The sequence below is a fragment of the Streptomyces sp. NPDC014733 genome, from assembly GCF_043083385.1.
Lineage (GTDB): Bacteria > Actinomycetota > Actinomycetes > Streptomycetales > Streptomycetaceae > Streptomyces.
This window is the reverse complement of the sequence record NZ_JBIBYO010000007.1, coordinates 55,792-280,580: the sequence shown is the minus strand read 5'-3', so window position 1 is coordinate 280,580 and position 224,789 is coordinate 55,792. Positions and strand designations below refer to the sequence as shown.

The 224,789-nt window shown below is 72.2% G+C and carries 210 protein-coding genes and 4 tRNA genes (1 of these 214 running past the window's edge); 157 read left to right on the top strand and 57 right to left on the bottom strand.

All coding sequences use genetic code 11. From position 1 onward, the window contains the following. The 3 genes from mqnC to ACF1BH_RS18940 form a co-directional block, all read left to right on the top strand. Positions 1 to 102: the final stretch of a cyclic dehypoxanthinyl futalosine synthase gene (mqnC, locus tag ACF1BH_RS18950; protein ID WP_391643587.1), read on the top strand. It extends 1,146 nt beyond the left edge of the window; only the last 102 of its 1,248 coding nucleotides appear in the window; the start codon falls outside the window, past its left edge; its stop codon occupies positions 100 to 102. Positions 103 to 109: 7 nt separating this feature from the next. Beyond that, on the top strand, positions 110 to 709 hold the full coding sequence (locus ACF1BH_RS18945; protein WP_391643586.1) for a hypothetical protein: 600 nt from the start codon (positions 110 to 112) through the stop codon (positions 707 to 709). Positions 710 to 795: 86 nt separating this feature from the next. Then, on the top strand, positions 796 to 1,494 hold the full coding sequence (locus ACF1BH_RS18940; RefSeq protein WP_391643585.1) for a demethylmenaquinone methyltransferase: 699 nt from the start codon (positions 796 to 798) through the stop codon (positions 1,492 to 1,494). 53 nt (positions 1,495 to 1,547) lie between these two features. Here the strand turns inward: ACF1BH_RS18940 and ACF1BH_RS18935 are convergent, their stop codons facing one another. Further along, the gene (locus ACF1BH_RS18935) at positions 1,548 to 2,066 is read right to left on the bottom strand and encodes a GNAT family N-acetyltransferase (protein ID WP_391643584.1); all 519 of its coding nucleotides are present in this window, start codon (positions 2,064 to 2,066) and stop codon (positions 1,548 to 1,550) included. A gap of 121 nt (positions 2,067 to 2,187) precedes the next feature. Between ACF1BH_RS18935 and ACF1BH_RS18930 the strand changes: the two genes are divergently transcribed. Beyond that, positions 2,188 to 3,507 carry a geranylgeranyl reductase family protein gene (locus ACF1BH_RS18930; protein WP_391643583.1) on the top strand — a complete coding sequence of 440 codons (1,320 nt, stop codon included), beginning with the start codon at positions 2,188 to 2,190 and terminating at the stop codon, positions 3,505 to 3,507. A 110-nt stretch (positions 3,508 to 3,617) separates the two neighbouring features. On the opposite strand, the gene ACF1BH_RS18925 is transcribed toward ACF1BH_RS18930, so the two are convergent. Then, positions 3,618 to 3,905 (bottom strand): hypothetical protein, encoded by a 288-nt coding sequence (locus ACF1BH_RS18925; RefSeq protein ID WP_391643582.1) that lies wholly within the window; start codon positions 3,903 to 3,905, stop codon positions 3,618 to 3,620. A gap of 19 nt (positions 3,906 to 3,924) precedes the next feature. Beyond that, positions 3,925 to 4,224 (bottom strand): hypothetical protein, encoded by a 300-nt coding sequence (locus tag ACF1BH_RS18920; RefSeq protein WP_391643581.1) that lies wholly within the window; start codon positions 4,222 to 4,224, stop codon positions 3,925 to 3,927. 243 nt (positions 4,225 to 4,467) lie between these two features. On the opposite strand from ACF1BH_RS18920, the gene ACF1BH_RS18915 reads away from it, so the two are divergent. The 5 genes from ACF1BH_RS18915 (at position 4,468) to ACF1BH_RS18895 (ending at position 6,800) form a co-directional block, all read left to right on the top strand. Then, positions 4,468 to 4,686 (top strand): hypothetical protein, encoded by a 219-nt coding sequence (locus ACF1BH_RS18915; protein WP_391643580.1) that lies wholly within the window; start codon positions 4,468 to 4,470, stop codon positions 4,684 to 4,686. A 108-nt stretch (positions 4,687 to 4,794) separates the two neighbouring features. Then, positions 4,795 to 5,661: a DUF5753 domain-containing protein gene (locus tag ACF1BH_RS18910; RefSeq protein ID WP_391643579.1), complete on the top strand. Its 867-nt coding sequence runs from the start codon at positions 4,795 to 4,797 to the stop codon at positions 5,659 to 5,661. Then, positions 5,658 to 5,879, top strand: coding sequence for a DUF397 domain-containing protein (locus ACF1BH_RS18905; protein WP_391643578.1), 222 nt, complete (start codon positions 5,658 to 5,660; stop codon positions 5,877 to 5,879). The genes ACF1BH_RS18910 and ACF1BH_RS18905 overlap by 4 nt, the downstream gene beginning before the upstream one ends. Before the next feature lie 10 nt (positions 5,880 to 5,889). Then, positions 5,890 to 6,360: an NUDIX domain-containing protein gene (locus ACF1BH_RS18900; protein ID WP_391643664.1), complete on the top strand. Its 471-nt coding sequence runs from the start codon at positions 5,890 to 5,892 to the stop codon at positions 6,358 to 6,360. Between the two features lie 200 nt (positions 6,361 to 6,560). Then, positions 6,561 to 6,800, top strand: a complete 240-nt coding sequence (locus ACF1BH_RS18895) for a hypothetical protein (RefSeq protein ID WP_391643577.1) — start codon at positions 6,561 to 6,563, stop codon at positions 6,798 to 6,800. Positions 6,801 to 6,896: 96 nt separating this feature from the next. Here the strand turns inward: ACF1BH_RS18895 and ACF1BH_RS18890 are convergent, their stop codons facing one another. From ACF1BH_RS18890 to ACF1BH_RS18880, 3 genes are all read right to left on the bottom strand, one after another. Continuing rightward, the gene (locus tag ACF1BH_RS18890; protein WP_391643576.1) at positions 6,897 to 7,808 is read right to left on the bottom strand and encodes a hypothetical protein; all 912 of its coding nucleotides are present in this window, start codon (positions 7,806 to 7,808) and stop codon (positions 6,897 to 6,899) included. Between the two features lie 214 nt (positions 7,809 to 8,022). After that, on the bottom strand, positions 8,023 to 8,838 hold the full coding sequence (locus tag ACF1BH_RS18885) for an ATP nucleotide 3'-pyrophosphokinase (protein ID WP_391643575.1): 816 nt from the start codon (positions 8,836 to 8,838) through the stop codon (positions 8,023 to 8,025). Between the two features lie 326 nt (positions 8,839 to 9,164). Beyond that, the gene (locus ACF1BH_RS18880; protein ID WP_391643574.1) at positions 9,165 to 9,995 is read right to left on the bottom strand and encodes a C40 family peptidase; all 831 of its coding nucleotides are present in this window, start codon (positions 9,993 to 9,995) and stop codon (positions 9,165 to 9,167) included. A 717-nt stretch (positions 9,996 to 10,712) separates the two neighbouring features. On the opposite strand from ACF1BH_RS18880, the gene ACF1BH_RS18875 reads away from it, so the two are divergent. Genes ACF1BH_RS18875 through nuoN form a run of 14 tightly spaced genes read left to right on the top strand, consistent with a single transcriptional unit; the run spans position 10,713 to position 26,839 of the window. Beyond that, positions 10,713 to 11,072: an NADH-quinone oxidoreductase subunit A gene (locus tag ACF1BH_RS18875; protein WP_345088450.1), complete on the top strand. Its 360-nt coding sequence runs from the start codon at positions 10,713 to 10,715 to the stop codon at positions 11,070 to 11,072. Positions 11,073 to 11,081: 9 nt separating this feature from the next. Continuing rightward, on the top strand, positions 11,082 to 11,636 hold the full coding sequence (locus tag ACF1BH_RS18870) for an NADH-quinone oxidoreductase subunit B family protein (protein ID WP_030283565.1): 555 nt from the start codon (positions 11,082 to 11,084) through the stop codon (positions 11,634 to 11,636). Then, entirely contained in the window at positions 11,633 to 12,355 is a 723-nt protein-coding gene (locus ACF1BH_RS18865) for an NADH-quinone oxidoreductase subunit C (RefSeq protein ID WP_391643573.1), read from the top strand. The genes ACF1BH_RS18870 and ACF1BH_RS18865 overlap by 4 nt, the downstream gene beginning before the upstream one ends. Further along, positions 12,355 to 13,701 (top strand): NADH-quinone oxidoreductase subunit D, encoded by a 1,347-nt coding sequence (locus ACF1BH_RS18860; RefSeq protein ID WP_391643572.1) that lies wholly within the window; start codon positions 12,355 to 12,357, stop codon positions 13,699 to 13,701. The genes ACF1BH_RS18865 and ACF1BH_RS18860 overlap by 1 nt, the downstream gene beginning before the upstream one ends. Before the next feature lie 26 nt (positions 13,702 to 13,727). Beyond that, positions 13,728 to 14,600: an NADH-quinone oxidoreductase subunit NuoE gene (nuoE, locus tag ACF1BH_RS18855; RefSeq protein ID WP_391643663.1), complete on the top strand. Its 873-nt coding sequence runs from the start codon at positions 13,728 to 13,730 to the stop codon at positions 14,598 to 14,600. Continuing rightward, positions 14,600 to 15,955 carry an NADH-quinone oxidoreductase subunit NuoF gene (gene nuoF / locus ACF1BH_RS18850; protein WP_391643571.1) on the top strand — a complete coding sequence of 452 codons (1,356 nt, stop codon included), beginning with the start codon at positions 14,600 to 14,602 and terminating at the stop codon, positions 15,953 to 15,955. The genes nuoE and nuoF overlap by 1 nt, the downstream gene beginning before the upstream one ends. Next, positions 15,952 to 18,462: an NADH-quinone oxidoreductase subunit G gene (locus ACF1BH_RS18845; protein ID WP_391643570.1), complete on the top strand. Its 2,511-nt coding sequence runs from the start codon at positions 15,952 to 15,954 to the stop codon at positions 18,460 to 18,462. The genes nuoF and ACF1BH_RS18845 overlap by 4 nt, the downstream gene beginning before the upstream one ends. Beyond that, positions 18,459 to 19,853 (top strand): NADH-quinone oxidoreductase subunit NuoH, encoded by a 1,395-nt coding sequence (nuoH, locus tag ACF1BH_RS18840; RefSeq protein WP_391643569.1) that lies wholly within the window; start codon positions 18,459 to 18,461, stop codon positions 19,851 to 19,853. The genes ACF1BH_RS18845 and nuoH (ACF1BH_RS18840) overlap by 4 nt, the downstream gene beginning before the upstream one ends. Next, the gene (gene nuoI, locus ACF1BH_RS18835; RefSeq protein WP_391643568.1) at positions 19,813 to 20,463 is read left to right on the top strand and encodes an NADH-quinone oxidoreductase subunit NuoI; all 651 of its coding nucleotides are present in this window, start codon (positions 19,813 to 19,815) and stop codon (positions 20,461 to 20,463) included. The genes nuoH (ACF1BH_RS18840) and nuoI overlap by 41 nt, the downstream gene beginning before the upstream one ends. Beyond that, a complete protein-coding gene (locus tag ACF1BH_RS18830; RefSeq protein WP_391643567.1) occupies positions 20,460 to 21,314 on the top strand; it encodes an NADH-quinone oxidoreductase subunit J in 855 nt (284 codons plus the stop codon). The genes nuoI and ACF1BH_RS18830 overlap by 4 nt, the downstream gene beginning before the upstream one ends. Beyond that, a complete protein-coding gene (gene nuoK, locus ACF1BH_RS18825) occupies positions 21,311 to 21,610 on the top strand; it encodes an NADH-quinone oxidoreductase subunit NuoK (RefSeq protein ID WP_143940879.1) in 300 nt (99 codons plus the stop codon). The genes ACF1BH_RS18830 and nuoK (ACF1BH_RS18825) overlap by 4 nt, the downstream gene beginning before the upstream one ends. Positions 21,611 to 21,623: 13 nt before the next feature. Further along, entirely contained in the window at positions 21,624 to 23,516 is a 1,893-nt protein-coding gene (nuoL, locus tag ACF1BH_RS18820) for an NADH-quinone oxidoreductase subunit L (protein WP_391643566.1), read from the top strand. A gap of 3 nt (positions 23,517 to 23,519) precedes the next feature. After that, complete coding sequence (locus tag ACF1BH_RS18815) at positions 23,520 to 25,190, top strand: NADH-quinone oxidoreductase subunit M (protein ID WP_391643565.1); 1,671 nt, start codon at positions 23,520 to 23,522, stop codon at positions 25,188 to 25,190. A gap of 5 nt (positions 25,191 to 25,195) precedes the next feature. Next, a complete protein-coding gene (gene nuoN / locus ACF1BH_RS18810) occupies positions 25,196 to 26,839 on the top strand; it encodes an NADH-quinone oxidoreductase subunit NuoN (RefSeq protein WP_391643564.1) in 1,644 nt (547 codons plus the stop codon). A 77-nt stretch (positions 26,840 to 26,916) separates the two neighbouring features. Here the strand turns inward: nuoN and ACF1BH_RS18805 are convergent, their stop codons facing one another. Continuing rightward, the gene (locus ACF1BH_RS18805; protein ID WP_391643563.1) at positions 26,917 to 27,396 is read right to left on the bottom strand and encodes a hypothetical protein; all 480 of its coding nucleotides are present in this window, start codon (positions 27,394 to 27,396) and stop codon (positions 26,917 to 26,919) included. A 148-nt stretch (positions 27,397 to 27,544) separates the two neighbouring features. Continuing rightward, positions 27,545 to 28,747, bottom strand: coding sequence for a fumarylacetoacetase (gene fahA / locus ACF1BH_RS18800; RefSeq protein ID WP_391643562.1), 1,203 nt, complete (start codon positions 28,745 to 28,747; stop codon positions 27,545 to 27,547). Between the two features lie 498 nt (positions 28,748 to 29,245). On the opposite strand from fahA, the gene ACF1BH_RS18795 reads away from it, so the two are divergent. Together ACF1BH_RS18795 and ACF1BH_RS18790 are read left to right on the top strand one after the other, a co-directional pair. Then, on the top strand, positions 29,246 to 30,259 hold the full coding sequence (locus tag ACF1BH_RS18795) for a polyprenyl synthetase family protein (protein ID WP_391643561.1): 1,014 nt from the start codon (positions 29,246 to 29,248) through the stop codon (positions 30,257 to 30,259). Positions 30,260 to 30,536: 277 nt separating this feature from the next. Beyond that, positions 30,537 to 31,826 (top strand): outer membrane lipoprotein carrier protein LolA, encoded by a 1,290-nt coding sequence (locus ACF1BH_RS18790; RefSeq protein WP_391643560.1) that lies wholly within the window; start codon positions 30,537 to 30,539, stop codon positions 31,824 to 31,826. Positions 31,827 to 31,884: 58 nt separating this feature from the next. Here the strand turns inward: ACF1BH_RS18790 and rarD are convergent, their stop codons facing one another. From rarD to ACF1BH_RS18760, 6 genes are all read right to left on the bottom strand, one after another. After that, positions 31,885 to 32,847, bottom strand: a complete 963-nt coding sequence (gene rarD / locus ACF1BH_RS18785) for an EamA family transporter RarD (RefSeq protein WP_391643662.1) — start codon at positions 32,845 to 32,847, stop codon at positions 31,885 to 31,887. A gap of 288 nt (positions 32,848 to 33,135) precedes the next feature. Continuing rightward, positions 33,136 to 34,230: a 2-oxoacid:ferredoxin oxidoreductase subunit beta gene (locus ACF1BH_RS18780; RefSeq protein WP_391643559.1), complete on the bottom strand. Its 1,095-nt coding sequence runs from the start codon at positions 34,228 to 34,230 to the stop codon at positions 33,136 to 33,138. Then, positions 34,223 to 36,160, bottom strand: a complete 1,938-nt coding sequence (locus ACF1BH_RS18775) for a 2-oxoacid:acceptor oxidoreductase subunit alpha (protein ID WP_391643558.1) — start codon at positions 36,158 to 36,160, stop codon at positions 34,223 to 34,225. Before ACF1BH_RS18775 ends, ACF1BH_RS18780 begins: the two co-directional genes overlap by 8 nt. 307 nt (positions 36,161 to 36,467) lie before the next feature. Beyond that, the gene (locus ACF1BH_RS18770; RefSeq protein WP_391643661.1) at positions 36,468 to 37,127 is read right to left on the bottom strand and encodes a LuxR C-terminal-related transcriptional regulator; all 660 of its coding nucleotides are present in this window, start codon (positions 37,125 to 37,127) and stop codon (positions 36,468 to 36,470) included. 152 nt (positions 37,128 to 37,279) lie between these two features. Then, positions 37,280 to 38,119, bottom strand: coding sequence for a sensor domain-containing protein (locus tag ACF1BH_RS18765; protein WP_391643557.1), 840 nt, complete (start codon positions 38,117 to 38,119; stop codon positions 37,280 to 37,282). A 158-nt stretch (positions 38,120 to 38,277) separates the two neighbouring features. Further along, the gene (locus tag ACF1BH_RS18760; RefSeq protein WP_391643556.1) at positions 38,278 to 39,462 is read right to left on the bottom strand and encodes a sensor histidine kinase; all 1,185 of its coding nucleotides are present in this window, start codon (positions 39,460 to 39,462) and stop codon (positions 38,278 to 38,280) included. A gap of 440 nt (positions 39,463 to 39,902) precedes the next feature. Between ACF1BH_RS18760 and ACF1BH_RS18755 the strand changes: the two genes are divergently transcribed. The 14 genes from ACF1BH_RS18755 to ACF1BH_RS18690 all read left to right on the top strand — a co-directional run bounded on the left by ACF1BH_RS18755 (position 39,903) and on the right by ACF1BH_RS18690 (position 55,851). Continuing rightward, complete coding sequence (locus tag ACF1BH_RS18755) at positions 39,903 to 41,234, top strand: EsaB/YukD family protein (RefSeq protein ID WP_391643555.1); 1,332 nt, start codon at positions 39,903 to 39,905, stop codon at positions 41,232 to 41,234. Positions 41,235 to 41,989: 755 nt separating this feature from the next. Further along, positions 41,990 to 43,765, top strand: a complete 1,776-nt coding sequence (locus ACF1BH_RS18750; RefSeq protein WP_391643554.1) for a hypothetical protein — start codon at positions 41,990 to 41,992, stop codon at positions 43,763 to 43,765. 196 nt (positions 43,766 to 43,961) lie between these two features. Next, positions 43,962 to 44,369: an NADH-quinone oxidoreductase subunit A gene (locus tag ACF1BH_RS18745; RefSeq protein WP_345088401.1), complete on the top strand. Its 408-nt coding sequence runs from the start codon at positions 43,962 to 43,964 to the stop codon at positions 44,367 to 44,369. After that, positions 44,360 to 45,019: an NADH-quinone oxidoreductase subunit B gene (locus ACF1BH_RS18740; RefSeq protein ID WP_391643553.1), complete on the top strand. Its 660-nt coding sequence runs from the start codon at positions 44,360 to 44,362 to the stop codon at positions 45,017 to 45,019. Before ACF1BH_RS18745 ends, ACF1BH_RS18740 begins: the two co-directional genes overlap by 10 nt. After that, a complete protein-coding gene (locus ACF1BH_RS18735; protein WP_391643552.1) occupies positions 45,016 to 46,485 on the top strand; it encodes an NADH-quinone oxidoreductase subunit C in 1,470 nt (489 codons plus the stop codon). Before ACF1BH_RS18740 ends, ACF1BH_RS18735 begins: the two co-directional genes overlap by 4 nt. Continuing rightward, on the top strand, positions 46,482 to 47,447 hold the full coding sequence (gene nuoH / locus ACF1BH_RS18730) for an NADH-quinone oxidoreductase subunit NuoH (protein WP_391643551.1): 966 nt from the start codon (positions 46,482 to 46,484) through the stop codon (positions 47,445 to 47,447). Before ACF1BH_RS18735 ends, nuoH (ACF1BH_RS18730) begins: the two co-directional genes overlap by 4 nt. Position 47,448: 1 nt before the next feature. Further along, positions 47,449 to 48,036 carry a NuoI/complex I 23 kDa subunit family protein gene (locus tag ACF1BH_RS18725; protein WP_391643550.1) on the top strand — a complete coding sequence of 196 codons (588 nt, stop codon included), beginning with the start codon at positions 47,449 to 47,451 and terminating at the stop codon, positions 48,034 to 48,036. After that, positions 48,033 to 48,707: an NADH-quinone oxidoreductase subunit J gene (locus ACF1BH_RS18720; RefSeq protein ID WP_391643549.1), complete on the top strand. Its 675-nt coding sequence runs from the start codon at positions 48,033 to 48,035 to the stop codon at positions 48,705 to 48,707. Before ACF1BH_RS18725 ends, ACF1BH_RS18720 begins: the two co-directional genes overlap by 4 nt. Further along, complete coding sequence (nuoK, locus tag ACF1BH_RS18715) at positions 48,707 to 49,078, top strand: NADH-quinone oxidoreductase subunit NuoK (protein WP_391643548.1); 372 nt, start codon at positions 48,707 to 48,709, stop codon at positions 49,076 to 49,078. Before ACF1BH_RS18720 ends, nuoK (ACF1BH_RS18715) begins: the two co-directional genes overlap by 1 nt. Then, positions 49,075 to 50,979 carry an NADH-quinone oxidoreductase subunit L gene (locus ACF1BH_RS18710; RefSeq protein WP_391643547.1) on the top strand — a complete coding sequence of 635 codons (1,905 nt, stop codon included), beginning with the start codon at positions 49,075 to 49,077 and terminating at the stop codon, positions 50,977 to 50,979. Before nuoK (ACF1BH_RS18715) ends, ACF1BH_RS18710 begins: the two co-directional genes overlap by 4 nt. A 17-nt stretch (positions 50,980 to 50,996) precedes the next feature. Beyond that, positions 50,997 to 52,703 carry a NuoM family protein gene (locus ACF1BH_RS18705; protein WP_391643660.1) on the top strand — a complete coding sequence of 569 codons (1,707 nt, stop codon included), beginning with the start codon at positions 50,997 to 50,999 and terminating at the stop codon, positions 52,701 to 52,703. A gap of 8 nt (positions 52,704 to 52,711) precedes the next feature. Further along, the gene (locus ACF1BH_RS18700; protein WP_391643659.1) at positions 52,712 to 54,283 is read left to right on the top strand and encodes an NADH-quinone oxidoreductase subunit N; all 1,572 of its coding nucleotides are present in this window, start codon (positions 52,712 to 52,714) and stop codon (positions 54,281 to 54,283) included. Between the two features lie 205 nt (positions 54,284 to 54,488). Further along, positions 54,489 to 55,352 (top strand): zinc metalloprotease HtpX, encoded by an 864-nt coding sequence (htpX, locus tag ACF1BH_RS18695; protein ID WP_391643546.1) that lies wholly within the window; start codon positions 54,489 to 54,491, stop codon positions 55,350 to 55,352. Positions 55,353 to 55,458: 106 nt separating this feature from the next. Then, entirely contained in the window at positions 55,459 to 55,851 is a 393-nt protein-coding gene (locus ACF1BH_RS18690; RefSeq protein ID WP_391643545.1) for a YccF domain-containing protein, read from the top strand. 255 nt (positions 55,852 to 56,106) lie between these two features. Here the strand turns inward: ACF1BH_RS18690 and ACF1BH_RS18685 are convergent, their stop codons facing one another. Further along, positions 56,107 to 56,595, bottom strand: coding sequence for a YajQ family cyclic di-GMP-binding protein (locus ACF1BH_RS18685; protein ID WP_391643544.1), 489 nt, complete (start codon positions 56,593 to 56,595; stop codon positions 56,107 to 56,109). Between the two features lie 197 nt (positions 56,596 to 56,792). Here ACF1BH_RS18685 and ACF1BH_RS18680 point away from each other — a divergent pair. After that, positions 56,793 to 56,874, top strand: a tRNA-Tyr gene (locus ACF1BH_RS18680). A 118-nt stretch (positions 56,875 to 56,992) separates the two neighbouring features. On the opposite strand, the gene ACF1BH_RS18675 is transcribed toward ACF1BH_RS18680, so the two are convergent. From ACF1BH_RS18675 to ACF1BH_RS18665, 3 genes are all read right to left on the bottom strand, one after another. Next, entirely contained in the window at positions 56,993 to 57,331 is a 339-nt protein-coding gene (locus ACF1BH_RS18675) for a hypothetical protein (RefSeq protein ID WP_391643543.1), read from the bottom strand. 219 nt (positions 57,332 to 57,550) lie between these two features. Further along, a complete protein-coding gene (locus ACF1BH_RS18670) occupies positions 57,551 to 58,390 on the bottom strand; it encodes a maleylpyruvate isomerase family mycothiol-dependent enzyme (RefSeq protein WP_391643542.1) in 840 nt (279 codons plus the stop codon). Positions 58,391 to 58,563: 173 nt separating this feature from the next. Then, positions 58,564 to 59,016, bottom strand: a complete 453-nt coding sequence (locus ACF1BH_RS18665; protein ID WP_391643541.1) for a CBS domain-containing protein — start codon at positions 59,014 to 59,016, stop codon at positions 58,564 to 58,566. A gap of 301 nt (positions 59,017 to 59,317) precedes the next feature. On the opposite strand from ACF1BH_RS18665, the gene ACF1BH_RS18660 reads away from it, so the two are divergent. After that, the gene (locus ACF1BH_RS18660; protein WP_391643540.1) at positions 59,318 to 60,118 is read left to right on the top strand and encodes a DeoR/GlpR family DNA-binding transcription regulator; all 801 of its coding nucleotides are present in this window, start codon (positions 59,318 to 59,320) and stop codon (positions 60,116 to 60,118) included. A 142-nt stretch (positions 60,119 to 60,260) separates the two neighbouring features. Then, positions 60,261 to 61,271, top strand: a complete 1,011-nt coding sequence (locus ACF1BH_RS18655; protein WP_391643539.1) for a zinc-dependent alcohol dehydrogenase family protein — start codon at positions 60,261 to 60,263, stop codon at positions 61,269 to 61,271. A 186-nt stretch (positions 61,272 to 61,457) separates the two neighbouring features. On the opposite strand, the gene ACF1BH_RS18650 is transcribed toward ACF1BH_RS18655, so the two are convergent. Together ACF1BH_RS18650 and ACF1BH_RS18645 are read right to left on the bottom strand one after the other, a co-directional pair. After that, positions 61,458 to 62,120, bottom strand: a complete 663-nt coding sequence (locus ACF1BH_RS18650; protein WP_391643538.1) for an NAD(P)H-binding protein — start codon at positions 62,118 to 62,120, stop codon at positions 61,458 to 61,460. Positions 62,121 to 62,436: 316 nt separating this feature from the next. Further along, positions 62,437 to 63,690, bottom strand: a complete 1,254-nt coding sequence (locus tag ACF1BH_RS18645; protein ID WP_391643537.1) for an amidohydrolase family protein — start codon at positions 63,688 to 63,690, stop codon at positions 62,437 to 62,439. Between the two features lie 182 nt (positions 63,691 to 63,872). Between ACF1BH_RS18645 and ACF1BH_RS18640 the strand changes: the two genes are divergently transcribed. The 6 genes from ACF1BH_RS18640 (at position 63,873) to ACF1BH_RS18615 (ending at position 66,411) form a co-directional block, all read left to right on the top strand. Then, positions 63,873 to 63,945, top strand: a tRNA-Thr gene (locus ACF1BH_RS18640). Positions 63,946 to 63,992: 47 nt separating this feature from the next. Then, a tRNA-Met gene (locus ACF1BH_RS18635) sits at positions 63,993 to 64,065 on the top strand. Between the two features lie 88 nt (positions 64,066 to 64,153). Further along, entirely contained in the window at positions 64,154 to 64,318 is a 165-nt protein-coding gene (rpmG, locus tag ACF1BH_RS18630; protein WP_006604855.1) for a 50S ribosomal protein L33, read from the top strand. Between the two features lie 86 nt (positions 64,319 to 64,404). Then, complete coding sequence (locus tag ACF1BH_RS18625; RefSeq protein WP_391643536.1) at positions 64,405 to 64,857, top strand: MaoC family dehydratase N-terminal domain-containing protein; 453 nt, start codon at positions 64,405 to 64,407, stop codon at positions 64,855 to 64,857. Between the two features lies 1 nt (position 64,858). After that, the gene (locus tag ACF1BH_RS18620) at positions 64,859 to 65,293 is read left to right on the top strand and encodes a MaoC family dehydratase (RefSeq protein ID WP_391643535.1); all 435 of its coding nucleotides are present in this window, start codon (positions 64,859 to 64,861) and stop codon (positions 65,291 to 65,293) included. 53 nt (positions 65,294 to 65,346) lie between these two features. After that, positions 65,347 to 66,411, top strand: coding sequence for a UDP-N-acetylmuramate dehydrogenase (locus ACF1BH_RS18615; protein WP_391643534.1), 1,065 nt, complete (start codon positions 65,347 to 65,349; stop codon positions 66,409 to 66,411). A gap of 84 nt (positions 66,412 to 66,495) precedes the next feature. On the opposite strand, the gene ACF1BH_RS18610 is transcribed toward ACF1BH_RS18615, so the two are convergent. Beyond that, positions 66,496 to 67,521 carry an adenosine deaminase gene (locus tag ACF1BH_RS18610; protein ID WP_391643533.1) on the bottom strand — a complete coding sequence of 342 codons (1,026 nt, stop codon included), beginning with the start codon at positions 67,519 to 67,521 and terminating at the stop codon, positions 66,496 to 66,498. Positions 67,522 to 67,643: 122 nt separating this feature from the next. Next, positions 67,644 to 68,888 carry a pyridoxal phosphate-dependent aminotransferase gene (locus ACF1BH_RS18605; protein WP_391643532.1) on the bottom strand — a complete coding sequence of 415 codons (1,245 nt, stop codon included), beginning with the start codon at positions 68,886 to 68,888 and terminating at the stop codon, positions 67,644 to 67,646. 181 nt (positions 68,889 to 69,069) lie between these two features. Between ACF1BH_RS18605 and ACF1BH_RS18600 the strand changes: the two genes are divergently transcribed. From ACF1BH_RS18600 to truA, 47 genes are all read left to right on the top strand, one after another. Continuing rightward, a tRNA-Trp gene (locus ACF1BH_RS18600) sits at positions 69,070 to 69,142 on the top strand. A 109-nt stretch (positions 69,143 to 69,251) separates the two neighbouring features. After that, on the top strand, positions 69,252 to 69,548 hold the full coding sequence (secE, locus tag ACF1BH_RS18595; RefSeq protein WP_391643531.1) for a preprotein translocase subunit SecE: 297 nt from the start codon (positions 69,252 to 69,254) through the stop codon (positions 69,546 to 69,548). 72 nt (positions 69,549 to 69,620) lie between these two features. Next, a complete protein-coding gene (nusG, locus tag ACF1BH_RS18590; RefSeq protein ID WP_391643530.1) occupies positions 69,621 to 70,493 on the top strand; it encodes a transcription termination/antitermination protein NusG in 873 nt (290 codons plus the stop codon). A 166-nt stretch (positions 70,494 to 70,659) separates the two neighbouring features. Then, positions 70,660 to 71,094, top strand: coding sequence for a 50S ribosomal protein L11 (rplK, locus tag ACF1BH_RS18585; RefSeq protein ID WP_030283474.1), 435 nt, complete (start codon positions 70,660 to 70,662; stop codon positions 71,092 to 71,094). A 113-nt stretch (positions 71,095 to 71,207) separates the two neighbouring features. Beyond that, the gene (rplA, locus tag ACF1BH_RS18580) at positions 71,208 to 71,924 is read left to right on the top strand and encodes a 50S ribosomal protein L1 (protein WP_391643529.1); all 717 of its coding nucleotides are present in this window, start codon (positions 71,208 to 71,210) and stop codon (positions 71,922 to 71,924) included. A 148-nt stretch (positions 71,925 to 72,072) separates the two neighbouring features. Further along, entirely contained in the window at positions 72,073 to 72,924 is an 852-nt protein-coding gene (locus ACF1BH_RS18575) for a hypothetical protein (RefSeq protein WP_391643528.1), read from the top strand. A 306-nt stretch (positions 72,925 to 73,230) separates the two neighbouring features. Continuing rightward, positions 73,231 to 73,761: a 50S ribosomal protein L10 gene (rplJ, locus tag ACF1BH_RS18570; RefSeq protein WP_391643527.1), complete on the top strand. Its 531-nt coding sequence runs from the start codon at positions 73,231 to 73,233 to the stop codon at positions 73,759 to 73,761. 124 nt (positions 73,762 to 73,885) lie between these two features. Beyond that, the gene (rplL, locus tag ACF1BH_RS18565; RefSeq protein ID WP_391643526.1) at positions 73,886 to 74,275 is read left to right on the top strand and encodes a 50S ribosomal protein L7/L12; all 390 of its coding nucleotides are present in this window, start codon (positions 73,886 to 73,888) and stop codon (positions 74,273 to 74,275) included. Positions 74,276 to 74,901: 626 nt separating this feature from the next. After that, positions 74,902 to 78,384: a DNA-directed RNA polymerase subunit beta gene (rpoB, locus tag ACF1BH_RS18560; RefSeq protein ID WP_391643525.1), complete on the top strand. Its 3,483-nt coding sequence runs from the start codon at positions 74,902 to 74,904 to the stop codon at positions 78,382 to 78,384. Between the two features lie 123 nt (positions 78,385 to 78,507). Next, positions 78,508 to 82,407, top strand: coding sequence for a DNA-directed RNA polymerase subunit beta' (locus tag ACF1BH_RS18555; protein ID WP_391643658.1), 3,900 nt, complete (start codon positions 78,508 to 78,510; stop codon positions 82,405 to 82,407). 216 nt (positions 82,408 to 82,623) lie between these two features. After that, positions 82,624 to 83,103: a DUF1707 and DUF4190 domain-containing protein gene (locus ACF1BH_RS18550; protein WP_391643524.1), complete on the top strand. Its 480-nt coding sequence runs from the start codon at positions 82,624 to 82,626 to the stop codon at positions 83,101 to 83,103. A 354-nt stretch (positions 83,104 to 83,457) separates the two neighbouring features. Further along, positions 83,458 to 83,829 (top strand): 30S ribosomal protein S12, encoded by a 372-nt coding sequence (gene rpsL / locus ACF1BH_RS18545; RefSeq protein ID WP_003948652.1) that lies wholly within the window; start codon positions 83,458 to 83,460, stop codon positions 83,827 to 83,829. Positions 83,830 to 83,831: 2 nt separating this feature from the next. Continuing rightward, positions 83,832 to 84,302 carry a 30S ribosomal protein S7 gene (gene rpsG, locus ACF1BH_RS18540; protein WP_004571813.1) on the top strand — a complete coding sequence of 157 codons (471 nt, stop codon included), beginning with the start codon at positions 83,832 to 83,834 and terminating at the stop codon, positions 84,300 to 84,302. A gap of 39 nt (positions 84,303 to 84,341) precedes the next feature. Continuing rightward, entirely contained in the window at positions 84,342 to 86,462 is a 2,121-nt protein-coding gene (fusA, locus tag ACF1BH_RS18535) for an elongation factor G (RefSeq protein ID WP_391643523.1), read from the top strand. A 148-nt stretch (positions 86,463 to 86,610) separates the two neighbouring features. Next, the gene (gene tuf / locus ACF1BH_RS18530) at positions 86,611 to 87,804 is read left to right on the top strand and encodes an elongation factor Tu (RefSeq protein WP_391643522.1); all 1,194 of its coding nucleotides are present in this window, start codon (positions 86,611 to 86,613) and stop codon (positions 87,802 to 87,804) included. Between the two features lie 543 nt (positions 87,805 to 88,347). Continuing rightward, positions 88,348 to 88,656, top strand: a complete 309-nt coding sequence (gene rpsJ, locus ACF1BH_RS18525; protein ID WP_003948644.1) for a 30S ribosomal protein S10 — start codon at positions 88,348 to 88,350, stop codon at positions 88,654 to 88,656. Between the two features lie 14 nt (positions 88,657 to 88,670). Beyond that, positions 88,671 to 89,315, top strand: coding sequence for a 50S ribosomal protein L3 (rplC, locus tag ACF1BH_RS18520; RefSeq protein WP_391643521.1), 645 nt, complete (start codon positions 88,671 to 88,673; stop codon positions 89,313 to 89,315). 8 nt (positions 89,316 to 89,323) lie between these two features. Beyond that, positions 89,324 to 89,971 (top strand): 50S ribosomal protein L4, encoded by a 648-nt coding sequence (gene rplD, locus ACF1BH_RS18515; protein ID WP_391643520.1) that lies wholly within the window; start codon positions 89,324 to 89,326, stop codon positions 89,969 to 89,971. Continuing rightward, positions 89,971 to 90,294, top strand: coding sequence for a 50S ribosomal protein L23 (rplW, locus tag ACF1BH_RS18510; RefSeq protein ID WP_030283453.1), 324 nt, complete (start codon positions 89,971 to 89,973; stop codon positions 90,292 to 90,294). Before rplD ends, rplW begins: the two co-directional genes overlap by 1 nt. A 40-nt stretch (positions 90,295 to 90,334) precedes the next feature. Continuing rightward, positions 90,335 to 91,171 (top strand): 50S ribosomal protein L2, encoded by an 837-nt coding sequence (rplB, locus tag ACF1BH_RS18505; RefSeq protein ID WP_030283452.1) that lies wholly within the window; start codon positions 90,335 to 90,337, stop codon positions 91,169 to 91,171. Between the two features lie 12 nt (positions 91,172 to 91,183). Beyond that, complete coding sequence (gene rpsS, locus ACF1BH_RS18500) at positions 91,184 to 91,465, top strand: 30S ribosomal protein S19 (protein ID WP_004571826.1); 282 nt, start codon at positions 91,184 to 91,186, stop codon at positions 91,463 to 91,465. Positions 91,466 to 91,508: 43 nt separating this feature from the next. After that, the gene (rplV, locus tag ACF1BH_RS18495) at positions 91,509 to 91,856 is read left to right on the top strand and encodes a 50S ribosomal protein L22 (protein WP_003974262.1); all 348 of its coding nucleotides are present in this window, start codon (positions 91,509 to 91,511) and stop codon (positions 91,854 to 91,856) included. Further along, positions 91,856 to 92,677, top strand: a complete 822-nt coding sequence (rpsC, locus tag ACF1BH_RS18490) for a 30S ribosomal protein S3 (RefSeq protein ID WP_030283450.1) — start codon at positions 91,856 to 91,858, stop codon at positions 92,675 to 92,677. Before rplV ends, rpsC begins: the two co-directional genes overlap by 1 nt. A gap of 5 nt (positions 92,678 to 92,682) precedes the next feature. Continuing rightward, on the top strand, positions 92,683 to 93,102 hold the full coding sequence (gene rplP, locus ACF1BH_RS18485; protein ID WP_004571829.1) for a 50S ribosomal protein L16: 420 nt from the start codon (positions 92,683 to 92,685) through the stop codon (positions 93,100 to 93,102). Beyond that, entirely contained in the window at positions 93,102 to 93,326 is a 225-nt protein-coding gene (rpmC, locus tag ACF1BH_RS18480) for a 50S ribosomal protein L29 (RefSeq protein ID WP_030283449.1), read from the top strand. Before rplP ends, rpmC begins: the two co-directional genes overlap by 1 nt. Beyond that, entirely contained in the window at positions 93,326 to 93,607 is a 282-nt protein-coding gene (rpsQ, locus tag ACF1BH_RS18475; protein ID WP_030283447.1) for a 30S ribosomal protein S17, read from the top strand. Before rpmC ends, rpsQ begins: the two co-directional genes overlap by 1 nt. A 131-nt stretch (positions 93,608 to 93,738) precedes the next feature. After that, on the top strand, positions 93,739 to 94,107 hold the full coding sequence (gene rplN / locus ACF1BH_RS18470) for a 50S ribosomal protein L14 (RefSeq protein ID WP_003974257.1): 369 nt from the start codon (positions 93,739 to 93,741) through the stop codon (positions 94,105 to 94,107). Between the two features lie 3 nt (positions 94,108 to 94,110). Beyond that, a complete protein-coding gene (rplX, locus tag ACF1BH_RS18465; RefSeq protein WP_018847498.1) occupies positions 94,111 to 94,434 on the top strand; it encodes a 50S ribosomal protein L24 in 324 nt (107 codons plus the stop codon). Beyond that, positions 94,434 to 94,994: a 50S ribosomal protein L5 gene (gene rplE / locus ACF1BH_RS18460; protein WP_143940040.1), complete on the top strand. Its 561-nt coding sequence runs from the start codon at positions 94,434 to 94,436 to the stop codon at positions 94,992 to 94,994. The genes rplX and rplE overlap by 1 nt, the downstream gene beginning before the upstream one ends. Positions 94,995 to 94,999: 5 nt before the next feature. Further along, positions 95,000 to 95,185 carry a type Z 30S ribosomal protein S14 gene (locus tag ACF1BH_RS18455; protein ID WP_003956452.1) on the top strand — a complete coding sequence of 62 codons (186 nt, stop codon included), beginning with the start codon at positions 95,000 to 95,002 and terminating at the stop codon, positions 95,183 to 95,185. A gap of 240 nt (positions 95,186 to 95,425) precedes the next feature. Further along, complete coding sequence (gene rpsH, locus ACF1BH_RS18450) at positions 95,426 to 95,824, top strand: 30S ribosomal protein S8 (RefSeq protein WP_004571835.1); 399 nt, start codon at positions 95,426 to 95,428, stop codon at positions 95,822 to 95,824. 22 nt (positions 95,825 to 95,846) lie between these two features. Then, entirely contained in the window at positions 95,847 to 96,386 is a 540-nt protein-coding gene (gene rplF / locus ACF1BH_RS18445) for a 50S ribosomal protein L6 (protein ID WP_391643519.1), read from the top strand. A 3-nt stretch (positions 96,387 to 96,389) separates the two neighbouring features. After that, positions 96,390 to 96,773 (top strand): 50S ribosomal protein L18, encoded by a 384-nt coding sequence (gene rplR, locus ACF1BH_RS18440; protein ID WP_030283441.1) that lies wholly within the window; start codon positions 96,390 to 96,392, stop codon positions 96,771 to 96,773. 46 nt (positions 96,774 to 96,819) lie between these two features. After that, positions 96,820 to 97,422, top strand: a complete 603-nt coding sequence (gene rpsE / locus ACF1BH_RS18435; protein WP_006604888.1) for a 30S ribosomal protein S5 — start codon at positions 96,820 to 96,822, stop codon at positions 97,420 to 97,422. After that, complete coding sequence (gene rpmD / locus ACF1BH_RS18430) at positions 97,422 to 97,601, top strand: 50S ribosomal protein L30 (RefSeq protein ID WP_030283440.1); 180 nt, start codon at positions 97,422 to 97,424, stop codon at positions 97,599 to 97,601. Before rpsE ends, rpmD begins: the two co-directional genes overlap by 1 nt. 1 nt (position 97,602) lies before the next feature. Continuing rightward, positions 97,603 to 98,058 carry a 50S ribosomal protein L15 gene (gene rplO / locus ACF1BH_RS18425; protein ID WP_030283439.1) on the top strand — a complete coding sequence of 152 codons (456 nt, stop codon included), beginning with the start codon at positions 97,603 to 97,605 and terminating at the stop codon, positions 98,056 to 98,058. A gap of 229 nt (positions 98,059 to 98,287) precedes the next feature. Beyond that, positions 98,288 to 99,601: a preprotein translocase subunit SecY gene (gene secY / locus ACF1BH_RS18420; protein WP_391643518.1), complete on the top strand. Its 1,314-nt coding sequence runs from the start codon at positions 98,288 to 98,290 to the stop codon at positions 99,599 to 99,601. Continuing rightward, positions 99,601 to 100,254: an adenylate kinase gene (locus ACF1BH_RS18415; protein ID WP_391643517.1), complete on the top strand. Its 654-nt coding sequence runs from the start codon at positions 99,601 to 99,603 to the stop codon at positions 100,252 to 100,254. Before secY ends, ACF1BH_RS18415 begins: the two co-directional genes overlap by 1 nt. Positions 100,255 to 100,401: 147 nt before the next feature. Beyond that, positions 100,402 to 101,244: a type I methionyl aminopeptidase gene (gene map / locus ACF1BH_RS18410; RefSeq protein WP_391643516.1), complete on the top strand. Its 843-nt coding sequence runs from the start codon at positions 100,402 to 100,404 to the stop codon at positions 101,242 to 101,244. A gap of 237 nt (positions 101,245 to 101,481) precedes the next feature. Further along, the gene (infA, locus tag ACF1BH_RS18405; RefSeq protein WP_003956442.1) at positions 101,482 to 101,703 is read left to right on the top strand and encodes a translation initiation factor IF-1; all 222 of its coding nucleotides are present in this window, start codon (positions 101,482 to 101,484) and stop codon (positions 101,701 to 101,703) included. Between the two features lie 59 nt (positions 101,704 to 101,762). After that, complete coding sequence (rpmJ, locus tag ACF1BH_RS18400; RefSeq protein WP_003956441.1) at positions 101,763 to 101,876, top strand: 50S ribosomal protein L36; 114 nt, start codon at positions 101,763 to 101,765, stop codon at positions 101,874 to 101,876. A 193-nt stretch (positions 101,877 to 102,069) separates the two neighbouring features. Next, positions 102,070 to 102,450, top strand: a complete 381-nt coding sequence (gene rpsM, locus ACF1BH_RS18395; RefSeq protein WP_100604412.1) for a 30S ribosomal protein S13 — start codon at positions 102,070 to 102,072, stop codon at positions 102,448 to 102,450. Positions 102,451 to 102,543: 93 nt separating this feature from the next. Further along, entirely contained in the window at positions 102,544 to 102,948 is a 405-nt protein-coding gene (rpsK, locus tag ACF1BH_RS18390; protein ID WP_004571845.1) for a 30S ribosomal protein S11, read from the top strand. A gap of 27 nt (positions 102,949 to 102,975) precedes the next feature. Next, a complete protein-coding gene (gene rpsD, locus ACF1BH_RS18385; protein ID WP_136741304.1) occupies positions 102,976 to 103,602 on the top strand; it encodes a 30S ribosomal protein S4 in 627 nt (208 codons plus the stop codon). Positions 103,603 to 103,710: 108 nt separating this feature from the next. After that, entirely contained in the window at positions 103,711 to 104,733 is a 1,023-nt protein-coding gene (locus tag ACF1BH_RS18380; RefSeq protein WP_143940049.1) for a DNA-directed RNA polymerase subunit alpha, read from the top strand. Between the two features lie 128 nt (positions 104,734 to 104,861). Then, positions 104,862 to 105,344, top strand: a complete 483-nt coding sequence (rplQ, locus tag ACF1BH_RS18375) for a 50S ribosomal protein L17 (protein ID WP_391643515.1) — start codon at positions 104,862 to 104,864, stop codon at positions 105,342 to 105,344. An 81-nt stretch (positions 105,345 to 105,425) separates the two neighbouring features. Beyond that, the gene (gene truA, locus ACF1BH_RS18370; protein WP_391643514.1) at positions 105,426 to 106,277 is read left to right on the top strand and encodes a tRNA pseudouridine(38-40) synthase TruA; all 852 of its coding nucleotides are present in this window, start codon (positions 105,426 to 105,428) and stop codon (positions 106,275 to 106,277) included. A 54-nt stretch (positions 106,278 to 106,331) separates the two neighbouring features. Here the strand turns inward: truA and ACF1BH_RS18365 are convergent, their stop codons facing one another. Next, positions 106,332 to 107,168, bottom strand: coding sequence for a hypothetical protein (locus tag ACF1BH_RS18365; RefSeq protein ID WP_391643513.1), 837 nt, complete (start codon positions 107,166 to 107,168; stop codon positions 106,332 to 106,334). 95 nt (positions 107,169 to 107,263) lie between these two features. Here ACF1BH_RS18365 and ACF1BH_RS18360 point away from each other — a divergent pair, with 95 nt between their 5' ends. From ACF1BH_RS18360 to glmM, 4 genes are all read left to right on the top strand, one after another. Then, complete coding sequence (locus ACF1BH_RS18360; protein WP_391643512.1) at positions 107,264 to 108,892, top strand: ABC-F family ATP-binding cassette domain-containing protein; 1,629 nt, start codon at positions 107,264 to 107,266, stop codon at positions 108,890 to 108,892. Positions 108,893 to 109,264: 372 nt separating this feature from the next. After that, on the top strand, positions 109,265 to 109,708 hold the full coding sequence (gene rplM / locus ACF1BH_RS18355; RefSeq protein WP_391643511.1) for a 50S ribosomal protein L13: 444 nt from the start codon (positions 109,265 to 109,267) through the stop codon (positions 109,706 to 109,708). A gap of 41 nt (positions 109,709 to 109,749) precedes the next feature. Further along, the gene (gene rpsI / locus ACF1BH_RS18350; protein ID WP_030283420.1) at positions 109,750 to 110,262 is read left to right on the top strand and encodes a 30S ribosomal protein S9; all 513 of its coding nucleotides are present in this window, start codon (positions 109,750 to 109,752) and stop codon (positions 110,260 to 110,262) included. A gap of 161 nt (positions 110,263 to 110,423) precedes the next feature. Continuing rightward, entirely contained in the window at positions 110,424 to 111,797 is a 1,374-nt protein-coding gene (glmM, locus tag ACF1BH_RS18345) for a phosphoglucosamine mutase (protein ID WP_391643510.1), read from the top strand. A 70-nt stretch (positions 111,798 to 111,867) separates the two neighbouring features. Here glmM and ACF1BH_RS18340 read toward each other — a convergent pair whose 3' ends face one another. Both ACF1BH_RS18340 and coaA read right to left on the bottom strand, forming a co-directional pair. Then, entirely contained in the window at positions 111,868 to 112,869 is a 1,002-nt protein-coding gene (locus ACF1BH_RS18340) for an esterase/lipase family protein (RefSeq protein WP_391643509.1), read from the bottom strand. 326 nt (positions 112,870 to 113,195) lie between these two features. After that, complete coding sequence (gene coaA, locus ACF1BH_RS18335; RefSeq protein ID WP_391643508.1) at positions 113,196 to 114,185, bottom strand: type I pantothenate kinase; 990 nt, start codon at positions 114,183 to 114,185, stop codon at positions 113,196 to 113,198. A gap of 180 nt (positions 114,186 to 114,365) precedes the next feature. Here coaA and ACF1BH_RS18330 point away from each other — a divergent pair, with 180 nt between their 5' ends. The 8 genes from ACF1BH_RS18330 (at position 114,366) to ACF1BH_RS18295 (ending at position 122,106) form a co-directional block, all read left to right on the top strand. Further along, positions 114,366 to 114,629 carry a hypothetical protein gene (locus ACF1BH_RS18330; RefSeq protein WP_391643507.1) on the top strand — a complete coding sequence of 88 codons (264 nt, stop codon included), beginning with the start codon at positions 114,366 to 114,368 and terminating at the stop codon, positions 114,627 to 114,629. Between the two features lie 111 nt (positions 114,630 to 114,740). Continuing rightward, on the top strand, positions 114,741 to 116,588 hold the full coding sequence (gene glmS, locus ACF1BH_RS18325; RefSeq protein ID WP_391643506.1) for a glutamine--fructose-6-phosphate transaminase (isomerizing): 1,848 nt from the start codon (positions 114,741 to 114,743) through the stop codon (positions 116,586 to 116,588). Between the two features lie 49 nt (positions 116,589 to 116,637). Next, complete coding sequence (locus tag ACF1BH_RS18320; protein WP_391643505.1) at positions 116,638 to 117,006, top strand: holo-ACP synthase; 369 nt, start codon at positions 116,638 to 116,640, stop codon at positions 117,004 to 117,006. Positions 117,007 to 117,105: 99 nt separating this feature from the next. Then, positions 117,106 to 118,569, top strand: a complete 1,464-nt coding sequence (locus ACF1BH_RS18315; RefSeq protein WP_391643504.1) for an NAD(P)H-hydrate dehydratase — start codon at positions 117,106 to 117,108, stop codon at positions 118,567 to 118,569. Between the two features lie 140 nt (positions 118,570 to 118,709). After that, positions 118,710 to 119,906, top strand: a complete 1,197-nt coding sequence (alr, locus tag ACF1BH_RS18310; protein WP_391643503.1) for an alanine racemase — start codon at positions 118,710 to 118,712, stop codon at positions 119,904 to 119,906. Further along, positions 119,903 to 121,183: an alpha/beta fold hydrolase gene (locus tag ACF1BH_RS18305; protein ID WP_391643502.1), complete on the top strand. Its 1,281-nt coding sequence runs from the start codon at positions 119,903 to 119,905 to the stop codon at positions 121,181 to 121,183. Before alr ends, ACF1BH_RS18305 begins: the two co-directional genes overlap by 4 nt. A gap of 25 nt (positions 121,184 to 121,208) precedes the next feature. Next, on the top strand, positions 121,209 to 121,739 hold the full coding sequence (tsaE, locus tag ACF1BH_RS18300) for a tRNA (adenosine(37)-N6)-threonylcarbamoyltransferase complex ATPase subunit type 1 TsaE (RefSeq protein WP_391643501.1): 531 nt from the start codon (positions 121,209 to 121,211) through the stop codon (positions 121,737 to 121,739). A 178-nt stretch (positions 121,740 to 121,917) separates the two neighbouring features. Next, positions 121,918 to 122,106 carry a hypothetical protein gene (locus tag ACF1BH_RS18295; protein ID WP_391643500.1) on the top strand — a complete coding sequence of 63 codons (189 nt, stop codon included), beginning with the start codon at positions 121,918 to 121,920 and terminating at the stop codon, positions 122,104 to 122,106. 145 nt (positions 122,107 to 122,251) lie between these two features. On the opposite strand, the gene ACF1BH_RS18290 is transcribed toward ACF1BH_RS18295, so the two are convergent. Beyond that, positions 122,252 to 122,821: a hypothetical protein gene (locus tag ACF1BH_RS18290; RefSeq protein WP_391643499.1), complete on the bottom strand. Its 570-nt coding sequence runs from the start codon at positions 122,819 to 122,821 to the stop codon at positions 122,252 to 122,254. Between the two features lie 137 nt (positions 122,822 to 122,958). Here ACF1BH_RS18290 and tsaB point away from each other — a divergent pair, with 137 nt between their 5' ends. The 4 genes from tsaB (at position 122,959) to ACF1BH_RS18270 (ending at position 125,762) form a co-directional block, all read left to right on the top strand. Beyond that, positions 122,959 to 123,618: a tRNA (adenosine(37)-N6)-threonylcarbamoyltransferase complex dimerization subunit type 1 TsaB gene (gene tsaB, locus ACF1BH_RS18285; protein WP_391643498.1), complete on the top strand. Its 660-nt coding sequence runs from the start codon at positions 122,959 to 122,961 to the stop codon at positions 123,616 to 123,618. Then, positions 123,615 to 124,199: a ribosomal protein S18-alanine N-acetyltransferase gene (gene rimI, locus ACF1BH_RS18280; protein WP_391643497.1), complete on the top strand. Its 585-nt coding sequence runs from the start codon at positions 123,615 to 123,617 to the stop codon at positions 124,197 to 124,199. The genes tsaB and rimI overlap by 4 nt, the downstream gene beginning before the upstream one ends. Then, positions 124,192 to 125,328, top strand: a complete 1,137-nt coding sequence (gene tsaD / locus ACF1BH_RS18275; protein ID WP_391643496.1) for a tRNA (adenosine(37)-N6)-threonylcarbamoyltransferase complex transferase subunit TsaD — start codon at positions 124,192 to 124,194, stop codon at positions 125,326 to 125,328. The genes rimI and tsaD overlap by 8 nt, the downstream gene beginning before the upstream one ends. A 68-nt stretch (positions 125,329 to 125,396) precedes the next feature. After that, entirely contained in the window at positions 125,397 to 125,762 is a 366-nt protein-coding gene (locus tag ACF1BH_RS18270) for a hypothetical protein (RefSeq protein WP_391643495.1), read from the top strand. Here ACF1BH_RS18270 and ACF1BH_RS18265 read toward each other — a convergent pair. Then, entirely contained in the window at positions 125,746 to 126,951 is a 1,206-nt protein-coding gene (locus ACF1BH_RS18265; protein WP_391643494.1) for a methyltransferase domain-containing protein, read from the bottom strand. The two genes, ACF1BH_RS18270 and ACF1BH_RS18265, sit on opposite strands and share 17 nt — an antisense overlap. A 307-nt stretch (positions 126,952 to 127,258) precedes the next feature. Here ACF1BH_RS18265 and ACF1BH_RS18260 point away from each other — a divergent pair, with 307 nt between their 5' ends. Further along, on the top strand, positions 127,259 to 128,209 hold the full coding sequence (locus tag ACF1BH_RS18260) for a polysaccharide deacetylase family protein (RefSeq protein WP_391643493.1): 951 nt from the start codon (positions 127,259 to 127,261) through the stop codon (positions 128,207 to 128,209). Between the two features lie 71 nt (positions 128,210 to 128,280). On the opposite strand, the gene ACF1BH_RS18255 is transcribed toward ACF1BH_RS18260, so the two are convergent. Next, positions 128,281 to 129,717: an FtsW/RodA/SpoVE family cell cycle protein gene (locus ACF1BH_RS18255; RefSeq protein WP_391643657.1), complete on the bottom strand. Its 1,437-nt coding sequence runs from the start codon at positions 129,715 to 129,717 to the stop codon at positions 128,281 to 128,283. A 444-nt stretch (positions 129,718 to 130,161) separates the two neighbouring features. Between ACF1BH_RS18255 and groES the strand changes: the two genes are divergently transcribed. Beyond that, positions 130,162 to 130,470, top strand: a complete 309-nt coding sequence (gene groES / locus ACF1BH_RS18250; protein ID WP_030287454.1) for a co-chaperone GroES — start codon at positions 130,162 to 130,164, stop codon at positions 130,468 to 130,470. A 103-nt stretch (positions 130,471 to 130,573) separates the two neighbouring features. Next, the gene (gene groL / locus ACF1BH_RS18245; RefSeq protein ID WP_391643492.1) at positions 130,574 to 132,199 is read left to right on the top strand and encodes a chaperonin GroEL; all 1,626 of its coding nucleotides are present in this window, start codon (positions 130,574 to 130,576) and stop codon (positions 132,197 to 132,199) included. Between the two features lie 107 nt (positions 132,200 to 132,306). Here groL and ACF1BH_RS18240 read toward each other — a convergent pair whose 3' ends face one another. Then, positions 132,307 to 132,663, bottom strand: coding sequence for a hypothetical protein (locus ACF1BH_RS18240; RefSeq protein ID WP_391643491.1), 357 nt, complete (start codon positions 132,661 to 132,663; stop codon positions 132,307 to 132,309). Positions 132,664 to 133,213: 550 nt separating this feature from the next. Between ACF1BH_RS18240 and ACF1BH_RS18235 the strand changes: the two genes are divergently transcribed. Further along, positions 133,214 to 133,972: a GntR family transcriptional regulator gene (locus tag ACF1BH_RS18235; RefSeq protein ID WP_391643490.1), complete on the top strand. Its 759-nt coding sequence runs from the start codon at positions 133,214 to 133,216 to the stop codon at positions 133,970 to 133,972. 103 nt (positions 133,973 to 134,075) lie between these two features. Here the strand turns inward: ACF1BH_RS18235 and ACF1BH_RS18230 are convergent, their stop codons facing one another. Next, positions 134,076 to 134,849 (bottom strand): SDR family NAD(P)-dependent oxidoreductase, encoded by a 774-nt coding sequence (locus ACF1BH_RS18230; RefSeq protein ID WP_391643489.1) that lies wholly within the window; start codon positions 134,847 to 134,849, stop codon positions 134,076 to 134,078. A 194-nt stretch (positions 134,850 to 135,043) separates the two neighbouring features. Here ACF1BH_RS18230 and ACF1BH_RS18225 point away from each other — a divergent pair, with 194 nt between their 5' ends. Continuing rightward, on the top strand, positions 135,044 to 135,955 hold the full coding sequence (locus ACF1BH_RS18225) for a LysR family transcriptional regulator (protein ID WP_391643488.1): 912 nt from the start codon (positions 135,044 to 135,046) through the stop codon (positions 135,953 to 135,955). A gap of 126 nt (positions 135,956 to 136,081) precedes the next feature. Here ACF1BH_RS18225 and ACF1BH_RS18220 read toward each other — a convergent pair whose 3' ends face one another. Continuing rightward, positions 136,082 to 136,414: a WhiB family transcriptional regulator gene (locus ACF1BH_RS18220; RefSeq protein ID WP_391643487.1), complete on the bottom strand. Its 333-nt coding sequence runs from the start codon at positions 136,412 to 136,414 to the stop codon at positions 136,082 to 136,084. A 419-nt stretch (positions 136,415 to 136,833) separates the two neighbouring features. On the opposite strand from ACF1BH_RS18220, the gene ACF1BH_RS18215 reads away from it, so the two are divergent. From ACF1BH_RS18215 to ACF1BH_RS18200, 4 genes are all read left to right on the top strand, one after another. Then, positions 136,834 to 137,445 carry a response regulator transcription factor gene (locus tag ACF1BH_RS18215; RefSeq protein ID WP_003948568.1) on the top strand — a complete coding sequence of 204 codons (612 nt, stop codon included), beginning with the start codon at positions 136,834 to 136,836 and terminating at the stop codon, positions 137,443 to 137,445. A 491-nt stretch (positions 137,446 to 137,936) separates the two neighbouring features. After that, positions 137,937 to 138,512, top strand: a complete 576-nt coding sequence (locus ACF1BH_RS18210) for a sigma-70 family RNA polymerase sigma factor (RefSeq protein ID WP_391643486.1) — start codon at positions 137,937 to 137,939, stop codon at positions 138,510 to 138,512. 150 nt (positions 138,513 to 138,662) lie between these two features. Next, complete coding sequence (gene guaB / locus ACF1BH_RS18205; RefSeq protein WP_391643485.1) at positions 138,663 to 140,165, top strand: IMP dehydrogenase; 1,503 nt, start codon at positions 138,663 to 138,665, stop codon at positions 140,163 to 140,165. A 102-nt stretch (positions 140,166 to 140,267) separates the two neighbouring features. After that, positions 140,268 to 141,380, top strand: coding sequence for a GuaB3 family IMP dehydrogenase-related protein (locus ACF1BH_RS18200; RefSeq protein WP_391643484.1), 1,113 nt, complete (start codon positions 140,268 to 140,270; stop codon positions 141,378 to 141,380). Between the two features lie 76 nt (positions 141,381 to 141,456). Here ACF1BH_RS18200 and ACF1BH_RS18195 read toward each other — a convergent pair whose 3' ends face one another. Continuing rightward, positions 141,457 to 142,704: a nucleotide sugar dehydrogenase gene (locus ACF1BH_RS18195; protein WP_391643483.1), complete on the bottom strand. Its 1,248-nt coding sequence runs from the start codon at positions 142,702 to 142,704 to the stop codon at positions 141,457 to 141,459. A 191-nt stretch (positions 142,705 to 142,895) separates the two neighbouring features. On the opposite strand from ACF1BH_RS18195, the gene ACF1BH_RS18190 reads away from it, so the two are divergent. Beyond that, positions 142,896 to 144,602 carry a glycerol-3-phosphate dehydrogenase/oxidase gene (locus ACF1BH_RS18190; protein ID WP_391643482.1) on the top strand — a complete coding sequence of 569 codons (1,707 nt, stop codon included), beginning with the start codon at positions 142,896 to 142,898 and terminating at the stop codon, positions 144,600 to 144,602. 22 nt (positions 144,603 to 144,624) lie between these two features. Here ACF1BH_RS18190 and ACF1BH_RS18185 read toward each other — a convergent pair whose 3' ends face one another. Continuing rightward, complete coding sequence (locus tag ACF1BH_RS18185) at positions 144,625 to 145,995, bottom strand: serine hydrolase domain-containing protein (RefSeq protein WP_391643481.1); 1,371 nt, start codon at positions 145,993 to 145,995, stop codon at positions 144,625 to 144,627. 188 nt (positions 145,996 to 146,183) lie between these two features. On the opposite strand from ACF1BH_RS18185, the gene ACF1BH_RS18180 reads away from it, so the two are divergent. The 6 genes from ACF1BH_RS18180 to ACF1BH_RS18155 all read left to right on the top strand — a co-directional run bounded on the left by ACF1BH_RS18180 (position 146,184) and on the right by ACF1BH_RS18155 (position 154,977). Then, on the top strand, positions 146,184 to 148,226 hold the full coding sequence (locus ACF1BH_RS18180; RefSeq protein ID WP_391643480.1) for a protein kinase: 2,043 nt from the start codon (positions 146,184 to 146,186) through the stop codon (positions 148,224 to 148,226). A gap of 202 nt (positions 148,227 to 148,428) precedes the next feature. Further along, positions 148,429 to 150,543 (top strand): hypothetical protein, encoded by a 2,115-nt coding sequence (locus ACF1BH_RS18175; RefSeq protein WP_391643479.1) that lies wholly within the window; start codon positions 148,429 to 148,431, stop codon positions 150,541 to 150,543. Positions 150,544 to 150,717: 174 nt separating this feature from the next. After that, complete coding sequence (locus tag ACF1BH_RS18170; RefSeq protein ID WP_391643656.1) at positions 150,718 to 151,914, top strand: amidohydrolase family protein; 1,197 nt, start codon at positions 150,718 to 150,720, stop codon at positions 151,912 to 151,914. A gap of 8 nt (positions 151,915 to 151,922) precedes the next feature. Beyond that, positions 151,923 to 153,077: an acyl-CoA dehydrogenase family protein gene (locus ACF1BH_RS18165; protein ID WP_391643478.1), complete on the top strand. Its 1,155-nt coding sequence runs from the start codon at positions 151,923 to 151,925 to the stop codon at positions 153,075 to 153,077. Between the two features lie 8 nt (positions 153,078 to 153,085). Next, on the top strand, positions 153,086 to 154,045 hold the full coding sequence (locus ACF1BH_RS18160; protein WP_391643477.1) for an acyl-CoA dehydrogenase family protein: 960 nt from the start codon (positions 153,086 to 153,088) through the stop codon (positions 154,043 to 154,045). A gap of 449 nt (positions 154,046 to 154,494) precedes the next feature. Further along, positions 154,495 to 154,977, top strand: a complete 483-nt coding sequence (locus tag ACF1BH_RS18155) for an ATP-binding protein (protein ID WP_391643476.1) — start codon at positions 154,495 to 154,497, stop codon at positions 154,975 to 154,977. Positions 154,978 to 155,045: 68 nt separating this feature from the next. On the opposite strand, the gene ACF1BH_RS18150 is transcribed toward ACF1BH_RS18155, so the two are convergent. Next, positions 155,046 to 155,972, bottom strand: a complete 927-nt coding sequence (locus ACF1BH_RS18150) for a cyclase family protein (protein WP_391643475.1) — start codon at positions 155,970 to 155,972, stop codon at positions 155,046 to 155,048. Positions 155,973 to 156,068: 96 nt separating this feature from the next. Between ACF1BH_RS18150 and ACF1BH_RS18145 the strand changes: the two genes are divergently transcribed. After that, positions 156,069 to 156,980, top strand: coding sequence for an SDR family oxidoreductase (locus tag ACF1BH_RS18145; protein WP_391643474.1), 912 nt, complete (start codon positions 156,069 to 156,071; stop codon positions 156,978 to 156,980). A gap of 142 nt (positions 156,981 to 157,122) precedes the next feature. Then, entirely contained in the window at positions 157,123 to 158,196 is a 1,074-nt protein-coding gene (locus ACF1BH_RS18140; RefSeq protein WP_391643473.1) for a Zn-dependent alcohol dehydrogenase, read from the top strand. 45 nt (positions 158,197 to 158,241) lie between these two features. Here ACF1BH_RS18140 and ACF1BH_RS18135 read toward each other — a convergent pair whose 3' ends face one another. Continuing rightward, entirely contained in the window at positions 158,242 to 158,874 is a 633-nt protein-coding gene (locus ACF1BH_RS18135) for a flavin reductase family protein (RefSeq protein ID WP_391643472.1), read from the bottom strand. 225 nt (positions 158,875 to 159,099) lie between these two features. On the opposite strand from ACF1BH_RS18135, the gene ACF1BH_RS18130 reads away from it, so the two are divergent. From ACF1BH_RS18130 to ACF1BH_RS18120, 3 genes are all read left to right on the top strand, one after another. Continuing rightward, positions 159,100 to 159,660, top strand: coding sequence for an RNA polymerase sigma factor (locus ACF1BH_RS18130; protein ID WP_391643471.1), 561 nt, complete (start codon positions 159,100 to 159,102; stop codon positions 159,658 to 159,660). Positions 159,661 to 159,668: 8 nt separating this feature from the next. Further along, positions 159,669 to 160,337 carry a hypothetical protein gene (locus tag ACF1BH_RS18125; protein WP_391643470.1) on the top strand — a complete coding sequence of 223 codons (669 nt, stop codon included), beginning with the start codon at positions 159,669 to 159,671 and terminating at the stop codon, positions 160,335 to 160,337. A 101-nt stretch (positions 160,338 to 160,438) separates the two neighbouring features. Beyond that, positions 160,439 to 160,636 (top strand): hypothetical protein, encoded by a 198-nt coding sequence (locus ACF1BH_RS18120; RefSeq protein ID WP_391643469.1) that lies wholly within the window; start codon positions 160,439 to 160,441, stop codon positions 160,634 to 160,636. 72 nt (positions 160,637 to 160,708) lie between these two features. On the opposite strand, the gene ACF1BH_RS18115 is transcribed toward ACF1BH_RS18120, so the two are convergent. Both ACF1BH_RS18115 and ACF1BH_RS18110 read right to left on the bottom strand, forming a co-directional pair. Continuing rightward, a complete protein-coding gene (locus tag ACF1BH_RS18115) occupies positions 160,709 to 161,590 on the bottom strand; it encodes an enoyl-CoA hydratase/isomerase family protein (RefSeq protein ID WP_391643468.1) in 882 nt (293 codons plus the stop codon). A 157-nt stretch (positions 161,591 to 161,747) separates the two neighbouring features. Continuing rightward, positions 161,748 to 163,997 carry an acetate--CoA ligase family protein gene (locus tag ACF1BH_RS18110; RefSeq protein WP_391643467.1) on the bottom strand — a complete coding sequence of 750 codons (2,250 nt, stop codon included), beginning with the start codon at positions 163,995 to 163,997 and terminating at the stop codon, positions 161,748 to 161,750. Positions 163,998 to 164,250: 253 nt separating this feature from the next. Between ACF1BH_RS18110 and ACF1BH_RS18105 the strand changes: the two genes are divergently transcribed. The 4 genes from ACF1BH_RS18105 (at position 164,251) to ACF1BH_RS18090 (ending at position 166,859) form a co-directional block, all read left to right on the top strand. Next, positions 164,251 to 164,703: a DoxX family protein gene (locus ACF1BH_RS18105; RefSeq protein ID WP_391643466.1), complete on the top strand. Its 453-nt coding sequence runs from the start codon at positions 164,251 to 164,253 to the stop codon at positions 164,701 to 164,703. Then, the gene (locus ACF1BH_RS18100) at positions 164,700 to 165,185 is read left to right on the top strand and encodes a Zn-ribbon domain-containing OB-fold protein (RefSeq protein ID WP_391643465.1); all 486 of its coding nucleotides are present in this window, start codon (positions 164,700 to 164,702) and stop codon (positions 165,183 to 165,185) included. The genes ACF1BH_RS18105 and ACF1BH_RS18100 overlap by 4 nt, the downstream gene beginning before the upstream one ends. Before the next feature lie 146 nt (positions 165,186 to 165,331). Next, entirely contained in the window at positions 165,332 to 165,826 is a 495-nt protein-coding gene (locus ACF1BH_RS18095) for a GNAT family N-acetyltransferase (RefSeq protein ID WP_391643464.1), read from the top strand. A gap of 151 nt (positions 165,827 to 165,977) precedes the next feature. Then, complete coding sequence (locus tag ACF1BH_RS18090; protein WP_391643463.1) at positions 165,978 to 166,859, top strand: alpha/beta fold hydrolase; 882 nt, start codon at positions 165,978 to 165,980, stop codon at positions 166,857 to 166,859. A gap of 27 nt (positions 166,860 to 166,886) precedes the next feature. On the opposite strand, the gene ACF1BH_RS18085 is transcribed toward ACF1BH_RS18090, so the two are convergent. Further along, positions 166,887 to 167,618, bottom strand: coding sequence for a pyridoxal 5'-phosphate synthase (locus tag ACF1BH_RS18085; protein ID WP_391643462.1), 732 nt, complete (start codon positions 167,616 to 167,618; stop codon positions 166,887 to 166,889). A 539-nt stretch (positions 167,619 to 168,157) separates the two neighbouring features. Between ACF1BH_RS18085 and ACF1BH_RS18080 the strand changes: the two genes are divergently transcribed. Beyond that, positions 168,158 to 169,327 (top strand): macrolide family glycosyltransferase, encoded by a 1,170-nt coding sequence (locus tag ACF1BH_RS18080; protein ID WP_391643655.1) that lies wholly within the window; start codon positions 168,158 to 168,160, stop codon positions 169,325 to 169,327. A gap of 39 nt (positions 169,328 to 169,366) precedes the next feature. Here the strand turns inward: ACF1BH_RS18080 and ACF1BH_RS18075 are convergent, their stop codons facing one another. Then, positions 169,367 to 170,566: an acetyl-CoA acetyltransferase gene (locus ACF1BH_RS18075; RefSeq protein WP_391643461.1), complete on the bottom strand. Its 1,200-nt coding sequence runs from the start codon at positions 170,564 to 170,566 to the stop codon at positions 169,367 to 169,369. Positions 170,567 to 170,847: 281 nt separating this feature from the next. On the opposite strand from ACF1BH_RS18075, the gene ACF1BH_RS18070 reads away from it, so the two are divergent. Next, on the top strand, positions 170,848 to 172,080 hold the full coding sequence (locus ACF1BH_RS18070; RefSeq protein ID WP_391643460.1) for an acyl-CoA dehydrogenase family protein: 1,233 nt from the start codon (positions 170,848 to 170,850) through the stop codon (positions 172,078 to 172,080). A 389-nt stretch (positions 172,081 to 172,469) separates the two neighbouring features. On the opposite strand, the gene ACF1BH_RS18065 is transcribed toward ACF1BH_RS18070, so the two are convergent. Further along, positions 172,470 to 173,117, bottom strand: a complete 648-nt coding sequence (locus ACF1BH_RS18065) for a TetR family transcriptional regulator (RefSeq protein WP_030287522.1) — start codon at positions 173,115 to 173,117, stop codon at positions 172,470 to 172,472. A gap of 366 nt (positions 173,118 to 173,483) precedes the next feature. On the opposite strand from ACF1BH_RS18065, the gene ACF1BH_RS18060 reads away from it, so the two are divergent. Together ACF1BH_RS18060 and ACF1BH_RS18055 are read left to right on the top strand one after the other, a co-directional pair. Continuing rightward, entirely contained in the window at positions 173,484 to 174,284 is an 801-nt protein-coding gene (locus ACF1BH_RS18060; protein ID WP_391643459.1) for a VOC family protein, read from the top strand. 718 nt (positions 174,285 to 175,002) lie between these two features. Next, a complete protein-coding gene (locus tag ACF1BH_RS18055; RefSeq protein WP_391643458.1) occupies positions 175,003 to 177,540 on the top strand; it encodes a PQQ-binding-like beta-propeller repeat protein in 2,538 nt (845 codons plus the stop codon). Positions 177,541 to 177,609: 69 nt separating this feature from the next. On the opposite strand, the gene ACF1BH_RS18050 is transcribed toward ACF1BH_RS18055, so the two are convergent. After that, positions 177,610 to 178,650 carry a hypothetical protein gene (locus ACF1BH_RS18050; protein ID WP_391643457.1) on the bottom strand — a complete coding sequence of 347 codons (1,041 nt, stop codon included), beginning with the start codon at positions 178,648 to 178,650 and terminating at the stop codon, positions 177,610 to 177,612. A 234-nt stretch (positions 178,651 to 178,884) separates the two neighbouring features. Here ACF1BH_RS18050 and ACF1BH_RS18045 point away from each other — a divergent pair, with 234 nt between their 5' ends. Then, positions 178,885 to 179,424 carry a hypothetical protein gene (locus ACF1BH_RS18045; RefSeq protein ID WP_391643456.1) on the top strand — a complete coding sequence of 180 codons (540 nt, stop codon included), beginning with the start codon at positions 178,885 to 178,887 and terminating at the stop codon, positions 179,422 to 179,424. Here the strand turns inward: ACF1BH_RS18045 and ACF1BH_RS18040 are convergent. From ACF1BH_RS18040 to ACF1BH_RS18030, 3 genes are read right to left on the bottom strand one after another with little or no spacing between them, the layout of a single operon-like run. Then, on the bottom strand, positions 179,384 to 180,187 hold the full coding sequence (locus ACF1BH_RS18040; protein WP_391643455.1) for an enoyl-CoA hydratase/isomerase family protein: 804 nt from the start codon (positions 180,185 to 180,187) through the stop codon (positions 179,384 to 179,386). The genes ACF1BH_RS18045 and ACF1BH_RS18040 overlap by 41 nt on opposite strands. Further along, on the bottom strand, positions 180,184 to 180,666 hold the full coding sequence (locus tag ACF1BH_RS18035) for a Zn-ribbon domain-containing OB-fold protein (RefSeq protein WP_391643454.1): 483 nt from the start codon (positions 180,664 to 180,666) through the stop codon (positions 180,184 to 180,186). Before ACF1BH_RS18035 ends, ACF1BH_RS18040 begins: the two co-directional genes overlap by 4 nt. A 31-nt stretch (positions 180,667 to 180,697) precedes the next feature. Next, a complete protein-coding gene (locus ACF1BH_RS18030) occupies positions 180,698 to 181,849 on the bottom strand; it encodes a lipid-transfer protein (protein ID WP_391643453.1) in 1,152 nt (383 codons plus the stop codon). A gap of 93 nt (positions 181,850 to 181,942) precedes the next feature. Between ACF1BH_RS18030 and ACF1BH_RS18025 the strand changes: the two genes are divergently transcribed. Continuing rightward, positions 181,943 to 183,571: a FadD3 family acyl-CoA ligase gene (locus ACF1BH_RS18025; RefSeq protein WP_391643452.1), complete on the top strand. Its 1,629-nt coding sequence runs from the start codon at positions 181,943 to 181,945 to the stop codon at positions 183,569 to 183,571. A 198-nt stretch (positions 183,572 to 183,769) separates the two neighbouring features. Here ACF1BH_RS18025 and ACF1BH_RS18020 read toward each other — a convergent pair whose 3' ends face one another. The 5 genes from ACF1BH_RS18020 to ACF1BH_RS18000 form a co-directional block, all read right to left on the bottom strand. Beyond that, complete coding sequence (locus ACF1BH_RS18020; RefSeq protein WP_391643451.1) at positions 183,770 to 184,360, bottom strand: TIGR03086 family metal-binding protein; 591 nt, start codon at positions 184,358 to 184,360, stop codon at positions 183,770 to 183,772. A gap of 272 nt (positions 184,361 to 184,632) precedes the next feature. After that, positions 184,633 to 186,312, bottom strand: coding sequence for a class I adenylate-forming enzyme family protein (locus ACF1BH_RS18015; protein ID WP_391643450.1), 1,680 nt, complete (start codon positions 186,310 to 186,312; stop codon positions 184,633 to 184,635). A 187-nt stretch (positions 186,313 to 186,499) separates the two neighbouring features. Next, positions 186,500 to 186,763, bottom strand: a complete 264-nt coding sequence (locus tag ACF1BH_RS18010) for a hypothetical protein (protein ID WP_391643449.1) — start codon at positions 186,761 to 186,763, stop codon at positions 186,500 to 186,502. A 1,085-nt stretch (positions 186,764 to 187,848) separates the two neighbouring features. Next, entirely contained in the window at positions 187,849 to 188,124 is a 276-nt protein-coding gene (locus ACF1BH_RS18005) for a laminin G (protein WP_391643448.1), read from the bottom strand. A 215-nt stretch (positions 188,125 to 188,339) separates the two neighbouring features. Beyond that, on the bottom strand, positions 188,340 to 191,312 hold the full coding sequence (locus ACF1BH_RS18000) for a BTAD domain-containing putative transcriptional regulator (RefSeq protein WP_391643447.1): 2,973 nt from the start codon (positions 191,310 to 191,312) through the stop codon (positions 188,340 to 188,342). Between the two features lie 481 nt (positions 191,313 to 191,793). Here ACF1BH_RS18000 and ACF1BH_RS17995 point away from each other — a divergent pair, with 481 nt between their 5' ends. The 7 genes from ACF1BH_RS17995 (at position 191,794) to ACF1BH_RS17965 (ending at position 201,658) form a co-directional block, all read left to right on the top strand. Continuing rightward, positions 191,794 to 193,035, top strand: coding sequence for an amidohydrolase family protein (locus ACF1BH_RS17995; RefSeq protein ID WP_391643446.1), 1,242 nt, complete (start codon positions 191,794 to 191,796; stop codon positions 193,033 to 193,035). Positions 193,036 to 193,235: 200 nt separating this feature from the next. Further along, a complete protein-coding gene (locus ACF1BH_RS17990; RefSeq protein WP_391643445.1) occupies positions 193,236 to 194,186 on the top strand; it encodes a TIGR03619 family F420-dependent LLM class oxidoreductase in 951 nt (316 codons plus the stop codon). Positions 194,187 to 194,291: 105 nt separating this feature from the next. Then, positions 194,292 to 195,077, top strand: a complete 786-nt coding sequence (locus tag ACF1BH_RS17985; protein ID WP_391643444.1) for an SDR family NAD(P)-dependent oxidoreductase — start codon at positions 194,292 to 194,294, stop codon at positions 195,075 to 195,077. 193 nt (positions 195,078 to 195,270) lie between these two features. Beyond that, positions 195,271 to 196,398, top strand: coding sequence for an LLM class flavin-dependent oxidoreductase (locus ACF1BH_RS17980; RefSeq protein WP_391643443.1), 1,128 nt, complete (start codon positions 195,271 to 195,273; stop codon positions 196,396 to 196,398). A 115-nt stretch (positions 196,399 to 196,513) separates the two neighbouring features. Then, entirely contained in the window at positions 196,514 to 198,253 is a 1,740-nt protein-coding gene (locus ACF1BH_RS17975) for an amidohydrolase family protein (RefSeq protein WP_391643442.1), read from the top strand. Next, positions 198,250 to 199,740 (top strand): aldehyde dehydrogenase family protein, encoded by a 1,491-nt coding sequence (locus tag ACF1BH_RS17970; RefSeq protein ID WP_391643441.1) that lies wholly within the window; start codon positions 198,250 to 198,252, stop codon positions 199,738 to 199,740. The genes ACF1BH_RS17975 and ACF1BH_RS17970 overlap by 4 nt, the downstream gene beginning before the upstream one ends. 340 nt (positions 199,741 to 200,080) lie before the next feature. Beyond that, the gene (locus tag ACF1BH_RS17965; RefSeq protein WP_391643440.1) at positions 200,081 to 201,658 is read left to right on the top strand and encodes an APC family permease; all 1,578 of its coding nucleotides are present in this window, start codon (positions 200,081 to 200,083) and stop codon (positions 201,656 to 201,658) included. 113 nt (positions 201,659 to 201,771) lie between these two features. On the opposite strand, the gene ACF1BH_RS17960 is transcribed toward ACF1BH_RS17965, so the two are convergent. Next, positions 201,772 to 203,334, bottom strand: a complete 1,563-nt coding sequence (locus ACF1BH_RS17960) for a CehA/McbA family metallohydrolase (protein WP_391643439.1) — start codon at positions 203,332 to 203,334, stop codon at positions 201,772 to 201,774. A gap of 210 nt (positions 203,335 to 203,544) precedes the next feature. Between ACF1BH_RS17960 and ACF1BH_RS17955 the strand changes: the two genes are divergently transcribed. From ACF1BH_RS17955 to ACF1BH_RS17945, 3 genes are all read left to right on the top strand, one after another. Then, on the top strand, positions 203,545 to 204,369 hold the full coding sequence (locus ACF1BH_RS17955; protein ID WP_391643438.1) for a TIGR03619 family F420-dependent LLM class oxidoreductase: 825 nt from the start codon (positions 203,545 to 203,547) through the stop codon (positions 204,367 to 204,369). 218 nt (positions 204,370 to 204,587) lie between these two features. Continuing rightward, positions 204,588 to 204,992 carry a VOC family protein gene (locus ACF1BH_RS17950; protein WP_391643437.1) on the top strand — a complete coding sequence of 135 codons (405 nt, stop codon included), beginning with the start codon at positions 204,588 to 204,590 and terminating at the stop codon, positions 204,990 to 204,992. A 39-nt stretch (positions 204,993 to 205,031) separates the two neighbouring features. After that, positions 205,032 to 207,692, top strand: coding sequence for a bifunctional FO biosynthesis protein CofGH (locus tag ACF1BH_RS17945; protein WP_391643436.1), 2,661 nt, complete (start codon positions 205,032 to 205,034; stop codon positions 207,690 to 207,692). Between the two features lie 79 nt (positions 207,693 to 207,771). Here the strand turns inward: ACF1BH_RS17945 and ACF1BH_RS17940 are convergent, their stop codons facing one another. After that, a complete protein-coding gene (locus ACF1BH_RS17940; protein ID WP_391643435.1) occupies positions 207,772 to 208,035 on the bottom strand; it encodes a hypothetical protein in 264 nt (87 codons plus the stop codon). Positions 208,036 to 208,334: 299 nt separating this feature from the next. Here ACF1BH_RS17940 and ACF1BH_RS17935 point away from each other — a divergent pair, with 299 nt between their 5' ends. Then, entirely contained in the window at positions 208,335 to 209,465 is a 1,131-nt protein-coding gene (locus tag ACF1BH_RS17935) for an ADP-ribosylglycohydrolase family protein (RefSeq protein ID WP_391643434.1), read from the top strand. A 70-nt stretch (positions 209,466 to 209,535) separates the two neighbouring features. Here the strand turns inward: ACF1BH_RS17935 and ACF1BH_RS17930 are convergent, their stop codons facing one another. The 4 genes from ACF1BH_RS17930 to ACF1BH_RS17915 all read right to left on the bottom strand — a co-directional run bounded on the left by ACF1BH_RS17930 (position 209,536) and on the right by ACF1BH_RS17915 (position 214,023). After that, on the bottom strand, positions 209,536 to 211,104 hold the full coding sequence (locus tag ACF1BH_RS17930) for a sodium:solute symporter family protein (protein WP_391643433.1): 1,569 nt from the start codon (positions 211,102 to 211,104) through the stop codon (positions 209,536 to 209,538). A gap of 510 nt (positions 211,105 to 211,614) precedes the next feature. After that, the gene (locus ACF1BH_RS17925) at positions 211,615 to 211,815 is read right to left on the bottom strand and encodes a DUF397 domain-containing protein (RefSeq protein ID WP_391643432.1); all 201 of its coding nucleotides are present in this window, start codon (positions 211,813 to 211,815) and stop codon (positions 211,615 to 211,617) included. 266 nt (positions 211,816 to 212,081) lie between these two features. Further along, a complete protein-coding gene (locus ACF1BH_RS17920) occupies positions 212,082 to 212,948 on the bottom strand; it encodes a helix-turn-helix domain-containing protein (protein ID WP_391643431.1) in 867 nt (288 codons plus the stop codon). Positions 212,949 to 213,255: 307 nt separating this feature from the next. Then, complete coding sequence (locus tag ACF1BH_RS17915) at positions 213,256 to 214,023, bottom strand: GPP34 family phosphoprotein (RefSeq protein ID WP_391643430.1); 768 nt, start codon at positions 214,021 to 214,023, stop codon at positions 213,256 to 213,258. A 237-nt stretch (positions 214,024 to 214,260) separates the two neighbouring features. Between ACF1BH_RS17915 and ACF1BH_RS17910 the strand changes: the two genes are divergently transcribed. Beyond that, positions 214,261 to 217,161 (top strand): D-alanyl-D-alanine carboxypeptidase, encoded by a 2,901-nt coding sequence (locus ACF1BH_RS17910; RefSeq protein WP_391643429.1) that lies wholly within the window; start codon positions 214,261 to 214,263, stop codon positions 217,159 to 217,161. A gap of 259 nt (positions 217,162 to 217,420) precedes the next feature. Further along, positions 217,421 to 219,112 carry a hypothetical protein gene (locus ACF1BH_RS17905; protein WP_391643428.1) on the top strand — a complete coding sequence of 564 codons (1,692 nt, stop codon included), beginning with the start codon at positions 217,421 to 217,423 and terminating at the stop codon, positions 219,110 to 219,112. Positions 219,113 to 219,364: 252 nt separating this feature from the next. Here ACF1BH_RS17905 and ACF1BH_RS17900 read toward each other — a convergent pair whose 3' ends face one another. Further along, entirely contained in the window at positions 219,365 to 219,676 is a 312-nt protein-coding gene (locus ACF1BH_RS17900) for a hypothetical protein (RefSeq protein WP_391643427.1), read from the bottom strand. 438 nt (positions 219,677 to 220,114) lie between these two features. Between ACF1BH_RS17900 and ACF1BH_RS17895 the strand changes: the two genes are divergently transcribed. Together ACF1BH_RS17895 and ACF1BH_RS17890 are read left to right on the top strand one after the other, a co-directional pair. Further along, positions 220,115 to 221,020: a hypothetical protein gene (locus tag ACF1BH_RS17895; protein WP_391643426.1), complete on the top strand. Its 906-nt coding sequence runs from the start codon at positions 220,115 to 220,117 to the stop codon at positions 221,018 to 221,020. A 127-nt stretch (positions 221,021 to 221,147) separates the two neighbouring features. Beyond that, complete coding sequence (locus ACF1BH_RS17890; protein WP_391643425.1) at positions 221,148 to 222,479, top strand: sensor histidine kinase; 1,332 nt, start codon at positions 221,148 to 221,150, stop codon at positions 222,477 to 222,479. A 100-nt stretch (positions 222,480 to 222,579) separates the two neighbouring features. Here the strand turns inward: ACF1BH_RS17890 and recQ are convergent, their stop codons facing one another. Then, complete coding sequence (recQ, locus tag ACF1BH_RS17885) at positions 222,580 to 224,625, bottom strand: DNA helicase RecQ (protein ID WP_391643654.1); 2,046 nt, start codon at positions 224,623 to 224,625, stop codon at positions 222,580 to 222,582. Positions 224,626 to 224,789 lie beyond the last annotated feature (164 nt).

Below are 224,789 nucleotides of genomic sequence, written 5' to 3'. Positions count from 1 at the left end.
GCGTTCGACGCAGCGGCGCGCAGCGCCTCCACCGGGGGCGGCGACGGGCGACGGGAGGGCGGCACCGCCCACCCCGAGCTGAAGCTCGTCGAGACCAACTGAGCCCGCGGTGCTGACCCTTCACGTCGCCGCGGCCTCCCCGGAGAGCGCGGTACTGGTCGAGGGCGCGTCCGTCGCCGCCGTCGGCCCGTACGAGGAGCTGGCCGCCGCCCACCTCGCCGCGCGGGTGCGGCGGTGGCCCGGCATCCTCACCCCGGGGCTGCTCAACCCCTACGGGCCCGAGCTGCTCGAAGGGGCCTACCACCCGGACCCGCGCGAGGCGGACGAGTTCGGCACCGCACCGCTCACCGGGGAGCGCGCGCAGGCCCTCTTCCGCGCCGACCCGGCGCGGCGCGGCGCCAGTGCCCGGCGCGGGGTGCAGCGGATGCTGGCGCACGGCACCGTCGCGATCGCCGGCGAGCTGCGTCACCGGGCCGTCGTGGACGCGGTGCGCCGGGCCGGGCTCGCGGTCGGGCAGCGGCCGGAGAACCTGCCGGGCCCGGCGTCCTTCTCGCCGTCCCCGCTCGTCCTGCTGCCGCCGCTGACGCCGGGCGGGCCCGCCCGGTTCGCGGTGTTCGACGTGCCGGACCGGTCCGCCCTGGTCAGGCTGGGCGCCGCCACCTGCGTCGCCACCGTCGTCGGCGGACGCCTGGTCCACCGCCGCCGCTGACCGCCGCGGTGCCCGGCCCGGTGCCCCTTCCGTCCCGATGCGTGCCCGGTGCCGGGGGCGGCCGGGCGACGGTGGACAATGGCCGGGTGACCCGAGCATCCCTGGACAAGCAGCCGCACGAAGTCGCCGCGATGTTCGACGACGTGGCGGCGCGCTACGACCTCACCAACGACGTGCTCTCCCTGGGGCAGGCCCGGCTGTGGCGCAAGGAGGTGGACCGGGCGGTCGCCGCGCGGCCCGCCGAGCGCATCCTCGACCTCGCCGCCGGCACCGGCACCTCCTCGCTGCCCTTCGCCCGCACCGGCGCCCACGTCGTGCCGTGCGACTTCTCCGTCGGCATGCTCCGCGAGGGCAAGAAGCGCCACCCGTGGCTGCCGTTCACCGCCGGCGACGGCACCCGGCTGCCCTTCGCGGACGAGGTGTTCGACGCCGTCACCATCTCCTTCGGCCTGCGCAACATCCAGGACACGGACGCCGCCCTCGCCGAGCTGTACCGCGTCACCAAGCCCGGCGGCCGCGTCGTGATCTGTGAGTTCAGCGAGCCGACGTGGGGCCCGTTCCGCACCGTCTACACCGAGTACCTGATGCGGGCGCTGCCGCCGGTCGCCCGCGCGGTCAGCAGCAACCCCGACGCGTACGTCTACCTCGCCGAGTCGATCCGCAGCTGGCCCAACCAGCCCGCGCTCGCCGCCCGCCTCCAGGGCGTCGGCTGGTCGAAGGTGGCCTGGCGCAACCTCACCGGCGGCATCGTCGCCCTGCACCGCGGCGTCCGCCCGGCGCACTGACGCGGACCGGCCGGGGCGGCGCACCGCCCCGGCCGCAGTTCACCTCCGCCGCCTCACGGCGTCAGCCGGTAGCAGTACGCGGTGACGCCCGGCTTCTCGTACGTCTCCGCCCGCCGCATGCCGAGCCGTTCGGCGACCGCGATCGACCGGGCGTTCCGGGAGTTGATCATCGCGACGACCTCGGGGACGCCGGCCGCCCGGACGTCGTCAAGGGCCGCGTGCGCCGCGGCCGTCGCGTACCCCTTGCCCCAGTGCTCGCGCCCCAGCCGCCAGCCGATCTCGATCTCGCCGACCGGGCCCCACGCCTCGTGCGGCCACGGCTGGGCGCCGGTGAAGCCGAGGACGCTGCCGTCCGGGTCGAGCAGCGTGTAGAGGCAGTAGCCGCGTTCGGCGTGGTGACGGCGCTGGCGGGCGGTCAGCTCGTCGTAGAAGGAGAGTTCGGCCGGGGCGCCGCCGTGGAACTCCATGACCTCGGGGTGGGCGAAGACGTGGTGCCAGTTCCACGCGTCCTCCTCGGTGGGTACCCGCAGTGCGACGGCGGGGGGCGCGCCGTCCGTGCTCGTCTTCGTCATCGGCTTCACGGCCAACCCTTCAGGATCTGATCACCAAGGCCCCCATAGACTGCCCATGCCCGGTGCCGTTCGGCACCCGGATATGCAGAAATCCAGATATCGACTTCCCTGGAGATCCCCCGTGACCGAGTCCGCGCCCGTGACCGAGTCCGCGCCCGCCGCCGAGCGGCGCTCAGAGCACAGCGCGGATGTGATCGTCGTCGGCGCCGGTCCCGCCGGATCCGCGACCGCCTACCACCTCGCCCAGGCCGGACTCGACGTCCTCCTCCTGGAGAAGACGGCGTTCCCCCGCGAGAAGGTCTGCGGCGACGGTCTGACGCCGCGCGCCGTCAAGCAGCTGGTCGCGATGGGCATCGACATCTCCGAGGAGGCGGGCTGGCTGCGCAACAAGGGCCTGCGCATCATCGGCGGCGGCTCCCGCCTCCAGCTCGACTGGCCCGATCTCGCGTCCTTCCCCGACTACGGACTCGTCCGCAAGCGCGACGACTTCGACGAACAGCTCGCCCGCCAGGCGCAGAAGGCCGGCGCCCGGCTGTACGAGCGCTGCAACGTCGGCGCCCCGATCGTCCACGAACTGACCGGCCGCATCACCGGCGTGCACGCGAAGCTCGGTGAGGAGAAGACCCCGGTCACCTTCCACGCGCCGCTGGTCGTGGCCGCCGACGGCAACTCCACCCGGCTCTCCGTCGCGATGGGCCTGCACCGCCGCGAGGACCGCCCGATGGGCGTCGCGGTCCGTACGTACTTCACCTCGCCGCGCCACGACGACGACTACCTGGAGTCCTGGCTGGAGCTGTGGGACCGCCGCGGTGAGCAGGACCGGCTGCTGCCCGGCTACGGCTGGATCTTCGGCATGGGCGACGGCACCAGCAACGTCGGCCTCGGCATCCTCAACTCCTCGTCCGCCTTCAAGGAGCTGGACTGGCGCGAGATCCTCAAGGCGTGGTGCGCCTCCATGCCCGAGGAGTGGGGCTACACCCCCGAGAACATGACGACGACGATCCGCGGCGCCGCCCTGCCGATGGCGTTCAACCGCCAGCCGCACTACACCCGCGGGCTGCTGCTGGTCGGCGACGCGGGCGGGCTGGTCAACCCGTTCAACGGCGAGGGCATCGCGTACGCCATGGAGTCCGGCGCGCTGGCCGCCGAGGTCATCGTGCAGGCGCACGCCCGCGCCACCTACCTCCAGCGCGAACGGGCCCTGGAGCGCTACCCGAAGGTCCTCAAGGAGACCTACGGCGGCTACTACTCGATGGGCCGCGCGTTCGTGAAGCTCATCGGCAACCCGAAGGTCATGCAGATCGCCACCCAGCGCGGGCTGACCCACCCGCTGCTGATGCGCTTCACCCTCAAGATGCTCGCCAACCTCACCGACCCCACGGGCGGCGACGCGATGGACCGCATCATCAACGGGCTGAGCAAGGTGGCCCCGAAGGCGTGAGCCGCCGGGACGGCGGGTGAGCTGCTGAGGCGGGGCCGCCACGGGTGCTGTGCGGGGCGGCCCCGGCCACGCCCTGGTCTCGGGGCGTGGCCGGGGCCGCATCCTTGCCGTCAGTCCGGGACCTGCCCGGTCCCGGACGCCTGCCTGCGATACGTGTCGAGCAGGTCCAGCGCGTGGTTGAGCCGCCAGGCGATGTCCGCCGCCTCTTCGGGTGGGATCGACCCGAGGAGGAGCCGGTATCCGGTCCGGCGGCACCCGCCGCACGGTTCCTTCAGCACGATGTCGTCGAACTCGACGCCCAGCCGCCGGAAGGCGTTGACGAACGCGCTGCCTTTCTCCTCGGCCTCCTGCCGGTCGCCGTCCACCCAGAAGGCGTGGTCGGCCTTGATGAAGTCCATGTGCATGCCTCCGTGGGGGCTACGCGGTGCGGAGTTCGCAGGTCCGCGTGCGGGCGGGCCGGGACCTGGCGCGGCGCTCGTACGCGATGAGGTACGGCCGGACGAGGGCGATCTCCTCACCGTCGAGCGGCCGCGCTCTGCGCCGGACGTGATCGGGTAGCGGCCGACGGGCGTACGGCGGGGCCGGTGCGATGACCGGCGGCGCGGGCGGCAGCGGCGGCGGGAAGAGGCACGCGGACGCCCGGTTGACGAGGGAGCGGGTGCGGCGTCTGGTCGGTTCTCCTAACCAGAGGAACAGCAGGCCGATAAAATCGCGCATGGGTGGTCAACTCCTCAGCGGTGGTGACTCCTTGCCCCGGCAGCCGTTGCAGCGGCGCACCGGGGTGGTACCCGCACCCCTGCCACGGCCGGGTCGGCGCTGCCAGGCGCCGACCGGATCGACCGGGCAGGGGGCGGGGCATCAGGGGCGTCGGGGCGAGGCGGCGGTGAGTCCGCTGGGCCCGCTTGACGGGGGCTGCTGCACTGTCACCCCCGACCGACTCACACCCCGCAGCTGTGCGAGGTGCAGCTCGACTCGCTCGCACAGCTCCTCCTGCTTTCGCGCGAGGTCGTCCATCTCCGCCTGACCGGTGGGCTTTTCATCCTGCTCGTGCTTGATCACGGCCATCCCATTGTGGGCAACTTCCCGTACAGCCACGGCCGTTCGCTCGTGCCTGTTGGCTTCTGCCATCAGGGTGCTCGCCTGACATGCGAGTTCGCAACACCCGATACGGTGAAATAGAAATTTGCACGCACTGCCGGGATTGAGGGGCTGCGTCGTGAATCGGCAGGTGACAGGCGAAGACGGGGCACGGCAGACTGTTGGGCACCGGAAGAGGAGGGGGAGCCCGTGAGTGCGCCCACGGTGCGTCGTCGGCGACTTGGTGCGAAACTTCGCGTCCTACGCGGTGACCTCACACTCGAAGAGGTCTCGGAGCGGTCCAGGGGCGCGTTCGCCGTCTCCAAGCTGTCGAGGATAGAGACGGCCAAGAGCGCGGCGAAGGCGAAGGATGTCGAGCGACTGCTCGACCTGTACGCCAAGCTCGGCCGGAACGTGAGCGACGAACTGCGTGCCGCCTTGGTCGTCCTGACGAAAGAAGGCGCCCAGCGCGGCTGGTGGCACTCGTACCGAGGTGTTCTTACGCCGGTGCACGAGGACTTGATCAGCCTGGAAGCTGAGGCGGAGTCGGTTTCTGCGTGGCAACTCGGAGTGATTCCGGGCCTGCTTCAGACGGCTGAGTACGCGCGCGAGATCATCCGCGCGACGGCGATGTCCGAGGCTGTTGAGGCCCGCATCGATCCCCTGGTTGAGGTCCGGCTCGCGCGCCAGGCCGTACTCACGCGTGACAGTGATCCGCTGACGCTGTGGGCGATCATCTCCGAGCAGGCATTGCGCTCGACTTCAGAGGCTCCCGGCGTCATGGACGAGCAACTGGGCCGACTGCTCTCCATGGGGAAGCGACCGAACATCAACATTCAGGTGTTGCGGTCGGCGGCCCTGCTGAACGCCGGGCTGATGGGCTCTTTCAACATCCTTGGCTTCGGGCGGTATGCAGACCTCGATGTCGTCCACCACGAGGGTTTGACCTCGGCCCTGTACATCGAGGAACAGGACAAGGTTGCCGCGCACCGGGATGCGTGGCAGCGCCTCACGTCTGCCGCCGAATCGGTCGAGGCATCGGCGGAGCTGATCACAGAGATAAGGAAGTCACAATGAGTCATGTTGACGACGCCTCCACCCTCCCCGTGACGTGGTGGAAGTCTTCGTTCTCCGACAGCGGCGCGCAGTGCGTCGAGTGCGGCGTCGTCGATGACGCGACGGTCGCCATCCGGGACAGCAAGAATCCCCGGGGTGCCGCACTGCTGCTTCCCCGTGAGCAGATGGCCGCGTTCCTTGCCGCTGTGGCCTCGGGCCGGTTCGGCGGTATCGCGTAAGGAGGGGCACCTGACCCGCACCGAGTTCTACGACGACCCGGAAGCGCCCGGGCCCAACAGTCTGGTGGTGGCCGCGTCCGCCGTGGTCACCGATGAGGCCGGCCGGGTTCTCCTTCAGCGGCGCCGGGACAGCGGGCTGTGGGCGTTGCCCGGTGGCGGGATGGAGACGGCCGACTCGCTTCCGGGGGCGGCGGTTCGGGAGGTGAAGGAGGAGACGGGGCTGGACGTGGAGATCACCGGGTTGGTGGGGACGTACACCGATCCGCGGCACATCATCGCGTACGCGGACGGTGAGGTGCGCAGGCAGTTCAACGTCTGCTTCACGGCCCGGGCCGTGGGTGGGCGGCTGGCGATTTCGGAGGAGTCGACGGAGCTGCGGTTCGTCCGGCCGGAGGAGATCGAGCGGCTGCCGATGCATCACACGCAGCGGCTGCGCATCGGGCATTTTCTGGAGCGGCGTGAGCGGCCGTACCTCGGCTGAGGCGTCGGCCGCCCCGCGGAGCAAGGTCGCCCCGAAGGCGTGAACCGCCGGGCTCCCGCCCGCGCCCACGTCACCTCACCGGGTACGCCTGGCCCCGAGAACGTCCTCTTCCGAGCAGGTCACGCATGGTCCGCACGGGCCGGGGGGAGTACGGAGGGGATTCGTCCGCCTGTTGAGTGTGAGGTCATGAGTTGGACGCGATGATCAGGGACGCCGAGGGAGCGCGCGACGAGCTGCGGGCCGCGCTGCTGGGGGTCGGTGTCGTCCTGCCCACCCTGCGGCTCGACGCCGCGTCGGTCGCCGGGGAGGACCCCCGGCCGCTGGTGGAGCTGGGGCGCTGCGCCCCGGACGTGGCGCGGCAGCTCGCCGCCGCACTCCGCCGCTGCGCGATGCACAGCACGTACGAGCGGAACCGGCAGGGCGCCGGCAGCGCCCCGTGACCGCCGACGCGGCGCGGGGGAGCGGCCGGTGGTGAGCCGGCCCGCTGCCCCGGACGGCGCCCCGTGACGCCGGCCGCGGCGTCCGGGGACGGTCCGTCAGGGGCGCGCGGCGCCGCCGTCGGGGCGCCCGGCCGCGCCGCGCTCCCGGCGGCGGGCCAGCAGATATCCGCCGGCCGCGGTCGCCGCGAGGACGGCGCCGCCCGCCGCCAGCAGCGTGGCGGCGCTCCGGTCCCCGGCGGTGATCCGCGCCAGCTCCGCGAACCGCACCTCGGTCGCCGGGCGGCGCTCCGCGCCGCCGCCACCGGCGGCCACCGGTCCGTGCGGGGCACCGGGGCGTGAGGCCCCGGGGCGCGCCGCGTCCGGGCCGCCGGAGGCCGGGCCGTTCGGGCCCGGCTGCTTCGTGTTCCGGCCCTCGGGGCGCAGGAGTTCACGGCGCGGGGTGCCGGGCGCCGGGGCGTTCCCGGCGGGCGGACCGGACGGGGTGGTGTGCGGAGCCCCGGACGGCGCACCGGACGGGGTGTGCGCCGGGGCGGGGTCCGCGACGGTGGTCCGTACGGTGACGCTCCAGGGCGCGCTGTCCGGGCAGACGCCCTCGATCGCCCAGGCGGCCCGGGCGTCGGCCCGCGCGGCGGCGGCCTCGTCGATCGGCCCGAGGCCCAGCGGCACCCGGGGGGCGGTCTGCGCCGCGCCCCGGTAGGTGCCGGTGTTCCCCTGGCGCTCCAGGGTGATGGTGCCGTCCCGCAGCACCCGCCCCTCGCCGCTGATGTTCCGCGGCATCCGCACCTCGTCGCGCACCGCGCAGGTCACCGCCACGGTGACGGACCGGCCGCGGCGTACGGTCGCCGGGCTGACGGAGGCGGACGGTCCGTCGGCGGAGGCGGCCGCCCGGGATATGGCGGCGCCGGCGGCTATCGGCCGCGCCGGCGTGGCCGAGGCCGCCGGGACGGTGAGGGCGACGGCGGCCGCGCCGAGCGTGGAGACGGCCAGGGTGCGCGCGGCGCGGGACATGCGGGTCCTCCTGGGACGGCGTCGGGGAGCGCCCGGTCGGGCGCCCGGGCCCCGCACACCGCCGGTGCGCCGGGCCCCTTCCGTAGCCATGTCAGCCGAGCCGCGGCCGGGGCGCACGCGGAGCGGTGCGGGGGAGGGGCGCCCGTGGGCCGAACGGGCGGCGCGCCGGGCGGTCCCGCCTCCGGTCCCGCCGCCCGCCGTCGGCCGCCCGCCGTCAGCCGGTGGCCGGAACCGTGGCCGGGGCGCGGCGGCGGGGCTCCGGGGCCGTCAGGCGGTCGGCGCCGGGCGGGACCGGGACGGCCGCGAAGAGGGCGTTCTGCTGCTCCTGGAGTTCCCGCGCCCGGGCCGGCGAGGTGCCGGGCAGCCGCTGCTCCTCGTACAGCTTGTGCGTCTCCAGCTGGGCGGCCTTGCTCTCGGGGGTGTGGAACTGCACCTCGAAGAGCTGACCGGAGCGGGGCGCGCGCCAACCGGAGTTGACGGCCTTGTAGCCGGTGCGCCGCTGCCAGGTGTTGGACCACTTGGCGCTGTCGTTGCCCCAGGAGGAGAGCAGCGTGGCGGCGGCGGTGACGCCGGCGGTGTACCGCTTCCCGGGCCACTGGAGGGTGAAGCGGACCGCGTCGTTGATCCGGGCGAGGGACTGGCCGACGGTCCTGCCGCGCTCCTCGCCCATCCAGGTGGCGACCTTCCGCTTGAGCGAGTCCGGGGACTTCAGCCGCTGGTCGAAGCCGACGAGTTCGGCGTGGGAGAGCCGGGCGGCGGCCCGGATCTGCGGGCTGATGGAGCGTTCGGCCGCACGGGCGCGGGCGGCGTACGCGTCGACCGCGGCGTTGTCGGCGGCGTCGAGGTGGAGACCGTCCTGGTTCCAGGCGCCGTCCGGCGAGCTGTGGTTGAGGGCGTCGTTGCCGGTGACGACGGTTTTGCCGGAGCCGCCGGGGTGGACGGCGGCAGCGGGGTGGACGGCGCCCAGCCCGAGCGCGGCGGCCAGGGCGGCGCCGGTCACGGCGCGGGTGAGGGTGCGGGATGCGGTCATCGGGGTGCGGTGTCCTCTCGGCAGACGCCGCACGGTGCCCGGGACGGCGGATGCGGCGGATGGCGAGAGGTGAACGCCCCCGGCGGTCCACCGGTCGCTGCCCGGTCACCCGTGAGGGTGGAAACCGACCGAAACCCTGCGGCCCACGGCGCGAAGAATCCACCGCACACGCCGAGGGCCGCCCCTCCCGAGCGGTGGGAGGGGCGGCCCGAGGAGGACGCGCTACGGAGCGGTCGGCCCGTCAGGAAGGGTGACGGCGGTGCACCGGCGGGAGGGGATGCCGGTACGCGTCACGGACGGGGCGTGCTCCGTGGGAGGTGCCGGTCTCAGAGGACGCGGACGGCACCGCTGGGCGGGTCGTAGCTGAGCGGCCGCTCGACCACGCCGGTGCTGGGGTTCTGCGCGCCGATGAAGTTGCCGTTCCCGACGTAGACACCCACGTGGTAGGCGCTGCCCGCGCCGCCCCAGTAGAGGATGTCGCCGACCTGGAGGTTGCTCAGGCCGACCTGGGTGCCGGCGGTCGACTGGTCCTGCGAGACGCGCGGCAGCTGGATGCCGATCTGACGGAACGCGGTCTGGACGAGGCCGGAGCAGTCGTACGCGGAGGGGCCGGTGGAGCCCGAGATGTACGCCTTGCCGACCTGGGCCTGGAGGAAGGAGAGCAGCGTGGCGGTGGAGCCGGTGGCACCGGTGGACGGCGTGGAGGCGTCGGAGCCGGAGTCCGCGGAGCCACCACCCGTCAGGCTGGTGCGGTCGGCGGAGCGGGAGGCTCGCGTCTCCAGGGCCTCGGCGGCCTTCTTCTTGGCCTCCGCCGCCTTCTTCTTCGCCTCGGCGGCCTTCTTCTCGGCCGCGGCCTTGTCCTTCTTCGCGGCCTGGGCGGCGCTCGACGCCGCCTTGTCCTGCGCGGCCTGACGCTCGTACACCTCGGCGACCTGCTGGGTCGCGTCGGCGCTCTCGGCGAGGTCGACGGTGAGCGCTGTCGTGATGGTCGGCAGTTCCTGCGTCTCGGCCACCGGCTTGTCGGCGGCGTTGGCCGGAACGGTCGCGCCGGTCACCGCGAGGGTGAGGAAGCCACCGGTCACGCCCGCACGCAGGGCCCGCGAGGACGCGGAACGGCGGGGCTTCCGGTGGCTGGGTATGAGTGCGTTCGGGGACATGGCACCACGGCTATCAAGACTCACAGGTTGCTGCCAACAAAGGTGGCCTGCGCCACACTTGACGCGTCCATGGTGAACAAAGCGGACTTATTGTCGAGCGTCACACCGCTCGAACGGTGTCCGAAAATCGCGATCATGCACCTACGCACGGCTTTTACGGCCGATACGGGTGCGCCGGGGCGCCTATCACCTCTGCGGGCGCCACGCCAAGGCTTCCCGGTAGTCAAGGAGTTATGGCGTGAAACCGCGTGGGATAGCTCACTCGTGAGTGCCCGTTATGTTCCCGTGATCCGGCCGCGCCCCGGCGCTCGTGAAGGCGTGCACGTACGGGCGATCACGAGCGGATCACGGGGCGGTCACGCCACCGATCGGGCGGCTTATAGCAGTTGGCCGCGTCCAGCACCAATTTGCTTGCGCGGCACCTGTCTTGATAGTGACGCAGCCGCTTTGACCAGCGGTAACCCGTATGAATGTCACCTCTCGTGATCACTCGCACGCTTCACGTGCGTAGATCACCGCTCATCCGACTTCATGATCCTTCGTCAGGTGGTGGAGATCACAAAGGCGTTGGTGTACCCCGTGTCGCAGATCACAGGAGGACGGGCATAGGATGCAGGCGGTCCGGGCTTGTGAACTGCCTCACATGCGCACGATCTCTGTGGGGCGAGCCCGGGCGGACCGCCATCCAGTCATCGTCGACTGAAGGGAGCGAGGACGGTGAACGCCTATGCGCCCATCCTCGTACTGGGAGCCCTCGGGGCAGGCTTTGCGATCTTCTCCGTCGTGATGGCCACGCTCGTCGGACCCAGGCGCTACAACCGGGCCAAGCTCGAAGCGTACGAATGCGGGATCGAGCCGACTCCGCAGCCGGCCGGCGGCGGTCGCTTCCCGATCAAGTACTACCTGACGGCGATGCTCTTCATCGTCTTCGACATCGAGATCGTCTTCCTCTACCCCTGGGCCGTCACCTTCGACGCCCTGGGGCTGTTCGGGCTCGTCGAGATGCTCCTCTTCGCGCTCACCGTCTTCGTCGCCTACGCCTACGTATGGCGTCGCGGCGGCCTGGAATGGGACTAGGGGTCACCCATGGGACTTGAAGAGAAGCTGCCCAGCGGCTTTCTGCTGACCACCGTCGAACAGGCCGCGGGCTGGGTGCGCAAATCCTCCGTCTTCCCCGCCACCTTCGGGCTCGCCTGCTGCGCCATCGAGATGATGACGACCGGCGCCGGCCGCTACGACCTCGCCCGCTTCGGCATGGAGGTCTTCCGCGGCTCCCCGCGCCAGGCCGATCTGATGATCGTGGCCGGCCGGGTCAGCCAGAAGATGGCGCCGGTGCTGCGGCAGGTCTACGACCAGATGCCGAACCCGAAGTGGGTGATTTCCATGGGGGTTTGCGCCTCGTCGGGCGGGATGTTCAACAATTACGCCATTGTTCAGGGTGTCGACCACATCGTCCCTGTCGACATCTATTTGCCGGGATGCCCGCCGCGCCCCGAGATGCTGATGGATTCCATCCTCAAGCTCCACCAGAAGATCCAGGAGACCAAGCTCGGCGTCAATCAGCGGCAGGCGGCCCGTGAGGCGGAGGAAGCCGCGCTCAAGGCACTCCCGACGATCGAGATGAAGGGACTGCTGCGGTGAGCGAGCAGGACGACCCCAACGCCCCCGGCCAGAACGTCCCGGCCCAGCGCGACGACACCGGCGACCTCATTGCCACCCGCCGCGGCATGTTCGGCGCGGCGAACGGCGGCGACACCTCCGGCTACGGCGGCCTCGTCCGCACCGTACGGCTGCCCGGCGCGAGCGCCCGCCCCTACGGCGGCTGGTTCGACGAGGTCGCCGACGAGCTGGAGGGCGCCCTGGAGGAGCAGGGTCTGGTCCCCGAGAACGTCATCGACAAGACCGTCGTCGACCGCGACGAGCTGACCTTCCACATCGAGCGGGAGCACCTCCCGGCCGTCGCCCGCACCCTCCGCGACGACCCCGCGCTCCGCTTCGAACTGTGCACCGGCGTCAGCGTCGTCCACTTCCCCGACGACAAGGGCCGCGAGCTGCACGCCGCCTACCACCTGCGCTCGCTCACCCACAACCGGCTGATCCGGGTGGAGGTCTCGGTCCCCGACGCCGACCCGCACCTCCCGTCGGTCGTCGACGTCTACCCGACCAACGACTGGCACGAGCGCGAGGCGTACGACTTCTTCGGCCTGATCTTCGACGGCCACCCGGCGCTCACCCGGATCATGATGCCCGACGACTGGCAGGGCTTCCCGCAGCGCAAGGACTACCCGCTCGGCGGCATCCCCGTCGAGTACAAGGGCGCCCAGATCCCGGCTCCCGACCAGCGGAGGTCGTACAGCTGATGACTCCTTCCCCTTCCCCCGCAGAAGCGTCTGCCGCCCCCGGGCCGCGCGAGACGACCGAGGGCGCCGTTTACACCGTCACCGGCGGCGACTGGGACGAGATCGCGACGGCCGCCGCCGCGTCCGACGACGAACGCATCATCGTCAACATGGGCCCCCAGCACCCCTCCACGCACGGCGTGCTGCGGCTCATCCTGGAGATCGACGGCGAGACCGTCACCGAGGCCCGCTGCGGCATCGGCTACCTCCACACCGGCATCGAGAAGAACCTCGAATACCGGACGTGGACCCAGGGCACGACGTTCGTCACGCGCATGGACTACCTGACGCCGTTCTTCAACGAGACGGCGTACTGCCTCGCGGTGGAGAAACTCCTCGGCATCACCGACCAGATCCCCGACCGGGCCACCGTCATCCGCGTCATGCTGATGGAGCTCAACCGCCTCTCCTCCCACCTCGTGGCCATCGCCACCGGCGGCATGGAGCTGGGCGCCACCACCATCATGATCTACGGCTTCCGCGACCGGGAACTCATCCTCGACCTCTACGAGTTGATCACCGGCCTGCGGATGAACCACGCGTACATCCGCCCCGGCGGCCTCGCCCAGGACCTCCCGCCCGGCGCCGTCGACCAGGTCCGCGCCTTCGTCAAGAAGATGCGCAAGAACCTCCCCGAGTACGACAAACTCGCCAGCGGCAACCCGGTGTTCAAGGGCCGCATGGAGGGCATCGGCCACCTCGACCTGGCCGGCTGCCTCGCCACCGGCGCCACCGGCCCCATCCTCCGCGCCGCCGGCCTCCCGCACGACCTGCGCAAGACCCAGCCGTACTGCGGTTACGAGACCTACGACTTCGAGGTGCCGACCGCCGACACCTGCGACGCCTACGGCCGCTTCCTGATCCGCCTGGAGGAGATGCGCCAGTCGCTGCGGATCGTCGAACAGTGCCTGGACCGGCTGGAGCCCGGGCCCGTGATGGTCGCCGACAAGAAGATCGCCTGGCCGGCGCAGCTCGCCCTCGGGCCGGACGGCCTCGGCAACAGCCTCGACCACATCAAGAAGATCATGGGCACCTCGATGGAAGCCCTCATCCACCACTTCAAGCTGGTCACCGAAGGCTTCCGGGTCCCCCCGGGCCAGGTGTACTCCGCCGTGGAGTCCCCCAAGGGCGAACTGGGCGTACACGCCGTCAGCGACGGCGGCACCCGCCCCTACCGCGTGCACTTCCGCGACCCGTCCTTCACCAATCTTCAGGCCATGGCGGCCATGTGCGAAGGCGGCCAGGTCGCCGACGTCATCGTCGCCGTCGCATCCATCGACCCCGTGATGGGAGGCGTCGACCGGTGACCGAGAACGCTGCGACGAGCCTGGGCATGCCCTCGCTCCCCGCCCCCGACTACCCGGACGACGTCCGCACCCGGCTGGAGGCCGACGCCGCGGAGGTGATCGCCCGCTACCCCGGCTCCCGCTCCGCGCTGCTGCCGCTGCTCCACCTCGTCCAGGCCGAGGAGGGGCACGTCACCCGCACCGGCATCCGCTTCTGCGCCGGCCAACTCGGGCTGACCACCGCCGAGGTCACCGCCGTCGCCACCTTCTACTCCATGTACCGGCGCGCGGACGGCGGCGACTACCAGGTCGGCGTCTGCACCAACACGCTCTGCGCGGTGATGGGCGGCGACGCCATCTTCGAGCAGCTCCAGGAACACCTCGGCATCGGCAACGGCGAGACCACCGAGGACGGCGCCGTCACCCTCGAACACATCGAGTGCAACGCCGCCTGCGACTACGCGCCCGTCGTGATGGTGAACTGGGAGTTCTTCGACAACCAGACCCCGCAGTCCGCCAAGCGCCTCGTCGACGACCTGCGCGCCGGACGCACCGTCGAACCCACCCGCGGCGCCCCGCTGTGCACCTTCAAGGAGACCTCCCGGATCCTCGCCGGATTCCCCGACGCGCGCCCCGGCGCCGTCGAGGCCACCGGCGGCGCCGGGCCCGCCTCCCTCATCGGGCTCCGGCTGGCCAAGGGCGAGGCGGCACCGGGCCGCGGCGCCGACCACGTCATCGCGCCGCGCGCCACCGCCGACGGCGGTGAGCACACCGCAGACCACCCGCCGGGCGAACCGCCGTCGGGCGCCCCGGGCGAGCAGGCGTCCCCGGCGCACCCCAGCTCCCACGACGCGCCTCAGCAGACCTCGGCCTCCGACGACCAGTACCCGGCCGGGCCCGAAGCCGAGGAGGGGAAGTGATGACGGTGGCAGCCGAGGTCGACGAAACCAGCCCGCAGAAACTCCTCGCGCCGGTGCTCTCCGCCTTCTGGGACCAGCCCGGCTCCTGGACCCTGGACACCTACCGCCGCCACGACGGCTACGAAGGTCTCCGCAAGGCCCTCGCCATGGCCCCCGACGACGTCATCGCGTACGTCAAGGACGCGGGGCTGCGCGGACGCGGCGGGGCCGGCTTCCCCACCGGCATGAAATGGCAGTTCATCCCGCAGGGCGACGGCAAACCGCACTACCTCGTCGTCAACGCCGACGAATCCGAACCGGGCACCTGCAAGGACATCCCCCTCCTCTTCGCCAACCCGCACTCCCTCATCGAGGGCATCGTGATCGCCTGCCACGCGATCCGCTCGAACCACGCCTTCATCTATCTGCGCGGTGAGGTCGTCCCCGTCCTGCGCCGGCTGCACGAGGCGGTGCGCGAGGCGTACGCGGCGGGCTTCCTCGGCAAGGACATCCTCGGCTCCGGCCTCGACCTGGACGTCACCGTGCACGCCGGCGCCGGGGCGTACATCTGCGGTGAGGAGACCGCGCTGCTCGACTCGCTGGAGGGCCGTCGCGGACAGCCCCGGCTGCGTCCCCCCTTCCCCGCGGTGGAGGGCCTGTACGCCTGCCCCACCGTGGTGAACAACGTCGAGTCCATCGCGTCGGTTCCCGCCATCCTCCACCGCGGCAAGGACTGGTTCCGCTCGATGGGCAGCGAGAAGTCGCCCGGCTTCACGCTCTACTCCCTCAGCGGCCATGTCGCGAGCCCCGGCCAGTACGAGGCGCCGCTCGGCATCACCCTGCGCCAACTCCTCGACATGAGCGGCGGGATGCGCCCCGGTCACCGCCTGAAGTTCTGGACTCCGGGCGGCTCCTCCACCCCGATGTTCACCGAGGAGCACCTCGACGTCCCCCTCGACTACGAGGGCGTCGGCGCCGCCGGATCGATGCTCGGCACCAAGGCCCTCCAGTGCTTCGACGAGACCACCTGCGTGGTCCGCGCGGTCACCCGCTGGACGGAGTTCTACGCCCACGAGTCCTGCGGCAAGTGCACCCCCTGCCGTGAGGGCACCTACTGGCTCGTCCAGCTGCTCCGCGACATCGAGGCGGGCAAGGGCCGGGCGAGCGACCTCGACAAGCTCAACGACATCGCCGACAACATCAACGGCAAGTCGTTCTGCGCCCTCGGCGACGGCGCCGCCTCGCCGATCTTCTCCTCCCTCAAGTACTTCCGCGAGGAGTACGAGCAGCACCTGTCCGGCAGGGGCTGCCCCTTCGATCCCGCCAGGTCGACCGCCTGGGCCGACAACGACGCTCACCTGGGGGTGAACGCATGACCGTCACCACGAATGCCCCCCACAACGGGGGCGGCGAGGCGGCGAAACCGCCCGAGGACCTCGTCACGCTGACGATCGACGGCGTGCAGCTCTCCGTCCCCAAGGGGACCCTGGTCATCCGCGCCGCCGAACTCCTCGGCATCGAGATCCCGCGCTTCTGCGACCACCCGCTGCTCGACCCGGCGGGCGCCTGCCGCCAGTGCATCGTCGAGGTCGAGGGCCAGCGGAAGCCGATGGCCTCCTGCACCATCACCTGCACCGAGGGCATGGTCGTCAAGACGCAGCTCACCTCGCCGGTCGCCGAGAAGGCCCAGCGCGGCGTCATGGAGCTGCTGCTCATCAACCACCCGCTGGACTGCCCGGTCTGCGACAAGGGCGGCGAGTGCCCGCTGCAGAACCAGGCGATGCAGGTCGGCGACCCGGAGAGCCGTTTCGAGGGCCGCAAGCGGACGTACGAGAAGCCGGTCGCGATCTCCACGCAGGTCCTGCTCGACCGGGAACGCTGCGTGCTGTGCGCCCGCTGCACCCGCTTCAGCAACCAGATCGCCGGCGACCCGATGATCGAACTGATCGAGCGCGGCGCCCTCCAGCAGGTCGGCACCGGCGACGGCGACCCGTTCGTCTCGTACTTCTCCGGCAACACCATCCAGATCTGCCCGGTCGGCGCCCTCACCTCCGCCGCCTACCGCTTCCGCTCCCGCCCCTTCGACCTGGTGTCGTCGCCGAGCGTCTGCGAGCACTGCGCCGGTGGCTGCGCCACCCGCACCGACCACCGCCGCGGCAAGGTCATGCGCCGCCTCGCCGCCGACGACCCCGAGGTCAACGAGGAGTGGATCTGCGACAAGGGCCGCTTCGCCTTCCGGTACGCGCAGCAGCGCGACCGGCTGGAGAGCCCCTTCGTCCGCAACGCCGACACCGGTGAACTGGAGCCGGCGAGCTGGCCCGAGGCGCTGGCCGCCGCGGCCCGCGGGCTGGCCGCCGCCCACGGCCGCACCGGCGTGCTGACCGGCGGCCGCCTCACCGTCGAGGACGCCTACGCGTACGCCAAGTTCGCCCGTACCGTCCTCGGCACCCACGACATCGACTTCCGGGCCCGTCCGCACAGCGCCGAGGAGGCCGACTTCCTCGCCTCCCGCGTGGCCGGGCGCGGCCTCGATCTCGACGGCGGGGGAGTCACGTACACCGCGCTGGAGCAGGCGCCCGCCGTCCTGCTCGCCGGGATCGAGGCGGAGGAGGAGGCGCCCGGCGTCTTCCTGCGGCTGCGCAAGGCGCACCGCAAGCGCGGCCAGCACACCTACGGGCTCGCCCCGTACGCCACCCGCGGACTGCTCAAGACCGGCGGCACGCTGCTGCCCGCCGCCCCCGGCACCGAGACCGAATGGCTCGACGCGCTCGCCGGGGGCGTCGGCCTCGACGGCGACGGGCGCGAGGCCGCCGAGGCGCTGCGCGCGGAGGGCGCCGTCCTCGTCGTCGGCGAACGCCTCGCCACCGTGCCCGGCGCCCTGACCGCCGCGATCCGCCTGGCCACCGCCACCGGCGCCCGCCTGGTGTGGATCCCACGGCGCGCCGGGGAGCGCGGCGCCGTCGAGGCGGGCGCCCTGCCCGGGCTGCTGCCCGGCGGCCGCCCCGCCACCGACCCGCGGGCCCGCGAGGAGACCGCCGCGATCTGGGGCGTCGCCGAGCTGCCGGCCGGGCACGGGCGTGCCACCGGCGAGATCGTCGAGGCCGCGGCCTCCGGTGAGCTGGGTGCCCTGCTCGTCGGCGGCGTGGAGGTCGCCGACCTGCCCGATCCGGCCCGCGCCACTGCCGCCCTCGACGCCGTCGGCTTCCTGGTCAGCCTGGAGCTGCGGCCGTCCGCCGTCACCGACCGCGCCGACGTCGTCCTCCCCGTGGCCGCCGTCGTCGAGAAGGACGGCACCTTCCTCAACTGGGAGGGCCGGGCCCGGATGTTCGAGGCCGCGCTCAAACCGGACCAGATGACCCGGCGCCACCTCCAGGCCGACGCCCGGGTCCTGCACATGCTGGCCGACGCGCTCGGTACGCCGCTGGGGCTGCCCGATGTGCACGCCGTCCGCCGGGAGCTGGACCGCTTCGGCGGGCGCCGCGGCCCGTACGCCGCCGACCCGCTGGCGACCGGCCGCCCGGTGCCGCGCCCCGAGCCGGGCGAGGCGGTGCTCGCCGGGCACCGTCTCCTGCTCGACCAGGGAAAGCTCCAGGACGGCGACGAGGCGCTGACCGGCACCCGCCATCCGGCCGCGGCGCGGCTCTCCGCCGCCACCGCGCAGGAGACCGGCGTCGCCGACGGCGAGCTGCTGGCCGTCACCGGCCCGTCGGGCACCGTCCGGCTGCCGCTGCACATCACGCCGATGCCCGACCGGGTCGTCTGGCTGCCGCTGAACTCCACCGGCGGTGGTGTGGCGGCCGACACCGGCGCGCGCCCCGGTGAACTGGTCACGATCGCCGCCGTCCCCGGTGCCCCGGCGACGGCCGAGGAGGTGGACGCATGATGCCGCAACTCGCCCTCGGCACCACGGCGCTGGCCCAGGAAGACCTGTCGATGTTCGGCCGCGACCCGTGGTGGCTGATCCTCATCAAGGCGGTCTTCTGCTTCGCCTTCCTGATGCTGACCGTACTGTTCTCCATCGTCTGGGAGCGCAAGGTCGTCGCCTGGATGCAGCTGCGCATCGGCCCCAACCGGCACGGCCCGTGGGGCATGCTCCAGTCCCTCGCCGACGGCATCAAGCTGATGCTCAAGGAGGACCTGGTCGTCAAGCGGGCCGACAAGGCGGTCTACATCCTCGCGCCGGTCGTCGCCGCGATCCCCGCCTTCATGGCCATCGCGGTGATCCCCTTCGGCCCCGCGGGCAACGAGATCTCCATCTTCGGCCACCGCACCCCGATGCAGCTGACCGATCTGCCGATCGGCGTCCTCTACATCCTCGCCACCGCCTCCGTCGGCATCTACGGCATCGTCCTCGCCGGCTGGTCGTCCGGCTCGACGTATCCGCTGCTCGGCGGGCTCCGCTCGTGTGCGCAGATGATCTCGTACGAGATCGCGATGGGCATGTCGTTCGCGGCGGTCTTCCTCTACTCCGGTTCGATGTCGACGTCGACGATCGTGGAGTCGCAGCAGAGCCGCTGGTACGTGCTGCTGCTGCCGGTGTCGTTCATCATCTACATCGTCGCGATGGTCGGTGAGACCAACCGCGCGCCGTTCGACATGCCGGAGTCCGAGGGCGACCTCGTCGGCGGCTTCAACACCGAGTACTCGTCCATCAAGTTCGCGATGTTCATGCTCGCCGAGTACATCAACATGGTCACCGTCTCGGCCGTCGCCATCACCCTCTTCCTCGGCGGCTGGCGCGCCCCGTGGCCGGTCTCCACGTTCTGGGAGGGCGCCAACCACGGGTGGTGGCCGCTGTTGTGGTTCACCCTCAAGGTGCAGCTGTTGCTGTTCTTCTTCATCTGGTTGCGCGGCACGCTGCCCCGGGTCCGCTACGACCAGTTCATGAAGCTGGGCTGGAAGGTCCTCATCCCGGTCTCGCTGCTCTGGCTGATGCTCGTCGCCACCGTCCGCGCCCTGAAGAACGAGGGCCAGGACTTCCAGCAGATCGTCCTGTACGTCGCCGGAGCCGCCGTCGCCCTGCTGCTGATCTCCCTGGTCGCCGACTTCTTCCGGCGCGGCTCCGCACCGGACGGCAAGGAGCCGGACGGCGCGGAGGACGGCGCCTTCGACCCGATGGCGGGCGGTTTCCCCGTTCCGCCGCTGCCCGGACAGGAGGTGCCGCCGGTGCCGCGCCGACGGCCGCGCCATGAGCGCGAGTTGATTGTCAGTGGTCGGGTGGACACTGTCAGTGATGTTGAGGGAACGGACGGAAAGGGGGGCGACGGTGCCTGAGTTCCAGAACCCTGTGGCCGGCTTCGGCGTGACCTTCAAGGCCATGTTCAAGAAGCGGCTGACCGAGCAGTACCCGGAGGAGAAGAAGCCGACGGCGCCCCGCTTCCACGGCCGCCATCAGCTCAACCGCCACCCGGACGGCCTGGAGAAATGCATCGGCTGCGAGCTGTGCGCCTGGGCCTGTCCCGCCGACGCCATCTACGTCGAGGGCGCCGACAACACCGATGAGGAGCGCTACTCCCCGGGCGAGCGGTACGGCCGCGTCTACCAGATCAACTACCTGCGCTGCATCCTGTGCGGCCTGTGCGTGGAGGCGTGCCCGACCCGCGCGCTGACCATGACGAATGAGTACGAGCTGGCCGACAGTTCCCGCGAATCGCTCATCTACACCAAGGAGGAGCTGCTCGCGGGCCTGGAGGACACCATGGTCGACACCCCGCACGCGATCTTCCCCGGGATGACGGAGAAGGACTACTACAGGGGCCTCGTCACCGAGGCCGCCCCCGGCACGGTCCGTCAGACCGCCCACAGCAAGGGCGAGATGCCGCAGGAAGCGGCCCACACCACCGGGGAGAACGAACCGGCAGCCCCGGAGGTGATCGAACGATGAACTCCCTCGCCGCCGCGGCCTCTACCGGCGAGGCCGTGCAATTCTGGATCCTCGGCACCGTCGCCGTCGTCGGCGCGCTCTGCACGATCCTGATGAAGCGCGCCGTCCACAGCGCCCTCTCGCTCGCCGGCACCATGATCGTCCTGGCGGTCTTCTACCTCGCCAACGGCGCCTACTTCCTCGGCGTCGTCCAGATCGTCGTCTACACCGGCGCGATCATGATGCTCTTCCTCTTCGTCGTGATGCTTGTTGGTGTCACCGCCGCCGACTCCCTCAAGGAGACGCTGAAGGGCCAGCGCTGGCTGGCCGCCGCGCTGGGGATCGGCTTCGGCATCCTCCTCATCGCCGGTATCGGCAACGCCTCGTTGAAGGAGTTCAACGGCCTGGGCGACGCCAACGCCGGGGGCAACGTCCAGGGCCTGGCCGCCCTGATCTTCACCAAGTACGTCTTCGCCTTCGAGGTCACCGGCGCCCTGCTGATCACCGCGGCCGTCGGCGCGATGGTCCTCACCCACCGCGAGCGCACCGAGCGCACGCCGTCCCAGCGGGAGCAGTCGCTGGCCCGCATCAAGGACGGCAAGCAGGTCACACCGCTGCCCGCCCCCGGTGTCTACGCCCGCCACAACGCCGTCGACATCCCGGGCCTGCTGCCCGACGGCACCCCGTCCGAGCTGACCGTCAGCCCGACGCTCCGCGAGCGCGGCCAGCTCCGCGACGTCTCCCAGGAATCCCTCGCCGAGCTGAAGGCCCTGGAACAGCGCTCCCGGGAATGGCTCGGCCGCGGCGGCTCCGAGCCCCCGGCCGCCCCGGCCACCACACCGGCGGCACCGAAGGAGGAAGCCGGAAAATGAACCCGGTCCACTACCTCTACCTCGCCGCCCTGCTGTTCACCATCGGCGCGGCCGGCGTGCTGATCAGGCGGAACGCCATCGTGGTGTTCATGTGCATCGAGCTGATGCTCAACGCCTGCAACCTCGCCTTCGTCACCTTCTCCCGTCTGCACGGCAATCTCGACGGCCAGATCATCGCCTTCTTCACGATGGTCGTCGCCGCAGCCGAGGTCGTCGTCGGGCTGGCGATCATCGTGACGATCTTCCGCACCCGTCATACGGCCTCGGTCGACGACGCCAGCCTGATGAAGCTGTAAGGGGTCGCACAAAGTGGAGAACTTGATCGCGCTGCTCATCGCGGCACCGCTGGTCGGTGCGGCCCTGCTGCTGTGCGGCGGAAAACGCCTCGACCGCACCGGCCACTGGATCGGCACGCTCCTCGCGGTCGTGTCCTTCGCCGTCGCCGCCGTCCTCTTCACCGGCATGCTCGGCCGGGCCGCCGATGACCGCGCCCTGCACCAGCACCTGTTCACCTGGATCCCGGTCGGCGGCTTCCGTGCCGACGTCGCCTTCCAGCTCGACCAGTTGTCGATGACCTTCGTCCTGCTGATCACCGGGGTCGGTTCGCTGATCCACCTCTACTCGGTCGGCTACATGGCGCACGACGAACGGCGCCGCCGCTTCTTCGGTTATCTCAACCTCTTCCTCGCGGCGATGCTGCTGCTCGTCCTCGCCGACAACTACCTTCTGCTCTACGTCGGCTGGGAGGGCGTCGGCCTCGCCTCGTACCTCCTCATCGGCTTCTGGCAGCACAAGCCCAGCGCGGCCACCGCCGCCAAGAAGGCATTCCTCGTCAACCGCGTCGGCGACATGGGCCTCTCCATCGCGATCATGCTGTTGTTCACCACCTTCGGCACCTTCGCGTTCGGCCCGGTCCTCGACGCCGCGGGCACGGCGAGCCCGGCGGGCGAGGGCAAGATCACCGCCATCGCGCTGATGCTGCTGCTGGCCGCCTGCGGCAAGTCCGCCCAGGTGCCGCTGCAGTCCTGGCTCGGGGACGCGATGGAGGGCCCGACCCCGGTCTCCGCCCTCATCCACGCCGCCACCATGGTCACCGCGGGCGTCTACCTCATCACCCGCTCCGGGCCGCTCTTCGACGCCGCGCCCGCGGCCCAGACCGCCGTCGTCGTGGTCGGCGCCGTCACGCTCCTCTTCGGTGCGATCGTCGGTTGCGCCAAGGACGACATCAAGAAGGCCCTCGCCGGGTCCACGATGTCGCAGATCGGCTACATGATCATGGCCGCCGGGCTCGGCCCGATCGGCTACGCATTCGCGATCATGCACCTGGTCACCCACGGCTTCTTCAAGGCCGGGCTCTTCCTCGGTGCCGGTTCCGTGATGCACGGCATGAACGACGAGGTCGACATGCGGCGTTACGGCGGACTGCGCAAGCACATGCCGGTCACCTTCATCACCTTCGGCCTGGGCTATCTCGCCATCATCGGGTTCCCCGGTCTCTCCGGCTTCTTCTCCAAGGACAAGATCATCGAGGCGGCGTTCGCCAAGGGCGGCACCGAGGGCTGGATCCTCGGCGGCGCGGCCCTCCTCGGCGCCGCGATCACCGCGTTCTACATGACCCGCGTGATGCTGATGACCTTCTTCGGCGAGAAGCGCTGGGATCCGAACGAGGTCCATCCGCACGAATCCCCGAAGACCATGACCATCCCGATGATCGTCCTCGCCTTCGGATCGGTCTTCGCCGGCGGCCTGTTCAGCGTCAACGAAGCCTTCGTCCGCTGGCTGGAGCCCGTCACCTCCCTCGCCCACGGCCAGCCGCCGTTCGGTGCGACGGTCACCACCGCCGCCACCGTAGTCGTCCTTCTCCTCGGCGTCGCCGCCGCCTGGCTGATGTACGGCCGCAAGCCGGTACCGGTCACCGCGCCCCGCGGCTCGGTGCTCACCCGCGCCGCCCGCCGCGACCTCCTCCAGGACGACTTCAACCACGTCGTCCTGGTCCGCGGCGGCACCCACCTGACCGACACCCTCGTCCGCCTCGACCACACCCTCGTCGACGGCGCCGTCACCGGCACGGCCGTCACCATGGGCGGACTCTCCGGACTCCTGCGCCGGCTGCAGAACGGCTTCGTCCGTTCCTACGCCGCCCAAATGGTCGGCGGGGCCGCCGTCCTCGTCGCCGTGACCCTGCTGATGAGGGGTGTCTGACCCGTGGCAGATCTCTCGTTCCCCCTGCTGACCTGCGCCGCGGCGCTCCCGGCGGTCGGTGCCGTCGTCACCGCCGCGCTCCCGGCGGCCAGGCGCACCGCCGCCAAATGGGTCGCCCTGCTCTTCTCCCTCGCCACCTTCGCGATGGCCCTGGTCATCGCGTTCCGCTTCGACCCCGGCGCCAAGGGACCGTTCCAACTCACCGAGTCCCACGCCTGGATCGCCGACTTCGGCGTCCGCTACGAACTCGGCGTGGACGGCATCGCGGTCGCCCTGATCGCCCTGACGGCGCTGCTCATCCCGTTCGTCATCCTCGCCGGCTGGCACGACGCCGACACCCTGGAGGAGGTGCGGCCCAACCGCCGCTGGCGTCCCACCCAGGGCTTCTTCGCGCTGATCCTCGCCGTCGAGGCGATGGTGATCCTCTCCTTCGAGGCCACCGACGTCTTCCTCTTCTACCTCTTCTTCGAAGCCATGCTCATCCCGATGTACTTCCTCATCGGCGGCTTCGGCGACGGCGCGAGCGGCGCCGACGAGAGCGAGGCGGCGGCCCGGCGGGCGAGCGCCGCGGTGAAGTTCCTGCTCTACAACCTCGCCGGCGGCCTGATCATGCTCGCCGCGGTCATCGGCCTCTACGCCGTCACCGCCGACCAGCTCGGCACCGGCACCTTCTCGCTCCAGCAGATCGTCCAGGCGCGCGCCTCCGGTCATCTCACCCTCGGCACCGGCACCGAACGCCTGCTGTTCCTCGGCTTCTTCTTCGCCTTCGCGGTGAAGGCGCCGCTGTGGCCGCTGCACACCTGGCTGCCGGGCGCCATGGGCGAGTCGACCTCTCCCGTCGCCGTGCTGATCACCGCGGTGGTCGACAAGGTAGGCACCTTCGCGATGCTCCGCTTCTGCCTCCAGCTCTTCCCCCAGGCCAGCAGCTGGGCCACCCCGGTCATCCTGGTCCTGGCCCTGATCAGCATCCTCTACGGCGCGCTGCTCGCCGTCGCCCAGCGGGACATCAAGCGCCTGATCGCCTACGCCTCGATCTCCCACTTCGGCTTCATCATCCTCGGCATCTTCGCCATGACCTCCCAGGGCCAGGGCGGCGCCACCCTCTACATGGTCAACCACGGCATCTCCACCGCCGCGTTGATGCTGGTCGCCGGGTTCCTCATCAGCCGCCGCGGCTCCCGCCTCATCGCCGACTACGGCGGGGTGCAGAAGGCCGCGCCGCTGCTCGCCGGCACCTTCCTCGTCGGCGGTCTGGCCACGCTGTCACTGCCGGGCCTCGCCCCGTTCGTCAGCGAATTCCTCGTCCTCGTCGGCACGTTCAGCCGCTATCCGGTCATCGGCATCATCGCCACCGCCGGCATCGTCCTCGCCGCGCTCTACGTCCTTGTCCTCTACCAGCGGACGATGACGGGCCCGCCCAAGGACGAAGAGATCCGCGTCCTGCCGGACCTGCGCGTCCGCGAGCTGGTCGTCGTCGGTCCGCTGATCGCCCTGCTGCTCTTCCTCGGCGTGTACCCCAAGCCGCTGACCGACCTCGTCAACCCCGCGGTCGACCACACCCTCTCCGTCGTGGACAAGCAGGACCCCAAGCCCGAGGTGCGGGTGGACGCGGTGCCCGGGCACCACCGGGCCGGTCAGCCCGCGCACCACCACGATGCGGAGGCCGCGAAGTGAACCCCGTGACAGACATCCACACCCTGTGGACAACGGCGGCCGAGGTGCCCGGGAGGATCCCGGCCCCGCACATCGAGTACGCCCAGCTCTCCCCGACGCTGATCGTCCTCGGCGCCGCGATCGTCGGCGTCCTCATCGAGGCGCTCCTGCCCCGCCGCCACCGCCACACCGCGCAGCTGCTGCTCTCCGTCCTGGCGCTGGCCGCCGGCTTCGCCGCGGTCATCGGCCTCGCCGCGGGCGGCTTCGCCACCACCAAGGCGCACCTCGCGGCGATGGGCGCCCTCGCCGTCGACGGCCCCGCGCTCTTCCTCCAGGGCACCATCCTCCTGGTCTCCCTGGTCGCGGTGTTCACCTTCGCCGAGCGCCGCCTCGACCCGGCGGCCCACGGCAAACGCGTCGACTCGTTCGCCGCTCAGGCGGCCGCCGTGCCCGGCGGCACGGCCGAGCAGGCGGCGGTCAAGGCAGGGTTCACCACCACCGAGGTCTTCCCGATCCTGCTGTTCGCCGTCGGCGGCATGCTGATCTTCCCCGCCGCCAACGACCTGCTGACCCTCTTCGTCGCGCTGGAGGTCTTCTCCCTCCCGCTCTACATCCTCTGCGCCCTCGCCCGCCGCCAGCGCCTGCTCTCCCAGGAAGCCGCCCTCAAGTACTTCCTGCTCGGCGCGTTCTCCTCGGCGTTCCTCCTCTTCGGCATCGCCCTGCTCTACGGCTACGCCGGCACCGTCACCTACGCGGGTATCGCCGAGGTCATCGCGGACGGCACCAAGCAGATCGACCCGGCCCTCGCCGGCACGATGGGCAACGACGCGCTGCTGCTCATCGGCGGTGCGCTCGTCCTGATGGGCCTGCTCTTCAAGGTCGGCGCCGTCCCCTTCCACATGTGGACGCCGGACGTCTACCAGGGCGCTCCGACCCCGGTCACCGGCTTCATGGCCGCCGCCACCAAGGTCGCCGCCTTCGGCGCGCTGCTGCGGCTGCTGTACGTCGTACTGCCCGGGATGCGGTGGGACTGGCGGCCGGTGATGTGGGGCGTCGCCATCGTCACGATGCTGGGCGGGGCGATCGTCGCCATCACCCAGACCGACATCAAGCGGCTGCTGGCGTACTCCTCCATCGCCCACGCCGGGTTCATCCTGGCCGGTGTCCTCGCGACCACTCAGGACGGCATCTCGTCCGTCCTCTTCTACCTCGCCGCGTACTCCTTCGTGACGCTCGGCGCGTTCGCCGTCGTCACGCTCGTCCGCGACGCCGGGGGAGAGGCGACGCAGCTGTCCAAGTGGGCGGGGCTCGGCCGCCGTTCACCGCTGGTCGCCGCGGTCTTCGCGGTGTTCCTGCTGGCCTTCGCCGGGATCCCGCTGACCTCCGGCTTCGCCGGGAAGTTCGCCGTCTTCAAGGCGGCGGCGCAGAGCGGTGCCGGCTGGCTCGTCGTCATCGGTGTGCTGTCGTCGGCCATCGCCGCGTTCTTCTACATCCGCGTGATCGTGCTGATGTTCTTCCACGAGCCGAAGGCGGAGGGCCCGACGGTCGCGGTGCCCAGTCCGCTCACCACGACCGCCATCGCCTTCGGGGTCGTGGTCACGCTGGTGCTCGGTCTGGCGCCGCAGTACTTCCTCGATCTCGCGGGGCAGGCGGGCACCTTCGTCCGCTGACCCGCCGACCCGACCGCACACGGCCGCCGCCCGGCCCCTTCCGCAGGGGCTGGGCGGCGGCCGTGTGCGGACCGGGCTCAGCCGCCGTTCGGGGCGCCGCTGGGCAGCTCCGGCAGGTCGGGGATCTTCACCTTGCCGTCCGCCGAGCGCTGGTACTTCTCCGTCGGGCCGCCCTTCCAGCTGACGGTCAGGCTCTTGCCGTCCGCGGCGGGCCTGAGGGTGCCCATGGTGCGGCTGGTGTCGCCGTCGGTGCACTTCAGCGCCACCATCGACATACCGCCCATCTGCTGGACCTTGCCCAGGCACCCGGCCTTATGGCCCCGGCTGAGGGCGGCCGTGCCGTTCTTGAACACCAGGATGAGCGGCTCGCCGCCCTCCTCGGTCTCCCAGGCGCCCTCCACCGCCGTGCCCTCGGCGGGCTTGCCGCCCGCGTCGGGGGCCGACGACGCGGGCTTCCCCCCGGCCGGCTCGTCCTCGGAGCTGCCGCTGCTGCCGCAGCCGCTGAGCAGCATCGCGGCGAGGGCGGCCGCTCCGGCGATCTGCGCTGCCTTGCGCACCTACGTCTCCTCGTTCGGTGGTGAGTTGGGAAGCCGTGAGGCTAGCAGGAGGGGTGTGGAGACGAGGTGACGATCGTGCGCCCGTCGCCGCCACCGCTTCCGCCTCCGTCCTCGCCCACGGGGCCGGGCCAGCCGGTCGGACGGAGGGTCAGGGCGCCGCCGGAGCAGGCAGGATGCGGCCGGTGACCTCGCCCAGGCCGACGCGGGCACCGTCCGGGCCGGGGGCCCAGGCGGTCAGGGTGACCTCGTCGCCGTCCTGGAGGAACGGGCCCTTGCCCTCGGTGAGTTCGAGGAGGCAGCCGCGCTGGTCCGGCTCGGGGCCGGAGACCGTACCGGAGGCGTAGAGGTCGCCGGTGCGCAGGGAGGCGCCGTTGACGGTCATATGGGCCAGTTGCTGGGCGGCCGTCCAGTACATCGAGGCGAACGGGGGCCGGGAGACAGTCTCGCCGTTGATCCGCACCTCGATGCGCAGGTCGATGCCGCCGGGCTCGGCCGCCGCGTCGTCGAGGTAGGGCAGCAGCGGGAAGTCACGGGCGGGCGGGGCGGTGCGGGCGTCGTCGAAGGCGTCGAGCGGGGTGATCCACGCGGAGACGGAGGTGGCGAAGGACTTGCCGAGGAACGGGCCGAGCGGGACGTACTCCCATGCCTGGATGTCGCGCGCGGACCAGTCGTTGACCAGGCAGACGCCGAAGACGTGGTCACGGAACGACTCCAGGGCGACCGGCTCGTGGAGCGTGGAGGGGGCGCCGACGACGAAGCCGACCTCGGCCTCTATGTCGAGCCGGCCGGAGGGGCCGAACGTCGGCGCCGCATCGGCGGGGGCCTTGCGCTGGCCCCGGGGACGGACGACAGGGGTGCCCGAGACGACGACCGTGCCGGCGCGGCCGTGGTAGCCGATCGGCAGATGCTTCCAGTTCGGCGGGAGGGCGGCGCCGTCCGGGCGGAAGATCTTGCCGACGTTGGTGGCGTGGTGCTCGCTGGCGTAGAAGTCGACGTAGTCGGCGACGTCGAAGGGCAGGTGGAGGGTGACGTCGTCCAGGGGGTGCAGCAGCGGGGCGACGGCGGGGCGGTGCGCGGGGTCGGTCAGCGCGGTGCGGATGGCGGCCCGGACCTCCGTCCACACCGGCCGTCCGGCGGCCAGCAGGGGGTTGAGGGTCGGCGCGCCGAGCACCTCGGCGTGGGCGGGGCGCAGCGGCTCGGGCAGCGCGCTCAGATCGAGGACGTGCCGGCCGAAGCGGACGCCGAGGCGGCGCACCGCGGGCTCCGCGGCGGTGCTGAACACGCCGTAGGGCAGGGTGTGCGGGCCGAAGGGGTCGCCTTCGGGGAGGTCGAACGGGCTCTGCTCGGACATGACAGCTCCTCGCGTTCGTCGTCACCGACGGGCACGGCGTGGTGGCCCCGCCCGCCCGGCCGGTGGCCGTGGGGTCGATCAGCAGACTACGGCCCGTCCCGCGTCCGCCGCGGGCCCTGTGGACAACTCCCCGGGTGCCTGCTCAGGCGGGTGAGCGGGGCGGGGCGGCGGGCGGACGGGCTCCGCCCGCGCACCGCCCGCACGGAGACGGAGTCGCACCGGGTGGCCGGGCCCGCGCACCGCCCGCACGGAGCCGCACCGGGCGCCCGGGCTCGTCCCGGTTCCCGTCCGGTCGAGGTCCGCACCCTCGTCCGAATCGCGTCATAGAGGGGAAAAAGGGGCCTCGGAACATACCGGGCACAGGGCTGGTCGGCTGCCGATGGGGTTCGGGGGGCGGGCGCTCACGGTGATCGAACTGGGACCGGATACGCTGGCAGGCGGTGGAGACAGCGACAGATCGACATTCCGTTTGATCGTCAGCAGACAGGAGTACCCCTCGTGACCGTCGTCGGGCCCTTCGGGCTGAGCGTGCGGGACCAGGCTCTTGAGGCCGATGTCCAGGCCGGGTTGGCGGCTGTCGAGGAGGGCCTGCTGGAGGCCACCAAAAGCGACGTGCCGTTCATCACCGAGTCCGCACAGCATCTCGTCCGCGCGGGCGGCAAGCGGTTCCGGCCGCTGCTCGTCACGCTCGCCGCACAGTTCGGCGATCCGTACGCCCCCGGCGTCGTGCCCTCGGCCGTCGTCGTGGAGCTGACGCATCTGGCGACGCTGTACCACGACGACGTGATGGACGAGGCGGACGTGCGCCGCGGCGTGGCCAGCGCCAACGCCCGCTGGGGCAACTCCCTCGCCGTCCTGACCGGCGACTTCCTCTTCGCCCGGGCCTCGCACATCCTCGCCGACCTCGGGCCCGACGCGGTCCGCATCCAGGCCGAGGCGTTCGAGCGGCTGGTGACCGGCCAGATCCTGGAGACCGCGGGGCCGCGCGACGGGCGCGACCCGGTCGACCACTACCTCGACGTCCTCGCCGGCAAGACCGGTTCGCTGGTCGCCGTGGCCTGCCGGTTCGGCGCGATGATGTCCGGCGCCGACGAGAGCGCCGTCGACATCCTCACCCAGTACGGCGAACGGCTGGGCACCGCCTTCCAGCTCGCCGACGACGTGCTCGACATCGCCAGCGACTCCCACGAGTCCGGCAAGACGCCCGGCACCGACCTGCGGGAGGGCGTCGCCACGCTGCCGGTGCTGCATCTGCGGGCCCGCGCCGAGGGCCCGTCCGGCACCGCCGAGGACCGTGCCCTGTGCGAGCTGCTCGCCGGTGACCTCACCGACGACGCCCGGCACGCCGAGGCGCTCGCCGCGCTCCGCGCCCACCCCGCGCTGGAGCAGGCCCGCCGCGACACCGTCCGCCGCGCCCAGGAGGCCCGCGCCGTGCTGGCGCCGCTGCCGGACTGTACGGCGAAGACGGCGCTGGAGAGCCTCTGCGACGCCGTGGTGCACCGGGCCGGCTGACCGGGAGCGGCGCGCCGCGTCCGGCCCCGGGGACCGGACGGCCCGCCTCCCGTTGCCCCGGTCTCAGGGGCCGTGTCACCCTCCCGGTGGAGGTGTGCCGCCGTGCGCTGACCGGATGTCATACCCCAGCAGGAGGACGGGTTGGCTCCGTGGGTTGACGCGGCGCGCCGGTCGTTTTGGTGGGATGAGATCACCACAACGCGGCGGTACGGCCACGAAGGGGCCCGGGGGACCGGTGCGCAGCGCGGGCCCGCCGCTCATGACCGGAGGTAGGCACATGCCACGGAACGAACCGACAGACGCCACCGCGGGCCGCCCGGTCCCGGAGGGGGACGTCCCGGTGAAGCGCCGCAAGGCCGTCCGGTACGGGGTCCCCGTCGCGGTGGCGGGGGTGGTCGCGGCGACGGTCGGGCTGGTCCCGGCGTTCGCCGGATCCGGCTCACCCGATCTGCCGAAGCTCACGGCGCAGCAGCTCCTCGCCAAGATGGCCGGCTCCGACACCCAGCAGCTCTCCGGCACCGTCCGCGTCACCACGGACCTGGGCCTGCCGTCGCTGCCGGGCGCGGGTGGCGCGCTGCCGGGCCTCGGCGGCGCGGGCGGCTCCGGCGAGGGCGACGGCGGCGCCCCGCAGTCGCCGCGGAACAAGCTGATGGAGCTGGCGTCCGGCGCCCACACCCTGCGCGTCGCGGCCGACGGCCCCGACAGACAGCGCGTCACCTTCGTCGACGGCCGCGCCGAGTACAGCCTGATCCACGACGGCGACCGCAGCTGGGCGTACGACGGCGGCAGCAACACCGCCGTCCGCTCCGAGCGGCCCAAGGGCGCGGCGCACGCTCCGCGGCCCGGTGCGGGGCTGCCGCGGGATCTGGCCGGGGCCACCCCGCAGGAGCTGGCCCGGCAGGCGCTGAAGGCCGCAGGGGACACCACCTCCGTCACCGTCGGCTCCACCGAGAAGGTCGCCGGGCGGGACGCGTACCAGCTGGTGCTGACGCCGAAGCAGTCCGGATCGACCATCGGATCGGTCCGGATCGCGGTGGACGCCGCCAACGGTGTGCCGCTGAAGTTCTCGCTGCTGCCCCGGAGCGGCGGCGCCCCTGTCGTCGACGCGGGCTTCACCACCGTCGACTTCGCCCGCCCGGCCGCCTCGTCGTTCGCCCCGCCCCGCGGCGCGAAGATCGTCGACGGTGCACAGCTGCACCCGGGCGGCAAGGGGCACGGCTCGCAGGGGCCGCACGGCTCCAAGGGCTTCGAGGGCTTCAAGGAGTTCCGCGGCGAGAAGGGCCGGCAGAACACCACCGGCCCGCACGGTGTCACGGTCCTCGGCAAGGGCTGGACGGGCGTCGCCGTGCTCAAGGGCGGGGGCTCCCTGCCGACCGGCAAGGGCGGTGCGGCGGCCTTCCTCGACAGCCTCGGCGAGAAGGTCCACGGCGACTTCGGCTCCGGCCATGTCTTCAGCACCCGCCTGGTCAACGCCCTGATGACCGACGACGGCACGGTCTACGTCGGCGCCGTCGACCGGCAGACCCTCGTGAAGACGGCGAACGCGGCCCGCACAGCCGCCAGGTAGGCCCTCGGTCCCGGGGGCGCGCGACGCGGTACGGCGCGCCTCCGGGGCGGTACGGGGCTCAGGCCGACGGCTCGTCCGCAGCCGCGGACAGCGCGGCCCCGGCCTTCTCGCCGGGGTGGTCCGCGGCCACCGTGGCCGCGCCCGCCGCGACCGCGGCTCCGGCGCGTCGGCCGGCGGCCGCCACCGCTGCCCGCGCGGTGCGGGCGGTCCGCAGCGCGTCCCAGGTCAGCAGGGCCAGCGCCAGCCACACCAGCGCGAAACCGGCCCACCGCTCCGGCGGCATCGACTCGTGGAAGACCAGCAGGCCCAGCGCGAACTGGAACGTCGGCGCCAGATACTGCAGCATCCCGATCGTCGTCAGCGGCAGCCGGACCGCCGCGGCACCGAAGCAGATCAGCGGCACCGCCGTCGCCACCCCGCACCCCGCGAGCAGCAGCGCCGTGCCGATGCCGTCGCTCACGAACACCGAGTCGCCGCGTACGCCGAGGAAGACCAGGAAGCCCACCGCCGGTACGAACTGCATCGCGGTCTCCGCCGCGAACCCGTCCACGCCGTCGAGCTTGATGCCCTTCTTCAGCAGCCCGTACGTCGCGAACGAGAAGGCCAGCACCAGCGAGATCCACGGCACCCGGCCGTAGGCGACGGCCATCACCAGCACCGCGAGGGTGCCCACGCCCACCGCCGTCCACTGCAACGGCCGCAGCCGCTCCCGCAGCACCAGCACCCCGAAGGCGATGCTGACCAGCGGATTGATGAAGTACCCGAGTGACGCCTCCAGGACGTGCCCGGCGTTCACCGCCCAGATGTACAGGAACCAGTTCACGGAGATGACCGCCGCGCACCCCGCGACCAGCGCCAGCCGGCGCGGCTGCCGCAGCAGCGGACGCACCCACGACCAGCGGCGCAGCACCACCAGGATGAGCGCGGCGACCGGCAGCGACCACGCCATGCGGTGCGCCAGGATCTCGGCGGGCGAGGCGGTGTCCAGCAGATGCCAGTAGAGGGGCAGCAGCCCCCACATGCCGTACGCGGCGAGACCGTACGCGAGCCCTGTGCGCTGTGTGTTCCCGGACTCCAAAGGACCCTCCCGAGGCTGCTCGGCCGCCCCCGGACGTGCGGCGCCACCCTGCGACGGTAGCGCCGCACCGCCCGCCTGTCATGTGCGTATCGGCATACGGTCATGACCGTCGCGCGGCGCCGCGGCGCCCCGCCCGCCACCGCCGAACGCCCAGGTCACGGCCCCGGAACGTACCGGTGCCCCCACCGGACGAACCGGGTGGGGGCACCGTGGGGACGGGCGGGGCGGGTCTCAGCCGACGACCGTCCAGGTGTCGTTGCCGGCCAGCAGGGCGCCGAGGTCGCCCTTGCCCTGCTGCTCGACGGCGGCGTCCAGCTGCTCGGCCATCAGAGTGTCGTAGACCGGGCGCTCCACGTCGCGCAGCACACCGATGGGGGTGTGGTGCAGGGTGTCCGGGTCGGCGAGGCGGGAGAGGGCGAACGCCGTGGTGGGCGACGGGCTGTGCGCGTCGTGCACCAGGATGGCGTCGGTGCCCGCCTCCGCCACGTCGACGATCTTCAGATCGCCGGTGGCCGGGTCGCGGACGACGCCCCGGGAGCCGAGACCGTCCTCGCCGGGCGTGCCGAAGCGGATCGGCTGCCCGTGCTCCAGCCGGATCACGGCTTCCTGGGCCTTGTCCTTGTCCTTGAGGACCTCGAAGGCGCCGTCGTTGAAGATGTTGCAGTTCTGGTAGATCTCCACCAGCGCGGTGCCCGGGTGGTCGGCGGCGGCGCGCAGCACGGAGGTGAGGTGCTTGCGGTCGGAGTCGACGGTGCGGGCGACGAACGACGCCTCCGCGCCGAGCGCCAGCGACACCGGGTTGAACGGCGCGTCCAGCGACCCCATCGGCGTCGACTTGGTGATCTTGCCGACCTCGGAGGTGGGGGAGTACTGGCCCTTCGTCAGACCGTAGATCCGGTTGTTGAACAGCAGGATCTTGAGGTTGACGTTGCGGCGCAGCGCGTGGATGAGGTGGTTGCCGCCGATGGACAGCGCGTCGCCGTCACCGGTGACGACCCAGACGCTCAGGTCGCGGCGGGAGGACGCCAGGCCGGTGGCGATCGACGGGGCGCGGCCGTGGATCGAGTGCATCCCGTAGGTGTTCATGTAGTACGGGAAGCGGGAGGAGCAGCCGATGCCGGAGACGAAGACGATGTTCTCCTTCGCCAGCCCCAGATCGGGCATGAAGCCCTGGACGGCGGCGAGGACGGCGTAGTCACCGCAGCCGGGGCACCAGCGGACCTCCTGGTCCGACTTGAAGTCCTTCATGGACTGCTTGGCCTCGGCCTTGGGCACCAGCGCCAGCGCCTGCGGTCCGGCCACCGGCCCCGCGATCGTCTCAGTCATTGATGGCCTCCTTGAAGACCTCGGCGAGCTGCTCGGCCTTGAACGGCATTCCGCTGACCTGGTTGTACGAGCGCGCGTCGACCAGGAACTCGGCGCGCAGCAAGGTGGCGAGCTGGCCGAGGTTCATCTCCGGCACGATCACCTTGTCGTAGCGCGCCAGGACCTCGCCCAGGTTCTTCGGGAAGGGGTTGAGGTGACGCAGATGGGCCTGGGCGATGCGCTGCCCGGCCCCGCGCACCCGCCGCACCGCGGCGGTGATCGGGCCGTAGGTCGAGCCCCAGCCCAGGACCAGGGTGTCCGCGCCGGCCGGGTCGTCGACCTCCAGGTCCGGGACCTCGATGCCGGCCACCTTGGCCTGGCGGGTGCGGACCATGAAGTCGTGGTTGGCCGGGTCGTAGGAGATGTTGCCCGTGCCGTCCTGCTTCTCGATGCCGCCGATCCGGTGCTCCAGACCCGGCGTGCCCGGCACCGCCCACGGGCGGGCGAGGGTCTGCTCGTCGCGCTTGTAGGGCCAGAACACCTCGGTGCCGTCGGCCAGGGTGTGGTTGGGGCCGGTGGCGAACTGCACGCGCAGGTCGGGCAGTTCCTCGACCTCGGGGATGCGCCAGGGCTCGGAGCCGTTGGCGAGGTAGCCGTCGGAGAGCAGGAAGACCGGCGTGCGGTAGGTCAGCGCGATCCGGGCGGCGTCCAGGGCCGCGTCGAAGCAGTCCGCGGGCGTCTTCGGCGCCACGATCGGCACCGGCGCCTCACCGTTGCGGCCGTACATCGCCTGGAGCAGGTCGGCCTGCTCGGTCTTGGTCGGCAGGCCGGTGGAGGGGCCGCCGCGCTGGATGTCGACGATCAGCAGCGGGAGTTCGAGGCTGACGGCCAGGCCGATGGTCTCGGACTTCAGCGCCACACCCGGACCGGAGGTCGTCGTCACCGCGAGCGAACCGCCGAAGGCGGCGCCGAGCGCGGCACCGATACCGGCGATCTCGTCCTCCGCCTGGAACGTCCGCACCCCGAAATTCTTGTGCTTCGACAATTCGTGCAGGATGTCGGAGGCCGGGGTGATCGGGTACGAACCGAGGTAGACCGGCAGATCCGCCTGACGGCCCGCGGCGACCAGTCCGTAGGACAGCGCAAGATTTCCGGAGATATTGCGGTAGGTGCCCGTCGGGAATGCCGTGGTCGCGGGGGCGACCTCGTACGAGACGGCGAAATCCTCCGTCGTCTCACCGAAATTCCAGCCCGCCCGGAACGCCGCGACATTCGCCTTCGCGATGTCCGGCTTCTTGGCGAACTTCGCCGCGAGGAACTTCTCCGTACCCTCCGTCGGCCGGTGGTACATCCACGACAGCAGGCCCAGCGCGAACATGTTCTTGCTGCGCTCGGCCTCCTTGCGGGAGAGCCCGAAGTCCTTCAGCGCCTCGATCGTCAAGGTCGTCAGCGGCACCGGATGGACGCGGTACGCCTCCAGTGAACCGTCCTCCAGCGGGCTGGTGGCATAGCCGACCTTCGCCATCGGACGCTTGGTGAATTCATCGGTGTTGACGATGATCTCCGCGCCGTGCGGAACATCCGCCAGATTTGCTTTGAGAGCCGCCGGATTCATCGCCACCAGGACGTCGGGGGCGTCACCGGGGGTGAGGATGTCGTGATCGGCGAAATGCAGCTGGAAACTGGAAACACCGGGCAGGGTGCCGGCAGGGGCGCGGATCTCTGCGGGGAAATTCGGCAGCGTCGACAGATCATTACCGAAGGACGCGGTCTCCGAGGTGAACCGGTCACCCGTGAGCTGCATGCCGTCACCGGAGTCACCCGCGAACCGGATGATCACCCGGTCCAGACGCCGGATCTCTTTGTCTGTGCCCCCGTCGCCAAACGAGCGCTGTTCCCCGACGTGCGCTCCGTCGGCCTGTTCGGCTGTGCTGCTGACCTGGCTGGTCACTGCTTCGGACCTCCCTAGAGGGGTACGGCTCCCCGCCGGAGGGCGGGCTCGGGACGTGTCGTGCCGACCGGACGGTCCCCTCACCATCGTACGGGGGTAAGGGTCACCTTCCCTGGGTCGATCACATGATGGACGTGGCCGTGAGATGGCGGATGCTCGTGAATCGTCATGAAAACACTGGATCCGTCCCCCCTCTCCGAGGCAGCTCCGCGCTGCGGTGACGCTCCGACGATGGTGCTAGGACCACGGACCTACGGCCCCGGTGGCACGCGGGCCGTGCCTGGTCCGGGGCGGGGTGGCGGAGGCGTCACGGGCGGAGATAGGTGAGGACGGCGAGCACCCGGCGGTGATCCCCGTCACTCGGCGCCAGGCCCAGCTTCAGGAAGATGTTGCCGATGTGCTTCTCCACCGCACCGTGGCTGATCACCAGCTCCCGGGCGACGGCCGCATTGGTCCGGCCCTCCGCCATCAGGGCCAGCACCTCCCGCTCCCGCGGCGTCAGCCGGTCCAGCGCCTCCTGGCGACGGCTGCGGCCCAGCAGTTGGGCCACCACCTCGGGGTCGAGCGCGGTGCCGCCGCCCGCGACCCGCTCCACCGCGTCGACGAACTCCCGCACCTCGGCGACGCGGTCCTTGAGCAGATAGCCGATACCGCGGGTGGACCCGGCCAGCAGCTCGGTCGCGTACTGCTCCTCGACGTACTGCGACAGCACCAGCACCCCGACCTCCGGGTGTGCCCGCCGCAGCGTGAGGGCGGCGCGCACCCCCTCGTCGGTATGGGTCGGCGGCATCCGTACGTCGGCCACCACGACGTCGGGCGGGGCGCCGGCCCCGGCCAGTTCGCCGACCGCGGTGACCAGCGCGTCGCCGTCGCCGACACCGGCCACCACCTCGTGTCCGCGGTCGGTCAGCAGCCGCGTCAGCCCCTCTCGCAGCAGCACCGAATCCTCGGCGATGACCACCCGCACCCTGTCCTCCACGTCGCCCGTCTCTCCCGAACCGCCCACGCACCGCCGCCCCGCTCACTCCCGGCACGGCACCTCAGCATCCCAGCATCCGGATGCGTCGGGGCAGAAACGGGTGAGCGGGGCGGCAGAGGAGCGTGAGGTTTCCGGGGCGGTCAGCTCTCCCGGGGCGCCGGGCCGTCCCCGGGCGCCGCGGTCCGTACCGTCTCCGGGGCGCTGTCGTGCGGGGCGCTGCCGTGCGGGGCGGCGCCGTACGGGGCGGGCGTCTCGGACCCGGCGGCCGTCCCGGGCCCCGGCTCGGTCACCGGCCAGGGGCCGAGCAGCACCCGGATCAGTCCCCGGTCCGGGGCGGTCAGCGCGTACGTCACCTTGGGCAGGGCGAGGACGAGCAGCAGGCCCAGGACGGCGGTGACCGCGATCTCGGTCGGGGTGTCGACGTACCCGGAGACATCGCCCGGGACGGCGCCCGGCTTCCACAGCTGGATGCCAGGCCGGTCCAGGTAGCGCGGGAACGTCCACCGCCACAGCGGATACGTCAGCAGCGACCAGGCCAGCAGCCAGTACGTCACCGCGAGCGAGAAGGCGGCCACCGCCCAGGGGAAGCGCAGGACGCAGAAGAGCAGCTGGCGCCAGGCCGAACCGTTCCGCAGCAGCGCACCGGTCCACCGCACCACGCCGTCGCCGGACGGCCGCACCGGTGGCGGCGACGCCACCGTCATCCCCAGGAGCGCCCGGGCCCGCGCCCGCTCCACGGCGCCCAGCCCCCGCGCCCCGGCCAGCGTCGCCGCGAACACCGGGATGCCCGCGACCGTGACCAGCAGTCCGGCGCTCAGGGAGGTCATCGTCGTCGCGTAGGCGAACAGTGCGACGGCCACCGGGAGGTTGCCGAGGAGGTAGAGGAACGCGCGCCAGGTGCGCCCCGAGAGGGGGGCGCGCAGTGCCAGAAGTACGCGGGGGGCGCCCGTCTGTCGCGCGGAAGCCGTGGCCATCGTCATGCCGTCCGTCCTGTCGGTGTGGCTGGGGTCGTGGTGCCGGGAGGGCGTGCCGGAAGGGGTGGTGCCTGATTTCGGGATGCCTGATCCGCCGGACGCGCCCCGGGGGCGGTCCGGGCATCCGGATGGGAGGGGCGGCGCGGGGCGCCGGCCGTGGTGGGTCAGGTGGTGGTGCGGCCGCGCCAGGGGAGGGCGGCGGTGATCCGGGTGGGGCCGCCGGACGGCGAGTCCAGGGTGAAGGCGCCGTCCACCGACGCCAGCCGGTCGGCGAGCCCCGCCATGCCGCCGCCCGGCACCTTCCGGGCGCCGCCGTGGCCGTCGTCCGTGACCGTCACCAGCAGCCGCCCGCCGGACCGCCGCACCTGGACGGCGGCGGACCGCGCCCCGGCGTGCTTGGAGACGTTCTGCAGCAGCTCGGAGACGGTGAAGTACACGGTGCCCTCGATCGCCGGCACCGGGCGCTCCGTCAGCTCCACGGAGACCGACACCGGGGCCGTGCAGCGCCCCGCCAGGGAGGTCAGGGCCGGGCCGAGGCCCCGGTCGGTGAGGATCGCCGGATGGATGCCCCGGGCCAGGTCCCGCAGCTCCTGGAGGGCCAGCTTCACCTCGCCGTGCGCCTCGTCCACCATCGCGGCGGCCGCCTGCGGATCCTCCGTCAGCTTCTCCTTCGCCAGCCCGAGCCCCATCGCGAGCGCCACCAGCCGGGCCTGCGCGCCGTCGTGCAGATCCCGCTCGATGCGGCGCAGATCGGCCGCGGCGGTGTCGGTCACCTTCTCGCGGTCCGCCTCCAGTTCGGCGATCCGCCGCTCCAGCGCGTCCGACGGCGACAGCAGCCCGCGCACCATGGCCCGGTCGACGTCGGTCAGCAGCCGCGCCACCCAGGGCAGCAGCGGCCAGCCCGCGACGAGCAGGACGAGGGTGAGCCCGAAGGTCACCACCACCCAGGGCAGCCGGACGAGCGCGAACAGCGCGTGCCGCCACCCCACCGGGTCCGTCAGCCGCGCCCACAGCCTGGGGAAGACTCCCGCTTCACGGGTGCGCAGCGCGGACGGCTCCGGCACCCGCACGCCCAGCAGCTTCCGGGCCCGCGCCCGCTCCAGCCGTCCGTACCACCGGAACGCCGTCAGGCCCACGGCCAGCAACGGCAGCCCGACCACCGTGATCGACAGTCCCAGCCCCAGCGCCAGCCACAACAGCACCACTTCGAAGGCGAGCACGCCCAGCGGCAGATTGGCCAGCAGGTACCCGATCTCCCGCCAGGTCTCCGGGGAAAGGGCGGCGCGCGGGCGGGGCGGGGGCGCCCCCTCGTCCTCGCGTGCGCCGGCCGGGGTCACTGTCTGCGTCATACGGCAAGCCTGCCCGGACGCCGCGCCGTCTGCCATGGGGTGCACGGGCCGGGTGGGGGTGGGGTTCTCCCCACCCCCACCCACGAGGGACCGGGGCGCCCCGGGCGGGACCGTCCCCGTACGTCTCCGGGGAGCCGCCGCGCACCCCTCGGGCCGACTTGCCCCTGTGCGGGGGTGCTCGCCCCGGTACCTGCTCTGACCTGCCCTTTTGTCGATCCCCTCGGCACTTTCGAGGGGTCGGGGAAGCGAAAATCGCCGTAGGGTGTCGCCGTGCGGACAGGGGAGGGGCGAGGGGCGATGGCGCGGAACGACGGCGGCCGGTCGCCGGGGGCGGACACCACCCGGCGGCGACAAACCCGGCACACCTGTCCGTACGGGGCCAAAGCCCCGGCGGACGGCGTCCGTTGGGCGGGGAACCACCGCCGGACGGAGGCCCCGGCGTGAGCGCGAGCGTGGGCGCCCCCGGGGAACGGCGCACCACCCTGAGCCGGGTCACCCTCGTCACCGAAGGGGGCCGCCGCACCGAACTCGTCGTCCCGTCCGGGGAACCCGTAGGGGCGCTCCTGCCGGAGCTGCTGCGGCTGCTCGGCGAGCGCCCGGCCGGACCCGGCGCGCAGCAGCTGGTCACCGCCGACGGCACGGCCCTCGCCCCGCACCACTCCCTCGCCGCCGCCCGCCTGCCGGACGGCGCCGAACTCCATCTCGTCCAGGGCCCGTTCACGCCCGGCACCCGCCCCGGTGGCGGCCCCGGTGCCGATGCCGCCGCGCCCCTGGAGATACGCGGCGGGGGCTGGGGCCCACGGGCCGCGGCGGTGGCCGCGGGCGCGGCGGGTGTGCTGCTCGGCGCCGTCGCGGGCGCCGGGGCCGACCGCTGGTACGGCGGGGCCGCCCCGCTCTGGCTCGGCGTCGCCGCGGTGCTGTCCGGCGGCGTCGGCGCCGCCCTGGCCGCGGCCCGGACCGACCGGCGCGCCCCGGGGGCGGCCCTGTTGCTCCTCGGCGGCACCCTCGGGGCGTACGCCACCTGGTACGCGACACCGGGCGGCGCGGTCCGCCTCGCGGCCCTGGCCGGGACCGCCGCCGCCCTCCTCGGACTCTTCGGGCTGTGCGCCCCCTGGCGGCGCGCGGCGCACCTGGGGGCCGCCGCGGTCCTCGTCTCCCTGGGGGCGTGGGAGGCCGGACTCGCCCTGACGACGCCCGCCCGGACCGGCGCGGTTCTCGGCCTCGTGGGCGTCCTCGTCCTGGGCCAACTGCCCCGCCACGCCCTGACGTCGGCCGGGCTGACCGGGCTCGACGACCGGCGCGCGGGCGCCACCCCGGTCAGCCGCCACCGGGTGGCCGCGGCCCTCGGCGCCACCCACCGGACGCTCGCCCCGGCCACCGTGGCCGCCGCCGTCTCCACGGGCGCCGGCGGCTGGCTCGCAGCCGGCCTGGGCGACGCCTGGGCGGTCGCCGCCGCGCTCCTGCTGGGCCTGGTGCTCTGCGCCCGGGCCCGCGCCTATCCGCTGGCGGTGCAGGTCGCCGCGGTCGCCGCCGCCGGGTGCGCCGCCTGTCTGCACCCGGTGCTGCGCTGGGCCGCGACCGGCCCGGCCCCCGCCGCCGCGGGCGCGCTCCTCTGCCTCCTGGCGGCCCTCCCGGCCGCGCTCCTCACCCTGCGCACCCCCGACGCGCTGCGGCGCGCCGTGGCCCGCGCCGAGCCGGTGGCGGTCGTGGCCCTGATCCCGGTGACGGTGGGCGCCCTCGGCGGGTACGCCCTGCTGCGGGACGCGTTCTGACGATGAACGGTACGGAACGGGTGACCCGGGACCCGGGTCCGCCGGTTACGGAGGCGGCGGACCCGTCGGCGGCGCCCGACGGTTCGGAACCGCCGCCGGCGCCCCGGCGGGCGGAACCATCGGCGACCCCGGGGCGGTCGTGGCAGACGGTCCCGGAAAAACGGCCAGAGGCAACGGAACGGCCGGTCCGGCCGGAGGCACCGGGAGCACTCGGGGAAGAGGGGCGGCGGGGCGTGGAGGCGCAGACACGGAGCCAGGACGGAACGGGCGGAACGGAGGGCACGCGCGGCGCTTCGGACGTGCCCGGGGCGGGCGTCGTCCCGGGGGTGCCCGGTGGGGGTGTCTCAGGGGCGCCCGCAGGGGTGCCGGGGGCGCCCGGGCAGGCGGCGTGCGCCGGGGGAGGGGCGGCGACGGAGGCTGGCCCGGGTGCCGTGGCGGACGCCGTCTCAGGTACGGAGGCGGGCCCGGGCGCTGCGGTAGGCGGCCCGGCGGGTGCGGTGCCGGGCGGTGCGGTGCCGGGCAGTGCGGGGCCGGGCGGTGCGGTGCCGGGCGGGGCGGTGCCCGTGCCTCCGGCCGCACCTGCGGCGCCGGGGGCGGGCGTTTCCGGTCCGGCTCAGGCCGTGGCTGTTCCAGGGCCTGCCCCGGTCGCTCCCGGTCCGGCTCAGGCCCCGGCCGCGCCCGTTGTCTCCGGTCCGGCTCCGGCCGCGTCCGCCCCCGTCCCCTACAGCCGTCCCGGTCTTCCCGCCCGGACGCCCGTGTCCGTACCGCTGCTGCCGCCGGAACTGGCCGACGGGCAGCCCAAGCCGCGGCGCGGGGATCCGTTGGGGCGGCGGGCCGGGCGGGCGTTGCGGAAGGTGTTCGCCTCCTCGCCCGCGACCGAGGCGGCGGCGGTCACGGAGGCGGCGCGCGCCATCCAGCAGCCGGTCGTCACCGGGCGGCAGATCGCGGTCTCCAGCATCCGGGGCGGCGCCGGCAAGTCCACCGTCGCGGCGCTGCTCGCGCTGACCTACGCCCACTACCGGCCCGATCCGGTGCTCGCCGTCGAGGCCGACCCGGCGCTCGGCACCCTCCCGCACCGGCTGGGCGCGCGCGAGGTGCGCTGGTCGGGCAGCGATCTGGCGGAGATCGTCGATCCGTCGATGCTGATCACCGACCTGACCGGCTATCTGCTGCCGTTCGCGGGCGGCGGCTGGCTGCTGCCCGGCAGCCAGGGCGCGATCGGCACCCGGCTGGACCTCGACGCGTACCGCATCGTCATGACCTCGCTGCGGCACCACTTCGCCGCCACCGTCGTGGACTGCGAGACCCTGCCCGCCGAGGTGGCCCGCACCGCGCTGGTCACCACGCAGGCCCGGGTGCTGGTCACCCCGGCCACCCCGGAGGGCGTCGCGGCCACCCGTTCCGTGCTGGACTGGGTCGGTGGTCTGCACCCGGGGCTGCTGCCGACCACCGTCGTGGTCCTCACCCACCTGGCGCCCGACTCCGGCGTCGACGCCCGCACGGCCGCCGCCCACCTCGGCGCGGGCGGCGCGGCGGTGCTGCCGCTGCCCTACGACCGCCATCTGGCCGCGGGCGGCGCGATCCGTACGGAGTTGCTGGGCGAACGGACGCTGGCGGCCGCGGCCCGGATCGCCGCCGAGGTGATGGACCGCGCGGTCTCCCGGGAACCCGGCCGCCGCCCGTCCGACCCCACCGCACGCGGCGGCGCACCGTACGTCGCCCACGGCGTCGTCCGCCCCGCCGCAGCCCCGGCCGCACACCCGCGACCGGCCCCGGACGCGGCGCCGACAGTCGTTACCGGAGTCGCCGGGGCGGGCGCGCCAGGGGCTGCCGGGGCGGGCGCGCCCGGTGCCGGACCGGCCGGGCCTGCCCCCGGGCCGGTGACGGTCACCCCCGCGGGACCGGGCGCCGCCGGGCCCATCGCCCCTGGCGCCGGACCGCTTCCCGCTGCCGGAGTGCCGCCCGTCGCCAAGGTGCCGCCGGCCGCCGGGCCGCAGTCGCACACGCCGCCGGGTCCGCAGCCACCTCTCCACCCGCAGCCCCAGCCCCAGCCGCAGCCCCACACACCGCTCGGCCCGCGGTCACCGCAGCAGCCCCAGGGCCAGCATCCACACCAGAGCCAGCCTTCGCACCAGGGCCAGCCCCTGCACCAAAGTCAGCATCCGCACCAACCCCACCAGCAGCCCCTGCCCTCGCAGCAGCCCCTGCCCGCGCACTCGCCTGCCTCGCCTCTCGCATCCCCTCAAACGCCCGTGCCCCCGCACACCAACCCGTACATGCAGCCCCACCCGCCGTACGGCACCCCGCAGCAGCCTCCGGCGCAGCAACCCCAGGTGAACCCGTACGTGCAGCCACCGCACCAGCCCCAGGCCGCTCCCTCTCCTCTCCCGCCCCCGGAGCCCCTGCGGGCCACCCGGCAGCCCCAGGCGTCACCCCCGGACGGGGAACGGAGTCCCTTCGACGCTCCGCCCGACGCCCGGAGCCCCTTCGACGGCGGCCCGCTGCCCCGCCCGGACGGAGCCGGGGCCTGACCGCCCGGCGCGGCCCGGCCTGTCCGCATGCCGGGCAGCACCGTCCGGCAGCCGGTTGCGGAGCCGGGACGAAGTGGGGTCAACGCCACCGCCGACGAGACGCGGCTGCTCAGCGAGGGGAGGGCAGGGCCTAGACTCCGTGCGTACAGATCGTCGAAGTCGTTGAACAAGCGCAGTCAGGGAGCGAGGGGCGGACGTGCCGGACGACACGACCGTGCGCACCATCACCAGCGCCGCGGAGTACTTCCAGGGGTATTCCTTCGTCGGCCTGGTCGCCGTCGTCGGTGTCCTCTTCGTGGCCGTGGCCTTCGGCGCCGGGCGGTTGCTGCGGCCCGTGGTGCCGACGCCCGAGAAGCTGCTGACGTACGAATGCGGCGTGGACCCGGTCGGCGAGGGCTGGGCGCACACCCAGGTCCGCTACTACGTCTACGCGTTCCTCTACGTGATCTTCGCCGTCGACTCGATCTTCCTGTTCCCCTGGGCGACGGTCTTCGCCGCCCCCGGCTTCGGCGGCGTCACGCTGGTGGAGATGTTCGTCTTCCTCGGCTTCCTCACCGTCGGCCTGCTCTACGCATGGAAGAAGGGCGTCCTGGAATGGACGTGACCCCCGCCCCCGACGGCGCGTCGGCTGCGGCCGAGGGCTCCGCACGCGCCGATCTGCCGATGCCGCGCCGCCTGGGCACGCTCTCCCGCCTCGCGCCCGAACCGATGAAGGTGATCCTCAACTGGGGCCGCCGCTACAGCCTGTGGGTCTTCAACTTCGGCCTCGCCTGCTGTGCCATCGAGTTCATCGCCGCGTCCATGGCGCGCCACGACTTCATCCGGCTCGGCGTCATCCCGTTCGCGCCGGGCCCCCGCCAGGCCGATCTGATGATCGTCTCCGGCACCGTCACCGACAAGATGGCCCCGGCCGTCAAGCGGCTCTACGAGCAGATGCCCGAGCCGAAGTACGTCATCTCCTTCGGCGCCTGCTCCAACTGCGGCGGCCCCTACTGGGACTCGTACTCCGTGACCAAGGGCGTCGACCAGATCATTCCGGTGGACGTGTACGTACCGGGCTGCCCGCCCCGCCCGGAGGCGCTGCTGCAGGGCATCCTCAAGCTCCAGGAGAAGATCGCCCGCGAATCGCTGGGCGAGCGGTACGGCTCCGGCGGCGCGCCCGTGCCCTCGGCGAACGCGCTGCGCAGCGGCCTGGTGGCACCCCCGGAGCCCGGCCCGGCGGAACCCGGCGGTCCGGGGGAGGAGCCCCGATGAGCGAGCCGACACACGACCCGGCGAACGGCCCGGCGAACGGCCCGGCGAACGGCCCGGCCGAGGAGCCGGTGGACGCGCCCGCGGAGGAGGCGGCCGAGCCCGTCGTCGGCTGGCTGCCCGGCCCGGCGAGCGCCCTCTTCGGCGCCGGCGCCACCGCGGAAGCCGCCTACGACCTGCTGACCGTCGACGTACCGGCCGACCGCTGGATCGAGGCCCTGACCGTCGCCCGCACCGCCCTGAGCTGCACCTTCTTCGACTGGCTGAGCGCCGTCGACGAGCCCGGCACCGGCTTCCGGATCTGCGCGCACCTCGCCGACGTCTCCCGCCCCGGCACCGTCCGCCGGCTGCTCGTGCGCACCACCGTGCCGCACGACGCCCCGGCGCTGCCCACCGCCACCGGCGTCTACGCGGGCGCCGCCTGGCACGAACGCGAGACGTACGAGATGTTCGGCGTGGACTTCACCGGTCACCCGCATCTCGTTCCGCTGCTGCTCCCGGAGAACTTCGAGGGCCACCCGCTGCGCAAGGACTTCGTCCTCGCCGCGCGGGTCGCCAAGGCGTGGCCGGGCGCCAAGGAACCGGGCGAGTCCGAGCACGGTGGCCCCAAGCGCCGCCAGATGCTGCCGCCCGGTGTCCCCGATCCGAACGAGTGGGGTCCGCTCAAGGGCCAGCTGCCCCCGGCCCCGGCCCGCCCGGCACGCGGCGCCCGCGCGGCCGGCGGCGCCCGGGCCGCCGGTGCCGGACGGGCTGCCGGTGCCGGACGCGCCGGAGCGGCGGAGCGCCCGGCCGCGGGCGAACGCCCGGCCCGCCGCACCCGCTCGGCGAGCGCCGGCTCCGCGAGCCAGCGCCCGGCCGCCCCGGAGCAGGCCGCATCGCCCCAGCCGCAGCCCGTGTCGGAACAGCCTGTGTCAGGACAGCCTGTGTCGGGACAGCCTGTGTCCGCGCGGCCTGTGCCGGAAAAGCCCGCGTCGGAGCGGCCCGGAGCCGGTGGCCCGGCCGGACCTGCGGCCTCGGCGAAGCCGGAGACGGCGGCCGAGCCGGAGGCGGCGGCGAAGCCGGAAGCATCGGCAAAGCCTGAGACATCGGCAGGACCCGCGACACCCGGTAAGCCCGAGGTGTCCGGCGAGCCCGGGGCATCGGCGGAGCCGGATGCGGCTGCCGGGCCCGCGGCGCCGGCCGGGGGCGCCCCCTCCCGCCCGTCCAGGCCCGCGGCCACCTCCTCGGACGCCCCCTGGCACCACGCCCGCCCGGCCTTCGAGGAACCCGAACCCGCACCGGCGGCCGACGAGCCCGCCCCCGCGCAGGCCGACGCGGCTCCCGACGCCACCGGCACCGGCCCGGACGGAAAACCCGGCACCGGCAAGTCCTCCGGCACCGGCAGGACCACCGGCACCGGCGAGGAATCCGGCGCCGGCCAGGACAACGGCACCCCCACCCAGGACCCGGCAGGAGGCGACACCCCATGAGCGACGCTCTCGACATCGTGGTGCGCCTGCTCGCCGTCTTCGTCGCCTTCCTCGTCCTCCCGCTGGTCGTCGGGCAGACCGAACACAAGGTCATGGCCCATATGCAGGGCCGCCTCGGACCGATGTACGCGGGCGGGTTCCACGGCTGGGCGCAGCTCGTCGCCGACGGGGTGAAGTTCGCGCAGAAGGAGGACATCGTCCCGGCCGGCGCCGACCGGCGGGTCTTCCAGCTCGCGCCCGCCGTCGGACTGCTGCCGTATCTGCTGGTCCTGGCCGCCATCCCGATCGGCCCGCGCAACGCGGTCGGCCAGAGCCTGGACGCGGGCCTCTTCTTCGTCCTCGCGGTGATGGGCGTCGGCGTCCTCGGCTCGATCATGGCGGGCTGGGCATCGGCCAACAAGTTCTCCCTGCTCGGCGGCTTGCGCACGGCCGCCCAGCTGCTCGCCTACGAACTGCCGATGCTGCTCGCCGCCGCCTCCGTCGCGATGGCCGCCGGCACCCTCTCGCTGCCCGGGATCCTCGACTCCTTCCACTGGTGGTGGGTGCCGTGGCAGCTCATCGGCGGGGTGGTCTTCTTCGTGGCCGGCCTCGCCGAGCTGCAACGGCCGCCGTTCGACATGCCGGTCGCCGACTCCGAGATCATCTTCGGTGCGTACACGGAGTACACCGGCCTGCGGTTCGCGCTCTTCCTGCTCGCCGAGTACGCGGGCATCGTCGTGCTCTGCGCGCTGACCTCCGTCCTCTTCCTGGGCGGCTGGCACGGACCGTTCGGCGCCGACAGCCTCGGCTGGCTGTGGACGCTGCTCAAGACCGCGCTCCTCGCCTTCCTCATCATCTGGCTGCGGGTGACCTATCCGCGGCTGCGCGAGGACCAGCTGCAGAAGCTCGCCTGGACCGTCCTGATTCCGCTCGCCCTCGTCCAGATCGCCCTCACCGGCGTCGTCAAGGTGGTGACCTCCTGAGATGGCCGCGGACAAGAAGTCCAAGCCGTCCGGCTTCCCCGGCTCCGGGCTCGCCAAGGGCCTCGCCGTCACCCTCCGGACGATGACGAAGCGCAGCGTCACCGCGCAGTACCCGGACGTCCAGCCCGATCTGGCGCCGCGCACCCGCGGCGTCATCGGGCTGTTCGAGGAGAACTGCACGGTCTGCATGCTCTGCGCCCGCGAATGCCCCGACTGGTGCATCTACATCGACTCCCACAAGGAGACGGTGCCGCCCGCCGCCCCCGGCGGGCGCGAGCGCAGCCGTAACGTCCTCGACCGTTTCGCCATCGACTTCTCCCTCTGCATGTACTGCGGTATCTGCATCGAGGTCTGTCCCTTCGACGCGCTCTTCTGGTCCCCGGAGTTCGAGTACGCCGAGACCGATATCCGCGAGCTGACCCACGAGCGCGACAAACTCCGCGAGTGGATGTGGACCGTGCCCGAACCGCCCGCCCTCGACCCCGCCGCCGAGGAGCCCAAGGAGATCGCCGCCGCCCGTAGGACGGCCGACAAGCTGGCCGCCCAGCAGGACGCCGCCGACGCCGAGAACTCCGGGGAGGACGCGTGACGCTCGCCGCCGCAAGCCATGGCTTCCTCACCCCCTCCGGCGTCGAGATCGCCTTCCTCCTCGTCGGCCTCGTCACCCTCGGCGCCGCGGTCGTCACCGTCACCACCCGGCAGCTCGTCCACGCGGCGCTCTGGCTGGTCGTGGCCCTCGGCGGTACCGCCGTCGAGTACCTGCTGCTGACCGCGGAATTCATCGCCTGGGTACAGGTCCTGATCTACGTCGGCTCCGTCGTCGTCCTCCTTCTCTTCGGGCTGATGCTCACCAAGGCACCCATCGGCCGGTCACCCGACGCCGACTCCGGCAACCGCTGGGCCGCCGTCGCGGTGGCCGCCGCCTCCGCCGCCGCCCTGGTGTGGGTCGTCGTCGACGCCTTCCGCGCCACCTGGATCGAACTCGGCACCCCGCAGGGCACCACCGAGACCACCGGCCGCAGCCTCTTCCAGTACTGGGTCCTCCCCTTCGAAGCCCTCTCCGTCCTGCTGCTCGCCGCCCTGGTCGGCGCGATCGTCCTCTCCCGCAAGGGCACCGACACGGCGGCCGGGTCCGACGGAGGCGGTACGGCCCCGGTCCCGGCACCCGGCGCGGCGGGCACCCCGGCCGGTGCGGCTCCGACGGCCCCCGCCGGCGCGGCGAACGCCACCGGCCCCGCCCTGCGGGAGGAACAGCGCTGATGCATCTCGTCTATCCGGCCGTCCTCGCCGCCCTCCTCTTCTGCACCGGTCTGTACGGCGTGCTCGCCCGCCGCAACGCGATCCTGGTGCTGATGTCCGTCGAGCTGATGCTCAACGCCGTCAACCTCAACCTCGTCGCCTTCGACGCCTGGCTGCGCGACACCCTCCACGCCGGGCAGGCACTGACCCTCTTCACCATCGCCGTCGCCGCCGCCGAGATCGGCATCGGTCTGGCGATCGTGCTGCTCGTCCACCGCCACCGCGGCACCTCCGACATCGACCGGCTGCGCGACCTCGCCGACACGCCGGACGCCCCGGACGCCGGCACCGCGGACCTGCAGCCGGACACCAAGGCGGAGGCCACCGCGTGACACCCACGACCACCGCCGTCCTCGTCCCCCTCCTGCCGTTCCTCGGCGCGGTCGCGGGATTCTTCCTGGGCCGCCGCGCCCCCGGCTTCGTCCGGCCGCTCGCCGTGCTGCCCACGCTCGCCGCCGCCGTGCTCGCCGTCGTCACCGCCGCCGGAGTGGGCACCGGGCCCGCCACCGACGTCGCCACCCGGCTCACCCCGACCGGCTCCGTCCCCATCGACCTGGCGCTCCACCTCGACGGCTTCGCCGTCCTGATCGCCGTCCTGGTCGGTGTGGTCGCGACCTGCGTGCAGATCTACTCCACCGGCTATCTGCGCGACGATCCGCGCTACCCCTCGTACGCCGCGCTGGTCTCGCTCTTCACCTCCGCGATGCTGCTCGTCGTCTACACCGGCGATCTGATGGTGCTGCTGGTCGGCTGGGAAGTCATGGGCATCTGCTCGTACTTCCTCGTCGGCCACTACTGGGAGACCGAGGCCGCCCGCGCCGCCTCCCTCAAGGCGTTCCTCGTCACCAAGCTCGGCGACGTCCCCTTCCTCTTCGGCATCTTCGCGCTGGCCGCCGACACCGGAACCTTCCGCATCACCGGCATCGTCGGCTCGATCGCCCGCGACGGGCTCGACCACCCGACGCTGATCGCGCTGCTGCTGCTCGCCGGCGTCGCGGGCAAATCCGCGCAGTTCCCGCTGCACACCTGGCTCCCCGACGCCATGGCCGGCCCCACCCCCGTCTCGGCGCTCATCCACGCCGCGACGATGGTCGCCGCCGGTGTCTATGTCGTCGCCCGGCTCCTCCCCGTCTTCGCCGCCTCCGCCGCGGCGCTGGTCGTCCTCGCCGTCATGGCCGCGGTCACCATGATCGGATCCGGTCTGGCCGCGCTCGCCCAGGACGACGTCAAACGCGTCCTCGCCTACTCGACCATCGGCCAGCTCGGCTACATGACCGGCGCCCTGGCCGTCGGCGACCGCGGCGCGGCCGTCTTCCACCTCCTCTCCCACGGCGCCTTCAAAGCCCTCCTGTTCCTGGGCGCCGGGGCGCTCATCCACGCCGCCGGCACCAACTCGCTCTCCGCCATGTCCCGGATGAGCGGCCTGGACCGGCGCGTCCCCGACGCCTACTGGACCGTCACCGTCGCCCTCCTCGCGCTCGCCGCCATCCCGCCGTTCTCCGGCTTCTTCTCCAAGGAAGCCGTCCTCGGTGCCGCGGAGCACGCCGCCACCGGCGGGGCCGCGGGCATCCCCGGCGCGGCCGGCTGGACCGTCCTGATCTCCGGGCTGATCGCCGCTCTCCTCACCGCCGGGTACGCCACCCGGCTGTGGCTGCTCGCCTTCCGCGGCAGCGGACCCGAGGCCCCGGACCACGGCCCGCAGCCGCTCGCCATGAAGGCCGTGCTCTGGGTCCTCTTCGTCCCCACCGCCGCCTTCGGCCTGACCGCCCCCTTCCTGCCCGACTGGTTCGACGGGCGCTCGCTCACCCCGACGCTCACCACCTCCGTCCTGGGGACCGGCATCGCCCTCGTCGGCGGCCTGGTCACCTACGCGACCTGGCGCCACACCACCGCCCCGGCCACCCGCACCGCGGCGGGCGGAGCTGCCACCGACCCCGGCCGGGTGCTGCTCGGGCCGCTGTACCGCCCCGCGGCCGCCGGTTTCCACCTCGACGCCGTCTACACCGCGCTGTTCGTCCGCCCCGTGCGCGCCGCCGCGGTCCTCGTCCGCTTCCTCGACCGTGAGGTCGTCGACACCTACGTCCGCGCCGCCGGGACCGGCCCCCGCTGGCTGGGTGCCGCCGTGCGCCGCGCCCAGACCGGCAACGTGCAGACCTACCTCGGCGCGCTGCTCGCGGGCGCACTCGTCCTGGCCGTCGCCGCGGTCCTCGTCGCCACGGGCACCGGAGCCTGACCATGAATCACACCGCTATGCAGTTGCTCCTCGCGGGCGTCGTCGTGCTCCCGCTGCTGGGCGCCGTCGGCGCGCTGCTTCCGGCCCCGCCCGGTCTCCGCGGCCGCGGCCCGGACCAGGCCGTGCGGCGCCACGGCGTGACCGTCACCGGCGTCGTCCTCGCGGCGACCGTGGCCCTCGCCATCGGCTTCGACCACAGCCACCCGGCCCGGATGCAGGCCACCACCGACATCAGCTGGATCCCCGCGCTGGACATCCGTGTCCACCTCGGCATCGACGGCATCTCGCTCCCCCTCGTCGTCCTGACCGCGCTGCTGACCTTCCTCTGCGCGCTCTACAGCTACTTCTCGATGCCCCAGGGGCCGTCCCCCAAGGCGTTCGTCGCCCTGCTGCTCCTGCTGGAGTCCGGCACCCTCGCCACCTTCGCCGTCCTCGATCTCGTGCTGTTCTTCCTGGCGTTCGAGATGGTGCTCATCCCGATGTACTTCCTCATCGCCCGCTGGGGCGGCAATTCCGGAGGGGCTGCGCCCGGCGCTCCGTCCGGCCGGGAGCCGGGCGGCCGGCAGGCGGCCGCCTGGAAGTTCATCCTCTACACGCTGCTCGGCTCCGTCGTCATGCTGCTCGGCCTCCTTCTCGTAGGAGTAAAAACCGGAACGTTCGACATGGTTGCACTCGCCGCCGACAACGGTCCGAAGTCCCAGCTCAGCCACACCGTTCAGCTCGTCGCGGTACTCGCCGTCGGCATCGGACTGGCGGTCAAGTCGCCGCTGTGGCCGCTGCACAGCTGGCTGCCGGACGCCCACACCGCGGCCCCCACCGTCGGTTCGGTGCTGCTCGCCGGTGTCCTGCTGAAGATGGGCACGTACGGCTTCGTGCGGATCGCGCTGCCGATCGCGCCCGAGGGCATGCACACCTTCGCGCCCTATCTCGCCGCCCTCGCCGCCGTCGGCATCGTCTACGGCTCGCTCGCCTGCCTCGCGCTGGTCCGCAAGGGCGCCAAGGGCGACCTGAAGCGGCTGATCGCGTACAGCTCCGTCGGACACATGGGCTTCGTGCTGCTGGGCATCGCCTCCATGACGCCCACCGGTGTCAACGGCGCGCTCTTCGCCAACATCGCCCACGGCCTCATCACCGGCCTGCTCTTCTTCCTGGTCGGCGCCCTCAAGGACCGCACCGGCACCACCGACCTCGACACCCTCGCCGGCACCACCGGCGCCGCCCTCTACGGCCGCGCGCCGCGCTTCGGCGCCCTCCTCGCCTTCGCCGCCGTCGCCTCCCTGGGCATCCCCGGGCTCGCCGGGTTCTGGGGCGAGATGCTCGCCATGTTCGGCGCCTTCCACCCGGCGCCCGGCCTCAGCCGCCCCGCCTTCCTCACCTTCATGGCGCTGGCCGGGCTCGGCACCCTGCTGACCGCGGCGTATCTGCTGCTCGTCGTCCGCCGGGTCTGCATGGGCGCCACGCCCGAGGCCGACGAGCCCGCCGCCGCGATCGAGGAGGGCACCGCCTCCCCGGACGAGGCCGCGCACCACGCCGCCCCGGAAGCGCCGCGGAACCGCCCCGCCACCGGAGGCCCGGCCGGGCCCCTGATCCCCGACATCGCGCGCCACGAATACGCGGCCTGGACCCCCCTCGCCGCCCTCACCGTCCTCGCCGGACTGTGGCCCGCGGCCCTCCTCGGCCTCACCGACCCGGCCGTCCAGCAGCTCCTCGGAGGCGGCAAGTGACCAGCCCGATGATCCCGACGGCCGCGGGCGGAGCGGCTTCCCTGGTGCAGTCCGTCGACTGGATCGCCCTGGCGCCGCCCCTCCTCACCGCCCTCGTCGCCCTGGTGGTGCTCGTCGCGGACCTGTTCCTCCCGGTGGCCCGCAAGCCGCTCCTGGGGTGGCTCGCCACCGGCGGCCTCGCCCTGGCCGGACTCTCGCTGCTGCCCCTGGTGGGCGGCGGCCGCCGTACCTTCTGTGTCGGCGGCGGGGACGTCTGCAGCTATGTCGCGGATCCGTTCGCCCTGGTCATCCAGTTCCTCGTGCTGGCCGGCGCGCTGCTGACCGCGCTGCTGTCCATCGACACCGTCAAGGACGGCGGCCTGCCCGCGGGCGAGTACTGGTTCCTGCTGCTCTCCTCGGCCTCCGGCGCCGCCCTGCTGCCCGCCTCCCGGGACCTGGCGACCCTCGTCCTCGCCCTGGAGGTGGCCTCGTTGCCCGCCTTCGCGCTGGTCGGCCTGCGCCGCGGCGACCGGCTCTCCTCCGAGGCGGCCCTGAAGTTCTTCCTCTCCTCGGTGGCCTCCACCGCCGTGATGCTCCTGGGGGTGAGCTTCCTGTACGCCGCCACCGGGAGCCTCCACCTGACCCGCGTCGCCCATGGGCTCGCCCACCTCCCGGACCCGCGCCTGGCCACCCTCGCGAGCGCCGGCGTCGCCCTCACCCTCGTCGGCTTCGCCTTCAAGACCGCCGCCGCGCCGTTCCACTTCTGGGTGCCCGACACCTACGTCGGCGCCCCGCTGCCCATCGCCGCGTACCTCTCCGTCATCGGGAAGGCCGTCGGCTTCTCCGGCCTGATCCTCGTCACGGTCAAGGGCTTCCCCGCCTACGCGCACGTCTGGGGCCCGGTGCTGGCGGTGCTGGCCGCGCTGACCATGACCGTCGGCAACGTCGCGGCGCTGCGCCAGGACCCCGCCCGCGGCCACAGCGCCGTACGGCTGCTGGCCTGGTCCTCCGTCGGCCAGGCCGGGTACCTCTTGGTGCCGATCGCCGCCGCCGCGTACGCCGACGCCCCGGGGCGCGCCATCGGGTCGACCGTCGCGTACGCCCTGATGTACGCCGCGGTGAACCTCGGTGCGTTCGCGGTCGCCGCCCTGGTGGCGCGGACCAGCCCGGCCAACCGCCTCACCGACTACCGGGGCCTGGCCGCCCGCCGCCCCCTGGTGGCGCTGGCGCTCGGCTTCTTCCTGCTCTGCCTGGCCGGGCTGCCGCCGGGTGTCATCGGCCTGTTCGCGAAGGTCACGGTCTTCGCCGCGGCCGTCGACGCGGGCCTGGGCTGGCTCGCCGTGGTCATGGCCGTCAACGTGGTGATCGCGCTCTACTACTACCTCCGCTGGACCGCCGTGCTCTTCCGCGGCGCCCCGGAGGAGGCGGCCGACGGAGCCTCCGTGGACGTGACGGCGGGGGGCGCACTCGCCGTCCGCCCCGCGCCCGCCCGGATCCCCGCGCCGCTCGCCGTCGCTCTCACCCTGGCCACCGTCCTCGGGGTGGCCCTCTCCGGCGCTCCGCAGCTGGTCCTGCGCTTCGCCGCGGGCACCCTCCTGTAGTCACGCCGGGGCCGAGCCCTGGCCGGAAGGTGGCGCTCCGCCGGTGCCGCCCGCGTCCGCCCGGACGACGGAACCGGCCCTCCCCGGGTGCGGAGGGTGAGGGAACCTGCCCTGCTCATCTCGCGTTGACCAGTGAGTAAGGGTCCACTGAAGAGTGGATGCCGCAGCAGTGGGTTCCCCTGCCGGATCGCTTGGAGGGCGTACGGTGCACCGCCGGCACAACGGGCTCAGAACCGCCGTACTCCTCGGCGGTCTGTCCGCACTCATCATCGTCATCGGCAGCTTCTTCGGCCGTACGGGCCTGGTCGTCGCCGTGCTCGTCGCGGTGGGGACGAACGCCTACGCGTACTGGAACAGCGACAAGCTCGCGCTGCGGGCCATGCGCGCCCGCCCGGTGAGCGAATTCGAGGCGCCCGGCCTGTACCGCATGGTCCGTGAGCTGTCGACCGCCGCCCGCCAGCCGATGCCGCGCCTCTACCTCTCCCCGACCCAGGCGCCCAACGCCTTCGCCACCGGCCGCAATCCCCGTAACGCCGCGGTCTGCTGCACCGACGGCATCCTCCAGCTGCTGGACGAACGGGAGCTGCGCGGGGTGATCGGCCATGAGCTGAGCCATGTCCACAACCGCGACATCCTCATCTCCTCGGTCGCCGGGGCGCTGGCCTCCGTGGTGATGTTCCTGGTGAATTTCGCCTGGCTGATCCCGGCCGGCCGCTCGGACGACGACGACCGCCCCGGGGTGCTCGGCATGCTGCTGATCATGATCCTCGGGCCGCTCGCCGCCTCCCTGATCCAGCTCGCCGTCAGCCGCTCCCGGGAGTACCAGGCCGATGCGTCGGGCGCGCGGCTCACCGGCGATCCCCTCGCCCTGGCCTCCGCGCTCCGTAAGCTGGAGAGGGGCACCCAGCAGCTGCCGCTGCCCCCGGAGCCGCGGTTGGAGACCGCGGGGCACATGATGATCGCCAACCCGTTCCGTGCGGGGGAGGGCATGTCCCGCTTCTTCGCCACCCACCCTCCGATGGGCGAGCGCATCAGCCGCCTGGAGCGGATGGCCGGGCCCCACATATGACGGCGCGGCGGGGCACATCGAGGGTGCCCGCGTCGCAACGTTTCCCACCGGCCGCCGCGTCTACCCGGGCGTACCTCTGTCGCCCCGCCGTGGAAGGCTGTCGATCATGAAGCTCATCCTCAACGTCATCTGGTTGGTCCTCAGCGGCTTCTGGCTGGCCCTCGGCTATGTCCTCGCGGGAATCATCTGCTGCGTCCTGATCGTCACGATCCCGTTCGGCATCGCGTCCTTCCGCATCGCGGGCTATGCGCTCTGGCCCTTCGGCCGTACCACCGTCGAGCGCCGGGACGCGGGCGCCGGATCCACGATCGGCAACGTCATCTGGATCATCTTCGCGGGCTGGTGGCTGGCGCTCGGCCACATCTGCACCGGCATCGCCCTCTGCGTCACGATCATCGGCATCCCGTTCGGCATCGCCAACTTCAAGATGATCCCGATCTCCCTGATGCCCCTCGGCCGCGAGATCGTCCCCACGGACGAGCCCTTCGCCACCCGCTGACCACCTCGGCGGCCGGCGCGGGCCTCCCGGAATGGCGCGGCCCTGCGGAACGGAACGGTGCGGGCCCCGCGGAACGGGACGGGCCGCGGACGCTCCCGCCTCCGCCGCGCGCACGAGGCCGGGCGAGCCGTCGCGCCTGGCGGCCGGGCGACGCCGTGAGCGCCGGTGGGGCGGCGCGCCCACGGCCCGCCGCCCCACCCGGTTGCTGCGTGTGCTCCGTCGACGGGGGCCCGGCCCGCCGTCGTACGCCGGTGACTACCGGTAGTTCACGAACTGGATCGCGAAGTCCAGGTCCTTGCCCTTCAGCAGCTGCTGGACGGCCTGGAGGTCGTCGCGGCTCTTCGAGCTGACCCGCAGTTCATCGCCCTGGACCTGCGCCTTGACGCCCTTCGGGCCCTCGTCGCGGATCATCTTGGCGACCTTCTTGGCGTTCTCCTGCGAGATGCCCTCCTGGATGGAGGCGAAGATCTTGTACATCTTGCCGGAGAGCTGCGGCTCGCCCGCGTCCAGCGCCTTCAGCGAGACCCCACGCTTGACCAGCTTGGTCTGGAAGATGTCGAGGACGGCCGCCGCCCGGCCTTCGGAGTCGGCACGCATCTCGATCTTCTCGCCCGACCACTCGATCGACGCGCCCACGCCCTTGAAGTCGTAGCGCTGCGAGATCTCCTTGGCGGTCTGGGTGAGGGCGTTGTCGACCTCCACCCGCTCGACCTTCGAGACGATGTCGAAACTGGAGTCGGCCATGGTCAGTTGGCTCCTCGTGGATAGGTCCGTCAGGGAAACGGCCCGTCCCGGACCGCCCCGCCAGCCTAGAGGAGGCGGCCCCGTCACCCACGACCCCGGCCGCGTGAACCGAGTGGCGGAGCACCCCCCGCCATCAGGTATGGTTTACGTCGTTGCCACCGAGCGCCGCAGCAAGCGGATCTCCGGCAGCAAACCCTGGCGGTGTGCCCGAGCGGCCAAAGGGAGCAGACTGTAAATCTGCCGGCTTCGCCTTCCCAGGTTCGAATCCTGGCGCCGCCACAGTGGAGGAAACCCCCTCCGAACTGCATCACAGCAGTTCGGAGGGGGTTTTCGTTTGCCTGAACGGGTTCAGTTACCCGAACGGGTCAGTCGCGACCGCTGCGGCCGGCCCGACCGATCAGCCTTCTTCCCAGCTCGCGCTGCCGACGCCGGTACCGCCGCAGGGGAAGCCGGACTTACCGCGCTGGCCCGGGTCGAGGCTGACCCAGTTCCCCTTGCCGTCGGGGGCCCAGCCGCACACGGCCGTCACACGGAAGGCGACGCGCTGGTTGGTGTTGTTGGTGCAGTCGGCGATCGCCAGGTGGCTGCCCTCGGTGTACGTGGTGCAGTTGAGGACGTTCGCGGTGTGGACCCCTCCGGCGGTCGCGGCGACGGCCGGCGTGGCGGCGGCCGAGGCGGAGAGCAGACCGGCGGTCACCGCGACAGCGGCGGCGGCCTTCTTGAACAGGGTGGGCATACGAATCTTTCCTTCCCCCGTGAGGTGGTTTCGTTCGGTACGCACATCAGTCTGCTGAGGCGCCGTACCACCAACAAGGGATCTTTGATCTGCTTCCCGACCCGATCCATAACCCTCTCGTTATGACGTAACGGGCGCACGCCACGGGGAGTGTTCACCCGTCCGCGCCGCCGCCGTCCGGGCGCGCCGGTGCCGGGACGCCACGGGCCACCGCACGCGTCAGGCCAGCCAGAACGCCGCACGGTCCCGCCACAGCGTGAGCAGTCCCCGGTCGCCGGTGATGCCGAGCGCGCCCTCGGGGAGCGGACGCCCGTAGAGGAAGAGCAGGAGGGCCGTCGGGGCGGCGCGGACGGTGACGGCGGCCGGTGCCGCGGTGCGGTGGAGGACGGGGACGTCGCCGGTCAGGTCGATGGACCAGCGGCCGGGGACGGCCGGGCCCCCGCCGTCGGGGGAGGGGCCGCCGTCGGCCGCGTCCGGGGCTGCCGGCGCCGTGTCGAACGTGAGGGTGCGGCCCGGGCCGAGGACGGCGGGGGAGTCCGGGAGCGGCGCGTAGGCCTCCGGGTGGTCGCAGAAGGACAGCCACTCGTCGACCGCGTCGCGTGCCGCCTCGTCGGTGGCAGTGAACTCCGCGCCGACGGCGAGTGCCGCGTCCGCCCGGTGGACGAGCGTTTCGCCCGCCATCCGCCGGGCCCAGAACGCCGGGGACGTTTCGTCGGGCAGCACCGTCCACACCCGGGCGCCGGGCCCGGCCGCGTGCAGCTGCTCCACCAGCCGCCCGGCGCCCTCGTCGAGCCAGGCGCCCAGGGCGGCCATGTCCTCGGCCCGGCGCGGCGCGACCGCGTTCACCAGGTCGTCAGGGACCTCCTGGGTGGCGCGGGTCCGGATGATCTCCTCGACCCAGCGGTGCGCACCGCCGACGTGCCGCACCAGCTGCCCCAGGTGCCAACCCGGGCAGGCGGGGACGGGCGTGAGGGCGTCGGCGGACTCGACGAGCCGCCTCAACTCCGCGGTCTGGTGGGTGATTTCGGCGCATCGGCGGGTGAATTCCGGTGTGGTCATGGCCGGATGCTACGGCCTGGGGGCGCGGCCATGCGGATACCCGGAGGGCGCGGCCATGCGCTTACCCGGAGGGCGCGGCAATGCGGTTACGGGGCGGCTGGGTGAGCCCGGGGCGATGCCCCCGGGGCCACGGCGGCGGCCGTACGCCGCACCGCGCGCCCGCCGCTCCCTCCTCAGGCGGTCGCGTACACCCGCCCCGCGAACTCGGCCACCTGGGCCTCGCTGAGGTTCTTCGCGAGGTCCGCCTCGGTGATCATGCCGACCAGGCGGTGGCCCGCGCGGACATCGATCACCGGGAGGCGCTTGATCCGATGCTTCTCCATGGTGTCGAGCACTTCCCTGGCGCCCGCCGCCGCATCGATCCAGTGGATCGGACCCTCCAACGTCCCGGCCTGCACCGTCGCCGGGTCGATGTTGTCGGCGCAGCAGCGGACGACGATGTCGCGGTCGGTGATCATGCCGATGAGCCGGTTGTTGTCGCCGCAGATGGGCAGGCAACCGACGTCCATGTCGCGCATCATCCGCGCCGCCGCGTGCAGCGTCTCGTGGGCGCCGACGCAGTGCGCCCCGCCGGTCATGATGTCCTGGGCGCGCAGCGGACCGGCCGCGTCGCGTGTGCCGGGCATGACAGCCTCCTTCCGGGTGGCGGAGCACCGCGACATCCCCCCGGCGGCGCTCCCGGAGCGGCTCCCCTCCGCCCCTCTCGTGCCGTTTTCTCCCTCCATCACACCACCGATGGCCGGGCCCCGCCGCCCGCCCCTGAGGAGCCCCTGAGAGGCGGGGCGTAACCCCTCGGGGGAAGCCCCGAGAATTCCCTGAACTTCACATAAAGTGTGTGGCTTTCGCGGGCCGCGCCTTATCGTCGAAGGAAGCCGTGAGCGACGTTCCGGGGGAACGCGTCGAGCCAGCGAAGGGGGGCGGCCGGCCATGCGACCGAGCCGTGGGTCGGAGGCGGAGGTGGAGCAGCGCCGCCGGACGGTGCTGCGCCAGGTCGCCGACGAGGGCGAGATACGGATAGCCGATCTCGCCGAGCGCCTGGGCGTCAGCGTGATGACGATCCACCGTGACCTCGACAACCTCACCGAGCGCCAACTCCTCCACAAGGGCCGCGGGGTGGCCACCGCCTTCCCCGTCGTCACCATGGAGAGCGCGGTCCGCTTCCGTGAGCACGCCGACCTCGACACCAAGACGGCGCTCGCCGACGCGCTGGTCGAGGAGGTCGCCCCGGGCAGCACGGTCCTCGTCGACTGCGGCTCCACGCTCTTCCCGCTCGCCCGCCGCCTGGCCGCCGTCGAGGGCCTGCACGTCATCACCAACTCCCTGCGCGTGGCCTACCTGTTGTCCGGCTCGTCCACCGAGGTCACCCTGCTGGGCGGGCGGTTCCACGAGGACTTCGAGTCCTGCGCGGGCCCCCGCTCCCGGCGCGAGCTGCGCGGTCTGCGCGCCGCCGTCGCCTTCGTCACCGCCACCTCGATCAGCGACGGACGGCTCTACCACCCGGTCCGCGAGTACGCCGACAACAAACGCGCCTACCTCCACTGCGCCGACCGCGCCGTACTCGCCGTCGGCCACCGCAAGTTCGGCCGCACCGCCCCCTACGGCTACGGCGACGTCGGCGGGTACGACCTGCTGGTCACCGACGACCGTGCGCCCGCCGACGAGCTGCGCGTCGCCCGCGATCTCGGCGTCGAGGTCCGCACCGTCACCCCCGCCGCCCCGCCGACCTGAAGGCCCCGCACCGCCCCGCACCGCCCCGCACCGCCCCGCACCGCCCCGCACCGCCCCGCACCGCCCCGCACCGCCCCGCACCGCCCCGCACCGCCCCGCACCGCCCTGCCACCACTGCACCCGCCACGAGAGAGGCCGACCCATGCGCGCCGTCGTCGTCGAAACGCCCGGTACCCACACCCTCACCACCGTCGACGACCCGACGCCCGGGCCCGGCGAGGTCGTCGTGGCGCCCGCGGCCGTCGGCATCTGCGGGACCGATGTGCACATCGTCGAGGGCGAGTTCGCGCCCACCCCGTACCCGATCATCCCCGGGCACGAGTTCACCGGCGAGGTCGTCGCCCTGGGCGAGGGGGTGACGGGGCTGCCCACCGGCACACGGGTTGCCGTCGACCCCTCGCTGTTCTGCGGTGCCTGCCGCTTCTGCGCCATCGGCCGCGGCAACCTCTGCGAGCGCTGGGGCGCCATCGGCGACACCGTCGACGGAGCGATGGCCGAGTACGTCAAGGTGCCCGCCGCCAACTGCTACCGGCTCCCCGAGAGCGTCGACACCGTCCAGGGCACCCTCATCGAGCCGCTGTCCTGCGCGGTCCGCGGCTTCGACGTCCTGCCGCGCCGCCTCGGCGACCACTACCTGATCTACGGCGCCGGGACGATGGGCCTGATGATGCTCCAGCTCGCGCGCGCCGCCGGAGCCGCCTCCCTCTCGGTCGTCGACGTCAACGAGGGCCGGCTCGCCGTCGCCGCCCGCCTCGGCGCCGACGCCACCGCCACCGACGCCGGGGCGCTGGCACGCCCCGGCGGCTGGGAGACGGTCATCGACTGCACCGGCGCGATCCCCGCCATCGAGGACGGCCTCACCCGGGTGCGCCGCGGCGGCACGTTCCAGCAGTTCGGCGTCGCTCCGTCGGCGGCCAAGGCCGCGTTCTCCCCGTTCCAGGTCTACAACGACGAGATCACCATCGTCGGTTCGATGGCCGTCCTCCACAGCTTCGGCCGCGCCGTCGACCTCATGGCCAAGGGCGTCATCGACGCCGACACGATGCTCACCCACCGCTTCGGTCTCGCCGACTTCACCACCGCCCTGGACACCTTCCGGGCCGGGACGGGACGGAAGATACAGATCCATCCGCAGATCCGTCCGGGAGGCTGACGGGATTCCGGTCGGCGGCGGCGCGGGCGGCTGGGGCGCGGTGATGCCCGGGTGGCCCGGCGACGTGACGAGGCGGTCCGGCGCGCCCGGCGGGGCCTCGACCGGGGCCCCGACACCGACCGGGCCCGCCGGTGCCGGCAGGTGCCGGCCGATGCCCGCCGGTGCCGGCAGGCGCCCCCCCCCGGATCAGTCCCCGGCCACCGCCCGTACCGCCTCCGCGACCGGCGTTGCGCCGTTGATCAGCTCCAGTGTGCGGTGTGCGGTGCCGGGCGCGTCCAGCAGGGCCAGCAGGGTCGCCGCGACGTCGTCGCGGGTCACCTCCGCCCGGCCCGTCGACTCCGCCAGCGCCACCAGGCCCGTCCCCGCGTCGTCCGTCAGCCGCCCGGGGCGCAGGATCGTCCAGTCGAGCCCGGCCCGCGCCCGTACGTCCGCGTCGGCTGCGCCCTTGGCCCGAAGATACGCGGCGAACACCGGGTCGGTGCCCTCCGGCGGTTCCCGGTCCGCGCCCATCGACGAGACCACCACGAACCGCTGGACCCCCGCCGCCTCCGCCGCATCGGCGAACAGTGCCGCCGCACCGCGGTCCACGGTGTCCTTACGGGCCGCGCCGCTGCCCGGCCCCGCACCCGCGGCGAACACCGCGGCGTCCGCGTCCTCCAGATGCCGCGCCACGTCCGCCACCGACGCCGACTCCAGATCGCACACCACCGGCTCGGCCCCCGCCGCCAGCAGGTCACCCGCCTGCTCCGGCCGGCGGATGATCCCGGCCACCTCGTCCCCGCGCCCGGCGAGCAACCGCTCCAGCCGCAGCGCGATCCGACCATGTCCACCTGCGATGACAATGCGCATGCCGCCGACCGTAAACGACCCCGCCCGGAAACCCGCCCGCCGCGACGCCCCCGCGCCCGCCCCGGGCCCGCACGGGCGAAACCCACTACGGGGCAGGCGTGCTGGGCAAGCATCAGGAAGCCTGCCTGAACGAGCACCTGCTCCTGCCCGGCATCCCTCGGAGAGGCCCCCTGAGCGCCCGCTCCCGCCGGTTTTCAGCAGGAAGCCTGCCTGAACGTCCGGGCCCGCCCGGCCCCGCTTCCTTCAGGAAGGCTCCCTGAACGCCCGCCCCGCCCCGCTCCCTACCGCCCCGCTCCGACAGGGCCCGAGCCCGCCCTCACCGCTGCGACTGCCGGGGCAGATCCAGTGCCACCGCGACCGCCGCGTCGCAGTACTCCCGTACCGCGCTGGTCCGGGCCACCACCCGACCCCGGTGGATCACCACCCGGCTGTACGCCAGCGACAGCACCCCGGCGATCCGCTCGCCCCGTACCGCCAGCAGTTCCGCGGGGAAGCCCGCCTCGACGCGGACCTCCGGCAGCCCCTGGACCGCCCGTGCCGCGCCGCTCACCGCCTCGTACGCGGCTTCCGGGGTGGCCTCTCCCAGGGAGGCCAGCAGATACGCCGCCTCCAGGGGATCGCCGCGGCCCACCGGGTTCGCCGCGTCCCGCAGGGCGCCGCTGCCCGCCGCCACCCGTACACCCGCCGCCCGCAGCAGCCGTACGGGCGCGGGCCGGGCCACCCGGGACCCGTACCGCTCCAGCGCCGCGCAGTCGCCCTGCGGCAGGCAGACGACGGTGACCTCCGCCGCCGCGAGCTGCTCGGCGACCCGGCCCGCCACGCTCCGCGGCATCCGGGCCATCCCGGCGCACGGCCCGATCGCCACCCCGGGCCGCAGCCCGCCGGCCATCGCCGCCAGCCGGGCCAGCCGCGCCGGATCGTCGCCGTCCGTGTGCAGATCCACCGGGGCGCCGTGCTCCGCCGCCACCCCCAGCACCGCCTCGACGTGCCCGGCCGGGTCGGGGTCCAGATCCGGACAGCCGCCGACCACCGAGGCGCCCATCGCCACCGCGTCCCGCAACATCGCCAGCCCGTCCGCACCCGCCACCCCGGTCAGCACCCGCGGCACCGCCACCGCCGACAGATCCGCCAGCCCCCGCAGTGACCGCCGCGCCTTGAGCACCGCCTCCAGCGCCCGCAGCCCCCGCACCCCGCCGACCCGGACATGGGTGCGTGAGGCGGTCGCACCGTGCCCGAGCTGGAGCAGCGCCGCCTCGGTGGTGCGCCGCTGGACGTCGTCGGGGGAGTCGGACGCCGGGCCCGCCGCGTCCGCGGTGAGCGCCGTGTCGCAGTGCGCGTGCGGTTCGGCGGGTGCCGGGAGCAGCAGATAGCCGGAGAGATCGACCCGGGAGCCCTGCGGGGCCAGCGCCCCGGCCGTTCCGACCGCCTCGATCCGGCCACCGCCGAGCCGTACGTCCACCGTGCGGCCGTCGGCGAGCCGGGCGCCGCACAGGGCCAGGGCGCCGGCGTCGGAGCCGCCGTCCGGCTTGCCCGGCCGCGGGGACGGCTGCGGTGAACTGCTGTCGGACATCGCGCTCCTCGAAGCCACGGGCGTGCAAGATCACGCAGCGTGGTCCGAGCCTAGGACGCGCCCCCGGGCGTCCCGCGCAGGTGCGGAATAGTCGTACCGGCGTGGTGCGGGCCGCCGCGGCGGGCGCCACCCGGATACGGATTTCACGTTTGGCGGCGGGCCGTGTAATGTCTTCATCGCTCGCCCCAATAGCTCAGTCGGCAGAGCGTCTCCATGGTAAGGAGAAGGTCTACGGTTCGATTCCGTATTGGGGCTCTGGTGTGAGGTTTCCTCGCCTTCGGGCGAGGTTCCCTTCGCATCGCAGCGGTGTAGCTCAGTCGGTAGAGCAAGCGGCTCATAATCGCTGTGTCACCGGTTCAAGTCCGGTCACCGCTACTAACAGTAGCCGATTGTGGGGTCGGTCCTTCGATCGGCTACTCTTTTATGCGTTCATCCGTCCGTCCGTCCGTCAAGGAGCACTCACGTGGCTGCCACCGACGTCCGCCCGAAGATCACGCTGGCCTGCGTGGAGTGCAAGGAGCGGAACTACATCACCAAGAAGAACCGGCGTAACGACCCGGACCGTCTTGAGATGAAGAAGCACTGCCCCCGTTGCAACTCGCACACCGCGCACCGCGAGACGCGATAACACAGGCTCGTACGTGAGGCCGTCCCCAGATAATGGGGGCGGCCTTACGGCGTTATCACCCCAGTAGTCAGGGAGGTTGCGAGCCAATGGCGCTCGATCCGTCATTCATCGGTCGTACGTACCCGCCCACCGACCCGTATGAGGTCGGGCGGGAAAAGATCCGGGAATTCGCCGAGGCGATCGGTGATCGGAATCCCGTGTACACCGACACCGAAGCGGCCAAGGCGCTCGGCCACCCCGAGGTGATCGCCCCGCCGACGTTTGTGTTCGCCATCACTTTCCAGGCCGCGGGTCAGGTGATCGAGGACCCGCAACTCGGTCTGGACTACAGCCGCGTGGTGCACGGCGACCAGAAATTCGCCTACACCCGCCCCGTGCGCGCCGGTGACCGGCTCACCGTCACCTCCACCATCGAGGCGATCAAGTCGATGGCCGGCAACGACATCATCGACATCCGCGGCGACGTCCACGACGAGAACGGCGAGCACGTCGTGACCGCCACCACCAAGCTCGTCGCCCGCGCCGTCGAGGAGGCCTGACATGACCGCGAAGATCTCCTACGACGACGTCGAGGTCGGCACCGAACTCCCGGCGCAGACCTTCCCGGTGACCCGCGCCACCCTCGTCCGCTACGCGGGCGCCTCCGGCGACTTCAACCCGATCCACTGGAACGAGAAGTTCGCCAAGGAGGTCGGGCTGCCGGACGTCATCGCGCACGGCATGTTCACCATGGCCGAGGCCGCCCGTGTCGTCACCGACTGGGCAGGTGACCCGGCGGCCGTCGCCGAGTACGGCGTCCGCTTCACCAAGCCCGTGGTCGTCCCCAATGACGACACCGGCGCGGTCATCGAGGTCAGCGGCAAGGTCGCGGCCAAGCTCGACGACGAGGCCCGTACCGTCCGCGTCGACCTCACCGCGACGAGCGGCGGCCAGAAGGTGCTGGGCATGTCCCGCGCCGTGGTCCGCCTCGCCTGAGCGGACACCCACGGGGGCGGCCGCTGCCGGGCCGCCCCCGTACCCTTGGGCGCGTGCAGGAACGCCACGAGGAACACCAAGCCCCGCTCGCCCCGCTGACCACCTTCCGGCTCGGCGGCCCGGCGAACCGACTGATCACCGCCGTCACGGACGACGAGGTGATCGCCGCCGTCCGGGAGGCCGACGCCGCCGGGACCCCGCTGCTGATCATCGGCGGCGGCTCCAACCTCGTCATCGGCGACAAGGGCTTCGACGGCACCGCCCTGCGCATCGCCACCCGCGGCCTCACCCTCGACGGCACCCGCCTGGAGCTGGCCGCCGGTGAGAACTGGTCCGACGCCGTCGCCCGCACCGTCGAGGCGGGTCTGGCCGGGATCGAATGCCTCGCCGGGATCCCCGGCTCGGCCGGCGCCACCCCGATCCAGAACGTCGGCGCGTACGGCCAGGAGGTCTCCGCGACGATCACCGAGGTCGTCGCCTACGACCGGCGCGCCGAGGAGACGGTCACCCTCACCAACGCCGAGTGCGCCTTCTCCTACCGGCACAGCCGCTTCAAGGCCGCGCCGGACCGCTACGTCGTGCTGCGCGTCCGCTTCGCCCTGGAGGACGCCGGCGGGCTCTCCGCACCGCTGAAGTACCCCGAGACGGCCCGGGTGCTCGGCGTCGAGGCCGGTCAGCGCGTGCCCGCGGCCACCGCCCGGGCCACCGTCCTCGCCCTGCGCGCCGGTAAGGGCATGGTCCTGGACGCGGACGACCACGACACCTGGTCCGCCGGCTCCTTCTTCACCAACCCCGTGCTGACCGAGGCCGAACACGCCGCGTTCGTCGCCCGCGTCCACGACCGCCTCGGCCCCGACACCGCCCCGCCCGCCTTCCCCGCCGGCGACGGCCTGGTGAAGACCTCCGCGGCCTGGCTGATCGACAAGGCCGGTTTCCCCAAGGGCTACGGCACCGGCCCGGCCCGCATCTCCACCAAGCACACCCTCGCCCTCACCAACCGCGGCGAGGCCACCACCGAGGACCTGCTCGCCCTCGCCCGCGAGGTCCGCGACGGCGTCCACGCGGCCTTCGGCGTCACCCTCGTCAACGAGCCGGTGACGGTCGGCGTCAGCCTCTGAGACGGCCGTCGGCGGCCCGGATGCCCCGGGCCGTCGGGCCGTCGGGCCGTCGGGCGTGCCCGCGTGCCGGCCGCCCGCCCCGCCTCAGCCGGGGCCCGCCAGCCAGGCGTCGATCCCCGCCAGCAGCCGCTCCCGCTCCGGCTGCGGCGCCCGCGAACCGCGCACCGACTGCCGGGCCAGCTCCGCCAGCTCGGCGTCCGTGAAGCCGTGCGTCCGCCGCGCGATGTCGTACTGCGCGGCCAGCCGCGCACCGAACAGCAGCGGGTCGTCGGCGCCCAGCGCCACCGGCACGCCGGCCGCGAAGAGCGTCCGCAGCGGCACGTCCTCCTGCTTCTCGTACACCCCCAGCGCCACGTTGGACGCCGGACACACCTCGCACGTCACCCCGCGCTCCGCCAGCCGCCGCAGCAGCACCGGGTCCTCCGCGGCGCGCACCCCGTGGCCGACCCGCCCGGCGTGCAGATCGTCCAGGCAGTCCCGCACGCTCGCCGGGCCCGACAGCTCCCCGCCGTGCGGCGCCGCCAGCAGCCCGCCCTCGCGCGCGATGGCGAAGGCCCGGTCGAAGTCCCGTGCGAAACCCCGGCGTTCGTCGTTGGACAGCCCGAACCCGATGACGCCCTGATCCGCGTAGCGCACCGCGAGCCGGGCCAGCGTCCGGGCGTCCAGCGGGTGCTTCATGCGGTTGGCGGCGATCACCACCCGCATCCCCAGCCCGGTCTCCTGCGAGGCGGCGCGCACCGCGTCCAGGATGATCTCCAGCGCCGGGATCAGCCCGCCCAGCCGGGGCGCGTACGACGTCGGGTCGACCTGGATCTCCAGCCAGCCCGAGCCGTCGGCGACATCCTCCTGCGCGGCCTCGCGGACCAGCCGCTGGATGTCCTCGGGGGCCCGCAGACACGACCGGGCGATGTCGTACAGCCGCTGGAAGCGGAACCAGCCGCGTTCGTCCGTCGCCCGCAGCTTGGGCGGCTCCCCGCCACGCAGCGCCTCGGGCAGATGGACGCCGTACTTGTCGGCCAGCTCCAGCAGGGTCGTGCTCCGCATCGACCCCGTGAAGTGCAGGTGCAGATGGGCCTTCGGCAGCTGACGCACGTCACGAACGCTCTCCATTCACCGATCTTGCCGCACACACCCGCCACGCCGGTAGCCCGGTCCCCGAACGAGCTGACCGGGGAAAACGCGTACGGGCCGCCGGGAAGCCCCGGCGGCCCGTACGGACGGCCCGTGCGCGGCTACCGCGCCTCGGCCAGCAGCTGCTGGATCCGCGTCACGCCCTCGGCGAGATCGTCGTCCCCGAGCGCGTACGACAGCCGCAGATATCCCGGCGTACCGAACGCCTCGCCCGGGACGACCGCGACCTCCGCCTCCTCCAGGATCAGCTCCGCCAGCTCCGCGCTGCTGCCCGGCCGGCGCCCGCGGATCTCCTTGCCCAGCAGCCCCTTCACCGACGGATACGCGTAGAACGCCCCCTCCGGCTCCGGGCACACCACGCCGTCGATCTCGTTCAGCATCCGCACGATGCTCCGGCGCCGCCGGTCGAAGGCGGTCCGCATCGCGTCGACGGCCGTCAGGTCGCCGCTCAGCGCGGCGACCGCCGCCGCCTGCGAGACGTTCGCGACGTTGGACGTGGCGTGCGACTGGAGGTTGGTCGCCGCCTTGACGACGTCCTTCGGCCCGAGCATCCACCCCACCCGCCAGCCGGTCATCGCATACGTCTTCGCCACGCCGTTGACCACCACGCACCGGTCCCGCAGCTCCGGCACGGCCACCGGAAGCGAGCAGAACTCCGCGTCGCCGTAGACGAGATGTTCGTAGATCTCGTCGGTCAGCACCCACAGCCCGTGCCGCGCCGCCCAACGGCCGATCGCCTCGACCTGCTCGCGCGGGTACACCGCGCCGGTCGGGTTCGACGGCGAGACGAACACCAGCACCTTGGTCCGCCCGGTGCGCGCCGCCTCCAACTGCTCGACGCCCACCCGGTACCCGGTCGTCTCATCGGCGACCACCGGTACGGGCACGCCGCCGGCCAGCCGGATCGACTCCGGGTACGTCGTCCAGTACGGCGCCGGGACGATCACTTCGTCGCCCGGGTCGAGCAGCGCGGCGAACGCCTCGTAGATCGCCTGCTTGCCGCCGTTGGTGACCAGGACCTCGGACGGTTCGACCACGTATCCCGAATCGCGGCGGGTCTTCGCGACGATCGCCGACTTCAGCTCGGGCAGCCCGCCGGCCGGGCTGTAGCGGTGGTACTTCGGCGTGCGGCAGGCGGCGACGGCCGCCTCGACGATGTAGTCGGGCGTGGGGAAATCGGGCTCCCCGGCGCCGAACCCGATCACCGGGCGGCCGGCGGCCCGCAGGGCCTTGGCCTTGGCGTCGACGGCGAGCGTGGCGGACTCGGAGATGGCCCCGACACGGGCGGACACGCGGCGGATTCCGCCCGCGGCGCCGGTCGGTTCTGAAGGGGAAGCAGCGCTCATGGCGGCATCGTCGCAGACCTCCGGCGACCCGGCGCGGAGCTCCACCGACGCCGCCCGGGACGTTTCTGTTCGACGCCCGGCCTCGGAACACGTACACTCGCTGACCGTTGGCTCCCAACCGGGCAGCGCGTTCCACGCACTTGGTGCGCCGGACACATGAGGTAGGTTGGGGGACGCACAAAGGGTCGTAGCTCAATTGGTAGAGCACTGGTCTCCAAAACCAGCGGTTGGGGGTTCAAGTCCCTCCGGCCCTGCTACACGCACTTCTTCACCGCAGTGCGTGCACGCGTACGTACTGAAATGCACCGCCGTGCGGCCGGGCCGGACGCTGTACGGCCACGACCCGGATTCAGGTGAGGACGAGTGACGGACGCCCTGGGCTCCATCGACATGCCTGAGCGTGGTCGTTCCGAGGACGACGCAGCGGAATCCAAGAAGAAGCCCCGTCGCGGCGGTAAGCGCGGCAAGAAGGGCCCGCTCGCACGTATGGCGCTCTTCTACCGCCAGGTCGTCGCGGAGCTCCGCAAGGTCGTCTGGCCCACCCGCAGCCAGCTGTCGACGTACACCACCGTGGTGATCGTCTTCGTCGTCATCATCATCGGTCTCGTAACCGTGATTGACTTGGGAATCAACCGAGTCGTCGGGTACGTCTTCGGCTGATCCCGCGGAGGGCACCTCAGCGGGGTGCCCTTTCGCATGTTCAACCCCTTGAAGCCAGGAAGAAGCAGCCACGTGTCTGACCCGAACCTGAACGACGCCGCCGAGCCCGTCACGGCCGCTGAGGCCGACGTGGACGCGGCCGTCCCGGCCGAGGTCGAGGGCGACGCTGCCGCCGTCTCCGATGGCGAGGGCGCCGTCGACATCGTCGAGAACGCCGACGGCGCCGACGAGATCGACGCCGAGGACACCGAGGCCGGCGAGCCCGCCGAGGCCGCCGCCGTGCACGTCGAGGACGACGCCGACGAGGCCGAGGTCGAGGAGGAGCCGGTCGACCCGATCGCCGCCCTCCGCGACGAGCTGCGCGGTCTGCCCGGCGAGTGGTACGTCATCCACACCTACGCGGGCTACGAGAAGCGCGTGAAGGCCAACCTGGAGCAGCGCGCCGTCTCGCTCAACGTCGAGGACTTCATCTACCAGGCCGAGGTCCCCGAGGAAGAGATCGTCCAGATCAAGAACGGCGAGCGGAAGAACGTCCGCCAGAACAAGCTCCCGGGCTACGTGCTCGTGCGCATGGACCTGACGAACGAGTCCTGGGGCGTCGTCCGCAACACCCCCGGTGTCACCGGCTTCGTCGGCAACGCCTACGACCCGTACCCGCTGACGCTGGACGAGATCGTCAAGATGCTCGCCCCGGAGGCCGAGGAGAAGGCCGCCAAGGAGGCCGCCGCGGCCGAGGGCAAGCCCGCGCCGCAGCGCAAGGTCGAGGTCCAGGTGCTGGACTTCGAGGTGGGCGACTCCGTCACCGTCACCGACGGCCCGTTCGCGACGCTGCAGGCGACGATCAACGAGATCAACGCCGACTCGAAGAAGGTCAAGGGCCTCGTCGAGATCTTCGGTCGCGAGACCCCGGTCGAGCTGAGCTTCGACCAGATCCAGAAGAACTGACGCTCTTCCGGACCCCCGCTTCCGAACAGGTCAGACCGGCTGTCGCAGCCGGTCTGACCTGCTCGGTTTTTGGCCGCACGACCCTACCCGTTATCGTGGTGCGGTATGCCTCCATCCGGATGACCGGATGGCATGGCGAAACCTCTCACTAGGACCCGGAGAGAGCATGCCTCCCAAGAAGAAGAAGGTCACGGGGCTCATCAAGCTCCAGATCCAGGCCGGTGCCGCGAACCCGGCTCCGCCGGTCGGCCCCGCGCTGGGTCAGCACGGCGTGAACATCATGGAGTTCTGCAAGGCCTACAACGCCGCGACCGAGTCGCAGCGCGGCATGGTCGTGCCGGTGGAGATCACGGTCTACGAAGACCGTTCCTTCACCTTCGTGACCAAGACCCCGCCGGCCGCGAAGCTGATCCTCAAGGCCGCCGGTGTGGACAAGGGCTCCGGCGAGCCCCACACCAAGAAGGTCGCGAAGATCACCGACGCCCAGGTGCGCGAGATCGCCACGACCAAGATGCCCGACCTGAACGCCAACGACCTGGACGCCGCCGCGAAGATCATCGCGGGCACCGCCCGGTCCATGGGCGTCACGGTCGAGGGCTGACCAGCTCGTACCGGCGTAGTCGCCACCCGTGGCAGGGCCAGGCGCTGGCCCGCACCACGACTCCATCCTCCGCGCGGTGAGAACCGCACGGTCGCACCTGTTCAGGAGCAGCAGTGAAGCGCAGCAAGACTCTTCGCAACGCGGACGCGAAGATCGACCGGGAGCGTCTGTACGCCCCGCTCGAGGCCGTCCGTCTCGCCAAGGACACCTCGTCCGCCAAGTTCGACGCGACCGTCGAGGTCGCCATGCGTCTGGGCGTTGACCCGCGCAAGGCCGACCAGATGGTCCGCGGCACCGTGAACCTTCCGCACGGCACCGGTAAGACCGCCCGGGTCCTGGTCTTCGCGACCGGCGACCGTGCTGCGGCCGCGGAAGCCGCGGGCGCCGACATCGTCGGCTCCGACGAACTGATCGACGAGGTCTCCAAGGGCCGTCTGGACTTCGACGCCGTCGTCGCCACCCCGGACCTCATGGGCAAGGTCGGCCGCCTCGGCCGCGTGCTCGGTCCCCGTGGTCTGATGCCGAACCCGAAGACCGGCACCGTCACCCCGGATGTCGCCAAGGCTGTCACCGACATCAAGGGCGGCAAGATCGAGTTCCGCGTGGACAAGCACGCGAACCTCCACTTCATCATCGGCAAGGTCTCCTTCGACGAGGCCAAGCTGGTGGAGAACTACGCCGCGGCGCTTGAGGAGATCAACCGTCTCAAGCCGTCCGCCGCGAAGGGCCGCTACATCAAGAAGGCGACCATCACCACCACGATGGGCCCCGGCATCCCGCTGGACGCCAACCGCACCCGCAACCTCCTCGTCGAGGAAGAGGCCGTCTGATCCTCGTGATCGACGTGCTCTGACGCGCGCAGCATGACGCAGGCCCCGCCGCCCGGTTTCCGGACGGCGGGGCCTGTTGCGTGCGGTGTCGGTGGGCTGCATTAGAGTCACCACCGCACTCGCACAGCGATCCAAGGGGGAGCCTCAGATGCGTAGCACGCGAATCACCGCCGCGGTGGCGGGGGTAGTTCTGCTGGTGGGCGGTCTCAGCGCCTGTAACGACGGCTCGAAGGCATCCGGCAGCGGCGGAGGCGGTGACGCGGCGGGCGGCGACAAGGCGGCCCAGAGCCCGGTGGACGCCCTGAAGGCGGCCAAGGAGGCCACCGCGGCCAAGAACTCCGCGAAGTTCGACGGCTCGACGGAGACGACGACCTCCAGCGGCCGGTTCAAGCAGACCACCAAGGGCGGTCTCGACTGGTCGCAGGGCATGCAGATGAATGTCGAGAACACCCTGACCGGCGCCAAGAGCCCCGCCGGCGGCAAGCCGATCAAGGCGCTCTACACCCAGGACGCGGTCTACATGAACGTGGGCTCGGCCATGCCCGGCTCGGGCGGCAAGCCGTGGGTGAAGTACTCCTACGAGGCGCTGTCGAAGCAGATGGGCGCGTCCGGCACGGCGGTCAAGGACGTCCTCGCCAACGCCAACCCGAGCCAGCCGATTGATGTCCTGATCGCCTCCGGCACGGCCAAGGTCGTCGGCAAGGAGAAGGTCAACGGCGTCGAGGCGACCCACTACACCGGCACCGTCTCCATGGCCGACCTGAGCAAGAACCTCGGCAAGGCGGTCCGCGACGCCGTCCAGAAGCAGCTGGAGCAGGGCGGCGCGAAGAGCGAGAAGCTCGACCTCTGGATCGACGGCGACAACCTCCTGGTCAAGAAGGAGGAGCACGTCGAGGGCAAGATGCCGATCAACGCGACGGCGTTCTACTCCGACTACGGCACCAAGGTCGCCGTCGAGCCGCCGCCGGCGAGCCAGACGATGACCGCTCCCGGCGCCTGACCGGGGGACGGAACCGCAGGCGAGGGGCGTTTTCCGCGCCCCTCGCGGCGGATTTGCCTGAGCGTGGGCCGTTCGCGTACCGTACCGAGGAAGCCAAAGACCGCTGGTTGTCTCTGCGCGTCCTTTCCGGGGCGCGTGGTGGCCGAAGGATCCGCTAGCTGCGGACGGCCTGCGCAGGTATGTGTGGATGAACTCCCGGGCGATTCGTCGAACGGTCGAGTCACGCCCCGTGCGCCTGCGCCGGGGCGTTTGTTTTGCCCAGCCCCTTCTGCGCGGTCCTCATCACCCGGAAGGAGGCCGAGGCTCATGGCAAGTCCCGACAAGGTCGTAGCTGTCGAGGAGATCACGGACAAGTTCCGCAACTCCAACGCTGCTGTCGTCACCGCGTACACCGGACTTACCGTCGCGCAGATCAAGGATCTGCGCCGTTCGCTCGGTGACAACGCTCAGTACCGTGTGGTGAAGAACACGCTGACCAAGATCGCGGCCCACGAGGCCGGGATCTCCGTGCTGGACGAGCACCTTCAGGGCTCGACGGCCGTCGCCTTCGTCACCGGTGACCCGGTCGAGGCGGCGAAGGGTCTTCGTGACTTCGCCAAGGAGAACCAGAACCTCGTCATCAAGGGTGGTGTCTTCGAAGGGAAGGCACTCTCCGCCGATGACATCAAGAAGCTTGCGGACCTCGAGTCCCGCGAGGTTCTGCTCAGCAAGCTGGCCGGTGCCTTCAAGGCGAAGCAGTCGCAGGCTGCCTCCGTCTTCCAGGCGCTGCCGTCGAAGCTCGTCCGCACCGTGGACGCGCTCCGTGCCCAGCAGGCCGAGCAGGGCGGTGCCGAGTAATTCGGCTCGCACATTGGCGGCTTCCGTCTAGGCGTGCCTAGGCGGAGCGGCCACAGCGGGCCCGACGTACGCCCGCCTCACATGTACATCCGGCACCAGCCGAATTAGTGGAAGGACCGCCACCATGGCGAAGCTCAGCCAGGAAGACCTGCTCGCGCAGTTCGAGGAGATGACCCTCATCGAGCTCTCCGAGTTCGTGAAGGCGTTCGAGGAGAAGTTCGACGTCACCGCCGCCGCCGCCGCGCCGGTCGTCGTCGCCGGTGGTGCCGCTGGTGGCGCCGCCGCCGAGGCCGCCGAGGAGCAGGACGAGTTCGACGTCATCCTCACCGGTGCCGGCGACAAGAAGATCCAGGTCATCAAGGTCGTGCGTGAGCTGACCTCCCTGGGTCTGAAGGAGGCCAAGGACCTCGTGGACGGCACCCCGAAGCCGGTCCTGGAGAAGGTCGACAAGGCTGCCGCCGACAAGGCCGCCGAGGCCCTCAAGGGCGCCGGCGCCTCCGTCGAGGTCAAGTGACCTCACTGAGTCTCCGACTCGGGTCCTGAGCGCCCTCGTGGCGTAGCTGGACCAGCGAAGGGCGATCACCCAAGCGGGTGGTCGCCCTTCGGCGTGCTCGTCACGGCTGCGGCGCCCCGCGCGACGTGCGAGTATGGTGATCTTCGTTGTCCGGACGTCGGCCGTGTGACGTTCCCGCCGGGGCAGGGGGCCTTGACGAACCGCACGCGGCGCGCAATTCTCGGGACGCGATGCAGAAGCGGTCCTGGCTCCGAGGCATGGATCGCAGGCGAAGAGGGAAGCATCGATGTGCGCCACAGGCGCGGGGCTTTCGGCAGGCGCAGGGCATTGAACGCACAGCAGAACAACGAGGGGCTCCTCCGGTGTGGAGGTGCCACCTCCCGGAGGGAGAAGAGCGGTATCACGGCGTTGAACCGGTCTTCCGGAAACTCGCTCTGGACATCAGTGGGCCAAGTGGCTACACTGACCCTTTGCGCTGCCTGTTAGCTGCTCCCTGCCCGTCACCAGGGGCATACCCGAAGTCGAACATCACTGATTGAGCGGCCCTGACCTGGGCTTTCCCTCAGTCTGTTCCTCTCGGGGCCGGTACGCGCGTAGTGAGTCCGAGCCCTCGGAAGGACCCCCTCTTGGCCGCCTCGCGCAACGCCTCGACTGCCAATACGAACAACGGCGACAGCACCGCCCCGCTGCGCATCTCCTTTGCGAAGATCAAGGAGCCCCTCGGGGTTCCGAACCTCCTTGCGCTGCAGACCGAAAGCTTCGACTGGCTGCTCGGCAACGCCGCATGGAAGGGTCGCGTCGAGGCTGCGCTGGAGAGTGGGCAGGAAGTTCCCACCAAGTCCGGTCTGGAAGAGATCTTCGAAGAGATCTCCCCGATCGAGGACTTCTCCGGGTCGATGTCGCTGACGTTCCGCGACCACCGCTTCGAGCCCCCGAAGAACAGCATCGACGAGTGCAAGGAGCGCGACTTCACGTACGCGGCTCCGCTCTTCGTCACCGCCGAGTTCACCAACAACGAAACCGGCGAGATCAAGTCCCAGACGGTCTTCATGGGCGACTTCCCGCTCATGACCAACAAGGGCACCTTCTGCATCAACGGCACCGAGCGTGTCGTCGTCTCGCAGCTGGTCCGCTCGCCGGGCGTCTACTTCGACAGCTCCATCGACAAGACGTCCGACAAGGACATCTTCTCCGCCAAGGTCATCCCGTCCCGCGGTGCCTGGCTGGAGCTGGAGATCGACAAGCGCGACATGGTCGGTGTGCGCATCGACCGTAAGCGCAAGCAGTCCGTGACCGTCCTGCTCAAGGCCCTCGGTTGGACGACCGAGCAGATCCTTGAGGAGTTCGGCGAGTACGAGTCCATGCGCGCCACCCTGGAGAAGGACCACACCCAGGGCCAGGACGACGCGCTGCTCGACATCTACCGCAAGCTGCGTCCGGGCGAGCCGCCGACCCGTGAGGCCGCGCAGACGCTGCTGGAGAACCTCTACTTCAACCCGAAGCGCTACGACCTCGCGAAGGTCGGCCGCTACAAGGTCAACAAGAAGCTCGGCGGCGACGAGCCGCTCGACGCCGGCGTGCTGACCACCGACGACATCATCGCCACGATCAAGTACCTGGTGAAGCTGCACGCCGGTGAGACCGAGACGATGGGCGAGTCGGGCCGGACGATCGTCGTCGAGACCGACGACATCGACCACTTCGGCAACCGCCGCCTGCGCAACGTCGGCGAGCTGATCCAGAACCAGGTCCGTACGGGTCTCGCCCGTATGGAGCGCGTCGTGCGTGAGCGCATGACCACCCAGGACGTCGAGGCGATCACGCCGCAGACCCTGATCAACATCCGGCCGGTCGTCGCCTCCATCAAGGAGTTCTTCGGCACCAGCCAGCTGTCGCAGTTCATGGACCAGACGAACCCGCTGTCGGGTCTGACCCACAAGCGCCGTCTGTCCGCGCTGGGCCCCGGCGGTCTCTCCCGTGAGCGGGCCGGTCTGGACGTCCGTGACGTGCACCCCTCGCACTACGGCCGCATGTGCCCGATCGAGACGCCCGAAGGCCCGAACATCGGTCTGATCGGTTCGCTCGCCTCGTACGGCCGGGTCAACGTCTTCGGCTTCATCGAGACGCCGTACCGCAAGGTCGTCGACGGCCAGGTCACGGAGGAGGTGGACTACCTCACCGCGGATGAGGAGGACCGCTTCCTGATCGCCCAGGCCAACGCGAAGCTGACCGACGACATGCGCTTCGCCGAGCAGCGTGTGCTGGTCCGCCGCCGTGGCGGCGAGGTCGACCTCGTCCCCGCCGACGAGGTGGACTTCATGGACGTCTCGCCGCGCCAGATGGTGTCGGCCGCGACCGCCATGATCCCGTTCCTCGAGCACGACGACGCCAACCGCGCGCTCATGGGATCGAACATGATGCGCCAGGCCGTCCCGCTGATCAAGGCGGAGTCGCCGCTGGTCGGCACCGGCATGGAGTACCGCTGTGCGGTCGACGCCGGCGACGTCATCAAGGCGGAGAAGGACGGTGTCGTCCAGGAGGTCTCCGCGGACTACATCACCGTCGCCAACGACGACGGCACGTACACCACGTACCGCGTCGCCAAGTTCACCCGTTCCAACCAGGGCACCTCCTTCAACCAGAAGGTCGTCGTGGACGAGGGCGCGCGGGTCATCGAGGGCCAGGTCCTCGCCGACGGTCCGTCCACGGACGAAGGCGAGATGGCGCTCGGCAAGAACCTGCTCGTGGCGTTCATGCCGTGGGAGGGTCACAACTACGAGGACGCGATCATCCTGTCGCAGCGCCTCGTGCAGGACGACGTCCTCTCCTCGATCCACATCGAGGAGCACGAGGTCGACGCCCGTGACACCAAGCTCGGCCCGGAGGAGATCACCCGGGACATCCCGAACGTCTCCGAAGAGGTCCTCTCCGACCTCGACGAGCGCGGCATCATCCGCATCGGTGCCGAGGTCGTCGCCGGCGACATCCTCGTCGGCAAGGTCACGCCCAAGGGTGAGACCGAGCTGACCCCCGAGGAGCGTCTGCTCCGCGCGATCTTCGGTGAGAAGGCGCGCGAGGTCCGTGACACCTCGCTGAAGGTGCCGCACGGTGAGATCGGCAAGGTCATCGGCGTCCGCGTCTTCGACCGCGAGGAGGGCGACGAGCTGCCCCCGGGCGTGAACCAGCTGGTCCGCGTCTACGTCGCGCAGAAGCGCAAGATCACCGACGGTGACAAGCTCGCCGGCCGCCACGGCAACAAGGGCGTCATCTCGAAGATCCTGCCGGTCGAGGACATGCCGTTCCTGGAGGACGGCACCCCGGTCGACATCATCCTCAACCCGCTGGGTGTCCCGTCCCGAATGAACCCGGGGCAGGTTCTGGAGATCCACCTCGGCTGGCTCGCCAGCCAGGGCTGGAAGGTCGAGGGTGCCGAGGACTGGCAGCAGCGGCTGCAGGCGATCGGCGCCGACGACGTCGCGCCGCGAACCAACGTCGCCACCCCGGTCTTCGACGGTGCGCGCGAGGACGAGCTGGCGGGTCTCTTCGACTCGACGCTCCCCAACCGCGACGGCGAGCGGATGGTCAAGTCCTCCGGCAAGGCCCAGCTGTTCGACGGCCGCTCCGGCGAGCCGTTCCCGGACCCGATCTCGGTCGGGTACATGTACATCCTCAAGCTCCACCACCTGGTCGACGACAAGCTGCACGCCCGGTCGACCGGTCCGTACTCGATGATCACCCAGCAGCCGCTCGGTGGTAAGGCCCAGTTCGGTGGCCAGCGCTTCGGTGAGATGGAGGTGTGGGCGCTGGAGGCGTACGGCGCCGCTTACGCCCTCCAGGAGCTGCTCACGATCAAGTCCGACGACGTCACCGGCCGCGTGAAGGTCTACGAGGCCATCGTCAAGGGCGAGAACATCCCCGAGCCCGGCATTCCCGAGTCCTTCAAGGTGCTCATCAAGGAAATGCAGTCGCTCTGCCTGAACGTGGAGGTGCTGTCCTCGGACGGTATGTCCATCGAGATGCGCGACACCGACGAGGACGTCTTCCGCGCGGCGGAAGAGCTCGGTATCGACCTGTCCCGGCGCGAGCCGAGCAGCGTCGAAGAGGTCTGACGGGTCTGGCCGGGGCCTCCCTGCGAGGCCCCGGCCAACCCCGGACCCCGTCAGACCAAGATTGAGACTCGTCCCTGACAGCAACAATTGTCGGGGCAACCCCCGAAGGTGGGATTGACGACAGTGCTCGACGTCAACTTCTTCGACGAGCTGCGGATCGGCCTCGCCACCGCTGACGACATCCGTCAGTGGTCGCACGGTGAGGTCAAGAAGCCGGAGACCATCAACTACCGCACCCTCAAGCCCGAAAAGGACGGACTCTTCTGCGAGAAGATCTTCGGTCCGACCCGGGACTGGGAGTGCTACTGCGGTAAGTACAAGCGCGTCCGCTTCAAGGGCATCATCTGCGAGCGCTGCGGCGTCGAGGTCACTCGCGCCAAGGTGCGTCGTGAGCGGATGGGCCACATCGAGCTGGCCGCTCCCGTGACCCACATCTGGTACTTCAAGGGCGTCCCGAGCCGGCTGGGCTACCTGCTGGACCTCGCGCCGAAGGACCTTGAGAAGGTCATCTACTTCGCCGCCTACATGATCACCTGGGTGGACGAGGAGCGCCGTACGCGCGACCTGCCCTCGCTGGAGGCGCACGTCTCCGTCGAGCGTCAGCAGATCGAGCAGCGCCGCGACTCCGACCTGGAGGCCCGCGCCAAGAAGCTCGAGACCGACCTGGCCGAGCTGGAGGCCGAGGGCGCCAAGGCCGATGTGCGCCGCAAGGTGCGCGAGGGTGCCGAGCGCGAGATGAAGCAGCTGCGCGACCGCGCGCAGCGCGAGATCGACCGTCTCGACGAGGTCTGGAACCGCTTCAAGAACCTCAAGGTCCAGGACCTGGAGGGCGACGAGCTGCTCTACCGCGAGCTGCGTGACCGCTTCGGCACGTACTTCGACGGTTCCATGGGCGCCGCCTCGCTGCAGAAGCGCCTGGAGACCTTCGACCTCGACGAGGAGGCCGAGCGCCTCCGCGAGATCATCCGCACCGGCAAGGGCCAGAAGAAGACCCGTGCGCTCAAGCGCCTCAAGGTCGTCTCCGCCTTCCTGCAGACCCGCAACAGCCCCAAGGGCATGGTGCTGGACTGCATCCCGGTCATCCCGCCGGACCTGCGTCCGATGGTGCAGCTGGACGGTGGCCGCTTCGCGACCTCCGACCTGAACGACCTGTACCGCCGCGTGATCAACCGCAACAACCGCCTGAAGCGGCTTCTCGACCTCGGCGCGCCCGAGATCATCGTGAACAACGAGAAGCGCATGCTCCAGGAGGCCGTCGACGCGCTCTTCGACAACGGCCGTCGTGGTCGCCCGGTCACGGGCCCCGGCAACCGTCCGCTGAAGTCGCTGTCCGACATGCTCAAGGGCAAGCAGGGCCGCTTCCGTCAGAACCTGCTCGGTAAGCGAGTCGACTACTCGGCGCGTTCCGTCATCGTCGTCGGCCCGCAGCTCAAGCTGCACCAGTGCGGTCTGCCGAAGGCCATGGCGCTGGAGCTCTTCAAGCCGTTCGTGATGAAGCGCCTGGTCGACCTGAACCACGCGCAGAACATCAAGTCGGCGAAGCGGATGGTCGAGCGCGGCCGCACGGTCGTGTACGACGTCCTCGAAGAGGTCATCGCCGAGCACCCGGTGCTGCTGAACCGTGCGCCCACCCTGCACCGCCTCGGCATCCAGGCCTTCGAGCCGCAGCTGGTCGAGGGCAAGGCCATTCAGATCCACCCGCTCGTCTGCACCGCGTTCAACGCGGACTTCGACGGTGACCAGATGGCCGTCCACCTGCCGCTCTCCGCGGAGGCGCAGGCCGAGGCCCGCATCCTGATGCTGTCCTCGAACAACATCCTCAAGCCGGCCGACGGCCGTCCGGTCACCATGCCGACCCAGGACATGGTGCTGGGCCTGTTCTTCCTCACCACCGACGAGGAGGAGCGCAAGGTCATCGGTGAGGGCCGGGCGTTCGGTTCGGTCGCCGAGGCGATCATGGCGTTCGACGCCAAGGAGCTGTCGCTCCAGGCGAAGGTCGACATCCGCTTCCCGATCGGCACCATCCCGCCGCGGGGCTTCGTCCCGCCGGTCGCCGAAGAGGGCGAGCCGGAGTGGCAGCAGGGTGACTCGTTCCGCCTGCGGACGACCCTGGGCCGCGCGCTCTTCAACGAGCTGTTGCCCGAGGACTACCCGTTCGTCGACTACTCGGTGGGCAAGAAGCAGCTCTCCGCGATCGTCAACGACCTCGCCGAGCGCTACCCCAAGGTCATCGTGGCGGCGACGCTCGACAACCTGAAGGCGGCCGGTTTCCACTGGGCGACCCGTTCCGGCGTCACCGTCGCCGTCTCGGACATCGTCGTCCCGGAGGCCAAGAAGGGCATCGTCGCGGGCTACGAGGCCCAGGACGAGAAGGTCCAGAAGCAGTACGAGCGCGGTCTGATCACCAAGGACGAGCGCACTCAGGAACTGATCAACATCTGGACCAAGGCGACCAACGAGGTCGCCGAGGCGATGAACGAGAACTTCCCCAAGACGAACCCCATCTTCATGATGGTTGACTCGGGTGCCCGAGGAAACATGATGCAGATGCGGCAGATCGCCGGTATGCGTGGTCTGGTGTCGAACGCGAAGAACGAGACCATCCCGCGTCCCATCAAGGCGTCCTTCCGCGAGGGCCTCTCCGTGCTGGAGTACTTCATCTCCACGCACGGTGCCCGTAAGGGTCTGGCGGACACCGCCCTGCGTACCGCCGACTCGGGTTACCTGACCCGTCGTCTGGTGGACGTCTCGCAGGACGTGATCATCCGCGAGGAGGACTGCGGCACCGAGCGCGGCCTCAAGCTGAAGATCGCGACCCGCGGCGCCGACGGCTCCCTGCGCAAGACGGACGACGTGGAGTCGAGCGTCTACGCCCGGATGCTGGCCGAGGACGTCGTCGTCGACGGCAAGGTCATCGCCTCCGCCAACGTCGACCTCGGCGACGTGCTCATCGACCAGCTGGTCGCGCACGGCGTCGAGGAGGTCAAGACCCGCTCGGTCCTGACCTGTGAGTCGGCGGTCGGCACCTGTGCCTACTGCTACGGCCGTTCGCTGGCCACCGGCAAGCTGGTCGACATCGGTGAGGCGGTCGGCATCATCGCCGCCCAGTCCATCGGTGAGCCCGGCACCCAGCTGACGATGCGTACCTTCCACACCGGTGGTGTGGCCGGTGACGACATCACCCTGGGTCTGCCGCGAGTCGTCGAGCTCTTCGAGGCCCGTACGCCCAAGGGTGTCGCCCCGATCTCGGAGGCGGCCGGCCGCGTCCGTATCGAGGAGACCGAGAAGACCAAGAAGGTTGTCGTCACCCCGGACGACGGCAGCGACGAGACGGCGTACGGCGTCTCCAAGCGCGCCCGTCTGCTGGTGGGCGAGGGCGACCACGTCGAGGTCGGCCAGCCGCTGACCCTGGGCGCCATCAACCCGCACGACGTGCTGCGGATCCTCGGCCAGCGTGCCGTCCAGGTCCACCTCGTCGGTGAGGTCCAGAAGGTCTACAACAGCCAGGGCGTGGCGATCCACGACAAGCACATCGAGATCATCATCCGGCAGATGCTGCGCCGCGTGACGATCATCGAGTCCGGCGACGCGGAGCTGCTGCCGGGCGAGCTGGTGGAGCGCTCGAAGTTCGAGGGCGAGAACCGTCGTGTCGTGGCGGAGGGTGGCCACCCGGCCTCCGGCCGTCCGCAGCTGATGGGTATCACCAAGGCCTCGCTGGCGACGGAGTCCTGGCTGTCGGCCGCCTCCTTCCAGGAGACGACCCGAGTCCTGACGGATGCGGCGATCAACGCCAAGTCCGACAGCCTCATCGGCCTCAAGGAGAACGTCATCATCGGTAAGCTCATCCCGGCCGGTACGGGCCTGTCCCGCTACCGCAACATCCGGGTGGAGCCCACCGAGGAGGCCAAGGCTGCGATGTACTCGGCCGTCGGTTACGACGACATCGACTACTCGCCGTTCGGCACCGGCTCCGGCCAGGCGGTCCCGCTGGAGGACTACGACTACGGCCCGTACAACCAGTAAGGGTCCGGTTCGCACGACGTCGACAGGGCGGTCATCCCGTAAGGGGTGGCCGCCCTGCGGCGTTGTTGACGGATACGCCACCGGCCACGGAACTCGCGCTCCCATTGCTGCGTCTGTGATGAGAAGATGGGGATCAACTGTCGAGCGGGGGAGGATCGCGTGGCATTCCAGCCCTGGCAGGGTGGGCAACCCGCTCAGCCGCACCAGACTCCGGCGATGCGCGCCTCGCACGCCGACCGTGAGCGTACGGTCGACGTGCTGAAGGCCGGGTTCGCCGAGGGGCGGCTCGCGCAGGCGGAGTACGAGCAGCGGATCGGCCGGGCGTATCAGGCGCAGACCCATGCCGAGCTGCAGATGCTGGTGGCGGATCTGCCGACCGGCCCGGTGGCGCAGTCGCAGTTCGAGCCGCGGCCGGTCCCGGCGACGTTCATGCCGGCCGCGCCGATGCCGATGCCGCAGCAGACCAACGGCTCCGCCACCGCCGCGCTGGTCTGCGGCATCCTGACGCCGGTGACGTGGGGGGTGACCGCGATCCCCGCGGTGATCCTGGGCCACAAGGCGCGCGGGGAGATCCGCCGCACCGGTGAGCGCGGTGACGGCCAGGCGCTGGCCGGGGTGGTGCTGGGCTGGCTGGGGATCGGTGGCTGGGCGCTCTTCATCCTGATGATGATGGTGGCGGTCATCTTCCGCGCCTGACCCGTCGCGACTGTCCGTGAGGGCCACCCGGGTGACCGGCGGGTGACCTCCGTTCCACCGTCCGGGTGACAGCCCGTGAGCACTCCGTCCGGTTGCGCCCGGCGTGTCGGCCGCGGGGCATTTGTTTTGACCGGAGTCGGTGAGGTAGGTACGCTCAGACCTTGTGCCTGGGGTGTGCCCTGGCTGCCCTGCGTGTCTTCAACCGTAGAGCGAGCCACTACCGGCCGCGCCGCAATCTGCGCCCGTTTTCCGCCTCGCGGAGAGTGCTGCAGTGTTCGACACACCCGACCTCGTGGGTCGGTGGGTGTTCCAGGTTAGCTTTACCGTGATCGGCACACAGAAACCGGAGAAGTAGTGCCTACGATCCAGCAGCTGGTCCGTAAGGGCCGGCAGGACAAGGTCGAGAAGAACAAGACGCCCGCACTGGAGGGTTCGCCCCAGCGCCGCGGCGTCTGCACGCGTGTGTTCACGACCACCCCGAAGAAGCCGAACTCGGCCCTGCGTAAGGTCGCGCGTGTGCGTCTGACCAGCGGGATCGAGGTCACCGCTTACATTCCGGGTGAGGGCCACAACCTGCAGGAGCACTCGATCGTGCTCGTGCGCGGCGGCCGTGTGAAGGACCTGCCGGGTGTTCGGTACAAGATCATCCGCGGCTCCCTCGACACGCAGGGCGTCAAGAACCGCAAGCAGGCTCGCAGCCGCTACGGCGCCAAGAAGGAGAAGTAAGAATGCCTCGTAAGGGCCCCGCCCCGAAGCGCCCGGTCATCATCGACCCGGTCTACGGCTCTCCTCTGGTGACCTCCCTCATCAACAAGGTTCTGCTGAACGGCAAGCGCTCCACCGCTGAGCGCATCGTTTACGGCGCCATGGAGGGTCTGCGCGAGAAGACCGGTAACGACCCGGTCATCACGCTCAAGCGCGCGCTCGAGAACATCAAGCCGACCCTTGAGGTCAAGTCCCGCCGTGTCGGTGGCGCGACCTACCAGGTCCCGGTCGAGGTCAAGCCCGGCCGCGCCGCCACCCTCTCGCTCCGCTGGCTCGTGGGCTACTCCCGCGCCCGTCGCGAGAAGACCATGACCGAGCGCCTCATGAACGAACTGCTCGACGCCTCCAACGGCCTCGGCGCTTCGGTCAAGAAGCGTGAGGACACGCACAAGATGGCCGAGTCCAACAAGGCCTTCGCGCACTACCGCTGGTAGTCGCAACCCCCATCGAGACCGAGAGAAGACTGAGCCGATATGGCTACCACTTCGCTTGACCTGGCCAAGGTGCGCAACATCGGCATCATGGCCCACATCGACGCGGGCAAGACGACCACCACCGAGCGGATCCTGTTCTACACCGGTGTCTCGTACAAGATCGGTGAGGTCCACGACGGCGCCGCCACGATGGACTGGATGGAGCAGGAGCAGGAGCGTGGTATCACCATCACCTCCGCTGCCACCACCTGTCACTGGCCGCTCGAGAACGTCGACCACACGATCAACATCATCGACACCCCGGGTCACGTCGACTTCACCGTCGAGGTGGAGCGCTCCCTGCGTGTCCTCGACGGTGCTGTGACCGTGTTCGACGGCGTGGCCGGCGTTGAGCCCCAGTCCGAGACCGTTTGGCGTCAGGCGGACCGCTACGGCGTTCCGCGTATCTGCTTCGTCAACAAGCTCGACCGCACCGGTGCCGACTTCCTGCGCTGCGTCGACATGATCGTGGACCGCCTGGGCGCGGTGCCGATCGTGATGCAGCTGCCGATCGGTGCCGAGGCCGACTTCCAGGGCGTCATCGACCTGGTCCGCATGAAGGCCCTGGTGTACTCGGCCGAGGCGGCCAAGGGCGAGATGTATGACGTCCTCGACATCCCCGCCGACAAGCTGGAGCTCGCCGAGGAGTACCGCGGCAAGCTCATCGAGGCTGTCGCGGAGAACGACGAAGAGGTCATGGAGCTGTTCCTGGAGGGCGAGGAGCCCACCGAGGAGCAGCTGTACGCCGCGATCCGTCGCATCACGATCGCCGCCGGCAAGGCCGAGAACACCACCGTCACCCCGGTGTTCTGCGGTACCGCGTTCAAGAACAAGGGCGTGCAGCCCCTGCTCGACGCCGTGGTCCGTTACCTGCCGTCGCCGCTCGACGTCGAGGCCATCGAGGGCCACGCGGTCAACGACCCGGAGACGGTCGTCGCCCGCAAGCCCTCCGAGGACGAGCCGCTCGCGGCGCTGGCGTTCAAGATCGCCAGCGACCCGCACCTGGGCAAGCTCACCTTCATCCGTGTGTACTCGGGCCGCCTCGAGGCCGGCTCGCAGGTGCAGAACTCGGTGAAGGGCAAGAAGGAACGCATCGGCAAGATCTACCGGATGCACGCGAACAAGCGTGAGGAGATCGAGTCGGTGGGTGCCGGTGACATCGTCGCCGTCATGGGTCTGAAGCAGACCACCACCGGTGAGACCCTCTGCGACGCGGGCAACCCCGTGATCCTGGAGTCGATGGAGTTCCCGGCCCCGGTCATCCAGGTCGCCATCGAGCCCAAGTCCAAGGGCGACCAGGAGAAGCTGGGTGTCGCCATCCAGCGTCTCGCCGAGGAAGACCCCTCGTTCCAGGTGCACACCGACGAGGAGACCGGCCAGACCATCATCGCGGGTATGGGCGAGCTGCACCTCGACGTGCTGGTCGACCGTATGAAGCGCGAGTTCCGCGTCGAGGCCAACGTCGGCAAGCCGCAGGTCGCGTACCGCGAGACGCTGCGCAAGCCGGTGGAGCGGCTGGACTACACGCACAAGAAGCAGACCGGTGGTTCCGGTCAGTTCGCGAAGGTCCAGATCGCCATCGAGCCGCTCGAGGGCGACGGGTACGAGTTCGAGAACAAGGTCACCGGTGGCCGTATCCCGCGGGAGTACATCCCGTCGGTGGACGCGGGCTGCCAGGAGGCCATGGAGTTCGGCGTGCTCGCCGGCTACCCGCTGACCGGCGTCAAGGTCACCCTTCTCGACGGTGCCTTCCACGACGTGGACTCGTCCGAGATGGCGTTCAAGATCGCCGGTTCGATGGCCTTCAAGGAGGCCGCCCGCAAGGCCAGCCCGGCCCTGCTGGAGCCGATGATGAAGGTCGAGGTGACGACGCCCGAGGACTACATGGGTGACGTCATCGGCGACATCAACTCGCGTCGTGGTCAGATCCAGTCCATGGAGGACCGCGCCGGCGCCAAGCTCGTCACGGGCCTGGTTCCGCTTTCGGAGATGTTCGGCTACGTCGGAGACCTCCGCAGCAAGACCTCGGGTCGCGCAAGCTACTCGATGCAGTTCGACTCCTACGCCGAGGTTCCCCGGAACGTCGCCGAGGAGATCATCGCGAAGGCCAAGGGCGAGTAGCTCCGTTAGCCGGAACACGCTTTAGGCTTGACACCGTCTGCCGGGGTAAACCCCGCAATCCGTGAGGAATGCCCCGGCGGTCGGCATCCCAGCAAAGATCACCTGGCGCCGATGAGTAAGGCGTACAGAACCACTTCAGGAGGACCCAGTGGCGAAGGCGAAGTTCGAGCGGACTAAGCCGCACGTCAACATCGGCACCATCGGTCACATTGACCACGGTAAGACGACCCTCACGGCCGCCATTACCAAGGTGCTGCACGACGAGTACCCCGACCTGAACGAGGCCTCGGCCTTCGACCAGATCGACAAGGCTCCCGAGGAGCGTCAGCGCGGTATCACGATCTCGATCGCGCACGTCGAGTACCAGACGGAGAACCGTCACTACGCCCACGTCGACTGCCCCGGTCACGCGGACTACATCAAGAACATGATCACGGGTGCGGCGCAGATGGACGGCGCCATCCTCGTGGTTGCCGCCACCGACGGCCCGATGCCGCAGACCAAGGAGCACGTGCTCCTGGCCCGCCAGGTCGGCGTTCCCTACATCGTTGTCGCCCTGAACAAGGCCGACATGGTGGACGACGAGGAGATCCTGGAGCTCGTCGAGCTCGAGGTCCGTGAGCTCCTCTCCGAGTACGAGTTCCCGGGCGACGACGTTCCGGTCGTCAAGGTCTCGGCGCTGAAGGCGCTCGAGGGCGACCCGGAGTGGGCCAAGTCCGTCGTGGACCTGATGAAGGCCGTCGACGAGGCGATCCCCGCCCCGGACCGTGACGTCGACAAGCCGTTCCTGATGCCGATCGAGGACGTCTTCACCATCACCGGCCGTGGCACCGTTGTCACCGGTCGTATCGAGCGTGGTGTCCTCAAGGTCAACGAGACCGTCGACATCATCGGCATCAAGCCGGAGAAGACCACCACCACGGTCACCGGCATCGAGATGTTCCGCAAGCTGCTCGACGAGGGCCAGGCCGGTGAGAACGTCGGTCTGCTGCTCCGCGGCATCAAGCGCGAGGACGTCGAGCGCGGCCAGGTCATCATCAAGCCGGGCTCGGTCACGCCGCACACCTCCTTCGAGGCGCAGGCGTACATCCTGTCGAAGGACGAGGGTGGCCGCCACACCCCGTTCTTCAACAACTACCGCCCGCAGTTCTACTTCCGCACCACGGACGTGACCGGCGTCGTGACCCTCCCCGAGGGCACCGAGATGGTCATGCCGGGCGACAACACCGAGATGAGCGTCGAGCTCATCCAGCCCGTCGCCATGGAGGAGGGCCTGAAGTTCGCCATCCGTGAGGGTGGTCGGACCGTCGGCGCCGGCCAGGTCACCAAGATCAACAAGTAAGTGTTGATCGGGGTAACCCGGTAGCTCCTGCGAGCATTCGAGCCTCGGCTCACGGAAGCGCCCGTACGGCTTCGGTCGTGCGGGCGCTTTCCGCTGCCCGGAATCGGGTCGGGTGCCGTGTTCCGGAGGCCCGGTCGGCGACCGGATGACGGGCTGCCCGCGCGGCGGCATGTGTAAGTGATCTCCGGGTGGGATAGCCTCTAAGGCTCGATTGGCCTCGGCCCTCGGCCGTATGGCACACTGTCCAGGTTGCTCGGTTGAGTGCCGATGCTGCGCGCCTCCCGCCGGGGGGACCGGAAGCGAGTCCTAGGTATTCGTCGCCTCTTATCAGGGGCGGAAGTACGGGAATCTTCCGGGAAGCGTCAGCGGGGTGCCTCAGCCAGGCGCTCGGTGGGTGTTCCGCCCCCACGTCTCCTTCTCGAAGGATTTCCGTACGGAAATTTCTCCGGTGGGAGTGCGACACGCCCGACCGCGTGGGTCGGAGGCGGGACGCGTACGCACCGAGTCCCAGAGCGTTACGAGAGACAGGACTACGAAGTAGCCATGGCGGGACAGAAGATCCGCATCCGGCTCAAGGCCTACGACCACGAGGTCATCGACAGCTCGGCGAAGAAGATCGTCGAGACGGTGACTCGCACTGGTGCGTCGGTCGCGGGCCCGGTGCCGCTGCCCACTGAGAAGAACGTGTACTGCGTCATCAAGTCGCCGCACAAGTACAAGGACTCGCGCGAGCACTTCGAGATGCGCACGCACAAGCGCCTGATCGACATCCTCGACCCGACGCCCAAGACCGTTGACTCGCTGATGCGCCTGGACCTTCCGGCCGGCGTTGACATCGAGATCAAGCTCTGAGAGGCGCGGAAGAGATGGCTAAGCAGATCAAGGGCATCCTGGGCGAGAAGCTCGGCATGACCCAGGTCTGGGACGACAACAACCGTGTTGTCCCGGTGACCGTGGTGAAGGCCGGCCCCTGTGTCGTTACCCAGGTGCGCACCAATGACCAGGACGGCTACGACTCCGTCCAGATCGCCTTCGGCGAGATCGACCCGCGCAAGGTGAACAAGCCCCTCAAGGGCCACTTCGCGAAGGCCGACGTCACCCCCCGCCGTCACCTCGTCGAGGTCCGTACCGCCGACGCCGGCGAGTACACCCTCGGCCAGGAGCTGACCGCTGAGACCTTCGAGTCCGGCGTCAAGGTGGACGTGACCGGCAAGAGCAAGGGCAAGGGCTTCGCCGGCGTCATGAAGCGTCACGGCTTCCACGGCGGCAAGGCTTCCCACGGTGCCCACCGCGTGCACCGTAAGCCGGGCTCCATCGGTGGCTGCGCCACCCCGGGCCGCGTGTTCAAGGGCATGCGGATGGCCGGTCGTATGGGCAACGAGCGGGTCACCACCCAGAACCTGACCGTCCATGCCGTTGACGCGGAGAAGGGCCTGCTGCTCATCAAGGGCGCAGTTCCTGGTCCGAACGGCGGCCTCGTCCTGGTCCGTACCGCGGCCAAGGGGGCCTGAGGTAACCGATGAGCACCATTGACATCCTTTCGCCGGCAGGCGACAAGGCCGGGACCGTCGAGCTCCCCGCGGAGATCTTCGACGCGAAGGTCAGCATTCCGCTGATCCACCAGGTCGTTGTCGCGCAGCTGGCCGCTGCCCGTCAGGGCACGCACAAGACCAAGACTCGCGGCGAGGTCCGCGGCGGTGGCAAGAAGCCGTACCGCCAGAAGGGCACCGGCCGCGCGCGCCAGGGTTCGACCCGTGCGCCGCAGTTCGCCGGTGGTGGCGTCGTGCACGGTCCCGTGCCGCGCGACTACTCGCAGCGGACGCCCAAGAAGATGAAGGCCGCCGCCCTGCGCGGTGCCCTCACCGACCGGGCGCGCAACAGCCGTATCCACGTCGTCTCCGGCGTGGTCGACGGCGCGATCTCCACCAAGGCCGCCAAGGGTCTCCTCGGCAAGGTCAGCGAGCGGAAGAACCTGCTCCTGGTCGCCGAGCGCTCCGACGAGGCCGCGTGGCTGTCCGCCCGCAACCTGCCCCAGGTGCACATCCTGGAGCCGGGCCAGCTGAACACGTACGACGTGCTCGTCTCCGACGACGTGGTCTTCACCGCGGCCGCTCTGGAGTCCTTCGTGTCCGGCCGGAACGCTGAGACCGAAGGGAGCGACGCCTGATGACTGAGGCCGTCGTCACCAGCAAGACCTTCTCGGACCCGCGCGACATTCTTGTCAAGCCGGTGGTCTCCGAGAAGAGCTACGCGCTGCTGGACGAGAACAAGTACACGTTCATCGTCGACCCGCGTGCCAACAAGACCCAGATCAAGCAGGCCGTCGAGGCGGTCTTCTCGGTCAAGGTCTCCGGGGTCAACACGATCAACCGCCAGGGCAAGCGCAAGCGCACCCGCACCGGTTTCGGCAAGCGTGCCGACACCAAGCGCGCCATCGTGACCCTCGCCGAGGGCGACCGTATCGACATCTTCGGCGGTCCGACCGCCTGAGGGCGGTCTGGATCGTCCGGAATCGGACGAGGACTGAGAAATGGGTATCCGCAAGTACAAGCCGACGACCCCGGGCCGTCGTGGCTCCAGCGTCGCCGACTTTGTCGAGATCACGCGGTCCACGCCGGAGAAGTCGCTGGTCCGCCCGCTGCACAGCAAGGGCGGCCGTAACAACGCCGGTCGTGTGACCGTTCGCCACCAGGGCGGTGGCCACAAGCGCGCCTACCGAGTGATCGACTTCCGTCGTCACGACAAGGACGGCGTGCCGGCCAAGGTCGCGCACATCGAGTACGACCCCAACCGCACCGCGCGCATCGCGCTGCTGCACTACGCAGACGGCGAGAAGCGCTACATCATCGCGCCCCGTGGCCTGTCGCAGGGTGACCGGATTGAGAACGGCCCCGGCGCCGACATCAAGCCCGGCAACAACCTGCCGCTGCGCCACATCCCCGTGGGTACGACGATCCACGCGATCGAGCTGCGTCCGGGCGGCGGTGCGAAGTTCGCCCGCTCGGCCGGTGCCTCCGTGCAGCTGCTGGCGCGGGAGGGCTCGATGGCCCACCTGCGTATGCCGTCCGGTGAGATCCGCCTGGTCGACGTCCGCTGCCGCGCCACCGTCGGCGAGGTCGGCAACGCCGAGCAGTCGAACATCAACTGGGGCAAGGCCGGCCGCATGCGCTGGAAGGGCGTCCGCCCGACCGTGCGTGGTGTCGTGATGAACCCCGTCGACCACCCGCACGGTGGTGGTGAGGGCAAGACCTCCGGTGGTCGCCACCCGGTCTCGCCGTGGGGTCAGAAGGAGGGTCGTACGCGTTCGCCGAAGAAGGCTTCGAACAAGTACATCGTCCGCCGCCGCAAGACGAACAAGAAGCGCTAGGAGCGGGTTTAGATGCCGCGCAGTCTCAAGAAGGGGCCCTTCGTCGACGACCACCTTGCCAAGAAGGTGGATGTTCAGAACGAAGCCGGCACCAAGAACGTCATCAAGACCTGGTCCCGCCGCTCCATGATCGTCCCGGCCATGCTCGGCCACACGATCGCGGTGCACGACGGCCGCAAGCACGTCCCGGTGTTCGTCACCGAGTCGATGGTTGGCCACAAGCTCGGCGAGTTTGCGCCGACCCGCACCTTCCGCGGCCACGAGAAGGACGACCGCAAGTCGCGGCGTCGTTGATCGGCGGAGTGCGAAGACTATGACTGACACCGAAGGGACAACCATGGAAGCCAGGGCCCAGGCGCGGTACATCCGCGTCACGCCCATGAAGGCCCGCCGCGTGGTGGACCTTATCCGTGGCATGGATGCCACGGAGGCTCAGGCGGTCCTGCGTTTCGCCCCGCAGGCCGCGAGCGTGCCCGTCGGCAAGGTGCTGGACAGCGCCATTGCCAACGCGGCGCACAACTACGACCACACCGACGCCGACAGCCTCTTCATCTCCGAGGCGTACGTCGACGAGGGCCCGACCCTGAAGCGGTTCCGTCCGCGTGCCCAGGGCCGTGCCTACCGGATCCGCAAGCGGACCAGCCACATCACCGTGGTCGTCAGCAGCAAGGAAGGAACCCGGTAATGGGCCAGAAGGTAAACCCGCACGGGTTCCGGCTCGGCGTCACGACGGACTTCAAGTCCCGCTGGTACGCCGACAAGCTGTACAAGGACTACGTCAAGGAAGACGTCGCCATTCGTCGCATGATGACGAAGGGCATGGAGCGCGCCGGTATCTCCAAGGTGGAGATCGAGCGCACCCGTGAGCGCGTCCGCGTTGACATCCACACCGCTCGTCCGGGCATCGTCATCGGCCGCCGTGGCGCCGAGGCCGACCGCATCCGCGGCGAACTGGAGAAGCTGACCGGCAAGCAGGTCCAGCTGAACATCCTCGAGGTCAAGAACCCCGAGACCGATGCTCAGCTCGTGGCCCAGGCCGTCGCCGAGCAGCTGTCCTCCCGCGTCTCCTTCCGTCGCGCCATGCGTAAGAGCATGCAGTCGACGATGAAGGCCGGCGCCAAGGGCATCAAGATCCAGTGCGGTGGCCGTCTCGGCGGTGCCGAGATGTCCCGCTCGGAGTTCTACCGCGAGGGCCGTGTGCCCCTGCACACCCTCCGGGCCAACGTCGACTACGGCTTCTTCGAGGCCAAGACCACCTTCGGCCGCATCGGCGTGAAGGTCTGGATCTACAAGGGCGACGTCAAGAACATCGCCGAGGTCCGTGCGGAGAACGCCGCCGCCCGTGCGGGTAACCGCCCGGCCCGCGGTGGCAACGACCGCCCGCGCCGCGGTGGCGAGCGTGGCGGCCGCGGCCGCAAGCCGCAGCAGCAGAACGCCGCTGCCGAGGCCCCCAAGGCCGAGGCCGCAGCCGCTGCTCCGGCTGAGAGCACCGGACAGGAGGCCTGACCGACATGCTGATCCCTCGCAGGGTCAAGCACCGTAAGCAGCACCACCCGAAGCGCAACGGCATGGCCAAGGGTGGCACCGAGCTGGCCTTCGGTGAGTACGGCATCCAGGCCGTCACCCCGGCGTACGTGACGAACCGTCAGATCGAGTCGGCTCGTATCGCCATGACCCGTCACATCAAGCGTGGCGGCAAGGTCTGGATCAACATTTACCCGGACCGCCCGCTCACGAAGAAGCCGGCCGAGACCCGCATGGGTTCCGGTAAGGGTTCTCCCGAGTGGTGGGTCGCGAACGTCAAGCCCGGTCGGGTGATGTTCGAGCTGTCCTTCCCGAACGAAAAGGTTGCCAAGGAGGCGCTGACCCGCGCCGCCCACAAGCTTCCGATGAAGTGCCGCATCGTGCGGCGCGAGGCAGGTGAGTCGTGATGGCGGCCGGTACCAAGGCGACCGAGCTGCGCGAGCTGAACAACGAGGACCTCGTTGCCAAGCTTCGTGAGGCCAAGGAGGAGCTGTTCAACCTCCGCTTCCAGGCGGCGACCGGACAGCTTGAGAACCACGGTCGGCTCAAGTCCGTCCGTAAGGACATCGCCCGGATCTACACCCTGATGCGTGAGCGTGAGCTGGGCATCGAGACGGTGGAGAGCGCCTGATGAGCGAGAAGAATGTGACTGAGACGAACGACCGCGGCTTCCGCAAGACCCGTGAGGGTCTCGTCGTCAGCGACAAGATGGACAAGACCGTCGTCGTCGCCGTCGAGGACCGCGTCAAGCACGCGCTGTACGGCAAGGTCATCCGCCGTACCAACAAGCTCAAGGCGCACGACGAGCAGAACGCCGCGGGTGTCGGCGACCGCGTCCTCCTCATGGAGACCCGGCCGCTGTCCGCCTCGAAGCGCTGGCGCATCGTCGAGATCCTCGAGAAGGCCAAGTAGGCAGTTCCCGTAAGGGAACTCCACGAAATACCGCCTGAGGGTTCCCCCTCAGGTCAGTTCCGCCAGGCTCGGTGGGGCTCCGTTTCACCGCGGGGCCCCGCCGGGAACCGGCAGACGATCAGGAGATAGACGTGATCCAGCAGGAGTCTCGGCTTCGCGTCGCCGACAACACGGGTGCGAAGGAAATTCTCACCATCCGTGTTCTCGGTGGCTCGGGCCGGCGCTACGCGGGCATCGGTGACGTCATCGTCGCCACCGTGAAGGACGCGATCCCCGGTGGCAACGTGAAGAAGGGTGACGTCGTCAAGGCCGTCATCGTTCGCACCGTCAAGGAGCGCCGCCGTCCGGACGGCTCGTACATCCGCTTCGATGAGAACGCGGCCGTCATCCTCAAGAACGATGGCGACCCCCGCGGCACCCGTATCTTCGGCCCCGTGGGCCGTGAGCTGCGCGAGAAGAAGTTCATGAAGATCATCTCGCTCGCGCCGGAGGTGCTGTAACCGATGAAGATCAAGAAGGGCGACCTGGTCCAGGTCATCACCGGTAAGGACAAGGGCAAGCAGGGCAAGGTCATCGCGGCCTTCCCCCGCGAGGACCGTGTCCTGGTCGAGGGTGTCAACCGGGTCAAGAAGCACACCAAGGCCGGCCAGACCGCGCGCGGCTCGCAGACCGGCGGCATCGTCACCACCGAGGCCCCGGTGCACGTGAGCAACGTGCAGCTCGTCGTGGAGAAGGACGGCAAGAAGGTCGTCACCCGCGTCGGCTACCGCTTCGACGACGAAGGCAACAAGATCCGCGTTGCCAAGCGGACCGGTGAGGACATCTGATGACTGCCACCACCAACGCGCCGCGTCTCAAGCAGCGCTACCGCGAAGAGATCGCCGGGAAGCTGAAGGACGAGTTCTCGTACGAGAACGTCATGCAGATCCCCGGTCTGACCAAGATCGTGGTCAACATGGGTGTGGGCGACGCCGCCCGCGACTCCAAGCTGATCGACGGTGCCATCAAGGACCTCACCACGATCACCGGCCAGAAGCCGGCCGTCACCAAGGCCCGGAAGTCCATCGCGCAGTTCAAGCTGCGTGAGGGTCAGCCGATCGGTGCCCACGTCACCCTCCGCGGTGACCGCATGTGGGAGTTCCTGGACCGCCTGCTGTCGCTCGCGCTGCCGCGCATCCGCGACTTCCGTGGTCTGTCGCCGAAGCAGTTCGACGGCCGCGGTAACTACACCTTCGGTCTCACGGAGCAGGTCATGTTCCACGAGATCGACCAGGACAAGATCGACCGTACCCGGGGTATGGACATCACCGTGGTCACCACGGCGACCAACGACGACGAGGGCCGCGCCCTTCTGCGTCACCTCGGCTTCCCGTTCAAGGAGGCGTGAGCGAGATGGCGAAGAAGGCTCTGATCGCGAAGGCTGCTCGCAAGCCCAAGTTCGGTGTGCGCGCCTACACCCGCTGCCAGCGCTGTGGCCGCCCGCACTCCGTGTACCGCAAGTTCGGCCTCTGCCGCGTGTGCCTTCGTGAGATGGCTCACCGTGGCGAGCTGCCGGGCGTGACCAAGAGCTCCTGGTAATCCCCCAGTTGGGATGACCCGGAAGCTCTCGGTAAGCATCCGGTCGGCAGGCGCCCCGCCCTTCGTCCCGTAGGGTAGAAGGGTTGGGCGCCCCGCCGCCCGAGACCGACCGCGGGCAACACGCCCGCATAACGTCGCTTACTACGCCGTAGGTCCCCGTGCCGCACCCGTCCCGACTCGGATCGGGGAGAGGGATGGCACATATAGGAAACCCCGGCGAGAGAGGCCGAAGGCCAATTCATGACCATGACTGATCCCATCGCAGACATGCTGACCCGTCTGCGGAACGCGAACTCGGCGTACCACGACACCGTCGTGATGCCGCACAGCAAGATCAAGTCTCACATCGCGGAGATCCTCCAGCAGGAGGGCTACATCACCGGCTGGAAGGTTGAGGACGCCGAGGTCGGCAAGAACCTCATCCTCGAGCTGAAGTTCGGCCCGAACCGCGAGCGCTCGATCGCCGGCATCAAGCGCATCTCGAAGCCGGGCCTGCGGGTCTACGCAAAGTCCACCAACCTGCCGAAGGTCCTCGGCGGCCTGGGCGTGGCGATCATCTCCACGTCCCACGGTCTCCTGACCGGCCAGCAGGCCAGCAAGAAGGGCGTGGGTGGGGAAGTCCTCGCCTACGTCTGGTAATCAGGGAACGGAGGAAGAGCTAATGTCGCGCATTGGCAAGCTGCCCATCCAGGTTCCCGCTGGTGTGGACGTCACCATCGATGGCCGCACGGTCAACGTGAAGGGTCCCAAGGGCTCCCTTTCGCACACCGTCGCCGCGCCCATCGAGGTCGCCAAGGGTGAGGACGGCGTCATCAGCGTCTCCCGCCCGAACGACGAGCGTCAGAACAAGGCCCTTCACGGCCTGTCCCGCACGCTGGTGGCGAACATGATCACCGGCGTGACCGCGGGCTACAGCAAGGCGCTCGAAATCAGCGGTGTCGGCTACCGCGTCCAGGCCAAGGGCTCCAACCTGGAGTTCTCCCTGGGCTACAGCCACCCGATCCTCGTCGAGGCGCCCGAAGGTATCTCCTTCAAGGTCGAGTCCCCGACGAAGCTCAGCGTCGAGGGCATCGACAAGCAGAAGGTCGGCGAGGTTGCGGCGAACATCCGCAAGCTGCGCAAGCCTGACCCGTACAAGGCCAAGGGCGTCAAGTACGCCGGCGAGGTCATCCGCCGCAAGGTCGGAAAGGCTGGTAAGTAAGCCATGGCATACGGTGTGAAGATCGCGAAGGGCAACGCCCGCAAGGGTGCCGCCCTCAAGCGGCGCCACATCCGCATCCGTAAGCGGATTTCGGGTACGCCGGAGCGTCCGCGTCTGGTCGTGACGCGCTCCAACCGCGGCATCACCGCCCAGGTCATCGACGACATCGCGGGCCACACGCTCGCGTCGGCGTCGCACCTGGACGCGTCGATCCGTGGCGGCGAGGGCAGCAAGGGCGACCAGGCCAAGCAGGTCGGTTCCCTGGTCGCCGAGCGCGCCAAGGCCGCCGGCGTCGAGGCCGTCGTGTTCGACCGCGGTGGCAACCAGTACGCCGGGCGCATTGCCGCTCTGGCGGACGCCGCCCGCGAAGCCGGGCTGAAGTTCTAAGCCCCGGTTCCGGAGCTAGCGGACGTAACAGAGAGAGGTAAATCCAATGGCTGGACCCCAGCGCCGCGGCAGCGGTGCCGGTGGCGGCGAGCGGCGGGACCGGAAGGGTCGCGACGGTGGCGCTGCCGCCGAGAAGACCGCATACGTTGAGCGCGTTGTCGCGATCAACCGTGTCGCCAAGGTTGTCAAGGGTGGTCGTCGTTTCAGCTTCACCGCGCTGGTCGTGGTGGGCGACGGTGACGGCACCGTAGGTGTCGGTTACGGCAAGGCCAAGGAAGTTCCGGCTGCCATCGCCAAGGGCGTGGAAGAGGCCAAGAAGAACTTCTTCAAGGTCCCCCGTATCCAGGGCACCATCCCGCACCCCATCCAGGGCGAGAAGGCTGCGGGCGTCGTCCTGCTCAAGCCGGCTTCCCCCGGTACCGGTGTGATCGCCGGTGGCCCGGTGCGCGCCGTCCTGGAGTGCGCGGGCATCCACGACGTCCTGAGCAAGTCGCTCGGTTCGTCGAACCCGATCAACATCGTGCACGCCACGGTGACCGCGCTTCAGGGCCTTCAGCGCCCCGAGGAGATCGCGGCCCGTCGTGGCCTGCCGCTGGAGGACGTTGCTCCCGCAGCCCTGCTGCGTGCGCGTGCCGGGGTGACTGCGTAATGCGCATCAAGATCACCCAGACCAAGTCCTACATCGGTAGCAAGCAGAACCACCGCGACACGCTGCGCACGCTCGGCCTCAAGCGGCTGAACGACAGCGTCGTCCGGGAGGCCCGCCCCGAGGTCGTCGGCATGGTGCACACCGTCCGTCACCTCGTGACGGTTGAGGAGGTCGACTGACATGGCGGAGCAGAACCCGCTGAAGGTCCACAACCTCCGTCCTGCCCCGGGCGCCAAGACCGCCAAGACCCGTGTGGGTCGTGGTGAGGCGTCCAAGGGTAAGACCGCTGGTCGTGGTACCAAGGGCACCAAGGCCCGTTACCAGGTTCCGGAGCGCTTCGAGGGTGGGCAGATGCCCCTCCACATGCGCCTCCCGAAGCTGAAGGGCTTCAAGAACCCCGCCCACAAGCAGTTCCAGGTCGTGAACCTGGAGAAGCTGGCCGCGCTCTACCCGCAGGGTGGCGAGGTCACGGTGGCCGACCTGGTCGCCAAGGGCGCGGTGCGCAAGAACGAGCTCGTCAAGGTCCTGGGCCAGGGCGAGATCTCCGTGGCGCTGCAGGTGACGGTTGACTCCGTCTCCGGCTCCGCCAAGGAGAAGATTGCCGCTGCCGGCGGCACCGTCACCGAACTCCTCTGAGTTCGTTGGTTCAACTGACCGGGGATGCCCATCGTTTGGGGCATCCCCGGTTGGTCGTTCCACGGGGGTACGGTCGCCGGTAAGGTGGCCTGCCGGTGCAACTTTTTAACGGGGAAGCACCGGCCCCCCGCCGCACGGCCCCGGCTGTGCGGCGTTTCAGGCCGCTTTTATTCGTCGATCCTCAAGACCGTCACCTCTCGCCCGTCCGGCGGGGGGCGCAGGAGGCACCGTGCTCACCGCGTTCGCCCGAGCGTTCAAGACGCCCGACCTGCGCAAAAAGCTGCTGTTCACGTTGGGCATCGTCGTGCTCTACCGGATCGGTGCCCATGTCCCGATCCCCGGGGTGAACTACGCGAACGTCGAGACCTGCATGAAGCAGGCCGGCGGCAACAGCGGATTGTTCGCCCTGGTGAACATGTTCAGCGGTGGTGCGCTGCTGCAGATCACGATCTTCGCGCTGGGGATCATGCCGTACATCACGGCGAGCATCATCCTTCAGCTGCTGACCGTTGTCATTCCCCGGTTGGAAGCCCTCAAGAAGGAGGGCCAGACCGGCCAGGCGAAGATCACCCAGTACACCCGCTATCTGACCGTCGCGCTGGCGATCCTGCAGGGCACCGGCCTGGTGGCCACCGCGCGCAGCGGCGCCCTCTTCAACGGCTGTCCGGTCGCCAGCGAGATCGTGCCCAGCGACTCGATCTTCACCACCATCACCATGGTCATCACGATGACCGCCGGTACCGCGGTGGTCATGTGGCTCGGTGAACTGGTCACCGACCGTGGCATCGGCAACGGCATGTCGATCCTGATGTTCATCTCGATCGCCGCCGGTTTCCCGGGCGCCCTCTGGCAGATCAAGACCACCGGCAAGCTCGCCGACGGCTGGATCGAGTTCTTCGCGGTGATCGCCGTCGGCCTGGCGATGGTGGCCCTGGTGGTCTTCGTCGAGCAGGCGCAGCGCCGGATCCCGGTGCAGTACGCGAAGCGCATGATCGGACGCCGTTCCTACGGCGGTACGTCCACGTACATCCCGCTCAAGGTGAATCAGGCGGGTGTGATTCCCGTCATCTTCGCGTCGTCGTTGCTCTACATTCCGGCCCTGATCGCGCAGTTCAGCGGCTCGGACGCGGAGTGGGCCCGGTGGATCTCCACGAACTTCACCAAGGGAAACCACCCGGTTTACATCGTTACGTACTTCTTGTTGATCGTGTTCTTCGCCTTCTTCTACGTGGCGATCTCCTTCAACCCCGAAGAAGTTGCCGACAACATGAAGAAGTATGGTGGCTTCATCCCGGGCATCCGGGCTGGTCGCCCGACGGCCGAGTACCTCAGCTACGTGCTCAACCGGATCACGTGGCCGGGCTCGCTGTACCTGGGGCTGATCGCACTCGTGCCAACAGTGGCGTTGGTGCTGTTCAACGCGAACCAGAACTTCCCGTTCGGCGGGACGAGCATCCTGATCATCGTGGGTGTGGGTCTGGAGACCGTGAAGCAGATCGAGAGCCAGCTTCAGCAGCGCAACTACGAAGGGTTCCTCCGCTGATGCGAATCGTCCTCGTCGGACCCCCGGGAGCCGGTAAGGGTACGCAGGCCGCGTACCTCGCCCGGAACCTTGAGATCCCGCACATCTCCACGGGTGACCTGTTCCGCGCCAACATCAGCCAGGGCACGCCCCTCGGCGTCGAGGCCAAGTCCTACATGGACGCCGGCAACCTCGTCCCGGACTCGGTCACCATCAGGATGGCCGAGGACCGCATGGAGCAGGCCGACGCGGCCGGAGGCTTCCTGCTGGACGGGTTCCCGCGCAACCTCGGTCAGGCCGAGGCGCTCGACACCTACCTCAAGGGCAAGGGCATCACGCTGGACGCGGTGCTCGACCTGGAGGTCCCCGAGGACGAGGTCGTCAAGCGGATCGCCGGCCGCCGGATCTGCCGGAAGAACTCCGCGCACGTCTTCCACGCCGAGTACAGCAAGCCGAAGACCGACGGCGTCTGCGACGTCTGCGGCGGCGAGCTCTACCAGCGCGACGACGACCACGAGGACACGGTGCGTAAGCGCCTGGAGGTCTACCACTCGGAGACCGAGCCGATCATCGACTACTACAAGGCGCAGGAACTCGTCGTGACGATTCCCGCCCTCGGCAAGGTCGAAGAGGTCACGCAGCGGGCGATGTCCGCTCTCGGACGCGGCGAGTAACCTCCGCGTACGCTTCGATACGGCCGCGGTGCCCTGCCCAGGGCGCCGCGGCCGTATCGTATGGAGGGGCGGGCGCGCCCGCGCGGTGGTCGGCCGTGCGAACGACGCGGTTGTCGGCACAGTCGGTTCAGGAAGGCGTTACCCGCCATGGTGGAGATCAAGACCCCTCAGCAGATCGCGAAGATGCGCGAGGCGGGGCTGGTGGTCGCCGCCATCCATGCCGCGACCCGGGAGGCGGCGGTGCCGGGGGCGACCACCCGCGATCTCGACGAGGTGGCCCGCAAGGTCCTGGCCGAGCACGGTGCGAAGTCGAACTTCCTCGGGTACGGCGGTTTCCCCGCGACGATCTGCACGTCGGTGAACGACGTCGTCGTCCACGGCATCCCGGACGACGAAACGGTGCTGCGGGACGGCGACATCATCTCCATCGACTGCGGCGCGATCATCGAGGGCTGGCACGGCGATGCCGCGTACACCGCGTTCGTCGGGTCCGGGCACTCCGCGGAGCTGGTCGAGCTGAGCCGGGTGACCGAGGAGTCCATGTGGGCCGGGATCGCCGCGGTGGCCAAGGGCAACCGGCTGATCGACATCTCCAAGGCGATCGAGGGCTACATCCGCCGCCAGCCGCGCCCGGCCTGCGGGAAGTACGGCATCGTCGAGGAGTACGGCGGCCACGGCATCGGCTCGCAGATGCACATGGACCCGCATCTGCTGAACTACGTCGACCGCAAGCGCGGCCGCGGCCCGAAGCTGGTGCCCGGGTTCTGCATCGCGATCGAGCCGATGGTCAACCTCGGCACGCACAAGACGCACGTCCTGGACGACGAGTGGACGGTCAAGACGAACGACGGCGGCTGGTCCTCGCACTGGGAGCACTCGGTGGCGCTGACCGAGGAGGGCCCGCTGGTGCTGACCGCGGTCGACGGCGGCAAGGCGAAGCTGGCCGAGCTGGGTGTCACGGCGGCGCCGGACCCGCTCGCGGGGGCCTGACGGCGGGACCGGACCCCGGAGGTCGTGCGGAGGAAGTGCGACGGTCCGCGGGGCGATGGCGTAAGGATCTCCCCGGGTGGGCAATAATCGTGGATTCGTCTTTTCGGGGCCTCTGACGTAGACTGACGCGTCGGCTCTCGTGCATCCGTGTGCCTGCCTTCAAGGTGGGCGTCCTCCGGGACATGCCGTGCGGACACTTCGAGAGTTGATCAAGGTAGCCGATTCGAAAGGCGAAGCGTGGCCAAGAAGCAAGGTGCCATCGAGATCGAGGGCACCGTGATCGAGTCTCTGCCGAACGCGATGTTCAAGGTGGAGCTCCAGAACGGTCACAAGGTCCTCGCGCACATCAGCGGCAAGATGCGGATGCACTACATCCGTATCCTCCCGGATGACCGGGTCGTGGTGGAGCTCTCTCCGTACGACCTGACGCGTGGCCGGATCGTCTACCGCTACAAGTAGATCTTGTCGAAGCCCCGCTCCGTCGGGGTGACGGCACTGACCCGGAGAACCTCACACCCATGAAGGTCAAGCCGAGCGTCAAGAAGATCTGCGACAAGTGCAAGGTGATCCGCCGCCACGGCCGGGTCATGGTCATCTGCGACAACCTGCGCCACAAGCAGCGCCAGGGCTGACGCACGCCGACCACCTGCATTTCGCAGTTCGCGCGACGCACGTAATTCGTACATACGCAGACACCCGACCCCCGCGTCTTTCGCGTGGGACGAAACCCCCGGCTCGGAGGCCGGGGCCCGGCTCGTAATTCAGCTGAGTCTTACGGGAACGGTGCTGCGGAAGACCTCCGAATAGCCATCAGGAGCCACATCAATGGCACGCCTCGCAGGCGTTGATCTCCCGCGCGAAAAGCGCGTCGAGGTCGCCCTCACCTATGTCTTCGGCATCGGGCGCACGCTGTCGCAGCAGACCCTCGCCGCCACCGGCGTGGACCCCAACACGCGGGTTCGCGACCTGGCCGAGGAAGACCTGGTCAAGATCCGCGAGTACGTGGACAACAACCTCAAGACCGAGGGTGACCTCCGTCGCGAGATCCAGGCCGACATCCGCCGCAAGGTCGAGATCGGCTGCTACCAGGGTCTGCGTCACCGCCGCGGCCTTCCGGTCCACGGTCAGCGCACCAGCACGAACGCCCGCACCCGCAAGGGCCCGCGTCGCGCGATCGCCGGCAAGAAGAAGCCGGGCAAGAAGTAGTCCTCAGCAGGACGCACTGCGGTTCCGTTTTCCCGGGCCGCGGAAGTCAGCGGTCTTCGCTGTAGGACCGACCACCTCCATTAGGAGAATTTCATGCCTCCGAAGGGCCGTACGGCCGGCGCCAAGAAGGTGCGCCGCAAGGAGAAGAAGAACGTCGCCCACGGGCACGCTCACATCAAGAGCACGTTCAACAACACGATCGTTTCGATCACCGACCCGACCGGCAACGTGATTTCCTGGGCCTCGGCCGGTCACGTGGGCTTCAAGGGTTCGCGTAAGTCGACTCCGTTCGCCGCGCAGATGGCTGCCGAGTCGGCCGCCCGTCGCGCGCAGGAGCACGGCATGCGCAAGGTCGACGTGTTCGTCAAGGGTCCCGGCTCCGGCCGTGAGACCGCGATCCGCTCCCTCCAGGCCACCGGCCTCGAGGTGGGTTCGATCCAGGACGTCACCCCGACCCCGCACAACGGCTGCCGCCCTCCCAAGCGCCGCCGCGTCTGACCCACTGAAGTAGGAGACAACTAGACAATGGCGCGTTACACCGGGGCCGACTGCAAGCGTTGCCGTCGGGAGAAGCAGAAGCTCTTCCTCAAGGGGAGCAAGTGCGAGAGCGCGAAGTGCCCGATCGAGATCCGTCCTTACCCCCCGGGTGAGCACGGTCGCGGGCGCACCAAGGACAGCGAGTACCTGCTCCAGCTTCGTGAGAAGCAGAAGTGCAGCCGCATCTACGGTGTCCTTGAGAAGCAGTTCGTGAACTACTACAAGGAAGCGAACCAGAAGACCGGCAAGACCGGTGAGAACCTTCTGCGCATCCTTGAGACCCGCCTCGACAACGTGGTCTACCGGGCCGGCTTCGCCAAGTCCCGCGACCACGCCCGTCAGCTGGTGCGTCACGGACACATCAACGTGAACGGCCGCAAGACCGACATCCCGTCGGCCCGCGTCTCCGTGAACGACATCATCGAGGTCCGCGAGGGCTCCCGGAACCTGACCCCCTTCGAGGTGGCCAAGGCCGAGGCCGGCGAGAAGACCGTTCCGGCGTGGCTGGAAGCGATCCCGTCGAACCTCCGGATCCTCGTGCACAGCCTGCCCGAGCGCCAGGTGATCGACACCCAGGTGCAGGAGCAGCTGATCGTTGAGCTCTACTCCAAGTAAGTAGGGCGACGGGCTCGGGCGGCACAGGTTCTTCGGAACCGTGTGCCGCCCGTACCCTTGTCAGCAGAGGGCGTCAAATAGCGGGCGCCCACGACTGAAGGAACACACATGCTTATCGCTCAGCGTCCGTCGCTGACCGAAGAGGTCGTCGACGAGTACCGCTCCCGGTTCGTGATCGAGCCCCTGGAGCCGGGCTTCGGTTACACCCTGGGTAACTCCCTCCGCCGTACGCTCCTCTCCTCGATCCCGGGTGCGGCGGTCACGTCGATCCGTATCGACGGTGTCCTGCACGAGTTCACCACCGTGCCGGGCGTCAAGGAGGACGTCACCGACCTCATCCTCAACATCAAGCAGCTGGTCGTCTCCTCGGAGCACGACGAGCCGGTCGTGATGTACCTGCGCAAGCAGGGCCCGGGTCTGGTCACCGCCGCCGACATCGCGCCCCCGGCCGGTGTCGAGGTCCACAACCCGGACCTGGTCCTGGCGACCCTGAACGCCAAGGGCAAGCTGGAGATGGAGCTGACCGTCGAGCGCGGTCGCGGCTACGTCTCCGCGGTGCAGAACAAGCAGGTCGGCCAGGAGATCGGCCGGATCCCGGTCGACTCGATCTACTCGCCGGTCCTCAAGGTCACCTACAAGGTCGAGGCCACGCGTGTCGAGCAGCGCACCGACTTCGACAAGCTGATCGTCGACGTCGAGACCAAGCAGGCCATGCGCCCGCGCGACGCCATGGCGTCGGCCGGTAAGACCCTGGTCGAGCTGTTCGGTCTCGCCCGCGAGCTGAACATCGACGCCGAGGGCATCGACATGGGCCCGTCCCCGACGGACGCCGCCCTCGCCGCCGACCTGGCGCTGCCGATCGAGGAGCTGGAGCTCACCGTTCGGTCGTACAACTGCCTCAAGCGTGAGGGCATCCACTCGGTGGGCGAGCTGGTGGCCCGCTCCGAGGCGGACCTGCTCGACATCCGCAACTTCGGTGCGAAGTCGATCGACGAGGTCAAGGCCAAGCTCGCGGGCATGGGCCTGGCGCTGAAGGACTCGCCCCCCGGGTTCGACCCGACCGCCGCGGCCGACGCCTTCGGCGCGGACGACGACGCGGACGCCGGTTTCGTGGAGACCGAGCAGTACTGAGTTCCACCGGCCGGGCCCGGGGCGCGTACCCCGGGCCCGGCCGTGCGTGATCTTCCGCGGGGCGCCCGCCTCGTGGGAACTGACACCGGTACCTGATACGGCCGGTGCAGCAATGAAGGAGAAACACCATGCCGAAGCCCACCAAGGGTGCCCGTCTGGGCGGTAGCGCGGCGCACGAGCGTCTCATGCTGCGCAACCTGGCCACCGCGCTCTTCGAGCACGGCCGCATCACGACGACCGAGGCCAAGGCCCGCCGTCTGCGTCCGTACGCCGAGCGTCTCGTGACCAAGGCGAAGAAGGGTGACCTGCACAACCGTCGTCAGGTCATGCAGCTGATCTCGGACAAGAGCGTCGTGCACACGCTGTTCACCGAGATCGCCCCGCGGTTCGAGAACCGCCCGGGTGGTTACACCCGCATCACCAAGATCGGTGCGCGCCGTGGCGACAACGCCCCCATGGCCGTCATCGAGCTGGTGGAGGCGCTGACCGTGGCCCAGCAGGCCACCGGTGAGGCCGAGGCCGCCACCAAGCGTGCGGTCAAGGAAGACGCGCTGAAGAAGGACGCCGCCGAGGCGACCGAGGCGCCGGCCGAGGAGTCCAAGGACGCCTGAGGCCGCTGAGTCCTGCGGGCGGGCCCGTTCCCTTCGGGGAGCGGGCCCGTTCCGTTTGCCGTGCTCTGAGAGGATCGACGGGTGAGCGATGAGGTGGAGCCCGGGCGCGTCCGGGTGCGGCTGGATCTTTCGTACGACGGATCGGAGTTCTCCGGCTGGGCGAAGCAGCGCGAGCAGCGCACCGTCCAGGGGGAGCTGGAGGAAGCGCTGCGGACGGTGACCCGTTCCGGCGAGACGTACGAGCTGACCGTGGCGGGGCGGACGGACGCCGGGGTGCATGCGCGCGGGCAGGTGGCGCATGTGGATCTGCCGGAGGAGCTGTGGGCCGAGCACGGTGACCGGCTGCTGCGGCGGCTGGCGGGGCGGCTGCCGAAGGACGTCCGGGTGTGGCGGGCCGCGGAGGCGCCGTACGGCTTCAACGCGCGGTTCTCGGCGATCTGGCGGCGGTACGCGTACCGGGTCACCGACCATCCCGGGGGAGTGGACCCGCTGCTGCGCGGCCATGTGCTGTGGCACGACTGGGCGCTCGACGTGGACGCGATGAACGCGGCGTCGCAGGCGCTGCTGGGTGAGCACGACTTCGCGGCGTACTGCAAGCGGCGTGAGGGGGCGACGACGATCCGTACGCTCCAGGAGCTGAGCTGGGCGCGGGACGCGGACGGGGTCGTCACGGCGACGGTGCGGGCGGACGCGTTCTGCCACAACATGGTGCGGTCGCTGGTCGGCGCGCTGCTGTTCGTCGGTGACGGGCACCGGCCGGTCGACTGGCCGGGCAAGGTGCTGGCCGCGGGCGTGCGGGACTCGGCGGTGCACGTGGTGCGGCCGCACGGGCTGACGCTGGAGGAGGTCGGCTACCCGGCCGACGACCAGCTGATGGCACGGAATCTGGAGGCCCGGAACCGGCGGACGCTGCCGGGGGCCGGGTGCTGCTGAGGCAGCCGGGACGAGGTGTGCGGGCCGGGCACGGTGGTGCCCGGCCCGTGGCCGTCAGCCCTGCTGCTGCTCCTGGGCGGCCTTCGCCGCCTGGTCCTTGCCGCGCTGGATGATGCGGGCGAAGGCGTAGGACTCGCCGTCGCGGCCGATCTGGAGGGCCGGGGCGGACTTCTGCGTGACGCGCGTGCCGTCGAGGTAGCCGGCGATGGTGAAGTACGCGTACCGGCCGGTGGCGTTGGCGGTCATCCGGCAGGCGGTGCCGCGGCAGAACGCCTCGCCGACGTGGCCGCCGGCGAGCGGGGCGAGATTGCCGGATGCCTTGGCCTTGACGCGTTCGGCGGCGTCGGGGGAGTCCAGGGCGGCGATGCCGATGGTGACCGCGACGCCGTCCTTGGCGTAGGTGGCGCGCAGCAGCGCCTCGCAGCCGTTGTGCTTCAGCAGGGAGCCGAGCGCGCCCTGCGTACCGGCGGTGCAGTCCTTCGTGGCGGACTGCGCGGTGCGCGGGTAGGTGTGCTCGCCGATGACCATGGCCTTGTCGGGGAAGAGGGCGGCCGTGGTCAGCGGGGCGCGGTCCTTCGTACGGTCGGTGATGTAGTCCCGCGGGTTGGGCGGCGGGGGGACCGAGACGTCGGAGAAGGACGGGTGCGGCTCGGGGGCGGTGGAGCCGGAGGCGGCGACGTCCTCGGTCGGCTTGTTGTCGGAGCCGCCGCTGAGGACCGTGGCGGTCGCGACGATGCCCGCCACGGCGAGGGCGGCCAGCGCCCCGCCGCCGATCATCAGCCAGCGCTTGCGCCGGGCGCCCGCCTCGCTCTGCTCGGCGAGTGCCTCCCAGTCCGGGGTGGACCCGGACCCCCCTGGGCCGTCGAACGGCCCCCCATGCCCAAAGCTCATGCCGCGCATCCTAACGACCTGGGCTGTCCGCGCGGCCAGCTCCCGGACCGTAATCGGGTTGGGGAAAGCGGGGCCGGGCGGCGACAATCCGGTCCATGGGACATGTGGAGGCCGGGCACCTGGAGTACTACCTGCCGGACGGGAGGGTGCTGCTCGGGGACGTCTCGTTCCGGGTCGGTGAGGGCTCGTCGGTGGCGCTGGTGGGGGCCAACGGCGCGGGCAAGACGACACTGCTGCGGCTGCTCGCCGGGGAGCTGACGCCGCACGGCGGCTCGGTCACCGTCGGCGGCGGCCTCGGTGTGATGCCGCAGTTCGTGGGGTCGGTACGGGACGAGCGCACCGTGCGTGACCTGCTGGTCTCCGTGGCGCCGCCGCGGCTGCGGACGGCCGCGCGGGCGGTGGACGCCGCGGAGGAGGCCGTGATGACGGTCGACGACGAGGCCGCGCAGATGGCGTACGCGCAGGCGCTCAGCGACTGGGCGGAGGCGCGCGGCTACGAGGCCGAGACGGTCTGGGACATGTGCACCACCGCCGCGCTGGGGATGCCGTACGAGAAGGCGCAGTGGCGGCTGGTGCGGACGCTCTCCGGCGGTGAGCAGAAGCGGCTGGTGCTGGAGTCGCTGCTGCGCGGCACCGACGAGGTGCTGCTGCTGGACGAGCCGGACAACTACCTGGACGTGCCGGGCAAGCGGTGGCTGGAGGAGCAGCTGCGGCAGACGAAGAAGACGGTGCTCTTCGTCAGCCACGACCGGGAGCTGCTGGCGCGCGCCGCCGACAAGATCGTCAGCGTGGAGCCGGGGCCCGCCGGGTCGGACGTCTGGGTGCACGGCGGCGGCTTCGCGACGTACCACGCGGCGCGCAAGGAGCGGTTCGCCCGCTTCGAGGAGCTGCGGCGGCGCTGGGACGAGAAGCACGAGCAGCTGAAGAAGCTGGTGCGGAATCTGCGGCAGGCGGCGGAGAACAGCCACGACATGGCCTCGCGCTACCACGCGGCGCAGACCAGGCTGCGGAAGTTCGAGGAGGCCGGGCCGCCGCCGGAGCCGCCGCGGGAGCAGGAGATCACCATGCGGCTGCGCGGCGGCCGCACCGGTGTCCGTGCCGTGACCTGCACGGATCTGGAGCTGACCGGGCTGATGAAGCCGTTCTCGCTGGAGGTCTTCTACGGCGAGCGGGTCGCGGTGCTGGGCTCGAACGGCTCCGGCAAGTCGCACTTCCTGCGGCTGCTGGCCCAGGACGCGGAGCGCCCGGTCGCGCACACCGGGCAGGTCAAGCTGGGCGCCCGGGTGGTGCCCGGGTACTTCGCGCAGACCCACGCCCACCCGGAGCTGACCGGCCGCACCCTGCTCGACATCCTCTGGACGGAGCACGCCAAGGACCGCGGCGCCGCGATGAGCGCGCTGCGCCGTTACGAGCTGGAGCGCCAGGCGGAGCAGCGGTTCGAGCGGCTGTCGGGCGGGCAGCAGGCGCGGCTGCAGATCCTGCTGCTCGAACTGGCGGGCGCGACGGCGCTGCTGCTGGACGAGCCGACCGACAACCTCGACCTGGAGAGCGCCGAGGCGCTCCAGGAGGGCCTGGAGGCGTACAGCGGGACGGTGCTGGCGGTGACGCACGACCGCTGGTTCGCCCGCGCCTTCGACCGCTTCCTGGTCTTCGGCGCGGACGGTGTGGTCCGGGAGACGACGGAGCCGGTGTGGGACGAGGGCCGGGTGGCGCGGGAGCGGTGACGGCGGCGCGTGCGGTCCGTACGGGGCCGTCCGGGTGAGGGGTCTCGCCCGTACGGGGCCCGGCGGATGCCCGCAGGGGCGCCGGTCCGGGGCTCCCGGAGTCGTCCACCGGTTCGAGCCGCGTTTTGACCCGGCCGGGGGCGGGCCGGTATTCTGCCAGTTCGTTATGCGTATTGGCTTGCTCTATCTCACGTGAGGGGCCCTTACGCCGGCCACCGGGCCGATGAACCGGCGGCGGACGATCGGGTTGCGTCACCCGTAGCGCCGCAGTGCCGGTCCGATCGACCGAGGTGCCAGTACAGGACCCCGTCTCCTGAGTCTCCTCCGGGAGGCGCGGGCGACCCCATCACTGAAGAAGCGAAGGCTACGACCGTGCGTACGTTCAGCCCCAAGCCCGGCGATGTCCAGCGCCAGTGGCACGTCATTGACGCGCAGGACGTTGTCCTGGGCCGTCTGGCCTCTCAGGCCGCGTCCCTTCTGAGGGGCAAGCACAAGCCGGTGTACGCGCCGCACGTTGACACCGGTGACTTCGTCATCATCATCAACGCCGACAAGGTGCACCTGTCCGGCAACAAGCGCAGCCAGAAGCTGGCCTACCGCCACTCCGGTTTCCCGGGTGGTCTGCGCTCCGTCCGGTACGACGAGCTGCTCGACAAGAACCCCGAGAAGGCCGTCGAGAAGGCCATCAAGGGCATGCTCCCCAAGAACACCCTCGGCCGTCAGATGCTCTCGAAGCTGAAGGTCTACGCGGGCGCCGAGCACCCGCACGCTGCTCAGCAGCCGGTCCCGTTCGAGATCACCCAGGTCGCGCAGTAAGTCCGGCCACCCCCTAAGACGAAAAGAATCTGAGGAGCATCGTGGCCGAGACCACTCCCGAGAACGTCATCGAGAACGAGGACGTCGTCGAGGAATACACCACCGAGACCGAGGTCGTGGAGGGTGAGTACACCTCCGAGTCCCTCGCCTCCCGCTTCGGCGACCCGCAGCCGGCCGCCGGCCTGGGCCGTCGCAAGAACGCCATCGCCCGCGTCCGGATCGTTCCGGGCACCGGTCAGTGGAAGATCAACGGTCGCACCCTTGAGGGCTACTTCCCCAACAAGGTGCACCAGCAGGAAGTCAACGAGCCCTTCAAGGTGCTCGAGCTCGACAACCGCTACGACGTGGTCGCCCGTATCTCCGGCGGCGGCATCTCCGGCCAGGCCGGTGCGCTGCGCCTGGGCGTCGCCCGTGCGCTGAACGAGGCGGACGTCGAGAACAACCGCGGCACCCTGAAGAAGGCCGGGTTCCTCAAGCGTGACGACCGTGCGGTCGAGCGCAAGAAGGCCGGTCTCAAGAAGGCCCGCAAGGCGCCGCAGTACAGCAAGCGCTAATCGCGCGCGCTGCGCTCGCAGCACTTTCCCGTACGCCCCGGTGGCACTTTCCGTGCAGCCGGGGCGTTCGGCTATCCGGGACCGGTGCGTTATGCAGGCGTCCGAGGGGCGTATACCTGGACGCAATGCCTGGTTCAAGCTCATCGATGCGGAGGACACCAGTGGGACGACTCTTCGGAACGGACGGGGTGCGCGGTGTCGCCAATGCGGATCTGACGGCGGAGCTGGCGCTCGGGCTGTCGGTCGCTGCGGCGCACGTACTCGCAGAGGAGGAGTCGGGCAGCGGTCGCCCACTGGAGGGGCGCAGGCCGGTGGCCGTCGTCGGGCGGGACCCGCGGGCGTCCGGTGAGTTCCTGGAGGCGGCGGTCGTCGCCGGGCTGGCGAGCGCCGGGGTGGATGTGCTGCGGGTGGGCGTGCTGCCGACCCCGGCGGTGGCGTATCTGACCGGGTCGCTCGGCGCGGACCTCGGTGTGATGCTCTCCGCGAGCCACAACCCGATGCCCGACAACGGCATCAAGTTCTTCGCCCGCGGCGGCCACAAGCTCGCCGACGAGCTGGAGGACCGCATCGAGCGGACGTACCGGGCGCACGCCTCCGGGGAGCCGTGGGAGCGGCCGACGGGCGCCGGGGTGGGCCGGGTCACCGTCTACGACGAGGGGTTCGACAACTACGTCGCGCACCTCGTCGGGGTGCTGCCCAACCGCCTCGACGGACTGAAGATCGTCGTCGACGGGGCGCACGGCGCGGCGGCGCGGGTCTCGCCGGAGGCTTTCGCGCGCGCCGGTGCGGACGTCGTCACCATCGGCGCGGACCCGGACGGCCTCAACATCAACGACGGCTGCGGCTCGACCCATCTGGGGCTGCTGCGCGCGGCGGTCACCGAGCACGGCGCCGATCTGGGTGTGGCGCACGACGGTGACGCGGACCGCTGCCTGGCCGTGGACCGTGCGGGCAACGAGATCGACGGCGACCAGATCCTCGCCGTCCTCGCGCTCGGGATGCGGGAGGCGGGGACGCTGCGGAAGAACACCGTCGTCGCCACCGTCATGTCCAACCTCGGCTTCAAGCTGGCGATGGAGCGGGCCGGGATCGACATGGTGGCGACCGCGGTCGGCGACCGGTACGTCCTGGAGGAGATGAAGGGCCAGGGCTTCGCGCTCGGCGGGGAGCAGTCCGGGCACGTCATCGTGCTGGACCACGCGACCACCGGCGACGGCACGCTCACCGGCCTGATGCTGGCCGCGCGGGTCGCCGCGACGGGCCGGGACCTGGGCGAGCTGGCCGCGGTGATGGAGCGGCTGCCGCAGGTGCTGATCAACGTCCCCGACGTCGACAAGTCGAAGGTCGCGACCTCCCCGGCGCTGACCGCGGCGGTGGCCGAGGCGGAGCAGGAGCTGGGCGCGACCGGCCGGGTGCTGCTGCGGCCGTCCGGTACGGAGCCGCTGGTGCGGGTGATGGTCGAGGCGGCCGACATCGAGCAGGCGCGGTCGGTCGCGGAGCGGCTGGCCGACGCGGTGAAGTCGGCGCTGGGCTAGCCCGCCCCGTACGCCTGCCGTGCCCCCGGTCGCTCACTGCGGCCGGGGGCACGGGCGTTTCGCGGAGGTGTCAGAGGGACGGGCCGTAGTCGCGGCACTCGGGGGTGAAGTGCGGGTCGGCCGGGCCGAGGGCGTTGACGACGTTCTGCAGGGTGGGGCTGTCGAGGAAGAGGCCGGCGTGGCCGGTCCGGTCGTCGGGGCACTGGTCCTGGAGGGTGATGTCGGTGACGCCGGGGCCGTGCAGGAAGCCGTTGGTGTACGGCGTGACGACCGTGTCCTCGCGGGTGGCGATGACGACGTAGCGGACGCCGGGCACGGTGTCGCCGTCCTTCCACAGCTCCTGCTGGAAGTCGGAGCCGGCCTCCTGCTGCCGGAGGCCGGTGAGCCCGGTGGTGTCGAGGAGGTTGTTGACGAAGCCGAGGGCGTTCATCTGCTTGCCGAGGGTGAGGAGCCCGTCGAGGGTGGTGCCGTGGTTGCTGGGCGCGATGCCGACGAGGGTGCGGACCTTCGCGGCGCCGCCCAGCCGCTTGAGGTAGTAGTGCGGCATCATGCCGCCCTGGGAGTGGCCGACGATGTCGGCCTTGGGCGCGCCGGTGGCGGCGAGCACCTTGTCGACGAAGGCGCCGAGCTGCTTCGCCGAGTCGCCGATGTCGGTGAGGCCGCCGACCCGGCCGGCCGACAGGTGGTTCATGCCGTAGTTGAACGCGTAGACGCAGTAGCCCTCGTTGGCGAGGGTGGGGGCGAGGGCGACCCAGTTGGCGCCGGCGTTGGCGAGCGTGCCGTGGGCGAGGACGACCGGGTACGGGTGGGCCGCGGTCGGCTTGCAGTTCCAGTCGTTGGCGCCGGCGACGGTGTCCGGGCTGAAGAGGTAGTTGTGGACGGCGGTGTCGAGACCGCCGATGGGCAGGGCGGCGGTCGTGGTGGTCTTCGGGGCGGGCGCCGGGAGGGGGGCGGCCCCGGCGGGTGCGGCGAGGGCGAGTCCGGCCGCGGTGAGGCAGAGCGCGAGGGCGGCCGCGGCCCGGCGGCGCAGCGGGCTGCGGGCGGTCCGGTGGGGGGCGGGTGCACGGGTCATGGGGGCTCCTGGTGAGAGGGCCGGCCGGCTCCGGCGGACGGCGGACTGTCAACGAGGGGGAGCGCTCAAGGGCATGCCACGGCGGCCGGACGGCGTACCGGATGGGGTACGGAGCCGGGGACGCCGCCGGTTCACATCGTGCTGCGGGGCACGGTCCGGAAAGATCCGCACGCGGACCGTGTTACCCGACGGTAGGGCGGGTGTGACGGCGGTGACAAGACGCGGGACACGGTCAATTGCCGTTCGTGTGCGGGGAGTTCAGGGGCGAGGTGGCGGGCTCGCGGCGGCCTTCCCGCCGGGCGTACGGTCCGTCCGTGCGCGCCCGGTCAGAGCTTCCGCAGCGACAGCCGCTGCACCTTGTGGTCGGGGCCCTTGCGCAGCACGAGGCCCGCGCGGCCGCGGGTGGGGGCGACGTTCTGCTCCAGGTTGGGCCGGTTGACGGTCCGCCAGATCTTCCGGGCGTACTCCAGCGCCTCCTCCTCGGAGACCTGGGTGTAGCGGCGGAAGTACGAGGACGGATCCTGGAACGCGGTCTCCCGCAGCTTCCGGAAGCGGCCGAGGTACCACTTCTCGATGTCCTCGGTCCGCGCGTCGACGTAGACGGAGAAGTCGAAGAAGTCGGCGAGCCCGAGGCGGGTGCGGCCGTCCTTGCCGGGCAGCGCGGGCTGAAGGACGTTCAGGCCCTCCACGATCAGGATGTCGGGGCGGTGCACGGTGAGCCGCTCGCCCGGGACGATGTCGTAGATCAGATGCGAGTAGACCGGCGCGGTCACCTCGGCGCGGCCGGACTTCACATCGGCGACGAAGCGGGTCAGCGCCCGCCGGTCGAACGACTCCGGGAAACCCTTACGGGACATCAGCCCGCGGCGGTGCAGCTCGGCGTTGGGGTGCAGAAAGCCGTCGGTGGTGACCAGTTCGACGCGCGGATGCTCGGGCCAGCGCGCCAGCAGCGCCTGGAGCAGCCGCGCGGTGGTCGACTTGCCGACCGCGACGCTGCCCGCCACGCCTATGACGAACGGGGTGCCCGGCTGCGCGCCGTGGCCGCCGCCGGCGTCGCCGAGGAAGGTGTTGAGCGCGCCGCGCAGATTGCTGGTGGCGCCGACGTAGAGGTTGAGCAGCCGGGAGAGCGGGAGGTAGACGTCGCGGACCTCGTCGAGGTCTATCACGTCCCCCAGTCCGCGCAGCCGCTCGACCTCTTCTGCGGTGAGCGGCAGCGGGGTCTTCTCCCGCAGCGCGCTCCACTCCGTACGCGTCAGATCGACGTACGGGGAGCGCTCGGCGCGGCGTCGTTGCTGCGGATCGGTCGTCGGGGCCACGGGTTCATTGTGCGCGGGCGGGCAGCGGCGGCGACCCCGGGGTCGCCCGGGGCGCCTGTGGGGCGAGCGGAAGAGGGGGCGCGTGGTGGGAACGGTTGGCCGCCTGTCGCCGTCTTCGAGCATGGACCGGGTTGCCCGGGACGGCGCGGGCCCGCAGCGGGCCGGGGAGGGGTGGACGGGATGGGTGGACGGCAGGGCAGGGGAGTGCTGCGGCGGCGCCGGGGCGGGGCGGCGGTGGTGGACCGGGAGCGGTTCACCGCGTACGTCCACGCGGAGCTGGCCGAGGAACTGCCGGACGTGGACCTGGATCTGCTGGACCTGGACGAGGGGCTCGCCGGGTTCCTGGAGCGGTACGAGTCCCCGGCGTGCACCGACGCGGAGGCCGAGGAGGAGTTCCTGGACACGGTCCGGCAGGCGGCGGAGCGGTCGGAGCGCGGGTACTGAGCCCCGTACGCCCCCGACGGGGCGCGCCCGGGGAGACCCGTCGGCGCGCCCGGTGGTGCCACGCGGCTGCCGGGCGCGGGGGCGCACGGGCCCGGCGCGTACGCTGCCCCCATGTGCGGAATCGTGGGTTATGTGGGCGGACAGAGCGCCCTGGACGTCGTGCTCGCCGGACTGCGCCGACTGGAGTACCGCGGGTACGACTCGGCGGGCGTCGCGGTGCTGGCGGACGGCGGGCTGGCGTCGGCGAAGAAGGCGGGCAAACTCGCCAATCTGGAGAAGGAGCTGGCGGCGCGGCCGCTGCCGGCCGGGACGACCGGCATCGGGCACACCCGGTGGGCCACCCACGGCGGGCCCACGGACGCCAACGCCCATCCCCATCTGGACAACGCCGGGCGGGTCTCCGTCGTCCACAACGGCATCATCGAGAACTTCGCCGCGCTCCGCGCCGAACTGACCGACCGCGGCCATGAACTGACGTCCGAGACGGACACCGAGGCCGTCGCCCATCTGCTGGCCGAGGCGTACTCGTCCTGCGGCGACCTGGCCGAGGCGATGCGGCAGGTGTGCCGCCGTCTGGAGGGCGCGTTCACCCTCGTCGCGGTGCACGCCGACGCGCCGGACGTGGTCGTCGGCGCGCGCCGCAACTCCCCGCTGGTGGTCGGCGTCGGCGAGGACGAGGCGTTCCTCGCCTCCGACGTCGCGGCGTTCATCGCGCACACCCGTGAGGCGATCGAGCTGGGCCAGGACCAGGTCGTGGAGGTGCGCCGGGACGGGGTGACCGTCACCGACTTCGACGGGGCGCCGGCGCAGGTGCGCGCGTACCACGTCGACTGGGACGCCTCGGCCGCCGAGAAGGACGGCTACGACTACTTCATGCTCAAGGAGATCGCCGAGCAGCCCAAGGCGGTCGCCGACACCCTGCTGGGCCGGGTCGACGACTCCGGTGTGCTGTCGCTGGACGAGGTGCGGATCCCGCCGGAGGTGCTGCGGGAGGTCGACAAGGTCGTCGTCGTCGCCTGCGGTACGGCGTACCACGCGGGCATGATCGCCAAGTACGCGATCGAGCACTGGACGCGGATCCCCTGCGAGACCGAGCTGGCCAGCGAGTTCCGCTACCGCGACCCGATCATGGACCCGCGCACGCTGGTCATCGCGATCAGCCAGTCCGGCGAGACGATGGACACGCTGATGGCGCTGCGGCACGCCCGTGAGCAGGGCGCCAAGGTCCTCGCCATCTGCAACACCAACGGCTCGACCATCCCGCGCGAGTCGGACGCGGTGCTCTACACGCACGCCGGTCCCGAGGTCGCGGTCGCCTCCACCAAGGCGTTCCTGACGCAGCTGGTGGCCTGCTATCTGGTGGCGCTCTACCTCGGCCAGGTCCGGGGCACGAAGTGGGGCGACGAGATCCGGGACGTGGTCCGGGAGCTGGCCGCGATCGGCACGCAGGTCGAGCAGGTGCTCGGCACGATGGAGCCGGTGCGGGAGCTGGCCCGGGGCCTCGCCGACAAGAACACCGTGCTGTTCCTGGGGCGGCACGTCGGCTACCCGGTGGCGCTGGAGGGGGCGCTCAAGCTCAAGGAGCTGGCGTACATGCACGCCGAGGGCTTCGCGGCGGGTGAGCTGAAGCACGGCCCGATCGCGCTGATCGAGCAGGACGTACCGGTCGTGGTGGTCGTCCCGTCGCCGCGCGGCCGCTCCGTGCTGCACGACAAGATCGTCTCCAACATCCAGGAGATCCGCGCCCGCGGCGCCCGCACGATCGTCATCGCGGAGGAGGGCGACGAGGCGGTGGTGCCCTACGCCGACCACCTCGTCCGGATCCCGCGGACCCCGGTGCTGCTCCAGCCGCTGGTCTCGGCCGTCCCGCTCCAGGTCTTCGCCTGCGAGCTGGCGACCGCCCGCGGCAACGAGGTCGACCAGCCGCGCAACCTCGCCAAGTCGGTGACGGTGGAGTGAGCAGCCGTCAGCGGTGCCGTCCGGCGCGTCCCCGGGGCGGGGTGCGCCGGTGATCATCGGGGTGGGGATCGACGTCGCCGAGATCGACCGGTTCGGGGCGGCGCTGGCGCGTACGCCGGAGCTGGCGCGGCGGCTTTTCATCGACGCGGAGCTGGTGCTGCCGAGCGGGGAGCGGCGCGGTACCGCCTCGCTGGCGGCCCGCTTCGCCGCCAAGGAGGCCGTCGCCAAGGCGCTCGGCGCGCCCGGCGGGCTGCACTGGACGGACGCCGAGGTGTACGTGGAGGACAGCGGCCGGCCCCGGCTGCGGGTCCGCGGCACCGTCGCCGCCCGCGCCGCCGAACTGGGCGTCCGCGCCTGGCACGTCTCGCTCAGCCATGACGCGGGCGTGGCGTCGGCGGTGGTGGTGGCGGAGGGGTGAGCCGGGGGCGGGGCGCCCGGGGCGGTCTCCGGGCACCCCGCCCCGCCCGTCCGCTCCGCCGCCCGTGCCGCCGCGCCGCCCCGGTGTGAGACTGACCCCATGAGGACTGCGTACAGCGTGGCGGACGTGCGGGCGGCGGAGCGGGAGTTGATGGCACGGCTGCCCGAAGGGGCGCTGATGCAGCGGGCCGCGGCCGGGCTCGCGGCGGTCTGCGTACGGCTGCTGAGCGCCGCGGGCGGGGTGTACGGCTCCCGGGTGGTGCTGCTGGTCGGCAGCGGCGACAACGGCGGTGACGCCCTGTACGCCGGGGCGCGGCTGGCGCGCCGCGGCGCCGCGGTCGGCGCGGTCCTGCTGACGCCGGAGCGGGCGCACACCGGGGGCCTGGCGGCGCTGCGGGCGGCCGGCGGCACAGTCGTCGCCGACGCGGAGCGCGTCGTGGCCCGTGCCGATCTGGTGGTCGACGGCATCGTCGGCATCGGCGGCCGCGGCGGACTGCGTCCCCGCGCCGCCCAACTCGCCGCCTTGGCCGCCGAGTCGGCCCCGGTCGTCGCCGTCGACCTGCCGAGCGGCGTGGACGCCGACACCGGCGAGGTGGCGGGCGAGGCGGTCCGGGCCGAGGTCACCGTGGTGTTCGGGGCGTACAAACCGGGGCTGCTGATCGATCCGGCGCGGGAGCGGGCCGGGGTGGTGCATTACGTCGACATCGGCCTCGCGCCGGCCGCGGAGCCCGCCGCCGAGGCGCTTCAGCACGCGGAGGTGGCGCGGCTGCTGCCGGTGCCGTCGGCGGAGAGCGACAAGTACCGGCGCGGCGTGGTCGGCGTGGTCGCCGGGTCCGCGCGCTATCCGGGGGCGGCGGTGCTGGCGGTCGCCGGTGCGCTGCGCGGGGGCGCGGGCGCCGTCCGGTACGTCGGACCGGCCGCCGACGCGGTCCTCGCGCGCTTCCCGGAGACGCTGGTGCACGCCGGTCCGCCGCACCGCGCCGGCCGGGTCCAGTCCTGGGTGATCGGCCCGGGCCTCGGCGACGAGGCGGACGCCGTGGACGAGGTGCTCGCCGCCGAGGTGCCGGTCCTGGTGGACGCCGACGGGCTGCGGTTCCTGACGCCGGAGCGGGTACGGGCCCGGACCGCGGGCACCCTGCTCACCCCGCACGCGGGCGAGGCCGCCGCGCTGCTCGGCACCGACCGCGCCGAGGTGGAGGCGGGCCGGCTGCGGGCCGTCCGGGAGCTGGCCGTCCGCTTCGGCGCGACGGCGCTGCTCAAGGGCTCGACGACGCTGGTGGCGGACGGCACGGGCCCCGTACGGGTCAACCCCACCGGGACGGGCTGGCTGGCGACCGCGGGCAGCGGCGATGTGCTGTCGGGGGTGACCGGATCGCTGCTCGCCGCCGGGCTCGCACCGCGTGCCGCGGCGTCGGCGGGCGCCTATCTGCACGGCCTCGCGGCCCGCTTCGCGGCCGGTCCGGACGGTGCGCCGATCACCGCGATGCAGGTCGCCGGGCGGCTCGCGGCGGCCTGGCGGGACGTCGGCCGGCGCACCCCGCGGCAGGCCGGAGCGGCACACTGATGTCCCGCCGCGGGCCGGGCCCCGCACCCCTCGTGGAGGCCGCCCCCGGGCCGGCCCGCGCCGGTCGGCCGGGCCCCGCGCACCCCGTAGGACCGGGCGTACCCGGCGCCCGCCGGGCGGCGCCTGAGAGACTGAGGGGGATGAACGAGACAGCGAAGCGGGCCCGCGCCGCCATCGACCTCGCCGCCGTGCGGTCGAATGTGCGAGCGTTGCGCGGCCGCGCACCCGGGGCAGAGCTGATGGCCGTGGTCAAGGCCGACGGTTACGGACACGGCGCGGTGCCCTGTGCGCGCGCCGCCCGCGCGGCCGGCGCGGGCTGGCTGGGCACCGCCCTCCCCGAGGAGGCGTTCGCGCTCCGCGCGGCCGGTGACACCGGGCGGCTGATGTGCTGGCTGTGGACGCCGGGCGGCCCCTGGCGCACCGCCGTCGAGCAGGACATCGACGTCTCCGTCAGCGCGCTGTGGGCGCTGCGCGAGGTGACCGACGCGGCCCGCGCCGCCGGGCGTCCCGCCCGCGTCCAGCTCAAGGCCGACACCGGGCTGGGCCGCAGCGGCTGCCAGCCCGCGGACTGGCCGGAGCTGACCGCCGCCGCCCGCGACGCCGAGCGCGCCGGGCTGCTCACCGTCACCGGCGTCTGGTCCCACTTCGCCTGCGCCGACGAGCCGGGCCACCCCTCGATCGCCGCGCAGCTGACCGCGTACCGCGCGGCGCTGGCCGCCGCCGACGCCGCGGGGCTGCGCCCGGAGGTCCGTCACATCGCCAACACCCCGGCGCTGCTGACCCTCCCCGAGGCCCACTTCGACCTGGTCCGCGCGGGCATCGGCCTCTACGGCATCTCGCCCGCCCCCGAGATCGGCACCGCCCGGGAGCTGGGGCTGCGCCCCGCGATGACGCTGGAGGCGTCGCTCGCCTCGGTCAAGAGCGTCCCGGCCGGCCACGGCGTCTCGTACGGCCACCACTACACGACGACGGCCGGCACCACGCTCGCGCTGGTGCCGCTCGGCTACGCGGACGGCATCCCGCGCCACGCCTCCGGCAGCGGCCCGGTGTTCGTCGCCGGGGCGCGGCGGACGGTCGCCGGGCGGGTCGCGATGGATCAGTTCGTCGTCGATCTGCACGGCGACACCGCACTGCCCGGCGACCGTGCGGTGCTCTTCGGCCCCGGCGACGACGGCGAGCCGACCGCCGAGGACTGGGCCGAGGCCACCGGCACCATCGCGTACGAGATCGTCACGCGGATCGGCGGCCGGGTGGCGCGGGTCCACCACGACAGCGCGCCGGAGGAGCCCGCCGTGCCCGCGGCGGCGGGCAGCCGTGAGGGGGGAGGCACCGGATGACGGACGGCGGGGACGCGGTCGAGGCGGCGGCCGGGGCCGCGGGCGGCTGGGCGAAGGCCGGCCGCCACGCGGGCCTGGCGGGCGCCGCCATCGGCATCGTCGCCGCCGGCGCCGCCGCCGGGGTGGCGATGGAGCGGATGACGGTCGGCCGCGGGATGCGCCGCCGCGCCCGCACCGCGCTGGACGCCGTCGGCCCCTACGGCACGCTGCGCGGCACCCCGGGCACCGCCGTCGCCGCGGACGGCACCCCGCTGTACTACGAGATCGACGAGGCCGGTGCCACGGCCGCGGCGCCCCGCGCCCGGTCGGCCAAGGGCGCGGCCGCCGGGTCCGGCCGCGCCGAGCGGGCCGCCGCGCAGCAGGCCGCGGAGGTCCGCCGGCGGCTCGCCGGGCCGCGCCGCCGCTCGCCCGCGCCCACCGTCGTCTTCTGCCACGGCTACTGCCTCAACCAGGACTCCTGGCACTTCCAGCGCGCCGCGTTGCACGGCGTGGTCCGTACCGTCCACTGGGACCAGCGCAGCCACGGGCGCTCGGGCCGCTCCCGCGCGGTCGGCGACGGCGGCGAGCCGGTCACCATCGATCTGCTGGGCCGCGATCTGAAGGCGGTGCTGGACGCGGCGGCGCCCGAGGGGCCGCTGGTGCTGGTCGGGCACTCCATGGGCGGCATGACGGTGATGGCGCTCGCCGACCAGTTCCCGGAGTTCGTGGCCGAGCGGGTCGCGGGTGTGGCGCTGATCGGGACGTCCGCCGGGCGGCTGAGCGAGGTGGCGTTCGGCCTGCCGTCGTTCGGCGTCAAGGCGTTCCACCGGCTCGCGCCCGGTCTGCTGAAGGTGCTGGGCGCGCAGAGCGATGTCGTCGAGCGGGGCCGCCGCGCCACCGCCGACCTCTTCGCCGGGATCATCAAGCGGTACTCCTTCGGCACCCCGCAGGACGTCGACCCGGGTGTCGCCCGCTTCGCCGAGCGCCTCATCGAGGCCACCCCCATCGACGTCGTCGCGGAGTTCTACCCGGCCTTCGCCACCCACGACAAGGCGGCGGCGCTGGTGGCGTACGACACGGTCGCGTCGCTGGTGCTCGCCGGGGAACGTGATCTGATCACCCCGGCCGACCACAGCGAGGCCATCGCCGAACTGCTGCCCGCCGCCCGCCTGCTGAAGGTGGCCGACGCCGGCCATCTGGTGATGCTGGAGCGCCCGGAGCTGGTCACCGAGGAGCTGGTGACCTTGATCGAGCGGGCCGGGCCGGCCGGTCGCCGGGGGCGCTCGGCCGGAGCCTGACCGCCGCGCCCGTACCATTTGCGGCATGAGTGCCACCGCCACACAGACCCGTGTCACCGTAGAAACGCCCGAGCGGATGCAGGAGTTGGGGCGCCGGTTGGCCGCGCTGCTGCGCCCCGGCGACCTGGTGCTGCTCACCGGCGAGCTGGGCGCGGGCAAGACGACGCTCACCCGCGGCCTGGGCGAGGGCCTGGGCGTGCGCGGCGCCGTCACCTCCCCGACCTTCGTGATCGCCCGGGTGCACCCGCCGCTGACCGGCGGCCCCGCGCTGGTCCATGTCGACGCCTACCGCCTCGGCGGCGGTCTCGACGAGATGGAGGACCTGGACCTCGATGTGTCGCTGCCGGAGTCGGTGGTGGTTGTGGAGTGGGGCGACGGCAAGGTCGAGGAGTTGTCCGACGACCGGCTGCACGTGGTGATCGAGCGCGCGGTGGGCGCGGACGCCCCGGTGGACGCCGGGTGGGAGAGCGATGCCGCGGACGTCCGCACGGTGACGGTCACCGGCATCGGCGCCCGCTGGGCGGACGCGGGCGTCGCGGAGCTGACCGCGGGCTGACCGGCGGCGCGGTGCGCGGGCGGTGTCCGGGCCGATGTGCGCCGGGCTTTTCCGACAGGCCGTCGGTAACGTGTTGCATCCGTGGTGCCCGCCGTGGTCACATGGGAGGGGAGAAGTGGTTAGGTCTGCCTAACTTTCCTCTCGACCGCCGCTTGCCCCAGGAGCCCGGGAGGCGACCATGACAGCTCACGAGCCCGCCGCCGCACCGCCCGCCGACGAGGCGTGCGACGCGCCGCCCACCATGCGCCAGCTGCTCGCGTCCTGCGCCGCCGCCACCGCCGTCTCCACACCCCCCGACGCCCCGGCCGCGCCCCCGGCCGAGCCGGGCCTCCCGGCGCCGTCCACCACGGAGCGCGACGCGGCATAGCCCGTACGGGCGAAGCCCGGCCGGGCGCGAGGCGCGTCCCGGCCGTCGCCGTGTGTGCCATGCGGGCGGGGGGAGACGCGGGCATCCGAAGACGTACGGGCACCCGGAAGGTCCGCGGGTGGCCGCCCGCGGGCGGCCGGGGCCGTCAGGCGACCACGACCACCTTGGTGCCGTTGATCGCGAAGTTCCACATCGCGGCGCCGTCGGCGCGCGACTCACGGATGCCGCCGGTGCGCTGCGAGGCGTCCGGGTTGGGGGACGAACCGTCGACCGCCGCGCTGAAGCCGATGACGACGCCGTCCACGCTCGCGAACCGCACCACGTGCTCGATGGCGATACCGTCCGACCCGGTCACGCTCACCGACCGCGAGCTCACCGCGTAGGTGCCCATCGGCGGGGAGACCGTGCTCGGCGCGACGGCGAAGGTGCGCAGGGCGGTGTCGTTCTCGCCGACCAGCCAGACCCGCTTGGCGCCGAGCGCGTAGACGATCCGCTTGCCGGTGCCGGACGCCTCGGGAACCGGCGGCGCCGCCGGACGGCGCTCCTTCTTGCCGGCGCCGGGCTGCGCGGGGTGCTTGCCGGCGCTGTCGCCGCCCTTGTGGTGCGGATGCAGATCGGCCGGGGCGGATGCGGACGCCTGGTAGCCCAGGAAACCGACCGCGACCACGGCCGCCGCGGTGAGCGCGGTGACGATCGTGCTGCTCCTGGCGGGCATCGCTGTGCCACCTTCCGCTGTGCGCGCTTCCGTTGTGCTCGCCCGCCGGGGCGAGCCGATCGCGGTCCGATTGACGTACTGGGTGCCGACCGTAGCACCGGAAAGGGCACCGCCCGGCGCGCCGTACGCTTGAGGGCGTGCTGCTCCTAGCCCTAGACACCGCCACGCCCGCCGTCACCGCCGCCCTCCACGACGGTGAGCGGGTTCTCGCCGAGTCCCGCCAGGTGGACGCGCGCCGCCACGGCGAGCTGCTGCTGCCCGCCGTCGACCGGGTGCTGGCCGAAGCGGGCGTGAAGCTCGACGCGGTCACCGACCTGGTGGTCGGCGTCGGCCCCGGCCCCTACACCGGCCTGCGCGTCGGCCTGGTCACCGCGGCCTCCTTCGGCGCCGCGCTCGGCATCCCGGTGCACGGCCTGTGCTCCCTGGACGGCCTGGCCCACGCCGCCGGTCTGGACACCCCCTTCGTCGTGGCGACCGACGCCCGCCGCAAGGAGGTCTACTGGGCCCGCTACGACGCCGACGGCCGCCGCCTGACCGAACCTGCCGTCGACCGCCCCGCCGACATCGCCGAGCAGGTCGCCGGCGTCCCCGCGGTCGGCGCCGGCGCGCTCCTGTACGACACGGTCTTCACCGGCGTACGGCGCGACGGCCCCGAGCACCAGTCCGGCGCCGCGCTGGCCTCCGCCGCCGTCGCCCGGCTGGCCGCCGGCGAGCAGCTGCCGGCGCCCCGGCCGCTCTACCTCCGCCGCCCCGACGCCCAGGTCCCGGCCAACTACAAGGTGGTCACACCCCGGTGAGCACGACCGTCCCCGGCGCGGTGGACGCCCCCGTCCTGCGCGAGATGCGCTGGTGGGACCTGGACGCGGTGCTCGACCTGGAGCGGGCGCTCTTCCCGGAGGACGCCTGGTCGGCCGGGATGTTCTGGTCCGAGCTGGCGTACGCCCGCGGCCCGGCCGCCAACCGCCGCTATCTGGTCGCCGAGAGCGGCGGCCGGATCGTCGGCTACGGCGGTCTCGCCGCCGTCGACGGCACCGGCGACATCCAGACCATCGCGACCGCCCGCGAGTGCTGGGGCAGCGGCCTCGGCTCCCGGCTGCTGACCGCGCTGCTGACCGCCGCCACCGACTTCGAGTGCCACGAGGTGCTGCTGGAGGTCCGCGTCGACAACCTCCGCGCCCAGCGCCTGTACGAACGCTTCGGCTTCGTCCCGCTCGGCTTCCGCCGCGGCTACTACCAGCCCGGCAACGTCGACGCCCTGGTCATGCGGCGTACCGCGACCGACCCGGACGCCGAGGCCCCGGACCCCGATCCGGAAGCCGCCCCGTCCGTCCCCGCCCCCGACGCCCCCCGTCCCAAGGAATCCGATCACCATGGCTGACTCTCGCGGTGGACCGCTGGTCCTCGGCATCGAGACCTCCTGCGACGAGACCGGTGTCGGCATCGTCCAGGGCCACACCCTGCTCGCCGACGCCGTCGCCTCCAGCGTCGACGAACACGCCCGCTTCGGCGGCGTCGTCCCCGAGGTCGCCTCGCGCGCCCATCTGGAGGCGATGGTCCCCACCATCCAGCGCGCCCTGAAGGACGCCGGCGTCGCGGCGAGCGACCTCGACGGCATCGCCGTCACCGCGGGTCCCGGGCTCGCCGGCGCCCTGCTCGTCGGCGTCTCGGCGGCGAAGGCGTACGCCTACGCGCTCGGCAAGCCGCTCTACGGCGTCAACCACCTCGCCTCCCACATCTGCGTCGACCAGCTGGAGCACGGCGCGCTGCCGGAGCCGACGATGGCGCTGCTGGTCTCCGGCGGCCACTCCTCGCTGCTGCTGGCGCCCGACATCACCTCCGACGTCCGGCCGCTCGGCGCGACCATCGACGACGCGGCGGGCGAGGCGTTCGACAAGGTCGCGCGGGTGCTGCACCTCGGCTTCCCCGGCGGCCCGGTCATCGACCGCTACGCCCGCGAGGGCGACCCGGAGGCGATCCGCTTCCCGCGCGGTCTGACCGGCCCGCGCGACGCCGCGTACGACTTCTCGTTCTCCGGTCTCAAGACCGCGGTGGCCCGCTGGATCGAGGCGAAGCGGGCGGCCGGTGAGGAGGTGCCGGTGGCGGACGTCGCGGCGTCCTTCCAGGAGGCGGTGGTGGACGTGCTGACCCGTAAGGCCGTCCGTGCCTGCAAGGACAACGGCGTCGACCATCTGATGATCGGCGGCGGCGTCGCGGCCAACTCCCGGCTGCGGGCGATGGCCGCCCGCCGCTGCGAGGACGCCGGGATCACCCTGCGGGTGCCGCGCCCCAAGCTGTGCACCGACAACGGCGCGATGGTCGCGGCGCTCGGCGCGGAGATGGTCGCGCGTGGCCGCGCCGCCTCCGACTGGGATCTCCCCGCCGACTCGTCCCTCCCGGTGACCGAACCCCACGTCCCCGGTACCAACGGCCACAGCCACAGCCACAGCCACAGCCACCACGACCACGACCACGTCCATGAGCTGAGCAAGGAGAACCTCTACGGCTGACCGGGCGCACCGGCGTCCTCGCTACCCTGGCAGCGGCGGAACGGCCGGCGGCGCGCGGGGAGGCGGGCATGGACTGGTTCTGGTGGGTCTTCATCTTCTTCATGGCGGGTGGCTTCGCGAAGGTCGCCGACGCCGCGCGCGGTGCGCTGCGCACCCGCCACGAACGCCGCATGGAGCGCCTGGAGACCGACCGTGCGCGCCACGCCGAGCTGGCCGCGGCCCAGGAGCCGCCCAAGCCGGTCTGCGGTTGCACCCACCATCTCGCCAAGCACGACAAGAGCGGGAAGTGCCACGAGCCGGTGGAGCGTCCGGTCGCCTGGGACGCCGACCGCCGGCCGGTGCGCTACGAGGCCGGCCCCTGCGCCTGCCAGCAGTACGTCGGCCCGCAGCCGCTCGCCCAGATCTACGCCGAGGACCTCACCGACCAGGCGTGACCTGCGCGTGCGCCGGGTGCCCGAGCAGCATCGCGGGCGCTCCGGCGACCCGGGTGAGGAAGACCGTGCAGGTGTTCCGCCCGCTGAGCTTCAGCTTCCTGCGCAGCTCCTCGGGCTCCACCGCCGACCCGCGCTTCTTGATCACGGCGACGCCCACCTCCCGCTCCCGCAGCAGCGCCCGCAACTTCTTGACGTGGAACGGCAGCACGTCGGTGATCGCGTAGGCGGTGGCGTACGGCGTCGGGGTCAGCGCGTCCGCGGTGACGTAGGCGATCGTCGGGTCGATGAGCCGCCCGCCGACCTGCCGGGCGACGTCCGCGACGAGGTGGGCGCGGATCACCGCGCCGTCCGGTTCGTAGAGCCAGTCGCCGACCGGGCCCGGCTCCGGGTCGGGCAGGTCCGCGCCGAGCAGCGAGTCCCCGGCGGGCAGCAGCGTCGCCCGGCGGCCGCCCGGCCGGACGCCCCCGGGCCCGAACCACAGCACCGCCTCCTTCACGTCGCCGCCGTCGGAGATCCACTCGGTCTCGGCGTCCGCGGGCAGCGCCTCGTGCGGGACGCCCGGTGCGATCTTCAGCGCCGCGTACGGGGCGGTGCGGGCCGCGCCGATCGCCCAGGACAGCGGCGGCGAGTACGCCTCGGGGTCGAAGATCCGGCCGCCGCGCGCCTTGGTGCGCCGGGCCGGGTCGACGAAGACCGCGTCGTAACCGGCGGTGTCGGTCCCGGTGACATCGGCGCAGCGCACCTCGATCAGCTCGGCGAGCCCGAGCGCCTCGGCGTTGGCACGGGCCGCGGCGCAGGCCAGCGGATCCCGGTCGACGGCGAGCACCCGGATCCCGGCGCGGGCCAGCGCCAGCGCGTCCCCGCCGATACCCGCGCACAGATCGGCGACGGACCGGACGCCGAGCGCGGCGAGGCGGGCGGCGCGGTGTCCGGCGACGGCGGTACGGGTGGACTGCTCGACGCCGTTGGGCGTGAAGTACATCCGCCGGGCGTCCGCCCCGAACTTGGCCGCGGCGCGCTGGCGCAGCCGAGCCTGGCCCAGCGCGGCGGAGACCAGCGCGGCAGGGTGGTCGCGGCGCAGCCGGGTCGCGGTGGCCAGTTCATCGGCCGGGTCGTAGTCGTGCAGGGCGTCCAGCAGCGCCTGCCCCTCAGGGGTGAGCAGCGCCGCGAAGGAGTCGGGATCGGTCACCGTCCCATCATTCCTCGCCGCCACCGGGTGACGGCGGACGGGCCCTTACGGGGAGCCGGTCAGGGCCCGCGGCGCGCCCTCGGGCCGTGGGGACGCCCGGCCCCGAGCAGCCGCCCGCCCTCCCGCACGGGCCGTCTCCACCTCCCGTAAGGGGCCGGTGGTACGCCCCTGACCTGCCGTGACCCGCTCGGCGTAGGGCGGAGGGGGCCGTCGGACGGACGGCGCGCGGGGTGGCGTGGGCCGGTCGCCTGACCCTGCCGCGTGGCGGGCGACGGCACGGCGGAGGCCGCTGCCACTATCCGGCGTTATGCAGCTAATCAGACTTTTCTCGCATTCCGGGTGTCCCGGACCGGGCCGCCCGACGGCGCGCCGGACGCGCACCCTGGCCGCCTTCGGGGCCCTGGGCCTGCTCGCCGTCGGCTGCTCCGCCGCCGCGACGCCCTCCCCCCAGGACAACGCCCCCGCCCACGGCCGCCCCGCCGTGGCCCCCGCCGCCCGCGCCCTGCTCACCCAGGCCAAGCTGATCGAAAAGGCCCAGGCCCGCCGCGACGCCGTGGCCGCCCGCTGGGGCCTCGACGAGGCGCCGCTGGAGCCGCCCGAGCCGCCCGCCGCCAAACCCCGCATCACCACCGAGCCGGTCTTCGCCCGCGGCGACGGCCCGGACCTCCCCGTCGCCATCTCCCGCGTCCCCACCGACCGGAAGATCGTCTTCCTGACGCTGGACGACGGCTACGACAAGGACCCCGAGTTCCTCCGGATGGCGAAGGAGCTGCACGTCCCCTACAGCGCCTTCCTCAGCGACTACCTCGCCAAGGCGGGCAAGGGCTACGGCTTCTTCCGCACCGTCCAGCAGCAGGGCAACGGCGTGCACAACCACACGCTGCACCACCCCTACCTGCCCGGGCTGAGCGACGCCGGGCAGCGCAAGGAGATCTGCGGGCAGCAGGAGAACCTCACCCGCGAGATGGGCCGCACCCCGCGGCTCTTCCGGCCGCCCTACGGGGACTACACCCACGAGACCCTGAAGATCGCCGCGTCCTGCGGCATCTCCGTCGTCCCGCTGTGGGCCGAGGAGTTCTTCCCCGACCACATCGACTACAGCCGCGGCGACGGGAAGCTGCACCCCGGCGACATCATCCTCAGCCACTTCCGGGGCCGCGAGGACTGGCAGGCGACCATGCCCGACCTGCTCCGCAACGTCCTGCGCACCGCCACCGAGCAGGGCTTCGCCGTCGCACGTCTGGAGGACTACGTCTGAGCCGGCGCCCGCCCGGCACGTACGGGCGTCCACGGACGGCAGGGCCGGCCGGGGCGCGGCGGTTCCGGCCGTCAGCTCCCCGGTCCACCGGCGCGCGGGCCGGGCAGCGCACGCCGTCCCGCGCGCCGCCGGCCGCGCCGCGCGAAGGCGCCCACCGGCTCCCGGCGGCGCTGCGCCGCATCGCTGATCCGGAGCAGCACGGCGACCATCATCCAGTTCGCCACCAGCGACGATCCGCCCTTGGCGAGGAACGGCAGCGCCTTGCCGGTCAGCGGGATCAGCCCCGTCACCCCGCCGGCGACCACGAAGACCTGGAGCACCAGCGCGCCCGACAGTCCCACCGCGAGCAGCTTGCCGAACGGGTCGCGGGCGCTCACCCCGACCCGGAACCCGCGCTGGGCGAGCAGGGTGTAGAGCAGCAGGACGGCCATCACCCCGGCCATCCCCAGCTCCTCGCCGACGGTGGTGAGGATGAAGTCGCTGTTGCCCGCGAACCCGACCAGTTCGGGGTGGCCCTGGCCGAGCCCGGTACCGCCGACGCCGCCGCTGCCGAAGCTGAACAGCGACTCCGCCGACTGCGCCGAGATCAGCCCCGGCGGCCGCTTCTCCGGCGGCAGGAAGATGTCCATCGGGTGCAGCCAGGCCATCACCCGGCCCTTGACGTGCGGCTCCGCCGACCCCACGACCGCCGCCCCGACCGCCGCCATCAGCAGGCCGCAGACCACCCAGCCGGTCCGCTCGGTGGCCATGTACAGCATGATCACGAAGACGCCGAAGAAGATCAGCGACGTGCCCAGGTCGCGCTCGAAGACCAGCACCAGCAGGCTGATGATCCAGATCGTGAAGATCGGCCCGAGCTGGCGTCCGGGCGGCAGCTGCACGCCCATCACCCGCCGCCCGGTCAGCGCCAGCGCGTTGCGGTTCACCGTCAGATACCCGGCGAAGAACACCACGATCATCAGCTTCACGAACTCGCCGGGCTGCAACGACAGCGGCCCGAGCAGGATCCACCGCTTGGCGCCGAACTGGTCCGCGCCGAAGAACGCCGGCGCCATCAGCAGCACCAGCCCGACCGCCATCGTCAGATACACGTAGCGCTGCAGCACCCGGTGGTCGCGGAGGAGCAGCAGGATCGCCACGCAGACCGCAACCCCCAGGCACGTCCACACCAGCTGCCCGGTGGCCGCCTGCGCGGTCTGCAGCCGTGGCAGCCGTTCGTAGGTGATGTCGAGACGGTTCAGCAGGACGAGGCCGATGCCGGTGAGCAGCGTGGCCAGCGGCAGGATCAGCGGGTCGGCGCGCTCGGCGACGCGCCGGACGACCAGATGCGGCACCAGCGCGATCAGCACCATCGCGGCGGTGAACCACGGCATCCCGTCGGGCAGCCGCCCCTCCATCGACAGGCCGGTGTAGGCGTACCCGCCGACGGTGATCGCGACGGCGAAGGCGAGCATCCGGGCCTCGGTCCGGCGGCGGTCCGGTGCCTGGGCGAGCGCGGCGAACGTCATCGTGCGCTCGACGTCGCTCTCCTCCCGCGCGGCGCGTGCCGCACTCCTCGCTCCTCGCACCTGTCTCCTCCGTCATCCGCGAAGCTGCCCGCCCCGGTGGCCGGCCCGGCAACCTTGAGGGAAGACCGAGGCCCGGGGCGCCGGGTTGCGACGACGGCCCCTGATGTGTCCGATTCGGCACGGTATCCGGCCGGGACGGTGCAGGGCACGGCTCCGCCGGAGTCTCCCCCCGCGGACGGCCCGCGGCGCGGGCGACCCGTTCACGGCTCGACTGGCACTCCACTTGACCGAGTGCTAACCGCGTCATAGTGTCGGCGTTGGCACTCTCCGCAGGGGAGTGCTAAGCACGGCGATGGGCTGGTCCGGCACCCGCGACGACGGATCCAACTGCTCGCCACCTCAGACAGTTAACCCCGTGAGATCTCCGAAGGGGGAGGTCGGATCGTGACGACCGCCAGCACCAAGGTTGCCATCAAGCCGCTTGAGGACCGCATCGTGGTCCAGCCGCTCGACGCCGAGCAGACCACGGCCTCTGGCCTGGTCATCCCGGACACTGCCAAGGAGAAGCCCCAGGAGGGCGTCGTCCTGGCCGTCGGTCCGGGTCGCTTCGAGGAGGGCAACCGTCTTCCGCTCGACGTTTCCGTCGGCGACGTCGTGCTCTACAGCAAGTACGGCGGCACCGAGGTGAAGTACAACGGCGAGGAGTACCTCGTCCTCTCGGCTCGCGACGTTCTCGCGATCGTCGAGAAGTAAGTCACCCAGCATTCTGCTGTGATCTGCGCCCCTGGTTCCCGCGTCCAAGCACCGGGGCAGGGGCGCAGTTCGTTGAGAGCACGACGTTAAGGACACGTAACTCATGGCGAAGATCCTGAAGTTCGACGAGGACGCCCGTCGCGCCCTGGAGCGCGGCGTCAACAAGCTCGCCGACACGGTGAAGGTGACGATCGGCCCCAAGGGCCGCAACGTCGTCATCGACAAGAAGTTCGGCGCGCCGACCATCACCAACGACGGTGTCACCATTGCGCGTGAGGTCGAGGTCGACGACCCCTACGAGAACCTCGGCGCCCAGCTGGTGAAGGAGGTGGCGACCAAGACCAACGACATCGCGGGTGACGGCACCACCACCGCCACCGTGCTGGCCCAGGCGCTGGTCCGCGAGGGCCTGCGCAACGTCGCCGCCGGCGCCTCCCCCGCCGCCCTGAAGAAGGGCATCGACGCCGCCGTCAAGGCCGTCTCCGACGACCTGCTCGCGACCGCGCGTCCCATCGAGGACAAGACCGACATCGCCGCCGTCGCGGCCCTGTCCGCCCAGGACAAGCAGGTCGGCGAGCTGATCGCCGAGGCGATGGACAAGGTCGGCAAGGACGGTGTCATCACCGTCGAGGAGTCCAACACCTTCGGCCTGGAGCTGGACTTCACCGAGGGCATGGCCTTCGACAAGGGCTACCTCTCGCCCTACATGGTCACCGACCAGGAGCGGATGGAAGCGGTCCTGGAGGACCCCTACATCCTCATCCACCAGGGCAAGATCGCCTCGATCCAGGACCTGCTCCCGCTGCTGGAGAAGGTCATCCAGGCGGGTGGCTCCAAGCCGCTGCTGATCATCGCCGAGGACGTCGAGGGCGAAGCCCTGTCGACCTTGGTCGTCAACAAGATCCGCGGCACCTTCAACGCCGTCGCCGTCAAGGCGCCCGGCTTCGGTGACCGCCGCAAGGCGATGCTCGGCGACATGGCCACCCTCACCGGTGCCACCGTCATCGCCGAGGAGGTCGGCCTCAAGCTCGACCAGGCCGGTCTGGACGTGCTGGGCACCGCCCGCCGTGTGACCGTCACCAAGGACGACACCACCATCGTCGACGGTGGCGGCAACTCCGAGGACGTCGCGGGCCGCGTCAACCAGATCAAGGCCGAGATCGAGACCACCGACTCGGACTGGGACCGCGAGAAGCTCCAGGAGCGCCTCGCCAAGCTCGCCGGTGGCGTCTGCGTCATCCGCGTGGGTGCGGCCACCGAGGTCGAGCTGAAGGAGAAGAAGCACCGTCTGGAGGACGCCATCTCCGCGACCCGCGCCGCGGTCGAGGAGGGCATCGTCTCCGGTGGCGGTTCCGCGCTCGTCCACGCCGCCAAGGTGCTGGAGGGCGGCCTGGGCAAGGAGGGCGACGAGGCCACCGGTGTCGCCGTCGTCCGCCGCGCCGCCGTCGAGCCGCTGCGCTGGATCGCCGAGAACGCCGGCCTCGAGGGCTACGTCATCACCTCGAAGGTCGCCGAGCAGGACAAGGGCCAGGGCTTCAACGCCGCCACCGGCGAGTACGGCGACCTGGTCAAGGCCGGCGTCATCGACCCGGTGAAGGTCACCCGCTCCGCCCTGGAGAACGCCGCCTCCATCGCCTCGCTGCTCCTCACGACCGAGACCCTGGTCGTCGAGAAGCCCGCCGAGGAGGAGCCCGCCGAGGCCGGCCACGGCCACGGCCACGCCCACTGACCCGGCCCTGAACAGGCCGCGCCGGTAGCGCGCTGTACGAGGCCCGGTCCCCGATGGGGGCCGGGCCTCGTGGCGTGTGCGGGGGCCTGCCTGGGCGATGTCTGGTGTCAGGCGGCGGACGGAGCGCCGTCCCCGTCGCCGCCCTCGCCCTCCGTGTCCTCGTCGTCCTCCGCGTCGAGGTCGTCCACTCTCTGCTGCAAACGGGCGCCCCGGCTCTCCGGCACCCGGTGCACTTCGGCCAAGGCAACGTTCAGGTCGTAGGCCAGCAGGTGGATCTCACCGGGCGTCCACGCACAGGAGGCCAGGACGCGGCGAGCCTCCCCGATGAGAACGGCCGCCGACTCCATCTGCTCCGCCTCCATCCGGTCGGCGAGCCGCGAGACGTACCCAGTCCCGGTGCCGCCGATCAGGTAACACGGCTTCCCGTCGGGGCTGGCCCATGGCAGCAGCCGCGCGTGATCCATGGCGTTCATCGTGCCGTCACCGCCATGCCGCTGAGCAGGTCCGCCCCGACGGCACCGCGCGCCGCCGACCACAGCTGGCGCCGCGTCCGCCGTACGCGGTGCTCCGGCCGTCGTACCGAGGGAGTGAGGACGTAGGGACGTACGAGGGGGGTGTCCTCGCTGTGCGGTGGGGGGACGGACACGGATGCCGGGCGCGCGGTCGGTGCACCGGCCTGGCGTTCAACGGGGCGTGGGCCTGCGGCCCGGTGACAGCCCTGGGCGGGCAGTAGCCGGATCAGCAGCGTTTCGAAGATCGTTCGGATGATGCGAAGCATGTCGTCAACCTCCGTGCAGTGGAAGGCCCTTGTCGGTATGCGACGGGGCCCGTTGTGCGTCGGTGAACGTTCCGGTTCGGCGCCTCGGCCCGCTGCCGGGTGCCGTCTGCGACCGAGTGAAGCGCAACATCTCTAGAGATAGCTCTATTTCTCTAGAGATGTCATCCGTGGAGGTGACTACCCGATGGCGGGCGAACAGGCGGACTAGGGTGTCCAGAGATCAGGGAGGAGGGCGTATGGCCGCCAAGGGCAACGGTCGTCAGCCGAAATATCAGCGCATCGCTGAGGCGCTGAAGGAGGCGATCAAGGCCGGCGACTACGGCCCCGGTGAACGGCTTCCCGGCGAGAACGACCTCATGGCGACGTACCAAGTCGCGCGGATGACTGCGCGGCAGGCGTTGGGCGTTCTACAGAACGAGGGGGTCGCGGAGGCGCGCAAAGGCGCCGGTGTCTTCGTCCGAGACTACCGCCCGCTACGCCGCCGAGGAGTCCAGCGGCTCGCACGGGAGCAGTGGGGAGAGGGCCGGTCCATCTGGTCGACCGATGTCGGTGAGCGGGAGCTGGTCGTGGACCAGGTCGCCGTCAGCGAGGAGTTGGCGCCCGCGATCGTTGCCGACGTGCTCGGGATCGCGCCGCGCGAAGCGGTCTGCGTGCGTAGCCGCCGCTTCGTCCTCGACGGCAAGCCGGTACTGCTGGCCACCAGCTATCTGCCCGCCGCTCTGGTGGCCGGTTCGCCGATCGTCCGGGAGGACACCGGGCCCGGCGGCATCTACGCCCGCCTGGCCGAGCTGGGCTGCAAACCCCTGCGCTTCCGGGAGGAGATCCGCAGCCGGATGCCCTCCCGGGACGAGGCGGACCGGCTGCGCCTCGGCGCCGGTACGCCCGTGATCGTCATCGTCCGCACCGCCTTCGCGGACGGCGGCCGCCCTGTCGAGGTCAACGAGATGATCCTGGACTCGTCCGCGTACGTCCTCGAATACGACATCGAGGCGTAGTGGAGATGTGTGGAGCTGTGGCGCGCGGGGTCCGCTGACCCGACGGGCGCCACGCCCGCCGGGCCGGGGCGCAAGCCATCGCGCGCCCCGGCCGGTTCCGCTGCTACTTCGGCCCGAACTTCCGCCCCGTGCGCGACGTCAGGCCGCCCAGCACGCCGCGCGGGGCCAGCTTCGCGGCGCCCATCAGGGCCTTGTAGCGCGGGTCGGGGATGGAGAGGGAGCGGCCGCGGGCCAGGTCCTTCATCGCGGCGTCGACCAGCTTGTCCGCGTCCAGCCACAGCCAGCTGGGGATGTTGTCCGTGCCCATCCCGGCCCGCTGGTGGAATTCGGTCCGCACGAAGCCGGGGCACAGCGCCATCAGCCGCACCCCACTGCCGGACAGGTCCCGCGCCGCGCCCTGTGTGAACTGCACGACCCACGCCTTGCTCGCCCCGTAGGTGCCGCGCGGTACGAACGCCGCGACGGAGGCGACGTTGACGACCCCGCCGCGCCGCCGCTCCCGCATCCCGCGCACCGCCGCCGTGGTCAGCCGCAGCACCGCCTCGCAGTGCACCTTCAGCATCGCCAGCTCGTCGGCCATCGGGACGTCCAGATACTCGCCCTTGTTGCCGAAGCCCGCGTTGTTGACCAGCAGGTCCACCGGGTGGGTCCGGTCGCCGAGCCGCTCCTCGACCGCGGTGATGCCCTCCTCCGTGGCCAGATCGGCGCTCAGTACGCTCGCCTCGATGCCGTGCAGGTCGTGCAGTTCCGTCGCCTGCCGGTGCAGCCGCTTCTCGTCGCGCGCCACCAGGACGAGGTTGTGGCCGTCGTGCGCGAGGCGCCGGGCGAACGCCGCCCCGATGCCCGAGGTCGCTCCGGTGATCAATGCAGTCGTCATGCGCTGCACGCTATCCGGCCCGGATGACATGAACGCACCCGTCCGGCCCTCACCCGGCCAACCCGCGGCGCGTACACCTGCCCGTCGCCCGTGCGCCGTCCGCGGAGGAACCGGCGCGCCGGCATGGAGCACAGAAGATCAAAGCCGCAACCCTTATTTTCTTCATACCCCCAAGCTCCGCTTATGCTGGAGTCATGATCGAGGCTCGCCATCTCCGTGTGCTGCGTGAGGTCGCCCGTACCGGCTCGTTCTCCGCCGCCGCCCGGGAACTGGGCTGCACCCAGCCGGCCGTCAGTCAGCAGATGAAGGCCCTGGAGCAGTCGGCGGGCACTCCGCTGCTGATCCGCACCGGCCGCGAGATGCGGTTGACCCAGGCGGGTGAGGCTTTGGTGCGGCACGCCGTCGGCATCCTCGCCGGGCTCACCGCCGCGGAGGAGGAGGTCGCCGCCATCGCGGGGCTCCGGGCCGGCCGCGTCCGCCTGGTGTCCTTCCCCTCCGGCAGCTCCACGCTGGTGCCCGCCGCGCTGGCCGCCATGCGCGCCGCCCACCCGCGCACCCGGGTCTCCCTGGACGAGGCCGAGCCGCCCCGCTCGATCGAGATGCTGCGTAACGGCGACTGCGAGATCGCGCTCGCCTTCCGCTATCCGGAGGTGCGCGCCGCCGCCCCGGAAGCCTGCTCCGACTGGGACGACCTGGTCGTCCGCCCGGTCCTCGCCGACCGTCTGGTGGGCCTGGTCCCGGAGGGCCACCGCCTCGCCGCCACCGGCTCCGCCGCCTTCGGTGATCTCGCGGACGAGCCGTGGATCGCCGGGTGCCCCCGCTGCCGTACGCATCTGGTCGAGGTGTGCGAGCGCGCCGGATTCACCCCGCGCATCGACTTCGCCACCGACGACTACCCGGCCGTGATCGGCCTGGTCGGCGCGGGCCTGGGCGTCGCCGCGCTCCCCGAGCTGACCCTCGCGTCGGTACGCCCCAAGGGTGCGCGCACGGTGCGCCTGGAGCCCGCCGTGCACCGCGAGATCGTCGCCCTCACCCTGCCGGACCTCGCGCGGGTCCCGGCCGTCGGCGCCATGCTCGACCAGCTGGAGAGCGCCGCCGCCCGCTGATCCGGCGGAGTACAGCCCTGGGCTCGTCACCGGCGCAGGGCAGCGCATCGCGTGACCACACCCCTGGCCGAGGTGCGGCCACACCCCTGGAGGAACGTTTCTGCTGGACGGGTCGGCTGTTCGGCGTCAGCCGCTCTGGGCGCTCGCGGGGCCGACCAGCGTGGTCGCGGGGACCATCCGGTGCCGGGCCCGGCCCATCAGCTCCTCGCGTTCGTCCTCGGTCAGGCCGCCCCAGACCCCGTAGGGCTCGCGGACGGCCAGCGCATGCGCCGCGCATTCGGCCCGTACGGGGCAGCGCATGCAGACCTCCTTCGCCGATGTCTCACGCGCGCTGCGGGCGGCGCCGCGTTCCCCTTCGGGGTGGAAGAACAGCGAACTGTCCACACCGCGGCAGGCTGCCAGCAGCTGCCAGTCCCAGAGGTCTGCGTTCGGGCCCGGGAGGCGGGAGAAATCTGCCATTGCGTGTCCCCTCGAAGCGATAGCTGTATCGGGCTCGGTGGTGACGACGGTACATCTACTGTGTAAGTAGATGTAAATATGACTCATTGCGAATCTAGCGTCAGATCGCCGGAAAATGGAAGGAAGAGAGCCAAATAGGGCATAAGGTTCATTCGCGGGCGAGTGGTCGCCCGCGACGGCCCTGTTTGGCGGCGTATCGTCGGCGTATCGTCTGCGTATCCGGGCACTTACGCAGCGTGCCGAATTCGATGCTCGAACCCGTAACTCTTTCGAGTGACCGTCGTTGAGTGTGCGAAAGCGGTTGGCGGAGTTAGTGATCGGGCAGGTGTCCGAGCCCGTCAAGCGCACAGGTGACGATACGTACCAGCCTGGAGGCTCAAGGTGACGCGCAGCAGCTGTGAGAGCCGCGGGGGACAGTCATGACTTCCGTCCTCGTCTGTGACGACTCCCCGCTTGCCCGAGAGGCGCTCCGCCGCGCGGTTGCGACCGTTCCCGGCGTCGAGCGTGTGACGACGGCCGCCAACGGCGAGGAAGTCCTCCGCCGCTGGGGTGCCGATCGCTCGGATCTGATTCTGATGGATGTGCGGATGCCCGGTCTGGGCGGTGTGGAGACGGTGCGCCGGCTGCTGTCCGCCGACCCGGGCGCCCGGATCATCATGCTCACGGTGGCCGAGGACCTGGACGGCGTGGCCCTCGCGGTCGCCGCCGGGGCCCGCGGTTATCTGCACAAGGACGCCTCGCGCGCCGAGTTGCGGGCCACGGTCACCCAGGCGCTCGCGGACCCGACGTGGCGGCTCGCCCCGCGGCGGCTGCGGTCCGCCGAGATGGGTGCCGCCCCGACGCTCACCGCCCGCGAGATCCAGGTGCTGGAGGGCATGAGCCACGGCCGCTCGAACGCCGAGATCGGCCGGGAGCTGTTCCTCTCCGAGGACACGGTCAAGACCCACGCCCGGCGGCTGTTCAAAAAGCTCGGCGCCTCGGACCGCGCCCATGCGGTGGCCCTGGGCTTCCGTTGGGGTCTGGTGCGCTGACCACCGGGTCAACGGGGTCACGGCGGCTCTCTCCGGCGGGAGGAGCGAGCGTTGTGGCCCCTTGCCACGTGGGTGTTGGGCGGTGCGGCGCAGGTCGTGCGCGGGGGAGCGCCGCCGTCCGTACGGCGGGCCGCGCCGGTCTTCGGGGGCCGGGCGCCGCTCGGCGGCGCGCCCCGGGGTGGTCCGTGAGCGGTGTGCGCAACCCTTAGACGTCGAAACGTCACGGGATGCCGCATCCTTGACGTGTGACTCCTCCCCGGCGGAGGCCGGGGCTTCTCACTCGGCCAAGAAGAGACCTCATGACGGACAAGCCTTACCCGATGCCTCACGGCACGGATACACGCTACCGGCGAGGACTCGACGTCGGCATGGGCACAACCCGATCGGGGGAGGCGTGGGACGTGCGTGCTAACGCGGCGGCTCGTAACGGTTCAGTGCACAACGACGAGGGCGGTGCCGAGAGCGGTGCCGCGTCAAGGCACCATGGTCCGATGCGCGATGACGGCAAGCAGGAGATCGGTGATCTCGTTGCACGCGCAGTCGAGGGGGATCAGCGGGCCACGCACGATCTCCTGGCCCATGTGCATCCGCTGGCGCTGCGCTACTGCCGGACCCGGCTCTCCCGGCTCCCGGGGGACGCCCGGCACTTCGTCGAGGATCTGGCGCAGGAGGTCTGTGTCGCGGTGCTCTGCGCGCTGCCGCGCTACCGCGACACCGGGAAGCCGTTCGAGGCATTCGTCTTCGCCATCGCCGGGCACAAGGTCGCCGATCTCCAGCGCGCCGCGATGCGCGGGCCCGGGAGTACGGCGGTGCCGTCCGACGAGATGCCCGAGCAGCCGGACAACTCGCTCGGGCCCGAGGAGCGGGCGCTGCTGAGCAGCGATGCCGCGTGGGCGAAGAAGCTGCTGGCCAACCTGCCGGAGAACCAGCGGGAGCTGGTGCTGCTGCGGGTCGCGGTCGGGCTGACGGCGGAGGAGACCGGGCAGATGCTCGGGATGTCGCCGGGTGCGGTGCGGGTCGCGCAGCACCGGGCGCTGAGCAGGCTGCGGGCGCTCGCCGAGCAGTAGGCCCGGGGTGGCGTGATCCGTGCGCCGATGGCCGGATGCGGCCGTAGGAAGGTACGGGTGATGAGGCCCTCATTCCTCGTGGAATGAGACACCACTTCAGGCCGTTAGCATGGACGTCCGCGCCGAGGCAAGAGCATTGGGGAAGGTGTCATGAGCGACAACGTCGATGGAGTACCTGAGAAATTCGCGACACTCGGGCTGACCTACGACGACGTGCTGCTGCTGCCGGGCGCATCCGAGGTGCTGCCCAACGCGGTCGACATCTCGTCCCGTATCTCGCGCAACGTCCGGGTGAACATCCCGCTGCTCTCCGCCGCGATGGACAAGGTCACCGAGGCCCGGATGGCCATCGCGATGGCGCGGCAGGGCGGCGTCGGTGTGCTGCACCGCAATCTGTCGGTCGAGGACCAGGTCAACCAGGTCGACCTCGTCAAGCGTTCCGAGTCCGGCATGGTGACCGACCCGATCACCGTGCACCCGGACGCCACGCTCGCCGAGGCCGACGCGCTGTGCGCGAAGTTCCGCATCAGCGGCGTCCCGGTGACCGACGCGGCCGGCAAGCTGCTCGGCATCGTCACCAACCGTGACATGGCCTTCGAGCCCGACCGCAGCCGTCAGGTGCGCGAGGTCATGACGCCGATGCCGCTGGTCACCGGCAAGGTCGGCATCTCCGGTGTCGACGCCATGCAGCTGCTGCGCCGCCACAAGATCGAGAAGCTTCCGCTGGTCGACGACGCGGGCGTCCTCAAGGGCCTGATCACGGTCAAGGACTTCGTCAAGGCCGAGCAGTACCCGAACGCGGCGAAGGACGCCGAGGGCCGTCTCCTCGTCGGTGCCGCCGTCGGTGCGAGCCCCGAGGCGCTGGAGCGCGCGCAGGCGCTGGCCGAGGCGGGCGCGGACTTCCTGATCGTCGACACCTCGCACGGCCACAACAGCAATGCGCTGAACTGGATGGCGAAGATCAAGGCCAGCGTGAACGTCGACGTCATCGGCGGCAACGTCGCGACGCGGGACGGCGCGCAGGCCCTGATCGACGCCGGTGTCGACGGCGTCAAGGTCGGCGTCGGCCCCGGCTCCATCTGCACCACCCGCGTCGTCGCCGGTATCGGCGTCCCGCAGGTCACCGCGATCTACGAGGCGGCGCTCGCCGCCCGCGCGGCCGGTGTCCCGGTCATCGGCGACGGCGGTCTGCAGTACTCCGGCGACATCGGCAAGGCGCTCGCCGCCGGTGCCGACACGGTGATGCTGGGCAGCCTCCTCGCCGGCTGTGAGGAGTCGCCGGGTGAGCTGCTGTTCATCAACGGCAAGCAGTTCAAGTCGTACCGCGGCATGGGTTCCCTCGGGGCGATGCAATCCCGTGGCCAGGGCCGTTCGTTCTCCAAGGACCGCTACTTCCAGGCCGATGTCGCCTCCGACGACAAGCTCGTGCCCGAGGGCATCGAGGGCCAGGTGCCCTACCGCGGCCCGCTGGCCAACGTGCTGCACCAGCTCGTCGGCGGTCTGCGGCAGACGATGGGCTACGTGGGTGCCGCCTCCATCGACGAGATGGAGTCGAAGGGCCGCTTCGTCCGGATCACCTCGGCGGGTCTCAAGGAGAGCCACCCGCACGACATCCAGATGACGGTCGAGGCGCCGAACTACAGCCGTAAGTAGCACCACGCCCGTGAGGGGCGGCACCGGACGCTCCGGAGCCGCCCCTCACACGCGTGTCGGAGATACTGGGACACGCAGACCAAGAGGGAAAGGCCCCACAACGTGACTGAGATCGAGATCGGGCGCGGCAAGCGCGGCCGCCGGGCGTACGCCTTCGACGACATCGCCGTCGTACCGAGTCGCCGCACCCGCGACCCGAAGGAGGTCTCGATCGCCTGGCAGATCGACGCCTACCGCTTCGAGCTGCCGTTCCTGGCGGCCCCGATGGACTCCGTGGTCTCGCCGCAGGCCGCCATCCGCATCGGTGAGCTGGGCGGCCTCGGCGTCCTCAACCTGGAGGGCCTGTGGACCCGCTACGAGGACCCGGAGCCGCTGCTCGCCGAGATCGCCGAGCTGGACGGTGAGACGGCCACCAGGCGGATGCAGGAGATCTACGCCGCGCCGATCAAGGAAGAGCTGATCGGCCGGCGCATCAAGGAGGTGCGCGACTCCGGTGTCGTCACCGCCGCCGCGCTCTCCCCGCAGCGCACCGCGCAGTTCTCGCAGGCCGTGGTCGACGCCGGCGTCGACATCTTCGTGATCCGCGGTACGACGGTCTCCGCCGAGCACGTCTCGTCGGCCGCCGAGCCGCTCAACCTCAAGCAGTTCATCTACGAGCTGGACGTCCCGGTGATCGTCGGCGGCTGCGCCACGTACACCGCGGCGCTGCACCTGATGCGGACCGGCGCCGCCGGTGTGCTGGTCGGCTTCGGCGGCGGCGCGGCGCACACCACCCGTAACGTGCTCGGCATCCAGGTGCCGATGGCGACGGCGGTGGCGGATGTCGCGGCGGCGCGGCGGGACTACATGGACGAGTCCGGCGGCCGGTACGTCCACGTCATCGCCGACGGCGGCGTGGGCTTCTCCGGAGACCTGCCGAAGGCCATCGCCTGCGGTGCGGACGCCGTGATGATGGGCTCCCCGCTGGCCCGTGCGACGGATGCGCCCGGCCGCGGCCACCACTGGGGCATGGAGGCGGTCCACGAGGACGTGCCGCGCGGCAAGCGCGTGGACCTCGGCGCCGTCGGCACCACCGAGGAGGTGCTGCTCGGCCCGTCGACCACGCCCGACGGTTCGATGAACTTCTTCGGCGCGCTGCGCCGGGCGATGGCGACGACCGGCTACTCCGAGCTGAAGGAGTTCCAGCGGGTCGAGGTGACGGTCGACCCGTCGTAGCGCGGCCGGCGCCGACCGCGGCGGACGGCACGAGGGGCCCGGACCACCACCACGGTGGTCCGGGCCCCTTCGCGTGTCACAGCCGGTGGGCCGCCCCGGCGGGCGTCGCCCCGCGGGTGTCGAGCAGCAGCTGGGCCTTGACCGACAGGCCCTGGAGGTCGTACGTGCGGTGCGGCTGGAGGAGGACCGTGAGGTCGGCGCCGGCGGCGGACTCGTAGACGGAGTCGGCGCGGGGGACCGGGCGGTCGAGGACGGTCCAGCGGGGGACATACGGGTCGTGGTACGCGACGTGGGCGCCGAGTTCCGTCAGGCGGGCGGCGATCTCGCGGGCGGGGGCGCCCTCCTGGTCGCCGATGTCGGGCTTGTAGGTGACGCCGACGAGGAGGACGCGGGCGCCGCGGGCGGACTTGCCGTGCTCGTTGAGGAGGGTGGCGCAGCGCCGGGCGACATAGCCGGGCATCCGGTCGTTGACCTCCTGCGCCAGCTCGACCATGCGCAGCGGGTAGCCGAGGGAACGGCCCTGGTAGGCGAGGTAGTTGGGGTCGACGGGGGCGGCGTGGCCGCCGACGCCGGGGCCGGGGCGGAACGCCTGGAAGCCGAACGGTTTGGTCTCGGCGCAGCGGATGACGTCCCAGAGGTCGACGCCGATGTCGTGGCAGAAGACCGCCATCTCGTTCATCAGGGCGATGTTGAGGTGGCGGTAGTTGGTCTCCAGGAGCCCTGAGGTCTCGGCCTCGCGGGTGCCGCGGGCGCGGACGACCTTGTCGGTGAGGCGGCCGTAGAAGGCGGCGGCGGCTTCCGTGCAGGCGGCGGTGAGGCCGCCGATGACCTTCGGGGTGTGGGCGTAGGGGTGGGTGCGGTTGCCGGGGTCGTGGCGGGGCGGGGAGCAGGCGAGGTGGAAGTCGCGGCCGGCGGTGAGGCCGGAGCCCTCTTCCAGCAGGGGGCGCAGGAAGTCCTCGGTGGTGCCCGGGTAGGCGGTGGATTCGAGGATGACGGTGGTGTGCGGGCGCAGCCGGGCGGCGAGGGCGCGGGCCGCGTCGGCGACGGCGGTGAGGTCGAGGGCGCGGTCGGCGCCGAGCGGGGTGGGGACGCAGATGACCGCGGTGCGGACCCGGCCGAGGGCGGCGGGGTCGTCGGTGGTGCGGAATCCGGCGGCGGTCAGCCGCCGGAGTTCGGTGGCGGTGAGCGGGCCGTCGGGGGCGGTGAGCGGGGTGGCGTGCGGATCGGGGGCGTAGCCGACGGTGGAGAATCCGGCCGCGGTGGCGGCCTGGGCGAGGGGGAGGCCGAGGTGGCCGAGGCCGATGACGGCGAGGTCTGCGGGCATGCTGCTGCCGCCCTTCCCGAGCGATTCCGATTGACGCATAAGTAGACTAAGCCGACATTTCCCGCAGAATGGGAATTGATGGATCAAGGTGGCGGGGTGTTGCCGCCGGTGGCGGCAGGGGGAGTGACGGCAGCCGACGCGGACAGAATCGACCGACGGGGGTGTGGCCCCGATCACAGTGGGAGGCAGTGGTGAAATCAGCGACCCTGGGACCGGCGCAGCGCGCCGAAGCGCTCGCCCGGATGGCGGAACGGGAGCTCGACATTCTGGTGATCGGCGGCGGCGTCGTCGGCGCCGGCACCGTGCTGGACGCGGCGACCCGTGGGCTGACCACCGGACTCGTCGAGGCGCGCGACTGGGCGGCGGGCACCTCCAGCCGCTCCAGCAAGCTCATCCACGGCGGCCTGCGGTATCTGGAGATGCTGGACTTCGCGCTGGTCCGGGAGGCGCTGAAGGAGCGGGGGCTGCTGCTGGGGCGGCTGGCCCCGCATCTGGTGAAGCCGGTGCCGTTCCTCTACCCGCTCCAGCACCACGTCTGGGAGCGCTTCTACGCCGGCTCCGGTGTGGCGCTCTACGACGCGATGTCCCTCTCGTCCGGCCAGGGCCGCCGGCTCCCCGTCCACCGGCACCTCTCCCACAGGCGGGCGCTGCGGGTCGCGCCCTGTCTGCGCAAGGACGCGCTGGTGGGAGCGTTGCAGTACTACGACGCGCAGATGGACGACGCGCGGTTCACCGAGACGCTGATCCGCACCGCCGCCTCCTACGGCGCGCAGGTCGCCAACGGCGCGCGGGTGGTGGACTTCCTGCGCGAGGGCGAGCGGGTGGTCGGCGCGCGGGTCGAGGACGTCGAGTCGGGCGGTACGTACGAGATCCGGGCCCGGCAGATCGTCAACGCCACCGGGGTGTGGACCGACGACACCCAGGGGCTGATCAACGAGCGCGGGCAGTTCCACGTCCGCGCCTCCAAGGGCATCCATCTCGTCGTCCCCAAGGACCGCATCCACTCCACGACCGGGCTGATCCTGCGCACCGAGAAGAGCGTGCTCTTCGTCATCCCCTGGGGACGGCACTGGATCATCGGGACGACCGACACCGACTGGGACCTCGACAAGGCCCATCCGGCGGCGTCCAGCGCGGACATCGACTATCTGCTGGAGCATGTGAACTCCGTCCTCGCCACGCCGCTGACCAGGGACGACGTCGAGGGCGTCTACGCGGGGCTGCGGCCGCTGCTGGCCGGGGAGTCGGACGCGACGAGCAAGCTCTCGCGCGAGCACACCGTGGCGCACCCGGTGCCGGGCCTCGTCGTGGTGGCCGGCGGCAAGTACACGACGTACCGGGTGATGGCCAAGGACGCGGTGGACGAGGCGGTGCACGGGCTCGACCAGCGGGTCGCGGAGTGCGCCACCGAGGACGTGCCGCTGCTCGGCGCCGAGGGGTACCGGGCGATGTGGAACGCGCGGGCCCGGATCGCGGCCTGCTCCGGGCTGCACGTCGCCCGTGTCGAGCATCTGCTGAACCGTTACGGCTCGCTGATCGAGGAGCTGCTGGAGCTGGTGGTGACCGATCCGACGCTCGGCACACCGCTGACCGGCGCGGAGGACTACCTCCGGGCCGAGGTGGTCTACGCCTGCACCCACGAGGGCGCCCGCCACCTCGACGACGTGCTGACCCGGCGCACCCGCATCTCCATCGAGACCTTCGACCGCGGCACCCGCTGCGCCCGCGAGGCGGCGGAGCTGATGGCCCCGGCGCTCGGCTGGGACGCGGCGCAGGTCGACAAGGAGGTCGCGCACTACGAGAAGCGGGTCGAGGCGGAGCGCGAATCGCAGCGCCAGCCCGACGATCTGACGGCCGATGCGGCCCGGCTGGGCGCCCCGGACATCGTCCCGCTGTAAGGGCGGGACACCGCCCGGGACGTCAGGCGGCGGGGACGGGCGCGGCGGGGGCGGCGGCCCGCGGTGCGCCCGTCGCCGGGGGCGTACCGGGGGCCGCGTCCGGCGACGGCTGCGGTGTCGGCCCCGGGCCCGGCCTCGACGTCGGCCCCGGCTTCGGCTTCGGGCAGAACTCCGCGGTCAGGACCGCGTCGCCGTCCGCCCGGGGGCCGGGGGCGTCGGTGTTGAGGTGGTAGCTGACGAGGTGCCGGCCGTCCACGGAGGCGGCGGTGCGGGCGTACGAGCCGTGGATGTCGCCGGCGTGGCCCCAGACGGTCACCCCGCAGGGCAGCCGGGTGGCGTAGACGCCGAGGCCGTAGGTGCCGTGGGTGGCGCGCTCGTCGCGGAGCGCGGCCAGTTCGCGCGGGGGCAGCAGCCGGCCGCCGAGGAGGGCGGCGAAGAAGCGGTTGAGGTCGTCGAGGGTGGTGACCATCTCCCCGGCGGACCCCGCCCAGCTGGGGTTCAGATCGGTGGCGTCGACCTGCCGGTGACCGGTGCGGAAGTAGGCCCGGCCGTGCGGGCGGGGCAGGGTGGTGCGGGTCCCGGGGAAGCTGGTCCCGGTCAGGCCGACGGGCGTGAGTATCCGGCGGCGGATCTCGTCGGCGTAGCGGCGGCCGGTGACCGCTTCGACGACCAGCCCGAGGACGAGGTAGTTGGTGTTGGAGTAGGCGTAGCGCGCGCCGGGGGCGGCGCCCGGCGGGTGGCGCAGGGCGCGGCGCAGCAGCTCGGCCGGGGTGTGGGTCTCGTAGCGGTGGACGGCGAAGCCCGGGCCGGTCAGGCGGAGGGCCGGGTCGTCGGTGTAGTTGAACAGGCCGCTGGTGTGGTCGAGGAGCTGGCGGACCGTCACCCGGGACAGCGGGGCCAGGGCCGCGCGGGACAGGCCCGGCGGCGTCCGGTGGCCGGACGTCAGGAGCCGGGCGGCGGAGCCGTCCAGGGTCAGCCGCCGCTCCGCGGCGAGCTGGAGGACCACCGTGGCGACCAGTGTCTTGGTGAGGCTGCCCGCCCGGAAGCGGTCCCGGCGCTCCATGGGGCGGCGGGTGCGCAGATCGGCGACCCCGGCGGCGGAGAAGCGGGCGGCGGCGAATTTTCCGCCCCGGGTGACCAGGGAGGCGGCGCCGGGTGCGCCCGCGGCGACCAAGGCGCGCAGCGCCGGTGCCGTGGTGTCGGGCGGGCGGGGGACCGGTATCGGCTCCAGGAGCCGGTGGCGGTGGTGCGTACAGCCGGTGAGCAGCAGGCAGGAGAGGGCGAGGAGTGCCGCCAGCAGGGGGCGCGCGGTGGGCGGGCGGCGGCGCGCGGGAGGCGCGGGAGGGTGCCGGGGCGCGCCCGCGGGAGCGGGGCGCGGCCGTTGCGTCGTCATCGGGGGTCCCGTCCTTCGGGCCGTCACGGCGGGTGCGCGCGGCACTGTACGTCACGGCCCCGGGCCTTCCGCACCCTCGCGGATGAGAGAGAATGAAGGCTCTGCCAGGGTGGGTTGTCCGAGTTGGGTCAGTTTGGCGCCGATGGGAATCGGGGCCGCCAACTCGGCTGGATTGCAGAGGGGATTCAGTGGGCGACGAGGTCGAGATGGACGGCAAGGAGGGCAGGCTGCTCGCCGGCCGGTACCGGCTCGCCGGAGTCCTCGGCCGCGGCGGCATGGGCACCGTCTGGCGGGCGCGCGACGAGGTGCTGGGCCGTACGGTCGCGGTCAAGGAGCTGCGCTTCCCCGGCGGCGTCGAGGAGGACGAGAAGCGGCGCCTGATCACCCGTACGCTGCGGGAGGCCAAGGCGATCGCCCGGATCCGCAACAACGGCGCGGTGACGGTCTACGACGTGGTCGACGAGGACGACCGGCCGTGGATCGTCATGGAGCTGGTCGAGGGCCGTTCCCTCGCCGAACTGGTGCGCGACGACGGTCCGCTCACCCCGCACCGCGCCGCCGAGGTGGGCCTCGCCGTCCTCGACGTGCTGCGCGCCGCGCACCGCGAGGGCATCCTGCACCGCGATGTGAAGCCGTCGAACGTCCTGATGTCGGACGACGGCCGGGTCGTGCTGACCGACTTCGGCATCGCCCAGGTCGAGGGCGACCCCTCGGTGACCTCCACCGGCATGCTCGTCGGCGCCCCCTCGTACATCTCGCCGGAGCGCGCCCGCGGCCACAAGCCGGGCCCGCCCGCCGACCTGTGGTCCCTGGGCGGACTGCTGTACGCCTGCGTCGAGGGCGTGCCGCCGTACGACAAGGGCTCGGCCATCGCGACGCTGACGGCGGTGATGACCGAACCGCTGGAGCCGCCGAAGCACGCCGGGCCGCTGGCGGACGTCATCTTCGGGCTGCTGGTGAAGGACCCGGACGGGCGGCTGGACGACGCCGGGGCGCGGGTGCTGCTGGAGAAGGCCGTCAGCGCGCCGGAGAAGGCCGAGCCGCCGCTGGACGCGACGCGCGCGATGGCGCTGCCGGTGGTGCCCGAGACGGACGCGGCGCCGAAGCCGGCGGCCGGGCCGAAGCCGGCCGCCAAGCCGGCCAGGTCCCGGCAGCGGAAGCCGAAGCAGGCGCCGACGGCGGGCGCCGCCGCACCGCAGGCACCGGCCCCGAAGGTCTCGCCCGCGGCTCCGGCGCCGGAGAAGCCGTCCGCCGCCGCGGGCGGCGGGCCCGCGAAGGCGGCGGGCTCCGCCCGGCCGGGCTTCGACGGCGAGGCGGCCAAGGAGCGGATGCGCGCCGCGCTGAAGACGGTGCGGGCGGCTGCCGCGTCGGCCGCCTCCTCGGCGGCGTCGGCGGCGTCCGCGGCGCGCTCCGGCTCGGGTGCGGGCTCCGGCGCGTCCGGTGCGGGCGGCGGGCGGCCGCCGCGGGCGTCGGTCACCGATGTGGTGCCGCGCCGCACCCTGATCATCATCGCGGTCGTGGTGGCGCTCGCCGTCGTGGCCGCGATCCTCGGGTTCGCGCTCTCCGGCGGCGACTCCGGCAACAGCGCCGACGCGGGCCGGGACATCGAGGCGACGGCGGCGCGGACGCACGCCTCGCACGGCGGCGGGGCGCCCGACGGTCGCTCCACCCCGTCCGACCAGGCCCCCTCGACGTCCGGCGCCGGTGACGGCGGCACGAAGGACGGCGACGACGGCAAGGACGGCAAGAGCAAGGGCGACAAGAAGGACGAACTGCCCGCCGGGTACGCGAACGTCACCAACGGTGATTTCCACTTCCGGGTGGCGATGCCCAAGGGCTGGCACCGTACGGGCACCTCGGGGCAGAACTCCGGCGCGATCTTCAGTGCGGACGACGGCTTCCCGCGCCTCCAGATCGACTTCACCGCCTCGCCCGGCAAGGACGCGGCGGCCTCCTGGCGGCAGCAGGAACCGGCGGTGCGCAGCACGACGCCGGACTACCACCGGATCGCCATCAAGTCCGTGGACTGGCGGGACTACCCGACGGTCGCCGACTGGTCCTTCACCCGCACCTCGCACGGCCAGAAGGTACGGGTGCTCAACCGCGGCTTCCGGGTGGACGGCGGCCACGGCTACGCGATCATGATCACCTGCAAGGCGGACGCCTGGTCGGGCGATGCGTGCAAGAAGCTGCGGGACACGGCGTTCGCGACTTTCGCCGTCAAGGACTGACGGACCGTCGGTCCGGGGACGACGGGCCGGGAGACGTTCGCCCGGAGCGGGCCGCAACCGCCGCTCCGGGCACGTATCGTGAGATTCACAAGGCTGTTCGGGCCCGCGGGGTGCGGGTCCGGTGCGGGCGGCCCGGGCGGGCGCCCGCGGGGGATGCGGCGCCGGTGCGGTGACGGCGCGGCACATACGCACGGGAGGCGTCGTGGAGCGGTACGCGGGGCGGATGCTCGCGGAGCGTTACCGCCTGCCGCTGCGGCCCGGCGGCGCGGACGGCGCCACGGTGCTGCGCGCCCTCGACACCTACAGCGCGCAGGAGGTGCTGCTGCGCCGGCTGCCGCTGCCCGAGGTGGTGGAGGCGGAGTTCGCCGACGCGGCGCCGGGCGGCCGGTCCGGTCCGGGGCGGGCCGGTGCGGGGCAGGAGGCGGCGCGCGATCCGCGGGACCCGGTCGTGCGCCGGGCGTTCCTGGCGGCGACCCGGGCCGCGGAGCTGCCGGACCATCCGCTGCTCGACCAGGTCTTCGACGTCTTCGTGGCGGACGGCGCGCTGTGGATCGCCGGTGAGCTGATCGCCGCCCGTCCGCTCGCCGCGCTGCTCGCCGAGGGACCGCTGGCGCCGCAGCGGGCCGCCGAGATCGGCGCGGATGTCCTCACCGCGCTGCGCGCCCTGCACGCCCGGGGCTGGGTGCACCGCAACATCACCGACCGTACGGTCCTGATCTGCGACGACGGCCGTGCGGTGCTGAGCGGTCTGGCGGCGGGCGCGGCCCAGGAGGCGCTGTGCGGGACGGAGGCGATGCCGCTGGCGGCCCCGGTGCCGGCTCCGGCGCGCGGGCCGGAGGTGGCGGAGGCCGCGGGGGAGCCGGACGGCGCGGTGCCGGAGCCGGCCGCCGGGGCCGCCGCGGAGCCCGGCGGCCCGGCCCGCACGGACCCCTTGCTCAAGGTCCCTGCCCCGGCGGGCACCACCCCGGCGATCCCGGCCCCCGCCGACCCTGCCCGTACGGGTTCCGCCCCCGCGGGGGCCGTGCCCGCCGGTGCCGGGCTCGTCGCCGGGCGGGTGCGGGAGATGCGGCTGGCGCTCGTCGGGCCGGTCGTCGAGCGGTGGGCGCCGGAGCAGGCGGCGCCGGCCGGCGCCGGTAGCCGGGGTGCGGTGGGGCCGGGCACGGACCTGTGGGCGCTCGGCGCGCTGCTCTTCCGCTGTGTGCAGGGCCATCCGCCGTACCCGGAGGAGGACGCGGCGGAGCTGGCCCGGATGGTGTGCGCGTACCGTCCGGCGCCGGCCGGGGCCTGCGGCCCGCTGCGGCCCGCCGTCGAGGCGCTGCTCGGCCCGGACCCGGCGGCCCGGCCCGCGGTGGGCCCGCTCCTCGCGGTGCTGCGCGGGGTGACCCGCGGCGCGACCGAGCCGGAGCGGGACAGCGGGCTCGTCACCCTCCCGGCCCGCGGCGCGGCCGACCCGCGGCGGCTGCCGGAGGTCCGGCGCCGCGGCGAACTGGTCCGCAAGGGACGGCAGGGCCGCGGTGGCGCGGCGCGGCCCGCCCCGGAGCCGAAGCCGTCCGGCCGGAAGGCCCGCGCGGCGCTCGGCGGCCACGAGCCGCCCGGCCTCGCCGCGCCCGCCCCGCGCCGGGCGCCGAAGCCGCCGCGCGCCCGCGGGCCGCGCCATCTGGGCCGGTTGCTGCTGGCGCTGATCCTGCTGCTGATGGTGGGCGCCGTGGCGTGCGCCGTGCTGTTCCTGCCGAAGGCCGACGAGGAGGCCCGCGGCCGTACGGGCACCGGGTCCTCGGGCGCGCCGTCCCCCGCGGCCACCGTCCCGGACGACGACCGCGGCGCACCGCCCGCGGGCAGCCCGCAGACCACCACCCCGGCCGGTCTCGCCACCGGCTTCGCGGTCCGCAAGGACCCCGCAGGTTTCCAGGTCGCGGTCCGCGAGGACTGGCGGCGCCGGGGCCGGGACGGGCACGACCGGATCCGCTACACCGGCGGTGACTACGAACTGGTCGTGGTGCCGGGCCGGGACACCGTCGCCGCGTTCGGCGCCGATCCGATGGCCTACCAGCAGGACAAGGAGCCGGAGCTGGCGGCGTACCGCGCCGCCTCCTGGGCGTCCGCGTCCGGGCTGCGGCGGATGGACGTCGGGCGGACGGCGATGGCCGAGGGCGGCTTCAGCTGGAAGGACGGCAGCGGCCGCGAGGTCTACGTCCGCAACCTCGCCATGATCCACCAGGGCCGCTACCACCTCGTCCAGGTCATCGGCCCCCGGTCCGGCAGCCGCACCGTCGACCGCCTCTACGACCAGGCCACGGGCTCGTACCGCCCCAACTGACCTGCCGCGTAGCCCTCCTGCGGACCGGACCCCGCCGCCGGGGCCCGGTCCGCCGTGCGTCCGCGCGCCCGCCCCCGGAGCCTTGTCGCCCTCGTGCGCCCGGGGCTAACGTCATATCTGACGGAGCATCAGATCGGCGATCGGGCAGGGGATCCGGCCGGCCCGGGTGAGGGGATTCCGGTGGAACTACCGCGCATCATCAGCGTCGACGACCATGTGATCGAGCCCGCGCACCTCTTCGAGACCTGGCTGCCGCGCCGCTACCGCGAGCGTGGCCCCCGGCCGCACACCGCCGGCATCGGCGAGCTGGCGTACGTCGGCGGCAAGTACGTCATCACCATGGACCCCGACGGGCCGCCGACCGACTGGTGGCTCTACGAGGACCTGAAGTTCCCGTACAAGCGGAACATCGCCGCCGTCGGCTTCGACCGCGACGAGATGACGCTGGAGGGCATCACCCGCGAGGAGATGCGGCGCGGCTGCTGGGACCCGAAGGCGCGGCTGGCGGACATGGACCTCAACCACGTCGAGGCGTCGCTCTGCTTCCCGACCTTCCCGCGCTTCTGCGGCCAGACCTTCGCCGAGGCGCACGACAAGGAGGTCGCCCTCGCCTGTGTGCGCGCGTACAACGACTGGATGGTCGAGGAGTGGTGCGGGGACAGTGGCGGGCGGCTGATCCCGCTCTGTCTGATCCCGCTGTGGGACGTCGGCCTCGCCGTCGCCGAGATCCGCCGGAACGCGGCGCGCGGGGTGCGCGCGGTGACGTTCTCCGAGATCCCCACCCACCTGGGGCTGCCGTCGATCCACTCCGGCTACTGGGACCCGTTCTTCGCGGTGTGCGAGGAGACCGGGACGGTCGTCAACATGCACATCGGGTCCAGCTCGCAGATGCCTGCCGCCTCCCCGGACGCGCCGCCCGCGGTCCAGGCGTCCCTCTCCTTCAACAACGCCATGGCGTCGATGACGGACTTCCTCTTCTCCGGCGTCCTGGTCCGCTTCCCGCAGCTCAAACTGGCCTACAGCGAGGGCCAGATGGGGTGGATCCCGTACGCCCTGGAGCGCGCCGACGACGTCTGGGAGGAGCACCGCGCCTGGGGCGGGGTGCGCGATCTGATCCCCGAGCCGCCGTCCACGTACTACTACCGGCAGATCTTCTGCTGCTTCTTCCGCGACCGGCACGGCGTCGCCTCGCTGGACACCGTCGGCGTCGACAACGCGACGTTCGAGACCGACTACCCGCACGTCGACTCGACCTTCCCGCACACCGAGGAGGTCGCCCTCGACCATGTGAAGGGGCTCGACGACGCGACGGTGTACAAGCTGATGCGCGGCAACGCCATCCGCATGCTCGGCCTGGACCTGGACAGGTAGGCCCGCCCGTGGACCTCACGTACACGGACGAGGAGGAGGAGTTCCGCGCCGGACTGCGCCGCTGGCTCGCCACGGCGCTGCCGGCGCTCCCGCCGCCACCCGACCCGCACGACTGGCCGGGCCGCCGCGCCTACGACACCGCCTGGCAGCGGATGCTGTACGACGCCGGGTACGCGGGGCTGCACTGGCCGGCCGACGCGGGCGGGCGGGGCGCCACCCCGACCCAGCATCTGATCTTCCTGGAGGAGACCGAGCTGGCCGGGGCGCCGTACGTCGGGGCGAACTTCGTCGGGCTGCTGCACGCCGGGCCGACGCTCGCCGCCGAGGGGAGCGCGGCGCAGCGCGCCCGCTGGCTGCCGCCGATCCTGCGCGGCGAGGAGATCTGGTGCCAGGGCTTCAGCGAACCGGACGCCGGATCGGACCTGGCGGCGCTGCGCACCCGGGCGGTCCGCGACGGCGACGACTACGTGGTGACCGGCAGCAAGATCTGGACCTCGCACGCCGAGGTCGCCGACTGGTGCGAACTCCTGGTCCGCACCGACCCGGACGCTCCCCGCCACCGCGGCATCACCTGGCTCGCCATGCCGATGGACGCGCCCGGCGTGACCGTACGGCCGCTGCGCACCCTCGCCGGGTCCACCGAGTTCGCCGAGGTGTTCCTGGACGGCGTCCGCATCCCGGCGGCGCACCGGGTCGGGGCGGAGAACGACGGCTGGCGGGTCACGATGGTGACGCTCTCCTTCGAGCGGGGCACCGCCTTCGTCGGTGAGGTCGTCGCCTGCCGCCGGGTGCTGGGCGCGGTGGCCCGCACCGCACGGGAGAACGGCCGCTGGGACGACGCGGTGCTGCGGCGCCGGCTGGGGCGGCTCGCCGCCGAGTTCACCGCGCTGTGGCGGCTCACCCAGTGGAACGTCAGCGCGGCCGGGCGCGGCGGCGGGGTGCCGGGCGCCGGCGCCTCCGTCTTCAAGCTCCGCTACTCCCACGCCCGCCAGGAGCTGTACGACGCGGCGGCCGAGGTGCTGGGCGCCGGGGCGCTCGACGCGGACCACCCATGGGTCGCCGGCCGCCTCTCCTCCCTCTCGTACACCATCGCGGCCGGGACCTCGCAGATTCAGCGGAACATCGTCGCCGAGCGGATCCTCGGCCTGCCGAAAGGGCGGTGAGCGCGGCCGTGGACTTCCAACTGACCCAGGAACAGGGGGAGTTGCAGGCCGGGATGCGGGCGTTGCTGGCCGGGCGGTTCGGCCCGGAGCGGTTGCGTGCGGCCGTCGCGGAACCGGCCCCGGACCGTGCGCTGTGGCGGGAGCTGGGCGCCGCCGGACTCTTCGCGCTGCGGCTGCCGGAGGCGGACGGCGGCGTCGGACTCGGGCTGCCCGAAGCGGTGCTGCTCTTCGAGGAGACCGGCCGGGCGCTGCTCCCCGGCCCGCTGATCGCCTGCCATCTGCTGGCCGGACGGTTCGACGGCGTCGCCACCGGGGAACGCCTCGTGGGCCTCACCCAGGCACCGGGCGGGCCGGGCCTGTGGGAACACCCGGACGGCTGCGCGGAGTTGGTGGTGCTGCCGGGCGGCGAGGACGGGCCCGTACGGGTGTTCCGCCCGGAGGCCGCGGACCGCGCCCCGCGTACCTCCTCCGTCGATCCGCTGACGCCGCTGGCCCGGGTGCCCGCGGGCGCCGGCCGGGCGCTGCCGGGGCCCGCGGTGGACGTGCGCCGGATGCGCCGGGAGGCGGCGCTGCTCACCGCCGCGCAGCAGCTCGGCAGCGCGGCGCGCACGGTCGAGAAGGCCGTGGCGTACGCCCGCGTCCGCGAGCAGTTCGGGGCACCGATCGGCGCGTTCCAGGCGGTGAAGCACCTGTGCGCCGGAATGCTGGTACGGGCCGAGACGGCGCGCGCCGCGGTGTACGCGGCGGCGGTCACCGAGAGCGAGGACGAGATCGGCGCGGCGAAGCTGCTCGCCGACGACGCGGCGGTGCGTAACGCCCGCGACTGTCTGCAAGTGCACGGGGGCATGGGTTTCACCTGGGAGGCGGAGATCCATCTCCATCTCAAACGCGCATGGTGGCGCGCGGAGTGCTGGGGTGACGCGCGGGAGACGGAGGAACGCCTGGCAGCCGCCCTGCTGGCCGGATGATGTCCGGAGCAGGTGCAAGGCATGTCAGCTTCTTGCAGCCGATGCGCGAAATGTCGGTTCCGGTACGCAGATTCGGTCACGGAGCGTCGATATCGGGTGGTGTCCTGAGCGTGACTCGTCACACGGGGGAGTCGGCGGTCCGCTCGGGTACGCTCGCTCGGGTGCGAGTGGTTCTGTGGCGCAATGATCACGGTGCCGTCGGTGAGACGGCTCCGGGATACGGAGTGCGCCGCCCTCGCACTGGGCGCGGAGGTCGGTTTCCGCGTGTTCGACTCCCCGAAAAAGTGCGTCGCACAGTATGCAACACGCATACTCCCTTGCGCTGGAATATGCCCGAAGCGCTTGTTGCCGTGACAGAACGTCAACCATGCTGGGAGTCGATGAGGTCACGCACCGTGACCTCGTGGAGGCGCAAGGCGAAGTTTCCGCCGGTTCGGATGGTGTGAGCGGTGCAGGTGCTTCAGGTGCAGTTGGAGGTACGCCCCGACCCCGCTGAGGTGGGGCGGGCCCGGCGGTGGGCCAGGTCGCGGCTGGCCGGGTCGGGGATAGGCGTCGACGAACCGCTGTCCGAGACGCTGATCCTGCTGATCTCGGAGCTGGTCACCAACGCCGTGGTCCACACGGGCACCGGCGCCGTGCTGCGCATGTGCTTCTCCGGTTCCGGCGCCGTGGTGGGGACGGTGCGGGTGGAGGTCGCCGATTCCAGCGCCCGCCCGCCGCGCCCCCGGCACGCCGACGGCGACGACACCCACGGCCGGGGCCTGGAGCTGGTCGACGGGCTCGCCGACCGCTGGGGCTGGCAGCCGGAGGGCGCCGGCAAGCGCATCTGGTGCGAGGTGGACCGCGCCCGGCCGCTGCCGTTCGCCCCGGAGGGCCGGGACGCCTCGTACGCGCCCGGCTCCGCCTACCGCGTCACGCACCACGCCGTCTGACGCCGGGCCGCCCGCGGGCCGTGGCCCGGGTGGGCGGCGGTCCGTCGTTCCGGCGTGCGCCGGGCCGGTCAGAGCAGGGCGACGGGGGCCACGGGGGCGCCCGCGCCGCCGGTGAAGGGTTCGGCGACGGCGGAGAGCAGGAAGGCGTGGCGCCCCAGCTCCGCGCAGGTCGCCGACAGCTCCTCCAGATTCCAGTTCTGGCCCTGGAGCATGCCCATCTCCACGAGGTGCAGCGCATGCACCGGCATCCACAGCCCCTCGATCTCCGGCGGGAAGATCTCGAACGTCAGGGTGTCGTTGGCGACCGCCGCCACGTCCCGCGCGTGGAACCACCGCGGGGTACGCACCGACAGCCCCGGCGACGGGAACGCGTACGCCGCCCGCTCGCCCGCCAGGAAGCGCCGGATCTGCCCGGTGCGGACCAGCACCACGTCGCCCGCCCGGACCCGGACGCCCGCCAACTCCTCGGCGGCGTCCAGGTCTTCGGGGGTGACGGCGTGGCCGTCGGGCAGCCGGTCGGTGCCGTGGGCGCGGGCCACGTCCAGCAGGACGCCGCGGGAGACGACGGGCGGCAGCTTCTCGACGCCGAGGACGGTGGCCCCGGCGTGGGCGGTGACGGCGCCGGCGGGGCGCCCGTTGTAGAGCCGCCCGGAGTGCGAGACGTGCGTCAGCCCGTCCCAGTGGGTGCCGGCCTGGAGCCCCATGGTGACCACGTCGTCCGAGGTGGCGACGGTGTCCGGGCCGAACAGCTCCTGGTTGACGGCGGTCATGGTGTGCAGCGGGTTGATCCGGCCGGGGATCGCGCCGGTCTGGACGCCGTCGTGGTGCAGCGGCAGCGCGAGCGGGATGCGGTGGCCGTCGCGGACCTCCGCGGCGGCGCCCCGGACGGTCTCCTCGGTGATCAGGTTGAGGGTGCCGATCTCGTCGTCCGGCCCCCAGCGGCCCCAGTTGTTCACCTGGCGGGCGAGGTCGTGGAATTCCTGCGGCAGCGGCACGGGCCCTCCCGGTCGGGTTCGGCCCGGGGTCTTGTGTTCGTCCCGGGACTGCTCAAAAATCTAACGATCCGTCAGAAACTTTGGGAGGGGCGCGGCATGGGCAACTTCTTGGCCGGCAAGGTGATCGCCGTCACGGGGGCGGGGCGCGGCATCGGCCGGGCGGTCGCCCTCGCCTGCGCCGCCCACGGCGCCCGGGTCGTCGTCAACGACTACGGCGTCTCCGTCGAGGGCGGCGAGCCGAGCAGCGAGGTCGCGGCGGCGGTCGTGAAGGAGATCGCCGCGGCGGGCGGCGAGGCGGTCGCGGTCGCCGACGACGTCGCCACGATGGCCGGCGGACAGCGGATCGTGGACACCGCGCTGGAGCGCTACGGGCGGATCGACGGCGTGGTCTGTGTCGCCGGGATCCTGCGGGAGCGGATGCTCTTCAACATGGCCGAGGAGGAGTGGGACCCGGTGGTCGCCACCCACCTCAAGGGCACCTTCACCCTCTTCCGTGCCGCCTCCGCCGTCATGCGCAAGCAGCGCTCCGGCACCCTCATCGGCTTCACCAGCGGCAACCACCAGGGCAGCGTGGCGCAGGCCAACTACGCCTCGGCGAAGGGCGGCATCATCTCGCTGGTGCGCAGCGCCGCGCTGGGGCTGCACAAGTACGGCGTGACCGCCAACGCGGTGGCGCCCGTCGCACGCACCCGGATGTCGGCGAACGTGCCCATGGAGCTGACCGAGATCGGCGAGCCCGAGGACGTCGCCGCGTTCGTCGTCTACCTGCTCAGCGACCGGGCCCGGGAGCAGCGGATCACCGGGCAGGTCTACACCGTCGCCGGTCCCAAGATCGCCCTCTGGGCGCAGCCCCGCGAGGTGCGCGCCGCCTACAGCGCTGACGGCTGGACCCCGGAGAAACTGGCCGAGTCCCTGCCGGGGACGGTCGGCACGGACCCGATGCCGATGCTGGCGCAACTGGAGGCGATGGCGGCCGCGGCGGCCAAGGGGGAGCGGCCCAACAGCTGAGGCCGGTACGTGTGCGGGGCGGCACGCGCGGGGCGGCGGGCGGCGCGCCCGCCGCCCCGCGGCCGTGCGTCCGCCGCCGCCCGCCCTGTCCGTACCGCCCCGTCCCCGCCCCGGTCCGGGCGGCCGATCCACGGAGGTTGTGATGAGAGGCGTCATCTTCGACGGTGAGAAGCCCCGGGTCGTCGACGACCTGGAGGTGCGCGACCCCGGGCCCGGTGAGGTGCTGGTGGCCGTCCGGGCGGCCGGGCTGTGCCACAGCGACCTCTCGGTCATCGACGGCACGATCCCCTACCCGGCGCCGCTGGTCCTCGGGCACGAGGGCGCCGGGGTCGTCGAGGCGGTCGGTCCGGGCGTCGGCCATGTCGAGCCGGGGGACCAGGTGGCGCTGTCCACGCTGGCCAACTGCGGCGCCTGCGCGGAGTGTGACCGGGGGCGGCCGACGATGTGCCGCAAGGCGATCGGGATGCCGGGCACGCCGTTCCGGTGGCGGGGCGCGCCGCTGTACCAGTTCGCGTCGAACTCGGCGTTCGCGGAGCGCACCGTCGTCAAGGCGGTCCAGGCGGTGAAGATCTCCCCGAACGTTCCGGCGGCGTCCGCGGCGCTCATCGGCTGCTCGGTGCTGACCGGCGTCGGCGCGGTGCTCAACCGCGCCAAGGTGGACCGCGGCGACTCGGTGGTGGTCATCGGCGCGGGCGGCATCGGCCTCAACGTCCTCCAGGGCGCCCGGCTCGCCGGCGCCTCGGTGATCGTCGCGGTGGACGCCAACCCGGCGAAGGAGGCGATGGCCCGGCAGTTCGGCGCCACGCACTTCATCGACGCCTCCGCGGTGCCCGACAGCGTCAAGGCGGTGAAGGCGGTGCTGCCGACCGGCGCCGACCACGCCTTCGAGTGCGTGGGCTCCACCCGCCTCATCCGGCAGGCGGTGGACCTGCTCGACCGGCACGGCCAGGCGGTGCTGCTGGGTGTCCCGCCCGCCACCGCCGAGGCGTCGTTCCTGGTGTCGTCGATGTATCTCGACAAGGCGATCCTGGGCTGCCGCTACGGCTCCGCCCGTCCGCAGCGGGACATCGCCCTCTACGCCCGCCTCTACCGCGAGGGTCGGCTCCTCCTCGACGAGCTGGTCAGCGCGGTCTACCCGGTGGAGGAGTTCGCCCGGGCGGCGGACGACGCCCACCACGGGCGGGTGGCGCGCGGGGTGCTGGTCTTCCCGGAGTGACGCGCGCGGCGGGGGCGCGGGCCGGCCGGCTCCGCGCCCCCGCGCTCACGCCTCCCGGAAGGTCCCGAAGGCCCCGCGGTGGAAGAGGAGCGGTCCCTCGGCCGCCGCTGCCGGCTCCGTCCCCAGGGCCTCGACCCGGCCGACGACGATGAGATGGTCGCCGCCGGTGTGCACCGCGTGGACGGTGCAGTCGATCCAGGCCGGTACGGCGTCGAGACGGGGCGCGCCGGTCACCGGCGCGGGCGTGTGCCGTACTCCGGCGAACTTGTCGGCCCCGCTGACCGCGAACGCCCGGCACAGCGCGCCCTGCCCGGCGCCCAGCACGTTGACGCAGAAGACCCCGGCGCGCGCGATCCGCGGCCAGGTCGTCGACGTACGGGCGACCATGAACGTCACCAGCGGCGGGTCCAGGGAGAGCGAGGCGAAGGACTGGCAGGCGAAACCGGCCGGCCCGGCGCCGCCCTCCGCCGGGGCGGGCGCGGTGATCACGGTGACGCCGCTGGCGAAGTGCCCGAGGGCGGCGCGGAAGGCGGCCGGATCGCACGGTGCGCGCTCACCGTCGCGGACCGCCCGCAGCGGTCGCCGGGGCGCGGTGGCCGGCGCGTGTGCCGCGGTCGTGACGCCGGTCGAACGCAGATAGCGGACGGCCGCGGCCGCCATTCCCGCATGTCCCATCATGGCTTCATTGAAGCTGACGCTTCGTCAGATGTGAAGCGTTCCGGGGCGCCATGAGGTGCTGCGGAAAAGGGAGTTGACCCTCACGGGTGGTTTGGCGGACCCGGGGTGCCGAACGCCGGGCATTTTCGGACGACGGCCCACGACGGCCTGATTTGCTGCCCACCGTGCGGGTAGCGTCCACCCCGGCCGCGACCGTGACCGAGTAACGGGGGAGGGTTCCGGTACATGGCCGATGTGATGCCGTCATCTGCCGCGTCCGCCGCATCACCGACCTTCGACGACGTCTTCTGCGGGCTGCTGCCGCGCCTCTACCGGCGCGCCGTGATGCTGGCGGGCTCGCGCCACTCCGCGGAGGACGTGGTGCACGAGACCTACCTCAAGCTCGCGCAGCGCCCCCAGCGCTTCCTCGCCCATCCGGAGCCGTACGCCTATGCGTTCACCACCGCGCTCAACATCGCCCGCGACGCGTACCGCAGGAACGGCCGGCAGGTGCTGGTCGACGCCGTCGAAGGCTTCGGGGAGGAGGCCGCCCCGGCGGACTCCGCGGGGTGGGACGGCGGGCTGGAGCGCCGCCACGCCGAGCTGGAGGCGGTGCGCATGCTGGGCCTGCTCACCCACCGGCAGGCGGGCATCGTCATCCTCGTCGACCTCGACGGCTACACCCTCGACCAGGCCGCCAAGATCTTGAAGGTGCACCGCGGAACGGCCGCCCGGCACCGGGCCCGCGCCCTGGACAGGCTCCGCGCCCACCTCGTTGAATCGGCCCGGGGACGGGCGGGGAGGTGAACGGCACGGTGGACACGGGACGCCCGCACGACGACACGGACGCCGGGGACGCCCACGGGGGCGGGCCGGGCGGTGGGCCGGGCCGCACGGGCGGGCCGGGCGACGGCGGTACGGACGCGGTGGCGCTGCTGCGGGAGCGGTTGCGCCGCGCCGACGAGGCGATCGAGGCGCCCCCGGGGCTGTGGGCGCGCGTCCGGGAGACCCCGCCGGAGCGTCGTACGGCGCCGCGCGCGCTGCGCCGCCGCCGGCCGTACGCGACGGCGTTCGTGGTCGCCGCGGCGGTGGCGGCGGTGGCGCCGGGCGTGTGGTGGGCGGTGCGCCCCGGTGCCGCGCCACCGCGTCCGGCCGCGCCCCCGACCGTCCCGGTGGCGGTCTACAACACCGAGCCGGTCTGCCGCGGCAGCCACACGCTGGAGTGTGCGCTGCGGCTGGCCAAGGACCCGTACCGGCGCTACGCCGACCGCGACAACGCCGCCGGCCGGGTCTGGCACGGCGACGTCCTGGCGGCCCGCTGCGTGGTCACCGACGGCGTCATGGTCCGCGACGAGCAGGGCCTGACCTCCACCCGCTGGTACCGCGTCAGGGCGGCGCGGGGCGTGGAGGGCTGGCTGCCCGGGGTGCGGACCCGCAACACCCGCGAGGTGCCGGTGTGCACCGCGCAGGAGAGCAAGCTGTGACACGGCTCACCCAGGGCGGTGTCATACGGATCGGGAGGCCCGGCCGTATGAGGGATACCGGGTCCGCACTGCACGGGAGAGCAGCGATGAAGGTACGAGCCATGTTCAACGGAGCCGTCGGCGCCGGGGTCCTCACCGTCGGACTGCTGGGCGCGGCGGGCGCGGTCACCGCGTCGTCGACGGACGGCGACGGCGCGCCGGCCGCCGTGGACCGGGTGGTTCCGGCCCAGCCGGGGCCGCCGGGGGAGGGGCCGCCGGGCCCCACCGTGCCGCGGGTCCCGGCCCAGCGCACCCGGTAGGGGGCGTCTTTCCGCTCTTCGCCGGGCAGGCGTCACGGCCCCGCGAAGAGCGAGAAGACGCCCCTTGGTGCGTCAGCGTCCCCGGTAGACGGGGGTGCGGCGGTCCACGAACGCGGCGACGCCCTCCTGGGCGTCCGCCGTGGTCATGGTCAGCTCCTGGGCGGTGGCCTCGGCGGCGAACGCCGCACCGCGGTCGCCGTCCAGGGACGCGTTGACCAGCTGTTTGGTGAAGGCGAGCGCCCTGGTGGGGGCGGCGGCCAGCCGGTCGGCCCACTCCCGGGCGCGCTGCGGCAGCTCGTCGTCGGGGACCACCCGGTTGACCAGGCCCAGCCGCGCGGCGTCCGCGGCGGGCAGCGCGTCGCCGAAGAACATCAGCTCCTTCGCCCGCTGCGGTCCGACCAGTCGCGGCAGCAGATAGGCGCCGCCGCCGTCCGGCACCAGACCGCGGCGGACGAACACCTCGATGAACCGCGCCGATTCGGCGGCGAGCACCAGATCGCAGGCGAACGCCAGATGCGCGCCGAGCCCGGCGGCGGTGCCGTTGACGGCCGCGAGCACCGGCTTCTCGCAGTCCAGCACCGCCCCGACGAGCCGCTGCGCGCCACCCCGGATGAGCCGCGCCACGTCCCCGGCCACCCGCTCCCCGGACCCGGCCGCGCGAGGAGCCCGCAGGTCCGCCCCGGCGCAGAACCCCTTGCCCCGCGCGGTGATCAGCACGGCCCGTACGTCCGGGTCGGCGGAGGCTTCCGCGAGCCGGTCGATGAGGCGTTCGCGCTGGTCAGGGGTGAGGGCGTTATGGGCCTCGGGCCGGTTGAGGGTGAGCGTGGCGACGCCGTTGTCAGTGGTGTGCAGTATCAAGGAATCCGAGGCGCCGGCCGCCGCGGGGGACGCATCGGCGGTGCCGGAGGAATCCGGGGATTCGGGGGATTCGGCGGAGAAGGGGGTGGAGGTCATGGGGGCGTGGCTCCTGGGTGCGTGGGTGCGGTGGCTGCCGGTGCTGCTCCGGTGGTGGCCGGGCGCGGGACGGGGCGCGGGGCCGGGCCGGCCGGGCGGTGCGCGGTCCGGCAGCGGTGGGTGTGCGCCGGTGCGGTGCGGGCGGGCGCAGGGCCGGTCAGTGGCAGACGGCGAGCGCGTCCAGTGCCACCGCGCCCTGTCCCCGGGGCAGCACCACGAGCGGGTTGATGTCCAGCTCGGCGAGGCCGCCGTCGAGTTCGAGCGCCATCCGCTGGACCCGCAGCACCACCTCCACCAGCGCGTCGACGTCCGCCGGCGGCGCGCCCCGGACGCCCTCCAGCAGGGCATGGCCGCGCAGTTCGCCGAGCATCGCGCGGGCCTGCTCCTCCCCGAAGGGCGGCACCCCGACCGCGACGTCCTGCAACACCTCCACCAGCACCCCGCCGAGCCCGACGGTCACCGTCGGCCCGAAAAGGCTGTCCCGGGTGACGCCCACGACCATCTCGACGCCCCGCTCGATCATCTGGCAGACCAGCACCCCGTCCAGCGGCACGCCCTCGCAGCGGGCGATCTCGGTCAGCTCGCGATAGGCGTCGCGGACCTGGCTGGCGGAGGTCAGCCCCACCTTGACCAGGCCCAGTTCGCTCTTGTGCGCCAGCTGAGGCCCGGACGCCTTCATGACGACGGGGTAGCCGACCAGGCTCGCCGCCCGCACCGCCGCCGCGGCGCTGGTCACCAACTGCTCGCGCGGTACGCGGATGCCGTACGCCCGCAGCAGCTGCTTCGCGGCGTGTTCGCTGAGCTGGGTGCCCGGGCGCAGCAGGGCGCGGGCCTTGCGGGCGGACGGCGAGAGGGTGCGCGGGGCGTCGTCGAAGGGGGAGCGGTAGCCGGCCGTGAAGCGGTGGTGGCCGAGGTAGGCACGGACGGCCGTGACACAGTTGCCGAAGGTGCGGAAGGTCGCCACCCGCGAGGAGCCCAGCAGCGTGGAGCGGTACGCCTCCTCGGTGCCGACGGGCGAGCCCCACACCACGCACACCAGCTTGTCGGTGCGTTCGGCGGCGGCCACGAGGTCCCGGGCGAGTTTGTCGCTCATCGGCGGGAACGGCCCGGTGATCGGGCAGATCAGCACGCCGACGGACGGGTCGTCGAGGATCGCGTCGATGATCTTCGGTCCGCGCTCGTCACCGACCGGGTGGCCGCCGTTGTCGATCGGGTTGGCGACGTTCAGGTAGTCGGGTATCCACTGGTGCAGTTCGGCCTGTTTGGCGTCGGAGAGCACGGGCAACCGGAGCCCCGCGGCGGTCGCCAGGTCCGCGAAGTGGGCGCCGGTGCCCCCCGAGATCGAATAGACCGCGACGCCCTCGGCGAGCGGCTCACGGGCCCGGGCCAGCAGCGCCGCGGTGTCCTGCAGTTCGTCCAGCCCGTCCACCCGGATGACGCCGAACTGCCGCATCGCCGCGTCGACGACGCCGTCCGCCCCGGTGAGTTTGCCGGTGTGGGAGGCGGCGGTGCGGGCGCCGGTCTCCGTACGGCCGACCTTCACGGCGACGACCGGTACGCCGGCGCGGGCGGCGTGGTCGGCGGCGAGCAGGAAGCTGCGGCCGTCCTTCAGCCCTTCCACATACGCGGCGATGGCGCCGACCTCGGGACGGGAGGCGAAATAGGAGAGGAAGTCGGCGGTCTCCAGATCGGCCTCGTTGCCGGTCGGGGCCCAGTGCGTGAGGCGGATGCCCAGCTCCTGGAGGGCGAAGACCGGGCGGCCCTGGTGGCCTGACTGGGTGATCAGGGCGATCGCCGGCCCGTCGAGGTCGTCGCGGAACGACTCGAAGGCGTTGAGGTTGGTGTTCGGCCCGAGCAGCCGGACGCCGGAGCGCCGGACGGCGTCCGCGAGGCGTTCCTGTGCGGCGGCGCCGTCCGCACCCGTCTCGGCGAAGCCGGAGGCGAACGCCACCGCGAACCGCACCCCGGCCGCGGGCAGTTGCTCGATGACCGGCACCGGGTCGGCGACGAGCAGGACCGCGAGGTCGACCGGTCCGGGGAGGTCGGCGACGGTCGGATGGCAGTCGCGGCCGAAGACCGTGCGCCGTCCGGGGTTCACCGGGTGCAGCCGGGCGCCGACGCGATCGGCCCAGGCGATCAGCTGCCGGGTGATGCCGGTGTTGGGGCGGCCCGCGCTGTCGGACGCGCCGACGACCGCCACCGACGCGGGCCGGAAGAAGCGGTCCAGGTCGGGCACGGCCGCGGACAGCGGCCGGCCGCTGACATCGAGGTCGGCCGCGGGCCCGGGGTGTCCGTCGCCGGCCGGGGTGACCGTGCCGTGTGCGGTGTGGGGTGGTTGCTCCCCGCAGGCCACGACGCGGGCCGGGCGGGAGTGAGTGCTGAGGGTGCCGTGAGTCGATCCAAGCATCGCAGTCGCCCGCTCCTCTGTGACGGCGGCTCTCCGTGCTGACGCGCGGTCAGATTACTGGAACTGACGGTCTGTCAGGAATGGGGCTGCACGGGAAAGGTTCCGGTGACCGATTCGCATGGCGCCAGGGTGCAACTCCCGCCTTGCTCCGGCCCCTTGCGCGTCCGCGTCCGGATCGGTTGAACTGGCCACGGCCATAACTGACGTGGCGTCAGAAGTAGCTCCCGGGGCTCTTCGAAGGAGGACACGCGCGATGCAGACGATCTGGCTCGGCGGGGCCGAATGGCTCGCCGTGCTCCGTATCGGCCTCGGCCTGTGGTGGCTGGAGAGCTGGCGGCACAAGGACAAGAAGGCGTGGTGCGCGCGTGGCACCGGCATCGCCTGGGCCGCCGACGTCGCCGCCAAGCACCGCTGGCGTGCGGTGCGGCGGGGGTTCGACGCGGTGGTCCGGCCGTACCCGAAGACGATGGCGTACGTCGTCGTGTACGCGGAACTGGCACTCGGGCTCGGGCTGGTGCTCGGCTTCCTCACCCCGGTGGCCCTGGTCGGCGGGGCGCTGCTCAACCTCCTCTACCTGGTCTTGATGATCCACGACTGGGCGGAGCAGGGGCAGAACGGCATGATGGCGCTGATCTCGCTGGTCGGCCTCTTCGCGATGTGCGGCCAGACCTGGTCGCTGGACGCGGCGCTGGGGCTGTTCCGGTGACGGGCGGGACGGCGAAGGGGCGGAGCGCGGCCCGGTTCGATCTGCCGGAGACCGATGCGTTCACCCGCCCGTACTGGGAGGCGGCCGCGGCCGGACGGCTGCTGCTGCGCCGCTGCCGGGCCGAGGGGTGCGGCGCCGTACACCACTACCCGCGGGAGTTCTGCCCGCGCTGCTGGAGCGAGGACGTGGTCTGGGAGCAGGCCGGCGGCCGCGCCACGCTCTACACCTGGTCGGTGGTGCACCGCAACGACCTGCCGCCGTTCGGCGAGCGCGTCCCGTACGTCGCCGCCGTGGTGGATCTCGCCGAGGGGCCCCGGATGATGACCCAGGTCGTCGACTGCCCGGCGGCCGGGCTGCGTATCGGGATGGCGCTGCGGGTCGCGTTCCGGCCCATCGGGCCGGGGGAGGGGGCGGGGGCGTCCGGGGAGGGGGCGGACGTCGTCGTTCCGGTGTTCCGGCCGGCGGAGGGGGCCGAGACCTGAGGCGCCCGGCGCGTCGGCCGGCCCGGTCCGCCGCCCCCGGCCCGGTCCGCCGCCCCCGGCCCGGTCCGCCGCGCCCGGTGCGGGCGCCGCCCCCGGCGCGGGAAAAGTCGGTGGAGCGGCGCCGCGGGCGCGGGCATCCTGTGGCGATGCATATCCAGATCCGAGAAGCCACCGCGGCCGACTGGCCCGCCGTCTGGGCGTTCTTCCGTCCGATCGTCGCCGCCGGTGAGACGTACACCTACCCGCGCGACATCGACGAGGCGAGCGCGCGGGAGCTGTGGCTGCTGCGGCCGCCGGGGCGGACCGTCGTCGCCGTCGACGAGGCGGGCACGGTCCTCGGCTCGGCGAAGATGAACCCCAACCACATGGGCGCCGCCGACCACATCGCCGGTGCCAGCTTCATGGTGGACCCGGGCCACGGCGGCCGGGGCGTCGGACGGGCCCTGGGCGAGCACGTCCTGGAGTGGGCGCGCGCCGAGGGGTACCGCGCGATGCAGTTCAACGCGGTGGTGGAGACCAACACCGGCGCCGTGGCCCTGTGGCGCTCGCTCGGCTTCCGGATCCTGGCCACCCTCCCGGAGGGCTTCCGCCATCCGGCCAAGGGCTATGTGGGGCTGCACATCATGTTCCAGGAGCTGTGACGGTCCGGTGAGCGGCGCGGCCGCGGCCGGACGCACCCCGGGCCGCGGCCGGACGCGGGCCCCGGGCCTTTGCGCCGCGCGGCCCCGGGCCGGGGCGGGAGGCGCACGGAAAGGGCTGGGCTCCCGCGTCCCGTTCCGGCAGACTGCCGCTATGCCGACCCTCGACGTAGCGCCCGGAATCTCCCTCGCCCACGAGTGCTTCGGCGATCCCGATGACGCCCCCGTGCTGCTCGTGATGGGCCTCGGCGCGCAGATGATCGCCTGGCACGAGGACCTCTGCCGGGCGCTCGCGGACCGCGGGCGCTACGTGATCCGGTTCGACAACCGCGACTGCGGGCGGTCGACCATCTTCGACGACCACCCCGTCGACATGGCCCGGTTCATCGAGACCGTCAAGGCGGGGGACCACGCCGCCGCCCTCGCGATGGTGCCGTACCGGCTCACCGACATGGCCGACGACGGGTTCGCGCTGCTCACCGCGTTGGGCATCGAACGCGCCCATGTCGTCGGCGCCTCCATGGGCGGAATGATCGCGCAACGGATGGCGCTGACCCGGCCGGAGCGGGTGCTGAGCCTGACGTCGATGATGTCCACGACCGGCGAGCCGGAGTACGGCCGCTCCACCCCGGAGGCCCGGGCGGGGCTGTTCGGCCCGCGCCCCACCGACCGGGAGGGATATATCGCCGCGGCCGAGCGCGAGCTGGTGTGGGCCTCCAAGAAGTACGGCGACGCCGCGGAGCTGCGGCAGCTGGCCGCCGAGAGCTACGACCGCGGCCACCACCCCGGTGGTGTCGCCCGGCAGATGGGCGCGATGGTCCTCGACGGCTCCCGCGCGGATGCGCTCCGCGGGCTGCGGGTGCCGACGCTGGTGATCCACGGCCTGGACGACACGCTGATCGACCCCAGCGGCGGCCGCCGCACCGCGGAGCTGGTGCCCGGCGCCGAGCTGCTGCTCGTCCCCGACATGGGCCACGACCGGCCGCGCCCGCTCTGGCCCGGCCTCGTCGACGCGATGGCCCGCCACACGGCCTGAAGCCACCCCGCCGGAGCGCGCGCCCGGCTACGGCCAGAGCAGCTCCCGCCGCCAGGCGCCGCCGTCCTCGCGGTAGTTGAGGCGTACGTGGCGGCGCCGGGCGTCGCCCTGGAAGAACTCGGCGGTGTCCGCGCGGAGGGTGTAGCGGGTCCAGTCGGGTACCGGGGCGTCCGGTTCGCGGACCGCGCGGTCCCAGGCGGCGTCGGCGGCGCGGTCCAGTTCGGCGGCCGAGCCGAGCACCTCGCTCTGCCGCCCGACCAGCGCCGCGGCCAGCGAACCGGTGGACCGCCGGTGCAGCGCGGCGGCGCTCTCCCCGGGCCCGGCCTCCGTCACCGTCCCCTCGATCCGGACCTGACGGCCGACCGCCGCCCAGTAGAAGAGCAGCGCGGCGCGGGGCCGGGCCGCCAGTTCGCGCCCCTTGCGGCTGCCCCGGTGGGAGCCGAAGTGCCAGCCCCGCTCGTCGGCGTCGTGCAGCATCACGATGCGTACGGACGGGTCCCCGGCGGCGTTCGCGGTGGCCAGGGTCATGGTGTGCGGCTCGGGCTGTCCGGCCTCGGCGGCCTCGCGCAGCCAGCGGCGGAAGAGCGGCAGCGGCGCGTCCGGCGCCCGCGAGGCGTCGAACGACGGCAGCGGATGGTCCCAGACCCGCAGCCCGCGCAGCAGCGCGCGGAAGGCGTGGTCCTCGTCGTGCGGGGCGTCGGGGGACGGCGCGGATGCCTCGGCGGCGTCCCGGCCCGGTGTCATGGAGTCTTCGGCCATGGCGGGCAGGGTACGGGCGGGTGGCGGGGGACCCGGGGCACATGGGCCGTGGACGTGACGGGCCGCCCGGACCGCCGCACGCCCCGCCGCCCGGAAAACCCTTGGCGCCGCCGCCCGTTGCTCCGTTACCGTCCTCGCATGCATTTCTTCCAGATCTACGGCTGATCAGGCCGGGCGCCTGCGCCCGCCCCCGCCCCGCCCCCGGCCCACCGGCTCCTGTGCCGGTTCGCGCCGCGTCGTTCCCGTGCCCGCACCGCGGCCGGGACCGTGGTCGCCCCGTTGCGCCCGGAACCGCGGACGTCTGAAGGCGTCCGGGACCACTGCCGCTCCGACGTACCCGGGGACGTGGGCCCCGTCCGCGTGCCGTCATGGCGCCCCGTTCTTCGCGGCAGCCCGCTCACGGCACCCCGTATTCGTAGATCGAGCAGAGGACTGTCATGCCTGACAACACCACCCCGCGCCCGCACACCCCGTCCCGTACACCGGCGCTGGTGCCGCCGGGGGCCGATGCGCCCGTCCGGGGGCGTGCGCATGTGGCGATGATCGGGACGCCGATGGTCAGCCATGTGCTGCCCGGCCTGGAGATCATCCGTGAGTTGGTGGCGCGCGGACACCGCGTCACCTACGCCAACTCCGATCACGCCGCGGAGCTGATCCGCTCCACCGGCGCCGAGTTCGTCCGCCACACCTCGGTGCTTCCGGTGGCCACCAACGTCTGGCCGGACGACCCGGTGGCCGCCGCGTCGCTCTTCCTCGACGAGGCCGTCGAGGTCCTTCCGCAGCTGCGGCCGGTCTACGACGCCGACCCCGCGGACCTCTACCTCCACGACGTCGGCGCGTACGCGGGCCGGGCGCTGGCCGAGGCGCAGGGCCGGGAGATCATCCAGCTCTCGCCGACCTTCGTCGGCTGGGCGGGCGCGCAGGAGGAGATGGGCGACGTGTTCGCCGCGCTGGCGGGCGCCGAGGAGTACACGGCGCGGTTCGCGGCGTGGCTGGCGGAGTCCGGTGCGACCACTCTGGACGTGGCGGAGTTCAGCGGTTGGCCCCGGCGGGCGCTGGCGACGATCCCGCGGGCCATGCAGCCGCACGCCGACCGGGTCGACCCCGACCGGGTCACGTTCGTCGGTTCCTGCTCACGGGGGCGCGTGGAGCGCGAGAGCTGGCAGCGTCCGGCCGGCGCCGAGAAGGTGATGCTGATCTCGCTGGGCAGTGCGTACACGCGCCGGCCGGAGTTCTACCGGCAGTGCATCGCGGCGTTCGGGGAGCTGCCCGGCTGGCATGTGGTGCTCCAGATCGGCCGCTACGTCGATCCAGCGGAGCTGGGCGAGGTGCCCGGGAACGTCGAAGTCCGTTCGTGGGTACCGCAGTTGGCGATCCTGGAGCAGGCGGACCTGTTCATCACCCACGCCGGGATGGGCAGCTGCACGGAGGCGCTGGCGTGCGGGGTGCCGATGATCACGGTGCCGCAGGGCGCCGAGCAGTTCATGAACGCCGACCGCCTCGTCGAACTGGGCGTCGCCCGCCGCCTCGACACCAGCGATGCGACGGCCGACGCGCTGCGCACGGCGGTGCGGGAGCTGCTGGCCGCGCCTGGGCTGGCCGACCGCGTGGCCGAGCTCCGCGCCGAATCCCGGGCGGCGGGCGGTGCCCCGCGCGCCGCCGATCTGATCGAGGAGCGGCTGGAGCGGATCACGGCCGCCAAGGGCTGAGACCGGGGCGCCGGGCCCCGGGCCCGGCGCCCTCCGTGGCTAGCCCGCCCCCAGCACCACCGTCCCCGACGAGCAGAACCACCCTCCGGTGCCGGAGACGGCCGCCAGCCGTGGCGGGCGGGCACCTCCGGCACCGTCGGGCCGGTGGACCTGGCGGCCCTCACCGGCCGTGCCGCGCAGTTGCCGTACGGCCTCGACCAGCAGGAACAGCCCGCGCATCCCGGGGTGGCAGGCCGACAGGCCGCCGCCGTCGGTGTTGACGGGCAGCGCGCCGTCCCGCAGCAGCCGTCCCCCTCCGACGAACGCGCCGCCCTCCCCCTTCGCGCAGAAGCCCAGGTCCTCCAGCGTCACCAGGGTCATGTAGGTGAAGGCGTCGTAGAGCTGGGCGATCTCGATCTCGTCGGGGCGGACACCGGCGCGCGCGAAGGCGAGGCGGCCGGAGACGGCGGCGGGGGAGACGGTGAAGTCCTCCCACTCGGACATCGTGGTGTGGGAGACGGCGGTACCGGAGCCGAGCACCCACACCGGGGGCGCGGCGAGGTCCGGTACGAGGTCCTCGGCGACCAGCAGGACGGCGCAGCCGCCGTCCGAGCGGATGCAGCAGTGCAGTTTGGTGAACGGGTCGGCGATCACCGGCCCGGCCAGCACCTCGTCGACGGTGATCGGGTCCCGGTAGAGGGCGTCCGGGTTGGTGGCCGCGTTGGCCCGCGCCTGGACGGCGACCTCGGCCAGCTGCTCCGGCGTCGTGCCGTACTGGTGCATGTGGCGACGGGCGGCCATGGCGTACTTGGCGATCAGGGTGTGCCCGTAGGGGACCTCGAACTGGAGGGGGCCGCGGGAGCCGAACGAGAGGTTGGCGGTGCGGCGCCGGGCCTTGAGGTCGGCGCGGGCGGTGGAACCGTAGACCAGCAGAACCGCGCGGGCGTGGCCGGCGGCGATGGCGTCGGCGGCGTGGGCGGCCATCACCTCCCAGGTGGAGCCGCCCACCGATGTCGAATCCACCCAGGTGGGACGGAGTCCCAGATACTCCGCGACCTCGACCGGGGCGAGGGTGCCGAGCCCGGCCGAGGCGAATCCGTCGATGTCCTCGCGTGCGAGTCCGCTGTCGGCCAGCGCCCGGCGCGCGGCCTGGGCGTGCAGTGCGTACGGGGTGGCGTCGTCCACCCGCCCGCAGTCGGACAGTGCGACTCCGGCGACGGCGACCTTGCGCTTCCCGTAGGGGTTCCCTGACGGCGTCATGAATCTGACGGTACATCAGATATGGAGTACGGGGCAGGGGATGAAGGGGGCCCGCAGGGGGCGGGTGGCACCCCTGGGGGTGCTCTCTCGTGAGGCCCTTCGGGTGTCGGTGCCAGTTGGCGACAGGGCCTAGGAAAGTCCGGACCCCGTCCTTACTATGACGAGCCGTCAGATTCCGCGAGGGCCGGCCCGCCGGTACGCGGGGGCCGCGCCGGGCCACGGGTCCGGGCGCCCGCCGCCGTACGGAGGGGCGTTGCCGCACGGCCGGGAGGAGCCCGCCGATGGACGTCGCGACCACCGAGGAACAGGAAGAGTTCCGCCGCACCCTCCGTGCCCGGTTGCGCGGCGGCCCGGACGGCGAACCGGGCGAGGACGGAGCCGCGGGCCCCGGACCGGAGACCCCGGAGGACGAGTGGCGGCGGCTCGCGGAGCACGCCGGGCCGGCCGGGGCCGGCCTCCCGGCCGCGTACGGCGGGGCCGGCGGCGGGCCCGTCCTGCTCGCGGTGGCCTGCGAGGAGACGGGCCGGACGCTGCGGCCGTCGCCGCTGTTCGCCACCGCCGTGCTCACCGCGCCCCTGATCCTCGCCCTCGGCACCGAGCGGCAGCGCGCCGCCCTGCTGCCGCGCTGCGCCGCCGGGGAGCTGACCTGCGCCACCGTCGTCCCCGCAGGTCAGCTGGGTACCGCCCTCGCGCTGACCGGCCCGAACGGCGGCGACTGGGCGGGCGGCGGCCGCGCCGGCGGCCTCCAGGCGCGCAAGGTCCCCGGCGGCCCCGGACGGACCCCGGAGGACGGCGGCCGGTGGCTGCTCTACGGCGAGGCGGGGCGGGTCCCCGACGGGCACACCGCCGGACTCCTGCTGGTCGCCGCGCACACCGGCGGCTTCGCCCGCAGCCGCACCCGCCTCTTCCTGGTGCGCGCCGGGGCGCCGGGCCTGCGCCGGATCGCGCTGCCCACGGCCCCCGGCGAACGGCCCTGCGCCCGCCTCGAACTCCGCCAGGTCGAGGCGGAGCTGCTCGGTGCGGAGGAGGCCGGTCCGGTCGTCGGAGGGACGCCGGAGACGGCCGCGCTCGCCGCCGTCGGTGCGGCCGCCGCCGCGGCGCTGGCGGCGGAGACGGCCGGTGCGGCCGCGGCGGTGCTGAGCCGCGCCGCCGCCCGGGTGCGGGACGGGCGCGCCCCGGCGGGCGACGGGGCGCGCGTCGCGGAGCTGCACGCCGCCGTCCGGGCGGTCCGCGCCGCCGCGTACGGCGCCGCCGGCTCCGCCGAACCGGGCGCCGGCGCGCTGGCGCTGGCCCAGGCGCTCCGGACGCAGCGGGCGGTGGCGGCCCACGTCGCGCCACCCGGGGACGACGGGGCGGCGTACGCGCGGCGGGCGGCCGGCGACGAGCTGCTGCTGGGCCCCGTGCACCGGCTGCGGGAGCGGGCGGCGGAGGAGGCGGGGCTGTTCGCCACCGGGGAGCGCGAGCGGAGCGGGCCGCCCGAGGGGAGCGCGGCGGCCGTGGCGGGTGTCAGATGAGCGGAGTGCGGGGGCGGGCCCTGGTGCGGCGGGTGTTCGCGCGCGCCGCGCCGTAGGTCATCGCCGGCGGGGCGCCCCGGCGTGCCGGCCGCCGGGCGTCGTCTGCCGGGCGCGGACCGGGCGGCGGAGCGGGCTCGTCCGGCCGGAGCGGAGCCGGCCGCGGACGGCGCGGGGCAAGGGGGGAACGGCGCCGGGCGGGGGCCCGGCGGCGGGGACATGGGTGGGGGGATCGGCGGACCCGGGGCGGGTCTGCGGTGGGGGTGGCGCCGTGGGGGCGCGGCGGGCCGGTGCGGCACTCCCGGCGGCTGCGTCGGCGCCGGGGGGTGATCCGTACGGGCGTCCGCGGGCGGGCCCGGGGAGCGGGGCCGGCCGGTGGGCGGCTGCCCGGTTTACTTCGTGGGCTTCTTTCCGGTGACGCCGAAATGCACCAACAGCGCGAGATTCGGCTTCAGTTCGGCCTGTTTGACGCCCCAGCTCTGGAATCCCTTCTGATGTCCGGCGACGGCCGCCAGCATGGCCACGATCGAACCGGCCATGGCCGCCGCGCTCACCTCCTTGTCGACCTTGTTGCGGCTCTGCAGCTCCTCGATGGATTCCGTGAGCGAGTTCGTCACGGCATTGAGGATCTTCATGCGGATCTTGTAGAACCGCTTGTCGCCCTCGGCGGCGCCCAGATCGACGACGCGCAGAATCGCGTCGTTGCGGCGCCAGAACGAGAGGAAGCCGTCCACCAGCTCCTCCGCCGCCGCCCAGCCGGACTTTCCGACCCAGGAACGCCCGGCGACGAGATCGGTGAGTTCCGCGCCCTCTTTCGCCATCCCATCGGCGATTTCGAGGACGGCGCCCTCCACGTCGGGGAAGTACTGATAGAACGTAGCGGGTGAAGTGCCCGCTTTTCGGGCCACGTCAATGACCTTCACATCCCGGTACGGGGATGAACTGAGCATTTCACTGAGGCAGTCGAGAAGCTTCTGCCGCGTCGCCTGCCCGCGGCGGCCGGCAACTCTGCCGTCGACGGTTCGCACTTGTCCTGTCATGCCGTCAGCTTACCGAGGGGGGATCGGAGCGCGATTTGGCTGCCTGCAAATGGGGATGGGGGAGTTCGGGATATTCGGTCCCGGTTGATTCCGGCGCGGCATGATGCCACGGACCCGCGGAAGCCGCCGCCCCCGGAGTGCGGGTGGTGCGGGCGGTTCCCGGGCGGTGGCGCGGCGGCCCCCGGGTGCGACGATTGACCCGAACCGGCGAATCCTCTTATCAACAGCCTGTGGACAAGTTCGGTGGACAACTGCAGGGTAAGTCCCGTACCCCGGGGCGCGGTTGAGTGTGCCCGTCTCCACGGGTGACGCATACGTTCGAATTCCTGTCGGGCGGCCGCCGCCGAACACCGCTAGCGTGCACCTATGACGGCGATGACGGCATTCCCGGAGGGCGCGCCCTGCTGGGTGGAGGTGATGCTCCCCGATCTCGATGCCGGAAAGCGTTTCTACGGGGAGCTCTTCGGCTGGACCTTCGACGAAGGCGCCGAAGAATTCGGCGGCTATACCGTTGCCTTCCGCGACGGCCGGAAAGCCGCCGCGCTCATGCCGCGGCCGGACCCGTCGATGCCCGTTTCCTGGGGCATTTCCTTCGCCACCCCCGATGCCGCCCGCACCGAACAGACCGTCCTCCGCTCCGGCGGCCGGATCGTCTGCTCTCCGATGCCCGTCGGCGACCTCGGGATGCTGCTGGTCGCCACCGACCCGGGCGGCGCGGTCTTCAGCGCCTGGCAGGCCGGGACGCACCGCGGCTTCGAGATCTCCGGCGAGCCCGGCAGCTACGTCTGGACGGGCCTCAACACCCGCCTCCCGCACACCGCCGACGCCTTCTACGCCGAGGTCTTCGGCTTCGTCGGCGTCCCACGCAGCCCGAGGGCGCGGCCCGGTGTCCTGCCGTGGCGGCTGACCGGCGCGGACCGTGAGATCGGCTGCCGCGTCACCATCGGCCCCGAGCTGCCCGGCGCCGAAGACGTACCCGCCCACTTCACCGTCTGCTTCCTGGTGGACGCGATGGACGAGGCGGTGCGCGCCGCCACCGCCCTCGGCGGAACCGTCCTGGGCGGACCGCACTCCTCCTGCGGGGGGCCGTTCGCGGTCCTCCGCGACAATCAGGGCGCCACGTTCGGTGTGATGGCCCCGAAACAGCCCGCGAGACCGCAGAATTGACGGGTACGGCATGAACAGCACGGCAGAGGGAACGGCAGGACCGCCCGGCGGGACCGGAGACGGGCCGGGGCGGGCGACGACGGGGAACGCATGACCAGCAGGGATCGGCGGCGCGAGGGCGCCGCGCGGACGGCGCCACGACCGGCGGCGCGGCGACCGGCACCGGGCACGGCACGGCCGGCGGGCGGTGCCGTACGCCCCCGGGTCCGCCGCCCCGCCCGGGGGGTGCCCCGGGCCCGCCGCCCCGGCGCGCGGAGACCGGCGGCCCACCCGTCACGGAGCGTCGCCCCCGTCTGACGGGCGGCGCGCCGAGACCGGCACGCACCGTCTGTTTCCGGACACCGCCCACCCGGCCCCGCACCCGGCGCGACCGACCGGGACGGGCAGGCCGCGGAGGGCGCCGCCGCCCGGCCCCGCATCGGCCCGACGGCCCGTGCGGGAGCGGTCGGCGGCCGGTGGGTGACCCCTTTGGGTGGACGTATCGGCGCACGTCAGACAAGGATTGCTCACGGTGGGTGACGGTGTCGCCGCGTAGTGCGGGGGTGGCCCGGTGCGACCGCGCGCGGGCCCCGGGTTCGCCACCGGGGCCTTCGCCAGGAAGAATCAGCTCGCATACGGCCGTTCAGGCCAGCGGTGAGACGCTGCACGGGGCAGTGGCTCTCGGCGGCGCGGTGCTTTGGAGAGTCTCTTTTACGCCCCACGGGGAGGTGGCAGGCAAGTGGTGGAGCAGCTGACGCAGCTGACGCAGCACGATCCCCGGCGGATCGGCCCGTTCGAGGTGCTCGGCCGTCTCGGGGCCGGCGGCATGGGACTGGTCTATCTGGCGCGCTCGGCGTCCGGCCGGCGCGTGGCGATCAAGACGGTGCGTACGGAGCTGGCCGAGGACCAGCTGTTCCGGGTCCGCTTCACGCGCGAGGTCGAGGCGGCCCGCGCGGTGTCCGGCTTCTACACCGCGGCGGTGGTCGACGCCGACCCGCGCGCCGCGGTGCCGTGGCTGGCGACCGCGTACGTACCGGCGCCCTCCCTGGAGGAGATCGTCAACGAGTGCGGACCGCTGCCCGCGCAGGCGGTGCGCTGGCTGGCGGCGGGCATCGCCGAGGCGCTGCAGTCCATCCACGGCGCCGGGCTGGTCCACCGCGACCTGAAGCCCTCCAACGTCCTCGTCGTCGAGGACGGCCCCCGGGTCATCGACTTCGGCATCGCCTCCGGTGTCTCCAACACCCGCCTGACCATGACCAACGTCGCCGTCGGCACGCCCGCCTACATGTCGCCCGAGCAGGCCCGCGACTCCCGCAGCGTCACCGGCGCCAGCGATGTCTTCTCCCTCGGCTCCACCCTCGTCTTCGCCGCCACCGGGCACGCGCCGTTCCACGGTGCCAACCCCGTCGAGACGGTCTTCATGCTGCTGCGCGAGGGCCCCGACATCACCGGGCTGCCGGACGAGCTGCGGCCCCTGATGGAGTCCTGTATGCAGATGGAGGCGGCCCACCGGCCGTCCCCCGCCGACCTCCAGTCCCAGCTCGCCCCGCACCTCTTCGGCTCCGGTACGGACGACAGCGGCACCGCCTCCGCCTGGCTGCCGCCCGGCGCGGTCGCCCTCATCGAGGGGCGCCGCGGCGGCCGCTCCGGACGCGCCGCCGCCCGCGCCCCGGCCGGCCCGCCGGAGCCCCCGCGGCCCCCGCAGGACGCACCCCCGCGCCCCGTGGGCGCGCCCCCGGCGGCCGCCCCCGCCACCGGCTGGCCGGGCCGGATCGGCGCCGGACCGGGCGCCCACCGCGCTGCCGACCCGCGCACCGGCGCCGGACCGCTGCCGCCGTCCGCCCCGGGCCCCGACCCCGCCCCGTCCCGTGTCGCCCCGCCCCAGGACGTTCCGGCCGCCGCCGAGGCGGACGGCCACGGCGGGCCCGTACGCCTCGGGACGTCGGCCGCCCCGATAGGGCCGGGCCCGCGCGCGGCCGACGCCCGGGAGACGCCGCGCGGCCACGCCCCCGCGACGGACTGGGTGCGGCCCCCGGCCGGCGCGTCCGGTGTGCCCGCGCAGGCGAGCCGTCCCGCGCTGCCGGACGGCGCCCCGGCGCGCCCCGAGCAGCCGCCGGCGCCCGCCGAGCCGCCCGGCGCGGAGCCGAACCGCTGGCGCCCCTGGCGCTTCCGGATGTCGAACGACGTGTGGGGCACCCCGGCCGTCGCCGGCGACCTGCTGTACGTCACCTCCTTCGAGGTGCACGCCCTGGATGTGGCCAGCGGGCGGCGGAAGTTCAAGACCCGCGACGTGGCCTGGGCGATGGCGGTCGCCGACGGCCGTATCCACGCCTCCGACGGCCCCACGCTCTACGCGCTGGACGCCGTCGACGGCACCGAGCGCTGGCGGCTGAACACCGACGGCTGGGTGTACGCCCTCGCCGCGGAGCACGGCACGGTCGTCACCAGCACCCGGGGCGGCGGCGTCCAGGCGTGGGAGGCGGCCACCGGTGAGCTGCGGTGGGAGCTCCGCGGCGCCCAGACCGACTTCGAGACCGCCGAGGCCGCCCCGGTGCTCCACGACGGCACGGTCTTCGTCGTCGCCGACGGGCGCCTCAAGGCGCTGGACGCCCGGACCGGCGCCGAACGCTGGGCCTGCCCGGTCGGGGACGCCACGGCCTGCGGCGGCGTCCCGGTGCGGCTGCTGCCCGCCCCGGACGGCATGGTGTACGTCGTCGCGGGCGCGCGGGTGCTCGCCGTGGACCTGGCCCGTGGCGAGGTGCGCTGGCACTTCGAGGCGCCCGCGGTCTTCGTGAGCCCGCCGGCCTTCGCCCCGGGCCCGGCCGTCACCGGCGGCGGCGTCTATCTGGTCGACTACCTCGGTACGGTCTACGCCCTGGACGCGGCCGACGGCCGGGACCGCTGGCGGATCGCGACCGAGCCCCGGCAGTCCACCGAGCCGGTGCTGGTCGCCCACGGCGCCGTCCACCTGGGCAGCGGCAAGGCGCTCTACACCCTCGACGCCGTCACCGGCACCCCGCGCTGGCGGTTCCAGGCGGGCGGCGAGGTGATCGGCGCCCCGGTCGTCGCCGAGGGCCGGGTCCACTTCGGCGCCGCCGACCACTGTCTCTACACGCTCGACGCGATGGGCGGCCAGCTCCGCTGGAAACTGGCGACCGGCGGCGAGATCACCGGTACGCCCGTGGCGTCCGGCGGCGTGGTCTACGCCTGCAGCAAGGACCGCTGCGTGTACGCGCTGGACGCGGCCCGCGGGACGGGGCAGGCGCGGCGGGTCTGACCCGGACGGAACGCGGCTGCGCCCCGGGACCGGAGGGCCCCGGGGCGCAGCCGCGTCTGCCGGGGCGGTCTACGGGGCGCCGTTCCCCTCGTCCCGGCGGCCGTCCTCCGGCGCATCGGGCCCGCCGGGCGCCGCGTCCTCGTCGCGTACGCCGGGCTTCCCGGGGCGGACGGCGGGTTGCTGCACCGTCTCGTCCAGGGGGCCGGCCGCCCCGCCCGGTGGGCCCGCGCCGCGGTCGTCGGGCCGTATCTGGGGGAACGGGACGGTCGCGTCGGGGGAGTCGCCCCAGGAGGGTGCGGGGCCGGGGGGCTCGGCCGGACCGGTGGTGTGCGCGGGGGCGCCTTCCGCGGCGTGGGCGCCGGTGGGGGCGTGCGGCTCCTCGGTGCCCGCCTGCGGGCTGCCGCCGGGGTGTCTGCGCAGCTCCTCGGCCCACCGCACCGGCGGTGTGGGCGGCTGGGGCTGCCCGCCGTCCTCCGGGACCGGGCCGGGCGGCGGCGGGGGCGGCCGCCACTCCTGGGCGGGCGGACGCCCGGGGTCCCACGGGGCGTGACCCGGCGCGGGCCGCGTGCCGCGCGCCCCCGGCTCACCTCCGTATGCCTGCTCGTCGTAGGGCGCGTCGTACTGCCCGGCGCCGCGCCGTTCGCGGGCGGGGCGGTCCTCCCGCTCGTCGTACCGCCCCCGGGCATGGCGGCCCTGCGGGACGTGGCGGCCGCGCATCACCAGGGCGGCGAGGAGCAGCAGGATGCCGCCGCCGAACGCGACCGCCACCCCGTCGCCCAGCCCGCCGCGGGGACCGGCGGTGAGGCTGCCCGCCGCCTGGCCCTGCCGGACCATCCACAGGACGGTGAAGCCGAGCACCACCAGGCCGGCCAGGGCCACCAGCGCGCGGCTGCGCAGCGCGACGCCGACCAGCGTGAGCAGGGCGGCGACGGCCATCGGCAGGAAGACGGAGCCGAGGAGTTCCGCGGAGGCGCGGCCGATGCCGCCGAAGAGGTCCTCGATGCGGACGTCGCGGGCGGGACGGCCGTCGTACCAGGGACGGAAGGGGCTCCATACGGCGGCCGTCGCTCCGATGAGGGCGATCAGGGAGCCGAATACGTTGCGCACCACCGGCGTCGCCTCGTTTCCGCGTCGTCCTGATGTCCTCGGTCCCGACGCTACGCCTGCCCGCCCGGGGCCGCTCGGCAGATACGGCGGCCGGGCGGCCGGACCTTCGCGTATGGCGCCCGCCTGTCACCGCCCCTTGCTAGGGTGCCGTGCACGCGTCAAAAGCCCGGCGGCCACCGGGCGGCGCGGCCTGGATTTCCGGCGGAACCATGGGTGTCACGGGGGATGGACAGCGTTATGCAGCAGCGCACACGTACGCGCGCACGGGCCGCGGTCGCGGCCGTACTGGTGGCGGTCACCGCCGCCACGGTGAGCGGGTGCGGAGCGCTCAACCCGTTCAGTTATGCCCGCCCCACGCTCCCCGCCACCTCCTCCCCGAGCCCGGGCGCGGGGGAGACCCCGACGTACGGCGCGGAGCCCACCGACACCTACTCACCCGAGTACTCGCCGTCCCCGACGATGGCGACGTACGACCCCGACGGCCGCTCCGACGTGCACGGCAGCGGCTGCGACTTCTCCAACTCGCTGCACGAGTTCACCTACCGGGTGAGCGTGACCAACACCTCCCTGTCGGACACCTTCTCGTACGACATGGAGATCGACTGGATGAAGGCGCGCCCGGCGGACGGCACGAGCTACGGGCGGCACACCCGCAGCATCACGGTGGCGCCCGGTGCCACCGAGACGTACACCGCCCGCTACACCGTCAACCAGTCGTCGTTCGGCCGCTTCTGGTTCACCTGCCAGGTGACGCGGGCGGAGAAGTCCCGGATGTGACCGGGCGCCCCGGGGTGCGCCCACGGGCCGCGAACAGCTGGGCCTGCCGCTCCGGGGGCAGATTGCCCAGCGCGATCAGGTGCGGCGCCTGGGCCAGCGCCCGCTCCCGGGTCGCCTCGTGGGCGGCCCACAGCGCCCGTACGGTGCCCTGGACGGCGTCGGTGGGCTGCGCGGCGAGCACCGCGGCGCGGCGCAGCGCGGTCGCGGCCGCCTCGCCCGGGGCGGTCAGCTCCGACACCAGGCCGGTCCGGTGGGCGCGGGCGGCGTCCAGCCGTTCCGCGGTGCCCATCAGGCACATCCGGGCGGCCTCCCCGTAGGGCATCCGCTGCGCCATGAGGATCGCCTCGTAGGCGCTGACCATCCCGTAGGTGGTGTGCGGGTCGAAGAAGGTGGAGTTCTCCGAGGCGATGATGAACTCCGCCTCGCCCAGGAGGTAGAAGGCGCCGCCGCAGGCCATCCCGTCGACCGCGGCGATCACCGGTTTCCACAGGTCGTTGGCTTTCGGCCCGATGTACAGCAGGGGATCGTCGAGGGAGTACGGCGACGGCGGCTGCGGGACGGTGACCTCGCGGTCGATGCCGGTGCAGAAGGCCCGGCCGCCGGCCCCGGTGACGACGGCGGCGCGTACGGAGGCGTCGAAGCGGAACGTCCGCCACAGGTCGGCGAGTTCGGCGGCGGACGCCAGGTCCAGGGCGTTGAGCCGGGCGGGCCGGTCGAGGGTGACCAGCGCGACGCCGTCGTTGATCTCGGTACGGATGCTCACGGCCGCTCCAGGACCCAGCGGGGCACCGTCACGCCCCCGGACAGGGCGGGGAAGACGGCCCGTACGGGGGCGCCGATGCGCAGCCGCGCCGGATCGACGGAGTCCAGCCGGGCCCCGGCGTCCGCGACGACGTTGCCGACGAGCCGGATACGGGGCGCGTCGGCCAGCTCCACGACGACGGCGTTGTACGGCGCCTGTGCCGCGTAGGCGGGCAGCAGCGGCGGGTGCGGGACGACGAACGACCAGATGCGGCCGTGGCCGGACATCGCGCGCCAGTGGCTGTCGAAGGACTGGCAGTGCGGGCAGCAGGGCCGCGGGGGGAAGCGCGGAGCGGTGCACTCCGTGCAGGTCTGGACGCGCAGTTCGCCGCGGGCCGCGTACTCCCAGAACGGCGCCCCGTCCTCGTCGGGAACGGGAACCAGCAGGTCATCGACGGTGTCGGCCGGATTGTCAGTGGGTTGTGTCACGCTCTGTGACATGACCTTACGTGAACGTGAACGCATCTCCCGATCAACTCCTCAGCAGCAGGGCCGAGGTGGGGACGCCCTCGCCCGCGGTGACCAGACAGGTGGCGGCGCCGGGGACCTGCGCGGTGCTGGTGCCGCGCAGCTGCTTGACGCCTTCGGTGATGAGGTTGAAGCCGTGGACGTACGCCTCCGAGAGGCCGCCGCCCGCGGTGTTCAGCGGCAGCCGGCCGCCGGTCTCCAGGGCGCCGCCCTCGGTGAAGGCCGCGCCTTCGCCGCGCCCGCAGAAGCCGTAGCCCTCCAGGGAGAGCGGGATCAGCGGGGTGAAGGCGTCATAGATCTGCGCCACGTCGACGTCCTGCGGGCCGAGGTCGGCGTGCTTCCACAGCTGGCGGGCGGCGGTCCAGGCGGGGCCGCTGAGCGGGTCGTCGTTCCAGTAGTTGACCATCCCGTGGTGCTGGGCGGGCAGTCCCTGTGCCGCGGAGTGCACGTACACGGGCCGCCGGCGGCAGTCGCGGGCGCGCTCCGCGGAGACCACGACGCAGGCCAGCGCGCCGTCCGTCTCCAGGCAGTTGTCGAAGAGGCAGAGCGGTTCGCTGATCCAGCGGGCGGTCATGTACATCTCGCGGGTCAGCGGCCGGTCGTACATCATCGCGGCCGGGTTCTGGTTGGCGCGGTTGCGGCAGGCGAGGGCGACGTTGAAGAAGTGGTCGCGGGTGGCGCCGTATTCGTGCATGTAGCGGCGGGCCAGCATGCCGATCTCGTCGGCGGGCCGCAGCAGCCCGAAGGGCCGGGTCCACTGCCCCGGGGTGGGGAGCTGGACCTGCGTGTTCTTCCACGGGCGGGGCCCGGAGCCACGTTTGCGGGACCGCCAGGCGACGCCGACGCGCGCCTGCCCGGTGGTGATCGCGGCGGCCAGATGGGCCACGGTCGCACAGGAACCGCCGCCGCCGTAGCCGACCTTGGAGAAGTGGGTGACGTCCCCGGCGCCGATCGCCTTGGCGATCTCGACCTCGTCGGTCTCCTCCATCGTGTAGGAGGCGAAGGCGTCCACCTCCGCGGGGGCGATCCCGGCGTCGTCGAGTGCGGCGAGGATCGCCCGGCAGGCAAGCGTCTTCTCGGATTCCTCCAGCCTCTTGGCGAACGGAGTCTGCCCGATGCCGGCTATCGCCGTAGCGTCCTTGAGGGTCGCCCCCATGGCCACCTCCGTGGTCGGTCGTCCGTGCTGACAGCCGAGGAGGCTACCGCTAATCTGACGGGTAGTCAGCTCTTTCGCGGGAGGCGGTTCTCGATGCCCGACGACCTGGAAACGCGAGCGGATCTGCGGTACGGCTCCCTGCCCCGCCTGGTGCGCGAGGCCGCCGAGCGGTACGGCCCGCGCGAGGCAGTCGTCGGGGGCCGCACCCGCCTCACCTACGCCGAGCTGGGCGAACGCGTCGAGCGGGCGGCCGCCGCCTGCCTCGCCGCCGGAGTCGCCCCCGGCGACCGCGTCGCCGTCTGGGCCCCCAACACCCCCGACTGGATCGTCTTCGCGCTCGGCGCCGTCACCGCCGGCGCCGTCCTGGTACCGGTCAACACCCGCTTCAAGGGCGCCGAGGCCGCCGGCCTCCTGCGCCGCACCCGCACCCGGCTCCTCTTCGTCACCGGCACCTTCCTCGGCACCTCCTACGTCGCCGCACTGCGCCGCGCCACCCGCGAGGGGCCCGGCGACGGGCCGCTGCCCGGCCTGCCGGACCTGGAGCGGGTGGTGGTCCTCGCCGACGACGCCCCCGCCGACTTCGACAGCCGCCCGGCCTTCCTCGCCGCCGGCGCCGCGGTCCCGCCCGGCGCGGTCCGCGAGCGCGCCGACGCCGTCCGCCCCGACGACCCCTCCGACATCCTCTTCACCTCCGGCACCACAGGGCTGCCCAAGGGCGCGGTGCTCAGCCACGCCCAGACACTCCGCGCCTACGACACCTGGAGCGACCTCGCCGGTCTCACGGAGGGCGACCGCTATCTCATCGTCAACCCCTTCTTCCACACCTTCGGCTACAAGGCCGGGATCGTCGCCTGCCTGCTGCGCGGCGCCACGATGGTGCCGCAGCCCGTCTTCGACGCCGAGGCCACCCTCGCCCGCATCGCCGCCGAACGGATCTCCGTCCTGCCGGGCCCACCCACCCTCCACCAGCAGATCCTGGAGCATCCGGCCCGGTCCCGGCACGACCTGTCCGCGCTGCGGCTGGTGGTCACCGGCGCCGCCGTCGTCCCGCTGGAGCTGGTCGAACGCCTCCGCGGAGAGCTGGGCGTCGCCACCGTCCTGACGGCGTACGGCCTCTCGGAGGCGGGCGGCCTCGTCACGATGTGCCGCCGCGGCGACCCGCCCGAGGCCGTCGCCGCGACCAGCGGCCGGGCCGTCCCCGGCACCGAGGTCCGCGTCGCCGACCCCGCCGACCGCCCCCTTCCGGCGGGCGCCCCCGGGGAGGTGCAGGTCCGCGGGTACCACGTCATGTCCGGCTACTTCGAGGACCCGGCGGCCACCGCGCGCACCCGCACCGCCGACGGCTGGCTGCGCACCGGCGACATCGGGATCCTCGACGCGTACGGCAACCTCCGCATCACCGACCGCCTCAAGGACATGTTCATCGTCGGCGGGTTCAACGCCTATCCGGCCGAGATCGAGCAACTCCTCGGCCGTCACCCGGACATCGCGGAGATAGCCGTCGTCGGGATACCCGATGCCCGGCTCGGCGAGGTCGGCAAGGCGTACGCCGTCCGCCGCTCCGGTGCGAGCCTGACCGCCGACGACCTCATCGCCTGGTCACGCCGCGAGATGGCCAACTACAAGGTGCCCCGCCAGGTCGAGTTCGTCACGGAGCTGCCGCGCAACGCGAGCGGGAAGGTGCTGAAGACACGGCTGAGGGCGGGGACGGAGGGAGGCTGATCCGGCGGCGCCGCGGTCCGCCGGGGCCCGGGCGCGGGGCGCGCCCGGGGCGAAGCGTTCCCGGAACGCGCCGGTCGCCGGGCCCGCCGGTCGCCGGGCCCGCCGGTCGCCGGGCCCGCCGGGCTCCCGGGCCGTACGCCGCCCGGCCTCCGGTCCGCCCGGCCTCCGGTCCGCGCACCTCCGAGCCCCGCCGCCGCGCTACCCCTCGGCCGGTGTCCAGTCCGGACGGCGGCCGCTCAGGGCCACGACGCGGTCCAGCAGCGTCGCATCGTCCGGCACGGGGACGGCCGGGCCGAACATTCCGCCGCGGTCCGGGTCCTCGGCGGCGGGCGCGAGCAGTGCGTACGACACTCCGAGGCTCGCGGTGTCCGGTGCGTAGGGCCGGCCGGTGGCGCGGGCCAGGTCCCAGCCGTGCAGGACGAGTTCGTTGAGCGCGATCCGCCCGGCGAGAGCGGCGGGCAGGGTGATGCCGCCGGCCTGTGTCTCGCCCTCCCAGGCCGCCGGGCGGTGCCAGGCCGTGGCCAGCGCGTCGAGACGGGCGGCCAGCTCGTCGCGCCACCCGGGCGCGATGTCGGGCAGGGCGCTGCCCGGTGACGTCCCGGTAGAGGGGCCCAGCTCCTTGGCCGCGGTGTCCCGGAACGCCGCGGTCAGGCCCATGAGATGCCCCAGCAGATTCCGTACCGCGTACTCCGTGCACGGCGTCGGGGCGTCCAGCTGCGCGTCGCGGGTGCGGGCGGCGAGATGGGCGATCAGCGCGGTCTGCGCGCCGAAGTCGATGGTCTCCGTCATGTCCGGGCGTTCCTTCCGTCGTCACCGGGTGCGGCCGGTACCCCGGCCCGGCCCTCAGTGAAACGGCCCCGGGCCCGGCGCCCCGGCTGCCACACCGAACCGCTCACCGCGGGACGACGGCCATCCGCCCACCGGAACGGAGCGGCCCCGGCCCGCCGCCCGCCACCGTGCCGGACCCACGCCTCCCACCGGCCGCCCGGCCCCTGGATTCACCTCCCACCGGCCGCCCCGTCCCCGAGATACGCCTCCCGCCTGCCGCCCCGCCTCCGGGGTCATGCCCGCCCTCCTGCCGGCGCCTCCCCGTACCGTTCCCGCAGCACCGTCTTGAGGACCTTGGCCAGGGGGCCGCCGCGGGGCAGCGCATCCGTGATTTCCAGCTGTTCCGGGAGCTTCTGCGTCATCAGGCCCGCCGCGCGCAGATGCGCGGTCAGCGCGGCCAGGGTGGGCGGTTCCGCCGTGGGGGCGAGGGTGACGACGGCGCACACCCGCTCGCCGCGGGAGCGGTCCGGCAGCCCGATCACCGCCGCCTCGGCGACCCCCGGGTACGTCCGTACCAGCTCCTCGACCTCCTGCGCCGAGATGTTCTCGCCCTTGCGGATGATGATGTCCTTGAGGCGCCCGGTGAGCACGAGGTGTCCGTCGGGCCGCAGATGGCCGAGGTCGCCGGTGCGGAAGTACCCGTCCGCGTCGAACGCCGTGGCGGTCAGCGCCGGATCGGTGTACCGCCGGAAGACCATCGGCCCCTTGACCCTCACCTCACCGCTCTCCCCGGTAGCGGCGGCGGCGCCGTCCGGCCGGACGATCCGCACCGACGCGCCCGTGACGGGCCGCCCCACCGTCCGCGCCAGTCGCTCGTCCCCGTCGTACGGCGTGCCCATCGTGATCATGGGGCACTCCGTCATGCCGTAGCCGTGCACCAGCGCGCACTCCAGCTCCGCGACGGTCTCGGCGTACAGCTCCGGGGGCAGCGGCGCCCCGCCGCCGGAGAGCAGCCGCAGCGAGGGCAGGAGCGGACCGGCGTCCGGCAGCTCCTGCCGTCGATGTCGGGACGCATCGAGAAACGCCTGGTAGAACGCGGTGCTTCCGCCCGCCATGGTCACGCCGTACCGCCGGTAGACGGCCGCTGCCGCATCCGGCCGGAAGGCGTCCAGCACCACGGCGGGGAAGCCGCCGGCCAGCATCGCGACGAGGTAGTCCGGGCCGGCGATATGGGCGTACGGGAACGCGATCGAGCCGATGTCGTCCGCCGTCATCCCCAGCGCCGTGGCCAGCCCGAACCCTCCGGCGATCAGCGTCGCGTCCGTGTGCTCGACGCCCTTGGGCGCGGCGGTCGTCCCGGATGTGTAGTAGATCCAGGCGGTGGCCGCCGGGCTCCCCGGAAGCGGCGGCGCCGGGGGAGGGGGCAGCACCCCGGGATCCCCGGTCGGCAGCCCGAACTCCCGGCCGCGGCCGCCACTCGACGCCCCGGCCCCCGGCCCGGACCCGTGCCCTGGTCCGGAAGCGGCCCCCGGCCCGCCGGAACCGTCCTCCCCGGCGGACACCGTCAGCACCCGCACGCCCTCACCGGCCACCGCCCGCGCCATCGCCGTGAAGTCGGTGCCGCGCCACGCCCCGGGGACGAGGACGAACTCGGCGGCCGATTCGGCGAGGATGAAGCCGACCTCCCGCTCCCGCAGCAGATGGAGCACCGGTATCTGCACCGCCCCGAGCCGGGCCAGTGCGAGTGAGGCGAGCACCGTGCCGATCCGCGTCGGCAGCTGCCAGGCCACCCGCGTACCGGCCCGGACGCCCCGCTCCCACAGCCCGGCGGCCACCCGCAGGGCCGCGTCCCGCGCCTGCGCGAAGGTGATCCGCCGCCCCTCGGCGTCGAAGAACATCGGCGCGCCGGGGGAGGCTCCCGCGCGGTACTCGACCAGTTCCCAGAGCGTCTGCACACGACCGGACTCGAACACGGCGCCTCCTGGCCACGGGGACGGTGCGGGGCGCCAAGCGTAGAACTGATGGTCCGTCAGGTCCAGGTCGGATCGGCCCCGGTGAACCCCCGGGCCCCGGGTGTCCCGGAGAACGGCCGCGGCCGGCGCCCGCAGGTCCCTTACGGGTGCGGGGCCGGCCGCCGGGTGGATGCCGTAAGGGGTGGCCCTACGGGACGAGAGGGATGTTGCTGTCGGCCGCGGTGAAGCCGCCAGGCGCGACCGGGATGTTGCTGTCCGCCGGGGACACCGGGATGTTGCTGTCCTTCGGCGCCACCGGGATGTTGCTGTCCGCCGGAGCGAACGGGATGTTGCTGTCCAGGGTCGCGGGCGGCGCCGGGATGTTGCTGTCGGCCAGAGCGGGGGAGGCCGCGATGCCGAGCGCGGTGGCGCCGAAGGCGGCCGTTACCAGGGTGCGCGTGATGCGGTTCATGCCAGCTCCAAGATAGGGGGATCCGTACGGGAACGTTCCCTTGTGTGAACCGTGCCTGACCAGACGACCGTAGCCCCTTGTCAGCCAGATGTTCGACAAAATCCTAGGAAGTTGCCTAAAAAACACGCGAGTTGACGGCCCTTTGGAGGAGCAGGAGACTCCGCATCCATGCCTGTCCAGCCGCCATCCAGACCGTTGCACCCGCACTGATGCGCCCGCGGATCGGCCGGAACGGACCTGCTCCGCCTCGCTTTTCGGCATGGCCGGAAGCAGTCGGGCGCTATGGCGACGAGGGCGTGGTCCGGCGGGCCTGCGGCCGTGCGCCGGGACGCTCTCCCGAGCCCGGTAACCGAGCCTGGTACCCGATTCCGGTACCCGATCCCCGCTGCGGTTCCGCGCGGGCCCCGTACGGGTGCGGCCGGTTTCGATGGCTCCCCTGATTACGTCATCGAAACCGGCCGCCACGATCCCCCGATCGTGCCCGGCGCACGGTGGCGCCGGGCGCCCGGAACGGTCGGCCCCTCCCCAGGTGCCGCCCGCCCGGACGTCTTGCCCCCCTCGGGCCTCACGGCCCACGGACCTCACGGCCCACGAGCCCCGGAAGGCCCCGGACCTGACGGGCCTCGGCCCGGGGGAGCGATCCGTACGGAGTGATCCGTACGGGCCGTCCCCCACGGGCGAGCCCTACGGGATGCGAGCCGACAGGCCCGGATCCCGCCCCCCTGCCACCGCACCGCCGGTCCGCAGCGGTGCGGTTCCCCCCCCGTCAGCGGCAGCCGGGCCATCCCCCGGCCTGGCCGCCACCGACGTACCGGGCCCTCCCCCGAGCCCGGCCCCCCTGGTCCGTTCCGCCGGTGCCCCGATCCCCCCGGGGCCCGTGGACCGGACCTTCCCCCTGATGCCGTACGGCGGCGCGTACACCCGGCTCTCCCCCGTCGGGAGTACGCCGTGCCGCCGTACCTCGGCATCTGCGGGCCGTGGTTCCCTCAGGGCGTGCCGTGAGGGAACCGGCCCTCGGCGGGTGCGCCGTGGGCGTCGCGTCCGGTGGACGGTACGACGCGACACCTACGGCGCCTCACCGTGGCTCAGTGCTTCGGCTCGGCGATCGGACGGTGACTGTCCTTCGTCTCGATGCCGCCGTCGGTCGCAGCCGGGCGGTCGGTCGCCGTCGCGGCGTCGATGACCGGACGGTGGCTGTCCCGGGTCTGGACGGTCTCGGCCGCGTCCCTCGCCTGGACGGGGCGGTGGCTGTCCATGGGCAGGATCGGCCGGTGGCTGTCCAGCGGACGGATGGGACGGTGGCTGTCCATCGGGTGCACGGTGTCGTTGCCGTCCCCGTGCTGCGGATGCTGCGTGGTCATGGTGGCTCAACTCCTGTGTGTGGGCGCTGATGAATCCACTCGCCCGGCAACTCCCCCGTGGGTTGCCGGACGAGCGGACCAGGGCCGGACACCGTAGTGGTGGGGCCATGGGCGCCGAGCCGCTTGCCCCCCGAGGCGGCGGACCGGCATCCATGAGAGTGCCGGGTGGCGATGAACGATCGATAAACGCCCGAGGCGAAGCCCCTGACCTGCAGTTACGCGACGATCGCGGAGGGGATCAACGGCTGCCCGGCGCCGTTCCCGGGCACCGGGTGAGGCACCGGGCCGTCGGTGGGCAGCCCCAGCTGCTCGTGGATGGAGACGACCTCCTGCCAGCAGACCTTCGCCCGGCCGGTGTGCCCGATCTGGTCGAGGGCGTGCCCCAGAGTGCGCAGCACCTCCGCCCGCCAGCGCCGGCCGCCGATCCCGCGCAGCGCGGCCAGCGCCTGCTCGGCGTGGTCGGCGGCGCTGGTCGGGCGGTGCGCGGCGAGATCGACCTCGGCGAGCCGCAGATACGCCATCGCCTCCCAGAACCGCTGGCGGCTGTCCCGGAAGATGACCAGCGCGGCGAACAGCTGTTCCGAGGCCTCGTCCAGTTGCCCGGCCAGGGTGAGTGCCATGCCCAGGGCGTACATGCCGTTGCCGAGGCGGCGGGTGGCACCGGCCTCCCGATAGCAGCTGATGCCCTGTCGGGCGAGGCGGATGGCGCTGTCGATGCGCCCGGTGTCCAGGTGGACGCGGGAGAGGTTGCACAGCGCGCTGGCCTCGGACTGCTTGCTCTTGTTCTCCTGGAAGGCGAAGAGCGCCTGGTTGAGGTACGCCTCCGCCTCCTCGTGCTGGTGGCGGATGCTGGCGATGATGCCGCGGTCGTTGGGGCCGTTGGACGAGGCGAACGGGTCGCCCGCCGCCAGCCCGAGCAGCGTGGCCAGCTTGGCGTGTTCATCGGCTTCGGTGAGCCGTCCGAACTGGGTGCAGATCGGCGTGAGCGACCAGTGGACCCGCCCGGCGGCGCGCTGGTCGTCGGCCTCCAGCGCGGCGGCCAGCAGGACGTGGTTGGCCTGCTCGTACTGGCGGTTGTTGGCGCCGGACTCGGCCGTGTCGCGAGTGAGCAGCAGCAGGTCGACGGCGCGCCGCAGTCCGGTGGGGCCGGTGTGCTGGAGGGCGCAGGGGATGATGCAGTGGGTCTCGCTGAAGAGCCAGCTCAGCGCCTCGGAGCGGTCGGCGAAGTCGAGGCCCGGGTAGTGCGGCGTCTCCACCTGGGTGACGAGGGCGTCGCCGGGCCGCTCCAGCGCGTACATCCGGATGGCGGTCGCCAGGTAGAAGTCCAGCAGCCGGGAGAGGGCGGCGTCCCGCTCCTCCGGCGGCTGCTCGTCCCGTTCGGCGCAGGAACGCGCGTAGAGCCGCACCAGGTCGTGGAAGCGGTACCGCCCCGGCGCGGCGGATTCCAGCAGGGAGGTGTCGACGAGGGATTCGAGCAGGTCCTCGGTGGTGTCGATGTCCATGCCGAGCAGCGCGGCGGCCGCGGCGAGCGACAGGTCGGGGCCGTCGGCGAGGCCCAGCAGCCGGAAGGCGCGGGCCTGCTGCGGCTCCAGCTGGCCGTAGCCCAGCTCGAAGGTGGCCTTGACCGCGAGGTCACCGGCGCGCAGCTCGTCCAGGCGGCGGCGCTCGTCGGCGAGCTTGCGGGCGAGGAAGGCGACGGTCCAGGTGCGGCGGGCCGCCAGCCGGGAGGCGGCGATCCGGATGGCGAGCGGCAGGAAGCCGCAGGCGCCGACGACGTCCATGGACGCCTCGCGCTCGGCGTTGACCCGCTCCTCGCCGACGATCCGGGTGAAGAGGGTGAACGCCTCCTCCGGGCTCATCACGTCCAGGTCGATGAGTTGCGCACCGGCGAGGTCGATCATGCGGGTGCGGCTGGTGATCAGCGCGGCGCAGCCCTCGGTGCCGGGCAGCAGCGGACGGATCTGCGCGGCGTCGCGGGCGTTGTCGAGCAGCGCGAGGATGCGGCGCCCGGCGAGCGTGGAGCGGTAGAGCGCGGCGCGTTCGTCGAGGCCGTCCGGGATGGACGTCTCCGGGGTGCCCAGGGCGCGCAGGAAGGCGCCGAGGACGGCCTCCGGCTCGACGGGGGTGCTCCCGGCGCCCTGGAGGTCGACGTAGAGCTGTCCGTCGGGGAAGCGGTGGTGGGCGGCGTGGGCGACGTGTACGGCGAGGGTGGTCTTGCCGACGCCGCCGATGCCGGCGACCGCGGAGACCGCCATGATGTGGCCCTCGGCGGTGGCGAGCTGTTCGCTCAGCTCCGAGACGAAGGCGGTCCGGCCGGTGAAGTCCGGGACGGTGGCCGGGAGTTGCTGCGGGCGCAGCAGGACCGGCTCGCCGGGGCCGGGCTCGGCGCCGCGTGTCACGGTCGCGTCCAGGTCCGGGTCGGCGCGCAGGATGCGCTGCTGGAGTTCGGAGAGGGAGGCGCGCGGATCGACGCCCAGCTCCTCGGAGAGGAGGCGGCGGGTGTCGGCGTAGACGGCGAGGGCCTCGGCCTGCCGGCCGCTGCGGTACAGCGCGAGCATCAGCAGCTCCCGCAGCCGCTCGCGGAGCGGGTGCGCGGCGGTCAGCGAGGTCAGCTCGGAGACCACCTCGGTGTGGTGGCCCAGCTCCAGCTCCAGCTCCAGCCGGGACTCCAGCAGCGAGCGGCGCCACTCGTCGAGGCGGGTGCGCTGGTTCTCGGCGTACGGGCCGCCCAGACCGGCGAGCGGTTCGCCGTCCCACAGCGCCAGCGCGTCGTCGAGCAGCTGCCGGGCGCGGCAGCGGTCACCGGCCGCCTTGGCCTTCTCGGCTTCGGCGGCGTACCGCTCGGCGTGGTCGTGGTCGAGGTCGAGCGGTTCTCCGTCGGCGGTGCGGATCGCGTAGCCGCCCGACTCGCTGACGAGCAGAGCGGCGTCGTCCCCCAGCGTCTTGCGGATGCGGGAGGCGTAGGTGCGCAGGGCGGCGAGTGCGGCGTGCGGCGGTTCCTCGCCCCAGAGGGCGTCGACGAGTTCGGCGGCGGTGGCGGTGTGCCCGCCGCGCAGCAGCAGCGCGGCGAGCAGCGCCCGTTGTTGCGGCGACCCGACCGCCAGCTTCTGCTCACCGCGCCACGCCCGCACGGGACCGAGCACGGCGAAGCGCAGTCGCTCCCGCCTCTGTCCCGGACCGTCGACCATGGTGACCCCCTGCCCCTGCCGTCTCTGTGCTGTGATGGTGTCGTTCCGCAGTGTGCGCAACGGTCAGTCTGCCTTGTCCCGGTGGCCCGCGTCAGTAGGGGGCCGGACCGTCCACAAACCCTCCTCGGCCGAGGGGAGCCGCGCCGGAGCGGGTCCCGCCGGTGCGGAGCGCCGCGCTCCGCCGGATGCGCCCCCCGCGCGAGGGCGCGCGCACCGGACCGCCGTGCGCCGCGCCCCTCCACCTTCTCTCCGCTTCCGCCCCGCCTCGCCCGATCTATGCATGCCCATGCCACTTCTTCACCGGTTGTTCGCACGTCGTACGCCATGCCTCCGGGGCACGGAATATCTCACCCTTACGGGATCGGCTCGCGCGACTGCACAACGTAACCCGCCGGACGTCGTGTGCGCACCAGCCCGTGGCCGTGGTTTCGCCTCTCCACAGTTGCTGACGATCCGTCAGATCGGCGTTACCGTACCCCTCATGGAGACCCACGAGACCCTTCCCCAGATCATCTCGGTGGACGACCACACGGTGGAGCCGCCCGAGGTGTGGCAGGACCGACTCCCCGCGAAGTACCGCGACACCGGACCGCGGATCGTGCGTGCCCCCGTGCGGCAGATGACCTTCGTCGGCGGGAAGTTCGCCCCGAAGATGGGCGCCCCCGGCGACGACGGTCCGCCGGCCGACTGGTGGGTCTACGAGGACCTGCACCGCCCCCTGACCCGCCTCGACACCGCCGTCGGCTACGCCCGCGACGAGATACGCCTCGAAGGCATCACCTACGAGCAGATGCGCCCCGGGTCGTTCAGCGTCCCCGAGCGGCTGGCCGACATGGACGTCAACCACGTCCAGTCCGCCCTCTGCTTCCCCACCTTCCCGCGCTTCTGCGGCCAGACGTTCACCGAGGCCAAGGACCGTGAACTGGGGCTGCTGGGGGTGCGCGCCTACAACGACTGGATGGTGGAGGAGTGGTGCGGCCCGCAGTCACGCGGACGGCTGATCCCGCTCACCCTCATCCCCCTCTGGGACCCCGGACTCGCCGCCGCCGAGGTCCGCCGCAACGCCGCCCGCGGCGTCCGCGCCGTCTGCTTCAGCGAGATCCCCCCGCACCTCGGGCTGCCCGGCATCCACACCGACCACTGGGACCCGTTCCTGCGCGCCTGCGACGAGACCGGCACGGTCGTCGCCATGCACATCGGCTCCTCCTCGAAGATGCCGTCCACCTCCGCCGACGCCCCGCCCGCCGTCGGCTCCACCATCACCTTCGCCAACTGCTGCTTCTCGATGGTCGACTGGCTGATGAGCGGCAAGTTCGACCGCTTCCCGAACCTCAGGATCATGTACGCGGAGGGCCAGATCGGCTGGATCCCGTACATCCTGGAGCGCGCCGACACCGTCTGGCAGGAGAACCGTGCCTGGGGCGGCGTCGCCGAGAAGGTCCTCCGCCCGCCCTCCGAACTCTTCGCCGACCACGTCTACGGCTGCTTCTTCGACGACGCCTTCGGGCTGAGGAACCTCGACGCGATCGGCGTCGGCAACGTCCTCTACGAGACCGACTACCCGCACTCCGACTCCACCTGGCCCCGCTCCCGCCAGGTGGCCGAGGAGCAGATGGGCCACCTGCCGGGGGACGTGGTCGAGCGCCTCGTACGGGGGAACGCGATCGAGCTGCTGGGGCTGACGGGGGAGGGGCTGTGGGGGCCGTCGGCGCCCAGGGGGTGAGCGGCCGGCGCGTCCCTCCCGTGCCGGAGCCGCCGGAGCCCCGCGCGTACCGCTGTGCCGCGGCGGGCGCCGGCGTGCCCCGGAGCGGGTGGGCGGCCGGGGCTCCGTCCGTGTCCGTCGGCCTCTTGCCCGGTGGCGGTGGAGCGCTCACCATTGCCGCACCGTAGTGATGTGACGGCTCGTCAGATTCGAGGTGCGGGATGGTCCGGGTGCTGCCCGAGGGGCGGTTGGCGTACGGGATGCAGTTGCCGGTGCAGGCGCAGAGCGGGGTGTTCGCGGAGGGGTGGGAGGCCGGGGCGGGGCCGGCGGATCTGGTGGCGGTGGCGCGGGCGGCGGACGCGTACGGGTTCGCGTATGTCGCCTGCTGTGAGCATGTGGCGATTCCGCGGCGGCTGGCCGGGGCGATGGGGACGGTCTGGTACGACCCGGTGGCCACGCTCGCGCATCTGGCGGCGGTCACCGAGCGGGTGCGGCTGCTGAGCCATGTCGCGGTGGTCGGGCTGCGGCATCCGCTGCTGTCGGCCAAGCAGTTCGCGACGCTCGACCGGCTCTCGGGCGGACGGCTGATCATCGGGGTGGGTGCCGGGCACGTCCAGGAGGAGTTCGAGGCGCTCGGCGTGGACTTCGCGCGGCGCGGGGCGGTGCTGGACGAGACGGTGGACGCGCTGAAGGCGGCGCTGGGGCCCGAGGAGTTCGCCGCGTTCGAGGGGGAGCGGTTCGCCTTCTCGGGGCTGGGGCAGGCGCCGCGTCCGGTGCAGACGCCGCGGCCGCCGGTGTGGGTGGGCGGCTCCTCGCCCGCGGCGGTACGGCGGGCCGCGGAGCGGGGGGACGGGTGGCTTCCACAGGGCGACCGGAGATCGGAACTCCGGGAAAAAATAGGGAAGTTGATGGCTCTGCGGGAGGTTGCCGGGGTGGTGGAGCCCGCTGAGATCGGGGCCATCGCCGAGCCGCTGTACGTCGGCGAGCCCGGATGGGACGTCGGGCGCCGGACGCTGAGCGGGACGCCCGAGCGGCTCGCCGCGTCGCTGCGGGAGTACCGGGAGATGGGCGTCGACCAGATCCAGGTGCGGTTCCGGTGCCGGGGGCGGGAGGAGCTGACGGACCAGATGGCGGCGTTCGGGACGCAGGTCGCGCCGCTGTTGGCCGAGTGAGGGGCGGCCTGCTCCGCACGGCGCCCGGGGTGCCGTAGGGGCCGGGGCGTGCGCCGCGGGGAGCCAGGCACGGAACCACCTACGCAACCACGTGAGGGGCTGGGCATGGGCAAGCTGGACGGGCGGGTCGTCGTCATCACCGGGGCGGCGCGCGGGCAGGGGGAGCAGGAGGCGCGGCTGTTCGCCGCCGAGGGGGCGCGGGTGGTGATCGGGGACGTGCTGGACGGGCCCGGAGCGGCGCTCGCCGAGGAATTGGGGGCGGACGTCGCGCGGTACGTGCATCTGGACGTGGCGCGGGAGGACGACTGGGTGGCGGCCGTGGCGGCGGCGAAGGGGGCGTTCGGGAAGATCGACGGGCTGGTCGCCAACGCCGGGATCCTGCGGTTCAACGCGCTGACCGCCACGCCGCTGGAGGAGTTCCTGAGCGTGGTGCAGGTCAATCAGGTCGGCTGCTTCCTCGGGATCCGGGCCGTCGCGCCCGAGATCGCCGCGGCGGGCGGCGGCACCATCGTCAACACCGCCTCGTACACGGGGGTCACCGGCATGGCCCATGTCGGTGCCTACGCGGCGAGCAAGCATGCCGTGCTGGGGCTCACCCGGGTCGCCGCGCTGGAGCTGGCGGCCCAGGGGATCCGGGTGAACGCGGTGTGCCCGGGGGCGGTGGACACGGCGATGACCAATCCGGCGGCGCTCGACCCGGACGCCGATCCGGAGGCGTCGGCGCGGGCGGTGGGCGCGCTCTACCGGAAGCTGGTGCCGATGGGGCGGATCGGGCGGCCGGAGGAGGTGGCCCGGCTGGCGCTCTTCCTGACCTGCGACGACTCGTCGTACATCACCGGGCAGCCGTTCGTCGTGGACGGGGGCTGGCTGGCGGGCGTCGGCCTCGGATGAGCGGTTCCCGGGGTGCCGTCGGGCGCCATATCTGACGCACCGTCAGCTATTGACCCTTGGCGTCGCCGGTGGAACAGTCTCCGCGGGCCCGTTTATCTGACGCTCCGTCAGAAACGGTTCGCCCGCACGGCCCGTCACCCAGCGGCGTCCTCGCGAAGCGGCGTCGGAAGAGACGTAAGGACGGTGAACCCCCGTGGAATTCGGGATCTTCGTACAGGGCTACGTCCCCGCCGCGCGCGCCGCGGCCGACCCCGAGGCCGAGCACCACGCGCTGATCGAGGAGACGGAGTACGTCATCCAGGCGGACCGCTCCGGCTTCAAATACGCCTGGGCCTCGGAACACCACTTCCTGGAGGAGTACTCCCACCTCTCCGCCAACGACGTCTTCCTCGGCTACCTCGCCCACGCCACGGAACGCATCCACCTCGGATCGGGGATCTTCAACCCCCTCGCCCCGGTGAACCACCCCGTGAAGGTCGCCGAGAAGGTCGCCATGCTCGACCACCTCTCCGGCGGACGCTTCGAATTCGGCTCCGGACGCGGCGCGGGCAGCCACGAGATCCTCGGGTTCATGCCGGGCGTCACCGACATGAACCACACCAAGGAGCTGTGGGAGGAGACCATCGCGGAATTCCCCAAGATGTGGCTCCAGGACGAATACGAGGGCTTCCACGGCAAGCACTGGCAACTCCCGCCCCGCAAGGTCCTCCCCAAACCGTACGGCCCCTCCCACCCGGCCATGTGGTACGCCGCCGGATCCCCCTCCTCGTACGCGATGGCCGGGCGCAAGGGCCTCGGCGTCCTCGGGTTCAGCGTGCAGAAGGTCGCCGACATGGAGTGGGTCGTCGACTCGTACAAGAACGCCGTCAAGGACGCCGAACCCGTGGGGGACTTCGTCAACGACAACGTGATGGTGACCTCGACCGCGATCTGCGCCGAGACGCACGAGAAGGCCGTGCAGATCGCGGTGGGCGGCGGGCTCAACTACCTCCAGTCACTGCTCTTCCGCTACCACGACACCTTCCCGCGCCCCGACGGCATCCCCGCCTGGCCCGAACTGCTCCCCGACTACACCGAGGAGCTGATCGAGCTGCTGATCGCCGAGGAGCTGATGATCTGCGGCGACCCGGACGAGGTCCTCGCCCAGTGCCGCCGCTGGGAAGCGGCCGGCGCCGACCAGCTCTCCTTCGGCCTGCCCATCGGCATCAGCCGCGAGGACACCCTCACCTCCATCCAGCTCATCGGCGAGCACGTCATCCCGGAGATCGACACGGATCCGGTGCACCGGACGACGCGCTTCCGGCAGGCGGGCGGCGCCTGACGGCACGCCCGCGGCCGCCCGGCACCCGGCCCCGCCGCCCGCCGCCGCGGGGGCGCCCGCCGCACCCGCGCGCCCCCGCCGCACCACGCCCCGTAAGACGAGAAGGGAACCCGCCATGCTCGACCACCTCATCCAGGGCGCCACCGTCGTGGACGGCACCGGCGCCCCCCGCCACCTCGCCGACGTCGGCATCAAGGACGGCCGCATCGCCACCGTCGCCCCACCGGGCACCGCCACCGAACCGGCCCGCACCACCGAGGACGCCACCGGGCTCGTCCTCACCCCCGGGTTCGTCGACCCGCACACCCACTACGACGCCCAGCTCTTCTGGGACCCGTACGCGACCCCGTCCCTCAACCACGGCGTCACCACCGTCGCCGGCGGCAACTGCGGCTTCACCCTCGCACCGCTCCACCCCGACCGGCCCGGCGACGCCGACTACACCCGCCGCATGATGAGCAAGGTCGAAGGCATGTCCCTGATCGCCCTCGAAGAAGGCGCCCCCTGGGACTGGCACGGCTTCGGCGACTACCTCGACGCCCTCGAAGGCCGCATCGCCGTCAACGCCGGATTCATGGTCGGTCACTGCGCCCTGCGCCGCCACGTCATGGGCCCCGACGCCATCGGCGGCCGCCCCACCCCCGAACAACTCGACGCCATGACCGCCCTCCTCCACGACGCCATGGACGCCGGAGCCTGGGGCCTGTCCACCACCCGGTCCTCGACCCACACCGACGGCGACGGCGCCCCCGTCGCCTCCCGCCACGCCGACCGCGACGAAGTCCTCACCCTCTGCCGCGCCGTCGGAGCACACGAAGGAACCCAGATAGAAGCCATCGTCTCCGGCTGCCTCGACCGCTTCGACGACGACGAGATCGACCTCCTCGTCGCCATGACCGGCGCCGCCGGACGCCCCCTCAACTGGAACGTCCTCACCATCGACGCCGCCGTCCCCGACCGCGTCCCCCGCCAGCTCGTCCCCAGCGCCCGCGCCCGCGCCGCCGGCGGCCGCATCGTCGCCCTCACCATGCCGATCCTCACGCCCATGAACATGTCCCTCGGCACCTTCTGCGCCCTCAACCTCATCCCCGGCTGGGGCGACATCCTCGGCCTGCCCCGCCCCGCACGCATCGCGAAACTCCGCGACCCCGACGTCCGCGCCACCCTGCTGCGCCACGCCCACAGCGAGGAGGCCGGCGTCTTCCGCCGTCTCGCCGACTTCGACCGCTACGTCATCGGCGACACCTACTCCGCCGCCAACGAAGGACTCAGCGGCCGCGTCGTCCGCGACATCGCCGCCGAACGCGGCCAGGACCCCTTCCACTGCCTCGTCGAGATCTGCGCCCACGACGACCTGCGCACCGTCCTGTGGCCGATGCCCACCGACAACGACCCCGCCAGCTGGGCACTGCGCCGCGAGACCTGGCGCCACGAGGACGTCCTCCTCGGCGGCTCCGACGCCGGCGCCCACCTCGACCGGATGTGCGGCGCGCCCTACACCACCCGCTTCCTCGGCGACTGCCTGCGCGGCCGGAAACTCGTCGGCCTGGAGGAGGCCGTCCGGATGCTCACCGACGACCCGGCCCGCCTCTTCGGCCTCCGCGACCGCGGCCGCATCGCCGAGGGCCACCACGCCGACCTCGTCCTCCTCGACCCGGAAACCGTCGACGCCGGGCCCGCCACCCTCGTCCACGACCTGCCCGGCGACAGCCCCCGCCTCGACTCGAAGGCCCAGGGCATCGTCAGCGTCCGCGTCAACGGCGTCGAGACCCTCCGCGACGACACCGTCACCGGCGCCGTACCCGGCACCGTCCTGCGCTCCGGCCGCCACACCGCCACGGTGAGCACCCGGTGAGCGCGGCCCCGGAGCAGCTCTTCATCGGCGGCCGGTGGACCGAGCCCGACGGCGGACACCACGACGTCATCGACCCGGCCACCGAGGAGATCGTCGGCCGGGCCCCCGAGGCCTCCACCGCACAGGTCCGTGCCGCCACCGAGGCCGCCCGCGAAGCCTTCGGCCCCTGGTCGCGTACCACCCCCGAACTCCGGGCCCGCGTCCTCGACCACACCGCCCGGCTGCTGCGCGAACGCCTCACCCCGTACGCCGCACTCGCCCAACAGGAGAGCGGCGCCACCACCGCCACCGCCCGCGCCCTGCAGGTCGGCGTGGCCGCGGCCCGGTTCGCCCGGTACGCCCGCGGCGCGCTGGAACCCGTCGAGACCCCGCTGCCGCCCCAGGTCAACCCGGCCGGACCGATGGGGAAGGCCGCGGTCGTCGGCGCCTACGCGGCCCGCCGCCCGGTCGGCGTCGTCGCCTGCATCACCTCGTACAACAACCCCTGGGCCAACCCCGCCGGCAAGATCGCACCGGCGCTGGCCATGGGCAACACCGTCGTCGTCAAACCCGCCCCGCAGGACCCGCTCTCCGTCTACCGCCTCGCCGAGACGCTCCAGGAGGCGCTGGACGAGGCGGGGGCGCCGCCCGGCGTGGTCAACGTCGTCTCCGGCGCCTCGGCGGAGGTGGGCGCGGCGGCCGTGGCGGCGCCGGAGACCGACATGGTCAGCTTCACCGGCTCCACCGCCGTCGGCCGCACCATCGCCGAGGAGTGCGGCCGCGGCATGAAACGCCAGCTCATGGAGTTGGGCGGGAAGGGTGCCGCGCTGGTCTTCGACGACCTCGACGACGCCGGTCTGGACGCCGCCGTCGCCGGCATCGGCACCACCTTCTCCTTCTACAGCGGCCAGATCTGCACCGCCCCGACCCGCGTCCTCGTCCAACGCTCCCTCCACGACCGGCTGGTGGACCGTCTGGCCCGCTACGCCCGCCACCTGCCCGTCGGCGACCCGCGGGCCCGCGGAGCCGTCGTCGGCCCGGTCATCTCCGCCGCCCACCGCGACCGTGTCGAGTCCTACCTCACCCTGGGCCGCGCGGAGGGCGCCCGGCCGGTCACCGGCGGGGAGCGCCCGGACGGACCGGACACGGCGCGCGGTTTCTACGTCGCGCCCGCCCTCTTCGCCGACTGCACGCCCGGGATGCGGATCGTGCGGGAGGAGATCTTCGGGCCGGTCGTGGTGGTGCTGCCCTTCGACGACGAGGAGGAGGCCGTGGCGCTCGCCAACGACAGCGACTACGGGCTGCTGGACTACGTCTGGTCCGGCGACGCGGCGCGGGCGTTCCGGGTGGCGGCGCAGCTGCGCGCCGGTGGCGTCGGCATCAACACCGTGGGCCGCAACATGGAGGCGCCGTTCGGCGGCTTCAAGCAGAGCGGCGTGGGCCGGGACGTGGGCTCGTACGCGCTGCACGCCTACAGCGAGGTGCAGTCGGTGGTGTGGACGGGGTGAGGCGTCCAGGGCGGGCCGGCCGGCGGGCTTTTCCGGGGGTCCGGCGGGCTTTTCCGGGCGGGCCGGTGGCGGTGGCGCGGAGACGTCCGCCGGGTGGCCGGGAGGCGTCCGGAAATCGGACGGGAAATTTTTGAAAGGGGTAAATCGGGCGCCGCTGCGGTTACCGCACGGCGGGTCGAGTGCCCCTCGAAGCGTGGAGTCGAAGGCTCAAGCAGACTTCTTCATTTCATTACGTGAGTGAAGTGCGCGATGTGGGTTCGTAATGAAGGCGGCACCGGGTCGTTGATAAGCGGATTTCAGCCATCCGGATACGGAAACAGCAGCACTTAACGTCCTGTTCATGGTTCAGGTAGACCCCCGGCCCCAGACCGGAGACACGGTAACGAGCGTCCCCGCCACCGGCGGAGAAGCCCGCAAGGACACCCGCGGCAAGGGCTTGAGCGGCAACTCCGTCGGCCTGCTCGGCAGCGCGGTCATCGGCGTCTCCACCGTCGCCCCCGTCTACTGCCTCACCTCCACCCTCGGCCCCACCGCCGGAGAGGTCGGCCTGCAGATGCCGGCCATCTTCCTGGCAGGGTTCCTGCCGATGCTGCTGGTCGCCTTCGCCTACCGCGAGCTGAACAAGGCGGTCCCCGACTGCGGCACCTCCTTCACCTGGACCGTCAAGGCGTTCGGCCCCCGCATCGGCTGGATGTGCGGCTGGGGCCTCGTGATCGCGACGATCATCGTGCTCTCCAACCTCGCCGGCGTCGCCACCTCGTTCTTCTACCTGCTGCTCGGCGAACTCACCGGCAGCCAGGCCCTCGCCGACCTCGACGGCAACAAAGCCGCCCACATCCTCACCTGCCTCGCCTTCATCGCCGTCGCCACCGCCATCAGCTACCGCGGCATGACCGCCACCAAAGGCGTGCAGTACGCCCTCGTCGGCCTCCAACTCGCCGTGCTCGCCGTCTTCGTCGTCATGGCCGTCGTCAAGGCACGCTCCGGCGAGTTCGCCGGATCCCTGCACTTCTCCTGGACCTGGCTCGATCCCTTCGCCGTCCAGTCCTTCTCCGCCTTCACGGCCGGACTCTCCCTCTCGATCTTCATGTTCTGGGGCTGGGACGCCTGCCTGACCGTCAACGAGGAAACCGCCGGCAGCGACAGGACCCCCGGCCGCGCCGCCCTCCTCGCGATGCTCGTCCTCATCGGCTCGTACCTGCTGACCGCCATCGCCGCGCAGATGTACTCCGGCGTCGGCGACAAGGGCCCCGGCCTCGGCAACCCGCACACCGCCGACAACGTCTTCGCCGCCCTCGCCGACCCCGTCATGGGCACCGCCCTCGGCGTGCTGCTGTTCGTGGCCGTCCTCGCCTCGGCCGCCGCCAGCCTCCAGACCACGTTCATCCCCGTGGCCCGCACCGTCCTCGCGATGAGCGCGTACGAGGCGCTGCCGCCGTCCTTCGCCCGCATCCACCCGCGCTTCCGGTCACCGGGCCGCGCCACCGTCGCCGCGGGCATCGCCACCGGCCTCTTCTACGCCGTGATGAGCCTCCTCAGCGAGAACGTCCTCATCGACACCATCTACGCCCTCGGCCTCATGATCTGCTTCTACTACGCGATCACGGCCTTCGCCTGCGCCTGGTACTTCCGCCACGACCTGCGCACCTCCGCCCGCGATCTGTTCTTCAAGGGCGTCTTCCCGACCCTCGGCGGAATCCTGCTGACCGCCGTCTTCACCAAGACCCTGGCCGACATGTGGAACCCGGCCTACGGCTCGGGCAGCTCGGTGTTCGGCGTGGGCTCGGTGTTCGCCATCGGGGTGGGGCTGCTGGTGCTCGGGTTCGTGCTGATGCTCGTCATGCAGCGCCGGAGCCCGGCGTTCTTCCGGGGGGACGTGCTCACTCGGGGGACGCCGGCTTTGGTGGTGGAGGAGTAGGGGGCGGGGGCCCTCCCTCTCCCCCCTCCCGCCCACCCCACCCGCCCCGCCCTTCGGCAGCATCGACTGCCCCCCCGCGCGGCCCCCTCACCCCGCGCCGCCCCCAACCCCCGTCACCCCTCCCGCCGCTGCCCCGCATCACCCCCTCCCGCAGCCCTCACCTCCAGGAACACCGGATTGGTGAGCGCCGCCATCCGACCGGGTGTGCCGGGGGTCTCGGGCGGATACCGCACCTCCGCGCGCACGTACGCGGCCCGTGCCGAGCTGGTGACCCATGTGACGGTGGCCCGGCCGCCGGGCGGTATCGGGGCGCTGTGGAGCTTGCCCTGGTCCGTGTGGAAGGAGGCGGTGCAGCCGGGCGCCCCGGAGACGGTGAGGCGGACGGTGGCGGCTGCGCCGCCGTGCAGCAGCAGCCGTTCGCCGATGCCGGCGTGTTCGCCGTGGGGGCCGCTGACGTCGAAGGACAGGTCGATGCCGGCGGATTCGGCGATCCATACGCGGCCCGCCCGTATGCCGTCCTGGAGGGCGTGGCGGGACAGGTCGTCGGCGAGGACGACGGTCTGGGGCAGGCCGATGACGTCGGGGTCGCGGTGCGCGTCGCTGTGTCCGACGGCGGGCAGCCACCGGGGGCGGTCGCCCCGGGCGTGTGCCACCAGGGCGGTGTCCCAGGCGGCGAGGGCGGTCTCGTCCTCGGCGGTGTACGGGCCGTTCCACACCTCCACCGCGTCGGCACCGTCGAGGCCGAACCTCCAGGAGCAGCCGATGCACGAGGCGTAGGGGTGCGCGGGGATGGCCAGTCCCCCGGCTCGGTGGACGGCGCGTGCGTAGGCGCCGGGGGAGGTGTCGCGGGCGCGGCGCCGCCAGTCGAGGAATGTTCCGGGGTCGGTGCCGAGCGCCACGAGGTGGCCGTTGCGGGTGGTGATCTCCTCGCCGGTGAGGATCAGCAGGTCGTCGCCCCACAGGCCGTCCCATGCGCGGTGCGAGGAGGTGGTGTTGTGCTCGGAGGTGTTGAGGAAGTCGAGGCGCGCGGCGCGGGCCAGCGCGGCGATCTCGGCGGGGGTGCGCCGCCCGTCGGAGTGGACGGAGTGGAGGTGGCCGTCCCCGCGGTACCAGGCGCGGCCGCGGCCCCGGGCGCGCTCGGGCGGGTACACCGGCGGCGGGGTGCGCCCGGGGGCGCCGGGGCGGAGCGTCACGGTGATCTCGTAGGTCAGGCCCTGTGGCGCGAGGGTGTACGGGGCGAGCGCGATGTGCCAGGTGCCGGGGTGTACGGGGCCGGGGAGGTAGCCGGGGGTGGCGTCGTCGGCGCGGAGGAAGAACGTGCTGCGGGCGCCGCCGGACCAGCCGCGGAAGCCCGGGCCGCCGGGGGCGGTGCCGCGTTCGTCGAAGATGCCGATGTCGCAGGCGTTGCCGGTGGTGCCGTCGGGGACGTCGGGCCGGTCGTAGCGGTAGGCCACGCTGATCTCCCGGACGCCGGGCGGGACCTCGACCGGTACGTACACGTGGTCCGGTGTGCCGGGCGGCAGATGACCGCCGACCGTCCGGGTCAGCGCGGCGCTGTCACCGTCGCTGTCGTCGCCGGACGCCGGTGCCGCGGCGGCGAAGCGTACGGGCCCGAGGGCCAGGGCCCCGGCCGTGCCCGTGGCCGCGGAGAGTTTGAGTACCTCGCGCCGTTCCATCCTCGCCCCCTGATGTCGCTCCGATGTCTCTGCGCCGACCCGCGCGCAAGCCCGTCGCCGGGCCCGGACCGCGCCGCCGTCACGGCGTGTGTGGCGCCGTGTGACAACTGTTCTACGCGGGTGTGACACGGCGGGAAAGGGCTGTGGATAACCCGTGGACGGTGAGGCACCATGCGCTGACCGACACGGTTCACACGGAGGTGCGCGCGGATGCGGATCGCGACCACGATCTTCCTTACCGACGAGACGATCCGGCCCGACCGCCTGGCCGGAGAGCTGGAGCAGCGTGGCTTCCACGGCCTCTACCTTCCGGAGCACACCCACATCCCGGTGGCCCGGGAGACCCCCGCGCCCATGGGGGAGCCGCTGCCCGGTGAGTACGGCCGCTGCCTCGACCCGTTCGTCGCGCTCGGTCAGGCGGCCGCCGTCACCGAGGAGCTGCGGTTGGGCACCGGCATCACGCTCGTCGCCCAGCACGACCCCATCGACCTGGCGAAGCGGGTCGCCACGCTCGATTTCCTCTCCGGCGGCCGGTTCACCCTCGGCGTCGGTTTCGGCTGGAACGTCGAGGAGGCCGCCGACCACGGGGTGCGCTGGTCCACCCGCCGGGACCTGGTACGCGACCGGATGGCGCTGATGCGGGCCCTGTGGGCGCCGGAACCCACGGCGTACGAGGGTCCGTTCGGCTCCGTGCGCGCTTCGTTCGCCCACCCCAAACCGGCCGGTGGCGCGCCCCGCGTCCTGCTCGGCGGCGCCGCGGGGCCCCGGTTCTTCGCCGATCTCACTGGCTGTGCCGACGGCTGGCTGCCCATCGGCGGCCACGGTCTCGGCGAGGCGCTGCCCGCGCTGCGTACGGCGTGGACGGCCGCGGGGCGCACCGGTGAGCCCGCCGTGGTGCCGTACGCGGTCCGCCCCACGCCCGGCAAGCTGGCCCACTACCGGGACCTCGGTATCGGTGAGGTGGTGCTGCAACTGCCGCCCGCCGCCGAGCCGGAGGTGCTGCGGACCCTCGACGACTACGCGCAGTACCTCTGAGGCGCCGGGGCGCCACCACCGGGCCACGCCCCCCCGCGGGCGTCCTAGGACCACCGTCCGACCCACCCGCCCCATGAGCCCCGACCGCGGACCGATCCGCGGCCGTGGGGCCGGGCGTACCGTCGGAGACACGGGGTGTTTCCGTACGGGCGGGCACGAGGGCCGTCCCGTGCGGGAGGTGGCCCCGCCCGGTAGTCCGCGGCCCCTAGGAGATGACCATGCCGCAGCTCGACCACACGATCGTCCACAGCACCGACCGGTTCGCCTCCGCCCGTTTCCTCGCGGAGCTGCTCGGCGCCCCCGAGCCCCGCGCGTACGGCCCGTTCGCCGCCGTCACCCTCGACAACGGCGTCGTCCTCGACTTCGCGGAACATGTCGCACCCGACGGGAAGTTCGTCCCGACGCACTACGCGTTCCTGGTGACGGAGGACGAGTTCGACGAGATCTTCGGCCGGATAAAGGACAGGAACCTTCCCTATTGGGCAGCTCCCCGCCATACCGGCCCACAGGCCATCAACCACCACGACGGCGGCCGCGGCGTGTACATCGACGACCCCGACGGGCACGCCATGGAGTTCATAACGCGTAAGTACTCGGAGGCTCTGCTCGCGGGTTTGCAGTGATCTTGGTCCGGTGTCGGTGTGCGCTCGTATGCTCGGAGGATGACTTCCAGCGCGCAGGTACCTGACCAGGGATCACACCGATCACACGCGCCGTCGGCGGGCGGTACGGAGCCCTCCGCCCCGCCCGCCGCGAACGCCGTACGCCGTGCCTTGCGACGGGCCCGTGACGGCGTCGCGCTGGATGCCGGCGAGGCCGCGGTGCTCCTCCAGCTCCGCGGCGATGATCTCAAGGACCTGTGCGCGAGCGCGGCCCGGGTGCGGGACGCCGGCCTGGAGGCCGCGGGGCGCCCCGGCGTCATCACGTACTCCCGCAAGGTGTTCATCCCGCTCACCCGCCTGTGCCGCGACAAGTGCCACTACTGCACCTTCGTCACCGTCCCCGGCAAGCTGCGCCGGGAGGGCAAGAGCATGTTCCTCTCGCCCGACGAGGTGCTGGACATCGCGCGCCGCGGCGCCGAAATGGGCTGCAAGGAAGCGCTGTTCACGCTGGGCGACCGCCCCGAGGACCGCTGGCCCGAGGCCCGCGAATGGCTCGACGCCCACGGCTACGACGACACCCTCGCCTATGTGCGGGCCATGGCGATCCGCGTCCTGGAGGAGACGGGGCTGCTGCCGCACCTCAACCCCGGTGTGCTGTCGTGGACGGACCTCGCGCGGCTCAAGCCCGTCGCGCCGTCCATGGGCATGATGCTGGAGACCACCGCGACGCGTCTGTGGAGCGAGCCGGGCGGCCCCCACCACGGCTCGCCCGACAAGGACCCCGCCGTGCGGCTGCGCGTCCTGGAGGACGCCGGGCGGTCCAACGTCCCCTTCACCACCGGCATCCTCATCGGCATCGGCGAGACGTACGAGGAGCGCGCCGACTCGATCTTCCAGCTGCGCAAGACGGCCCGGGCCTACCACGGCATCCAGGAAGTCATCGTCCAGAACTTCCGCGCCAAGCCGGACACCGCGATGCGCGGTATGCCCGACGCGGAGCTGGAGGAGCTGGCCGCCGCCATCGCCGTCACCCGCCTGCTGCTCGGCCCGTCGGCCCGCGTCCAGGCGCCGCCGAACCTCGTCGACGCCGAGTACGCCCTGCTGATCGGCGCGGGCATCGACGACTGGGGCGGCGTCTCCCCGCTGACGCCGGACCATGTCAACCCCGAGCGCCCCTGGCCGCACATCGACGAGCTGGCCGAGAAGACCGCCGGCGCCGGCTTCACGCTCCGCGAACGCCTCACCATCTACCCGGAGTTCCTCCAGCGCGGCGAACCCTGGCTCGACCCGCGGCTGCTCCCGCACGTCCGCGCGCTGGCGGACCCGGAGACGGGCCTGGCCCGCACCGACGCCGTCCTGGAGGGCCGCCCCTGGCAGGAGCCCGACGAGGGCTTCTCGCTCGCCCCCTCCGGCCGCACCGACCTGCACCGCACCATCGACACCGAGGGCCGCACCGGCGACCGCCGCGACGACTTCGACAACGTCTACGGCGACTGGGAGGCGCTCCGCGAGGCCGCCGCCCCCGGGATGGTGCCCTCCCGTCTCGACGCCGACGTCCGCGACGCCCTGAAGCAGGCGGCCGACGACCCGACGCGGCTCACCGACGCGCAGGCGCTGGCCCTGCTGCACGCCGACGGCCCGGCCCTCGACGCCCTGTGCACGATCGCCGACGAGCTGCGCCGTGACACCGTCGGCGACGACGTCACGTACATCGTCACCAGGAACATCAACTTCACCAACGTCTGCTACACCGGCTGCCGGTTCTGCGCCTTCGCGCAGCGCCGCACCGACGCCGACGCCTACACCCTCTCCCTGGAGCAGGTCGCCGACCGCGCCCAGCAGGCGTGGGACGTCGGCGCGGTCGAGGTGTGCATGCAGGGCGGTATCCACCCCGACCTGCCCGGCACGGCGTACTTCGACATCGCGCGCGCCGTGAAGGAACGCGTCCCGGGGATGCACGTCCACGCCTTCTCGCCCATGGAGGTCGTCAACGGCGCCACCCGCACCGGCCTGTCCATCCGGGACTGGCTGGCCGAGGCGAAGGCCGCCGGGCTCGACACCATCCCCGGCACCGCCGCGGAGATCCTCGACGACGAGGTCCGCTGGGTCCTCACCAAGGGCAAGCTGCCCACCGCCACCTGGGTCGAGGTCATCAAGACCGCCCATGAGCTGGGCATCCGCTCCTCGTCGACGATGATGTACGGCCATGTCGACCAGCCGCGGCACTGGCTGGGCCATCTGCGGCTGCTCGCCGACATCCAGAAGTCGGCGCGGGAGAAGGGCGTCGAGGGCTTCACGGAGTTCGTCACCCTGCCGTTCATCCACACCAACGCCCCGGTCTACCTCGCGGGCATCTCCCGCCCCGGCCCCACCACCCGCGACAACCGCGCGGTGACGGCCATGGCGCGGCTGCTGCTCCACCCGTACATCACCAACATCCAGACCAGCTGGGTCAAGCTCGGTACGGAGGGCGCCGCCGAGATGCTCCGCTCCGGCGCCAACGACCTGGGCGGCACCCTCATGGAGGAGACCATCTCCCGGATGGCGGGCTCCAGTTACGGTTCCTACCGCTCCATCCAGGACCTGCTGGCCATCGCCGACGCCGCGGGCCGCCCGGCCCGCGCCCGCACCACCACGTACGGCCCGGTGTCCGAGGAGCGGCAGCGCGCCGCGCACGCCTCGGACGGCCATCTGCCGGAGCTGCTGCCCGTCCTCGACTGAGACGGACGACGGTACGGAGGGGGCGCCCGGCGCGATGCGGGCGCCCCCGCCGGGCTCCGGGGAGCCCGCCCCGGCCGTCCTAGGGCGGCGCGCCCCCGTCGTACTCCGTCTCGTGCTGGAGGATGCACTGCTGCCACTGCGCGAGCGCCTGCGCACGGTCACCGCCGGAGTCCTGGGCGGCGGTGATCAGCGCGTCCGCGGCCATGGCCGCCAGCCGGACCGCGACATGGCAGACATCGCGGTGCGGAAGCGGCCGGAGAAGTTCCACCGCGCCGTCGCTGTCGCCGGAGAGCGCGGTGGCGACGACGGCCATCGTGGTGCGGTCCCACTCGTACTCGGACATGCGGTGAGCATGCCCACCCCGGCCCGCCACCATCTTCGAACTCCCGCCTGAACCTGCCCGTGGTCCCGCAGCCCCGCTCCCACCTGCGCATTCACCCGGCCGTCGGCCCGCTGTGGCCGGCCGGTACGGAGGTCTCGGGCGGACGCGCACCGATCGGGAGCGGACCGTTCAAAAGCCGCCAGATGTGCGTCTTGTCGCATTCCGTTCCTGTCCTTAACCGATCAATCACGGTCGATTACAGTGCTGCGCCAGGGGGTCCGTACGGGGCCGACGGGCGTGGAGGGCTTCGGGAGGGCACAGTGAGCGCAGCGGCAGGCGGCACCGGCACCACCGCCATCTGGGGCCGTGCCGAACAGCAGGACTTCCGCAGCCGGGTCCGCGGCTGCCTGCTCGGCGGCGCCATCGGCGACGCGCTCGGCGCCGGCATCGAATTCGACTCCCTGGACGCCATCCGCGAGGCCCACGGCCAGGAGGGCGTCACCGACTTCGTCCCCGCCTTCGGACGCCGCGGCGCGGTCACCGACGACACCCAGATGACGCTGTTCACCGTCGACGGCCTGATCCGCGCCCAGGTCCGCCGCGACACCGGCGCCTGGCACCCGCCCACCGATGTGCACCGCGCCTACCTGCGCTGGGCCGCCACCCAGCACGACTGGGGCCCGGACGAACGCAAGGCGGACGACGGCTGGCTGGCCCGCGAGGAGTGGCTGTACTCCCGCCGCGCACCGGGCCGCGCCTGCCTCACCGGCCTCGGCGACGCCACCATGGGCACCCTGGACAAGCCGAAGAACCCCGACTCCAAGGGGTGCGGCGCCGTGATGCGCTCCGCGCCGTTCGGCCTGCTGGTCGGCTGGGAGCCGCAGCTCGTCTTCCAGCTCGCCGTCGAATGCGCCGCCCAGACCCACGGCCACCCCACCGGCTACCTCGCGGCCGGCGCCTTCGCCGTCATCAGCCACGCCCTGGCCCGCGGCGACGACCTCGACAGCGCCGTGCAGAAGGCCCTCGCCCACCTCGCGACCCGCCCCGGCCACGAGGAGACCACCGAAGCCCTCAAGCGCGCGCTCGGCGCCGTACGGCAGGGCATGCCGACGCCCGCCCGGGTCGAGTCGCTCGGCGAGGGCTGGACGGCCGAGGAAGCGCTGTCCATAGGCGTCTACTGCGCGCTGGTCGCCGAGGACGTCCGCCACGGTCTGCTGCTCGCCGTCAACCACGGCGGCGACAGCGACTCCACCGGCGCCGTCTGCGGCAACCTCCTCGGCACCCTGCACGGCGAGACCGCACTGCCCCCGGTCTGGCTGGTCGAGCTGGAGGGCCGCGACACCATCCTCCAACTCGCCGACGACTTCGCCCTGGAGATGACCCAGGGCCCGGCCCTCCACGGCCCCGCCGGCTCCGCCCCGGGGTGGCTCGCCCGGTACCCGCGGGCCTGACGCGCGCCGGGGGAGCGGCCACCGGGGCGGCCCCCGCGCCGGGCCACGCCCCGGCGCGCGCCCGTCCCCTTCACGCCCTCCCCGCGCGCCCCGCCGCCCCGTCCGCCCGCTGCCCGGGGAGCCGCCGGGCCGGACCGAACCCGTCGTCGCCGTCCCCGTCGCCGTTGATCCGCTCCAGGACCGCGTCCCGCTCCGGAGTGTCCTCCGGCCTGACCAGCCCGATCAGCAGGAACAGCACCAGCGAGGTGGCCACCGGCGCCACGATCTGGATCTGCAGCTGCACCCCGTCGATCCCGTAGTTCGTCAGCCAGAACGCGAACAGCCCCGCCGCCCACGACACCAGCGCCGCCGTCGGCCCGGACCTGCGGCACCGCCGCACCATGCCCAGCAGGAACGGGATCGAGATCGGCCCGACCAGACCGGCCACCCACTTGATGACCACGGTGATGATGTCCTTGAACGCCGACGAGTTGACCTGCGTCGCGATGGCCATCGACAGCGCCAGGAACGCCACCGTCGACAGCCGCGCCGCCAGCAGCCCCGTCCGGTGCGACCAGCCCCGCACCCGTTCGCCGACCCTCGGCAGCGCCGGGGCGATGTCCCGTGTGACGACCGCCGAGATCGCGTTCGCGTCCGATGAGCACATCGCCATCGTGTGGGAGAAGAAGCCGACCACGACCAGACCCAACAGCCCGTGCGGCAGCAGCCGTTCGGTCAGCAGCGCATACGCGTCCGACGCATCGGGCTTCTCCGCCCGCACCAGCAGCGGCGCCATCCACATCGGGAAGAACAACACCGCCGGCCACACCAGCCACAGCGCCGCCGACAGCCGCGCCGACCGCACCGCCTCCCGCGCACTGCGCGTCGCCATGTACCGCTGCGCCTGATTCCACATCCCGCCGCTGTACTCGAAGGTCTTGATGAAGAGGTACGCCAGCAGGAACGTCAGCGTGTACGGCCCGGCGGTCGGCGCCGTGTGCCCCGCCGGCAGCCGGTCCCACGCCGTCCACAGCGCCCCGAAACCACCGAGCTGCGCCACCACCGTCACCAGCATCGCCACCCCGGCCAGCAACTGGATGACGAACTGCCCCAGCTCCGTCAGCGCGTCCGCCCACAACCCGCCGACCGTGCAGTAGATCCCGGTGACGACCCCGGTGATGAGGATGCCCTGGTTGAGCGACATCCCCGTGAACACCGACAACAGCGTGGCGATCGCCGCCCACTTGGCACCCACGTCCACGATCTTCAGCAGCACCCCCGACCAGGCCAGCGCCTGCTGCGTCGGCAGGTTGTAGCGGCTCTTGAGGTACTCCAGCGGCGATGCCACCCGCAGCCGCGACCGCAGCCGGTTCAGCCGCGGCGCGAACAGCCGCGCCCCGATGGCGATCCCCACCGCGATCGGGAACGCCCAGGTGACGTACGACGTGATGCCGTACTGGTACGAGATGCCCGCATAGCCGGTGAACATCACCGCGCTGTAGCCGGACATGTGGTGCGAGATGCCGGACAGCCACCACGGCATCCGGCCGCCCGCCGTGAAGAAGTCGCCGACGTCGTCGACCCGCCGGTGCGACCACACGCCGATCGCGACCATCACACCGAAATAGCCGATGAGTACGGCCCAGTCGAGACTGTTCATGCCCCCTCCAGGGGTCCGCCTGATGAACGTGGACCACTTCGCCGTGACGTTCCGTGGGGCGGTTCCCCGTGCGGGAGCGGGGACGTGGGGATTGAACCGTCCGCCGCGCGGGCCGGTCAAGGCCCCAAGAATCAAGGATGTGAACACCGGTCACCAAGCCGAACGATTTTGCTCGCTCTTGACCGGACGGGGCGTTGTCCCCCGTCCTCCGCCGCCCCCACGATGTGCGGACACTTCGCCGGGCTCCGCAGGCCCGACCAGCACGGCCATCCACCGTCCGCACCAGCGGCACGGTGACCGGCCGCACGGGAGCGGGATCCCGTGCGGCACCCCACCGCACCGCCGGGAGGAACGCGCCACGCACGAAGCCGCCGGAGTCCGGGGCGGGCGGCTCCGGCCCGGGCGGCCGCACCCGGCTCCGGACAGGGGAGAGCCCCCTCGGCCTGGACAGGGGATCCGGTCGAGAGGGCTCGGAGCCGCGCGGCAGGGCGCGGCGGTCTGACGGGCCGATCAGGCCAGGTCGAAGGCGCCGCCGGCGACATCCGACACGAAGGTGCTCCAGGCGGAGTTGACGAAGGTGAGGCGCGGGCCCTCGGGGTCCTTGGAGTCGCGCACCGCGATGGCCTCGACGGCCGGCACGGCAATTTCCACGCAGGCACCGCTGGCGGAGTACGACGACTTCTTCCAGGAGAACGCGGAATTGGGCTGCATGACCTTGTTCACTGTTCGCTCCGGCTACTGTGAGTTGCTGCGGATTCGGTCGTGCCGACGCTACGCGCCAACATCACGTGCAGCAGGAGCAGTTCACCCGTCCGAATGGCGTGCTTCTGGATCTCTTTTCAAGGCGCCGGACGCAGGTGTACCTTGCCGATCCCGCCGCCGGGGACCTGCTCCCGCACCGCTCCGACCGGCGCTTCCGTCCCCTCCCGCCCCGCGCGGCGGTCACCCGGACGGGGCGGAATTCCGCGGTGCGGATCTCAACTCAGCGCATCGGCGTGACGCTTGGCGGCGTCCGCGATGAATTCCCGGCTCTGGTCGGCATTCAGCGCCTGTGCCCGAAGATGTTCGTACATGATCGTGTACTTGTTGACGTCGTTCGCTTTCTCCAGATAGAGGTCGCTCGTGACGCCTTCGATGTAGACCACGCTCGAATCGGAGGTGGCATCGAATTCAAGAATGGAGAACGTGCCGGACATTCCGGCGTGCGCTCCGGTGTCGTACGGCAGCACCTGCACCGTCACATGCGGCAGCGCGCTCATCTCGACGAGATGCTCCAACTGCTCCCGCATCACCTCGTGACCGCCGACCACCCGCCGCAGCGCACTCTCGTCGAGCACCACCCACAGCCGCAGCGGATTCTCCGGATCGTCCACCCGCTCCTGGCGCCGCAGCCGCACCTGCGTCCGCTTCTCCAGCTGGTCGGGCGGCAGCTCCGGCAGCACCCCGGGGATCACCGCCCGGGCGTACCGCGGCGTCTGGAGCAGCCCGGGCACCACCAGCGATTCGTAGACCCGCAGCGATCCGGCCTCGGTCTCCAGCCCGATGTAGACGCTGTACGGGATGTCGCCGAACGCGTGCCACCAGCCCTGCTGCCGGGAGTCCTTGGCCATCTGCATCAGGGATTCCACTATCCGGCGGTCGTCGACCTCGTACACGCCGCACAGGTCACGGACGTCGCGCTGGCTGATGCTGCGGCGGCCGTTCTCCAGTCGGCTGATCTTCGACTGGGAGACCAGCAGCCGCTCGGCCACCTCCTCCGCCGTCATGCCCTTGAGCTCACGGAGCCTGCGCAGCTCCTGGCCCAACCGGCGTCGTCGGACGGTGGGGTTGACATGGGACGCCACGGGACGTGCACCTCCGGGTCCGTACTGCTGTTGTTCCGTGCCAGCAGAGTGCCACCCCGGGTGGACGCCGCGCAGTCAAATGCACACAGAAGGCGAGCACGCCACGGCGCGGGGCGGCGAACCGGCCGTCCGTCCGGAACGGCCGGCCCGCCACCCCGCGTCAACTGCGGCTCCCGAACGGGCTCGTGGGGACGGTTCTGCAACGAGGCGGTGCCCCGGCGGCGTACGGGACGCCGACCGGGGCACCGCCCGGAGCATTACGGGAGCGCGCGGACGGCGCACACATCGCCTCGCGCGCCCCCGGCGATCACCGTGCGCCGGCCCGGGCCATGCTGCCGTGCCCGTGCCGTGAGGGAACCGGCACTCCGGACGCGTTCGCCGCGCCCCGGCCGGCCGGCTGGCGCGCCGGACCGTGGCCCGGACCCGCCGCCGGTGTCCGCCGCGGCTGCGCCGCGGCGCCGTTCTGGACGTCCATGACCGCGTGTGCGACCAGACCGCCCATGGGGTCGTGCCGGATCAGATCCCGGAGACGGGAGCGTGATGAACGCCCTTCGTTCCCCGGGTAGAGGTGCTTGCCGAGGCCGACCGCATGGGCCAGCGCGGCGAGCGCCGCGGTCCGCGGGTCCGGCGGTACACCGGTGCGGATCGCGGTGTCGAGCCGGGCCCTGATTTCCCGGCTGATGGCCGTCTCCGTCGCCTGGTAGCGCGTCGTCGGCAGCACCCCGCACATCTGCCCCTCCACGGCATGGACCATGCCGCAGCGTTCGAGATGTGAGAGATACGTCTGGCGAAGCCCCAGTCGGGGCCCGCCGATCCAGTGGACCGCGCGCACCGGACTGCCGCGTCGGCGCAGCAGTTCGAGCGCGGAGTCCAGAGTCGGATCTCCGGTCGGCCGTGGCATCACCACGGCGATACGATCCCCGTCCGGGGCTATCCGTCCTGCCAGAGCCAGCTCCACTAGCTGGGCCCCGGCCAGGCCGAGGTCGAGCGACTGCGGCTGCGCTGTGGTGCCCGTTGCCGGGTCCAAAGCCAGCAGCAGAAGCTCCTCCGGAATTGTTCTGCGGCTCCTGCCCATCCATGCCTCCCCGCGTGGATGCATGACAGGGTGACCCCTCTCACATTCATCTGTCGAGAGTGCGTGGGGGGTTCGGCAGGGAACCTGCAGGTATGTCGTTCTCGTCTAGCACGTCGACGGCTGCCTCCACGGGACCCGGCGGAACGAGGTGGCGTGGGGCGGCGGGGTCCGCGCCGAGCGGACACAGGACACTTGAGAACACTGGGCCAGGCAGTGCGACATACGAAGGAGACATCGGTGGCGGGCGAGTCCCCCGACAAGTCGGGCAAGAAGCAGGCGTCGGGGAAGGCGCGGGGCGCGAACGACCCCCGCCTCGCCGTCCTCCGGGGGGAGCCGGCGGAGGCGACGGAGACGACGACGGGGGCCACGGAGCCCGCGAAGGCCGAGAAGCCTGCGAAGGCCGAGAAGGCCGGAAGCGGGGCCGCTGGGGCCGCCGAGGTGTCCGGGGGCACGGAGGTGCCCAAGAAGCCGGAGAAGGCGACGGAGGGGGCTTCTGAGGCCGATGTGGCCTCTGAGGTCGCCGAGCCTGTCGAGCCCGCCAAGAACGGCGGCGGCCCCGGCGACGAGCGGCTGCGGGCCGCTGTAGCCGCCTGGGTCGCGGGCAAGGACGACGACACCGAGAGCGCGGGCGACTCCGCTGCCTCCGACGGCGCCGACGATGCCGCTGCCTCCGATACCTCCGACGGAGTCGCCGCGGACGGTGACGACGACGCTGCCGACGAGGGTGCAAAGAGATCCGCAAAGGCCGTAGGCGCCGCCGCGGGAGGGGCGAAGGGGGCCGCCGAGGTGTCCGGCACGGACGCCGGGGACGACTCCGGTGAGCGGTCCGACGCCGATGGCTCCCGTGACGAGCGCGCGGACGACGCCGCGCCCGCCGGGGAAGCGAAGGCCGAGAGCGGCGACGCCGGGAACAAGGCCGACGGAAAGCGTTCCAAGGGCGAGGAAGCCAAGGCCGCGGACCGTAAGGCGTCCGATGCCGAGAAGACGGCCCCCAAGGGCGACAAGCCGGCCTCCGGCGCCGGGGACGGCGATGCCTCCGTGACGGACGGCGGCGCCGCACCGGACGAGGACGACGACGTGGACCGGCCGACGGCCGTCTTCACGACCAAGGGCAAGAAGTCCGGCACGGACGAGGAGCCCGTCGACGACGCCACCCGCGTCTTCACCATCGCGAAGTCCGAGGGCAAGCGGAAGCCGACGGAGAAGACGGCCCCCGGGGCCGAGCCCAAGAGCAAGTCCGAGCCCGAGGCCGCGGACAAGGGCAAGGACGAGAACGGCAGCGAGGACGAGAACGGCAGCGAGAACGCCGGCAAGGCCGACGCCGACGAGAAGGGCGGTGCGGACGCCGATCTGGTCGACCCGCCGACCACCGCCTTCCGTATCGCCCCGCCGTCCGGTTCCCCGTCCGCCAAGGACGCCAAGGACGCCAAGGGCGGGCAGGCTTCCAAGGACGCCAAGGCTTCCGCGGACGAGCCCAAGCCCGGTGACAAGAGCGCCGGCAAGAGCGCCGGCAAGAGCGCCGGCAAGAGCACGGACAAAAGCACCGGCAAGCCCGCCGCTGCCGAGCGGGACGCCGAGCGGACCAGCCAGTTCGTCGCGCTGAAGTCGGACGACACCGGTGCCGCCGGGCGGTCCCTCGGGAAGACGGCCGCCAAGGCGGGGGAGAAGGACGCCGGTGCGACGGCGGGTGCCGCGACGGGCCCGGCGTCCGGCAAGCCCGGAACGGGGAAGTCCGCAGCCGGCGGGTCCACGTCCGGCAAGCCCGTGTCCGGCAAGCCCGGTGAGGCCGCGGCCGCTGCCGGGCCGCAGCCGCTGCCCGAGAGTGAGCGGACCCGGCAGGAGCCGCTGCCGCCGCTCGACCTGCTCGCGCAGCTCACCAACACCCCGCCGCCGCCCGAGACCACGCTGCGTACCGTCGTCCGGCGGTTCAAGATCTGGACGCCGCTGGTCATCCTGCTGGCGATCATCTTCGTGGTCGTCCAGTCGCTGCGTACGCTGCCGGAGCCGACGCCGGCCGTCGGCGAGTCGACCGCGTTCACCTTCAAGGGCGGCGAGCTCGCCATGCCGTGGCCCGGCCAGGGGCAGTCCGCGGCGGAGGTCGTCGGCGTCGGCAGCCTCGGCACGTCGGGGCCGCAGAAGCCGGTGCCGACCGCGAGCGTCGCCAAGGTCATGACCGCCTACGTCATCCTGAACGACCACCCGCTGAAGAAGGGCGAGAAGGGCGCCACCATCACCATCGACGCCAAGGCGGCGGCCGACTCGAAGAACAAGGACGAGTCGCGCGTGCCGCTGAAGGAGGGGCAGCGGTTCAACCAGACGCAGATGCTCCAGATGCTGATGATCCCTTCCGGCAACAACGCCGCCCGCCAGCTGGCGCGGTGGGACGCCGGGAGCGAGGAGGCGTTCGTGAAGAAGATGAACGCCACCGCCGGCAAGCTCGGCATGACGAACACGACGTACACCGACCCCAGCGGCCTGGCGAAGACGACGGTGAGCACCGCCGTCGACCAGCTGAAGCTCGCCCGTGAGGTGATGAAGAACGGTGCCTTCCGCGCCGTCGTCGCCACCGAGAACGTCCAGATCGACGGGCTGCCGGAGCGGCTGTTCAACAACAACAGCCTGCTCACGACGATGCCGTACGTCGTCCGCGGCATCAAGACCGGCTCCAGCACCCCCGCGGGCGGCGCCTTCATGTGGGCCGCGTACCGCACCGTCGGCGGCAAGGACCAGCTGCTGCTCGGCGTCACGATGGACCAGCGCGCCAACAGCACCGACCCCAACGCCCACCTCGCGCTGGCGCTCGAGAACAGCGGGAAGGTGATCAAGGCCGCCCGGGAGGCGCTGGTGACCGACACCGTCGTCAAGAAGGGGCAGGTCGTCGGCTACATCGACGACGGTCTCGGGGGCGAGACGCCCGTCGTCGCCACCAAGGACCTCACCGCGGTGGGCTGGCCCGGTCTGAAGGCCGCCTTCTCGATCAGCAACGGCGGTAAGACCGTGCCGCACACCGCCAAGGCCGGGACGGAGGTCGGCGTGCTGACCGTCGGCAGCGGCGACAGCACCCAGCAGGTGCCCGTCGCCCTCGCCGAGGACCTGACCGAGCCCTCCTTCGGCGCCAAGCTGACCCGTATCGGCTGAACCCCGGCCCCGTAGGGGGTGAGCCCGCCCGTCCCGTACAGGAACCGGTCCTCACCCCGTACGGGGCCTTCGCCGTCCCGGCACCTCCGGTCCGGGCGGCTCCGTACGGGGGAACCTCCCCGTCCCCACCCGTCCTCGCGGACAGCGCGTCCGACCCGTAAGGGCCGCACGCCGGGGGAGCGAAGCCGTCCCGCCGTCCGAGGGGAGCGGCGGCCCGGCCCGTAAGGGGTGAGGCGCCGGGCGCTCCCCGGGGGCGAGCATGAGACCGCCCCTCTCCGGGGAGCACCCCCCGGCGGGCCCGGGTCACCGCCCGCCCCGTCCGCACCGCACGCGACCGGAGCCCGCCATCGACGCCACCCGAACCGAACCGGCCCCCGCACCCCCGGCACAGCCCCCCGCGCCGCCCGCCGGACGGCTGCGGCACACGGTGGTGTGGGCCCCCGCCGTGCTGATGGGCGCGCTCGGCGCCTGGGGGCTGCGCCGCGACGGGGCGATGTGGCGCGACGAGATCGTCACGTACGACATGGCGCACCGCGCCCCCGCAGCGCTCTGGGCCACCCTCCGCCACATCGACGTGGTGCACGGCCTCTACTACGCGCTGATGCACCTCTGGTTCACCGCCTACGAAGCGGTCCTCGGGCCCGGCGGACTCCTCGGCCCGGCCTTCGGCGGCGCCGTCGGCCGTACCCTCGGCGAGGACGTCATCGCCCTGCGGCTGCCGTCCCTCGCCGCCATGACCGCGGCCGCCGCCGGCGTCGCGCTCCTCGGGAACCTCCTCGTCGGCCCCCGCACCGGCCGCTGGGCCGGCATCGCGTTCGCGCTGCTCCCGCCCGTGCAGCAGTACGCCCAGGAAGGCCGCTCGTACGCACTGGTCTGCGCCCTCGTCGTCTGGGCCTGCTACCTGCTCGTACGGATCGCGGCCCGCACCCGGCGGGCGCCCGGCCGCTCGTGCCGCGCCCTGTGGGGCGGCTACACGGCCCTGATGCTGACGGCGTGTCTGTTGCACGAGTTCGCCGTCCTGGTGGTGCCGGTGCACGGTGCCGCGCTCGTCCTCGGCCGGCTGCCGCGCCGTACCCTGCGCACCTGGGCGCTCACCGTCGCCGGCGTCCTCGCCGGACTCGCCCCGCTCGCCCTCGCCAGCACCCGCCAGTCCGACCAGCTCAGCTGGCTGATGTGGCCCGACCCGCTGCAACTGCTCACCTTCGCGGTGCTCGCCGCCACAGGCATCGCCTGCTCCCGCGCCCGCATCCGCTCCCGCGGCCCCATCGGCCTGCGCGCCCTCGGCCTCCCCCTCCTCCTGCTGCCCACCCTCCTCCTCTTCCTGCTCTCCACCGCCGAACCGACCTACGTCGACCGCTACGTCCTCTTCTCCATGGCGGGTTTCGCGCTGCTGGCCGGCGCCGCGCTGGCCCGGCTGCTGCGCCCGGTGGGGGAGGACGGCCAGACCGGCACCCGGCTACGGCGGCGCGCTCTCGCGCCGGTCCTGGTCGTCGTGGCGCTGCTGCCCGTGGACGTCCGGCTGCGGATGCCGGTCAGCCGGGTCGACGACGCCACGGCCGTCGCCCACGCCGTACGTGCACTCGCCGGGCCCGGTGACGGCCTGCTCTTCACCCCGGCCCGCCGCCGCATCTGGGTCGCCGCCCACCCCGACGCCTACCGTGACCTGCACGATCTCGCCCTGCGCCGCGATCCGGTCGCCTCCCGCACCCTCTACGGCACCGAGCGCTCCGGCGATGCCATCCGCGACCGGATGCTCACCACCCCGACCGGCCGCATCGTGGTCGTGGGCGACGGACCCGGCCAGCCGGACGACTCCAGCGACGAGGAGATCGCCAAGCGCACCACGCTCCGGGAGGCGTTCGTCCTCTGCCGGAGCCGGCCGGTGCACGGTGGCCGGGTGGCGCTCTACGCACGGGGCGAGGCGGGGTGCACGGCGCCCGTGCGGCGGTAGGGCGCCTTGGTTTCGGGGCTGGGCGGGGAGGGGCGGTGACTGGGCGCGCGGAAGGGGGCGGGGTGCCGGGCCGGGGATGTCCGACCCTTGTTGGTGCTTCGGTGCTTCGGTGCTTCGGTGCCCGGCTGCCCGTAGCGGGGAGTGGTCGGTTGAGCAGTGGGGGCGGCGGTCGGCCGTGGGGTGCGGTGCGGGTGGCCGGTGCGGGTGGCCGGTCAGCCCGCGGGGGTGACGGCCGGTCGGGCTGTCAGCCCGTCACATGCCGTGGCGGTTCGCCGTGGCGCCGCCCAGCGCGGAGTCCTGGCGGCGCCGGCGCATCGCCAGGCCCACCATGCCGAACGCCACCAGCGCGCCGAGCCCGGCGACGAGGAGCGCCGTCGGCAGATGGCCGACCTTCTCCGCCAGCCCGGCCAGCCCGTTGTCCGGCAGCATGATCGCCGTACGGTCGCCGACCACCGGCCCGGTCGTATCGGCGGCGACGGCCGCACCGGCGGGCAGCAGCAGCGCGACGAGCGCACCGGACGCGACGGCAACGGTGCGGAACACAGAGCGACGCTGGTCGGACATCGGGCACTCCTCGTCGAGACGGATCGGGCGGATCGGGTGGACCGGGCCGACCGGGTGGGTCGGACGGGACGGATCGGATGGGCGCGGTCGGGGCGGCGGCGATGCGGCGCGCCCGGCCCGTGCGCTCTCGACCGCCCCGAGACCGACCCGGAGACGGATCTCCACCGTTCACACGACCGTCTCCGGGACCGGCCCCGGACCGATTCCGCGGGCCCTACGCTACGGAGCTTGTTTCACGGGAAACCGTACGTCGTGTAACAGTCACGCGATCTCTGCGCACGTTCCCGTCACGGAATGGCCCACCTGAACCGTCCGCCCCCACACCATCTTGGGTAACTTGGCTCCGTATGTACCGATTCATGCGTGCGGTGCTGCCGGAGCCCGCGGGCCCGTGCTCCTGCCCTGTGGCGCCCGCCGCTCAGGGAAGGCGGTGACCGGATGCGTCCACGGGCCCTGGCGCCGCTCGCCGCACTGCTCCCGCTCGCGCTCGTCGCGGGGTGCGCGGGGTTCGAGGGGCTGCAGAACGACGGACGGGCCAGAGAGGTGAAGGCGCCGTTCGCGCTGTGGACCGACCACTCACCCGCTCCGCCGAGCCGGAGCGACAACCCCGTCGCGCTCGAACCCGTACCGCACATCCCGCGCATCCCGAGCGGCAACATCGCCGACGCCGACCCGCGCACCGTCCTCGACGCCGACCTGGCCGCCGACGGGCGGAAGCCACCGGCACCGGGCTCCGTGCGCCGCCCGGTCCTCCACGACCTCACCGATGACGGCAAACCCGAACTGATCATGGCCGTGGACCTCGACGACCGCACCAGCGACCTGCGTGTCTACAGCGTCAGGCACCAGGTCGTCACCCGCGTACTGGCCCTGCGCGGCGTACTGGCCGGCGTCGAACTGGCCGCCGGGCACCTCGTCGTCCGCGAACCCACCAAGGACCCCCGCTACGTCAGCGTCACCGACTACCTCTGGGACAAGGACCGGATGACGCTCTGGGACCTCACCCTCGACGACGCCCGCAAACCCCAACCCGCCCGCAGCGGCACACCGGAACCGATCCCCCCGGTGCCGCCTGCCGGGGCACCGGGGGCGGGGGCACCGTCTGCGGAGTCACCGTCTGCGGGGGCGCGGTCTGCGGGAGGCCGGGGTGAGGGCGGGCCTGCGGGCGAGGCCGCTGTTGCGGCTGGCGCGGAGGCCGATGCCGCGCCCATCGTCGAGGCCGCTGCCTCGCCCGTCGCTGCTGCCTCGCCCGCGGCTGCTGTTGCCTCGCCTGCCGCCGGTCCCGCGGTCGCACCCGTCGCCGAGGCCGATGCCGCGCCCTCGCCGCGTGGAGCGCGGCGATGAGCCCGAGGGGAGGGTGGCGATGAGGTGGCCGGGGCGGCGGCGTGGGAGCCTCGGGGGGCCTCCCCCCTCCCCTCCCGCCCCCACCCCTCCCCGCCCCTCACCCCACCCTCGTGCCACCCCGCGCGGCGTGCCGGGTCGGCTGGTCGCGTTGGGGCGTCGGGCGGTGCGCCGTGCGGCGGTCTCCCTGCGGTGGAAGATCGCCTTGACGGTGACCGCCGTGTGTTGCGCCGTCGCCGCGGTCCTCGGTGTGCTGGTGCACAACGCGGTGGCCCGTCAGACCGTCGGCCAGGTACGCAAGGAGACGCGCGCGGATCTCGACATCGCCCTGGACCTCTTCGAGTACGGCACCTCCCGCGAGGGCATCAACTCCGTCCTGGACCCACCCCAACTCCCCGACCCTCTACGCCGGCTGGTCCGCAGTGGCCGGCAGGGCAGCATGGTCGGTACGTATCACGGGCATCCCGTCATGTGGGCGGCGGCGCCCGCGGGCGATCAGATCATGGCCGTGTGGTCGCCGTACGGGAACACCAGCCGGTCCCTGGAGAAGTTCGACACGGCCATCCTCGGGTCGGCGGTGCTGGCCGCGACGGCGGTGGCACTCGCCGGACTGTTCCTCGCGCACCGCATCAGCCGCCGGCTGACGAGGACCGCGGCCGTCGCCCGCCGGATCACCGCGGGCGACCTCGACGCCCGGGTCGGCGCACCACCGGGCGACGGGCCGGACGCGTCCGCCAGGGACGGCGCGTCCGGCGGCGACGAGGTGGCGGCGGTCGCCGCGGCGCTGGATTCGGTGGCCGGTTCGCTGCAGAGCCGGCTCCAGGCCGAGCAGCGCTTCACCGCCGATGTCGCGCACGAACTGCGTACCCCGCTGACGGGCATTCTGGCCTCGGCCGCTCTTCTCCCGGAGGGCCGTCCCAAGGAAATGATCAACGACCGGCTGCGGGCGCTGCACCGGCTCACCGAGGATCTGCTGGAGATCTCCCGCCTCGACTCCGGCGCCGAACACGCCGATCTCGGCTCCTACGATCTGGGCACGCTCGTCGAACGCTGTGTGCACGCCACCGGGCTCGACACGGAGGTCCGGATCGTGTCCTCCGGTGTCGTGGAAACGGACCGGCGGCGCCTGGACCGCATCCTCACCAACCTCGTCCTCAACGCGCACCGTCACGGTCGCCCGCCCGTCGTGGTCACCGTCGACGCGGCCCCACCCGGCGCGCCGACGATCGAGGTACGCGATCACGGCCCGGGCTACCCGGACGATCTGCTGCGCCACGGCCCGCGGCGCTTCCGCACCGATGCGCCGGGCCGTGGGCGCGGTCACGGTCTGGGCCTGACCATCGCCGTCGGCCAGGCCGCGGTCCTCGGCATCGACGTCCGCTTCTCCCAAGCCTCCGACGGTGGCGCCCGCGCGACCCTGCGCCTTCCCTCGACGTCCCCCGAACACGATCACACCCCCTGATCTGCGCTTTCCCTTGCCGGGCGGAGGGCGGGGCGACCCGGAAGCCGGGCCGTTCCCCTCCCGGCGCCTGGGAATCAGGCGCCGCCCGCACCCCTTGCCGTCACCAGTCGATGTCCTCCGGCGGCTCCGGCGCGTCCCAGTCCTCCGGCGGAGGCTCGGGCAGGTCCGCCCCGGCCGGCCCGTCGAAGTGGCCCGGGCCGCCCGCGCGCCGGGAGGCGGGCGAGGCGGGCGCCGCCGCAGTCCGCGCCGCCGCGCCGACGGGCCGCCCGGCAGCAGCCGCGGCGTCCCCCGCACCCGCACCCGCACCCGTACCGGCGCCGCCCGCGAGCACCTCCAGAATCTGCGCGCCGTACTTCGCCAGCTTGTTCTCGCCCACGCCGTTGACCGTGCCCAGCTCGGCGGTGGTGGCCGGGCGGGCGACGGCGATCTCCCGCAGCGTCGCGTCGTGGAAGATCACATACGCCGGGACACCCTGCTCCTTCGCCGTGCTGCCGCGCCAGGCGCGCAGCGCCTCGAAGACCGGAAGTGCCGCCTCCGGCAGATCGACCGGTGCCCGCTTCCCCTTCGACGACTTCGCCTTCGCCGCGCGCGCCGTCTTCTCCGGCTCCCGCCGCATCGGCACCTCGCGACCGCCCCGCAGCACCTCGCCGCTCGCCTCGGTCAGCACCAGCGTGCCGTAATCACCCTCGACGGCGAGCAGCCCCTGCGCCAGCAACTGCCGTACCACGCCCCGCCATTCGACGTCGCGCAGATCGGTGCCGATGCCGAAGACACTCAGCGCGTCGTGGTCGAACTGGACGACCTTCGCGGTCTTGCGGCCCAGCAAGATGTCGATGATCTGGCCGGCGCCGAACTTCTGCCCCCGCTCCCGCTTCAGCCGCACGATCGTCGACAGCAGCTTCTGCGCCGGTACGGTGCCGTCCCAGGTCTGCGGCGGCGCCAGACACGTGTCGCAGTTGCCGCACGCCGTGCTCTCCTGACCGAAGTAGGCCAGCAGCCGCACCCGGCGGCACTGCACCGTCTCGCACAGCGCGAGCATCGCGTCCAGATGCGCCGACAGCCGCCGCCGGTGTGCGTCGTCGCCCTCCGAACCGTCGATCATCTTCCGCTGCTGCACCACGTCCTGCAGCCCGTACGCCAGCCACGCCGTCGAAGGCTGGCCGTCGCGCCCGGCGCGGCCCGTCTCCTGGTAGTAGCCCTCCACCGACTTCGGCAGATCCAGATGGGCCACGAACCGTACGTCCGGCTTGTCGATGCCCATGCCGAACGCGATGGTGGCGACGACGACCAGGCCGTCCTCCCGCAGGAAGCGCGACTGGTGCGCGGCGCGCGTCCGGGGGTCCAGCCCCGCGTGGTACGGCACCGCGGCGACGCCGTTCTCCGCCAGGAACTGGGCGGTCTTCTCCACCGAGGCGCGGGAGAGGCAGTAGACGATGCCGGCGTCCCCGGCATGCTCGGTGCGCAGCAACTCCAGCAGCTGGCGCTTCGGCTCGTTCTTCGGCGCGATGCGGTACTGGATGTTGGGCCGGTCGAAGCTCGCCACGAAGTGCCGGGCCTCGCCCATCGACAGCCGCGAGGTGATCTCGGTGTGCGTCGCCTCGGTGGCCGTCGCGGTCAGCGCGATCCGCGGAACCTCCGGCCACCGCTCGTGCAGCATGGACAGCGCCAGATAGTCGGGCCGGAAGTCGTGGCCCCACTGGGCGACACAGTGCGCCTCGTCGATCGCGAAGAGGGAGATCTTGCCGCGGTCCAGCAGGCTCAGCGTCTGCTCGACGCGCAGCCGCTCCGGCGCGAGATACAGCAGATCCAGCTCCCCGGCGAGGAACTCCGCCTCCACCAGCCGCCGCTCCTCGACGTCCTGCGTGGAATTGAGGAACCCGGCCCGCACACCCAGCGCCCGCAACGCGTCGACCTGGTCCTGCATCAACGCGATCAGCGGTGAGATCACGATGCCGACGCCCGGCCGCACCAGCGCCGGGATCTGGTAGCACAGCGACTTGCCGCCACCCGTCGGCATCAGCACGACGGCGTCTCCGCCGCCGATCACATGCTCGATGATCTCCTGCTGACTACCGCGGAAGGCGTCGTAACCGAACACCCGGCGCAGCACCTGCACCGCTTCGCCCACATCCGGCTCACCCACCATCTCGCTGCCTGCGCTTCCTGCCACGTCGACCTCACCCATGCCTGAAGCGTACGAGGAATCCACCCGACCACGCCGAGCCTGTGGACAACTCCGCTCCGTGCACGCCACCCGGCCCACGGCTCTGCAGGGGCGCACGCGGGCCGGACGGACATCCGCGCAGCTCA

Excerpts from the sequence above, each read along its gene's own strand:
- ACF1BH_RS18935 (WP_391643584.1), bottom strand. The coding sequence starts at position 2,066 with ATGACGAAGACGAGCACGGACGGCGCGCCCCCCGCCGTCGCACTGCGG.
- ACF1BH_RS18925 (WP_391643582.1), bottom strand. The coding sequence starts at position 3,905 with ATGGACTTCATCAAGGCCGACCACGCCTTCTGGGTGGACGGCGACCGG.
- ACF1BH_RS18920 (WP_391643581.1), bottom strand. The coding sequence starts at position 4,224 with ATGCGCGATTTTATCGGCCTGCTGTTCCTCTGGTTAGGAGAACCGACC.
- ACF1BH_RS18905 (WP_391643578.1), top strand. The coding sequence starts at position 5,658 with ATGAGTCATGTTGACGACGCCTCCACCCTCCCCGTGACGTGGTGGAAG.
- ACF1BH_RS18895 (WP_391643577.1), top strand. The coding sequence starts at position 6,561 with ATGATCAGGGACGCCGAGGGAGCGCGCGACGAGCTGCGGGCCGCGCTG.
- ACF1BH_RS18890 (WP_391643576.1), bottom strand. The coding sequence starts at position 7,808 with ATGTCCCGCGCCGCGCGCACCCTGGCCGTCTCCACGCTCGGCGCGGCC.
- ACF1BH_RS18885 (WP_391643575.1), bottom strand. The coding sequence starts at position 8,838 with ATGACCGCATCCCGCACCCTCACCCGCGCCGTGACCGGCGCCGCCCTG.
- ACF1BH_RS18880 (WP_391643574.1), bottom strand. The coding sequence starts at position 9,995 with ATGTCCCCGAACGCACTCATACCCAGCCACCGGAAGCCCCGCCGTTCC.
- ACF1BH_RS18870 (WP_030283565.1), top strand. The coding sequence starts at position 11,082 with ATGGGACTTGAAGAGAAGCTGCCCAGCGGCTTTCTGCTGACCACCGTC.
- ACF1BH_RS18860 (WP_391643572.1), top strand. The coding sequence starts at position 12,355 with ATGACTCCTTCCCCTTCCCCCGCAGAAGCGTCTGCCGCCCCCGGGCCG.
- nuoE (WP_391643663.1), top strand. The coding sequence starts at position 13,728 with ATGCCCTCGCTCCCCGCCCCCGACTACCCGGACGACGTCCGCACCCGG.
- nuoF (WP_391643571.1), top strand. The coding sequence starts at position 14,600 with ATGACGGTGGCAGCCGAGGTCGACGAAACCAGCCCGCAGAAACTCCTC.
- ACF1BH_RS18845 (WP_391643570.1), top strand. The coding sequence starts at position 15,952 with ATGACCGTCACCACGAATGCCCCCCACAACGGGGGCGGCGAGGCGGCG.
- nuoH (WP_391643569.1), top strand. The coding sequence starts at position 18,459 with ATGATGCCGCAACTCGCCCTCGGCACCACGGCGCTGGCCCAGGAAGAC.
- nuoI (WP_391643568.1), top strand. The coding sequence starts at position 19,813 with ATGTTGAGGGAACGGACGGAAAGGGGGGCGACGGTGCCTGAGTTCCAG.
- ACF1BH_RS18830 (WP_391643567.1), top strand. The coding sequence starts at position 20,460 with ATGAACTCCCTCGCCGCCGCGGCCTCTACCGGCGAGGCCGTGCAATTC.
- nuoK (WP_143940879.1), top strand. The coding sequence starts at position 21,311 with ATGAACCCGGTCCACTACCTCTACCTCGCCGCCCTGCTGTTCACCATC.
- fahA (WP_391643562.1), bottom strand. The coding sequence starts at position 28,747 with ATGTCCGAGCAGAGCCCGTTCGACCTCCCCGAAGGCGACCCCTTCGGC.
- ACF1BH_RS18790 (WP_391643560.1), top strand. The coding sequence starts at position 30,537 with ATGCCACGGAACGAACCGACAGACGCCACCGCGGGCCGCCCGGTCCCG.
- rarD (WP_391643662.1), bottom strand. The coding sequence starts at position 32,847 with ATGTGGGGGCTGCTGCCCCTCTACTGGCATCTGCTGGACACCGCCTCG.
- ACF1BH_RS18780 (WP_391643559.1), bottom strand. The coding sequence starts at position 34,230 with ATGACTGAGACGATCGCGGGGCCGGTGGCCGGACCGCAGGCGCTGGCG.
- ACF1BH_RS18765 (WP_391643557.1), bottom strand. The coding sequence starts at position 38,119 with ATGACGATGGCCACGGCTTCCGCGCGACAGACGGGCGCCCCCCGCGTA.
- ACF1BH_RS18760 (WP_391643556.1), bottom strand. The coding sequence starts at position 39,462 with ATGACGCAGACAGTGACCCCGGCCGGCGCACGCGAGGACGAGGGGGCG.
- ACF1BH_RS18740 (WP_391643553.1), top strand. The coding sequence starts at position 44,360 with ATGGACGTGACCCCCGCCCCCGACGGCGCGTCGGCTGCGGCCGAGGGC.
- ACF1BH_RS18735 (WP_391643552.1), top strand. The coding sequence starts at position 45,016 with ATGAGCGAGCCGACACACGACCCGGCGAACGGCCCGGCGAACGGCCCG.
- nuoH (WP_391643551.1), top strand. The coding sequence starts at position 46,482 with ATGAGCGACGCTCTCGACATCGTGGTGCGCCTGCTCGCCGTCTTCGTC.
- ACF1BH_RS18725 (WP_391643550.1), top strand. The coding sequence starts at position 47,449 with ATGGCCGCGGACAAGAAGTCCAAGCCGTCCGGCTTCCCCGGCTCCGGG.
- nuoK (WP_391643548.1), top strand. The coding sequence starts at position 48,707 with ATGCATCTCGTCTATCCGGCCGTCCTCGCCGCCCTCCTCTTCTGCACC.
- ACF1BH_RS18705 (WP_391643660.1), top strand. The coding sequence starts at position 50,997 with ATGCAGTTGCTCCTCGCGGGCGTCGTCGTGCTCCCGCTGCTGGGCGCC.
- ACF1BH_RS18700 (WP_391643659.1), top strand. The coding sequence starts at position 52,712 with ATGATCCCGACGGCCGCGGGCGGAGCGGCTTCCCTGGTGCAGTCCGTC.
- ACF1BH_RS18690 (WP_391643545.1), top strand. The coding sequence starts at position 55,459 with ATGAAGCTCATCCTCAACGTCATCTGGTTGGTCCTCAGCGGCTTCTGG.
- ACF1BH_RS18685 (WP_391643544.1), bottom strand. The coding sequence starts at position 56,595 with ATGGCCGACTCCAGTTTCGACATCGTCTCGAAGGTCGAGCGGGTGGAG.
- ACF1BH_RS18675 (WP_391643543.1), bottom strand. The coding sequence starts at position 57,331 with ATGCCCACCCTGTTCAAGAAGGCCGCCGCCGCTGTCGCGGTGACCGCC.
- ACF1BH_RS18670 (WP_391643542.1), bottom strand. The coding sequence starts at position 58,390 with ATGACCACACCGGAATTCACCCGCCGATGCGCCGAAATCACCCACCAG.
- ACF1BH_RS18665 (WP_391643541.1), bottom strand. The coding sequence starts at position 59,016 with ATGCCCGGCACACGCGACGCGGCCGGTCCGCTGCGCGCCCAGGACATC.
- ACF1BH_RS18660 (WP_391643540.1), top strand. The coding sequence starts at position 59,318 with ATGCGACCGAGCCGTGGGTCGGAGGCGGAGGTGGAGCAGCGCCGCCGG.
- ACF1BH_RS18655 (WP_391643539.1), top strand. The coding sequence starts at position 60,261 with ATGCGCGCCGTCGTCGTCGAAACGCCCGGTACCCACACCCTCACCACC.
- ACF1BH_RS18650 (WP_391643538.1), bottom strand. The coding sequence starts at position 62,120 with ATGCGCATTGTCATCGCAGGTGGACATGGTCGGATCGCGCTGCGGCTG.
- ACF1BH_RS18645 (WP_391643537.1), bottom strand. The coding sequence starts at position 63,690 with ATGTCCGACAGCAGTTCACCGCAGCCGTCCCCGCGGCCGGGCAAGCCG.
- ACF1BH_RS18625 (WP_391643536.1), top strand. The coding sequence starts at position 64,405 with ATGGCGCTCGATCCGTCATTCATCGGTCGTACGTACCCGCCCACCGAC.
- ACF1BH_RS18620 (WP_391643535.1), top strand. The coding sequence starts at position 64,859 with ATGACCGCGAAGATCTCCTACGACGACGTCGAGGTCGGCACCGAACTC.
- ACF1BH_RS18610 (WP_391643533.1), bottom strand. The coding sequence starts at position 67,521 with ATGGAGAGCGTTCGTGACGTGCGTCAGCTGCCGAAGGCCCATCTGCAC.
- ACF1BH_RS18605 (WP_391643532.1), bottom strand. The coding sequence starts at position 68,888 with ATGAGCGCTGCTTCCCCTTCAGAACCGACCGGCGCCGCGGGCGGAATC.
- rplK (WP_030283474.1), top strand. The coding sequence starts at position 70,660 with ATGCCTCCCAAGAAGAAGAAGGTCACGGGGCTCATCAAGCTCCAGATC.
- ACF1BH_RS18575 (WP_391643528.1), top strand. The coding sequence starts at position 72,073 with ATGCGTAGCACGCGAATCACCGCCGCGGTGGCGGGGGTAGTTCTGCTG.
- rplJ (WP_391643527.1), top strand. The coding sequence starts at position 73,231 with ATGGCAAGTCCCGACAAGGTCGTAGCTGTCGAGGAGATCACGGACAAG.
- rplL (WP_391643526.1), top strand. The coding sequence starts at position 73,886 with ATGGCGAAGCTCAGCCAGGAAGACCTGCTCGCGCAGTTCGAGGAGATG.
- ACF1BH_RS18550 (WP_391643524.1), top strand. The coding sequence starts at position 82,624 with ATGCGCGCCTCGCACGCCGACCGTGAGCGTACGGTCGACGTGCTGAAG.
- rpsG (WP_004571813.1), top strand. The coding sequence starts at position 83,832 with ATGCCTCGTAAGGGCCCCGCCCCGAAGCGCCCGGTCATCATCGACCCG.
- fusA (WP_391643523.1), top strand. The coding sequence starts at position 84,342 with ATGGCTACCACTTCGCTTGACCTGGCCAAGGTGCGCAACATCGGCATC.
- rpsJ (WP_003948644.1), top strand. The coding sequence starts at position 88,348 with ATGGCGGGACAGAAGATCCGCATCCGGCTCAAGGCCTACGACCACGAG.
- rplC (WP_391643521.1), top strand. The coding sequence starts at position 88,671 with ATGGCTAAGCAGATCAAGGGCATCCTGGGCGAGAAGCTCGGCATGACC.
- rplD (WP_391643520.1), top strand. The coding sequence starts at position 89,324 with ATGAGCACCATTGACATCCTTTCGCCGGCAGGCGACAAGGCCGGGACC.
- rplW (WP_030283453.1), top strand. The coding sequence starts at position 89,971 with ATGACTGAGGCCGTCGTCACCAGCAAGACCTTCTCGGACCCGCGCGAC.
- rplB (WP_030283452.1), top strand. The coding sequence starts at position 90,335 with ATGGGTATCCGCAAGTACAAGCCGACGACCCCGGGCCGTCGTGGCTCC.
- rpsS (WP_004571826.1), top strand. The coding sequence starts at position 91,184 with ATGCCGCGCAGTCTCAAGAAGGGGCCCTTCGTCGACGACCACCTTGCC.
- rplV (WP_003974262.1), top strand. The coding sequence starts at position 91,509 with ATGGAAGCCAGGGCCCAGGCGCGGTACATCCGCGTCACGCCCATGAAG.
- rpsC (WP_030283450.1), top strand. The coding sequence starts at position 91,856 with ATGGGCCAGAAGGTAAACCCGCACGGGTTCCGGCTCGGCGTCACGACG.
- rplP (WP_004571829.1), top strand. The coding sequence starts at position 92,683 with ATGCTGATCCCTCGCAGGGTCAAGCACCGTAAGCAGCACCACCCGAAG.
- rpmC (WP_030283449.1), top strand. The coding sequence starts at position 93,102 with ATGGCGGCCGGTACCAAGGCGACCGAGCTGCGCGAGCTGAACAACGAG.
- rpsQ (WP_030283447.1), top strand. The coding sequence starts at position 93,326 with ATGAGCGAGAAGAATGTGACTGAGACGAACGACCGCGGCTTCCGCAAG.
- rplX (WP_018847498.1), top strand. The coding sequence starts at position 94,111 with ATGAAGATCAAGAAGGGCGACCTGGTCCAGGTCATCACCGGTAAGGAC.
- rplE (WP_143940040.1), top strand. The coding sequence starts at position 94,434 with ATGACTGCCACCACCAACGCGCCGCGTCTCAAGCAGCGCTACCGCGAA.
- ACF1BH_RS18455 (WP_003956452.1), top strand. The coding sequence starts at position 95,000 with ATGGCGAAGAAGGCTCTGATCGCGAAGGCTGCTCGCAAGCCCAAGTTC.
- rpsH (WP_004571835.1), top strand. The coding sequence starts at position 95,426 with ATGACCATGACTGATCCCATCGCAGACATGCTGACCCGTCTGCGGAAC.
- rplF (WP_391643519.1), top strand. The coding sequence starts at position 95,847 with ATGTCGCGCATTGGCAAGCTGCCCATCCAGGTTCCCGCTGGTGTGGAC.
- rplR (WP_030283441.1), top strand. The coding sequence starts at position 96,390 with ATGGCATACGGTGTGAAGATCGCGAAGGGCAACGCCCGCAAGGGTGCC.
- rpsE (WP_006604888.1), top strand. The coding sequence starts at position 96,820 with ATGGCTGGACCCCAGCGCCGCGGCAGCGGTGCCGGTGGCGGCGAGCGG.
- rpmD (WP_030283440.1), top strand. The coding sequence starts at position 97,422 with ATGCGCATCAAGATCACCCAGACCAAGTCCTACATCGGTAGCAAGCAG.
- rplO (WP_030283439.1), top strand. The coding sequence starts at position 97,603 with ATGGCGGAGCAGAACCCGCTGAAGGTCCACAACCTCCGTCCTGCCCCG.
- ACF1BH_RS18415 (WP_391643517.1), top strand. The coding sequence starts at position 99,601 with ATGCGAATCGTCCTCGTCGGACCCCCGGGAGCCGGTAAGGGTACGCAG.
- map (WP_391643516.1), top strand. The coding sequence starts at position 100,402 with ATGGTGGAGATCAAGACCCCTCAGCAGATCGCGAAGATGCGCGAGGCG.
- rpmJ (WP_003956441.1), top strand. The coding sequence starts at position 101,763 with ATGAAGGTCAAGCCGAGCGTCAAGAAGATCTGCGACAAGTGCAAGGTG.
- rpsM (WP_100604412.1), top strand. The coding sequence starts at position 102,070 with ATGGCACGCCTCGCAGGCGTTGATCTCCCGCGCGAAAAGCGCGTCGAG.
- rpsK (WP_004571845.1), top strand. The coding sequence starts at position 102,544 with ATGCCTCCGAAGGGCCGTACGGCCGGCGCCAAGAAGGTGCGCCGCAAG.
- rpsD (WP_136741304.1), top strand. The coding sequence starts at position 102,976 with ATGGCGCGTTACACCGGGGCCGACTGCAAGCGTTGCCGTCGGGAGAAG.
- ACF1BH_RS18380 (WP_143940049.1), top strand. The coding sequence starts at position 103,711 with ATGCTTATCGCTCAGCGTCCGTCGCTGACCGAAGAGGTCGTCGACGAG.
- rplQ (WP_391643515.1), top strand. The coding sequence starts at position 104,862 with ATGCCGAAGCCCACCAAGGGTGCCCGTCTGGGCGGTAGCGCGGCGCAC.
- ACF1BH_RS18365 (WP_391643513.1), bottom strand. The coding sequence starts at position 107,168 with ATGAGCTTTGGGCATGGGGGGCCGTTCGACGGCCCAGGGGGGTCCGGG.
- ACF1BH_RS18360 (WP_391643512.1), top strand. The coding sequence starts at position 107,264 with ATGGGACATGTGGAGGCCGGGCACCTGGAGTACTACCTGCCGGACGGG.
- ACF1BH_RS18340 (WP_391643509.1), bottom strand. The coding sequence starts at position 112,869 with ATGACCCGTGCACCCGCCCCCCACCGGACCGCCCGCAGCCCGCTGCGC.
- ACF1BH_RS18330 (WP_391643507.1), top strand. The coding sequence starts at position 114,366 with ATGGGTGGACGGCAGGGCAGGGGAGTGCTGCGGCGGCGCCGGGGCGGG.
- glmS (WP_391643506.1), top strand. The coding sequence starts at position 114,741 with ATGTGCGGAATCGTGGGTTATGTGGGCGGACAGAGCGCCCTGGACGTC.
- ACF1BH_RS18315 (WP_391643504.1), top strand. The coding sequence starts at position 117,106 with ATGAGGACTGCGTACAGCGTGGCGGACGTGCGGGCGGCGGAGCGGGAG.
- alr (WP_391643503.1), top strand. The coding sequence starts at position 118,710 with ATGAACGAGACAGCGAAGCGGGCCCGCGCCGCCATCGACCTCGCCGCC.
- ACF1BH_RS18305 (WP_391643502.1), top strand. The coding sequence starts at position 119,903 with ATGACGGACGGCGGGGACGCGGTCGAGGCGGCGGCCGGGGCCGCGGGC.
- tsaE (WP_391643501.1), top strand. The coding sequence starts at position 121,209 with ATGAGTGCCACCGCCACACAGACCCGTGTCACCGTAGAAACGCCCGAG.
- ACF1BH_RS18295 (WP_391643500.1), top strand. The coding sequence starts at position 121,918 with ATGACAGCTCACGAGCCCGCCGCCGCACCGCCCGCCGACGAGGCGTGC.
- ACF1BH_RS18290 (WP_391643499.1), bottom strand. The coding sequence starts at position 122,821 with ATGCCCGCCAGGAGCAGCACGATCGTCACCGCGCTCACCGCGGCGGCC.
- tsaD (WP_391643496.1), top strand. The coding sequence starts at position 124,192 with ATGGCTGACTCTCGCGGTGGACCGCTGGTCCTCGGCATCGAGACCTCC.
- ACF1BH_RS18270 (WP_391643495.1), top strand. The coding sequence starts at position 125,397 with ATGGACTGGTTCTGGTGGGTCTTCATCTTCTTCATGGCGGGTGGCTTC.
- ACF1BH_RS18260 (WP_391643493.1), top strand. The coding sequence starts at position 127,259 with ATGCAGCTAATCAGACTTTTCTCGCATTCCGGGTGTCCCGGACCGGGC.
- ACF1BH_RS18255 (WP_391643657.1), bottom strand. The coding sequence starts at position 129,717 with ATGACGTTCGCCGCGCTCGCCCAGGCACCGGACCGCCGCCGGACCGAG.
- groL (WP_391643492.1), top strand. The coding sequence starts at position 130,574 with ATGGCGAAGATCCTGAAGTTCGACGAGGACGCCCGTCGCGCCCTGGAG.
- ACF1BH_RS18240 (WP_391643491.1), bottom strand. The coding sequence starts at position 132,663 with ATGGATCACGCGCGGCTGCTGCCATGGGCCAGCCCCGACGGGAAGCCG.
- ACF1BH_RS18235 (WP_391643490.1), top strand. The coding sequence starts at position 133,214 with ATGGCCGCCAAGGGCAACGGTCGTCAGCCGAAATATCAGCGCATCGCT.
- ACF1BH_RS18230 (WP_391643489.1), bottom strand. The coding sequence starts at position 134,849 with ATGACGACTGCATTGATCACCGGAGCGACCTCGGGCATCGGGGCGGCG.
- ACF1BH_RS18225 (WP_391643488.1), top strand. The coding sequence starts at position 135,044 with ATGATCGAGGCTCGCCATCTCCGTGTGCTGCGTGAGGTCGCCCGTACC.
- ACF1BH_RS18220 (WP_391643487.1), bottom strand. The coding sequence starts at position 136,414 with ATGGCAGATTTCTCCCGCCTCCCGGGCCCGAACGCAGACCTCTGGGAC.
- ACF1BH_RS18215 (WP_003948568.1), top strand. The coding sequence starts at position 136,834 with ATGACTTCCGTCCTCGTCTGTGACGACTCCCCGCTTGCCCGAGAGGCG.
- ACF1BH_RS18210 (WP_391643486.1), top strand. The coding sequence starts at position 137,937 with ATGCGCGATGACGGCAAGCAGGAGATCGGTGATCTCGTTGCACGCGCA.
- guaB (WP_391643485.1), top strand. The coding sequence starts at position 138,663 with ATGAGCGACAACGTCGATGGAGTACCTGAGAAATTCGCGACACTCGGG.
- ACF1BH_RS18195 (WP_391643483.1), bottom strand. The coding sequence starts at position 142,704 with ATGCCCGCAGACCTCGCCGTCATCGGCCTCGGCCACCTCGGCCTCCCC.
- ACF1BH_RS18185 (WP_391643481.1), bottom strand. The coding sequence starts at position 145,995 with ATGACGACGCAACGGCCGCGCCCCGCTCCCGCGGGCGCGCCCCGGCAC.
- ACF1BH_RS18145 (WP_391643474.1), top strand. The coding sequence starts at position 156,069 with ATGGGCAACTTCTTGGCCGGCAAGGTGATCGCCGTCACGGGGGCGGGG.
- ACF1BH_RS18140 (WP_391643473.1), top strand. The coding sequence starts at position 157,123 with ATGAGAGGCGTCATCTTCGACGGTGAGAAGCCCCGGGTCGTCGACGAC.
- ACF1BH_RS18135 (WP_391643472.1), bottom strand. The coding sequence starts at position 158,874 with ATGATGGGACATGCGGGAATGGCGGCCGCGGCCGTCCGCTATCTGCGT.
- ACF1BH_RS18130 (WP_391643471.1), top strand. The coding sequence starts at position 159,100 with ATGGCCGATGTGATGCCGTCATCTGCCGCGTCCGCCGCATCACCGACC.
- ACF1BH_RS18120 (WP_391643469.1), top strand. The coding sequence starts at position 160,439 with ATGTTCAACGGAGCCGTCGGCGCCGGGGTCCTCACCGTCGGACTGCTG.
- ACF1BH_RS18115 (WP_391643468.1), bottom strand. The coding sequence starts at position 161,590 with ATGACCTCCACCCCCTTCTCCGCCGAATCCCCCGAATCCCCGGATTCC.
- ACF1BH_RS18110 (WP_391643467.1), bottom strand. The coding sequence starts at position 163,997 with ATGCTTGGATCGACTCACGGCACCCTCAGCACTCACTCCCGCCCGGCC.
- ACF1BH_RS18105 (WP_391643466.1), top strand. The coding sequence starts at position 164,251 with ATGCAGACGATCTGGCTCGGCGGGGCCGAATGGCTCGCCGTGCTCCGT.
- ACF1BH_RS18095 (WP_391643464.1), top strand. The coding sequence starts at position 165,332 with ATGCATATCCAGATCCGAGAAGCCACCGCGGCCGACTGGCCCGCCGTC.
- ACF1BH_RS18090 (WP_391643463.1), top strand. The coding sequence starts at position 165,978 with ATGCCGACCCTCGACGTAGCGCCCGGAATCTCCCTCGCCCACGAGTGC.
- ACF1BH_RS18085 (WP_391643462.1), bottom strand. The coding sequence starts at position 167,618 with ATGGCCGAAGACTCCATGACACCGGGCCGGGACGCCGCCGAGGCATCC.
- ACF1BH_RS18080 (WP_391643655.1), top strand. The coding sequence starts at position 168,158 with ATGATCGGGACGCCGATGGTCAGCCATGTGCTGCCCGGCCTGGAGATC.
- ACF1BH_RS18075 (WP_391643461.1), bottom strand. The coding sequence starts at position 170,566 with ATGACGCCGTCAGGGAACCCCTACGGGAAGCGCAAGGTCGCCGTCGCC.
- ACF1BH_RS18070 (WP_391643460.1), top strand. The coding sequence starts at position 170,848 with ATGGACGTCGCGACCACCGAGGAACAGGAAGAGTTCCGCCGCACCCTC.
- ACF1BH_RS18065 (WP_030287522.1), bottom strand. The coding sequence starts at position 173,117 with ATGACAGGACAAGTGCGAACCGTCGACGGCAGAGTTGCCGGCCGCCGC.
- ACF1BH_RS18060 (WP_391643459.1), top strand. The coding sequence starts at position 173,484 with ATGACGGCGATGACGGCATTCCCGGAGGGCGCGCCCTGCTGGGTGGAG.
- ACF1BH_RS18045 (WP_391643456.1), top strand. The coding sequence starts at position 178,885 with ATGCAGCAGCGCACACGTACGCGCGCACGGGCCGCGGTCGCGGCCGTA.
- ACF1BH_RS18035 (WP_391643454.1), bottom strand. The coding sequence starts at position 180,666 with ATGTCACAGAGCGTGACACAACCCACTGACAATCCGGCCGACACCGTC.
- ACF1BH_RS18030 (WP_391643453.1), bottom strand. The coding sequence starts at position 181,849 with ATGGGGGCGACCCTCAAGGACGCTACGGCGATAGCCGGCATCGGGCAG.
- ACF1BH_RS18025 (WP_391643452.1), top strand. The coding sequence starts at position 181,943 with ATGCCCGACGACCTGGAAACGCGAGCGGATCTGCGGTACGGCTCCCTG.
- ACF1BH_RS18020 (WP_391643451.1), bottom strand. The coding sequence starts at position 184,360 with ATGACGGAGACCATCGACTTCGGCGCGCAGACCGCGCTGATCGCCCAT.
- ACF1BH_RS18010 (WP_391643449.1), bottom strand. The coding sequence starts at position 186,763 with ATGAACCGCATCACGCGCACCCTGGTAACGGCCGCCTTCGGCGCCACC.
- ACF1BH_RS18005 (WP_391643448.1), bottom strand. The coding sequence starts at position 188,124 with ATGACCACGCAGCATCCGCAGCACGGGGACGGCAACGACACCGTGCAC.
- ACF1BH_RS18000 (WP_391643447.1), bottom strand. The coding sequence starts at position 191,312 with ATGGTCGACGGTCCGGGACAGAGGCGGGAGCGACTGCGCTTCGCCGTG.
- ACF1BH_RS17995 (WP_391643446.1), top strand. The coding sequence starts at position 191,794 with ATGGAGACCCACGAGACCCTTCCCCAGATCATCTCGGTGGACGACCAC.
- ACF1BH_RS17990 (WP_391643445.1), top strand. The coding sequence starts at position 193,236 with ATGGTCCGGGTGCTGCCCGAGGGGCGGTTGGCGTACGGGATGCAGTTG.
- ACF1BH_RS17985 (WP_391643444.1), top strand. The coding sequence starts at position 194,292 with ATGGGCAAGCTGGACGGGCGGGTCGTCGTCATCACCGGGGCGGCGCGC.
- ACF1BH_RS17975 (WP_391643442.1), top strand. The coding sequence starts at position 196,514 with ATGCTCGACCACCTCATCCAGGGCGCCACCGTCGTGGACGGCACCGGC.
- ACF1BH_RS17965 (WP_391643440.1), top strand. The coding sequence starts at position 200,081 with ATGGTTCAGGTAGACCCCCGGCCCCAGACCGGAGACACGGTAACGAGC.
- ACF1BH_RS17960 (WP_391643439.1), bottom strand. The coding sequence starts at position 203,334 with ATGGAACGGCGCGAGGTACTCAAACTCTCCGCGGCCACGGGCACGGCC.
- ACF1BH_RS17955 (WP_391643438.1), top strand. The coding sequence starts at position 203,545 with ATGCGGATCGCGACCACGATCTTCCTTACCGACGAGACGATCCGGCCC.
- ACF1BH_RS17950 (WP_391643437.1), top strand. The coding sequence starts at position 204,588 with ATGCCGCAGCTCGACCACACGATCGTCCACAGCACCGACCGGTTCGCC.
- ACF1BH_RS17945 (WP_391643436.1), top strand. The coding sequence starts at position 205,032 with ATGACTTCCAGCGCGCAGGTACCTGACCAGGGATCACACCGATCACAC.
- ACF1BH_RS17940 (WP_391643435.1), bottom strand. The coding sequence starts at position 208,035 with ATGTCCGAGTACGAGTGGGACCGCACCACGATGGCCGTCGTCGCCACC.
- ACF1BH_RS17930 (WP_391643433.1), bottom strand. The coding sequence starts at position 211,104 with ATGAACAGTCTCGACTGGGCCGTACTCATCGGCTATTTCGGTGTGATG.
- ACF1BH_RS17925 (WP_391643432.1), bottom strand. The coding sequence starts at position 211,815 with ATGCAGCCCAATTCCGCGTTCTCCTGGAAGAAGTCGTCGTACTCCGCC.
- ACF1BH_RS17915 (WP_391643430.1), bottom strand. The coding sequence starts at position 214,023 with ATGGGCAGGAGCCGCAGAACAATTCCGGAGGAGCTTCTGCTGCTGGCT.
- ACF1BH_RS17905 (WP_391643428.1), top strand. The coding sequence starts at position 217,421 with ATGAGACCGCCCCTCTCCGGGGAGCACCCCCCGGCGGGCCCGGGTCAC.
- ACF1BH_RS17900 (WP_391643427.1), bottom strand. The coding sequence starts at position 219,676 with ATGTCCGACCAGCGTCGCTCTGTGTTCCGCACCGTTGCCGTCGCGTCC.
- ACF1BH_RS17895 (WP_391643426.1), top strand. The coding sequence starts at position 220,115 with ATGCGTCCACGGGCCCTGGCGCCGCTCGCCGCACTGCTCCCGCTCGCG.
- recQ (WP_391643654.1), bottom strand. The coding sequence starts at position 224,625 with ATGGTGGGTGAGCCGGATGTGGGCGAAGCGGTGCAGGTGCTGCGCCGG.